Below are 230686 nucleotides of genomic sequence, written 5' to 3' on the forward strand. Positions count from 1 at the left end.
CGACCACCGCGCCGAACGCGAGCGACGAGCCCACGAACCAGGCGAGCGACGCGGCGAGCGAGCCCGGCGCGAACGTCGGCGGCACGGGCACGGGCGCGGTGCGCGCCGGGAGCTCGCGTGCGGCGTTGGCCGCGACGACGGGCAGGGCCGCTCGCCGCTGGCGCCACATGACGAGCCCGATCAGCCCGGCGCCGACGCTCACGACGACGCAGCCGACGGGTACGAGCCAGCGCAGCCCGGTCGCAGCCCCGACGACGAGCACGCCGAGACCGGCCAGGACCACGGGCAGCGCGCGGCGCCCGTCCCGTTCGTCCTCGGGCTCGATGCGGGCGTGCTGGACCGTGGGCCACAGCACCATGAGCGTGCCGAGCACGGTGGTCGCGACCCAGCCGACGAGCGTGAGCGCGACGTGCGCGACGTAGACGCGGCCGTGCGCGTCGTCGGACAGCGTCCCGCGGGCGAGCACCACGCCGCACGCGACCCCGAGCGGCAGCGCGAGACCCGCGCACACGTACCAGCGCACGAGCGGCCGGAAGCGGGTGGGCAGCGCGCCGCGCATCTGCCGGACCAGGACGACGGCCTGCGTCAGCCCCGCACCCGCGACGAGCACGGAGCCGGGCACGACGAGCGCGAAGTGGGGCAGCGCGAGGCCCGCGACGACGAGCAGCGCGCCGACGGTGTGCGCCGCGAGCCGCGCGGTCAGGCCACGGCGCCCACCGGGCACGGGCGTGCGCAACAGCGTGTCGGCGAAGTGCTGGCTCCACAGCAGGATCGCGGTGGTGACCGCGCCGAGCAGCAGCAGGTGCACCATGAGCCACTGCGCGGCGGGCACCCAGCGGTGCGCGACGGTCAGGAGCGCGGCCGCCACGAGCCACGCGAGGACGAGCCCGTTGGCGCGCACGTGCCACGACGCGCGGGTCATGCCGCGACCTCCACCCGGGACGTCCCGCGAGCTCCCGCGGCGTCCGCGGCGACGGCGGACCGGGGCGGGCGCGCGGGGGCGCCGAGCAGCACGCTCGTCGCCGCGACGGCGACGAACGCCAGGACCGCGACGATGTTGCCCACGCCACCGCCTTGCACCGCCCAGGCCACGTCCCGTGCGTCACCGACGAGCACGCGCAGCAGGAGCGTCACGTGCAGGGTCACGAGAGGCGCGTACATGACCGGCCGGTACGGCAGCGGGCGGCGCAGCACGGCGGGCAGGATCACGGGCGCATGGGCCATGACCATCGACATCACGAACCCGAGGAACACCGCGTGCAGCACCGCGTCGTAGCGGACCCCGCTCGTCGCGGGCCCGCCGACGAGCCAGATCGCGCCGGCGACCGCGAGCCAGCCGAACGCACCGAGCATCGCGGCCGCCATGAACCGTGGCAGGCCGTACCCCCGCACGGTGCGGCGCGCGACGTCGAACCGCAGCAGGACCGCGACGGTCCCGACGAGCGCCAGCCCCAGCACGGCCGTGCCGAGCCCCGGCCACACGAGCGCGAGAGCGGCCCCGGCGACCACCGCGAGCGACCCCGCGAGCAGCCCGTGCTCCGCGGCCGGGGGCACCGGCACGACGCGCATGAGCTCGAGCCGCTCGCCCACGATCGTCAGGACGAGGAAAGCGACCAGCCACGGCGCGAGGTCCGGCACCGGGACGCCCGCCGCCCACAGCGTCGCGGCCCCGAGCGCGCCGACCGCGCCCAGCCCCTGGATCGCGATCGCCGGGTCCGCCCGCCGACGCCACGCGGCGACGTAGAGCGCGACGAGGACCGCCGACCCGACGACCTGGCACACGCGGCCCGCGACGAGCGGCGCGGGCGAGACGAGCAGCAGGCCACCGAGCCCGAGGGACGCGGGCGCGGCCCACGCCCACGGGCGCGCGCGCTCGTGGGTCCTCGACGGGGCGAGGGCGACCGCACGCTCGAGCGCGACGAGCGTGCCGACGAAGCCCAGCACCATGAGCGGGCCGTGCACGTCCGGGAGCCGGTCGAGCTCGACCGGGGCGGGCAGGCCGAGCAGCGTGAGGGCGGCGTCCAGGCCCGCGAGCAGGGCGACGCCGGCCGGCAGCAGCAGCGTGAGACGCGCGAGCGGTCGGCGTGACGGATTTTCCACGTCAGCACCGTATTTAACCCGCCGGACCCGACGCGCGGGACCGAGGTCCCGCGTCCCGACCTGGGCGAGCGGCCCGATACTGACCCCATGCCCGCCACCCGACGCACCCCCGCGGAGCGCACGCTCGCCGCCGCGAGCCGCGTCGACCTGCTCCACATCCTGCAGCGCGGCGGCGCCCACACGGTCGGCTCGCTCGCGCAGGCGACCGGCCTGCACGAGAACACCACGCGTGAGCACCTCGCGCGCCTCGTCCAGGACGGCTACGCGGTACGCACGCCTGAGGCCCGCACCGTCCGCGGGCGGCCGCGGATGCTGTACCGCGCCGCGTCGGCCGACGACGCGCGCCGCGACCCGCTCGCGATGGGGCGTCTCGAGGAGTCGATCGCGCACGTCGCCCTCACGAAGGTGCTGATCAGCGGCTTCGGGCGCGACCTCGGTCCCACGCGTGAGGCCGCCCGCGCGGCCGGGCACGCCCTGACGGCGCCCGGCGGGCCGCTCGAGCCGCCGCCGGTCGAGAGCGACGACGAGCACGGCGAGGACGGCGACGCCTCGGGCGTCGGCGCCGGTTCCCCCGCCGTCGAGCAGCGTCAGCTCGACGCGCTCGAGGGTCACCTCGACCGGCTCGGCTTCGACCCCGAGCGCCACGACGACGCGCTGCGCGTCGACCTGTGGCGTTGCCCGTTCCTCGAGCTCGCCCGCGAGCGCCCGGACGTGGTGTGCAGCGTGCACCTCGGCCTGGCCTCGGGCGTCATGGAGACCGCGGGCGGACCGCTCGTCGCGCACCGGCTGCGCCCGTTCGTCGGGCGCGAGCACTGCGTGCTCGAGCTGCGCCGCGCCCCGTCCGCCGCACCTGCCTCCTGACGCCTCCGTCACACGACGGGGCGTCCGCCGGGGCGCGCGTCGACGGAAGGGCCGTTGGACCTATTTCCACGGCGCATCCCGTGGAAACCTCGGGGCGTCGGGCGCATGCTCGTCGGACACCCCATCGCCACGCACGGAGGCACGCATGACCACGCAGCACGTCGACATCCTGGGCAGCGCCCCGCAGGAGCCCTCGGGCCACTCGTGCGGCTGCGGCGGTCACGACGAGGCCGACCCGGTCCTCGACGTCCGCCCGATCCCGCACGCCATCCGCCACGCGACGGTGTTCGGCGCGTTCGACGCGATCGCCCCCGGCCAGTCGCTCGTGATCGTCGCGCCGCACCTGCCGCGCCCGCTCCTGGCGCAGCTCGCCGAGCGCGCGCCGATCGACACCGAGGTCCTCGTCGACGGTCCGGACGCCTGGACCGTGCGCATCACGCGCCGCGCCTGAGCGACCCCCCGAACCACGCGACCCGCCGGCTCCCGCGTCGACAGCCGGCGGGTCGCGTGACCTCCGCCCCCGAGCGGGCCGCCGGCACGGGACGGGCGCGGCGGGCTCGGCGCGGCGGGCTCGGCGCGGCGGGCTCGGCGCGGCGGGCTCGGCACGGCGGCGCCGGTCGTCGCGCGTGTGCGAACCTGGGGCCGTGGCAGAGGCGGTGCGGGCGCGCGTGGACGCGTGGTGCTGGGCCGTGCGCCTGTTCCCGACGAGGTCCGCTGCCGGCGCGGCGTGCCGTGCGGGGCACGTGCGCGTGAACGGCGAGCGCGCGAAGCCCGCGACGATGGTCGTGCCGGGCGACGAGGTGCACGTCCGGGGCGGCGAGCGCGAGCGGATCGTGATCGTGCAGCGCACCGTCGTCAAACGTGTGGGCGCTCCCGTCGCGGTGGAGTGCTACCTCGACCGCTCCCCGGCGCCGTTGCCGCGTGAGCACGTCGCGCTCGCCGGGGTGCGCGAGCGCGGAGCGGGCCGGCCGACCAAGCGCGACCGGCGTCAGCTCGACCGCCTGCGCGGCCGCGACGAGTCGCGCCGGGACTGAACGCGGCGCGGTGGTCCCGATACCCGAGGGTTGCCGTTCGGGGACCCGTCACACCGGATCGCGGGCGAGCGCGTCCAGTCGAGCGAGGAGCGCCTGCGCGTCGAACGGCGCGCGGACCTTGGTGTCGTTGTCGAAGTACACGAACACGTCCCGCCCCGCAGGCGCCGGTGCGGCGGGCGGCCCCAGACGACGTGCGTCGACGGGCTCGGTGCCGGCCGACCAGGCGCGCACGCGCCGCGCCCACCGGTCGATCGCGGGCTCGTCGTAGCCGCTCGTGTAGAGCTCGCTGTCGCCGTGCAGGCGCACGTAGACGAGGTCCGACGTGACGTCCTCGATCCTGGGCCAGCGTCCCGCGGTGTCCGCGACGACGAGGCCGACGTCGTGCTCGCGGGCGAGGGCGACGAAGGCCGGCTGCTCGAACGTCGTGTGCCGCACCTCGAGCACGTGGCGCAGCGGGCGGTCGGCGTCGACGGTCGTCCACGAGCGACCGTCGAGCCGCTCGTCGTGCTCGGTCGCGAGCGCCGCGGCGGCCGCGGTCGTGCGCGGCAAGAGGGTGAAGAAGCGCGCGAGGCGGTCCTCGTCGAACCCGAGCGTCGGCGGGAGCTGCCACAGGACCGGTCCCAGGCGGGGCCCGAACGCGAGCACGCCCGAGGCGAAGAAGTTCGCGACCGGGACGCGCACGTCCGCGAGCTTCTTCATGTGGGTCACGAACCGTGGCCCCTTGACCGAGAACACGAAGTCCTCGGGCACCTGCGCGGCCCACGCCTGGTAGCTCGCGGGCCGCTGCAGCGCGTAGAACGAGCCGTTGAGCTCGATGCTCGTGAGGCGCTGCGCGGCGTACTCGAGCTCGAGGCGCTGCGGCAGCCCGCGCGGGTAGAACACGCCACGCCACGGCGCGTACCGCCACCCCGAGATCCCCACGCGCACGACCATGCGGGCCAGCCTGCCGTGCGTCGGGGCGCCCGGCAGCCCGGCCGGCACCACGATGGGGACGCGACCATGTCGATCCGGCGGCGCGCCGGGCGTCACACCCGTGCGGGCCACGCCGGTCCCGCACCGAGACCCGTACCGGAACCGAGACAGCGACCGCTTGGAGGACGCCATGAAGTACCTGATGCTCGTCTGCGAGGACCCCACCGCCGAGCCGTACCGCCGCGAGGACGACGACATCGCGACGTGGGTGGACCAGACGCAGGACGTGCGCGTGATCGGCGAGCGGCTGCGGCCGGTCGCCGAGGCGCGGACCGTGCGGGTGCGCGGTGGGCGGCTCAGCGTCGTCGAGGGCCCGTACGCCGAGGTCGGCGAGCAGATCGCGGGCTTCGACGTGCTCGAGTGCGACTCGCTCGACCAGGCGGTCGAGGTCGCCTCCAGGCACCCCATGGCGCGGTTCGGCCGGCTCGTCGTGCGCGAGGCGTGGCCGTTCGAGGACGGCGAGCTGCTCGGCGACTGAGCCCGTCCACCGGCCGAAGCACCGCACGGCCCCGAGCGAGGCCCCGTGGTGGACGCGACCTGCCGCGTCCACCACGGGCAGGACGAAGGTCCCGGGTAGGCTGGGCGCCATGAGCGAACCCGTCCTGCAGCGTCGCGACGACGACCGGTCCGGCTCCCCGGAGCGCGCGGTCACCGTCTTCTTCGCCTTCGTGCTGTTCTTCGTCGGCCTCGCGTTGTTCGCGGTCGCGTTCGAGGTCGTCGACGCGGCCAAGCCGTGGGTGTTCTTCGGCGGGATCGCCTCGGTCGCCCTCGCGTTCGCGATCCCGACGACGATCGTCCCCGCGCTCGAGGACCGCTGACCCGCGAGCCGCACCCGCACGACGACGAGCCGCGCCCGGCACGAGGGGCGCGGCTCTCGTCGTCGTCGCACCCGACAACCCACGCGAGACGGGACACAGCCCGCGCACGAGCCCGGTGACCGGGCGACGCGGCCCGCGGAAGTTGTGACCTTCGACTCAGTGCGCGCGCGACCCGCCCTCCTACGTTCGACGTGAGAGCACTCACTCCGTCACAGGGGAGATCGTGAACACCGTCGTTCGCACCGCTGCCGCACCCGTCCCGACGCACGCTGACGCGGGAGGGCCGGGTGGTCGCCGACGACGGCGTCCCCTGGTGGCCGCGGGCGCCCTGCTCGGCCTGGTCGCGCTGCTCAGCGGCTGCGGTCAGGAGTCGTCGTCGAGCGAGCCCTCGGTGCACGGCGGCGAGGCGAGCCTCGCGCTGCCGGACCTCGGGCAGGTCACGGTGCTCGGCGGCATGTCCGGGCGCACGCTGCTCGGCCTCGGCCTGGTCGTGTGCGTCATGGGCCTGGCGATGGGCGTCGCGACGTACCTGCAGATGCGCAAGCTCGAGGTGCACGCCTCGATGCGTGAGGTCGCCGAGCTCATCTACTCGACCTGCAAGGCGTACCTGTCGCAGCAGGGCAAGTTCCTCATGGTGCTGTGGGCGTTCATCGCCGCGGTCATCGTCGTCTACTACAAGGTCCTCGTCGGGTTCGGGTGGGGCCGGGTCGCGGTCGTCATCGCGTTCAGCCTCGTCGGCATGGCCGGGTCGTACTCGGTGGCGTGGTTCGGCATCCGCGTGAACACGCTCGCCAACAGCCGCGTCGCGTTCGCGAGCCTGCGCGGCAGGCCACTCCCCCTGCACCGCATGCCGCTCAAGGCCGGCATGTCGATCGGCATGGTGCTGATCAGCCTCGAGCTGCTGATGATGCTGATCATCCTCATGTTCCTGCCGCGGGAGATCGCCGGCGCGTGCTTCATCGGCTTCGCGATCGGCGAGTCGCTCGGCGCGAGCGCGCTGCGCATCGCCGGTGGCATCTTCACCAAGATCGCCGACATCGGCTCCGACCTCATGAAGATCGTCTTCAAGATCAAGGAGGACGACGCCCGCAACCCCGGTGTCATCGCCGACTGCACCGGCGACAACGCGGGCGACTCCGTCGGCCCGTCCGCGGACGGTTTCGAGACCTACGGCGTCACCGGCGTCGCACTCGTGACGTTCGTGCTCCTGGGCGTGCACGACCCCGCGGTCCAGGCCAGCCTGCTCGTGTGGATCTTCGTGGTCCGTGCCGTGATGATCGTCGCGTCCGCCGCGTCCTACACGCTCAACGACCTGTGGACCGCACGCCGGTACCGCGACGCGGAGCGCATGGACTTCGAGCGGCCGCTGTCGAACCTCGTGTGGCTGACGTCGGCCGCGTGCATCGTCGCGACGTTCCTGACCACGTGGTTCGTGCTCGCCGACACCGCCGCCGCCGACCAGTGGTGGCGCCTGGCGGTGATCGTCTCGTGCGGCACGCTCGCCGGCGCGCTCATCCCCGAGCTCGTCAAGGCGTTCACGTCGACGTCGAGCAAGCACGTGCGTGAGGTCGTCAAGTCCTCGCGCCAGGGCGGCCCGTCGCTCAACATCCTGTCCGGCCTGGTCGCGGGCAACTTCTCCGCGTACTGGCTGGGCGTCGCGATCGTCGGCCTCATGGGCGGCGCGTACCTCATCAGCGAGCAGGGGCTCGGCGACCTCATGGTCGCGCCCGCGGTCTTCTCGTTCGGCCTCGTCGCGTTCGGCTTCCTGGGCATGGGCCCGGTGACGATCGCGGTCGACTCGTACGGGCCCGTCACCGACAACGCGCAGAGCGTCTACGAGCTGTCGGTCATCGAGGACCTCGAGGGCATCGACGACGAGCTCGAGCGCGAGTACGGCTTCACGCCGCAGTGGGAGCGCGGCAAGCTCATGCTCGAGGAGAACGACGGCGCCGGGAACACGTTCAAGGCGACCGCCAAGCCCGTGCTCATCGGCACGGCGGTCGTCGGCGCCACGACCATGATCTTCTCGATCATCATGGGCCTGACCGGCGGCCTCACCGAGGGCATCGAGAACCTGTCGCTGCTGCACCCGCCGTTCCTGCTCGGGCTGGTCACCGGTGGCGCGGTCATCTTCTGGTTCACCGGCGCCTCGATCCAGGCGGTCACGACGGGCGCGCACCGCGCGGTCGAGTTCATCCGCACGACCATCAAGCTCGACGGCGTCACCAAGGCCAGCGAGGCCGACTCGCGGCGCGTCGTGGAGATCTGCACGCAGTACGCGCAGCAGGGCATGCTCACGATGTTCCTGGGCGTGTTCTTCGCGACGCTCGCGTTCGCGTTCGTCGAGCCGTACTTCTTCATCGGCTACCTGATCTCGATCGCGACGTTCGGGCTCTACCAGGCGATCTTCATGGCCAACGCCGGTGGCGCGTGGGACAACGCGAAGAAGATCGTCGAGACCGACCTGCACGCCAAGGGCACCGCACTGCACGACGCGACGATCGTCGGCGACACCGTGGGCGACCCGTACAAGGACACGTCGTCCGTCGCGCTCAACCCGGTCATCAAGTTCACGACCCTGTTCGGGCTGCTCGCGGTCGACCTCGCGGTCTCGCTGACCGACAAGGGTCAGGGCACGCTCGTCGTGACGCTCGCGGGCGTGTTCTTCCTGATCTCGGCGTACTTCGTGCACCGGTCGTTCTACGGGATGCGGATCCAGACGTCGCTCGAGGGCGACGACGATCCCGCCCTCACCGAGGAGCCCGCACCCGACGAGCCCGCGAGCGAGGTCCCCACCCCGGCCGCACCGCTCGACGACCAGCCCACGGCCGAGCCCGCCGACGCCGACGAGCCGGCGGCCGAGCGCGAGAAGGTCTCGCAGGAGGCGACCGCGCGATGAAGATCGCGGTGCGCTACCGCGACGTGCTCCTCGATCCCGAGGGGCACGTCGCGGGGCACGACGCGGGGGCCACGCTCGTGCGTCGGCTGCTGCGCGTCTTCCCGGGCTCGATCGTCGTCGGCGACGGACCCCGCCGGTGCGTGGGCTTCGACGTCCTGCCGCTCGAGTTCGTCGACCCGACCGAGACGGTCGTCGTCAACATGGACGTGGTCGACTCGACCGCGGTATGGCGGGTCCTGCGCGCGTCGTGCCCGCAGGGCGTCGAGCCGCGCGTCATGAACTTCGTGTGGTGGACCACGTCGCAGTACACCCACGTCGTCGACCGCGCGTCGCTCGGGCTGTCGTGCGCGCTGTTCCCGACGTTCGCCAACTCGCAGCGCACCGCGACCGAGGTGCGCGAGATCGTCGCGCAGTGGACCGTGCAGCAGCTCGCCGAGCAGGCCCGGATCGGGTGGGTCAACCTCGGCATCCGGCTCGAGCACGTCCACCGCCGGCACGAGCCGGACGTCCCGGTCGTGCTCTACCCCGCCATCTACCTGGCGGAGCGCAAGCAGCCGCAGCTGTTCCTCGACGTCGTCGAGCGCGTGCGCAAGCGCGTACCGCTGCGCGTCGAGGCGCGGCTCGTCGAGTCCCACCTCGTGTCCGAGCAGGCCATGCGCCTGTCCCGGCACGACTGGGCGTGGGTCGGGCCGCTCACGGCCAGCCGGGACGACTACTGGGAGGCGCTGGCGCACACGACCGCGTTCCTCGCGACGGCCACCGACGAGTCGTACGGGCTGGAGTACATCGAGGCGCTGGTCGCGGGTGCCGTCGGGGTGTTCCCGGACCGACCGTGGGCGCGCGCGATCCTGCCCTCGCGCTACCCGTTCCTGTACCGCACGCCCGACGAGGCGGAGGAGCTGCTGACGCGTGCGCTCACGGACACCGCGGCGTGCCGACGCGAGCTCGACGCGTCCGCGGGCGGCGACTTCCAGGACTGGCTGCGCGCCCGGCACGACGACGACGCGTTCGACCACGCGGTCGTCGAGCACGTCCAGCGCTGGTTCGGCTGACCCGGGCCGTCCCGCTGGGCGCTGCGCACCGGCTGCTCAGCGCCCAGCAGGACGCGGGACCAGGGCGGCGACGTCGCGCACCAGGTGGGCGCGGGCGGCTGTCGTCTCCGTTCGCGGGTCGTCGAGCGCGAGCAGGACCACGCGGTCGTCACCGATCGTGAGTGCCGCGAGCAGGTCGTCGTGGCGCGCGACACGGGCGCGCACGGCGGGCAGCCAGTCAGGCTCGCCCGCCTCGCGGCGCCCGGCCCAGGCCGGCGACACGAGCACCGAGTCGACGCTCACGCCGATCGGCACGCAGACGCGGGCCGTGCCGGTGCTCGCGTCGGCAGCCACGACCTCCCGGCGGACTCGCGAACGGCGCGACCCGGGTTCCGCACGCAGCACCCACGTCTCACATCGCACCGGCACCCCCGCGACCGCGAGTCGGAGCCTGCCGCGCGCGGCCTCGACCCGCCACCCTCGCGGCAGCGCGAGCGCGGCGTCCCGGGGGTCGGCGTCGCCGTCGGGCTCGAGCCTCGCGCCGCTCCACGTCCGTGCCCACGTGGCGCGGGTGGACGCGACGCGGCGGTGGGTCACCTCGGCACCGCCCGAGCGCTGCCGCACGAGGCCGCCCACGACGCCGACGACGAGGATGGCCACGACGGCGAGCCGCTGCGCGGGGCCCCGGACCAGTGCGGCGGCGGCGACGCATCCCGCGATCGTCGCGACGGCCGTCACCGGCAGGATCGCCCCGACCGCGGTCCACGTGCGGCGACCCAGGCGCCGACCGCTCGACCGCGCGTCAGCGCCGGTCATCGCGGGTCGGTTCGTCGGCCGCGGGCAGCATCGTGCGGGCCGCGCCGGCGGCCGCGCCGCCGAGGTCGCCGACGGACGGCCGTGCTGCGCGGACGGCCTCGTCGACCGAGGCGCGCAGGAGAGCCACCGCCCTGCGGTGCGCGTCCACCGTGGCGTCCCGAGCGCCACGGCCACCCGGACGATCAGCGTGCCGACGAGCTCGGTGCAGGTTCTGGCTGCTCACGCCCGCGAGGGTAACGGTGCGCTCGGACCTCCAGGGGGAAAGTCCGACACGTGCGGTGGACGACACGTGTCGAGGGCCTACCTCGAGCGGGCCGGGACGAGCGGGACCAGCCAGTCGCGCAGCTCGGGCTCGAGCGTGCGCACGTAGCTCGCCGTCACGTGGCTCACGTCGCGCCACACCAGCACGCCGCCGACGATCGCGGGGCACGATCCGCCCGGGCACACCTGCTCGGTGAGGTCGAGCAGCGGGACGTCGGCGGCGGCTGCGGCGGCGCGCTGCTGCGCGAGGCCCGACCGGCGCTCGGGCAGCTCGGCCGGCACGGTGCACGCCTCCGCCCACGAGTCCTCGTGCTGCGCGACGCACTCGGGCACGTCGATCCCGACCCACGGGGTGTCCCCCACGACGACGACCTCGATCCCGGCCTCGGTCAGCGTGCGCCACGTGTCTTGCAGCCCCTCCACCGCGACCTCGTCCCCCGCGCCACCGGTGAGCCGGGAACCGTCGTCGGCCGCGACCTCGATCTGGTTGTTGCTGGTCACGACGACGTCCGGCGGGTCGGCGAGCAGACGCTCGACCACGGCGTCGTTCCATTCGGTGCACTGCGTGTACGGCCCGTCGACCGTGCCGAGCCAGGTCAGCGCCGCAGTCAGCGCGCAGCTCCCCTTGGTGTACGTGTCGAGCCGCCACCCCTGCTCGCTCGCGATCGCGGCGAGCGGCGGCTGCCACTGACCGGCGTGCGAGTCGCCCACGAGCGCGACGACCGTGCTCGAGCTCGCGTCGCCGAATGTGCACGCGGCGGGCTCGGTGCCCAGCGCGTTCTGGTGGCAGTCCCCCTCGTACAGGTCGGCGACGTCGAGCGTGGCGTCCGCGAGCGCGGGCACGAGCCGTCGCAGGTCCGTGGCCGGGTCGGGTCCCGACCACGTGCCGTCGCGCAGGACGGCGGCGCCCGGCGCGTCGACGTCGTCGGGCGTGCCGGGAACCGCGCGCAGCAGCAGACCGGCTGCCAGGATGCCGACGAGCGTGCACGCGACCCCGAGCACCGCCGACCGCCCCGCGCTCGCGCGCAGCCGCGTCGACGTGTGGAGCGGCTTCTCGACGAGGACGTACGAGGCGACCGCGGGCACCACCGAGAGCGCCACGGCCAGCACGAGCGTGCTCGTCGGCGGCGGCCCCTCCACGAGGCTCGTCGCGAGGACGACCGCAGGCCAGTGCCACAGGTACAGCGAGTAGGACGTCGCCCCCACGGGCTGCAGCACGCGTGCGCCCAGGGGCCGCACGCCCGTCCCGACGACACCCGCGGCGAGCACGAGCACGGTCCCGCCGACCGGCAGCAGCGCCGCGGCGCCGGGGAACGGCGTGCTTCCCGACAGCGCGAACGCCGCGTACCCGATGAGTGCGAGCCCGCACCACCCGCCGACGACGAGCACGCGCTGCGGCACACGCGCGACGCGGTGCGTGAGCAGCGCCAGCAGCGCGCCCGCGGCGAGCTCCCACGCACGCGTCGTCGTGACGAAGTAGGCGCGCGACGGGTCCGCCGACGTCAGCGCGACCGACCACGCGAGGGAAGCCGCACCGATCGCGGCGACCCCCAGCACCAGGCCGCGGCGGGTGACCCGCCGCCCGCGCAGCCGCGCGGCCGCGACGAGGGCCACGACGAGCAACGGCCAGACGACGTAGAACTGCTCCTCGACCGCGAGCGACCAGAAGTGCTGCACCGGGCTCGCCGCGGCGTCCTGCGCGAGGTAGTCGACCGAGCGGTCCGCGAGCCGCCAGTTGACGACGTACAGCGAGGTCGCGACCACGTCGCCCGCGACGTCCCGCCACCGGGTCACCGGCAGCCACAGCGCGGTCATCACGACGACGGCGGCGAGCGTCAACGCGGCAGCCGGCAGCAGGCGCCGCGCACGCCGCGCGTAGAACCGCCCCAGGCGCAGGCGGCCGGTGCGGGCGACCTCGTCGGCCACGAGCCCCGTGATGAGGAAGCCGGAGACGACGAAGAACACGTCCACGCCGACGAATCCGCCCGGCACCGGGAGCCCGGCGTGGAACGCGAGCACGAGCGCGACGGCGACCGCCCGCAGCCCCTGCACGTCCCGGCGAAAGCCCTGCACGATCGCCGGGCGTGACGCGTCGGGCGTCGTCGCCGCAGCCACCGGGCGCTCGGTGGCGTCCGGGAGAGCGAGGTCGTGGGGCGTGGGCACCGGCGCACGGTAGCCGACGAGCCTGCGCCCCGCACGACGGCGTGCCCTCCTCGGTCCCCGCCGACCGACGCCCCGAGCGGAGCCCGAGGGACGCCCTTGAGACGGCGCCGCCGACCAGCGCGGTCGCGCACGGGTGTGAGCGACAATGGCGGCCGTCGCCGACCTTGGGAGCACCTGATGACCGACCGCATGAACGTCGAGTCCTTCAACCTCGACCACCGCACCGTCGTCGCGCCCTACGTGCGCCTCGCCGACGCGAAGGCCCTCCCGGCGGGCGACGTGATCGAGAAGTACGACGTGCGGTTCACGCAGCCGAACGTCGCGCACCTCGAGATGCCGACCGTGCACTCGCTCGAGCACCTGTTCGCGGAGCACTCGCGCAACCACACCGACCGCGTGATCGACTTCTCCCCGATGGGCTGCCAGACCGGCTTCTACCTCACGCTCGCCGGGACCTGGGTCTACGAGGACGTGCTCGCGCTCGTCGAGGCGACGCTGCAGGACGTGCTCGGTGCGCAGGAGGTCCCGGCCGCGAACGAGGTGCAGTGCGGCTGGGGCGCCAACCACTCGCTCACCGGCGCGCAGGACGCTGCGCGGGAGTTCCTCGCGCGCCGCGCCGAGTGGTCGACGGTGACCGCGTGAGCGCGACGCCGGACCGCGGTACGACGGCCGGGTCGAGCCACCCGCTCGACGCGGTCGTCGTCGTCGCTATGCCCGTCGAGGCCGACGCGTTCGTCGCGGTCGCCGACGAGGCCGGTGCCCCCCAGGAGGCGCCGGCCGGTGCGGAGCACCGCGTCCTGACCCTCGCGGGTCGTCGCGTGCTGCTCGTACGAGCAGGGATCGGGCTGGTCAACGCCGCCTCGGCCGCCGCCGTCGCGCTCGCCGCGCACCCCGCCTCGCTCCTCGTCAGCGGCGGCAGCGCGGGCGGGCTCGGCCTGGGCGTCCGCGTCGGTGACGTCGTCGTCGGCGACCAGCACGTGCACACCGGCGCCGACGCGCGTGCGTTCGGGTACGTGCTCGGGCAGGTGCCCGGCATGCCGGCGACGTACCCCGCGGACGCGACCGTGCGCACGATCGCGCTCGCGACGGCCGGCACGCTCGCGCCGTGGGCGACCGCACCCACGCAGGTGCGCGTGCTCGACGGCGACGTCGTCTCCGGCGACGTGTTCGTCGACGCCGAGCGCGTCGCCGGCGTGCGGGAGGCGTTCCCGCAGGCGCTCGCCACCGACATGGAGTCGGCCGCGCTCGCGCAGGTCGCGCACCGGTTCGGTGTGCCGTTCCTCTCGGTGCGCGGGATCAGCGACCTGTGCAGCCCGGTCGAGGCGGGCGAGTTCGCGACGCACGTCGACGACGCCGCCGACCGGTCCGCGGTCGTCGTGCGCGAGACGTTGCGCGCCCTGGCGATGCACCCCGCGCCGGTCGTCTGACGAGACCCGTCACCCGGCCTCACCCGCACGGCGCTCGATGCAGGAGTGGATGCAGGGTTGGTGCCTCGTGCGAGCACCGACCCTGCACTCGTCCTGCATGCACGCCCTCCGGGCGGCTTCGGGCGTCTCCGCGGGCGTCGGGTCGCCGATCTCACCCGGGGCGGGGCGTGTCGTTCCGGCCGCCACGGTGCCACGCTGGACGGGACCCGCCCGCCGGGCAGGCGGTCGGGCGACGAGCGTCGGCACGAACGGGGGCACGACGATGACGACGTACCTGCGACTGGAGTCGATCGACGGCGACGCCGCCTCGCGCGGCCACGAGAAGTGGATCGAGGTCGACAGCATCAGCTGGGGCGCAGCCGCGGCGACGAGCGCGGGCTCGGGTCGCGCGAGCGGCAGGGTCACACCCGAGCCGCTGCGGCTCACCACCCGACCCGGGCGCCACTCCCCTGGCGTGCTCCGCGCGCTCCTCGACGGGACGAAGGTGCCCTCGGCACGCGTCGAGCGGACCGCCGGCGGCGAGCAGGAGGTCACCGTCGAGCGGTGGGAGCTCACCAACGCGCGCGTCGTCGCCCACACGCGCGACGTCGCCGACGACGCGGGGACCGAGTCGATCACCCTCGAGTACGGACGCGTCGCCTACAGCGTCATCCTGCGGACGGCGAGCGGGAAGGTCGGCAAGACGTTCACCACCGCCTGGGACACCGCGACAGGCATCGTCACCTGACCCGCAGCGCGGCTCAACGCGGGCGCCGCGCCAGGGCCGCGTCGATCTGCGGGTCGCCGAGCCTGCCGAGCCAGTCGAGCAGGTCCGGGTAGGTCGACGGGTTCGAGGCGAGGTGCACGCGCAGCTCGGGCGCCTGCGCGGCGATCGCCGCCAGCACCTCGAGCTCGGTCGACGGGTCCAGGGCCTGCTCCGCGGTGTACGGGTGCGGCGGCACCGGCGCGTCGCCCCCGTGCGGCGCGGGCGCCGCCTCGGTGGCCGCGACCGACCCGCTGCCGAGGTCCTCGGGCACCGCGATGGCGACCGTCTGGTCGAGCGCCCTCTGGCCGGGTGCCATCTGGTCGGGAGCGTGCGGCTGCTCAGGCACCGGCTCGCTGTCGAGGCTCGAGTACTCGTCGAACCAGGTGCTGCCCTCGTCGTCCGACGAGCCGTCACCCGGCACGTGCTCCCCGGGCGCGACGTGCGCCTCGGGCTGCTCGGGCGCGACAGCCTCAGCGGGGACCGCACGCGGGTGCGTCGTCTCGTCGACGCCCTCGTCCTCGTCGTCGGCGCGGTCGTCGGCGCGGACGGCAGGCCTGTCGTCGGCAGGTGCGGCAGCACCGTCGTCAGCAGGCTCGGCAGCACCACCGGCCGTGGCGACCACCACCGGCACGGCACCCGCGGACGACGGCGACTGCACACCGACGTTGCCCAGGTCCTTGTGCTGCTGGGCAGCGGCTGCGGGATGCTCGGGCGTCGCGAGCGGCGGCTCCGGCTCGGCGTCGTCCCACGCGGGTCGTGGACCACCGCCGTGCGCGGCGAACCACGCGCGCACCGGGGCAGGGCCCAGCAGCGCGATCGCGACGAGCGCGGGCAGGCCGAACGCCACGAGCAGCAGCGGCAGGTCGACGGTCGTCGTCCAGCCGTACGAACGCTGCTGCGCCGCGAGGACGACGGCCACGATGCCGAGCGCCACGACGACGAGCGTGAGCGCGAGGGCGGTGGCGCGCGTCGGCTGCGTGGCGTCGAACAGCGCCCGGGCGATCAGCGCCGCGACGCCGCACGCGGCCACCACGAGCATGAGCTGGACGCGCCAGCCGTCGACCCCGTTGCGCTGGGTCGCGAGCGTGACCAGGACGATCAGCTGCACGAGCGCGATCGCGCCGGCCACGAGCGCGATGCTGAGCCAGGCACGCGACGCCGCCGCGAACCAGCCCTGCTCGGCACTCACGTCGGGCCGCACGAGCCGCCGCCAGATCGGGCTCAGCACGAGCACGCCCGCCGTCGGCAGGATCACGTAGCCCGCGTTCCCCAGCGCGGCGGAGGTCGCGGAGTGGAACCCCGAGTCCGCCTGCTCGTGGTTGAGCGGGGCGTACAGCACGAAGGTCGCCGCCGCCGTGGCCGCGACCGCGACGAGCACCCGGCGCCACGGCCCGTGACCACGCAGCACACCGATCAGCGGACCGGCGGCGACGGCAGTGACGAGCAGCGCGGACACGACGAGTGCCCCGATGCCGGCTCCCGCGGCCGCGGTGCGGACGTACCTCGAGGCGTCCACGAGCAGCGTGACGAGCCCGACGAACTGCACGACGACCGCCGTGCCCAGGAGCGCGGCGAGCGCGCGCCGGGTCCAGAGGGTCACGAGCTCGACGGTCCGGGCACTGCGCAGCTCGGCCGACCGCGGGCTCGCCGCGAGCGCGGCACCCGCCAGACCGATCGCGACCGCCGGGCCGACGCCGCCGGGAACCGATCCGGTCGCCGGTCCCTCTGAGAACGCCACGCTCATGTCCAGCACCAGGTAGACCAGCACGAGCAGGGCGAACGGCGCGTTCGCGAGCGCGCGGGCGCCCAGCACGGTCCTGTTCGTCCACCCGCGCGGCAGCGCCCCGGAGCGCGCCAGGTAGAACAGCGAGAGCGACAGGATCGAGACGATCGTCACGAGGACGACCTCGATGCGCTCGCTCGCGGTGTACCGGAAGTCCCAGCCGAGTCCGAGCGCGACGAGCAGCAGCACGAGAGCCAGGGCGTCGGTCACGTAGTCCCGCGCCGGGACGCCGTGGAACGCGCTCGCCCGCGTGGCGGTCGGTGCGCCCGGCGCGGGGTGCGCGTGCGTCGAGGCCGGTGGGCCGCCGTACGTCCCCGGGCCGTAGCCCGCAGCGGCGCCCGCCGACGGGTGGCCCGGCGGGTACCCGCCGGCCGGGTAGCCCTGCGGCGGGTACGGCGGCTGCGAGTGGGGCTGCGGCGCGTACGGCTGCTGCGCGTACGGCTGCTGAAGGTAGGGCTGCTGGGGGTAGGGCTGCTGGGCGTAGGGACCCTGCGGGTAGGGCTGCGGGTACGGCTGCGCAGCGTGGGGCGGCTGCGCCGGGAACGGCGGCTGCGCTGCAGGAGGCTGCGCAGGCGGGTACCCCGCGGGACCGGCGGGTCCCTGCGCCGGGTCGGCGGTCGGGTAGGGGTAACCCGGGTAGTACCCGGACGCGTAGCCCGGCGCCGCGGAGCCCGGAGGCGGGGGGTACCCGCCCTGGACGAACGGGTAGCCCTCGGGATACGTCGACGGTGCCTGACCCGGCTCCGCAGAGGCCGGCGCGGAGTGCGTCTCGGCCTCGGCGCTCGTCGGCCGGTCGGCCGTCGCGCTCAGCGCTGCCGGGTCCGTGGTCGTCGGGTCGGCGGACGACGCCTGCACGTGCTCGTCGGCCGGGCCGCGCTGCTCGTCCGGCGCGCCGCGCTGCTCGTCCGGCGCGCCGCGCTGCTCGTCGGGGTTGCTCATCGTCGCGCTCCTTCGTCGCCTGCACACACGTGTGACCACGCCGTTCGCACGCGACTGTATCGGGCCCGGCTCGCTGCCGGTGTCCGGTTCGTCACCCTCGGGGCCGTCTGCGGCGTACCCCCCGGCCGGTGCCGGGGCCTCGGCCGGGACGACCGGGGCGCGTCACGCGGCGCGTCGCTCCAGCAGCGCAGCGACCTCGTAGTGCGTGGTCTGGGGGAACATGTCGAACAGCCGCACTTCGCGCACCGCGAGCGACGGCATGGCCGCCAGGTCCCGCGCGAGCGAGACCGCGTTGCAGGACGAGTAGACGACGCGCTCGACGCCCGACGTCTCGAGCCAGCGCGCGAGGTCGGCGCCGATCCCGCGCCGCGGCGGGTTCACGACGACGAGGTCGGGCGCGTGCGGCTGCGCGAGGGCCCACGCGGTGGCGTCGGCGGCGACGAACGTCGCAGCCCGGCCGAGCTCGCCCGCGGTGGCGGCCGCGCTCGCGACGGCCTCCTCGCTCGTCTCGACGCCGACGACGTGCGGCGCGTGCAGGTGCAGCGCGAACCCGCCGACGCCGCAGTACAGGTCCCAGACGCTCGTCGGACGACTGGCCTGCACCCACTGCGCGGCCTGGCGGTAGAGCGCGGCGGTGACCACGGTGTTCGTCTGGAAGAAGCTGCGCGGACGCAGGTGCAGCGCGACCCCGTCGACGTCCATCGTGAGCGTCTGCTGCTCGGTGAGGGGGATCTCGAGGTCGCCCTCGAGCACGGCCTTGTGCTCGGGGAGGATGTTCGCGGAGACCACCGCGAGGGCGGGGAGCTCCGCGAGCAGGCTCGGCAGGTGCTTGCGGATGCGGGTGACCGCCTCCTGCGAACGCAGGACGAAGCGGAGCATGAGCGCGCCGTCGGGCGCCTGGGTCACGAGCACGTGCTTGAGCTCGCCGCGCCGCGCGGGCACGTCGTACGGCTCGATCGCCGCGCGCGTGACGAACCTGGCCACGGCCGGGAACGCCGCCCGCAGGTCCGGTGGGTACAGGCCGCAGCCCTGCAGGTCGACCCCGCGTCCGGCGGCGTCGAGGATCCCCAGCGTGGGCTCGGCGACGGTCCCCGCGACGACCATCTTCGCCTTGTTGCGGAACGCCGCCTCGGGGCTGGCGACCGGCGGGAGCCACACGGTCGTGCCCGCGTCGCTCGCGGCGGCGAGCAGTCCGCGCGCGTGCTCCTGCTTGTGCACGAGCTGCTCGGCGTAGCTGCGGCCCATCCAGGTGCACGACCGGCACGCACCCGCGTCGAAGTAGGAGCACCGCACGTTCCACAGGGTACGGGCGGGCTCCGCGCGACTGTCACAGCGGGTGGCTAGGGTGCGGGACGTGGACGACGAGGGCGGCAGCCGGGACGACGCGGGCGGCAGCCGCGACGGCTCGGGCGTCCGCCTCGACACGTCCTCGCGTCGTCCGGCCAAGCCTGTCCCCACCGGTCGGCTCCGGGTCCACGTCGCGGAGCGGTCGGACGCTCTCGTGGCGGCGCTGGCCGACGAGCTCACGTCACCCGTCGCGGACCCGTTCGCGGCCGACGTCGTGGCGGTGCCGACGCGCGGGGTGGAGCGCTGGGTGAGCCAGCGGCTCGCGCACCGGCTGGGCGCGGGCGACGGCGCCGAGGACGGTGTGTGCGCGAACGTGCGGTTCGACTCGCCCGCGCGCGTCGTCGCCGACGTACTGGCCGCGGTCGGGGGTGTCGCACGCGAGGCGGACCCCTGGCGGCTCGAGAACCTCACGTGGCACGTGCTCGACCTGATCGACGCGCACGCCCACGAGCCGTGGCTCGCGGCCGTCGCGCGCCACGTGGGAGCGACGCCCGGGTCGGCAGGCGGGTCGGCGCGCGGGTCGGCAGGCGGGTCGGCAGGCGGATCGGCAGGCGGATCGGCACAGCGCGCAGCGGGCGCGGCGCGTCCCGCGTCGGCGCCGGACGACGACGAGCTGCGCGCGGGTCGTCGGCTGCACCTGGCCCAGCGCGTCGCCCGGCTGCTGGTCGCGTACGACTCGGGGCGTCCGACGCTGGCCCACGCCTGGACCGCGGGCGTCGACGAGGACGGCGCGGGCGCTCCGCTGGCACCCGACCTGGCGTGGCAGCCGGTCCTGTGGCGTCTGCTCGTCGACCGGCTCGGACCGCCGCCGAGCGTGCGGCTCGACGAGGCCGCGGCTCTGCTCGTCGAGCGACCCGCGCTCGTGGACCTGCCGGAGCGGCTGCACGTGTTCGGCCCGACGGCCCTGCCCGCGGCGCACCTGACGGTGCTGGACGCGCTCGCCCGCGGGCGCGACGTCCACCTGTGGCTCCCGGCACCGTCGCTCGCGCTGTGGCGGGCCGTCGAGCCCGCTCCGGGCTCGCAGCGCCGGCGCACGCGCCCGGCGGTGGCACAGCACCCGATGCTGCGGTCGATGGCGAACGACTCGGTCGAGCTCGCGTCGCGCGTCAAGGCGCTCGACCCGCTCGTCCACGAGGTCGCCACGCCGGGGCCCGCGCCGACGCTGCTGGGCGCGCTGCAGGCCCGCCTGCGCGCGGACGCCCCCGACGAGGCGACGGACTCCACGTCGGCTCCGACGCGCGGCCCGCTCGCGCACGACCGGTCGGTCCAGGTGCACGCGTGCCACGGGCGGTCGCGACAGGTCGAGGTGCTGCGGGACGTGCTCGTCGGCCTGCTCGCGGACGACCCCACGCTCGAGCCGCGCGACATCGTCGTCATGTGCCCCGACGTCGAGGCGTTCGCGCCGCTCGTCCACGCGGTGTTCGGCCCGACGCCCGAGGTGCCGGGCGAGGGGACGCTCGCGCAGGAGGCCGCGCCCGAGCACCCCGGCCGCACGCTGCGCGTCCGCATCGCCGACCGTTCCCCCGCACGTGCGAACCCCGTGCTCGCGGTGCTGGCGACGCTCCTCGAGCTCGCCGACTCGCGCGTCACGGCCTCGGCGGTCGTCGACCTCGCGGGTCAGGAGCCCGTGCGGCGGCGGTTCGCGCTGGACGACGAGGCGCTCGACCGGCTGCGGGCGTGGGCGCTCGAGTCGGGCGTGCACTGGGGTGAGGACGTCGAGAGGCGCGCACGGTTCCACCTCGGGGCGGTGCCGCAGGGCACGTGGTCAGCGGCGCTCGACCGCCTGCTGCTCGGCGTCGCGATGGCCGAGGAGGACCAGCGCTTCGTCGGTGCGGTGCTTCCGGTCGACGACGTCGGGTCGTCCGACGTGGTGCTCGTGGGACGCGTCGCCGAGCTGCTCGACCGGCTCACGGCGGTGCTCGGTGAGCTCGCGGGCGCGCACCCGGCCGCGCACTGGTTCGACGCGATCGAGCGCGCGCTGCTCCTCCTCACGTCGGTCGCGCCCACGGACCGCTGGCAGCAGCTCGAGGCGAGCCGCGTGCTCGCCGAGGTGCGGGCGACGGCGACCGAGCACGGCGGGGTGCTGCGGCTACCGGACGTGGTCGCGCTGCTCGGGCCGCGTCTCGCGGGGCGGCCCACGCGCGCCGGGTTCCGCACGGGTGCGCTCACGGTGTGCTCGCTCGCCCCGATGCGCGCGGTGCCGCACCGCGTCGTCGTGCTGCTGGGCATGGACGACGGCGCCTTCCCCCGCGGGGGCCGCCGCGACGGCGACGACGTGCTCGCGCGCGACCCGCTCGTCGGCGAGCGCGACCGTCGGCAGGAGGACCGCCAGCTCTTCCTCGACGCGGTGACCGCGGCGACCGACCACCTCGTCGTGCTGTACACGGGCGCGGACGAGCGGACCGGCGCGCAACGCCCGCCGTGCGTCCCGGTCGGCGAGCTGCTCGACACCCTCGACGGTCCCGCCCTGCTCGACGGCGGCGCGCGCGAGGCGCTCGTGGTCGAGCACCCGCTGCAGCCGGTCGACCCGCGCGTGTTCGAGCCGGGCGCGCTCGGGCGTCCCGGACCGTTCGGGTTCGATGCGCTCGACCTCGCGGCGGCACGCGCGGTCACGTCGGAGCGTGTGCCGCCCGGCCCGCTCGTCCCGGCGCCGCTGCCCGACCCGGTCGACGCCGGCGCGGGCTGCGACCTCGAGGACCTCGTGCGGGTGCTCGAGCACGCGCCGCGCGCGTTCTTCACGCAGCGGCTCGGCGCGCGGCTGCCGAGCGACACCCCGCAGCTCGACGACCGCATGCCGCTCGAGCTCGACCCGCTCGCACGCTGGGCCATCGGCGACCGCCTGCTCACCGCGACGCTCGAGGGCGCCGAGGTCGACACCGCCGCCGCAGCCGAGCGGCGGCGCGGGCACCTGCCGCCTCGCGAGCTGGGCGGTGCGGCGCTCTCGGGGATCCTCGACGACGCCGTCCCCGTGCGCGAGGCGGTCGACCCGTTCCTCACGCCCGAGCCGGGCACGTACGACGTGCGCGTGGACGCGCGCGGGCGGGCCCTGACCGGCACGGTCCGTGGCGTGCACGGGAACCGCCTGGTCCGCGCGGTGTTCTCGCGCCTGTCCGCCAAGCACGTGCTGCGCTCGTGGGTGCAGCTGCTCGCCCTCGTGGCCGACGAGGACGCCGCCGGGCGTCCGGCAGTGCGCTCCGCGGTGACGATCGGACGTGGGAGCGCCGGGGCGAGCATGACCGTCCTGCGCGCGCCCGACCCCGAGCACGCGGCGGCGGTCCTCGCCGAGCTGCTCGCGGTGCGCGACGAGGCCCTGCGCGAACCGATCCCGTTGCTCACGAAGACGAGCCACGTGTACGCGCGCCGGCGTTGGGAACGCGACTCGGCCTCCGCCGCGCTGTCGGCGGCGCGCGCCGAGCTGGGCACGCTCGAGGCCGCCGAGAGCGGGCGTGGCGCGTTCGAGCGCGTCGACGCGTACCACGTGCTCGCGTGGGGCGAGGGCTTCGAGCTCGACGACGTCCTGGGCGCGCCGACGGCAGCCGACCGCGCCGCCCGACCCGAGGAGCCCACGCGCTTCGGTGCGCTCGCGTCGCGCGTGTGGCGCGAGCTGCTCGCCGCGGACACGTTCGAGGAGGCCCCGTGACCGACGAGGCCCTGCCCGACGAGGCCCTGCCCGACGAGGCCCTGACCGCCGAGGGGCCTGCCGTGCCCGTGTTCGACCCGTGCGGTCCGCTCCCGGGCGTGGAGACCGTGGTGCTCGAGGCGAGCGCGGGGACCGGCAAGACGTGGACGATCGCGTCGCTCGCGGTGCGGTACGTCGCCGAGCTCGACGTCCGGCTGCCCGAGCTCCTGCTCGTCACGTTCGGGCGTGCGGCGACCACCGAGCTGCGTGACCGCGTCCGGTCCCGCCTCGTCGAGGTCGAGCGCGCGCTGCGCGACGAGCACGCGCGCGCGTCGTCGGACGACGTGATCGCACACCTGGCCGACGCCGCGCCCGGCGAGGTGCGTACCCGGCGGGCGCGGCTGACCCGCGCGCTGGCCGAGTTCGACGCCGCGACGATCACCACGACGCACGGCTTCTGCCAGCAGATGCTCGCGATGCTCGGCACGACCGCGGACGTCGACCACGACGCGACGCTCCTGCCGGACGTCGCCGACCTCGAGGCCGAAGTGGTCGACGACCTGTACCTGCGCAAGTACGCGGGCGACCCGAGCCCGCTGGTCTCGGTGGCCGATGCGCGCGACGTCGCGCACGCGGCGATCTCCGACCCGGACGTGGACCTCGAGCCGCGCGACGCCGAGCCGGGCACCGCGGCGTACGACCGCCTGCGGCTCGCGCAGGTCGCGGTCGCCGAGATGCGGCGTCGCAAGCGGGCGCGCGGCGTCGTGGACTACGACGACCTGCTGACGCTCCTGCGCGACGCGCTCACCGACCCCGAGACGGGCGCGGCCGCGCGCGAGCGGGTGCGCGCGGCGTTCCGGGTCGTGATGGTCGACGAGTTCCAGGACACCGACGCCACGCAGTGGGAGATCCTGCGCGCGGCGTTCCACACGCACCGCACGCTGGTCCTGATCGGCGACCCGAAGCAGGCGATCTACGCGTTCCGCGGCGCGGACGTGGTCACCTACCTGGTCGCGGCCGCCAGCGCGCGCCAGGCGACGCTCGCGCGCAACCACCGGGCCGACCCGGCGGTGCTCGCCGGCCTGCGTCCGTTGCTCGAGGGCGCGGCGCTCGGCGACCCGCGCATCGTCGTGCGGCCCGTCGAGGCGCACCGCACGGGACGACGTCTGGTGGGTGGCCCCCCGGTGGTGCTGCGCCAGGTGACGCGCGAGGCCCTGGGGGTGACCCGGGTGCCGTCGGTCGGCGTGGTGCGCGACTTCCTGTACGCCGACGTCGCCGCGCAGGTCGTGCAGACGCTGCGCACGCACCGCATCACCGCGCCGGACGGCACCGACGAGCGCCCGGTCGTGCCGGGCGACGTGGCCGTGCTCGTGCGCCGCAACCGCGACGCCCGCGCGGTGCAGCGCTCGCTCGCGGCGGCCGGCGTGCCGGCCGTGATCTCCGGGCTCGCGAGCGTGTTCGACACGCGCGCGGCCCAGCACTGGCTCACGTTCCTGTCGGCGCTGGCCCGGCCCGACGACGCGCGTCTGGGCGCCGCGGCCGCCCTCACCCCGTTCGCGGGGTGGACGGCGGCCGAGCTCGCGCTCGCGGACGACGACGCGCGGGACCGGCTCGCGGAGCGGATGCGCACGTGGTCGGCGACGCTCGCGTCGCACGGGGTCGCCGCGCTGCTCGAGGCCGCGGCGGCCGCCGGGATGCGCGAGCGCGTCATGCGCGCCCGCGACGGCGAGCGGGACCTGACGGACCTGCGGCACGTGGGTGAGGCGCTGCACGCGCAGGCCGTGCGCGACGGGCTGGGTGCGACCGCACTGCTGGAGTGGTTGCGCGCGCGCATCGACGAGGCCGCACGGGACTACACCGAGGAGCGCAGCCGCCGGCTGCAGACCGACGCCGCCGCCGTGCAGGTCATCACGGTCCACGCGAGCAAGGGGCTGCAGTTCCCCGTGACGCTCGTACCGTTCGCGTGGGACACGTGGGTGCCGTCCGACCCGGCGGTGCTCCGGTTCCACCGCGACGACACGCGCACGCTGCACGTCGGTGGTCAGGGCAGTCCGGGCTACGACGACGGCCTGCTCGCGCACCAGCAGGACGAGGCGGGCGAGCAGCTGCGCCTCACGTACGTCGCGCTCACGCGTGCGCACAGCCAGGTCGTCGTGTGGTGGGCGCCAAACCGCAACGCCGAGCGCAGCCCGCTGTCCCGGCTGCTCCTGGCGCCGCGCGCCGCCGACGGCACGCCCGAGGCGTCCGTCCGGCTCCCGAGCGACGCGGCCGCGGGCGAGGCGTTCGCGGCCCTCGCGGCACCCACGGCGGGTGCGCTCGTGCACGAGGTGGTCACGGCGCCGCGGCCGCCCGCGCGCTGGGTCCCCGACCCGGTCACGCCGCCACGCCTCGAGCTCGGCCGGCTCGACCGCACGCTCGACACCGCGTGGCGTCGCACGTCGTACACCGGCCTGACGTCCGCCGCGTACGACGTCCGGCACCACGCGCCCTCGTCGGAGCCCGAGAACTCGGGGCTGCAGGACGAGCCCGACGAGACGCCGGCCGCGGCCGTCGGCACGCTGCGCGACGAGCCGCCCTCGCCGGACGAGGTCGCGCTGCGCGCCCTGGGCTCTCCGATGGCCGACCTGCCCGCGGGCACCGCGTTCGGCGTGCTCGTCCACCACGTGCTCGAGCACGTCGACACGCGCGCGCCCGACCTGCCTGCCGAGGTCGCGCTGCGCTGCGCGCAGGCCGCTCCCGCCGGGGTGCTGCCGGTGGGACCCGACGAGCTCGCCGCCGCTCTCCTGCCGTCGCTGCACACCCCACTGGGCAGGCTCGCGGGAGGGCTGACGCTCGCCGACGTCGCACCGTCCGACCGCCTGCCGGAGCTCGAGTTCGAGCTCCCGCTCGCGGGCGGCGACCGCGCGGACCGCCGCGCCGGGACGCTGCGCGACGTCGCGGCACTGCTGCGCGCGCACCTGGCCGCCGACGACCCGTTCGCGGCCTACGCGGACCGCCTCAACGACCCGGGCCTGGCGTCGAGCACGCTGCGGGGCTACCTCACGGGCAGCATCGACGCCGTGCTGCGGGTCCCGGCGCCGCACGCCCCGGGTGAGCACACCTACCTCGTCGTCGACTACAAGACGAACCGGCTCGGCGAGTGGGTGCAGCCCCTGAGCGCGTGGGACTACCGGCCGGCGAGTCTCGTCGACGCGATGGTCGAGCACCACTACCCGCTGCAGCTCCTGCTCTACTCCGCCGCGCTGCACCGCTTCCTGCGCTGGCGCGTGCGCGGCTACGACCCGGACGTGCACCTGGGCGGCGGCCTGTACCTGTTCGTGCGCGGCATGCTCGGCCCGGGCACACCCGTGGTCGACGGCCCCGGCGGGCCGACCCCGACGGGCGTGCTGGCCTGGCGGCCCCCGACGGGGCTCGTGCTCGACCTCTCCGACCTGCTGGCGGGTGCCCCATGAGCGATCCGACCCTCGGCGCCGGGGACGCGCCTGCCGCCACGTCGATCGGCCAGCCGACCGGAGTGCTGGCCGGACCGTCCGCCGACGTGCCCGCCGACGTGCCCTGGCGGGTCGACGGGCTGCTCGCGCCCTTCGTCGCCGCGCGGGTCCTGACGTCCGCCGACGTGCACGTCGCCCGGCGGGTGGCGCGGCTGTGCGGCGAGGACGACGAGCGCGTGGTCCTCGCGGGCGCGCTCACGGTCCGCGCGCTGCGCGCCGGTTCGGTGTGCGTCGAGCTGGCGACCGCGCCCTCGACCGTCGTCGAACCCGCGGACGACGAGGCCGTCGACGAGCCGGCGACAGGCCCGACCGACCAGCTCGCGCAGGTGCTGCCCTGGCCCGAGCCCACCGCGTGGGTGCGGGCGCTGCGCGCGAGCCCGGCCGTGGCGGACGGTCCCGACGGCCCGCCCGACCGGCCGCTGCGGTGGACCGGCGGCCTGCTGTACCTCGACCGCTACTGGCGCGACGAGGTCTCGGTGCGGGCGCAGGTCACCGACCGCCTCACGCCGGTCCCGGTGGACGAGGCGCGCCTCGAGGCTGCGGTGCACCGGCTGTTCCCGCACGAGGACGACGAACGTCAGCGCGCGGCCGTGCGCGCGGCGGCCACGTCGCGGCTGACGGTGCTCACGGGCGGCCCCGGCACGGGCAAGACGACGACGATCGCCCGGCTCGTCGCGGCGCTGCAGGACGTCGACGGCCCCGGCCTGCGGGTCGCGCTCGCCGCGCCGACCGGCAAGGCCGCGGCCCGCCTGCAGGAGTCGGTCAACGACGAGCTGCGCGCGCTCGTGCACGACGAGGACCGGCAGCGCACCGGTGAGCTGCGCTCGAGCACGGTCCACCGCCTGCTCGGCAACCGCCCCGGCAGCACGACGAGGTTCCGGCACGACGCGCGGCAGCGGCTGCCGCACGACGTCGTGGTCGTCGACGAGTGCTCGATGATGTCGCTGCCGCTCATGGCACGCCTGCTCGAGGCGGTGCGTCCCGGCTCACGCGTGGTGCTCGTCGGCGACCCGCACCAGCTCGCGAGCGTCGAGGCGGGCGCGGTGCTCGGCGACCTGGTGGCCTCGCTGCCGCGGGGCGTGGTCGAGCTGACGCGCGAGCACCGGTTCGGCGCCGAGCTGGCGGGGCTCGCGCACGCGATCCGCGCGGGCAACGCCGACCGTGCCGTCGCGCTCCTGCGGGCCGGGGGCGACGTCATCGAGTGGGTCGAGACCGCCGGGGACGTCCCCACGGCGCGTGAGGTGGCGACGCTCGAGGCCGACGTGCGCAGCACGGGGCGCGCCCTGGTCACGGCGGCCCGCGCGGGCGACGTGGACGGTGCGCTCGAGGCGCTCGGCGCGCACCGCCTGCTGCTCGCGCACCGACGCGGACCCGCGGGGGTCGCGCACTGGTCGACGGTCGCGGAGGACTGGGTCGCCCAGGAGACCGGCGGCCGCTCGTCCGCACCGTTCCCGCCCGGTCGGCCCCTGCTCGTCACGAGCAACGACCGCGCGACCGGCCTCTACAACGGCGACACGGGGGTCGTCGTCGCGACCCCCGACGGCGTCGCGGTGGCGTTCGGGGCCCGGGGTGCGTCCCGGCTGGTCGCGACGCACCGGCTGCCGCCCGCGCAGAGCGTGCACGCGATGACGGTGCACCGCGGTCAGGGCAGCCAGTTCGCGCGCGTGAGCGTGCTGCTGCCCGCGGCGACCTCTCCCCTGCTCACCCGCGAGCTGCTGTACACCGCGGTCACGCGCGCGCGGCAGCAGATCCGCGTGATCGGCACGGAGGCGGCCGTGCGCGCGGCCGTGCTGCGCCGGGTCCAGCGCGCGAGCGGCCTCGGCCGTCCGCTGACGAGCGACTGAGCGCCGTCCAGGCGCGTCAGCGCGGCAGACCTGGGCCCGCTACCGGCGGCGGCACGCCACGAGCTCGCGCGCGCCCGCCTCCCACCATTGCCCAGCGGCCGGCCCGGGCTGGCGTCACGCCAGGTCGACGAGCCGGAGCCGGATGCGCGCGACGTCGCCGGCCTGGACCGACTCCGCGCGCCGCACGGCCGCCTTGACCGGGAGCACGTACGTCGTCGCGCTCGGGAAGATCGACGTGCGCCAGGTCGTCTGCCCGATCGTCACCTCGACGCGCACCGACCCGAACCCTCGCGACACCCCCTCAGCGGCGTCCGCGACCTCGTCGGCGACGTCGGTCGGCAGGTCGGCGAAGGTCCACGAGTCGTGCTTGCGCACGTCCCAGGGGCGCAGCTGGGCCTCGAACTCGACTTCCACGCCCCCATCCTGCCCATCCCCACCGACAACAGCCCCGCGACCCGGCTTCTCCTCGGGCGCGAGGTCGCGTACCGCGAGCAACCGTGGGGTCGCGCGTCACGGTGGCGACAGGCTGGTCAGGCGCGCAGCGCCACCGTGGACGCGGTCACCGGAGAGGGCAGCGACGTGGTCCCGGTGAGGTAGCGGTCCACCGACGAGGCCGCCGCGCGGCCCTCGGCGATCGCCCAGACGACGAGCGACTGCCCGCGCCCGCAGTCCCCCGCGACGTAGACGCCCGGGATCGAGGTCGCGAACTCGTCGTCGCGCACGAAGGCGCCGCGCGCGTCGACCTCGAGCCCGAGCTCGTCGGCCAGGCCGCCGCGCTCCGGCCCGACGAAGCCGAGGGCGAGGACGACGAGCTGCGCGGGCAGCGTGCGCTCGGTGCCGGCCACCGGCTGGAACCGCCCGTCGACGCGCTCGACCTCGACGAGCCGCAGACCGGACACGCGGCCCTCGTCGTCGCCGACGATCGCCTGGGTGCTGACCGCGAACTCGCGCGTGCCGCCCTCCTCGTGCGACGTCGAGACCTTGAACACCGTCGGGTACGTGGGCCACGGCTGCTCCGCGGGCCGCTCGTGCGGCGGCTCGGGCATGATCTCGAGCTGCGTGATCGAGCGAGCCCCCTGCCGCACCGCGGTGCCGACGCAGTCGGCGCCGGTGTCGCCGCCGCCCACGACGACGACGTCGAGCCCGGTGGCCAGGGGTGCCCCGGCGACCGGCTCACCGACCGCGGCGTGGTTCGCAGGCACGAGGTAGTCCATCGCGGGCATGACGCCGCGCAGCTCCCGGCCCGGGACGGGCAGGTCGCGCGGGACGGTCGAGCCGACGGTCACGACGACCGCATCGTGCCGCGCGAGCAGCTCGGCACCGGTCAGGTCGACGCCGACCTCCACGCCGCAGCGGAACACCGTGCCCTCGGCGCGCATGACGTCGAGGCGGCGCTCGAGGACCGCGGCGGGCAGCTTGTACTCGGGGATGCCGAACCGCATCAACCCACCGGGCGCGCTCGCGCGCTCGTACACGGAGACGGTGTGGCCGGCCCGCGTGAGCTGCTGGGCCGCGGCCAGGCCAGCGGGCCCCGAACCGACGACCGCGACCGTGTGGCCGCTCATCCGGTCGGGCACGGCCGGGACGACGAGGCCGCGCGCGAACGCCTCCTCGGCGATGCTGAGCTCGACGTTCCGGATCGTCACCGGCTGCGAGTTGATGCCCAGCACGCATCCCGCCTCGCACGGGGCCGGGCACAGGCGCCCGGTGACCTCGGGGAAGTTGTTGGTCAGGTGGAGCCGGTCGGAGGCGTCCCGCCACTGCTCGCGCCACACGAGGTCGTTCCACTCGGGCATGAGGTTGCCGAGCGGGCACGCGTGGTGGCAGAACGGCACGCCGCAGTCCATGCACCGGCTCGACTGCCGGTGCAGCATCGCGAGCGCGTCGGCGTCGCCCGTGGGGTGCTCGTGGACCTCGGCCCAGTCGAGGATGCGTACCGGCACGGCGCGGTCGGGCGGGAGCTCACGGCCCCGGACGCGCAGGAACCCACGGGGATCGGCCATGCTCGCGAAGGTAGCCCCGCACCTCGTCGTCCGAGCCCGCCCTAGGTCCCGGTCACCGCCACCACGCGGACGGTCCATCTCACGTGTCGAACAAGTGCCGCGGTGCCGGCCGGGGCGCGGGCGCACGGTCGCGCCAGCCCCAGCAACCACCGAGGGACCTCGGACGACGAGCTCGGCGACCAGCGCGTGAGGTCAGCGCGGTGCATGTGACCCAGGTCCCGGGTCCCCCTTCAGGGCCGGACGTAATCTCCAGGTCAAGTGCGGATCTGGGCCCGGTGTAGTCCCGTACACCCGGCCAGGTCCCCGATGAAGGGAGCGCCGTGGACGCCTTGTCGGCCCTGTCCGCTGTCCACCTGCCGCCTGCGGTACGTGCCGCTGTGGAGTCCAGCCCGCGGGTGCTCGTCCCGCAGACGCGCGACGAGCTCTACCAGCTCGCGCTCGGCCCGGTCGGCGGCCCGATCCATGAGGTCGCGTACGACGTCACGACCGACGAGGGCATGCGCCGCATCGTCGAGGCGACGGTCACCCGGTGCCGCAACGGCCTCGCGGTGAACTACCCCGAGGACTACATGCGCCGGCGCGACCCGGACTGCATGCGCATCGCCGACGACCTGCCGACGGACAAGCCGCGCTACCGCGACGTGTTCGGCGAGGAGTTCGCACCGACGAAGGCCGCGACGCTCGACTGGCTCGGCGAGCAGGACCTCGTCGTCGTGCCGTTCAAGGCGGGCGGCCCGACGTTCGGCTACCCGTCGGTCGCGCTCGTCCCCGTGAACGCGGCGTTCTTCGCGGTCGCACTCGTCGACCTGCAGGGCTGGGTGACGTTCGACGAGCTGGGCGAGTTCACGCCGCGCTCGATCCTGTACGTCGCTCCCCCGTTCCGGCACACGACGTTCGGCGGTCGCCAGGTCGTCGTGCACGACCGCACGCCTGACCTGCACGAGGTCTTCGCCTACAACCTGTACCCGGGTCCCAGCGCCAAGAAGGGCGTGTTCTCGGTCCTGCTCGACATCGGCGAGCAGGAGGGCTGGATCACGGCCCACGCGTCGTCGGTGCGCGTCACCACGCCGTACGACAACGAGACCGTGATCATGCACGAGGGCGCCTCGGGCGGCGGCAAGTCGGAGATGTGCCAGGAGTTCCGGCGCCAGGACGACGGCCGCATCCTGCTCGGCACGAACGTCGTGACCAAGGAGCCGTACGTCATCACGCTCGCCGAGTCGAGCGCGCTCGCCCCCGTCACGGACGACATGACGCTGTGCCACAAGTCGCTGCAGGACTCCGACGGTCGGCTCGTGATCGCGGACGCCGAGGCCGGCTGGTTCGTGCGCGTCGACAACCTGCGCTCCTACGGCGAGGACGGCAACTTCGAGCGCGCGTGCATCCACCCGGACAAGCCGCTGGTGTTCTTCAACATCCAGGGCGTGCCCGACGCGACCGCCCTGCCGTGGGAGCACACGCTCGACTCGACCGGCAAGCCGTGCCCGAACCCGCGCGTCGTGATCGACCGCTCGATGATCCGCGGCGTGCTGTCGGAGCCCGAGCACGTCGACGTGCGCACGTTCGGCGTGCGGATGCCCGCGTGCACGCGGGACAAGCCGTCCTACGGGATCATGGGCGTCACGCACTTCGTGCCGCCGGCGCTCGCCTGGGTGTGGCGGCTCATCGCCCCGCGCGGCGACAAGAACCCGTCGATCGGCGAGTCGAAGTCCGAGAACAAGGTCATCAAGCACGGCGGCATGGTCTCGGAGGGCGTCGGCTCGTACTGGCCGTTCTCGACCGGCACCAAGGTCGCCGCGGCGAACCTGCTGCTGCGTCAGCTCGTCGACGCCTCGCGTACCCGGTACGTCCTGACGCCGAACCAGCACATCGGCGCCTACCAGGTGGGCTTCGCCGCCGAGTGGATCACGCGTGAGTACCTCGCGCGGCGCGGTGGCGGGCGGATGCGTCGCGACCAGCTCACGCCGGCGCGCTGCTCGCTGTTCGGCTACACGTTGCGCGAGATGAAGGTCGACGGGCAGCTCGTGCGTCCCACGTGGCTCGCGCCCGAGATGCAGTCGCAGGTCGGGGTCGAGGCGTACGACGAGGGCGCCGGGATCATCAAGGCGTTCTTCAAGTCCGAGCTCGAGCAGTACCTCACGGACGAGCTCGACCCGCTCGGTCGGGCGATCATCGAGATCGTGCTCAAGGACGGCTCGGTCGAAGACTACGAGGCCCTCACGCCGATGCACATCTGAGCTGGGCCGGTCTCAACAGGCCGATCCAGCTGGGCCGATCCAGCTGTGCCCGTCTCAGGCACCAACTGACGCGCGCACCATGCGCAGCTGACGCCCATCCGCGTCAGGCACCACCCGCGGCGACGACGAGCCCCACCAGGCGCGTCGTCGCCGCGGTCGTTCCCGGACCTGTCGACGGTCCTGCGCGCTGCGCGCGAGCGAGGGTGCGCGCACCTTGCCCGTGTGGGCGCCCGGGTCGAACATGTGTTCGTGAGCGAGGCGACGATCCTGCACGCCGACCTCGACGCGTTCTACGCGTCGGTCGAGCAGCGCGACGACCCCCGCCTGCGCGCCCGGCCGGTCGCCGTGGGCGGGGGCGTCCTCCTGGCGGCGTCCTACGAGGCGAAGCGGCGCGGCGTGCGTACCGCGATGAGCGGTCGCCAGGCGCGCGGGCTGTGCCCCGACCTGATCGTCGTGCCGCCGCGGTTCGAGGCCTACGTCGAGGCGAGCGCGGAGGTCTTCGCGATCTTCCGGGACACGACGCCGCAGGTGCAGGGGGTGTCGATCGACGAGGCGTTCCTCGACGTGCGCGGCCTGCGACGCGCCGACCCGACGCCGCCCGTCGACCACGCGGCCCGCCTGCGCGCCCGCGTGCGCGACGAGGTCGGTCTGCCGATCACGGTCGGGGTCGCGCGCACGCCCTTCCTCGCGAAGGTCGCGAGCCGTGTCGCCAAGCCGGACGGGCTGCTGCTCGTCCCACCGGACCGCGAGGCCGCGTTCCTGCACCCGCTACCGGTCGAGACCTTGTGGGGCGTCGGTGAGACGACCGCGACCAGGCTGCGCTCGTACGGCCTGCGGACGGCCGGAGACGTCGCGGACCTGCCGGAGCACGTGCTGCGCGGCCTGCTCGGCCCGGCCGCCGGGTCACACTTGCACGCGGTCGTGCACGGCCGCACGCCGGAGCGCGTGGTGACCGACCGCGCCCGCGGCTCCGTGGGCGCGCAGCGCGCGCTCGGTCGCGGACCGCACTCGCCCGACGCCGTGCGCGCGGCACTGCTGGGACTCGTCGACCGCGTGTGCCGGCGCCTGCGAGCCGGGCACCGCACGGCGCGCACCGTCGTGCTGCGGCTGCGGTTCGCGGACTTCTCGCGTGCGACGAGGTCGCGTTCGCTCGCGTTCGCCACGTCCTCGTCCGACGAGCTGCGCGCGACGGCGCTGACGCTGCTGGACTCCGTGCGCGAGCTGGTCGCCGAGCGCGGGATCACGCTCGTGGGCGTCGCGCTGACCGGGTTGGGCAGCGACGCCGTCGTCCAGCCCGCGCTCGAGCTCGAGGCGTCGCACGACGGGCTCGACCGGGCCGCCGACCGGCTCGCGGAGCGGTTCGGGTCCCGCGCGCTGACCCGCGCGAGCCTGCTCGTCGTGGGCGACGGCTTCGCCGCACCCCAGCTGCCGGACCCGCCCGCGGATGCCTGAGCCCACCGGACGCGCGGATCACACCCCGCGCGGCTCGGACGCGGGTGTGCGCGTGCCGATGCTTCGGACATGGAAGCCCGCCGTCGGCCGCGTCGCGCGCACGCCGCGTCGCCGGTGCACGCCACCAGGGCGCGCCACGGCGTGGCCCTCGCACTGGCGGGCGCCCTCGCGCTGGCCGGCCCACTCGGCCTCGTCGGCTGCGCGCCGCTCGAGACCGACGCGGGTTCCGCCGCCGGACCTGCCGCCGCGCGCTCGCCGTCGCCTGCCGCGAGCGCGCCCGACACGGCCCGTCCGACCCCCGCTGCCGACGAGTCGCCCGCGACCTCGTCGCCCACCCCGGCGCCCGCTGCCTCGTCGTCCGGCGCCTCGGACACCCCGACCGCGCTCGCCGCGCTGGCGATCCTGGAGGTCAAGGGACGTGCGCCGCAGACCGGGTACGACCGCGACCTGTTCGCCTACCGGTCCGTGGACCTGGACCGCAACGGCTGCGACACGCGCAACGACATCCTGCGCCGCGACCTCGTCGACCAGGAGGTCCGCCCCGACGGCTGCGTCGTCGAGTCCGGCACGCTGCTCGACCCGTACTCGGGCATAGCGATCGCGTTCCGTCGCGGGCAGGCCACGTCCGCTGACGTGCAGATCGACCACGTCGTCGCCCTGGCCGACGCATGGCAGAAGGGCGCGCAGCGGTGGGATGCGGCGACGCGGGAGTCGTTCGGCAACGACCCGCTGAACCTCCTCGCGGTCGACGGCCCGTCGAACCAGCGCAAGGGCGCGGGCGACGCCGCGACGTGGCTGCCGCCGAACCGCGCGTTCCGGTGCGCGTACGTCGCGCGCCAGGTCGCGGTGAAGCACGCGTACGGGCTCTGGGTGACGGCCGCGGAGCGCGACGCGATCGCGCGCGTGCTCGCGACCTGTCCCGACGAGCCCCTGCCCGACGCGCACGCGTCGCCGACCACGGACCCGGCGTGGACGGCACCCGATGACGCGGCGACGCACGAGCCCACGCCCGCTGCGACGACCGAGGCGCCGGCTCCCGCCGACGACGTCACGGTGTACTACGCGAGCTGCACGCAGGCCCGCGCAGCGGGCGCCGCGCCGCTGCACCGGGGTGACCCCGGCTACCGGTCGGGTCTGGACCGCGACGGCGACGGCATCGCCTGCGAGTGACCCGCCGGTCCGCTCCGGCGGGCGGGGCGTGGTCTTGCCGGCCCGACCGGGCGGGCCAGGGCCGTCTCGGGATCCATCGGGATTGACGATGGATCCCGGTCGGACGACGGTGAGGCGTGTGACCACCACGACCAGCCCGGACCACCCGTTCGGCACGCGCTTCGAGGCCCTGTTCCAGCAGGCCTACCTGCGCTTCCACCGTCGCGACGAGCCGCGCTCCGAGCTCGCGGGGGCGTCGCGGGCCGTGCTCGCGCACCTCGCGATGGCCGGTCCGCTCACGGTCGGCCAGGCCGCCGACCACCTGCGCCGCGCGCAGTCCGTGGTGAGCGAGATCGTGACGCACCTCGAACGCGACGGCCTGCTCGCGCGCGAGCGCGACCCGGCCGATCGTCGTCGCACGCTCGTCTGGCTCACGCCTGACGGGTTCGAGCGTCTCGCGGCCGACCGCCGCGTCCTGTCCCCCGCGCTCGTCGACCGGGCGGCCGCCGCGCTGCCGCCCGAGCAGCGCGACCGTCTGCTCGCCGACCTGGCCGCGCTGCTCGCCGGCGACGACGCCGTCACGACCACGCACGACGGCGCTCACGGCGACGCAACCGCCAGCGTCACCAGCGGCACCCCCGACCTCACCGCGCAGTCCCCCGACGCCCGTGCGGGCGTCCTCACCGAAGGAGAACCCCGATGAGCACCACGACCGAGCACGACCACGTCCACGCCGCCGCGTGCGAGAGCTGCGGCATGCCGATCGAGTCGGGGCGGTACTGCGCGTACTGCACCGACGAGACCGGGGCGCTGCAGGCGTTCGAGGAGCGGTTCGAGCGCATGGTGTCCTGGCAGGAGCGCCGCAACCCGGGAGCGTCCCGGGCCGAGCTCGAGGAGCAGACGAAGGCCTACATGGCGACGATGCCGGCGTGGCGCGACCACCCGTCGCTCGCCCGCTGACGCCGCCGCTGTCCGTGGTCGCTCACCTGATCAGGTGAAGATCACCCACGGCAGGTCTATGCCCGGTCCGGTGGCGAGGATCACGCTGGCGACATGGGCGTGCGCAGCGCGTGGCGCCAGATGCGCCGGTCAGCGCAGGGTGAGGACGCGGAGTCCACACCCGGCCCCGCTGCGCGCGAGATGGAGAGCAACCGCTGGTCGGCCGTGACGGCGCTGGTGATCTCGGCGTTGGTGTCGGTCGGCGTGCTCGCGGCGATCGTGCTGCTGCTCCAGCGGCTCAACACGGATCAGCCGACCGCGGCGCTCTCGCTCGTGTTCGTGGCGGCGGCGGTGGTGCTGATCCTGGTCGTGGGTGCGCTCACCGTCATCCTCAAGCGCCTGCGGCTGGACAACGGCGAGGAGGCGATGGGGCTCCCGTCCGGGAGCGTGCGGGCGGTCCTCGCCCTCCTGCTCGTCATGCTGTTCTTCATCAGCGCGATGTTCCTGTTCGACGCCACCCGCAACCGGGCCTCGACGGACCCCGCGACGTTCCGCACGATCGACGGGCTGACCGCCGTACAGCTCGCGCAGGTCCCGCTCGAGCAGGTGAAGCAGTCGTCGCAGCGCGAGCAGGACGGCACGGTCGTGTACGACGTGGTGCTGTACGCGCCGCCGACCTCCACCCGCACGTCCGACGACCTCGCCAAGCAGCTCGTGACGACGGTCGCCACGCTCGTGACGGCGGTCGCGGCCTTCTACTTCGGGTCGAACACGGTCACCACCGCCCGCGCGATGGCGGACAACCACCCGCAGGGCCCGACGGTGCCCCTGGCGCCGGCGGGCGCTCCGGGCGCGGGCGCGGTCACCTCAGGAGAGCCCGCGGGCGGTGCTGCGCCCACCGGCGGCGAGGCGACCATGTCGGCGACGGCCGAGCACCCACCGGGCCGGGGCGCGGCGGGTACGGCGGAGCCTGCAGCGAGGGGAGTCGCGGCGTCACCGAGCGCCGGCGGTGCGGCGGCGACGCCCGTCAAGCCCGTGCGTGCGACGTCGACGGAGCGCCGAGGCAGGACGCGCGCGGCGAACCCCGACGAGTCCCGCTAGGACGCGGGCAGCACGCACACGCTCCTCGCGTGCCGTGCACGGCTCGAGCCGACGACCGATTGCTCGCTCCTCGCGAGCAGTCGTGCCGGGGCATCGACGCAGTCGACCGAGAAAGACGTTGCCGAGGGACGCCTGGGCATGTCAGGCTCTGCGCGTCCTTGTCGTCTCCTGAAGGTCGTGATCATGACGGGCACCCGGTTCGCGCCGCGCCAGCCGCGCTGACCACCTCCCGCCGCCGCCATGAGGCGCGGGCAGGGTTCAGCGCATCCGCCGAACCCCCGGAGCCCGTATGTCCACCCCTTCCTCCTCGCCTGCGCGCGCTGCTGCGCGCCCCTCGGTCACCTTCACGGACGTCACGCTCGTCCGCGACGACGGGACCGTCACGCTCGCGGACGTCACCGGCTCGTTCGGTCCCGGCCGCACGGGCCTCGTCGGCGCCAACGGCTCCGGCAAGTCCACGCTCCTGCGCCTCGCGGCCGGCCTGCTCGAGCCCACGTCGGGCTCGGTCGTCGCCGCGGGTGAGGTCGCCCTTCTCCCGCAGCACGTGACGCTCGACGCCACGGCCACGGTCGCCGACCTGCTCGGGGTCGGAGCAACCCTCGCGTCGTTGCGCGCGATCGAGTCGGGTGACGTCGCCGAGCACCACTTCGAGGTCGTCGACGACGACTGGGACGTCGAGGCCCGCGCGGCGGACGCCCTGCACCCGCTGGGTCTGGGCGCCGCCGACCTCGACCGCTCGGTCGCGACGTTGTCCGGCGGCGAGGCGATGCTCGTCGCCGTCGCCGGGCTGCGGCTGCGTCGTGCGGCGGTCACGCTGCTCGACGAGCCGACGAACAACCTCGACCGCGCCGCGCGTGCCGCGCTGCGCGAGGTCGTCCGCTCGTGGCCCGGTGCGCTCGTCGTCGTCTCGCACGACACGGCGCTGCTCGAGGAGATGGACGAGACCGCGGAGCTCTACGCCCACCGGCTGTCGGTGCACGGCGGACCGTACTCGTCGTGGCGCGCGCAGCTCGAGACCGAGCAGGCCGCCGCCGCGCAGGCCGCGCGGACCGCGGAGCAGCAGGTCAAGGTCGAGCGCCGCCAGCGGATCGAGGCCGAGACCAAGCTCGCGCGACGGGCGCGGCAGGGCCGCGCGATGGCACTCAACGCGAAGGCCGCCCCGATCGTGCTGCACGCGTGGGCGGCGAAGGCCGAGGTGACGGCTGGTCGGCACCGCCGCCTCATGGACGACAAGATGTCCTCGGCTCGCGCGGCCGCGGACGAGGCTGCCGCTCGCGTGCGCGACGACGAGTCGGTGCACCTCGAGCTCGGCGACCCTGACGTGCCGCGCAGCCGCCGGATCGCGGAGCTGCCGGGGTCGTCGGCCGGTGCCGGGACCGTGGTCGTGCAGGGGCCCGAGCGCGTGGGGCTGGTCGGTGCGAACGGCGTGGGGAAGACGACGCTGCTGGAGCTGCTCGTGCACGGCTCGGTGCGGGACGCCGATGCGCGTGGCGTACCGATCGACGCGGCGCGCGTGCGCCTGCTGACAGACCGCGTCGGGTACCTGCCGCAGCGGTCGTGGCACCTGGACGACGACGCGAGCGCGCTCCAGCTCGTGGCCGCAGCCGCACCGTCGGTCCCGACGAGGGAGCTGCGCAACCGGCTGGCCCGTCTGCTCCTGCGGGGTGACACCGTGCACCGTCCGGTGCGGACGCTGTCGGGCGGCGAGCGGTTCCGCGTGGCGCTCGCGCGGCTGCTCCTCGCCGACCCGCCGCCGCAGCTGCTGGTGCTCGACGAGCCGACGAACGACCTGGACCTGACCACGGTCGACCAGCTCGTCGGCGCGCTGGCCGCCTACCGCGGCGCGCTGCTCGTGGTCAGCCACGACGACGCGTTCCTGGCACGGCTCGGCCTCGACCGCGTGCTCGAGCTGGACCGCGCGGGCGACCTGCACGAGATCGAGCTGCCGGCGCCCGCACGCTGAGCGCGCACACTGAGCGCGCACACTGAGCGAGCACGCTGAGCCCTCGCACTGATCCGGCGCACCGCGCGGAGCGACCCGAGGGACGACGCAGGGAGGCGGGGCCGCCGGTCAGCGTGCGGTGAGCTCCGCCTCGTCGGGACCGGCGCACCCGACGGCGCGAGACTCACGTGGGCCGTCGTCGCTCGCGACGGCGTCGGTCCCGGCGGGCGTCTCTGCCTCGAGCGCGGAGCGCGGCAGGGGAACGACGGCCTCGAGCACGACCGACCCGTCCGAGGGTCCGTCGACGAGCGTCGGCACGGTCGCGCCGGTCCAGTCGTGGGCCGCGAGCACGTCGTCGCTCGCCGGGGTCGTCGTCTCCACGCCCGCCACCGCGACGTCGCCCGGGACCGCGGCACGACGCGACAGGACGTCGGCACTCGTCGCGACCTCGTCGGTCCCGGCCGCGTGTGCCCCGCCTGCCGAGGCGGCGACACCGAGCGCGCGGTGGGCCCGGACGTACGCCGGGACCAGCAGGACGATCGCGCCGACCCAGGCCAACGGGTTGCCCCAGACGACGCCCGTGTACCCGAACGCGGCACCGAGCACGATGGCGGCGCCCACGCGCATCACGAGCTCGAGCACGCCCGTCATGGTCGGCACGAAGGACTGTCCCAAGCCCTGCAGGGCACCTCGCAGGACGAACAGCGCCCCGAGGAGCGTGTAGGTCGCACCGTTGACGGTGAGGAGGACCGCCGCCATCTCGACGACGCGCTCCTCCCCCGGGCCGACGAAGAGCTCGACGAGGCGCGCTCCGCTCGAGATGAGCACCACCCCGAGGAGCACCGCACCGGCGAACGCGATGCCCAGGGACTCGAGCACGCCGCGCCGGATGCGGTCGGGCCGCCGCCCGCCGTGGTTCTGCGCGACGAACGTGGACACCGCGAGCCCGAGCGAGGCGAGCAGCGCGATGGCGAGCCCGTCGACGCGCGCCGCGGTCGTGTAGGCCGCGACGGCGTCCGCACCGAGCTCGTTGAGCCGCAGCTGCACCGCGAGTGTCCCGATCGCGATGATCGAGGCCTGGAAGCCCATCGGCAGGCCGAGGCGCAGGTGGCGCGTGACGTCCCCGCGGCTGATGCGCCAGTCCTCTCGCCGGACGTGCAGCACGGGGACGCGACGACGCACGTACTCGAGGCAGAGCAGCACCGAGATCAGCTGCGAGACCACCGTCGCGAGCGCGGCGCCGCCGACGCCCGTGCCGAGGCCGTTCACGAGCGTGACGACGAGCGCGACGTTGAGCAGGCAGCTCACGGTGAGGAACACGAGGGGCGTGCGAGAGTCGCCGATCGCCCGGATGATCGCGGCGAGGTAGTTGTAGAACATCGTCACGGCCGAGCCGGCGAAGCTGACGAGCGCGAAGGTGCGCGCCTCGGGCACCAGCTCGGCGGGCGTGTGCAGCCAGCCGAGCGCCGGCTCGACGAGCCCGATCGCGACGACCGTGAGGACGACGCTCGCGCCGGCCGCCAGGATCGTTCCCGTCGCGACCGAGCGCCGCACTCCCCGCTGGTCCCCCGCGCCGAAGGCCTGCGCGGTCGGGATCGCGAACCCCGACGTCATACCCCACGCCGCGCCGAGCAGGAGGAACAGCAGGCTGCCGACCACGCCGACGGCGGCCAGCGACGTGACGCCGAGGGTGCGTCCGACGACGAACGCATCGGCGACCTGGTAGAGCTGCTGGACCAGGTTGCCGACGAGCAAGGGGACGGCGAAGACGAGGATGACGCGCCAGGGGCGGCCGGTCGTGAGGACCTTCGCCATGGGTGAACGGCTCCGAGAGGTCGTGCGCGGGTGGGAACGAGCGGCGCGATGGCGGCGGGCCGCACCAGCGCCGCCCGACGTCTCCCGTCGCTCCGGATCGTATCGTTACGATCGGCGACGACCTGCAGTGATTTAGCGCCCCGCGCGCCGATGCGGTGTCGGTTCACTCACACGGCTGTCAGTCCACGGCGCCAGGCGCGTCCCCTACGCGACCACCGCGTGCAGGGCGGAACACCGCGACGCCCGGGCGACCACCCGCGCAGGGCGCGGCAAACGCATGCTCGGGCACGACTGTCCCAGCCCCATCCTCGGGCCCAGCCACCCGGGAGCAAGGAACCCGCTCTCGGCGGCTGACCGTCGTCGGCGACAGCCAGCAGGCGGAGACCCCCTCCACGCCGTGCGGAGAGAAGGTGAGGTCAGCCGATCGGTGCCGCGACGACCTCGTCGCCGGCCCGCGCAGGACCGTCGCCTGCGAGCACGGCAGCCTGCGGCAGCAGCGACGCCGCCCCGACGATCTCCAGCACGCTGGACACCGCCCGGTCCGGGTCGCGCAGCGTCACGTCGATCCCAGCCTCCCGGGCGGCGTGCAGGAGCTGCAGGACGAAGGCGATGCCCGACGAGTCGATGAACGTCACGGCGGAGGCGTCGATGACGATCGCGCCGTCGCTGGTCAGTGCCGTGATCATCGACCGGCTCGCCTGCTCACGCAGGGCGACGTCGATCTCGCCGACCAGTCGTACGACGGTGCATCCCGGCTCTGCCTCGACGCCGATCTCACCCGCAACGTCCACCACTGCCTCCTCGCTGGTCACCGCTGCTCACGATCGGCCGTCGAGACCGTACGCGGCCGCACCCACACACGCCACGCGAACGGGCTCCGCCTCTGCTTCACGGCGCCACCTGTGCTCACCATCCGCTACAACGCCGGACAGCGCACCTTGGTTCCGCCCGCAATGCCCGAATCCACATGCTCGACCCGCGTAGACGCCCGCCCGATTGCGACCACCCGGTGCCGGCCACCCGATTCCGACCACCCGATTGCGACCACCCGGTGCCGCCCACCCGATTGCGACCACCCGGTTGCAACCCGGGGCGACCACCCGGTTGCGACCGCACGGGGCGGCGCCCACCCCGAGCGGCGCTAGAACGGGGGCGGCTCGTCGTCGCGTGGGTAGGCCAAGCGCGGTCCGTGCGTCCGCGTCTGCGGCGTGGCGAGGACCGGTTGGGGGTGAGTCACGTAGGTGATGCCGAGCTGCGACGTCCAGGCCACGCCGCCACCGGGCAGGTCGCGCCTCACCTTCCACAGACCTTGGGTCTTGAGGTCGTGATGTCGTATGCAGACGGCGTGCAGGTTGGCTGCCGTGGTCTGCCTGCCGACCGGCCCGGTGCCGGAGGTCGGCGAGCGGTAGGGCTCGATGTGGTCGAGCTCGCCCGTCCCGGCGGGACGCACACAGCCCGGGAACGTGCACGTGACGTCGCGCGCGATCACGTGGCCGCCCAGCACGGCGCCCGGACGGTAGGTGCGCGTGCCGCGCTCGACCAGCGTCCCGTCGACGGGGTCGGTCAGGAGGCGCCGCCACGTGCCGTCGGCGGCGATCAGGCGGGCCGTCTCCGCGGGGATCGGCCCGTGACCCGCGAGCTCGGCGGGATGGTCGTCGAGGCCGAGCAACGTCGTGGCCGCGACCGTCACCTGGATGTGCGGACGGATCCGCTGCTTCGTCGGGAGCTCGCGTCCGCACGGCAGCACTCCGGTGTCCGCGATGTCGCGGAACAGCGAGACGAACAGGTCGGCTCGTCGCTGGTCGCGGGTGCGCTCGTCGAGGAGGTCGGCGGTGTCGGTCGCGGCGTCCAGGACGGTCTGGACCACCATCGCATCCGGAGCGCTCAGGAACGCCGACACCCAGGCCATGCCGTCCGGGGCCCAGTCCACGCGCACGCACCTGCGCTCCCGAGCCTGTGCGGCGCGCACGCGCGTCGCCTCCGGGTCGACCGCCAGCACCTCGCGGCGCACGAGCCGCCGGAGCTGCGTGGGCGTCAGGTCCGCGGACCGTTCCGCGGCCGACGCCGCCACCCGCCGCGTCGCGCGCTCGACGGCGTCGCGGTCCGGCAGCTCGTCCGTGCCGACGACCAGCGCGGCGACCTCGTCGAGCACGACGTCGACCTTGCGCACGTCCATCGCACCCGCGCGCAGGGCCTCGTCGAGCACGGGCAGGTCGCCGAGCGAGCCCGCTCGTGCCACCAGCGCCTGCGCGGCGGTCCGCGTCCACGCGAGGGCGACGGCGACCTCCTGGGGCAGGTCGCCCAGCAAGCCGTGCCCGCGTGCCATCAGCTCCCGCAGCACCTCGGCCTGCGCCGCGACGGCCACACCGACCAGCTGCTGCCACCCGACGACCAGGCCGAGCAGGTCGACGTCGTCCGCGTCCGCGAGCGCCACGCTCTCGAGGCGCGCGGCCAGCGCACCGGCGCTCGCGCCCTCCACAGGGAACTCCTGCAGCTCCACCGACCAGTGCGCGAGCGGCCTGGTCGGGGTGCGAGCCACTGCCAGCCGCGGGCCGGAGCACGGCGCGTCGGGAGACGGGTCCGCACTCATCCCCGTGCGCTCCGCGAGCACTGTCACCGCTCATCACCCCCGTCCGCAGCAGCACCGCCGTCTTCGAACAAGTGTTCCACCGACCACTGACACTCCCCGCCTGCGCGCACAGGTCCGCCACTCCACCTGTTCGATGACACGACGAGGCCCCACTGGCGAACCAGCGGGGCCTCGTCGGACGGCACCTCGTCGTACGGAACCTCGTCGCAAGCCCCCGTCGCACGAGATCTCGTCGCACGGGACCTCGTCGCACGGGACCTCGTCCCGCCGAACCTCGTTCTGCGGAGCTGGGTCGTACGGAACCAGGTCGGGTGGAGCCTGCGGCCGTGGTGATGGCCAGGACGAGCACGGGGATCGAGAGCGCGTGCGCGCGACGGGCGGCGGCACGAGCGAGCCGCGACAGAGCACAGCTCGACGCCCGCCGCCCGTCGGCGGCGCGACACGACGCGCAGGGAGCACGCGCCTCGTCGTCGTCCGGGGTCAGCCGGGGTCAGCCGAGGTCAGCCGACCGTGACGGGACGACGCTCGGCCGCCGCTGCCTCGTCGGACGCCGCAGCCTCGCCGGCGGCGACGCCCTCGCGGGACGACGCAACACCCGCGACGCCGTCCTCGTCGGACACGGCCTCGTCGGACACGGCGTCGTCGGAGAACAGGTCAGCCGCGGTCGACGACTCGTAGCGGGCGACGTCCAGGAGCCCTTCACGCTTCGCGACGACGGTCGGGACGAGCGCCTGACCGGCGACGTTCACCGCGGTGCGACCCATGTCGAGGATCGGGTCGATCGCCAGCAGCAGCCCGACGCCGGCGAGCGGCAGCCCGAGCGTGGACAGCGTGAGCGTGAGCATCACGACCGCGCCGGTGAGCCCCGCGGTCGCGGCGGAGCCGACCACGGACACGAACGCGATGAGCAGGTAGTCCGTCAGGGACAGGTCCACGCCGAAGATCTGGGCGACGAAGATCGCGGAGATCGCCGGGTAGATCGAGGCGCAACCGTCCATCTTCGTCGTCGCGGCCAGCGGCACGGCGAACGACGCGTACGACGACGGCACTCCGAGGTTCCGCTCGGTCACGCGCTGCGTGACGGGCAGGGTCCCGACCGACGAGCGCGAGACGAACGCGAGCTGGATGGCCGGCCACGCGCCGCGGAAGAACGAGCGGATGCGCAGGCCGTGCGCCTTGAGGATCGCCGGGTAGACGACGAACAGGACGATCGCCAGGCCGACGTAGATCGCGATCGCGAACGTCGCGAGCGGCGAGAGCAGGTCCCACCCGTAGGTCGCGACGGCCTTCCCGATCAGGCCGAGCGTGCCGAGCGGGGCGAGGCGGATGACCCACCAGAGCACCTTCTGCACGACGGACAGGGCGGAGCGGTTGAACGCGAGGAACGGCTCGGCGGCCTTGCCGCTGCGCAGCGCGGCGATCCCGACGACGAGCGCGACGACGACGATCTGCAGCACGTTGAACGACACCGACGTGGACGCGGTGCCGTCCTCGGCGAGCTGCGTCGAGGCGCCGAGACCGAGGAAGTTCGCGGGGATCAGGCCGTTGAGGAAGTCGATCCACGACCCGGTCTTGCCGGGCTCGGAGCCGGCGGCCGGGTCGAGCGTCGAGCTCGCGCCGGGCTGGAACACCAGGCCGAGGCCGATGCCCACGGCGACCGCGATCGCGGCGGTGATCGCGAACCAGAGCAGCGTCTGGCCGGCGAGGCGGGCCGCGTTGGTCACGTGCCGCAGGTTCGCGATGGACGCGACGATCGCGAGGAACACGAGCGGCGGGACGATCGCCTTGAGCAGGGTGACGAACGACGAGCCGATGGTGTCGAGCGTCGTCGTGAGCCAGTTGGCGGAGCCGTCGGCGACGGGTCCCATCTGCAGGGCGACCCAGCCGAGGAGGACGCCGAGCACGAGGCCCGCGATCACCTGGACGCTGAAGGACGGGAGGCGCAGCCGGCTGCGCTGGGGGGACGTGTCGGACACGGGTGACCTTTCGGGGGCGCGCGGCGACGAGCCGCGACGCGGTCGGGGGCGTCGCGCACAGCGAGGTGGCACGACGAGGAGAGGGCCGGGATCGGCCGGAGGACCGCGCGCAGGGCGCGGCGGATCAGCAGGGCGCCGAGGTCAGCGCGCGCTGGGTGGGACGACGGCGGAGGTCGTCAACAGCCGCGGGTGGCACGACAGAGCGCGCTGGCGACCAGGGACAGGTCGACGGCACGGCGCTCGGTCAGGATCGTGCTCACAGCGGGGCAGCTCCTCGGGTGGGGGACGCGGGACGCCGTCGTGCGGCGGTCTCCGGCTCCAACACGGTAACCCGGAAGATTCATCCCATCAACCGACGAGGTCACACGCGGTCGTCGAGCCGCAGCGCCTCCTCGAGGCCCACGCGCGAGCGCTTGCGCGAGTACCCGAAGTAGATCGCGAACCCGATCGCGAGCCACACGACGAACCGCAGCCACGTCTCCACGGGCAGGTTGACCATGAGGTACAGGCACACGAGCGCCGAGGCCGCCGGCAGCCACGGCACCCACGGCACCCGGAACGCCCGGGGCAGGTCCGGCCGCGTCCGACGCAGCACGATCACCCCCACGCTGACCAGCACGAAAGCGGACAGCGTCCCGATGTTGACCATCTCCTCGAGGACGCCGACGGGCGTGAAGCCCGCGACGACCGCGCACACCGCCGTGACGATCGCGGTGATGACCCACGGCGTGCGGTACCGCGGGTGCACCTTGGCGATCACGGGCGGCAGGAGGTGGTCGCGGCTCATGGCGAACATCACGCGCGAGGCACCGATCATCAGGGTCAGCACCACGGTCGTGAGCCCCGCGACCGCGCCCGCCGAGATGACCGTGGCCATCCAGCCCTGACCGTGGACCTCGAACGCGTTGGCCAGCGCCGCCGCCGGGTCGAGCTCGTCGTAGCTGACCATGCCCGTCACGACGAGCGCGACCGCGCAGTACAGGACGGTGCAGATGATCAGCGAGCCGATGATGCCGATCGGCAGGTCGCGCCTCGGGTTGCGTGTCTCCTCGGCGGTCGTCGCGACCACGTCGAACCCGATGTACGCGAAGAACACCAGCGCGGCCCCGGCGAAGATGCCCGAGACGCCGAACGCGGCCGGCTCGATGCCGAGCAGGGCCTGCAGCAGGGGCTGGGTCAGCCCCGACGCGGACTCGGTGGGCTGCGACGGCGGCACGAACGGGTCGTAGTTCGCCGCCGAGACGAACTGGATGCCCGCCACGATCACGAACAGCACGATGAACAGCTTGATCGCGACGAGCACGAGGTTGACCCGCATCGACTCCTTGATCCCGACCGAGATCAGGACGCCGAGCGCGACGACGAGCAGCACGGCCGGCAGGTCGACCACCCCGCCGTAGGCGATCGACTCCGGCAGGACCCACCCGAGGTGCTCCAGGAACGACCCGAGGTAGGCGCTCCAGCCCTGCGCCACGACGCTCGCGCCCAGGAACATCTCGAGCAGCAGGTCCCACCCGACGATCCACGCGACGAGCTCGCCCATGCTCGCGTAGCTGAACGTGTACGCCGACCCCGAGACGGGCACGGTCGACGCGAACTCGGCGTAGCACATGGCCGCGAGCGCGCAGCAGAACGCGGCGACGACGAACGACAGCACGATCGCGGGCCCGGCGATCTCGTGCGCCGCGCGACCGGTCAGCGTGAAGATCCCCGCCCCGATGACCACGCCGACCCCGAACACGATGAGGTCGAGCGCGGACAGCGACCGCTTGAGCTGGTACTCCGGCTCGTCCGCGTCAGCGAGGGACTGCTCGATCGACTTGGTCCGCAGCACGCTCATGCGACGTCCTCCCGCTCACCTGGCACCGTCCGTACGAGGCGGATGCATGCGAGTGTCCCGGAACTCCCTCGCGTGCGCGCGTCGCGATCAGCGCGTGGACCGGTCCTCGGCGATGTACGCGAGCCGACGCAGCGTCTCGGCGTTGCGCGGCACGAGCGCCGCGTCGCGCAGCGGCCGCGGGAGGAGCGTGGCCGCGCCGCGCACGGCGTCCTCCTCCATGCGCACCAGGGTGCCGCCGCCGGCCTGCGGGACGACCTCGAGGACGATGTGCGCCTCCCCCGCCGGCCACCCCCGTGCCCGCAGCTCGAGGCGACCCTCGGGGTCCCACGCGACCACGCTCGTCGTGTCGTTGATGAGAGCGGGCCACAGCCCCGCGGAGTGGGCGATGCGCGAGCCCGGTGCCGGCCAGGCGTCGTCGACCTGGCGGATGCGGGCCGTCCCGACGACCCACGCCGCGTAGCTCCAGCCGTCGGCCAGGACGTCCAGCACGTCCTTCGGCTCGCAGCGCATCCGACGCGCGACGGTCGCCATGTCTCACCTCCGCTCCTGCCCCCCGTGGGCGGGGGCTGCCGGCCGACCACGGCGCGGCGGCCTGCCAGCATCGTGCGCCCCCGCTGCGCTCCCCGCGAGCGCTCGCGGCACCTGCCGCGACGACACCAGCGCGCAGGAGCGCACCCGGCAGCGTTCGGCGCGCGCAGGTCGCCGGTGGCGGGTAGGAAGGTGCGCCATGGTGACGATCGGGTTCCACCACTCGCACGAGCAGGTCCACCCGGCGGCGCTCCTGGCGGCCGCGCGACGCGCGCAGGAGGTCGGCTTCGACGCGGGGATGTGCTCGGACCACTTCGCGCCCTGGAGCGCCACGCAGGGTCACTCGGGCTTCGCGTGGTCGTGGCTGGGAGCCGCGCTCGCGACGACGGACCTGCCGTTCGGCGTGGTCAACGCGCCGGGCCAGCGCTACCACCCGGCGATCATCGCGCAGGCCGCCGCGACGCTCGCGGCGATGTTCCCCGGCCGGTTCTGGGTCGCGCTCGGCTCGGGCGAGAACCTCAACGAGCACGTCACCGGCGACCGGTGGCCGCCCAAGCACGAGCGTGACGCGCGTCTGCGCGAGGCGGTCGCGGTGATCCGTGCGCTGCTCGCGGGCGAGGAGGTCACGCACGACGGCCTGGTGCGCGTCGACCGCGCCAAGCTCTGGACCCTGCCCGACGAGCCGCCCGCGCTGATCGGCCCCGCGGTCAGCCCCGCGACCGCGGCCGCGCACGCCGACTGGGCCGACGGGCTCGTCACGGTCAACCAGCACCCGGACCGGCTGCGCGAGGTCCTGGCCGCCTACCGTGACGCGGGCGGGCGCGGCACGGCCGCGTTGCAGGTGCACGTCTCGTGGGCGCCCGACGAGGAGCAGGCGCTCGCCGTGGCGCGCGAGCAGTGGGGCGTGCAGGTGTTCGGGCCGCCGCTCGCGTGGGACCTGGACGTGCCGGAAGCGTTCGACTCGCTCAGGCCGCACGTGTCCGACGACGCCGTCCGGGCGTCGGTCCTCGTCGAGCACGACCCGGCGCGCCTGCGCGACCGGCTCGCGGCGCTCGTCGGGATCGGCTTCGACGCGCTGTACGTCCACCAGGTGGCGACCGACGCACGCTCGTCGGACGACAAGCACCCGACCGCCGAACCCACCGCGACCCCACGCCCGGCGACGCTCGACCGGTTCCTCGACATGGCGGGCGAGCACCTCCTGCCGGGCCTGCGGGAGGTGATGGCGTGAGGATCCGCGAGACGGGCGACCTGTGGTGGAAGACCGCGGTGATCTACTGCCTGGACGTCGAGACGTTCATGGACTGGGATGACGACGGCATCGGCGACCTGCAGGGCCTGACGCAACGCATCGACCACCTCGCCGATCTCGGCGTGACGTGCCTGTGGCTCATGCCCTTCTACCCGACGGCCGACCGCGACGACGGCTACGACATCACCGACTTCCTCGGCGTCGACCCGCGCCTGGGCGACGTCGGGGACCTGGTGCGGCTGATCCGCACCGCACGCGACCGCGGCATCCGGGTCATCGCGGACCTCGTCGTGAACCACACGAGCGACCGCCACCCGTGGTTCCGTTCCGCGCGCCGCAGCAAGGACTCCCCGTACCGCGACTACTACGTGTGGAGCGCGACGAAGCCCCCGGACACCAGCGACCAGGTGGTGTTCCCCGACCAGGAGGCGGGGATCTGGACGCTCGACGAGGCGACCGGCGAGTGGTACCGCCACCGCTTCTACCGGCACCAGCCCGACCTCAACACCGCGAACCCGCGCGTGCGCGACGAGATCGCGAAGGTCGTCGGCTACTGGATGCAGCTCGGCCTGTCGGGCTTCCGCGTGGACGCGGTGCCGTTCTTCCTCGCGGACACCGCCAAGCACCCGGGCGACGACCTGCAGGACCCCCACGACTACCTGCGCGACCTGCGCTCGTTCCTGTCCCGGCGGGCCGGTGACGCCGTGCTCATGGGCGAGGTGAACCTGCCGTACGACCAGCAACGCCAGTTCTTCGGTGACGACGACGGGGACGGCACCGCCGACGGCACCGAGCTCACGCTGCAGTTCGACTTCGTCGCGATGCAGCAGATGTACCTGTCGCTCGCGCGGCGCGACGCGCGTCCGCTGGCCGCGACCCTCGGCACGCGTCCGACGATCCCGCGCGACGCGCAGTGGGCGACGTTCGTGCGCAACCATGACGAGCTCACGCTCGACAAGCTGTCCGACGACGAGCGCGCGGAGGTGTTCGCCGCGTTCGGCCCCGCCGAGGAGATGCAGCTGTACGGCCGCGGCCTGCGGCGCCGGCTGCCGACGATGCTCGACGGCGACCCCCGCCGCATCCGGATGGTCTACTCGCTGCTGTTCTCCCTGCCCGGCACGCCCGTGCTGTTCTACGGCGAGGAGATCGGCATGGGCGAGAACCTCGCCGCCGAGGGGCGCATGGCCGTGCGCACGCCCATGCAGTGGACCGACGAGCGCAATGGCGGGTTCAGCCGCGCGGCACCCTCGCGCCTGCCCGGGCCGGTGGTCGAGGACGGGTACGGCCCCGCGCACGTCAACGTCGCCGCGCAACGCCTCGACCCCGACTCGCTGCTGGCGTTCATCCGGCTCCTGGTCCGGCGGTACCGCGAGAGCCCCGAGCTCGGCTGGGCGCGCGAGGTCGAGATCCTCTCCCAGCCGCACGACGCGGTGCTCGCGCACCGGTCGACGTGGGACGACGGCTCGATGGTCGCGCTGCACAACCTCGCGCCCGAGCCCGTCGTCGTGCCGCTCGAGCTGCACGACTGCTCGGGCGACGGCCCGCCCGCACGGCTCGTCGACCTGCTCGAGACCGCAGAGACGGAGGTGGACGCGCGCGGCCGTGTGGAGCTCGAGCTGCCCGGCTACGGCTTCCGCTGGCTGCGCGTCGTCCACGAGACGGAACGCCGCCTGATCTGACCCCCGACCCCCGCCCCCTGCCCCGCGGGGTCGTCAGAAGCACGTCGGGTCGTCAGCGACCACTGACGACTGATCGCGCACCTGACGACCTCGCGCGGTCCGCGCGGCATCGGCGCGGGACGGCGGCGGGCTGCGACGATCGCGCTGTGCTCATCGATGCGCAGGAGATCACCCGGCCCGTCCCGCTCCAGCTGCCCTACGGGCGGCTGCACCCGGACGCGGTGGGCTGGACCCGCACTCCCCTGCACTCCACCGACCGCGTCGGCCGCTGGGCTCGGCGGTGGGGCCGGGCCAAGCGGTGGGAGTACTGGGCCGTCCTGACGCCCACGCACGTCGTCGGCGTGACGATCTCGTCGCTCGACTACGCGGGCCTGGCGCAGCTGTGGGTGCTGGACCGCGCCACCGGCGAGGAGGTCGACGCCGTCGCGATCGTCCCGCTCGCGATCGGCACGCACCTGCCCGGCACGCTGGGCGCCGGGCCCGCGACCGTGTCGACGCGCGCGGTCACGGCCCGGTTCGACGACGACGAGCACGGCACCCGCCTGCGCGCCCGCACCGCCCGGGTGCGGCTCGACGTGACCGCCGCGTTGCCGGCCGGCCACGAGCGCCTGGGCGTCGTGGTGCCGTGGGACGACCGGACGTTCCAGTACACGGTCAAGGACGTCGCACGGCCCGTCACCGGGCGGCTCGCGGTCGACGGCGTGACCTACGACGTCCCGGAGGGCTCGTTCGCGGTGCTCGACCACGGGCGCGGGTACTGGCCGCGTGAGCTGTCGTGGAACTGGGGGTTCGGCGCGGGCGTGGTCGACGGCCGCGTCGTCGGGCTGCAGCTCGGCGGCCGCTGGACCGACGGCACGGGATCGACCGAGAACGCCGTCGTCGTGGACGGCCGCCTGCACAAGGTGCGCGAGGACCTGACCTGGTCGTGGACCGACGGCCGCTGGACCGACCCGTGGACCGTGCGCGGTGCGAGCGTCGACCTGACGTTCACCCCATTCCACGACCGCGTCTCGCACACCGACCTGCGCGTCGTGCGCTCGTCCACCCACCAGTGCTTCGGCCACTGGTCCGGCTGGGTCACGCTCGACGACGGCCCGAGGCTCGAGATCCGTGACCTCCTGGGCTCCGCGGAGGACGTCACCCAACGCTGGTGAGGCAGGATCCGGTCGGGTCCCGTCGGGTAGTTGTCCACAGTCGCGCGGACCGCGCTCCGCCCGGTGTCGCGATTGAGTAGTTTGCACCCCATGCCCCGACGGCCAGCAGCGCTCGTGACCGCCCTCCTCCTGCTCGCAACCCTGACTGCCTGCACGCAAGAGACTCCCACGCCCCCGCGCACGCAGACCCCAGGCCCAACCGTGTCCGCGGGCCCGACCTCCTCGCCGTCTCCGATGCCTTCCGCGTCCCCCTCGGTCGCCCCGAGCTCGGGCCCGAATCAGGATGTGACCGTCGAGCCCGAACGCCCCGAGGCACTCCAAGGTCCTGCCACCGAGGAGAACGCGGTCGCCGTCGCGAAGTACCACCTCGCTCTCTACTCCTACATCGTCGCCACGGGGGACCTCGAGCAGTGGGACTCACTGGCCGCCAAGGGCTGCCGATACTGCGCGAGCGGCCGCGAGGTGGCAGTCGCCATACACGAAGCCGGGAACCACGGCGTCGGCGGCGCCGTCGATCTGCACGCCGGCACAGCGACCCTCGATGACGACGGGACCTTCCTCGTCGACATCGCCTTCACCGAGTACCCGTCGCAGACCGTGTCAGCGGACGGCGCGCTCGTCGAGGACTTCCCGGACACCTCCGAGATGAAGGCGACGATGCGGTTGAGCTGGTCAGGGAGCAAATGGAAGGTCGAGGGTGTCCAGATCGACGACTTCGACGAGCAGCAATGAGGCGGGGACGCGCACTCACCGTCGCCGCCGTCGTCCTGGCCCCCATGCTCGTGCTTGCGACGCCCAGCGTCGCGAGCACGCGCGGAGATCTCGACGAGGACGAAGTGCATCTCAGCGGGACGTTCAAGACGCACCTTGCTTACCGGCGCTGGCTCAAGAGCCCGCCTGCGATCAAGCTCACCGACTATGCCAGGGCACCGCTGTGCAACGTCGGCTCGCCCTACCTCCAGCCCGGCATCGATGGAGAGTGCCTTCCTCCTGACGGGACCGTGCCGATTCCTGGCTGCGGGGACGACGAGCCGATGGAGCCGCTCTGGCGCCGGACCCGGCCAGATGCGGCGAGCGAGTGGCGCGCGTGGAGGATGGTCATCGGCTGGGTGTGCCCCGATGATCTGCTTCCCCCGTTTCCCGAGGTCGAGTTCCGACGTCTCAAGATCGCGCCGCTTGAAGCCCACAGACAGCCGTCTCGGCCTGAGATACTCGTCAACAAGCCGCTGATCGTCTTCACAGATCCGGCGCAGCGCGCGTTCCGGACTGATCTGTTCGGGTTTGCAGTCGACGTCGAGACAACGCCAGTCGCCTACACATGGGACTTCGGTGACGGCAGCACGCTTGACACGCGCTCGGCCGGAGGCCCCTACCCGTCTCTGGAACTGACGCACACGTACAGGTCGGCCACGACGGCGACGGTGTCCCTGACGACGAAGTGGACCGGCCGGTTCCGGGTCGACGAGGACCCGGATCACGAGTGGCGTGAGATCGATGGCACTGCTGTCACCACGACCACGCTCGACCCGTTCGACGTCATCGAGCTCCGAAGCCGCCTCGACGGGTAGGCAGACGGCCCGACCGTGAGCGATCAGACATCGGGAGCACCTCGTCGGCGGGCATATAGTGAACAATATGTCCATGAATTCGGGGAGCGTGGGGCGCGGGCGTCCGCGCTCGGTCGAGCGCCGGCGCGCGATCCTCGACGCCGCCGCGGAGCTCGCGCTCGGCAGCCAGACCCTGCCGACCATGGACGCGATCGCCACGCGCGCCGGGGTCTCCCGCACGACGCTCTACAAGTGGTGGCCCTCGTCGGCCGCGGTCCTGCTCGAAGGACTGCTCGAGCGCTTCCACGCGAGCATCGAGTTCGACGACGACCTCCCCGTGCGCGCCGCACTCACGGCGCAGGTCGACGCGCTCGTCCACCTGCTGCGCGACACCCCCGCGGGACGGCTGCTGCGCCAGCTCATGTCCGCGTCCATCACCGACGCGGCGACCGCGACCGCACTGCTCGACCAGTGGATGGAACCGCGCCGCCACGCCGCGATCCACCACCTCGAGCGCGGCATGACGATCGGCGAGATCCGCCCCGGGACCGACACCGCCCTCGTCGTCGACGCGCTGTTCGCGCCCGCGTACCACAGGCTGATCTGGGGGCACGCCCCGCTCGACGACGACCTCGCCGAGCACGTGTGCGCCCTCGTCTGGCCCGCGATCACGACCTGACCTCGTCCGTCCTCCAGCGCGGCACACCCCGCCGCACCCACCCACACCAGGGAGAACACGCATGACCACCGTCGCCAAGAACATGGTCGACACGCTCGTCGCCGCGGGCGTCCAGCGCGTCTACGGCATCCCCGGGGACTCGCTCAACGGGTTCACGGACGCGCTGCGCGGCTCGGGCATCGACTGGGTGCACGTGCGCCACGAGGAGGCCGCCGCGTTCGCCGCGGGCGCGGAGGCGGCGCTGACCGGCGAGATCGCCGTGTGCGTGGGCTCGTGCGGCCCGGGCAACCTGCACCTCATCAACGGCCTGTTCGACGCGCAGCGCTCGGGCGTGCCGGTGCTGGCGATCGCCGCGCACATCCCCACCTCGGAGATCGGCTCGGGCTACTTCCAGGAGACCCACCCGCAGGAGCTGTTCCGCGAGTGCTCGGTGTACTGCGAGTACGTGGCCTCCCCCGTCCAGATGCCGCGGGTCATGCAGACCGCGATGCGCGCCGCGATCGAGCAGAAGGGCGTCGCGGTCGTCGTGATCCCCGGTGACGTCGCGCTCGCCGAGGCCGACGACGACGGCGTCGCGCCCATCCGCGCGACCAGGCCGCGCGTGATCCCGTCCGACGACGAGCTCGCGACGGCCGCGGGCATCCTCAACGACGCGAAGCGCGTCACGATCCTCGCGGGTGCGGGTGTCGAGGGAGCGCACGCCGAGCTCCTCGCGCTCGCCGACACGCTCGGCGCGCCGATCGTGCACACACTGCGCTCCAAGCAGTACGTCGAGTACGACAACCCGTTCGACGTCGGCATGACCGGCCTGCTGGGCTTCGCGTCCGGCTACAAGGCGATGGAGTCGTGCGACACGCTGCTGATGCTCGGCACGGACTTCCCGTACCGCCCGTTCCTGCCGGAGAAGGCCAAGGTCATCCAGGTCGACATCCGCGGTGAGCGGCTCGGCCGTCGCACGCCGCTCGAGCTCGGCCTCGTCGGCGACGTGCGCGAGACGATCCTCGGCCTGCTGCCGCGCCTGTCACGCCAGTCGGACCGCTCGCACCTCGACGACGCGCTCGCGCACTACGCCAAGACCCGCACCAAGCTCGACGACCTCGCGACGCCCCGCAAGGGCTCGCAGCCGCTGCACCCGCAGTACGTCGCCAAGCTGATCGACGAGATCGCGTCCGACGACGCGGTGTTCATCCCCGACGTCGGCTCGCCGGTCATCTGGGCGGCGCGCTACCTGAAGATGAACGGCCGCCGCAAGGTCATCGGCTCGTTCATCCACGGCTCGATGGCCAACGCGCTCCCGCAGGCCGCGGGTGCCGCGGCGGCGTTCCCGGGACGCCAGGTCGTCGCGATGTCCGGCGACGGCGGCGTCGCGATGCTGCTCGGCGAGCTGCTCACGTTCACGCAGAACAAGCTGCCCGTGAAGGTCGTCGTCTTCAACAACTCGTCGCTCAACTTCGTCGAGCTCGAGATGAAGGCCGCGGGCTTCGTCACCAACGCGACCGACCTGGAGAACCCGTCGCTCGCGGCGATCGCCGAGGCCGCCGGCCTCAAGGCGTTCCGCGTCGAGAAGTCCGCCGACCTGCGCGGCGCGCTCGAGCAGGCGTTCGCGTACCCCGGCCCTGCGTTCGTCGACGTCGTCACCGAGCGTCAGGAGCTGACCATCCCGCCGTCGGTCAAGCTCGACCAGGCCAAGGGCTTCGCGCTCTACGCGCTGCGCACGCTGCTGTCGGGCCGCGGCGACGAGCTGCTCGACCTCACGCGCGCCAACCTGCGCCAGGTCTTCTGACGCGGGCGCTGAGGGCCTGGACCCCGACGCGCTGAGCCCGGGAGCACCCGCTCCCGGGCTCAGCGCGCGGACGCCTCCGCGAGCAGCAACCCGATCGCGCCGAGCACCAGCACGGCCGACGCGAGCGCCCACAGCACCCCGGCACCCGGCCGCTCGGGCAACGACTCGGCCGCCGGCGCGCCCGGCGACACCCGCGCGGGCGGCGCGACCGCCGCAGCCGACCGAGCCCGGCACAGCGCCGCGCCCACGAACGCGGCGAGCACCAGGACGGTGCGCCACGACACCCCGAGCCAGACCAGCTGACCGACGCCCAGCACCAGCGCGACGAGGACGAGCGGCAGGGCAGCGCCGGTCACGAAGGCACGATCGGTCCGGAACATGTCCCTAGCATGGGGCAACCACCGGACGAAGGGGCGCATCCGTGACCGAGTTCTACGTCGATCCCACGGCCATCACCCGGTTCGCGACAGCGACCGGGAACGACGGACTTGCCGGCGACGCCGACCGCGGCGTCACGTACCACTCGACCTACTGCACGATCCCGTCCGACGCGACCGGCGTCGTGTTCCAGAACTTCTCCGGCATCGCCGCCGAGTGCCGCGCAGGGGTCGACGAGGCGCTGACGCACCTGCGGACGCTGCTGCGGACGTCGTCGACCGAGCTGGCCGCAACCGCCGCGTACTACCGCGACACCGACACCGTCACGGCCGCCCAGCTCGACGGGACGTACTGATGGCGGACCCGTCGGGCGTCCTCGTCCCACCGAGTGACGACGCGATCATCCCCGACCTTGCCGAGCTCGTGATCTCCGGGATGGGGACGCTGCTCAGCCCGACCGGCTGGGTGCGCACCATCCTGTCGATGTGCGGGGGATGGGACCCCCTCACCGAGGCGCTCAAAGGTCTCTCGGGCGACTGGAACGCCGTCGCACAGGCCGCACGCGGCTACCAGGCGCTCGACACGTTCCTCGACGAGGTCGCCACCGAGCTGTCCGTCGAGACGCGCAAGGTCCTCGCCGACTGGGAGGGCAACGCGGCGAACGCGTGCGACTCCTACATGGTCGGCACGCTCGTCCCCGCGCTGACCGAGCTGTCGACCGCGGTCCGCAACGTCGGCGACCAGTACCAGGCAGTCGCGGTCGGCATGCACCGGACCGCGATGGTCGCGAACGACGCGATCAACTTCGCGATCGACTGGATCATCTACACCGCAGCCATCGCCGCGGCGACCGCGGCGTCGTCCTGGACGGTCGTCGGCGGGATCGCGGGTGGCGCGGCGACCGCGGCGGCGGTCGTGCAGACCATCCGCGCGATCTCGAGCGCGTCCACCGCCCTGTCCGCGGGGCAGGTCGTGATCGATGCCGCCGCCGGGTTCATCCCCGGTTACCTCGGTGCGATCCACGGCTTCGCGGACGTCGCGCTGCCCGCCGCCTACGACCACCCCGGAGCGACCCGATGAGCTCACCCCACGACCCCACGACGCCCGACGACACGCCGCTGCTCGGCGCGATCCCGGCCGGGAGCGTCGCGGACCGCACGCTCCGTCAGGCGCTCGCGACGCTGCGCGAGCAGGCGCCCGACGAGCAGACCGCCCGGCTGTACGACGACATCCTCGCGGGCCGGCGTTCGGCGCGGGACCTGCTCGAGTCGCCCGGCTTCGCGGCGGCCGCGTCGCGGGGCGTCGAGCAGTACCGCCACTGGACCGCGGACCTGGACGACGACGAGCGCGCCGAGCTCGACGAGGCCGCCCGCGCGCAGGCGGACCGTCTCACCGAGCCGGCCGAGCCCGTCTGACCGCTCGTCGCCGCAGGTCACGCGCGAGCACGCCGCGCTCGTCGGCCCCGCCCACCCACCTGCGCGACGGTCCGGACCGTCGGTCGAACACGCGGGCACACCACAGCCGCGTGGTGACCGGTTCCTCCCGCAATCGACCGGTCTCAGGCGCGACGAACCGTTCACACCGTTCGTCAGGCGAGCGCGATGGGGCCCCTGACCTGCGGCTTCGGTACGCTCCGCGCGCTCCCCGGCAACGCCGCCTGGGTGCCCGCCCGACGAACAGGAGCCCCCGTGTCCTCTGAGTACCCCGGCGCCCCGACGCCCGAGAACCAGCCGCCCGCCCAGCCCACGCCGGGCGTGCCCGCGTACGGCGCGCCTCAGCCGCCGCAGTTCCCGACCGCTCCCCCGGCGTACGGCTACCCCGGCGCGCCCGGCGAGGAGTCGGACAAGTCCTTCATCGCGACGTGGCTCCTGGCGTACTTCCTCGGCATCCTCGGGGTGGACCGGTTCTACCTCGGCAAGATCGGCACCGGCGTCGCCAAGCTCGTCACGCTCGGCGGCTGCGGCATCTGGGCGCTGGTCGACCTGATCCTCGTCCTCGCGGGCGTCCAGAAGGACAAGCACGGTCGCAAGCTCGCGGGCTACGACCAGCACAAGAAGCTGGCGTGGATCGTCACCGCGGTGCTCGTGCTCGCCGGCTCGGTCACGTCCGCGCTCAACCCGCCGGACTTCAGCCAGTTCAGCTCCAGCGCGTCCGTCGTCGAGGTCCGCGACTGACGAGCCCGTCTTCACCGACGCGCCCACGACGAGGGGTCGGCTCCGCACCGCGGCGCCGACCCCTCTCGTCGTCCCGGCGCCGGGCGAGCTGCACGCCACGGCCGTGCGTGCACCCGGCGGGCACCGCGCGACGCAGCTAGCCTGACCGGGACGTAGCCTGACCGGAACGTAGCCTGACGGGAACGTAGCCTGACGGAAACGGGGACGGGTCGATCGCCGAGCGTGAGGGGCGGATGTGACGGAGCCAGTCGCACACGGCGGGGTGGACGACCCGGGGCCGTTCTTCCACGGCACCAAGGCCGAGCTCCTGCCCGGTGACCTCATCGAGCCCGGGCGTGCCTCGAACTACGGATCGCGCCGGGTCGCCGCCTTCGTCTACGTCACCGCCACGATGGACGCCGCGATCTGGGGTGCCGAGCTCGCGCAGGGTGACGGCACCGGCCGCATCTACCGCGTGGAGCCGCTCGGCACGCTCGAGAACGACCCGAACCTGACCGACAAGCGGTTCCCCGGCAACCCGACCCGCTCGTACCGGACCCGTGAGCCTGTGCGCGTGCTCGCCGAGGTCAGCACGTGGCACGGCCACCCACCCGAGGTCCTCCAGAACATGCTCGACCACCTGCGCGCCCTGGACGACGCCGGCATCGAAGCCATCAACGAGTAGCACGGGCCGACCTCCGGCGCACGACTCATGCTGGTGGCCCGCGCTTGTCCACAGCCCCGGCAAACCTCCCTCTCGCGGGTCGCGATTCGGGTACTTTGCCCGACATGCGTCGTCAGGGGGCCATGGCACGCGCGGTCGCGTTCGCGACCGCCATCGGCATCGGCATCAGTCTTGGTCTTGCTGCGTGTACCGGCAGCGGGGGTGCGGATCCGACGGCGGCAACCACGGCTGCGACGTCGCGTCAGCCTCCTACGCCTTCTCCGAGCCCGACCCCTGTACCGTCGCCCGCGCCGACGGGCGCGCTCCCCGACGTCACCGTCGCCCCCACCGCTCCCGCCGCGCTTGACGGTCCTCCGACCGAGGCGAACGCAGCCGCGGTCGCGGAGTACTTCATGTCGCTGTTCCCCTATATGTACGCGACCGGCGACACCTCGGAATGGGAACGACTGTCGGGCAAGAACTGCGGGTACTGTGCCGGGACGCTCGCCGACCTCCGCGAGAAGGTCGCCGCTGGCAGGCACGCGGTGGGCGGGAACTTCGAGTTCGAGGCGAGCGGATCGTCCACCTTCGACGGCGACGAGTACTTCGCCTGGGTCGTGTTCATCCAGCACCCGTCGCGCGCCCTCGACGAGTCAGGTGAGCTCGTGGAGGGCTTTCCGGAGACTTCCAGGGTCCGAGCACAGGTGAGCCTGATCTGGGACGGCGCGGGATGGACAGTGGACGGCGTGGACCCCCGGAAGCTCGGTACGTTGTGAGGCGGGGCGTCCGCCACCCAACCGCGATCGTCTGCACGGCAGCAGCGATGACCATCGGACTGTCATTGCCAGCCAACGCTGACGATGTCGTCGTATCGGCGCCGGGTGATGACCGGCTCCACGCGCGCGCGTTCGCCGCCTCCCAAGCTGAGCATGCGTGGAAGGCAGCAGGAACTCCTCTCGAAGAGCGTCTCGACGAGTACAAGCGCTCGTCCCGGTGCAACGACGACCCTGAGCTCGACGAGCCGGGGATCGATCAGTCCTGCTACATCCCACCGGGTATCGAGATCACGGGGCCGACGTGCGAGGACGGCCCGGCGATCGCGCCGCTGTGGTTCCGCTACCGGGCGAGCGTCGACTCCGCCTGGTCGACGTGGGAGATGCTGGTCGGCTGGTCCTGCCCCGAGCACCTGCTTCCGCCGGTCGACGTCGACGACCTCCGCGTCCTGCGCATCGCGCCACCTGAGGTCGGTGTCCAGCCATCCGGCGACATGCTCGTGAACAAGCCCGCCATCCTCTTCACCGCCGCCGACGCGCAGGCATTCGACGTCGACATCGAAGGGTTCGCCGTCGAGATCGTCGCCGAGCCGACCGCCTGGGAATGGGCGTTCGACGACGGTGAGCGACTCGCGACCGACGTCCCCGGCGCCCCGTACCCCTCGTTCGACATCACCCACACCTTCCGCACGCCGATGGAGGCGAGCACCGTCGGCCTGACCACGTCCTGGAGGGGGCGATACCGGGTCGCATCGGATCCACTCCAGAAGTGGCGCGCGATCGACGGCACCGCCGTCACCCGGTCGAGCAGCGACCCCTTCGACGTCATCGAGCTGAGGACGCGCCTGACGGACTGAGCGGGGCCCGCGCGGCGCCCGCGAGCATTGGGTCTCACTGCGCGGGACCCTCGGCAAAGGACGTTGCGCGCGAGCGTCACACGTCTAGCATCCGGCAGACGGTCCGACGACGAGAGGGACTTCCGTGGCCATCGACACGACCTCGACCGGAGCACCCGCTGCCGCGCACGGCACGACCGAGCTCGTGCCGGCAGCGCCCGGCCTCGAGCTGGGCGTCCTCGACAACCCGGCCTGGCACTCGCTCAACGGCCGGCACGCGGCACTCTCCGAGGGCAACGAGCTCGTGCGGCGGTACCTGCCCGAGGTGTCGCCGTTCGCCGCGGTGCGCTCGTGGGACGACCCCGACGTGTGGGACGCGATCATCGACCTCGTCGGACCCGGCGAGCTGTTCCCCGTCTCGGGCGCCTCGCCCGTCCTGCCGAACGGCTGGGAGATCGCTGCGCGGGGTGCGGGCGTCCAGCTCGTCGAGACGGACGCGCTGCGGACGCGGCCCGACGACGAGGTCGTGGTCCTCGGCGCGGACGACGTGCCCGAGATGCTCGCGCTGGTCGAGCGGACCAAGCCCGGACCGTTCGCCCCGCGCACGTACGAGCTCGGCCGGTACGTCGGTATCCGTCGCGAGGGCAGGCTCGTGGCGATGGCCGGCGAGCGGCTGCAGCCCGGTGGGTGGACGGAGATCAGCGCGGTCTGCACCGACGCCGACCATCAGCGCCAGGGTCTGGCCACGCGCCTCGTGCTCGACGTCGCGCACCACATCCACGAGCGCGGCGAACGGGCGCTCCTGCACGCCGCGGAGGCCAACACGAGGGCGATCGCGATCTACGAGCGGCTGGGCTTCCAGCTGCGCCGCCGCACGATCTTCGGCGCCGTCCGCACCCCTGCGCGCTGAGGCGCGAGGCTCGCCACCGTCAGACGGCGCACTCACAGACGAGGTTGTACTCGACGACCTGCTCGTCGGGCTGCGCCCAGGCCTCGGCCTGCTCGCGGGACTCGAACCTGCGGCCCGCCAGACGCCCGTCGGCCATGAGCACGCTGAACTCGATCTGCTCGCGCGGGTCGGTCCAGGCCACTGCCTGCGACATCGTCGCTCCCCTCGTCGTCGGACTCCTGCCGGGGTCCGGGGCGCCTGCGGCACCCTACGTCCACGACAACGATGCGGCGCGTGCGTTCATGCCCGCGGACCCGCTCAGACCAGCTCGGCGAGCAGCCGAGCGGCGCGCTCGGCGCCGTCGGTCTCGACCGGGCGGTACGCGACCTCGCGGGCGAGCTCCTTCGCGATCGCCTCCGCGAGGCCGCCCGGGTCGAGCGCGTCGGTGTACGCGAGGTGTCGACCCGCCTCGTACCGGTCGAGCCGGGCGCGCACGTGGACGTTCTGCTCGAAGTGGTGCTCGAGCGGCACGTAGACGAACGGCTTGCGCAGCGCCGTGAGCTCCATGCAGGTCGTGAGCCCGCCCTGCACGACGGCGACGTCGCACGCCGCCGCGAGACGGTACAGGTCCGGTACGTACCCGACGACGGTCGCGCCCTCGGGGGAAGGCAGCGAGGCCGGCGGGTTCGTCACCGAGACGACCTGGGAGCTCGGCGACGACGGCTCACTGCGCTTCGCGGCTCAGCCCGAGCTGCCGTGGCCCGCGGGCGCGACGCACATCCAGCTGCTCCCGCTGGAGCGGATCGACTAGCCCCCTCCCCCTCAGCGACCGACAGGTGGATCATGGCCACAACGACACGAGGGGGCTCGATGACCAGACAGGGCAAGAGCGAGCGCAAGGTCAACGCCAGGGACGTCGTGCGGGCGGTCGGGGTCGCGCTCGCCGTCGCGGCTGTCGTCAAGGAGCTGCGCAAGCCGACCGAGGAGCGCACGTGGCACGGCGTCATCGCCGGGTTCGTGCCCTACGAGCTGCGGCCGCCGACGATCTCCCGGTTCCGCGAGCGTGTGTGGGACCCGGACTCCGAGCACCTCATCGGTCCGCGCGTGTTCGGCGTGGGCTGGACCCTCAACCTCGGCCGCGTGTACGGCCTGGCCCGCCGCGCGATCTCGTCGGACTGAGCAGCGCTGTCGACGATGCGCGGGTCAGACCTCGCGCGGGATCCGCTTGGTCAGCATGAACAGCCGGCACATGATCCGGTGACCGCGGTCGGACGCACGCCCGTACATCAGCGGGCACCCGCCCTCGATCACGGTCAGCCCGTGCTCACGACCGAGCGTCGCCGCCTCCGGGTCGACGCTGCCCTTGTCCACGGTGCGGTGCATCCACACCTGCTTCACGCCGAGGTCGATCGCCTCCTGCACGGTGGCCTTGGCGTGCTGCGGCGCCGTCGCGATCACGACCGCGTCCACGCCACCCGGGATCTCCGAGAGGTTCGCGTACGCCGGGTCGCCCTCGATCGACTTCGCGTGCGGGTTCACGGCGAACACCTCGTAGCCGGCGTCCCGCAGCCGCGTGTAGACGACATTCCCGCCGTGGTTCGCCGGGGTGCGTGAGACTCCTGTGACGGCGATGCGCCGCGAGTTGAGGAACGTCTCCGCCGCCTGCTTGATGCTCGTCATCATCCGCTCCACATCGAGTCGTTGAGCCGACGCTAACGAGCGCCCTCTCGCCTCGGCACGGGACCAACGGCCCGCCCGTCGAGCGCGTTCAGAAGGTGCCAGGACGTGTCGATAGAGCTGCATGGCGACGAGCGAGCAAGAGGCGGTCCGCGGCCCGAAGACCATGCGCCTGCGGTATGCCGGGGTATGCCGGACCTGTGCCCTGTCGCTCGCTGCGGGCACCACCGCCGTCTACGACCCGACTAGCAAGACCGTGACGTGCATGACGTGCCACGACGCAGTCGGACCGCCTGCACCCGATCTGCGAGCAGACCCGCCTCCCGATGCGCCGCCGCCCGTAGCGCCGGCCGTGCAGGCGACGAGCCGGCATGTCCCGGCCGCCACCGACGCCAGCACCGAGGGCCGCGAGGTCGAGGGCGGCGCTGCGGGGGCCTCCGCACGGCGCGAGTACGAGCGACGCAGCGCGGCGCGCGAGAAGCGCATCCGAGAGAAGCATCCTCGTCTCGGAGGGCTCATCCTCGCGGTCACCGACGAACCGCAGAGCACGACCGCCTGGGCGCGAGGTGCCAAGGGCGAAGAGGTGCTGGGGCGTGGCCTGGACGGGCTCGCGGGCAAGGGCGTGCGGGTGCTGCACGACCGTCGCATCCCGCGCACGAGGGCCAACATCGATCACATCGCGGTGACCTCCTCAGGCGTCTACGTGATCGATGCCAAGCGGTACCAGGGGCGCCCGAGCCTGCGCGCCGAGGGCGGGATCCTCCGGCCGCGCACTGCCAGGCTCGTGATCGGCTCACGCGACGGCACGAAGCTCGTCGAGGGCGTCCACAAGCAGGTCGGCCTCGTCGTCGACGCCCTCACGGCCGCCGGGCACGGCACGGCGCCCGTCCGCGGGATGCTCTGCTTCGTCGACGCCGACTGGCCGCTGATCGGCGGCTCGTTCCAGATCGACGGGCTCGACGTCCTCTGGCCTCGGAAGGCGTACGAACGCCTGACGACGCCCGGCCCGCTCGGACCGGACGTCGTCGATGAGCTGCACCGCACCCTCGCGCGCGCCTTCCCGCCGGCCTGACCCGGCCCGGAGCTCAGGGGACGTTCGCGCCGCCGTTGACGTTGATGACCTCGCCGACGACGAAGCTCGACTCGGGCGACGCGAGGAACACGTAGGCCGGTGCCTGCTCGACGGGCTGGCTCGTGCGGCCCAGCCACGACGACTCGCCGAAGCCGTCGAGCTTCTCGGCGGGCTGGCCGTCGGTGACCTGCAGCGGGGTCCACACCGGGCCGGGCGCGACCGCGTTCACCCGGATCCCCCGCGGCGCGAGGTCGGCCGCGAGCGCCTTGGTGAACCCGATGATCGCGAACTTCGTCGACGCGTAGTTGATGATCATCGGCGACGGGTTGTAGCCCTGCACGGACGTGCTGTTGATGATCGTCGCCCCCGGCGGCAGGTGCGGCAGGGCGTCGCGCGTGATCCAGAACATCGCGTAGAGGTTGGTCTGGATGGTGCGGTCGAGGTCGGCCTCGTCGAGCTCGTCGTACGTCTGGTGGTAGACCTGGTGCGCCGCGTTGTTCACGAGGATGTCCAGCCCGCCGAGGCCCTCGACCGCGTCGGCGACGAGCGTGCGGCAGAACTCCCGGTCGCGGATGTCACCGGGCAGGAGCACGGCGTTGCGCCCCTCGGCCCGCACCAGCGCGGCGATGGCCTCGGCGTCGACCTGCTCCTCGGGCAGGTAGCTGAGCGCGACGTCCGCGCCCTCGCGCGCGAACGCGATCGCCACGGCCGCGCCGATGCCCGAGTCCCCGCCCGTGATGAGCGCCTTGCGCCCCGGCAGGCGGCCGGTCCCCCGGTAGGACGTCTCGCCGTGGTCGGCCTTCGGGTCCAGCTCGGCGTCCAGCCCCGGGAGCGGCTGCCACGACGCGTGCGGCTTGATGTGCTTGTGCCGCTCGACGGGGTTGTCGAACGTGAGCTGGTCAGCGGACATCGTCGTCTCCTCGGGTGCATTGTGCGCCGGCGGCGCCGGTCTCCTGCGGCGACGATAACGACCGTCCGGACGGTTGTCCGGACCTGCGGCCGGCTCGGTCTGCTCAGCGGCTCGCGCGCGTGGAGGCCGTGACCGTGAACTTCGGGTCGCGAGCGACCTGCCGGGTCGGCCCCACGACTCGCTCGAGCGTGGACCGATACCGCAGGTGGGAGTTCCACACCGCCCACAGCTCCCCGCCCGGCCGCAGCACCCGCGCGGCCTCGGCGAACAGCTGCTGCGCGATCCCCGCGTGCACCGCGGCACCCACGTGGAACGGCGGGTTCAGCACGACGAGGTCCACGCTCGCGTCGGGCAGCACGTCCGCGCCGTTCGCCCGCGCGACGACGACCCTGTCCTCGAGACCGTTCGCGGCGGCGGTCGCGCGCGCCGATGCCACCGCGGCCGCGGACTCGTCGGTCGCGGTCACGGTCAGCCGCTCGTTCGCGCGGGCCAGGAGCACCGCGAGCACGCCGGTCCCGCAGCCCAGGTCGAGCGCCGTCGTGGCGTCCGCGGGCATCGCGCCGAGGTGGCGGAGCAGCGCACGCGTGCCGATGTCGACACTCGTCCCGGCGAAGGCGCCGCCGTGCGCGCAGACCGTCACGCCGAGGTCGAGATGCTCCTCGCGCCGCGGCCAGAGCTGCTCGGGGCGCTCGTCGTCGGGACGGGGGCGCGAGGCCACCAGGACGCGCGACTTCTGCCGCGCCAGGTGGGCCTGCACGTCGCCGAAGTGCCGCCGCAGCACGTCGTTCATCGCGGTCGTCATGTGCTTGACGCGACCACCGGCGACGACGAGCACGCCGGGGTCGGCGTGCGCGGCGACCAGACCGGCGATCTCGTCGAGCGCGTCGAGCGAACGCGGCAGCTGCAGCAGGACGAACCTCGCGTCGGCGACGAGATCCGGCGTCAGCCCGAGCGACCTGAAGCCGCCGACACCCAGCCGCTCGGCGTTCGCCTGCAGCGCGCGCTCACCCAGCAGCCGGTCCTGGTGCGTGCGCACACCGGACAGCCCGTGCCGGACGATCGCGCCGAGCGTCAGCGCACCGTGGTGGTCACCGATCACGACGACGTGCTCCCCGGACACCGCGCCCCACGACGACGACGCCTCGCCGAGGATCAGCCGGTCGGTCGCGTCGACCGCGTGCAGGTTCGGCGCCTCGAGATCGGGGTACCGCCGGAGACGGGCGAGCAGGTCGTCCTGAGCCCCCGCGTCTGCGTCCACGGCCCGAGGCTAACCCGGCGGGCGCGGCGCCCGTACGGGCGACCGTGTGCAGAGGAAGGCGCACCATCTCCCCGGCAGCGCCCTCGCGTGGTGGACGTGCAGGTCGAGCCGGAGATCTGTCTCTTCGTCGGGACCGCTTGTCAACCCCCGAACGGGGGAAATCCCGCCGCCCGGCATGCGGGTCGCGCGGAGCAGGCTTAGCGTCGGCGACGTGCTGGGACACGTGGACTCGCCTCCGACGGCGCCCTCGTCGGACGTACCGGAACCGATCGTCTTCGACGGTCGGTACCGGCTCGACGGCGTGCTCGGCCACGGCGGGATGGCGACCGTCCACCGCGCTCGCGACATCCTCCTGGAGCGCGACGTCGCCCTCAAGGTGTTCCCCGTGGTGCACGGCGAGAACGAGCTCATGCGCAACCGCGCCGAGGTTCTCGTGCTCGCGGCGCTCAGCCACCCCGCGCTCGTCATGCTGTACGACGCGGGTGCCGAGCACCGGCCCGACGGCGGACAGCAGGACTACCTCGTCATGGAGCTGGTGAGCGGCCCGACGCTGTCCGAGCGGCTGCGCCGCGTCCCGCTCGACCACGCGCAGGCCACCCGCGTGGGCCGCGATCTGGCCGAGGCGCTCGCGGTGGTGCATGCCCAGGGCGTGATCCACCGCGACATCAAGCCGGGCAACATCCTGCTGGCGAGCCCCGACGCGCTCGAGGCCGACGACTGCGGCGGGCCGGCGGTCAAGCTCACCGACTTCGGCATCGCGCGACTGATCGACGGCACCCGGCTGACCATGACCGGTCAGACGCTCGGCACCGTGCTCTACCTCAGCCCGGAGCAGGCGCGCGGGGAGGCGCTGGCGCCGTCGAGCGACATCTACTCGCTCGGGCTCGTGCTCATCGAGTGCCTGACCGGGCGTCCCGCGTTCGAGGGCACCACCACCGAGTCCGCGATCGCGCGTCTGGTCTCCGCGCCGCGCATCCCCGACGACATCGACCCCGAGCTGGCGGCGCTGCTGACGCGCATGACCCTCATGACGCCCGACGAGCGCCCGAGCGCCGACGAGGTCGCGACGGCGCTCGCGGCGCTCGCCTCGCCCGACCGCACCCTCCACCTCCCGGCCGCCGCCGCACCGCTCACCGAGGCGCAGCCGACGGAGGCCGTCCCCGCGGCTCCCGCGGAGAAGAACCCCCGGCGCCACCCGCGCCGCGCACTGCTCTCCGCCGGTGCCGCCCTGCTGCTCGCCGCCGGCGGGCTGCTCGTCGCCCAGCAGGTGTCGGCGTCCGACGCGCCGTCCGACGCACCGTCGTACCCCGCCGTGGACGGACGCCTGGGCACAGCGCTCACCGAGCTGCAGGAGAGCGTGCAGCCATGATCCGACTGCGCAGGGCCGTCGTCGCGCTGGGGGTCGCGCTCACTCTGCTCGGCGTCTCCGGGTGCGGGAGCAGCACCGAGCTCGGCGCCGATCGCGCCCGCACGCTCCAGGCCTCCGTGCTGGCGGTCACACGCGCGGCGGCTGACGGCCACTGGCGTGAGGCCACGACGCTGCTCGGGTCCACCCGGGCGCTGCTCGACGCGGGCGTCGAGCAGGGTGAGGTCTCGGCGATGCGCTACCGCGCGATCGACGCGGCGCTCGACGAGGTCGAGGCCGAGCTCGCCGCCGCGCAGGAGCGTGCCGCCGCGACGGAGACGGCCCCGGCCGTCGAGGCGACGCCGACACCGCAGGCGACGACGAAGGTCGTCGTCGAGGAGACGAAGGCGCCCTCGAAGCCTGAGCCGGCCCGCCCCGGCCCGGCGCCCGAGCCCAAGAAGCCCAAGAAGCCCACCAAGGTCGAGCCACCTGACAAGCCGGGGCCGGGCAAGGGGAAGGAGCCGGGCGACCGCAATCGCAGGTGAGCTGCCCATCGGCTGTGATCGCGGCTCGCGTGACCACGCTGGCGTGGCCGCGGCCCCGCCGGCAGACCCCTGCGGCGGTCGGGCGTCACAGCCCGTGGAGCAGGTTGGTCATCTCCGTGATCTCGGCCGTCTGGTCGTCGATGATCGACCGGGCGAGGGCGAGAGCCTCGGCGTTGCGGCCCGACGCGAGCTCCTCCTCGGACATCGTCACCGCGCCCTGGTGGTGCGCCGTCATGAGCTCGAGGAAGCGCCTGTCGAACTCAGTGCCGGACAGGCCGCGCAGGTCGGACATCGCCCCGGCCTGGTCCGTGCCGTCCATCGACATCCCGCCGTGATCCATGCCGCCGTGCTCGACGTCTGCGGGCTGCGGCTCGCCCCAGCCGTCGAGCCAGCGCTTCATGCGGTCGATCTGCGGCCCCTGGGCCGCGGCGATCCGCGCGGCGAGGGCCCTGACCTGAGGCGTGGACGCGGTCGCGGCAGCCAGCTCGGCCATCTCGATCGCGCCCTCGTGGTGGACGATCATCATCTGCGCGAACGTCACGTCCGCATCGTCGTGCTCGGTCGTCGTCGTGGCCGCGCTGGACGTCTGCACGACCGTCGACCGCGGGTCTGCGCCGGCGCCGTCCGAGCACGCGGCGAGGCTCGCGGCGAGGCTGAACGCCGCAGCGGCGGCGACGAGACGTGAGCGGGTGCGTGCTGTCATCAGGGTCTCCTGCGGGAGGGGGTCGGGGTGGTCACAGCCGGCTGGTGACCTCGTCGAGCAGGTCCGCGGGCGCCAACCACATCGACGGGTAGTCGCCCTTCCAGACCTGGTTGCCGTCCGCGTCGACGAGGACGAAGCCGTGCCCGGGCAGGCCCTCGTGCATGCCGGTGCCGAGGGTCCCGTACGCCTCGGAGACAGTGCCGTCGTCCAGCAGGAAGGGCGCTTCGATGCCGAGACGCTCGCGGTCGGCGTTGATCTGCTCGGCGGTGTTCATGACGATCGGCAGGACCGTGACGCCTTCCTCTGCGAACCGCTCGTCGTCCTCGATCGCACCCATCTGCATCAGGCACGCGTCGCAGCCGGCGCCCTCGTTGAAGTACAGGACGACCGGGCGGCCGCGGTAGTCGTCGAGCGAGACGGCCGACCCGTCCGACGCCGGGAGCGTGAACCCTGGTGCCACGCGGGCCTCCGTGGACGTGACCGGGCGTGACGACAGCAGCCCGGCGGCGACCAGCACGGCGGCGACGACGGCGGCGACGCCCCAGAGCGCCCAGGAGCGCAGGCGGCGGCCGCGGTCGGCTGCGGCGCGGAGGGCGTTGTCGGCGTCCGCGCGCTCCTGGCGACGGCGGGACGCGGTTCCGGAGGTCATGAGTCGGCTCCTGCACTCGTGGCTGGCGTGGGTTGCTGGTGGCACGCGGGTGCGCCCACCTCGTCGTCGGCGGGCTCCGCCGGGGTTCCGGGCGCCTCGGCACGCGTCGTGGCACCGCGCGCGCGGCGCGACGACGAACGGTCGGTCACGGTCGCCGCGACGAACGCGCCCGCGACGGCGAACAGCACGACGGCGAGCACGGGCTCCGGGAAGGGCGACAGCCAGTCCTGGATCCCCCCGAACACGCGGGTCAGCGTCCGGCTCGCCGCTTCCTGGAGCGCGGTCCCCCCGCTCATGTCCTCGCGCCCGGCGAGCGCGATGACGAACACGCCCATCACGGCGAAGGCGGCCGCGACCGCAAGGTTCGACGTGGTGGTGACGAGGCTCCGTCCATTGAGCCGCAGCCGCACGACCCGAGGACGCAGGACGCGGCGTTCGCCGAGCCGCGCCCTGTCCCACACCAGCGCCATGAGGAACAGCGGGAAGACCATGCCGAACACGTAGGCGAGGCCCAGGACCAGGCCGCCGCCGGTCGAGCCGGACAGGGCCGAGAGCGTCATCACACCAGCGAGGACCGGAGCGCAGCACGAGGAGGCGATCCCGGAGAACACCCCGAGCGCGAAGAAGCTCGCCGAGTCGCCGCGCGCGGTGTCGGGAGACCTCACGAACGACGGGAGCGACCACATCCGCCCCGACAGTGCGAGCCCGGCCAGGGCGAGCATGAGGACCCCGCCGCCCCAGTACAGCGGCGCGTGGTACTGCGCGATGGCCCCGGCGAGCATGCTCACGCCCAAGGTGATCGGGACCAGCACCACGGCCAGGCCCGCGGCGAACAGGAACGTCAGCGGGAGCAGCCGCCAACGCGCGTTCTTCACCGCCCCCGCGAGGTAGGACGGCGCGAGGAAGACGATGCAGCACGGGGCGAACAGGGCGACCCCACCGGCGAAGAACGCGGCGAGGACGCTGCCCGTCGCAAGCAGCTCGCTGCCCATCAGTGCACCGCCTCGATCCGCGAGCCGCGCGCGGTCAGAGCCCGCTCGAGCCGGCGCCGGGGCAGCCGCCCGCAGGAGAAGAACTCCCCGTCCAGCAGGACGAGCGGCGCCAGGCCGGGGCGGTGCCGTGCGACCAGGACGCGGCCCTCGGCCGAGGCGGCGTCCACGACCTCGACGACGAGCGGGTGGTCGCGGGCCAGCTCGGCGAGCGTCGCCTTCGCCTGGTCGCACAGATGGCAGGCGGCGACCTCGACGACGGTGACCTGGGCGGGTTGTCTGGCTGGATCCGGCACGGTGGCTCCTCACTTCGGCTACCGGTACGGTCCGCCACGGACGTCGCACGCCTCCTCGTCGTTCGATCAAGGTTTCGTGAAGTTCGCAGGACGAGGCGCGGGATCACCCAAGATGGGCAGATGACTTCCTCCTCGGTGTCGGCGCGCCGCGCGGTCGTCGTCGACGACGAGCAGCCGTTGGCCACGCTGATCGGCAGCTACCTCGAACGGGACGGCTTCGAGGTCCACCTGTGCCATGACGGCGTGCAGGCGGTGGCGGTGCTCCGCGACGTGGACCCGGACGTCGTCGTGCTGGACCTGGGCCTGCCCGGCGTGGACGGGGTCGAGGTCTGCCGGCAGCTGCGGACCTTCTCCGACTGCTACGTCGTCATGCTGACCGCCCGCTCGGAGGAGGTGGACAAGCTGATCGGCCTGTCGGTCGGCGCCGACGACTACATGACGAAGCCGTTCAGCCCCCGCGAGCTCATGGCGCGCATCACGGCGTTGCTGCGCCGACCACGTCGCACGGCGACCGTCGTCGCCACGCCCGCGGCACCGCCGATCGAGGTAGGAGCGCTGCGGCTCGACGTCGAGGCCCGCGAGGCGTACGTCGACGGGGCGCTCGTGCCGCTGACCCGCACGGAGTTCGACGTGCTCGCCGCGCTCGCGGCACGCCCCGGGACCGTGCTGACCCGGCGGGCGCTCATCGACGCCGTCTGGGGTCCGGGCTGGATCGGTGACGACCACCTGGTGGACGTGCACGTGCTGCACGTCCGTCAGAAGCTGGGCGACACCGCCAAGGACCAGCGCTTCGTGCGCACCGTCCGCGGCGTCGGGTACCGCATCGGCGTCGGCGCGTGACCGCCACGGCGCGCACCCGCAGCGGAGTCGGGCTCGCGGCCCGGCTCCTGGTCGCCCTGGCCGTGGTACTGGTGACCGCCGCCGTCACGGCGTGGGTGGTTGGCGCCGCGGTCGGGCCCCGGCTGTTCCACGAGCACATGGTCAAGGCAGGACTCGACGACCACGACGCCGCGGTCGTGCACGCCGAGGAGGCGTTCCGGGCGGCGAGCACGACGGCCGCCGCGCTGGCCCTCGTGGCAGCGGCGATCGCCGCGACGGCCGCGAGCCTCGTCGTCGCGCGACGGATCGCGGGTTCGCTCGACGCCGTCGCGGCCGCGGCCGCGGACCTCGGCGCGGGCGACTACGGCGTCCGGGTCCCCACGTCGGGCCTGGGCGCGGAGTTCGAGCAGCTCACGACGTCGTTCAACGCCCTGGCCGACCGGCTCGAGGAGTCGCAGCACCTGCGCGAGCGCCTGCTCGCCGACGTCGCCCACGAGATCCGCACCCCGGTCGCCACCATCCGCGGGTACGTCGAAGCGATCACGGACGGCGTGCAGGAGCTCGACGCCACGACCGCGGACGTGCTCCTCGGCCAGGCCGAGCGGCTGTCCCGGCTCGCGCGGGACCTCGCAGCAGTGACGCACGCCGAGGCCGGTGACATCACCCTCGACCTGGAGCCGATCCAGCCCGAAGAGCTCGTCGACGCCGCCGTGCACGCGTGGGCGGAACGGGCCGCGACCGCGGGCGTCGACGTGCGCTCGCACGCCGAGCGCCCCCTGCCCGCCGTCCGCGTCGACCACAACCGCATGGCACAGGTCCTGGACAACCTGCTGGCGAACGCGCTGCGGCACACACCGTCCGGCGGTCGCATCACGCTGCGCGCGAGCCGGCGCGACGACCAGGTCTGCCTCGAGGTGAGCGACACCGGCACCGGGATCGCCGCGGAACACCTGCCGCACGTCTTCGAACGGTTCTACCGGGCCGAGACCGCTCGGGACCGCGACAGCGGCGGCTCCGGGATCGGGCTCGCCATCAGCAAGGCCCTCGTCGAGGCGCAGGGCGGGACGATCCACGTGGCCAGCCCCGGTGAGGACGGCGGCGCGACGTTCACGATCACGCTCCCGGCAGCCGCCGAGGCCTGATCGCACCCGCGACCGGGGCCCTTCGTCCCGTCCCGCGGCGGCGCCCGCTCCCCCGTGTGTGGGCTTCATCAGATCTTGACCGAACCTGAGGGACCGCTCCATCGGACCTCAGCACGCTGGCCGACGCGTCGGGTGGTCCGACGAGGTCAGCGAAGGAGTCCCGATGGTCACCACTGCACCCGGCCCGGCAGCCGGACCCGCCACGACCCGCGACGGTCAGCGACGGGAGGTGCGTGTCACGCTCGTCGTCGCGGTGAGCCTCGTCATCGTCGTGACGGCGCTCGCCCTGCCCGCATGGCCGGCCGGAGAGGACATGGGCTCGACGCACTACATGGGCCTGCTCGCGGCCAACCAGCCGTGGAACCTGCTGCTCTTCATGGCGGTGCCCGTGATCCTCGCCGAGACGATCGCCGTGACGGAGCTCGTCGTCCTGTTCAGCCCGCAGCGCGCGGGCCGCACGGTGCGTGCCCTGAACCGCTACGCGGGCCTGGTGGCGGGCTTCTACTTCCTGGGCGTGTTCGCGTACCTCATGAAGCACGCGGTCATCCCCCTGACGACCGACGGCGGCTGGCGCGGTCCGGCCGACGTCATCGCGGTCGGGTTCTACCTGCTGGGGCTCGTGCCGCTGTACGGGATGTCGCTGATGGAGACGGGCGTGCTCGGCGCCGACTGGGACGACCGGCGCCGGCTCAGGACCCACGCCACGTTCGTCGGGGTGTTCCTCGTCGTCGCGCACGTCGCGATGATCTTCGGCATGCTCGACCCGTCCGTCCTCGGCTGGGAGCCGAGCCACGTCATGGACGACGGCTCGACCATGCCCGGCATGTCGCACTGACCCGCCGTGGCTCCCGCACGGCCCCGCCATCCGGGCGGGGCCGTGCGGCCGTCACGCCTGGGAGTGGACGGTGATCACGTAGCCGTCGGGGTCGCGGAACGCGAACGTCGTGCCGAACGGGCCGTCGGCGGGCTCCTGCACGACGACCGCCCCGTGGCCGACGACACGCTCGTGCACGACGAGGGCCTCCGGGTGGTGGAACCAGATGCCGACGCCCACGCCGAGCTGCGCATGCGCGTCGAGGTCGACGCCCGGAAGCGGCGTCCGGACCGCGAACGAGACGGAGCCGCTCGTGAAGACGACGGCCTGCGGGTTGGGGGCCGGCACGCGCGCGAGTCCGACGACGCGCTCGTAGAAGTCGGCGGACGCCGCCAGGTCACGTACCTGGAGCGAGACGAAGTCGGGGCCGGTGGTGGGTGAGGTGGTTGTCATGTCAACATACTGACATCAAGTCACCGACTCATGTCAAGATATTGACGTGACCGACGTCGACGCCGCCGGAGCCCGAGAGCTCGGCATCCTCATCAAGGCGACCCAGGCCGCTCTCAACCAGCGGATGGACGAGGCCCTGCGCCCGCTCGGGCTGACCGTCGCCCAGTACGCCTGCCTCAGCAACCTGCACGCCGAGCCCGGCATCAGCAGCTCCGAGCTCGCCCGACGCACGTTCGTCTCGCGACAGTCGATGAACGTGCTTCTCCAGGCGCTGGAGAAGCAGGGAATGGTCGAACGCGCGCCAGAACCCGGCCCCCGTCGCGAGCGCGCCGCGCTCCTGACCTCGCGTGCTCAGACGTCGCTCGCCCAGGCGGAGACGGCAGTCGCGGACGTCCTCGCCCGCATGCTCACAGGCCTCGACCCGACCCAGCGCGACGCACTACGAGCGGGCCTCACCGCCTGCAGAGACGCCCTCCTCGACGTCTGACACGACCCGAGCTACTCGTCGTCCACCTCGGCCGCACGCGGACGCCGGCGCGCCGCTCGTTCGGCGATGGTGCCCGCCAGCTTCGTCGTGGCCGAGCGGGCCCGGCCGACCGTCTGGCCGGTGAGATCCTTGGCACCCTCGAGGCCGGCCGCCCCGGTCTCGAGTGCACGCTCCTTCGCCTCCGTGGCCGCCTCGAGCCAGCGCCGGACAGCGACGGCCTCGCGGTCCGCGCCGATCCCCAGCCCCGCGGTGAACTCGAGGACGTGCGACCCGACGACGCGGCTGGACGCGTTGATCGACTGAGCGGCACGCGGGTGCAGGAGCACCTTCGCGTCCGCGGTTCCGACCGCATCATCCATACGCGTCATCAACCGATCGACCCTGCTGGCGATGAGGTCGAGCCGCTTCTGCCGCGCAACACGGATGCCCGCACGATGCTGCTCGAGCTCGTCGGGAGCCCCTCCGAGCACACGATCGAGCTCGAGGACGGCAACGGCGTCCTGCAGCTGGAAGCACCGGGCCAGGACCGCCAGCCACTCCTCGACCACCGCCCGCGCGTGGTCGGCGGCCTTCGCGACCTCGCCCACCGCCTGCGCCCTCTCCAGCTTCTGGGCCACGTCGTCGAGCTGGCGAAGCGCGTACGCCTGAGTCTCAGCGATGGTCGCAGGCGTGGCCTGGACCTTGGACCACGTGACGTCCGAGACGCCCCCGACGTGATCGCGGATGGTGAGCGCATCCTCGATGACGAGCAGAGCGCCCACCATCGCCGCCAGCGCCGCGTCCTTCTGCCCACGCAGGACGTCGTCGACCTTCGCGTCGATGCGCACGAGGTAGTCGGTGATCTCCTGCATCGCCTGCTGCATGGCGAGCTGGGCCATGAGCCCCGCGACTCCCGTGAGCATCGCCGGGTTGGTCAGCATCGCGCCGGGCGTCCGCACGATCTCCAGGATGTGGCTCGTCTTGCCGCCATCCATCGCCACGGCGCGACTGCTCGAGGCACTTGAGCCCTTCATGAGCGGCATGCTCTTCATGGCACGCGCCGACTCCTTGGTCAGCTTGACCCAACGCCCCGACGTCGCGGCGATCTGCGAGCCGGCCTCCAGAGCCGCGGCACCAGTCGCCGTCGCCCCGCTCAGCCTGCGCAGCCCGAGGTCCTGCGAGGGCAGCCCTTCGGACGCCAGGAACCTCTCGATCGCACCGGCGTCGCCGAGGAGAGCGATGCCCTCGCCGTCGCTGACGAGCTCGATCTCGTCGTCCATCCCACGCTCCCGCCACTTGACGCACGTGCGCTGCCGCCCACGCCCGCGATCCAGCCCGAATGACCCGCTGCTGCGACATCGCAGCGCGCGCTCACCGTACTGACCGCGCTACCCATCCCATCGGCGACTCCCAGCGTCGACGTGACGCCAGAACTCGAACGGCCCAACTGGCGCGCCATCGCGACGCGAGGCCCGGGCACGACGAAGGCCGCCGACCCCGGACGGGGACGGCGGCCGGGTCAGCTGCTCGAGGAGGTGACACCTGACCTGTGGTGCCGGGAGTCGGCGCGGGAACGATGTGCACCGTGCGCTTCATCAGAGCCTCGCCGCCTCGGGCGACCGCCACGACGTCCCGGCGGAACTCCATCGCATAGGCATGAAAGGCCTGACGCAGAGGTCGACACCCCCTGATCGCCGTAGCCGGCCAACCCCCGCAGCACATTTCCCGCACCGCCGCCGAGGTCCTCGTCACTCGGCCCGCTGACGCCGCACTGCGGTGTGCGCGCTACGGTGCAGAACATGGCCACCTGCATGGTGCTGCGCTGTGGCAACGAGTCCGCCGCGACGCGGGTCGTTCATAGCGGCGACCCGGATCGCCTGCCGATCGAGTTCCGCGTGTGCCGCGAACACGACTCGCTCATCGCCGCCGGCTTGCCGTTCAGGTACAACGACGAGGACCACGCCGTCTACGTCGGGAGGGACATTGATGCGGCTGGACTGCGCATGCTCGTGGACTACCTGGGCTGGCAGGACGACGCCGGCATGCCGAGCGACATGCACCGGCACGTCTTTCGCGACGACGCCGGCGACGAGTTCAGCTTCATCCTTCCCGACTGGCTCGCGGGAACGCTGCGCCGCAGGTGGGCCGAGCAGGGCATTGGCGACGACGACGTTCAGGGGGCGTAGAGCGGCGCTCGCAAACCGGGACTCCTGCCAGAGCCTGGTGATCGGCAACCTCTTCGCGCGAGCAGCGGCGCGCTCGGCCACGACCTGCCAGGCGCAGGCCGCCGTGACCCGGTGCCGGTCGGCGTGCACGTCGACGAACCGGCCGATCGGGCGACGGTTGATCGAGTAGCCGGTGCCGTCGACGCGGGCTCAGGCGGCGGACGTCGGTTGCGGGCCGTCGGGCGTGATCCCAGCGACGATGCGACGGAACAGGCGTTCGTAGTCGTCGACCATGCGGTCGGCCGAGAAGCGGGCGAGCGCGTCAAGGCGGCACGCCGCGCGGTCGAGATCGCCGACGGCAGCGACGGCGGCGGTCGCTTGTGCGACGTCGTCGACGAGAAAGCCCGAGATGCCGGGCCGGACGAGCTCCGGCATCGAGCCGCGAAGGAAGGCGATGACGGGGGTGCCGGTGATCATCGCCTCGACCACGGACAGGCCGAACGGCTCGTCGAAGTCGATGAGGTGCAGCAGCGCCCGCGCGCCGCCGAGCAGCTGGTTGCGTTCCGCGGGCCCGACCGGTCCCCGGTAGGTCACGTTCGTGCCGTCGAGGTGCGGCTCGACCTCGCGGCGGTGGTAGTCGGCGTCCTGGATCACACCGGCGATGACGAGCGGCAGGCCGACGCGGCGGGCCACCTCGATCGCCGCTGCGGTGCCCTTGTCCGGGTGGATGCGCCCGAGGAACAGCAGGTACCCGCCGTCACCCGCGCCGGCGGTGAAGTCTCGTGCCTCGATGCCGTGATGGATCGTCGCCGCGTAGGTCAGGTCGGCTCGACGGTCGGCGTGACTGATGGCGACGTAGTGGCCGACGTCGTCGTAGGCGCGGTAGACGGGCACGATGTGTTCCGAGGAGAAGCCGTGGATCGTCGTGACCACGGGCGTCGACGTCATGCGGGTGAAGACGAGTGGCAGGAAGTCGAACTGGTTGCTGATGACGTCGAACTGGTCGGCGCGCTCGAACACGGCGGCGATGTGGAGGGCCTCGAAGACCTTGGCGTCGACCGAGGCGTCTTCCTCGTAGCCGGCGGGCGCCTCGGCGTGCAGCCGGGCCGAGGTCAGCGAGTCCGCCGTCGCGAACAAGGTGACGTCGTGCCCACGGGCGACGAGCCCCTCGGTGATCGTCGCCGCGACCTGTTCCCACGGCCCGTAGTCGCGCGGCGGCACGCGATGCGCGATCGAGGCGAGCACGGCGACTCTGACGGTGGCCTCCCCGGGTTCGGCTCGAGCGTACGCCGGGGCCTCGAGGGATCTGGGGTAAGGTGACGGAGCAGCATCGCACTGGGCCGGACGTCATTCGCGGCCTCGGCTCCGCCCCTGTGCGGAGCACTCAGGGACGCGGCCTTCTCTCCTCCTCCGTGCACGGCAGCACTCTCGCTGCGGCAACGCACCATGGAAGAGGCCCCCATGGGCGCCCGAATCGGCATGCTGTCCACCTATCCACCCACGCAGTGCGGCATCGCGACGTTCAGCGAGGCACTGGTCACGCACCTGGTGGCCGCCGGGGCGGACGTCGGCCTGGTCCGGCTCGTGGACGCGCCCGCGCCGCCCGTGCCGCTGGTGGTCGAGCAATGGGTCACCGCCGAGCCCGCGGCTGCGGCCGCGGCGACGCTGGACGACTACGACGTCGCCGTGGTGCAGCACGAGTACGGCATCTACGGCGGCCCCGACGGGCAGGACCTCCTCGACCTCGTCGCGCGGCTGAACGTCCCGGTCGTCGCGGTGCTGCACACGGTCCTGACCCGGCCGTCGAGGAACCAGCACCGAGTCATGGCCGAGCTCGTCGACCACGCGGCGGCGCTGGTCACGATGACCACGACCGCTCGCGACAGGCTGATCACCGGCTGGGGCGTCGACCCGGACCGCGTGACGGTCATCCCGCACGGCGCCGAGGACAACCGGTCCGCCATCGTGCCGTTCCCCAACGGAAACACCCGCCGACGCCGCGTGCTGACGTGGGGACTGTTGTCCGAGGGCAAGGGGATCGAGTGGGCCCTGCTCGGTCTCGCGGAGCTGCGACGCAAGATGCCGCTGCCGGACTATGAGGTCGTCGGCCAGACCCACCCGCGCGTCCTGGAGCGCGAGGGCGAGGCGTACCGCGACCGGCTCGTGGAGATGACGGCGAGCCTGCACCTGGCCGAACGGGTCCGGTTCGAGCGCAGGTACCTGTCGAGCCCGGACCTGCGTGAGGTGGTGCGGCAGGCAGACGTGATCCTGCTTCCGTACGACTCGCCCGACCAGGTGACGTCCGGAGTGCTGACGGAGGCGGTCGCTGCCGGCAAGCCGGTGATCTCGACGAACTTCCCGCACGCGGTCGAGCTGCTCTCGAGCGGCGCCGGCCTCCTGGTGCCGCCGCGCGACCCGTCCGCGCTCGCCGTCGCCCTCGAGCGGGTGCTCACGATCCATGGGCTGGCCGACCGGATGGCCGCGACGTCCCGAAACCTCGCCGCGTCCTTGCTGTGGCCCACCGTGGCCGCGCGCTACCTCGAGCTTGCCTCGTCGATGCGAGCACTGACCGTTCCCGCCGCGCTCTGATGGACGGCACGACGGCCCGCGGCCGTCCGCTCCCGCTCGAGCACCTGCTGCACCTGACGACGCCGGACGGGCTCTACGAGCACGCGCTGGGCACGGCGCCGCGCGTCGCGAACGGCATGTGCGTCGACGACGTCGCCCGCGCGCTCGTCGTCATGGCACGGATGCCGGCGCCCACGCCCACGACGCGGACGATGACGACGACCTGCCTGCGCTTCCTCCGGGATGGCCAACGCTCCGACGGCCTCATGCACAACAGACGGACCGCTGGTCGCACGTGGGTCGACGCGGCGTCGACCGGAGACCACTGGGGCCGTGCGCTGTGGGCATTCGGCACGGCCGCCGCGCACCTGGCCGACGAGGATGTCACCGCGGACGCCCTCCGAGGCGCCGACCTGGCGATGCGCGCACGATCCCGCTACCCCCGCGCGATGGCCTACGCTGCGCTCGGCGCCGCCCAGATGCGCCGCATCTCGCGCGACGACGTGATGGCGTCCCGCCTGCTGCTCGACGCCCGAGCGGTGCTACCCCGCTTCGGCTCTGGCGAGTCGTGGCCGTGGCCCGAGGCCCGTCTGACCTATGCCAACGCGGTGATCCCGCAGGCGATGGTCGTCATCGGGGTCGAGCTGGGCGACGACGACCTGCTGAAGAACGGCCTTCGCCTGCTGCGCTGGCTCGTCGACGAGCAGACCGTCGACGGTCACCTGTCGCTCGTCCCTGCCGGCGGACGGGGACCGGGCGACGCACGCCCGGGCTTCGACCAGCAGCCCATCGAGGCCGCCGTGCTGGCCGAGGCCGCGTCGACCGCGTACCTGGCGACGGGCGACGGGGGCTGGCACGCGGTCGTCGACCGGTGCGTCGCCTGGTTCGAGGGCGACAACGACAGCCGCGTCCCGATGCGGGACCTCGAGACCGGCGGCGGCTACGACGGCCTGGAGCCGGCGGGCGTGAACCGGAACCAGGGCGCGGAGTCGACGCTCGCGTGGCTGGCCTGCCTCCAGCTGGCGCAGGCGCAGCCCTTCGCGGCGCGATGAGCTCCTCCGCGACCGACGACCCGAGCTGGGTCCGACGCACCGACGTCAGGCTGGGTCCGGACCCCACGCGTGTGGTCAGCACGCTCTTCCTGCCGGGCCAGGAGCTGCTCGCGTCCGGCGAGTCGCGATCGGCGGGCGTGCTCGCCCGTGTGCTGGGCCTGACCGACGGCGAGGTCGACGCGGAGCTCGACGCCCTGGCCCGTGCGTTCGCTCCTCGTCACCGGGACCTCGACGCCAGCTGGGACGCCCACTTCGCATTGATGCGCCACCGGCTCACCGACGCGGCGGACCTGACGCCTCACCGGCGGCGGCTCATCGGCGCTTACTTCACCCAGGAGTTCGCTGTGGAGGGCGCGGCACTGTTCAACCCAACCCTCGTCCCGCACCCCGACCAGAGGGGAGTCGCGGCGGGCGCCACGCGTTTCGTCATGACCGTGCGCGCCGTCGGCGAAGGCCACGTCTCGAGCATGGGTCTGCGCACGGGCGTCATCGACGCCCACGACGACCTCACGTTCGATCCACCTCCGTCGGTCGGCGTGCTCCCGGCTACCCTGGCCTCCCCCTACTCGCGCGAGGCTTTCCAGCATCGGCTCGACGACCTCGGCAGCCACCTGACCAACGCCGACTTCGTCCTGGACGCCCTGCCGCCGACGTTCGACCGGAACGACCTCGATCGCGCCCTGGACGTGCTACGCGCTCAGCGCCTGACTCGGGGCGCGGCAGAACGCACCATCGCCCGCCTCGAGTGGATCGCCGACTGCACCTACCAGGTCGAGTACCCGTCCGACTCGGCCATCGGCGAGAGAGTGCTGCTGCCGCACGGCGCCTCGGAGAGCCACGGAGTGGAAGACGTCCGGATGGTGCGCTTCACCGCTCCCGACGGCGAGCAGGAGTACCTGGCCTCCTACACGGCCTTCGACGGGCGGGAGGTGTCGATGCAGCTGCTGCGCACCAGCGACTTCACCCGGTTCACGGCGACCCCCTTGTCGGGCCCGGGTGCACGGAACAAGGGCCTCGCGCTCTTCCCCCGTCAGGTCGGTGACCGATATCTCGCGCTGTCACGGGCCGACCGGGAGACCAACTCGGTCACCACGTCGAGCGACCTGCTGCACTGGGAAGAGCCCGTCGTCGTCCAGCGTCCCGCACACCCTTGGGAGCTGGTCCAGCTCGGCAACTGCGGATCGCCGATCGAGACCGCGAGCGGCTGGGTCGTCCTGACCCACGGCGTCGGACCGATGCGCACCTATTGCATCGGCGCGCTGTTGCTCGACCTGGACGACCCGACTCGGGTCCGTGGACGCCTCGCGCGCCCCCTGCTCACCCCTGCGGCCGACGAGCGCTCCGGCTACGTCCCCAACGTCGTCTACTCCTGCGGAGCCATGCTCCACGGCCGCACGCTCGTCCTACCGTACGGCTGCAGCGACTCCACGATCCGCATCGCACTGGCCGACCTGGACGCCCTGATCGAGGAGCTGCACACTTGACCGACACCCCTGGCGCGGGCACGCCGACCGGCCCCAGCAGCGGCGACCGCTCTCCCACGGTGGCTGCCCGCGCCAGCTTCGGGCGCACCGTCGGCGTGTCCAAACCCTGGGGGCACGAGGCCCTGTTCGCCGACGGCACGCACGGCTACGTCGGCAAGCTCATCTTCGTGCGAGCCGGACGCGAGCGGGTCCTCGACGAGGTCTCCGACACGCCCGCCGGTGCGCGTGCGCGTCGGAGACCGGCTGGTCGCAATCAGGCCCTAGCGGGCGGCGGGGTGCATCTCAACGGGCCCGGGGGACCGAACAGGCGTACGATTGAGCTCCAGGAACCGGCTCGAGCCAAGGACCAGCCCTCCTGGTGACACCAAGGAGGGCTTCATGCCCGTCCAGAGCAACTCCACGCCTCAGCCCGCCCACGACCTCGAGCATCCGCTCTCCATCGACGACTGGCCCTCCCGGCCCGCCCCGGGCCCGCGAGCGGCCAGGCCGGTGCGGAGCCGGACCAGCGCCGCCTGGTTCGGCGTCTGCGTCGGCGCCCTCGTCCTCGTCGCCCTCGTCGTGTTCATGATGCAGAACACGGCGCCCGTCGAGGTCACCTTCCTCGGGATGTCCGGCGCAGCGCCGCTCGCGCTCGTCCTGCTCATCGCGGGTCTCGGTGTCGGCATCGTCGCGCTCGTCGTCGGTGCCCTGCGCATCGGCCAGCTGCGCCGCCGCATCCGCGCCGACCGGCGCTCCACGCCGCTCGCTCGCTGAGCCGCCTCGACGCCCGCCCGGGAAGCACTCTCCCGGTGCGGGCGACACCCACCTTCGGAAGAGGTCCGCCATGACCAGCACCGCACCCACGCAAGCACCCGACGCCGGCACGCACGACCTCCGCCTGCTGTCCATCCTCGAGTCCGGGCTCCCCGCCGAGCTCGGCAGCGCCGACGAGCCCGCCACGTACACGGTGCCCGCCGTCTTCTCCCGGCAGGTCGGCCGTCACGAACGGACCCGCATCGAGGACCCCGAGACGGCCCGACGGCTGTCCCGACCGGGCGGCGAGACGAGTGCCGGGCGGGGGCTCAGGCTCGTCGTCTCCGACCGTCGGCTCCTGATCGAGAACACCAATCTCGCCCAGCTCCGCGACGGCCTCGCCGCCGACCTCGCGGCGATGCTGCGGGAGCTCGGCAGCGATCTGCGGGCCGTGCGCGACGAAGCCGCCGCCGCGACCCAGGCCCGTTCCGTCGAGGTGCAGCGACGGGCCGACCTGACCCACGCCGCCGTCGCGGACATCCGTTTCGAGTAGGTCGTCGTGGATGCCTCGGCGCTCCCTGGTGCGACCACGCCGACCGCCGCGCGCCCTCGTGAGCGGCAGGTCAGCGACTTCACGGCCCTCGGGCGCACCGTTCAGGCTTCGGGCCTGATGCGGCGTCGGTACGCCTACTACTGGGTGCGGTTCCTGCTGCTGACGACGCTGTTGGCGGTCGCGTTCACCGCGTTCGTCCTCATCGGCCCGTCGTGGTGGCAGCTCGTCACAGCGGCCGTCGTCGCCGTGCTGCTCGGGCAGGTCATGTTCCTCGGGCACGACGCCGCCCACCGGCAGATCTTCGAGTCGGGGCGGTGGAACGACTGGTCCAGCCTGGTGATCGCCAACCTCTACGCCGGCATGAGCTACGGCTGGTGGCAGCACAAGCACTCCCGCCACCACGCCAAGCCGAACCAGATCGGCGCCGACCCCGACATCGCGACCGACGTCATCGTCTTCCACACCGAGGACCTGCCGGCGCCCCGCACCGGCCTCAAGGGCTGGCTGACCCAGCGCCAGGGCTGGCTGTTCTTCCCGCTGCTGCTGCTCGAAGGCCTCAACCTGCACGTCTCAGGGGTCAAGACGATCTTCGGCCGCGGCCACGTCAAACGGCGTCCGGTCGAGATCTCTTTCGTGACCGTGCGGCTCGGCGGCTACCTCGCCGTCGTGTTCTGGCTGCTGCCCTTCGGGATGGCGTGCGCGTTCCTCGCCGTCCAGCTCGGGCTCTTCGGCCTCTACATGGGTGCCGTGTTCGCGCCCAACCACAAGGGCATGCCGCTCGTGCCCCGCGATGCCCGGATCGACTTCCTGCGTCGCCAGGTCCTCATGAGCCGCAACGTCCGCGGCGGGCGGTTGGTCGACGTGTTCATGGGCGGGCTGAACTACCAGATCGAGCACCACCTGTTCCCGAACATGCCGAGCCCGAACCTGCATCGCGTCCAGCCCATCGTGCGGGCGTTCTGCGCGGAGCACCATGTGCCCTACACCGAGACCACCCTGCTGCGGTCCTACCGCATCGTCGTGCGGCACCTCAACGCCGTCGGTCTCGCGGCGCGCGACCCCTTCCAGTGCCCGCTCGCCATGAAGTACCGGTCGGTGCGGTAGGCCGCCGGTCGACATCACGGCGCCTTGTGTGCACCGAGTTCGACGGAGGCTCGGAACCGACGCCGCGTGTCGACGTTCGTCCGAGCCGCCTCTCGTCGCAGCACGGACTCGCCCTCGCCGCGATCTCAGTGACGCGAAGGTCGGCCTGGTGTCGACTCCCCCGCTGACCACCATCAGTCCCGACCTGGCCGCATGGGCCCAGATCGCCTCGGCTGCCGTGCTGCACGCCCTCGACACCGATGACGCACCGCCCTTCCCGACCGGCACCCCCGATGCCACGCTGCGGGTCGTCCGGCGCGCCTCGACGTAGCGCACGAGGCGCGGCGCGAGCAGCGCGAGCAGCACGGGTCCGCGCACCCGCCGACGGCGCGCTGGAGACCGGCCCCGGAGGGATGAGCCTCAGCGCAGTCGACGACAGTCGTCTCCGCCTGCGGCGACGACCTCAGGCGTGGAGGTCGTGGGCATCGAACCTGTTGGGAGCCAGATGTGAGTTCTCGTCCGCGGCGGTGACCTGCGGTTCCATGGGGCGCGTCGGCGATCCATCCGGACCGATTGGGGCCTCGTTGTTGACAGCGTCAAAGTCCAGCGGCGCCGATGAAGTAGTTACTCGCTCTCGCCACCGCCGTCGACAGACTCCCCTGCGGCTCCGACGGTCACAGCCGAGAGACAGTCGCGTTGGACCCGAATGTCACTCACCTCCCCGCCTGGCCCGTCGGCGCTCGATCACTTCGCAGCCCAACGTTTCAAGAGCGGGAAGACGAAGGTCAGATGGGACCGCCACCTCGCTTTCCACCCACGCCTGCGGTCGGGGTGCGAGCAGCGCGCTCTCCTCCCAACGGAACTCGGCGGTATCCATCGGGACCAGCGACAGGATCTCGGCTGAACTCACCTCGCGGATGCTGGCGACGTGCGATGCGGTCACGTGTTCGGCGACGAGAGCCGCGCCAGAGAATTCCACCTGCACGAGCCTCCACTCGGCTCCGTGTAGTCGGCACTTTTCGAACTCGTTGCGGCTGAGATGGAAGGTGCCCCTAGTTCGCTCGGTGCACCCTTTCACCTCCCAGCGGCTCGTCTCTCGATCGATGCTCTCGATGTCGTACCCGAACCGGTCCGAGATCTCGGCCACGTGGGTCGCATATCCGCCCCTGCTCTTCAGCCCGGCGAAGACCGCCAACTCAGCCGCACGCCCGATTCCTAATGGCAGTTGGTCCGTTTCGGGTGAACTCGCGAGCATCGCGCTCAGCATCATCTGTTCCAGCTCGGGCTGCAGCCATTCCATGCCGTCCAGATCCCTTGACGGAACGACCTCCCATCTCACCTGGCCTCCAGCGATCGCGACGGGCAGCCACGCCGGCGGATCGAGCTCCAACATCATTGAAGCGATTGCGACGAGCGTCGTGCGATCGGCGACGTCAGCGACGGCCCTCAACCGCGCGCTCGTCCCGATGGCACTCGCGAGGGACACCAGGCCCGCTTTGATCAGGAAGTTCGCGGCCGGCTCGTGATCTGTCGCGGCCGCCAAATAGGCGCTCCGGTCTCGCGCAGCCCGAAGCCACGACGGGATGTCCGCAACGCTGCCGTGGCGGATCGCGTTAGCCAGGTGAAAGACGCTCGTCGCGGCACCATGCGTAGGGATCATCGTCTATGCGAATCCCAGGTGGCTGAGGATCGCTGCTTCATCGTCCTCCTCGGCCGGCGGTGCATCATGGTTCTCGTCGCTCTCCGGCAACGCGACCCTCACGAGTCCAGGATCGTCCATCAGAAGGGCGAGCGCCTTGACCTTGTCCTTCAGACGGTCATCGACGACTGCGTCGACCGTCTCTTCGCTGATCAACACGGTGAACCGGGTCTCGATCTCCCGTCGGAGGCCCAGCCGGTGGATTCGGTCCTGGCTCTGCAAGAAGTGGCCGGCATTGAACGTCCGGTCGAGGTAGATGGCGTGATGACACCAGTGGTGGAGGCTGACTCCCTCGCCTGCTGCGGCCGGATTGGCGAGCAGGACCGAACATGACGCGTCGTTGCGGAACCGTTCGAACTCAGCTTCACGGGTGACCGCGCCGGGCGGTGCGGAGTCCTGTGGTGGGACGCCGCCGTGGACGACCGCTGGGTTGAACTGGGCGAGCTCGCGGGCGAGAGTCTTGAGGTTCCGCACGAACGTTGACCACACCAGAATCTTCTCGCCGCGCGCTGCCGCTTCGTGGACAGCGTGCTTGACGTACTCGTACTTCCACGGGTACTCGTACTGGTTGTAGTTCCGCAGAAGCCTGCTCAATGGCTCGTTCCCAGCGAGCTCGAGCGGCGGGTGCTCGAACCCCTCCTCGTCGGCCCTGTCGGAGCCGGCGACGATCAGAGATGGGTTCGTGGCGGCCTCCAAGAGGTACATCACGACCCTGCCGAGCTTCTTGAACTCGCGCTTGGAGTCCTTCGACAGCCCGAATCCGCCCCGGTACCTGCCGACGAGCGCTGCGTAGATCTCGTGCTGGATCGGGCTCATCGGCCGGGCGACGATCTCCCATTTCGGATCGGGGATGTCGAGTGCCGACTTCGGCGAGCGGACGAAGTAGCGGCGGATCGCTTCGCTGGTTCGTCTCACGACTTTAGGGTCGCGCCCCATCGAGTCGTTGTAGACGTCGGGTGGGAGTATGGAGCGGTCCTGTCCGGGGTACAGGAAGCGCATCAGCGCGATCAGGTCTCCCGCTCCCTGTGGGGCGGGTGTTCCAGTCAGGATGTCCCGACGCCGCGCCGCATAAGCCAAGTCCAACACTGCCCGTCCGTGCACACGGCCGGCACCGCGCTTCACACGGTGCGCCTCGTCGAGTATCACCTGGGTCCGGGCGGAGTCAACAAACTCGCGGATACGTTCGTAGTCGCCGGCGACGCGATGGTAGTTCGTCAATAACAGATCGGTAGCTATCGGTATGACCGATCCCGGACCGGTGTGGACCGTGATCTTAGGATTGTCTGCCAGGCAATCCACCGAGTCCGTCTTCCACGCGTCGAAAGCGGCGATCGGACCTATGACGAGCAGACGGTCGACTTCGCCGCGAGCACGCTGGAGCGCGAAATTCGCGAGTGCCACCGTGGTCTTTCCGGCACCGGGCACAGAGAAGTCGGCACCATGTGGGAGGAGCATTAGCTTGGCCAGGTTGCGAAGCTGGAACGGCTTGAGCTGGCGCACGAAACCACAGGCCGACAATTCCGCAGCCAGCCCTTCAGCGGCCTCACTCGGGTACCTGGCGAGCCTCGGAGCCACGGTGAGCTCCCTCCGAGGTCACCGTCACGATCGGCATACGACCTGACCTCACGGTGCCGCAGCGGGTCCTGGCCTCGAAAGGGCGATCCCCGCGAGGGCTCGACCAGCGGCAGCCGCAGCCGCGGCTTGCTGATCGGGCAGCAGGTGAGCGTATGTCTCGGTCGTCGTGGTGATCGACTCATGTCCGAGACGACGCTGCAACACGAACAAGTCCGTGCCGGCGGCGATCATCCAGGACGCGTGCGTGTGCCGCAGGTCGTGGACTCGCGGACGCTTCGTCAACCGCGGCCGGTCTCGGTCGGGCTTCCCATCGGGCGTCTTCGGATCGTTCGCAGCATCGACCGCCGGCGTCCAGGTCGTGGTCCAGAACCTCGACGACGAGAGCTGGCTTCCGACCGTGTTGGTGAAGAGGAGCTCGTCCGGTGCCTTCGCTGCCACGAGCGGCAGGAGAACGTCGACGAGGTCGTCCGGCAGCGACACCGTCCGACGGGCTCGTTTCGTCTTCGGCGGACCGACGTACCAACGGCGGGCTCCATCGCGCTTCCAGGCCTTGGTGACTCGAAGGGTCGCGGGACGCGACGTCAGGTCCAGATCGCCGACAGTCAGGGCCGTCGCCTCGCCCCAGCGGAGTCCCGTGGCAACCAGAGTGAGGACCAGCGGCTGGTAGTAGGCCGGGATGTACGAGAGGAGCAAGGCGAACTCGTCCCGCGTCAGGACGGTCATCTCGTCCCGGGTCGCCTGCGACTTGGGGAGCTCAACGCCGGTGCAGGGGTTCTCGGGCCGGTAACCGATTCAGCTGGCTCTTGTAGTGCGAGCGGGTATCCGGGCCGATCGATGTCAGCAATTCGATGTGCTCCGCGACTACTTCGTCGACGGAAGGCCCTTTGCTGCGCACGGCCTCGGCGATCCGCGCAGCCTCGGCGGCACGCCCACCAGCCGCCTCAATCAGCCTTTTCGCCACGACAGCGTCGTTCTCGTCGTCGTAGGTCAGGGACGTCTGCTTGCCGCTGTCCGGATCGCGCCAGAGCACCGCGAACGACCGCGTCCCGTCGGCTCGTCGACGCTCACGGATGGAGGCCATACACACGAAGGCAGCCCCTCGCGTCAACGAGTTGCTACCTTCGTGTCAACATCCATTGCGTTTCCGCAGGTCAGATGGGTGGAGGTGGCGGGAATCGAACCCGCGTCCGATGACGTGGAACCAGGGCTTCTCCGGGTGCAGTCCGTGATGGATTTTCTCGGCCCCCACCACTCCCACGGACGGGAAGGTGGACGGGCCCAGTCAGCTAGAAGTCCCGATCCTCACACTGACGATGAGGATCAGCAGTGGCTCTCTAGATGACGCCGGGAACTAAGTCGAGAGCGTACTTAGGCCGACGGACTTCGAAGCTCGCTCAGGCGGCGAGGGCGAAGTCGGTGCTCTTGGAATCGGCACCTATGATTTGCACGGAGCGTTGACGAGATAACCGTGCGTCCTCGACCCGCTTCTCCTGGCTCGACGATCACCGTCGAAACCGATCACCCCCATGTTGATTTATCAAGCGCCCGATCCGTGCGGTCGGCGTGCCGCAGCACGTGCCGAGCAGGTCCAGACTACCTGCCCAACGTGCCGGTCGTCGCCGTGATTCCCGGCCCGGCACAGCCGGTGTCAGCACACGTGTGGGGGCGCGTGTCGGAGGGGCGCACTAGCGTCCGAGCATGGCGGACTTCATCGACGCGGACCTGCGCGGCTCACGCTTCACGCGGGTGGACCTGACCGGAGCCGAGTTCCGACGAGCGCGCCTGAACGGCATCACGGTGCGCGGAGCCGGCCTGCACGGCGTGCGGCTGGACGGGGTCGAGCTGGTCGACGCGCAGATCACGGGCGAGGTCGAGAACCTGACGATCAACGGCGTCGAGGTCAGCGCGTACGTCAACGCCGAGCTCGACCGTCGCGACCCCGACCGGGTCGCGATGCGCCCGACGGACGCCGAGGGCTTCCGCGCGGCGTGGGCGCTGCTCGAGCGGCTGTGGGAGGGCACGCTCGAGCGAGCCCGCGCGCTCGAGCCCGATGCGCTGCACGTCAGCGTCGACGAGGAGTGGTCGTTCGTCGAGACGCTGCGCCACCTGCTCTTCGTGACGGACTCGTGGGTGCGCCGCGGGATCCTGCGCGTCGAGGACCCGTGGGACCCGTGGGACCTCCCGTGGGACGAGATGCCGGACACACCCGGGATCCCGCGGGACCGTACCGTCCGCCCCGACCTGGACGACGTCCTGGTCCGGCGCCGGGAGCGGCAGGCGCTGGTGCGCGGGTTCCTCGCGCAGCTCACCGACGCGAGGCTCGACGAGCACACCGAGCCGCTCGACGGCGACTCGTGGCCGCCCGCGCGGCCGTTCGCGGTGCGTGAGTGCCTCGAGGTGCTCCTGCTCGAGGAGTGGCACCACCGGCTGTATGCCGAGCGCGACCTGACCGCCCTCGGGGCGCCGACGTGAGGGCACCCCGGCAGGCTACGGCGCGGGGTCAGGCGACCGGTGGCGTGACCGTCGGTGGCCTGACCTGGGACCACGGCACCGACGAGCGTAGGCGTGTCCCGAAGATCGCGAAGTACCAGCCGGTCTCGTGCTCCGACAGGTTGCGGTCCGGCAGCCGTCGCCGGTGCAGCAGCCAGTCGGGCATGCCGCGGTCGAAGAACGCCTCGATCTCGAGGTAGCCGCGTTCCTCGAGGTCGAGCACGACGTCGGGCAGATCGCTGTGGGGTGGGTGGGAGCGCGCGTTGCGCGCGACGATGAACGCGCCGATCCCGATCACGCTCAGGATCGCGAGCACACCCGCGACGGCCGGCACACGGTCGGTGGACTGCACCGACCGCGCCAGCTCAGGTACCGCCGTCATCACCTCGACCACACCAACGCCCCCCATCCGCTCGTCCGGCGAAGGGCAATGTATGCAGGGCGATCGGTGGCGCACGAGCCCAGACCTGCCGAATCACTCGGGTTTCGGACACCCGGTCACGCTCGGGGGTGAACCGGACACGCGACACCTGTGCTGCTCCGGGCACGTCATCGTTCGTCCAGGTCAGGGAGCCGGGCCTGGACGTGTGGTCAGGAAGCCAGGTCGGGGAGCCCCTCGCGCAGCGTGGCCAGGCGGACGCCGTCGGCGGACGCGAGCTGCAGGACGGCGACGTCGGCACGCTCGTCGCGCACGAGCACGGACGCCGGGCTGACGGCACCGGTCGTCGGGTCGGTCACGACGATGGAGGTGGCTCCGGCGACGACGTGGGAGTGCGTCACGACGATCCCGCCCTCGGCCACGGCCAGCGCTGCGCCGCGTACCTGGGCGCCGGACTCCCCCGCCGCCGCGACCTCGAGCACCCCGGACGACGAGTCGGCGGACGACAGGCCCGGCCACGCGGGTGCGGCCGGGCGAGCCTGCGCCGCGTCGGCAGGCGCGGCGGCTGCGGCCGCGGCGGGTCCGACGACGCTCGCCCCGACCGCGAGGACCGCTCCGATCGCCATGCCCCGTCGTCGCCCCCGCACGAGCGTCTCGCACCGGGTGTCACGTGCTCGGGATCCGTCGTCGATCGCCATCGTCGTCCCCTCCCTGGCGGCGCCGCGGCGGCCCCGCCGAGTCCCACCCAAGCGGTGGTACCCGGAGAACGGCTGAACGGGACGTGAGAGTTCCCTGACGATCACGTGACGTGTCGTTCACACCTCGGGCGCGCACACCCCACGGTTCAGCAACGACAGCCCGTACAGGTCGCCCGACTGGAACGTGGTGAACTCGCCCGACTGCCGGGGGCTCATCAGCTGCGTCGCGTCGTCGACGTGGTCGAGCCCGAGCACGTGCGCGAGCTCGTGCCGCAGCACGGCGACGTGCACGGGCTCCGCGCCGCTCGGCTGGCGTTCGAGCAGGTTCGTGTCGAGCCAGACGGTGCCCGTGACCGCGACGAGCAGCCCGTTGCCGTCGTCGACGACACGGTGGGCCGCCACGCCGGCGACGTCGCCCTCGAGCCGCGCGAAGTGGTCCTCGTCGGAGAACTGGATGAGCACAGGCGCCCAGCGCTCGCCGTAGCGGTCGGGTTGGTACAGGGCGCGGTCGGCGCCGCCGGACTCGGTCGTCGTGCCGTCGTCGACGAACACGAACCCGGTGGCGGACGTCAGCTCGCGCATGACCTTCGCGACGTCGTCGACGAAGCCTGCAGGGGCACCCGCGGTGTTCACGGCGTAGTGCACGGGGCGGCACGGCGAGAAGGTCACCGGCACGTCCAGGCCGTCGGGGCGCCGCTGCGTGTCCTGGAACGCGTACGGGGTGCCGTCCCAGTCGACCGGAGCCGGGACCCCGCGCGGCCACGGCGACTCCTCGACGCCCGGAGGCGGGTGGCCCTCGAGCCCGGACGGTGGCTCGAACGGCTGGACCGCACCCGTCGCGTCGAGGTCCGTGGTGCGCACGGGCTCCGCCGACAGCGCAGCGACGACCGCGTCCCAGGAGACCTCCGGCAGCTGGGACAGCCAGACGCCGACGAAACCGCCGGTGATCAGGACGCACAGGACGGCGACGGCCACGCTCGACCCGGAGCGCCGCGCGCGTCGCCGTCGCGCGCTCGTCGGCGCGTCTCCGTCGGCGCCCCACCCGTCCCGGCCGGCGGCGTGCCCGCGCGCGCCGAACCGCTCGCCGACGGGGTCCGCGGAGGTGTCGTAGGCGTCGCCGCGCCAGGGCGACGGGCCCGCGGCCCTCCCCTGCGCCTCGTCGATCACCCACTGCGGGATGCGCCCCGTGGGCGAGCGCGGCAGGTCGTCGAAGGACACGTCAGACCATCGGCACGAACCAGGCGCCGCTGGAGCCGTCCCGCCCTCCGACCGTGATGGTGCGTGATCCGCTGCCGATGTCGCACGCGACGGGCAGGATGAGCCCCATGCGCCTGCCCGTGATGCCGCCCGTCGCGCCCATGCTCGCGAAGTCGGTCAAGGACATCCCCGACACGGGGCACGTCGAGCCCAAGTGGGACGGCTTCCGCACGATCGTCTTCCGGGACGGCGACGAGGTCGAGCTCGGCAGCCGCAACGAGAAGCCGATGACGCGCTACTTCCCCGAGCTCGTCGAGCAGATCAAGGAGCACACCCCGCCACGGTGCGTGCTCGACGGCGAGATCGTGATCGTGCAGGGCGACCGCCTCGACTGGGACTCCCTGACGAACCGGATCCACCCCGCCGCGTCACGGGTGAAGCTGCTCGCCGAGCAGACCCCCGCGAGCTTCGTCGCGTTCGACGTCCTCGCGCTCGGTGACGACGACCTCATGGGCACGCCGCTGCGTGAACGGCACGCGCGCCTCACCGACGCCCTCGCGCACGCAGGCGGCAGCATCCACCTCACGCCGGCGACCGGTGACCCGGCCGAGGCGCAGCGGTGGTTCGCGCAGTTCGAGGGCGCGGGACTCGACGGCGTGGTCGCCAAGCCGCTCGACGGCACCTACCAGCCGGACAAGCGCACGATGTTCAAGGTCAAGCACGAGCGCACCGCGGACTGCGTGGTCGCGGGCTTCCGCTGGCACAAGAGCGGGCCGGTCGTCGGGAGCCTCCTGCTGGGGCTGTGGAACGACGAGGGCAGGCTCCAGCACGTGGGCGTCGCGGCGTCGTTCCCCATGGCGCGGCGCGCCACGCTCGTCGACGAGCTCGCGCCGCTGCGCACCGACGTCGAGGACCACCCGTGGGCGTCGTGGGCGGACCGGTCGGCCCACGAGGCCAACCGGCTGCCGGGCGCCGTCAGCCGCTGGAACGCGACGAAGGACCTGAGCTTCGTGCCGCTGCGCCCCGAGCTCGTCGTCGAGGTCGCGTACGACCACATGGAGGGCGACCGCTTCCGGCACACCGCGCAGTTCCGCCGCTGGCGCCCCGACCGCGACCCGGCGACGTGCACGTACGCCCAGCTCGACGAGCCCGTCCGGTTCGACCTCGCGGACATCCTGGGTCGCCGCCCGTAGGAACCGCCGGGACGACGAGCGCGCCCGGCGACCCGTCGAGGGCGCGCGGAAGCCCGCGGCTCACCAGCCCCCGCCGCCGCCTCCCCCGACGCCACCGCCGGAGAAGCCCCCGGAGAACCCGGAGTCGCCCGAGGACCCCGGAGTCGGCGCCGTGAGCGACTCGGTCGCGACCGACTGGAACCGGTCCATCGACGACGCGAAGCCCGACGCCCAGAACACGCCCGGCAGCGGGTCGTAGTAGCCCACGTACCAGCCGGGCGGGTCGATCGCGCGGCCCTGCGCGGCGAGCTCGGCGAACACGCGCGCCCACCGCTCCGCGACACCGAACACGATCGCGTACGGCAGGTACCGGCTGAAGACGTCCTCGCCCTCCTCGAACCTGATCTGCTCGGCCTCGGCGGTCGTGAGATAGGTACGGAACCCGAGCGACTGCGCGAGCACCGCCGTGCCCTCCTCGGTGCGCGCGGGCGCGTGCCGGGCGCAGATCAGCACGACGACGCCGACGGCTCCGATCGCGATCGGGATCAGTCCCAACCCGGGGACGTTCGTCGACAGCTCCGAGTCGCCGACCGCGAGCGAGACGAACAGCGCGATGCCCGCCACCACGATCAGCACGATCCCCGTGGCCAGCCACGACCCGCGCACCGACTTCGGGTTCGCGCGGAACCAGTGGTTGCGCGTGACCTGGTCGTAGAGCCGGTCCTGCACCTTGGTCATGGACGACGCGAACGTCGTCTTGAGGTCCGACAGCGTGACGCGCGGCCGCCCCGTGAAGATCTCGTCCATCAGCAGCGCCTCGTACTCGAGCAGCCCGGCGTCGGGCTCGCGCAGCGCGACGAGAGTCCAGTCCTTCGGCTTCTTCTTGGCGTCGGCGCGCGGGACCTCCTCGATGCGCAGGTAGCCGCGCACCGCGAGGTCGATGAGCGTCGCGGTCACGTCGACCGGGTCGGCCTTCTCGTCGACGAGCGTGCCGAGCTCCCCCGGCCGCACGTTCGCGGGCGGCGTGAACTGCACCGCGACGGGTGCGCGCTTGTCGCGGTAGCCCGAGCCGGTGTCCTGGCCGCTGACGGGCCGCAGACCGGGCGTCAGGCCCAGGTACGCGCGGTCGCGTCCGGTGCGCCGCACGCGTCGGATCGCGAGCGCCGCGCCTCCGGCGGCCATGAGCGCCGCGACGCCGCCCAACGGCGACACCGGGTTCCACACCGCGGCCGGGTCGGGGCGCTCGACGACGATCGGCTCGACCCCCGGGAACGTGCCCGCGGGCCAGCCCGTCACGGTCGTGAACGGCTCACCCTGTCCGAGCAGGTCCTGCGTGAACGTCGCGGTGTCGCCCACCGCGTCGGCCGACGAGCACGGGGACGTCGAGCCCTGCGGGCCCGCGAAGCACACCGCACCCTCGACGTCCGCCGGTCCGGTCACCGTCGCGGTGAGGTCACCCAGCGGGATCTCCCAGCCGGTCCCGATGACGTTCCAGTACAGCTCGTCGCCGGAGTGCTGCTCGTTCGCCGGGTTCACCAGACCGTCGACGCGGTAGGTGAGCTGGTAGGTCTGCACGCCCGAGACGTCGTCGACGTCCTCGTCACCGATCCGCAGGATCAGCGCGTCGCCGTCCTCCTCGCGGTGCAGCTGCGCGGGGGCGCCGGTGCTGCTCGACACGGACACGGCGCTGTACTCGAACGCGCGGTCGTGCGTGTCGTCGTAGCGCTGCCGGGTCGGGAGCGTGAGGTAGGGGCCGTGCCCCGGGTCGTCGCCGAAGTCGAAGTCGAACTCGATCGCGACGGTCGCGACGCCGTCCGCGCCCAGCACGGCCGCGACGTCGTACCGCGTGATCTCGCGGCCGGACGTCTGGTCCGGTGCGGCGGTCGCCGCGAGGCCGCTCGCGACGACCGCACCCGCGGCCAGGGCGAGCGTCGTCGCGGCGCGGGCCAGCGGACGCGCAGGTCGCGGGCGTCGGGACAGGGCGTCGAGAACGGTCACCGGCGCAACCTATCGCGGCGTGCTCGTCCGCAGCCGGGTCCCACGGCCCGCGCGCCGGACCCCTGCACGGCGCGTCCGGGCCTGTCGATCAGGCTCGGCCCGTCAGGGCCGCCCGTTCGGCGCTCAGCGGTCGCGACGCTCGCGCATCGCGCGCTGCGCCTCCAGGTTGTCCTGCCGCTCGCGCAGCGCCTGGCGCTTGTCCCAGTCCTTCTTGCCTCGCGCGAGCGCGATCTCGACCTTGGCGCGCCCGTCGAGGAAGTACAGCGCGAGCGGCACGATCGTGTGCCCCTTCTCGCGCGTGCGGGCGTCGAGCCGCTCGATCTCCTCGCGGTGCAGCAGCAGCTTGCGCTTGCGGCGCGGCGCGTGGTTGGTCCACGTGCCCTGCGCGTACTCGGGGATGTGGACGCCGTGCAGCCACGCCTCCCCGCCGTCGACCTCGCACCAGCCGTCGACCAGCGACGCACGGCCGGCGCGCAGCGCCTTGACCTCGGTCCCGGTCAGCACGACCCCGGCCTCGAAGACGTCCTCGATCGTGTAGTCGTGGCGGGCCTTGCGGTTGGCGGCCACGAGCTTGCGCCCGGTCTCCTTGGCCACCGCGCACCCCTCCTCGTCCTGCGTCCCGCCTCGCGGGACCTCGTTCGTCGGCAGCCTCGTCGGACCGAACCGTCCGGCGGGTGCCCGCGCACGCTCGTCGCGCGCCGGACGAGCCTACCCGCCGAGCCCGCCGAACCCCTCGCGGATATCCGCGGACGGCACGGGCGACCGGGTCGTCAGGACGGCGTCGTCACAGCGGCAGGAACGGGCGCGGGTTCACCGTCGAGCTGTTCATGTAGACCTCGAAGTGCAGGTGGCACGCGCCCGACGTCCCGGTGTTGCCGGCGCGCGCGATGAGCTGACCGGCCTTGACGGACGCGCCGGGCCTCACGAGGAACTGCGACAGGTGGTTGTAGCTCGACGCGAGCGTCTTGCCGTTCACGGTGCCGTGGCTGATCATCACCTGGTTGCCGTAGCCGTAGCGGTACTGCGTCCACAGCACGGTGCCGGAGCGACCCGCGTACACGTCGTTGCCGCAGTAGTCGCGCAGGTCGATCCCGGCGTGCAGGCGCCAGTAGTGCAGCACGGGGTGGAAGCGCATGCCGTACTCGGACGTCACATAGATCGGCCGGGTCTGCGTCGGGTTGACGAACAGCGTGCCGGAGGCCGCCGGCGGGTCGTCCGGGTCGGTGCCCTTGGCCGCGTCGCGCTTGCGCTGCTCGGCGATCGCCTTGGCCAGGTCCTGCTCGATGCGCTTGGCCTCGGCGTCGATCTCCTTGAGCTTCGCGGCGATCTCGTCCTTCTTGGCCAGCAGCGCGGTCTGCTTGTCCTGCTGCTCGACGAGGAGCGCGTCCAGCGCCGCCTTCGCGTCCTCGGCCGCCTTCTTGGCCTTCTTCGACGCGGCGACCTTGGCGTCCGCCTCGTCCTTGAGCTCGCTGATGCGGCCCTGCACGGCCTCGAGGCGCTGCGCGGAGTTCCGGTTGCCGGACTCGGTCGCCTGCAGGTCGTCGAGCACCTGCGCGCGCGTGCGCAGCGCCTGGCTCATGAGGTCCGCGCGCTCGATGAAGTCCTCGCTCGAGTCCGCGTCGAGGATCATGCTGACGCTCGAGACGTCGCCGCCGCCGCGGTACGCCTCACGCGCCATCTGGCCGATCGCCTCGCGCATCTTCGTGGCCTCGTCCGAGTCGGCCTCGATGGTCGCGGACAGGTCCGCGGCCTGGTCCTTGGCGTCCTCGAGCCGGGCCGCGACGATCGCCGCCTCACGCTTCGCCTTGGCGAACTCCGCCTCGGCCTCCTGCAGCGCGAGCCGCGCCGCAGGCAGCTGCGTCTCGATCTCGAGCAGGCGGTCCGAGACCGCGCCGAGCTCGCCCTCGAGGCCCTCCAGCACCTCCTCGGCGTCGGAGCGCTTGCGCTCGTTGGCCTTCTTCTCCTTCTCGGCGGCCGCGCGACGGTCGTCGATCGCGTCGCCCATCGCGGGCGGCGCCACGGCTCCGAGCACGAGGGTTACGACGAGGCCCGCGACCGCCAGGATGGCGGCACGGCGCGAGGTGCGCTGCCCGGCCCGGACCGGGCGCGACGTGCTGTTCGGGGCCGTGGGTCGACGCATGCTCACACCTTCGTGTAGCGGCTCAGGGTCACGAGCGAGGAGATCGCAGCCAGCAGGATGCCCGCAGCGACGAGGAGCGGCGCCACCGTCAGCACGTCGGACGTCGTCACGTACGGGATCCAGGAGACCGTACCGCCCAACCAGTCCGTGACCAGGTACTGCACGCCCAGCCAGAGCCCGCCGACGGCCATGAGCGAGCCGACGGTCGCCGCGATCGCGCCCTCGAGCATGAACGGCAGCTGGATGAACATCGTGGACGCCCCGACGAGGCGCATGATCCCGGTCTCGCGTCGGCGTGAGAGCGCCGACAGCCGGATCGTCGTCGTGATGAGCAGCACCGCCGCGACGAGCATGACCGCCGCGAGCCCCCCGGTGAGCAGCGTCGCGCGGTCGATCACCAGGAACAGCCGGTCGAACAGGCGCCGCTGGTCCTGCACGGACTCCACGCCCTGGCGACCCGAGACCACGTCCGCGACCACCTGGTACTGCGACGGGTCGGTCAGCTTGATCCGGAACGAGGAGTTCATGTCCTCGACGGTCGCGACCGACGCCCACGACTGGTCGCCGAACTGCTTCTTGAAGGAGGCGAACGCCTCCTCCTTCGTCTCGAAGAACACCGGCTGGACGATGAGCGGGGCGACCTCGGGCTCGTCGAGCGCGTCGCGGATCGCCTGCTTCTGCTCCTCGGTGACCTCACCGCCCGCGCACGTGGGCTCGGGCGACGTCGCCGGGCAGAGGAAGACGGAGACCTCGACCTTGTCGTACCAGTCGTCCTTCATCTTGTCGATCTGCAGCTGCAGCAGCGCGGCGCTGCCGACGAAGGTCAGCGAGACGAACGTGACGAGGATGACCGAGATGGTCATCGACAGGTTCCGACGAAGACCGATCCCGATCTCGGAGAGGATGAAGCGCAGTCGCACGGCCGATCCCCCTCAGCGGTCCGAGCCGTAGACGCCGCGCGACTGGTCGCGCACGAGCTCGCCCGTGGCCAGCTCGACGACGCGCTTGCGCATCTGGTCGACGATCTCGTCGTCGTGCGTGGCCATGACGACGGTGGTGCCGGTGCGGTTGATCCGGTCGAGCAGGCGCATGATCCCCAGCGAGGTGGTCGGGTCGAGGTTGCCGGTCGGCTCGTCGCACAGCAGGATCTGCGGCCGGTTGACGAACGCGCGCGCGATCGCCACACGCTGCTGCTCACCGCCGGACAGCTCGTGCGGACGCCGCTTCTCCTTGCCGGCCAGGCCGACCATCTCGAGCGTGTCCGGCACGGTCGACAGGATCTGGTGCCGGGGCTTGCCGATCACCTGCAGCGCGAACGCGACGTTCTCGAACACCGTCTTGTTCGGCAGCAGCCGGAAGTCCTGGAACACCGCGCCGATCTGGCGCCGCAGCTGCGGGACCTTCCACGACGAGAGCGAGCCGAGCTCCTTGCCCGCGACGAAGACCTTGCCCGCCGACGCACGCTCCTCGCGGAGCACGAGACGCAGGAACGTGGACTTCCCCGAGCCGGACGCGCCGACGAGGAACACGAACTCACCGCGCTCGACGTCCAGCGACACGCTGTCCAGCGCAGGTCTGGCGCCGCGCGCGTAGACCTTGGTGACGTTCTCGAACTTGATCACGCTGCTCGCTCTGGCTGTCCGGCGGCGGTTCCCGCACGACGTGACCGGGGCGTGCCCGGCCGCCGAGCGGCGCCCGGCTCGTCGAGACTAGGCACCGCGCCCGTGGGCCCGGCGGGCCGACACGCCGTGCAGACGCGGAGGTCGCGTGAAGGTCGCACGCACGTGCGACAGGACGAACGCGCGCAACCGGGACGAACCGGTCAACGCAGCGCGTGCAGCCGGGGCGTGGAGCGGACCGTGGCACCCGTGATCGCCGCGAGGACCGCCTCGTGGCTCGTCGTCGCGGCGTCGAACGTGCCGTTGTTGCGACCGTGCCGCAGCACGACGATCCGGTCGGAGACCGCCCGCACGTCCGTCATGTTGTGGCTGATGAGGATGACCGCCAGGCCCAGCTCGCGCAGTCGCTCGATGTGCGTGAGCACCTCGGCCGTCTGGCCGACCGACAGCGCCGCGGTCGGCTCGTCGAGCACGACGATGCGCGGCTCGCCGATGAGCGTGCGCGCGATCGCGACGGCCTGCCGCTGCCCGGCCGACAAGGTCGACAGCGGCGTGCGGACCGACGGGATGCGGCTGTTGAGCGCCTGCAGCACGCGACGCGCGGTGGCCTCCATGTAGCCGTCGTCGCGCAGACCGCCGCGCTTGACCTCCCGGCCCAGGAACAGGTTGCTCGTCACGTCGAGGTTGTCGCACAGCGCGAGGTCCTGGAACACCGTCGCGACCCCGAGCGTGCGCGCGGCCGACGGCGTCGGGATCGAGGTGGGCTCGCCGGCGATCTCGATGAGGCCCGAGTCGGGCGTGTGCGCACCCGCGATGACCTTCGCGAGCGTGGACTTGCCGGCCCCGTTGTCACCGACGAGCGCGACCACCTCGTGCGCGAACACGTCGAGGTCGACGCCCGCGAGGGCCTCGACCGCGCCGAAGTTCTTGCTGATGCCCCGCATGGACAGCAGGGGGACGGGCGATGTGCTCATCGTGATCACCTGCTCCACGTCGTCGTGCTGCTGGTCAGTGAAGTCTCCCACCTGCGCGGGGTCAACGGCGCTCATCCGAGCCCCTCGACGTCGACCGTCTCCTCGACGCTCAGCGGCACGTCCGTCGACTGCACCGCGAGCGCGAGCGCCCCCACCATCTCCGCGCGCGTCCCCAGGCTCGCGCGCACCACCTCGAGCGGCGCGATCCGGTTGGGCAGCGCGTGCCGCAGCAGCGCCGAGCGCAGCGGGGCGACGAGCGTCTCCCCCGTCTCCGCGAGCTCGCCGCCCACGACCACGACCTGCGGGTTGACCGCGAGCACGAGGCCCGCGAGGGCCGCACCGATCGCGGCCCCGGCCTCGGCGACCACGTCGCCGCACCGCTCGTCGCCCTGGTTCGCGCGCTGGATCACGTCCCGCAGGCTCGCGACGCCGGGCACCGGCCCGACGGCCTCGAGCAGCGCACCCGCGCCGACGACCGTGTCGAGGCACCCGCGCCGGCCGCACCGGCACTGCTCGCCGTCGGGCCGCACGGTGAGATGACCGATCTCGCCCGCGGTGCCGGCGAAGCCGCGCAGCACGTGCCCGCCCAGCACGATCCCGGCGCCGACGCCGTACGACGCGCGCAGGAACAGGCAGTCGGCCCGGTCCCGTGCCGCGCCCACGGTGGACTCCGCGAACGCCGCGAGGTTCGCGTCGTTGTCGACGTAGACCGGCAGACCGAGCCGCTTCGAGAGCACCTGACCCAGGTGCACGTCGTCCCAGCCCGGCATGATCCCCTCGACGGAGATCATCCCCGTCGCCGAGTCGACCGGCGCCGGCACGCCGACGCCCATCCCGACGACGTCGTCGATCGAGGCCCCCACGCGCTCGAGCAGGTCGACGACGAGGAGTGCCACCCGGTCGAGGGTCGTGTCGACCCGGTGCTCGACCGGCAGCGGCAGCGACTGCTCCGCGAGGATCTCGTGCGAGAAGTCTCCCAGCGCGACCCGCAGGTTCCGGTGCCCGATCTGGATCCCGGCCGCCAGACCGACGCGGCGGGCGAGCGTGACCATCTGGGCACGCCGCCCGCTGCGCGTGGTCGCGACGGTGTCGACGACCCCCGCGGCGTAGAGCTCGCGGACGATCGTCGACACCGTCGCCTGGGACAGTCCTGTGGCCTCGGCGAGCTCGACCTGCGTGAGGCCCCCGTACCGCTTGACCGTCTCGGCGACGAGCTGACGGTTGGCCTCACGCAGGGACGACTGGGAGCCGGCGGTGCCTGCTCTCCTGCTCACGCTCGCACCTTAGTGTCCGTGACCGTTCCCCCTGGTCAGCTGAGCGTCAGCTGGTGCCGGCGCGCCGCTTGTTGATCAGGTCGAAGGCCACCGCGAACAGGAGCACGAGGCCCTTGATCGCCTGCTGCCAGGACGGGTCGACCGACATGATCGACAGGCCCATGTTGAGCACGCCCATGATGAGCGCACCGACGATCGCACCCGAGATCCGGCCGATGCCGCCCGTGACCGCGGCGCCACCGATGAAGCACGCGGCGATCGCGTCGAGCTCGAAGTTCTGGCCGGCGGCCGCGACCGCGGCACCACCGCGGGCGGTCGTGATGATCGCAGCGACACCCGCGAGGGCGCCGATGTTGACGAAGATCATGAAGTCGACGCGCTTGGTGCGCACGCCCGACAGGCTCGCCGCGGGACGGTTACCACCGACCGCGTAGATGTGCCGGCCGAAGACCGTGCGACCCATGAGGAACGTGTAGGCGACGATCAGGACGCCGACGATCACGAGGATGATCGGCATGCCGCCGGCCGACAGGGACAGCAGCACCGACAGGAAGCCGACGGCGACCGCGACACCCACGAGCTTGGCGATGAACAGGCCGAGCGCCTCGACGTGCAGGTCGTGCTTGCGCAGCTGCATGCGGGCCCGGAACTGGGCGATCGCGAAGGCCGCGATCGTCAGCGCGCCGATCACCAGGGTGACGACGTCCATGTCACCGCTGAAGCCGAGGAAGTTCGGCAGCGAGCCGGAGACGATCGAGTTGAAGTTGTCGTCGTTGACGCGGATGGTCTGGCTGACCACGACGAGCGCGAGCCCGCGGAAGATCAGCATGCCTGCCAGGGTCACGATGAAGGCCGGGATCCCGACGTAGGCGATCCAGAAGCCCTGCCACGCGCCCACCACGGCACCGATCGCGACGCCGAGCAGGACGGCGACCCACCACGGCAGGCCCCAGTCGGTGATCGACAGGGCGACGATGCCGCCGACCAGGGCGACCACCGAACCGACCGACAGGTCGATGTGCCCGGCGACGATGACCATCACCATGCCGATGGCCAGCACCATCACGTACGCGTTCTGCTGGAACAGGGAGACGACGTTGTCCGGCTTGAGCAGACGGCCGTCGGTCAGACCCTGGAAGAGCAGGATGATGACGATGAGCGCCGCGAAGATGCCGTACTGGCGCGCGTTGCCACCCAGGCCGGACAGACGCTGGCTCAGCGGGATCCGCGCCTGTTCACCGCTGGGCATCGCGGGGGCGAGGTTGGTGTCGGTGCTCATCGGGGAGTCACGTCCTTCTCCATGGTCATGTAGTGCATGAGTCGCTCCTGGGTCGCGTCCTGCCGGGCGACCTCGCCCGTGATGCGGCCCTGGGACAGGGTGTAGATGCGGTCGCAGATGCCGAGCAGCTCGGGCAGCTCCGACGAGATCACGATGACGCCCTTGCCGGCGTCAGCCAGCCTGTTGATGATCGTGTAGATCTCGTACTTCGCGCCGACGTCGATACCGCGCGTCGGCTCGTCGAGGATCAGCACGTCCGGGTCCGAGAAGATCCACTTGCTCAGGACGACCTTCTGCTGGTTGCCGCCGGACAGCTTGCCGACGAGCGCCTCGACGGTGGGCGTGCGGATGTTGAGCTCCTTGCGGAAGCGCTCGGCGACCTTGAGCTCCTCGTTGCGGTCGATGACACCGCGCCCGGAGACCTTGTGGATCGCCGCACCCGAGACGTTGTCGCGGATCGTGGCGATCAGGTTCAGCCCGTAGTGCTTGCGGTCCTCGGTCGCGTATGCGATGCCGGCCTTGATCGCGTCACCGACGGTGTGCAGGTTGACCTGCTTGCCGTCCTTGTAGACCCGGCCGGAGATGTGCGCGCCGTACGACCGCCCGAACACCGACATCGCGAGCTCGGTGCGCCCGGCGCCCATGAGGCCGGCGATCCCGACGATCTCGCCGCGGCGCACGTTGAGCGACGCGCCGTCGACGACCTTGCGGGACTGGTCGAGCGGGTGGTGGACCGTCCAGTCCTCGATGCGCAGGACCTCGTCGCCGATCGAGGGGGTGTGCTCCGGGAAGCGGTGGTCGAGCGAACGACCGACCATCCCGCGGATGATCCGCTCCTCGTTGACGCCCGGGTCGCGCATGTCGAGCGTCTCGATCGTCTGGCCGTCGCGGATGACCGTCGTCGTGTCCGCGATCGCCTCGATCTCGTTGAGCTTGTGGCTGATGATGATCGACGTGATGCCGAGGTCGCGCAGACCGCTGATCAGGCCGAGCAGGTGCGCGCTGTCCTCGTCGTTCAGGGCCGCGGTGGGCTCGTCGAGGATGAGGAGCTTGACCTCCTTGGAGAGCGCCTTGGCGATCTCCACGAGCTGCTGCTTGCCGACGCCGATGTCGATGATGCGCGTGTCCGGCCGCTCGTCGAGGCCGACGCGAGCCAGCAGCTTGGCGGCCTCGGAGTTCGTGTGGTTCCAGTCGATGACGCCGCGGGCAGCCCGCTCGTTGCCGAGGAAGATGTTCTCGGCGATCGACAGGAACGGCGAGAGCGCCAGCTCCTGGTGGATGATCACGATCCCGACGTGCTCGGAGTCCCGCGTGCTCTTGAACTCCGCGGTCCTGCCCTCGAAGACGATGTCTCCGTCGTAGCTCCCGTGGGGGTAGACCCCGGAGAGCACCTTCATCAGGGTCGACTTGCCGGCCCCGTTCTCTCCGCAGATCGCGTGGATCTCCCCTCGTCGGACGGAGAGGTTCACGTCCGAGAGAGCGAGGACTCCGGGGAAGCGCTTGGTGATGCCCCGCATCTCGAGGATGTGGTCGGAGCCCGTCGCGTCCACGGCGTCCTGCGGTCCTGCTGTGTTGCCCGGGGCTGCTGCGCCCGGTCCTGCTGTGGTGTCCATCTCGTCCTCGGTCCTTGCCCGGTCACGACCGGTCCGCGGTGGCGGACCCTGACGGTGCCGTCTCGTGGGCGGCTGCCCGACGCCGGCCGCCGCCGCACCGTGGTGCGTGGGCGGCGGCGGCCTGCGTCAGGCGAGGGTCACAGACCCAGGTCAGAGGCCGTGTAGAAGCCCGAGTCGACCAGGTCCTTCTCGACGGTGTCCGGCGTGACGACCAGCGGGTCGAGCAGGAGCGTCGGGACGACCTTGACGTTGTTGTTGTACGTCTCGGTGTCGTTCGTGGTGACCTCGTCGCCCGCGATGATCTCCTGGACCATGTTCGCCACGGCGTCGCCGAGCGCACGGGTGTCCTTCCAGACCGTCATGGACTGCTTGCCCGCGAGCATGTTCAGCACGTTGGCCTGGTCGGCGTCCTGACCGGTCAGCACCGGCCAGCCCTCACCGGCCTTGTAGCCCGCACCCGTGAGCGCCTGCGCGATGCCCAGCGCCAGCGAGTCGTTCGGGGACAGCACGACCTCGACCTTGGTGTCGCCGCCGTAGAACGAGTTGAGGCGGTTCTCCATCTCGGCCTGGGCGTCGTCCGAGCCCCAGCCGAGGATGCCGATGTTGGTCCACTGGTCGTCCGTCTTGGGCGCCTTGCCCGACGGCACGACGAGCTTGCCGCTCTCGACGTACTGCTTGAGGATGTCCCAGGCGCCCTGGAAGAAGAACTTGGCGTTGTTGTCGTCGGGCGAACCGGCGAACGGCTCGAAGTTGAACGGGCCCTTGCCGTCCTTCAGGCCGAGGGCGTCCTCGATGAACTGGCCCTGCAGCTGACCGACCTTGTAGTTGTCGAACGTCGCGTAGTAGTCGACGTTCGGCGTCTCGTTGATCAGGCGGTCGTACGCGATGACCTTGATGTCCTTCGCCGCGGCCTGCTCGAGCACCGGGCCGAGCGTCGTGCCGTCGATCGAAGCGATGACGAGCACCTTGGCGCCGTCGTTGATCATGTTCTCGATCTGGCTGATCTGCTGGTCGGTCTTGTTGTCCGCGTACTGCAGGCTCACGTCGAAGCCGGCCGTCTTCAGCAGCTCCTCGAGGTGCGAGCCGTCACGGTTCCAGCGCTCGAGCGACTTGGTCGGCATCGCGATACCGATGAGGCCACCGGCCTCGGGCGCCGCGTCTTCCGAAGCGGTCGCGCCGCCGGTCGCGGCCGGCGTCTCACGCTCGCTGCTGCACGCCGCGAGCGAGGTGGCGAAAAGGCCGGCAGTCGCGACCGCGACCGCCACCTTCTTCCAGGTCTTGGACATCGTCGTCTACTCCTCTGGTACATCCTCTGGGGAGCGCGGGCCGACGACAGTGCCGGACCCACGTGGGTGAGCCGCCGATGGATCACCACCCCGAGGTGACGGTTGAATTCAAGTCTCAAAGTCATGGCGAAGGCAAGTCGCGTTATCAAAGCGTGTCCTACGCGTGTTTGCCGTGATCAGCACGTGATCAGATGCGTTCGCTTCGCGACGCGAAGTCATGGGATGTGGCCTATCTCACACTAGCGGTCTCACCCTGACGAACCTGCCCGGATCGGGGCACCAGCCGGGACAATCGCAGACGTGGCAGTGACCATCCGCGACGTCGCGCAGCGGGCCGGCGTCTCGAAGACGACCGTCTCGCGCGTCCTCAACGGCCGCGACGAGCTCGACGAGCGCACCGCCGCGCGCGTCCGCGCCGTGATCGCGGAGCTCGGCTACGTCCCGAGCGCACGGGCCGTCGCCTTCGCGCGCGGGTCCACGCACATCGTCGCGATGCTGCTCCCCTCCCTGACGTGGCCGTGGATCGGCGAGGTCGTCCAGGCCGCCATCGAGGCCGTCGAGGACGAGGGCTACGGGATGCTCGTCTTCACCACCACGCAGGGCGACGAGTCCATGCGCCGGTTCGCCGAGCACGTCTCCGCGCGCGCGTTCGACGGCCTGCTCGTCGTCGAACCCGGCGGGACGCTCGACTACATCACCCGCCTGCACGAGGAGGGCCTGCCCGTCGTCCTCGTCGACGACCGCGGGCACGAGCCGAGGTTCGGTTCCGTCGCGACGACGAACCGCCTCGGCGCGCTGGCCGCCGCCCACCACCTGCTCGAGATCGGCCGCCGTCAGCCCCTGGTGATCAGCGGCGAACCACGGTTCGGCTGCGTGCAGGAGCGCATCGCCGGCTTCACCGAGGGCTTCGCCGCCGCCGGGCTCACGCTCGACCCGATGCACGTGGTCGAGGGCGACTTCACGTTCGAGTCGGGGCAGGCCGCCGTGGCGCGTGCGCTCGAGGCAGGGATCCCCTTCGACTCGCTGTTCGCGCACAACGACACCATGGCGACCGGGGCGATGGCCGAGCTGCGCCGGGCAGGCCTGCGCATCCCGGACGACGTGGCCGTCGTCGGCTTCGACGACCTGCCGTCCGCCGCCCAGACCGACCCGCCGCTCACGACCGTGCACCAGCCGATCCGCGAGATGGGTCAGGCCGCGGCGCGTGCGCTGCTCGCGAGCTTCCGCGGGACGCCGGTCCCCCGCGAGCCGATCGTCCTGCCGACGTCGTTCACGGTCCGCGCCTCCACGGTCGGCTGACCCGCAGCACGGCACGCGCCCTCGGCCGGAGCGGAGACCGGGTCGATGGCGCACCGCGCCGCGCGAGGGGCGCGATCGTCAGGTCAGGCGGTGACGTCCTGGGCACGGCGCCAGCGGACGCCCGCCTCGATGAAGTCGTCGATGTCACCGTCGAACACGGCCGACGGGTTGCCGACCTCGTGCTCCGTGCGCAGGTCCTTGACCATCTGGTACGGCTGCAGCACGTACGAGCGCATCTGGTCGCCCCAGCTCGCCTTGATGTCACCCGCGAGCTCCTTCTTCGCGGCGCGCTCCTCCTCCTGACGGACCAGGAGCAGTCGCGACTGCAGGACGCGCAGCGCGGCGGCACGGTTCTGGATCTGCGACTTCTCGTTCTGCATCGACACGACGATGCCGGTCGGGATGTGCGTCATGCGCACGGCCGAGTCGGTCGTGTTGACCGACTGGCCGCCGGGACCCGACGAGCGGAACACGTCGACCTTGATCTCCGACTCGGGGATCTCGATGCTGTCCGTCTGCTCGATCAGCGGGACCACCTCGACCGCCGCGAACGACGTCTGGCGGCGGCCCTGGTTGTCGAACGGCGAGATGCGCACGAGGCGGTGCGTGCCGGCCTCGACGGACAGGTGCCCGTACGCGTACGGGGCCTTGACCTCGAACGTCGCCGACTTCAGGCCCGCCTCCTCCGCGTAGGAGGTGTCGAGCACCGTCGTCGGGTAGTTGTGCCGCTCGGCCCACCGCAGGTACATGCGCAGGAGCATCTCGGCGAAGTCGGCCGCGTCGACGCCACCCGCACCCGCGCGGATGGTCACGACGGCCTCGCGCTGGTCGTACTCCCCCGCGAGCAGCGTGCGGATCTCGAGCGCGTCGAGGTCCTTGCGGATGCCGACGAGCTCCGTCTCGGCCTCGGCGAGCGTCTCGTCGTCCTCCATCTCCTGGCCGAGCTCGACCAGCGTCTCGAGGTCGTCGATCCGCCCGCGGAGCCGGTCGACGCGCTCCAGCTCGGCCTGCGCGGCGGACAGCGCGCTCGTGACCTTCTGCGCCGACTCAGGGTCGTCCCACAGGTTCGGCGCCGACGCGGCCTCGGACAGCTGCTCGATCTTCGCCCGGAGCGCTGTCGGGTCGCTCACCGCCTGGATGGACTCCAGGGTGGTGCGCAGCTCGCGGATCTCGGCGGGAAAGTCGGTGGTGGCCACAACGAGTCAGGTTACCGGCACCGCGGACCGATCCCGACGAGACGCCCCCGCCCGCCGCGCCCGACCCGCTGCTCCACATGTGGACCCGGCGCCGCGCACCACGGCGCAGCACCTGGTCAGACATCACGCTCAGTCCAGCGTCACGCTCAGTCCGGCGCCACGTTCAGTCCAGCGTCACGCTCAGTCCGCCGTCGCGGTCGACGTCGCGGTGATCACGACGCCGTCCGACCAGGCGGCGAGCACCCAGGCGGTCGCCGCGGGTCGGACGCGCGCGACCATCGAGACACGAGCCGTGCGCGGGCCGGTCGCGGTCGCCTCCTGGATCCCCACGCGACGCCACCCCTTGGTCTCCCCCGGGTGCTGCGCGAGGTAGTCCTCGACCGCGGAGCGGACCGACGCACTCGTGACGCGCAGCCGGGCATCGCCCTCCTCGCCGTAGTACACATCGTCGGTGATCGCGTCCGCGGCCTCGAGTGCGAGGAGGTCCGTCAGCGCGACGAGCTTCTTGTGCTCGAGGTGCACCTGCGCGGCGGACGCGACCACGAGGATCAGCAGCACCGCGAGCACGACGACCCCGATCGTCAGGACGAGCACCTGCCCGCGATCCCCGGCCGCGCGGTGCCCTCGGGCCGCCCGGCAGTCACCCTCAGCACAGCAGCCGCCGTCGCCACACTGATCGCCGTCAGCACGCTGATCGCCGCCAGCACGCTGCTCGTCGCCAGCACAGCGCTGGCCGCGGTCGTCGCACACGTGCGCGGTCCGCCCCTGCAGCGCGCCGGCCCGCCGAGCCGCCCATACGCGCACGCGCCCGCTCATCCGGTGCCCCGGAACTCGTCGACGACCGCCACGTGCCGCGCGCTGACCGGCACCTGCATCGGCACGATGTCGCGCACGAACCCGGGGACGAGGGGCAGCGGGACCATCACCTCGACGCGCGCCTCGACGTGGGCGTCGGGACGCAGGCAGGGCTGCTGCTCGCACACGAGCGCGAGCGCCTGCGCCGGGTCGTCGTCGAAGCCCTGGTCCGCGAGCGCGACCCCGGTCACCGCCACGGCACGCGCTGAGGCCGAGTCCACGTCGTCCGCGGCGACGTACGTGCGCGCCGCCTCGCGGGCCGCACCCTCGACCGCGTAGCTCGCCGCCTCGATCCTCGCGAGCACCAGCACCAGGTACACGAGCGGGACGAGGAGAACGAACGACAGCCCGAGGAACTCGACGACGGCGTTGCCGGAGTCGTCAGCGCGCGCGTGCCGCGCCCACGCGCGCACTCGCGCCAGCGCTCCACGGCGCTGAGCAGCCCGGAGCCTCACGGGAGGGAGTCCTCGGCGATCGCGTGACCCGAGACGGTCAGCCGGCCGGTCGGGCCGATCAGCCCGACGACCGGCAAGGGCGCGGTCACGCGCACCTCGACGAGCTCGACACCGTCGCGCTTCACCCGCGCCGCGGTCACCTGGCCCGCGTACTCGTCGGAGAGGGACCCGCGCACGAGGTCGCGCGTCCGCTGCGCTCCGTCCGCCGGTGTACGTCCGGCAAGGGCGCCGTAGCGAGCACCCTCCGACGCGCTGTCGATCAGCGTATTGCGCACGTGCAGGGAGATCGTCAGCTGGACCACGCCCAGGACGAGCAGCAGGACGAGCGCTCCGACCAGCACGAAGTCGACGACTGCACTCCCCTCGTCCCGAGGGCCGCCGCTCTGCGCGACCGCACTCCCCCGGGAGTGCGGTCTCCAGCGGCGCGGTACCGGGTGCCCGGCGTACGTCAGCCGTGCACGTCGTTGACCGCGCGCTGGAAGAGGCCCTCGAGCAGTGGCTTGGCCAGCACCCAGAGCGCGGTCACGATCCCTGCGGTCATGAGCGTCACGAGCACCCAACCGGGCACGTCGCCGCGATCGGGTCGCCCTGCCGCGCGCACACGCTGCTCGAGCCAGACCTGGGAGCGCACCGCCCACAGCTGCGAGGACGCCCGCAGCGCGGCGCACGCCTGACGCGTCCCAGCGGTCGTGCGCCGGGGCGTCTCGCCACAGGTCGTGATCGCGACCGTTCTCGCTCGGCCCGTGCTGCTCATGTGCTCCTCCTCGTCCGCGTGCCCCGCCGCTCGACCGGGCTCGCTCGTCGATGCGCGGCCCCGTCGGCCGCGTCGTGTCCTGCTCGTCGTAGACGTGCCCCGGACGTGTCGTGCCGTGCTCGTCGTGGCACGACATCGGTCGCGCGTCGTTCTCGTCCTGGCGCGGCGTCGGCCGCGTCCTGCCCGGGTGGACGTCGGGCTGCCTCGCCAGCCGTGCGCGCGTGCCACCATCGGGACGCGTGACGGTGGGACCCGTCGGGTTCGGAAGTGTCGACCCCGTGGCGTGTGGGCACCCAGTCGGAGGCGCCACCGCCAGCTCGTCCCTGGTCACAGGCCCACCCGGAGCAGGACGGCACTCGGGAAGACCGCGAAGGCGACGGTGACCGGCAGGATGAGGAACACCACCGGGATCATCATCAGCACCTCCTTGCGGCCGCCGGTCTCCATGAGGACGCGCCGGCCCTCCTCGCGCACGTCCTGCGCCTGCGCGCGGAGCACGTCCGCCAGCGGCGCACCGCGTTCGACGGCGACCGCGACGCCCTCGGCGAAGCGCGAGAGCGCGGGCACGCCCGTGCGGTCGGCGAGCCGGTCGAGCGCCTGGGTGACCGGCATCCCGGCCCGCGCGTCGGCGAGCGTCCGCTCGAGCTCGACGCTGAGCTCCCCGTGGGTGCTGCGCGTCACGCGCTCGAGCGCTCCGAGCGCCCCCTCACCCGCACCGACGGCCAGCGCGAGCAGCTCGGCGATGGTCGGGAGCTCCGCGATGATCCGGCTCTCGCGCGCCTTGACCTGCCGCCCGAGCAGCCAGTCGGGGACGAGCACGCCGACGAACCCGCACGTGCCGACCAGGACGAGCAGGGCGATCGTCGCCGAGCTCCGGGTCGCCGCGAGCACGAGCGCGATCGCGAGCCCCGCGGCGAGCCCGAGCGCTCCGGCGACGACCTGCCCGACGCGGAACTGCTCGACGGTCTCGGTCCGCCCTGCGCGCACGAGCCGGCGCGCGAGCTCGGCGGTGGGCGCGCCGATCCGGGACACGAGGCGCACCCCGTCGGTCAGCACCGGTGCGACCAGGCGTTCCAGGACGGGGACCGGGCCGCGGGCCGGCGGCGCTCCGAGCAGGCTCGAGCCGGTCCGGCGCGGACGCAGGTACGGGGCGAGCCGGTGGTCCAGCGTGATCCGGCGGGCGCGCAGCCGCGCGACGACCACCAGCACCCCGCACGCGGCGAGCAGCCCCGCGAACGCTCCCTGGACGACCGGGCTCATCGCAGCACCCTCGGGTCCTCGGGCAGGCGCGCGACCCGCAGCATCGCCGTGTACGCGACGACGGTGCACGCGGCGCCCGTGAGCAGCACGACGAATCCGGCGGGCGTGTCGTAGGCGGCGGCCGCCTCGGTGCGGGTCGCGAGCACCGCGAGCACGATCCAGGGCGCGGCGGCCGCGAGCCGGGCCGCGTAGACCGTCCAGCTCTGCCGTGCCTCGAGCTCGCCGCGCGTCCGCACGTCGTCGCGCAGGAACCCCGACAGGGTGCGCAGCAACCGGCCGAGGTCCGTCCCGCCGACGTCGCGCGTGATGCGCAGCGCCTCGACGATCCGGTCCGCGACGGGATCCGCGAGCCGCGCCTTGAGCAGGTCGAGGCTCTCGGCGAAGCGACCCGTCGCCCGGTAGTCCTCGCCGAACGCCCGGAACTGCGGCCGCAGCTCGACCGGACCACGCTCCCCGACCTGCGCGACCGCCTCGGGGAGCGACAGGCCGGCGCGGATGCCCGAGGCCAGGTGGTCGACGACCTCCGGCCACAGCTGCCGCAGGCGCCCCCGGCGCCGCCGCGCCCGGCCCCGCACGACCCCGAGCGGAGCCGCGGTCGAGAAGGCCGCGAAGAACAGCGCGACGGTGGGCGCCCGGGTCAGGGCGACCGTGAACGTGAGCGTGACGATCCCCAGCAGCACGCTCGCGACGACGAGGCCGCCCGGCGTCACCCCGAGCACGCCCGCCTGCACGAGCTCGTCCTGCACGCGCGCGCTCCACCGCGCGGACCGGCTGTCGGCCGCGGCCGTGCGCGGCCACAGCGACCACCACAGGCTGCCCACGCCCGCACCGAGGACGAGCCCGACGACGACGTCCACCCTCAGCCCCTCGCTCGCAGGAGCGCCGCGAGGTCCACCCCGACACGGGCGAACCGCTCGGGGTGCGGCGGGAACCCGTCGGCCCGCACGAGCCGGTCGTCCCGCCACGCGAAGATCTCCGCCGTCTCGACGACGCCCTGCTCGGTGCGGCCCGGGACGGCGAGGACCTCGCGCACCCGCCGTCGCCCACGCGCGTCGTGCCCGAGGTGCACGACCAGGTCGACGCAGGACGCGACGGTCGGCACGACGAACCGGTCGCTCACGTTCTCGCCCGCGAGCAGCGGCAGGGTGCACAGCTTGGTGACCGCCTCACGCGCGGAGTTGGCGTGGATGGTGCACATCGCGGGCACGCCCGCGTTGAGCGCGATGAGCAGGTCGAGCGCCTCGGCCTCGCGCACCTCTCCGACGAGCAGGCGGTCGGGGCGCATGCGCAGCGCCTCCTTGACCAGCCGCCGCAGCGGGATCTCCCCGACGCCCTCGAGGTTCGGCTGACGGCACTGCATCGCGACCCAGTCCCGTGCCGCGAGGCGCAGCTCGAAGACCTCCTCGCACGACACGATGCGTTCCCGCACCGGGACGGCCCCGGCCAACCCGTTCAGCATCGTGGTCTTGCCGGCCTGGGTCGCGCCCGAGACCAGGATGTTGAGACCGGCGCGGACGGCCGCGGAGAGGAACGCGGCCGCGTCCGGCGGCAGGGACCCGAGCGCCACGAGGTCCTCGAGGTGGTCCGCGCGCACGACGTACTTGCGGATGTTGACGACCCAGTGCGTGCGCGTCACGTCCGGGATGACCGCGTGCAGGCGTTCGCCGCCGGGCAGGGTCGCGTCGACGAACGGGCTCGACAGGTCCAGACGCCGACCCGAGACCTTGAGCATGCGCTCGACGAGCTCACGCACCTGCTGCGCGGTGAGGATCGTCGTGGTGAGCTCGGCTTCGCCGTGCCGCGCGACGAACACCTGCTGCGGCGTGTTGATCCAGATCTCCTCGACGTCCGGGTCGTCGAGGTAGCGCTGCAGCGGCCCGAACCCCGCGACCGCGTCGAGCACGGCCTTGTGCGCAGCGTTGCCGTCGACGAGCGGCGGGACGACGCCGAGGACCGAACGCGCGTCGTAGTCGGCGATCGCCTCGTCGACCAGGGCCGTCACGCCGGACCGGTCACGCACCGGGTCGATGCCACGCCGACGGATCAGCTCGCGCACCTCGTCCTCGAGGATCCCGACGCCGTCCATCCGCCCCCCTGCGTGTTCGTCATGCGCCCCCTGCGACGCGACCACCCCGCCGGTTCGTCCGCAATGTCCGATCCGACGAAGGCATGCGCACCCTACGGGAGACCGCACGAGCACCGCAGGCGTCTGTCCACAGTCCGGGTGCCGTCACCCGATCGGACGCGCGCACCGTCCGTCCCACCGGGACCTCCAGGCGCATGTCGTCGCTGCTCGGAGGGCTACGGTGGGGCACGTGAACAGCGCTCTCGACGACGTCGTCCAGACCCCTGCCCCTTCCGGCACCCAGCACGTCCTGCGCCACGGCGACCAGATCGCCGTCGTGGCCGCGGTGGGCGCGAGCCTGCGCGAGTACCGCGTGGGCGAGCGTGACGTGGTGCTGCCCTTCGCCGAGGACGAGATCGCCCCGGCGTTCTCGGGCGCCACGCTCGCGCCGTGGCCCAACCGCCTCGCCGGCGGCCTCTACGGCTACGCGGGCGGCACGTACCAGGTGCCGATCACCGAGCCCGACCGCCTCACCGCGCTGCACGGCCTGGTCGCGAGCGTCCCGTTCGTCGTCGCGGGTGAGCCGTCCGACGAGGCGGTCACCCTCACCACGACGATCGTGCCGACCCACGGCTACCCGTGGCCGGTCCGCGTCGACGTCACGTACGCGCTCGGCGACGGCGGCCTCGAGGTCACGACGCGCGCGACAAACCTCGGCACGAGCACCGCGCCGTACGGCCTGGGCTTCCACCCGTGGCTGTCCCCCGGCGACGCGTCGCTCGACGAGTGCACGCTGCAGCTCGGCGCGCGGCTGCACGTCACGGTCGACGAGCGCCTCCTGCCCACGGGCGACGAGGAGGTCGAGGGCAGCTACGACCTGCTCGAGCCGCGCCTGCTGCGCGGGGTCGCGCTCGACGACGCCTGGCTCGCGCCCGTGCGCGACGAGGCGGGCCTCACCTGGGCGCGGCTGACGACGCCCGACGGCCGCACCACCGCGATGTGGGCCGACGGCACGTTCGAGGCGTGGCAGGTCTGCACGGGCGACTACGTGCCCGCGATCGCACGCCGTGGCGTCGCGGTCGAGCCGATGACCTGCATCGCGGACGCGTTCCGCACGGGCGACCTGCTCGTCGAGCTCGCGCCCGGACAGACGCACGAGGCGCGCTGGGGCCTGCGTCTCGAGTGACGCCACTGCCCTTCACGACGAAGGCCCTCGGCCACGCACCTGGCGTGGTCGAGGGCCTTCGTCGTCGTTCCGGGCCGGTGGGCGTCAGCCGTAGTACTCGCCGTCGGCCTTGACGCCCTTGGTGTACTCCCAGTGCCACCGCTCGAACGGACCCGAGCCGCCCGGCTTGGCCCACTCGGGGTTCTCGAACCCGTAGGTGCCGGCGTTCTGGTTGAGCCAGGTCCAGCGCGCACCGCTCGTCATGGCGCTGCAGAAGTCGACCGCGAGGCCCCAGCCGTGGTTGCTCTTGCCGGGCGCCGCGGCGAGGCCACCCCGGCGCGCCTTGACGCTGTACTGCTCCTGCAGCGTGCGGTAGCCGGAGGCGAGGCACATGTCGGCGCCGAACCGCGCGACGTACACCGCGTTGAGCTCGGCCAGGGCGGAGGCCGCGTCGGCGCGCATCTGCGTGTGGCCGTCCCACAGGGTGCACAGGTCGACGCGCGCGAGGCGGCCGTTCTCGCCCGCCGCGCGGGCGGACGGGTCGCAGCCGGGGATGGGCTGACGCGACGCGTCACGGCTGGCGAGCTCGGCGCCGCGCGCGTCGAGGATCGCCGAGTCGACCGTGGTCAGCGACGCCGGGGGCGAGACCGACAGCGGAGCGGCCGTCAGCGCGGAGACCGTGGTGGGCAGCGTGCCGTGGTCGCTGGGCAGGCCGGACAGCACGTCCGTGCTGCCGAGCGAGCCGCGCCCGAGCGGGACCGCGACGGTCACCGCGGCGAGGGCGCCGACGACGCCGAACCGCACCGCGTTGCGACCGGCGCGGTTGAGCGCGCGGGCCGGCGTGCGCACGACGTGCTCGGAGGAGGCGGGACGCTTCTCGGATCCCGACCGCGCCACGACGCGGGGCGCCTCCGCTCGGCGGTCGGGTGCGCCGGCGCGGGCGGGCTCGGGGACGACGACCGGGCTCGTCGGGAACACCGCCGAGGGCGCCGCCGGAGTCGGGGTCGCCTCAGGAGCAGCGGGCGTCTCAGGCGCAGCAGGCACGTCAGGGGTGACGGCCTCCCGCGTGACCGACGTCGCGGGCTCGTCGAGCGCGACGAACGCGTCGAGCACGACCGTCTCGTCCGCGGCCGGGACGGGGGCGAGGGGCGCGACGGCGGACCGCGCGTCGAGGACCGCGGGGATCGCCGTGGTGGCGGCGCCGCGCGACGCGGCGGCGGCCTGCGCCGACGGCACGAAGACGGCGGGGGCGACACGCGACTTGGCGGCGGTGGGCGTCGCGGACGCGGTGAACACCTGGGGCGCGGAGGCCTGGGTCGCGCGGCGTGGGGCCTGCGGGGCGCCGGTCGGGGGCGTCAGGGTCGCCGTTACGGCGGGCGCGTGCGGCACGGGCGGCTGAGCGACCGAGCGACGCTCGGTCGGCACCCAGCTCGGGGTGTGGTGGCCGGCCGACCCGGGGCCCGACGAGACGGTCGTCGGACGAGCGGCGGGACCGGACGGGCGTGCGGACTCGGACCGACGAGCGGGCTCGTCGCGACGAGCGGCGCGGGTGGCCTGCTGCGCGTCGGGGCCCTGCGCGATGTCGGGGCCCTGCGAGAACACGCGCGACGGCCCAGCGGGCTGCGCAGACAGGGAGCGCGGGTCCCACGCAGCGTGCGTCGGGCGGTCCGGGCTCTGGGGCTGCGGCGCGAGGTGCGCGGCCGGGCGCTGGGCGCTCTCGGCAGCGGCGCGCTCGGCCTCCCGGATCTGGCGTCGCGTCAACGGGGGTGAAGCCTGGCCGGGATCGACCACAGCACCTCCCGAGACCGGGCGCCCGACAGGGGCACGGATGACGTCTGAACATGGAGCACGCCGGCTTGCGGAACTGCCCCCGGTCCCGCGCCTTCGCCGGCGATCACGAAACCATAACGGCTCACCCGCTCCCGTCCAACCCCCTGGACGCTCGTCCAGTCGATCGGAGGAACGCGCTCCCACGCACTCAAGTCCGACACGCCGGGCGACACGCCGATTCACCCGGTCGCTGCACGCCGTTCACCCGCGCGCGAGGGGTGCAGATCCGGACAGACTCCCCGCGCGCGACGCGCGCCGTCCCGAATGTGAAGGTTCCGTGCGCACTCGCCCGTCGGCGAGTCCGACGCTGACGCGCGTCACCCGACCGGGCGCTCGGGCAGCGCGCCCCTCTGCATCGCGTCGCTGACCTCCCCGACGAGCTCCTCGAGGATGTCCTCGAGGAACACGACACCGACGGCACCGGTCGCGTCGTCGACGCGCGCGAGGTGCGTCCCGGTGCGCTGCATCGCCGCGAGCGTCTCCTCGATCTCGTCGTCCGGTCCGACGACCGCGAGCGCGCGCACGCGCCACCGCGGGACCGGCTGGTCGCGGTCCTGCTCCTCGGCGTACAGCACGTCCTTGAGGTGCAGGTAGCCGACGAGCTCGCCGTCGTCCTGCACGGGGAAACGCGAGAACCCGGTCCGCGCGACGAGCGACTCGACCTGCGCCGGCGTGGTCGCGGGGTCGACCGCGACGAGCGCGTCGCGCGGCACCATGACCTGGCGCGCGGTGCGGTCCGAGAACTCGATCGCTCCCGCGAGCAGACCCTGCTCGTCCTCGAGGAGCCCCTCGGCCTGCGAGCGCTCGACGATCGACTGGACCTCCTGCGCGGTGAACGCCGAGGACACCTCGTCCTTGGGCTCGACGCCGAACAGCCGCAGCACGTGGTTGGCGAGCCAGTTGAGCGCGACGATCACCGGTCGCACGATCCGCGCGACGACGACGAGCGCCGGGCCGAACCACAGCACGGCACGGTCCGGGCCGGACACGGCCAGGTTCTTCGGCACCATCTCGCCGAGCACCACGTGCAGGTAGACGACGATCAGCAGCGCCACGACGAACGCGATGGGGTGCGTCCACGCGGACGGGACCCCCGCGGCGTGCAGCGGGTCCTCGATGAGGTGCGCGATCGCCGGCTCGGCCACGACACCGAGGCTCGTGGAGCACACGGTGATGCCGAGCTGTGCGCACGCGAGCATGAGCGAGACGTGCTCCATCGCCCACAGCACGGTGCGGGCACGGCGGTCGCCGGCGGCCGCGAGCGGCTCGATCGACGAGCGGCGTGCGGAGATGATCGCGAACTCCGCACCGACGAAGAACGCGTTGGCCGCGAGCAGCGCCGCGGCGATCAGCAGGGCGGTGGTGCCGCTCATCGCGGGCTCCTCGTGCGGCGCGGGGCGTCACCGTCGGCCCCGGCGGCGTCGTCGTCGGGTTCGTCCTGCGGTGCGGGCCACACGTGCACGCGCTCGACGCGGCGACCCGCCATGCGCTCGACCTCGACGTGCACGCCGTCGACGTCGACCACGTCGCCGACCTTCGGGATCCGGCCGAGGCGGGCCATGACGAGCCCGCCGAGGGTCTCGTACGGGCCGTCGTCGGGGACGACCAGTCCGGTGCGCTCCGCGAGCTCGTCCGGCCGCGTGACGCCCGGCAGGTGCCACGTGCCGTCGGCCGAGCGGGCGACGCCCGCACGCGTGCGGTCGTGCTCGTCGGCGACCTCGCCCACGAGCTCCTCGACGACGTCCTCGAGCGTCACGACGCCCGAGGTGCCGCCGTACTCGTCGACGACGACCGCCATCTGCATGCCGTGCCCGCGCAGCTCGACGAGCAGCGGGCCGAGGTGCACGGTCTCGGGGACGCGCGGCGCGTCGTCCATGAGTGCGGCCGCGGGCACCTCGTCGCGCTTCTCGAACGGCACCGCGACCACGCGACGCAGGTGCACGAGGCCGACGATGTCGTCGCTGCCGTCACCGAGGACCGGGAAGCGGGAGTGGCCCGTGCGCCGGGCGAGCGCGACGACGTCCGCGGCGGACTCCTCCCGCCGCACCGCGACCATGCGCTGACGGTCGGTCATGACGTCCACGGCCGTGAGGGTCTCGAAGTCGAGCGAGTTGGTCAGCAGCGTCGCGGTCGACTCGTCGAGCGTGCCGACCTCGGCCGAGCGCCGCACGAGCGCCGCGAGCTCCTGCGGCGACCGACCGCCCGACAGCTCCTCGCGCGGCTCGACGCCCATGCGCCGCAGCAGCCAGTTGGCGCTGCCGTTGAAGAACGCGATCACGGGGCGCAGCGCGCGCGTGAAGCCGCGCTGCAACGGCGCGACGACGCGCGCGGTCGCGTACGGGCTCGCGATCGCGAAGTTCTTGGGGATGAGCTCGCCGACGAGCATGGAGAACCCGTTGACGACGACGATCGCGAGGACCACCGCGACGCTCGTGGCGACGGTCGCGCTCAGCGCGCCGGAGCCGAGCCAGCCCTCGAACAGCTGCTGCACGGCCGGCTGCGTCGTGTAGCCGAGCAGGACGGTCGTCGCCGTGATGCCGACCTGGGCACCGGACAGCTGGGTCGACAGAGCACGCAGTGCCTTCAGGACGGACTGTCCCCGGCGGTCGTCGGCGCGGGTCTGCTTCTCGACGACGCCCGGGTCGAGCGTGACGAGCGAGAACTCGCCGGCGACGAACACCGCGGTCCCGAGCGTCAGCGCCACACCGAGGACGACGAGCAGCCACTCGGTCAGCACGGTGCACCCGGCGGGCAGGCGGAGGGCCGCTCGGGGGCGACCCGGGATCTCAGGTGGGGGCCGGCTTCGTCGGACCCTGCCACCGCCTCGTCGACCGTGAGCCAGCTCGTGCGCTGGCCCGTCCCTACGGTCGCGGCGGTGGGGGTGGGACGCCGGCAGCTACTTGAGCTGCTCATAGTGGCGCCATCATACGGGGCGCCGCCCAGCGCGTCATGGCGCACGTGAACGGCTGCCGACGGCCTGCTGTGCCAGTCTGGGACCATGACGACGGTGGGTGGAGCCGCGGGTGGCGTCGGTGGAGCCGTCCGGCCCGCGGGTGCGACGAAGGTGCTGGTCGTCGAGGACGAGCCCGCGATCGCGCAGGCGATCGTGCGGCGACTCTCGGCCGAGGGCTGGACCGTGGAGGCGGTCGGCGACGGGCTCGCGGGCGTCGAGGCCGCGGCCCGGCTCGCACCCGACGTGGTGGTGCTCGACGTCATGCTCCCCGGCATCGACGGGCTCGAGGTGTGCCGGCGCATCCAGGCCGCGCGTCCCGTGCCGGTCCTCATGCTGACCGCGCGCGACGACGAGACCGACATGCTCATCGGGCTCGGCGTGGGCGCCGACGACTACATGACCAAGCCGTTCTCGATGCGCGAGCTCGTCGCGCGCACCAAGGCCCTGCTGCGGCGCACCGAGCGCGCCGCGCGCGCGGTCGAGCTGCAGGCCGCCGAGGCGCCCGCTCCCCCGCTGGCGATCGGCGACGTGACCATCGACAAGGCGCAGCGCCGCGTGGTCCGCCACGGCGAGCAGGTGCACCTGACGCCCACGGAGTTCGACCTGCTCGTCGCGCTCGCGAACTCCCCGCGCACCGTGCTGACCCGCGAGCGCCTGCTCGCGGAGGTGTGGGACTGGGTCGACGCGAGCGGCACCCGGACGGTCGACTCGCACGTCAAGGCGCTGCGCCGCAAGCTCGGCGCCGACCTCATCCGCACGGTGCACGGCGTGGGCTACGCGTTCGAGCCCGCCGACGGCGTCCCGGCCGACGAGGGCGCCGGCGCCTGAGCGCATGAGCAGCTCTCGCCAGGAGGCCCGGCAGAGCCCTCGCCACGGGCGCGGTGCCGCGAGCCGCTCGCGCCTGCCCGACGTGCGCCCGCTCGACCGGTTCCGGTCGATCAAGATCAAGCTGGGCGTGCTGGTCGCCGCGACCGTGACGATGGCGTCGTTCATCACGTGGATCGGGCTGTCGTACGAGTTCGGGCCGTCGCGCACGTTCCCGCTCGCGATCGCGATCTCGCTGGTCCTCACGCAGCTCCTCGCGCGCGGCATGACCTCGCCGCTGCGCGACATGACCCACGCCGCACGTCGCATGGCGGCCGGTGACTACTCGCAGCGTGTCCGGGCGACGAGCGCCGACGAGGTGGGCCAGCTCGCCGAGGCGTTCAACACGATGTCCGACGACCTGCAGCAGGCCGACACGTTCCGACGCGAGCTCGTCGCGAACGTCTCGCACGAGCTGCGGACCCCGGTGACGGCGCTGCAGGCCCAGCTCGAGAACATCGTCGACGGCGTGACCCCCGCGGACCCCGCGACCATGGAGGCGGCGCTCGCCCAGACCGAACGGCTCGGCCGGCTCGTCGCCTACCTGCTCGACCTGTCCCGGCTCGAGGCGGGCGACGTACCCCTGCAGCTCACGCAGCTGCGGCTGGTCGACTTCCTGCAGGAGGCGGCCGAGGCGGCGGCGCTCGTCGGCGCGTCCAAGAACCTGCGCTTCCCGGTCGACGTCGAGCCCGAGGACCTCTCGGTCCGCGCCGACCCGGAGCGGCTGCACCAGGTGGTCGCGAACCTCCTGCACAACGCGGTCCGCCACTCGCCGCCCGACGAGGAGGTGCGCCTGGTCGCGCGCCGCGCGGGTGGCGACGTGCGGATCGACGTCGTGGACCACGGGCCGGGCATCTCGCCGGACCAGCGTGCGCACGTGTTCGAGCGCTTCGTGCGAGGGAACTCGCCGGCCGCGACGGGCCAGGTCTCGACGGGCGGCACCGGGCTCGGGCTCGCGATCGTGCGCTGGGCCGTCGAGCTGCACGGCGGCACGATCGAGGTCGCCGACGTGGCCGAGGGCTGCACCATGCGGGTGACGTTGCCGGGTGCGGTGCGGCCGCTGCCCGGAGGTCATTTGTTCTACCGCAACTAGAACAGTAGGGTGCCGCACATGAGCCAGGCACCCCCACCCACGCCAGGACCCTCGACCGCCGGTCCCCCGGCGCAGCACACGGACGGAGTCGTCCGCGTCGAGCACCTGACCAAGACGTTCGGCAGCGGCCCGGGCGCGGTGCACGCCGTCCACGACCTCTCGTTCGAGGTCCGCCCGGGACGCGTCACCGGCTTCCTGGGCCCCAACGGCGCCGGCAAGACGACGACGCTGCGCATGCTGCTCGGGCTCGTCGCGCCCACCAGCGGCACCGCGACGATCGGTGGCCGCCGGTACGACCAGATCGAGCGGCCCGCGCACGTCGTGGGCGCGGCCCTCGAGGCCGCGAGCTTCCATCCCGGGCGCACCGCGCGCGACCACCTGCGCGTGTACGCGCCCCAGGTCGGCGTGCCGGACTCGCGCGCCGACGAGGTCCTCGCACTCGTCGGGCTCGCCGAGGTCGCCAAGCGGCGCGTCGGCGGCTTCTCGCTCGGCATGCGGCAGCGGCTCGCGCTCGCCACCACGCTGCTCGGCGACCCGCCCGTCCTGCTGCTCGACGAGCCCGCGAACGGGCTGGACCCCGAGGGCATCGCGTGGCTGCGCGGTCTCCTGCGCGCGCTCGCCCGCGAGGGCCGCACGGTGCTCGTCTCGAGCCACGTCCTGTCGGAGGTCGAGCAGACCGTCGACGACGTCGTGATCATCGCGCGCGGGCAGCTCGTGCACGCCTCGTCGTTGCCCGACCTGGCGCGGCTCGCGCGGCCCCGCGTGAGCGTCGTCTCGCCCGACGCCGCCGCGCTCGACGCGCTGGTCGCCGCCCACGGCTGGACCGTCGGCGCGAGCGGCCGCGACGGTGACGCCGCCTCGTACGAGCTGCTCGACGTCTCCGCGGCGCAGGTCGGCGCCGCCGCGTTCGGCGGACGCGTCGAGCTGCACCGCCTGGCGGGTCAGGACGTGGGGCTCGAGGACCTGTTCCTGCAGCTCACCGCGGCACCCGCGCAGCAGACCTCCGCCGAGGCCCCGGCCCCCGGGCCCGGACCCGCTCCCGTCCCGAGCAGCACCGCGCCGCAGACCGACGCCCCCGCAGGAGGTGAGCGATGACCCGCGCCGCGCTCGTCGCCGAGTACCGCAAGCTCGTCACGACCCGTCTGTGGTGGATCCTGCTCGCCGTCATGGCCGCGTACATGGCGCTGATGGCCGCCGGTCTGGGCTGGAGCCTCTCGCAGGGCGACGTCTCGACCGGCACGGGCGACGAGCTCGTGCTCACCCCCGACGACGTCGTCCGGTCCGTCTACACGGTCGCGGTCTCCCTCGGCTACGTCTTCCCGCTGCTCGTCGGCGCGCTCGCGTTCTCGGCCGAGTTCCGGCACAAGACGATCACCCCGACCCTGCTCGCCGAGCCGAGCCGCACGCGCGTCCTGCTCGCCAAGCTCGGGGCCAACGGCGCCGTCGGCCTGCTGTTCGGCGCGGTCGGCACGCTCGCTGCGGTCGTCGCCGGCGGCGGCGTGCTCGCCGCGATCGGCGAGGAGACCTTCCTCGGCTCGGCCGCGACGTGGCGGTCGATCGGCCTGTCCGTGCTCGCGCTCGCGCTGTGGGCGCTGCTCGGGACCGCGCTCGGCTCGGTCATGACGAACCAGGTGGCCGTGATCGTCGTCGTGCTCGCCTTCACGCAGTTCGTCGAGCCCATCGCGCGCGTCGTGCTCAGCATGACGTCGTGGGGGTCGCGCGTCGCGGCGTTCCTCCCGGGCGCGGCCGGTGAGGCCGTCTCGGGCGGCAGCCTCTACAGCGCGACGGGCATGACCTCGCTCCTGTCGTGGTGGCAGGGCCTGCTCGTGCTCCTCGTGTACGTCGTCGTGCTGTCCGCGATCGGCCGCGTGACGACGCTGCGTCGCGACATCACCTGACGCGTCCGCACTCCTGCCAGGACGGGGCCCGCCGGCGAGAAGACCAGCCGGTGGGCCCCGCTTGCCCGACGTACTGGTGGCGCCTTGCCCGCCGTTGACCTGGGCGTCCGAGGGCGACGCGGGGAGGGGTGACATAGGCCCGGAAAGCGCCTCCCCAGGCGGGTCGAAGGTCCCGGACGCCGTAGTGTTGTCATCGACAGAACCGGCGACGAAGCGGTCCTGCTGGACCGAAGCGGAAGTGGGCGATCCTCGCGTGTCCCAGAAGGCTGAGCCAGAGTCGATGCGTGCCGTGTTCGGCGCGAACGAGTGGCTCGTGGACGAGCTGTACGAGCAGTACCTCAAGGACAAGAACGCGGTCGACCCCGCGTGGTGGGACTTCTTCGAGGGCTACCGACCGCACGAGCAGTCGCCGCCGGACGGGGTGAACGAGGCCGCGCCCGCCGCGGGCACGGCCTCCGGCACCGGCTCCGACGGCGCCTTCCAGGCCGCGACGTCCGCGCCGCAGGCGCCCGCGGCACCGGCAGCCCCCGCAGCGCCCGCGCCGACGAGCGCCCCCGCACCGTCGGCGGCCGCGCCCTCGTCGGCAGCGCCCTCGTCGGCCGCGCCGACGGCACCGGCGCCCGCCGCGTCCGGATCCGTGGCCCCCGCCGCGGACGGCGGCTCCGACGACCAGCCGACGCCGACCGCGACGTCGCCGGTCGCCACCGCGCAGCCCGCGACCGCCCCGTACGCCGAGGTCGCGCAGCGCTCGAGCCGGCCCGACACCTCGGACGCGACCGACGACGTGCAGCGCCTGCGCGGCCCGGCCGCGCGCGTCGTGACGAACATGGAGTCGTCGCTCGAGGTCCCGACCGCCACGTCGGTGCGCGTCGTGCCCGCCAAGCTCATGGTGGACAACCGCATCGTCGTGAACAACCACCTGCAGCGCAGCCGCGGCGGGAAGATCTCGTTCACGCACCTCATCGGTTTCGCGCTCGTCGAGGCGCTCGCGGACATGCCCGCGATGAACGCCGCGTACACGCTCGTGGACGGCAAGCCGGGCGTCACGCAGCCCGCGCACGTGAACCTCGGACTCGCGATCGACCTCGCCAAGCCCGACGGCACGCGCCAGCTGCTCGTCCCGTCGATCAAGAAGGCCGAGACGCTCGACTTCGCGCAGTTCTGGAACGCCTACGAGGACGTCGTGCGCCGTGCGCGCGCCGGCAAGCTCACGGTCGAGGACTTCGCGGGCACGACGATCTCGCTCACCAACCCCGGCACGATCGGCACGGTCCACTCGGTGCCGCGCCTGATGCAGGGCCAGGGCACGATCGTCGGCGTCGGCGCGATGGAGTACCCCGCCGAGTTCCAGGGCACGTCCGACGACCGGCTCAACGAGCTCGGCGTCTCGCGCGTGCTGACGATCACGAGCACGTACGACCACCGGATCATCCAGGGCGCGCAGTCGGGCGACTTCCTGCGCATCCTGTCGAGGAAGCTCCTCGGCGAGGACGGCTTCTACGACCGCGTGTTCGCGTCGCTGCGGGTGCCGTACGAGCCCGTCCGGTGGGTCCGCGACACGTCGAACGACCCGGACGCCGAGGCGATCAAGCCCGCGCGCATCGCCGAGCTCATCCACGCGTACCGTTCGCGCGGCCACCTCATGGCCGACACGGACCCGCTCGCCTACCGCCAGCGCAAGCACCCCGACCTCGACATCCAGAACCACGGCCTGACGCTGTGGGACCTGGACCGCACGTTCCCGACGGGCGGGTTCACGGGCAAGCCGCGCGCGACGCTGCGCGACGTCCTGGGCCTGCTGCGCGACTCGTACTGCCGCACCACGGGTGTCGAGTACATGCACCTGCAGGACCCGCGGCAGCGCCGCTGGCTGCAGGAGCGGCTCGAGTCCGGATGGGCGCGCACGCCGCGTGAGGACCAGCTGCGGATCCTGCGCCGCCTCAACGCCGCCGAGGCGTTCGAGACGTTCCTGCAGACGAAGTACGTCGGCCAGAAGCGGTTCTCGCTCGAGGGCGGCGAGTCCGTCATCCCGCTGCTCGACGCGATCCTGTCGCGCGCCGCGGACGCCGGTCTCGACGAGGTCGGCATCGGCATGGCGCACCGCGGACGCCTCAACGTGCTCGCGAACATCGCCGGCAAGTCGTACGCGCAGATCTTCAGCGAGTTCGAGGGCAACGCCGACCCGAAGTCCGTGCAGGGCTCGGGCGACGTGAAGTACCACCTCGGCACCGAGGGTCTGTTCACCGCCGAGTCGGGTGCGACGACGAAGGTCTACCTCGCCGCCAACCCGTCGCACCTCGAGGCGGTCGACCCCGTCCTCGAGGGCATCGTGCGCGCCAAGCAGGACCGCATCGACCTGGGCGGCGACGGCTTCTCCGTCCTGCCGGTGCTGATCCACGGCGACGCGGCGTTCGCGGGCCAGGGCGTCGTGTTCGAGACGCTCAACCTCGCGCAGCTGCGCGGGTACCGCACGGGCGGCACGATCCACGTGATCATCAACAACCAGGTCGGCTTCACGACCGGCCCGTCGTCGTCGCGCTCGTCGCAGTACGCGACCGACGTCGCCAAGGGCCTGCAGGTGCCGATCTTCCACGTGAACGGCGACGACCCCGAGGCCGTCGTGCGCGCCGCTGAGCTCGCGTTCGAGTACCGCGAGCAGTTCGACCGCGACGTCATCATCGACATGCTGTGCTACCGCCGCCGCGGTCACAACGAGGGCGACGACCCGTCGATGACGCAGCCGCTCATGTACAACCTCATCGAGGCCAAGCGGTCGGTGCGCAAGATCTACACGGAGACCCTCGTCTCGCGCGGCGACATCACGATCGACGAGGCCGAGCAGGCGCTGCGCGACTACCAGTCGCAGCTCGAGCGCGTGTTCACCGAGACCCGCGAGGACGGCTGGACGCCGCCCGCGCCGGAGTCGGAGGCGGTCGCGGGCCTGGAGCGCCCGGAGTCGCAGCTCGAGGACGCGGGCGTCATGGTCGGCTGGCAGACGGCCGTCCCGGCGTCGGTGCTCGAGCGCATCGGCCGCGCGCACGTGCGTCCGCCGGAAGGCTTCACGGTCCACCCGAAGCTGCAGCAGCTGCTCGACAAGCGCGAGGCCATGTCGCGCGAGGGCGGCATCGACTGGGGCTTCGGCGAGATCCTCGCGTTCGGCTCGCTGCTCGTCGAGGGCACGCCCGTGCGCCTCGCGGGGCAGGACTCGCGCCGCGGGACGTTCGTGCAGCGCCACGCGGTGCTCCACGACCGCGAGACGGGCGCCGAGTGGACGCCGCTGCTGTACCTGTCGGGCGACCAGGCCAAGTTCTGGGTGTACGACTCGTCGCTGTCGGAGTACGCGTGCCTCGGCTTCGAGTACGGCTACTCGGTCGAGCGTCCCGACGCCCTGGTGCTGTGGGAGGCCCAGTTCGGCGACTTCGTCAACGGCGCCCAGACCGTGATCGACGAGTTCATCTCGTCCGCGGAGCAGAAATGGGCGCAGCGCTCGTCGGTGGTGCTCCTGCTCCCCCACGGGTACGAGGGCCAGGGACCGGACCACTCCTCGGCGCGCATCGAGCGGTTCCTGCAGCTCGCCGCGCAGGACAACATGGTCATCGCGCAGCCGTCGACGCCCGCGTCGTACTTCCACCTGCTGCGCCGCCAGGCCTACACGCGTCCGCGCAAGCCGTTGATCGTGTTCACGCCGAAGTCGATGCTGCGGCTCAAGGCCGCCTCGTCGGCCGTCGAGGAGTTCACGTCCGGCACGTGGCAGCCGGTGATGCGCGACGAGCTCGCCGAGGCCAAGGCCGGTCAGGTCACGCGCGTCCTGATGTGCTCGGGCAAGGTCTACTGGGACCTGCTCGCGCACCGGGTCAAGACGGGCGACGAGCAGACCGCGATCGTGCGGTTCGAGCAGCTCTACCCGCTCGACGGCGACGCGATCCGCGCCGCGCTCGCGCCGTTCGACGGCGCCGAGCTGGTCTGGGTCCAGGACGAGCCGCTCAACCAGGGCCCGTGGTCGTACCTGTCGCAGCACGTGCCGCAGCTCGTCGGCCGCACGCTCGACGTCGTGTCGCGCGCGGAGTCGGCGTCCCCGGCCACCGGCACGGCCAAGAAGCACCAGGCACAGCAGGCCGCGCTCCTCGAGCAGGCCTTCGCGCGCTGAGCGACCCGCTCGCAGCCGAGAGCCCCGTCCCTGCGTCGCAGGGGCGGGGCTCTCGTCGTCGTGCTCGTCTCGCCGTCGTGCTCGTCTCGCCGTCGGGCTCGTCGCGTCGTCGCGCGGTCCGTCAGGCGACGTCCCCGGTCAGGCGACGTCCTCGTCGCGGGCGGCGTCGTCGGTGCGGGCGGGGCCGGCGAACGTCCGGCGGTAGCTCTGCGGGCTCGTGCCGAGCGACCGGGCGAAGTGGTGCCGCAGCACCGCCGCGGTGCCGAACCCGGCGCGCTGCGCGACCTCGTCGATCCCCAGGTCCGTGCGTTCGAGGAGCTCCTGCGCCCGCACGAGGCGCTGCCGCGTGAGCCACGAGGCGGGCGTCGTGCCGGTCTCGGCCCGGAAGCGGCGCGCGAACGTGCGCTCGGACATGAGCGCGCGGGCCGCGAGGCTCGGCACGGAGTGCTCCTCGTCGAGGTGCTCGACGGCCCACGCGAGCAGCGGCGCGAGCGTGTCGGCGTCGCACGGCAGCGGGGTGTCGACGTACTGCGCCTGCCCGCCGTCGCGGTGCGGCGGGACCACCATGCGGCGCGCGATGGTCGCAGCGGCGGAGGCGCCGAGCTCGCGGCGCACCAGGTACAGGCTCGCGTCGATCCCCGAGGCGGTGCCGGCGCTCGTGAGCACGCGCTCGTCGTCGACGTAGAGCACCGACGGGTCCACCCGCGCAGAGGGGAACCGCCGGGCGAGCTCGGCCGCGTGCAGCCAGTGCGTCGTGCACGTGCGGTCGTCGAGCAACCCGGCCTCCCCCAGCGCGAACGCACCGCTGCAGATGCTCAGGATCCACGCGCCGCGCTCGTGCGCCGCGCGCAGGGCGTCGAGCACGGGCTCCGGGACGGGAGCCGGGTCCGTGCCGTAGGCCGGGACGACGACGAGGTCGGCGTCGAGCGTCGCGCTCAGGTCCAGGTCCACGCTCAGGCCGAACGCGCCGCCCTTCGTCGAGATGGGTCCGGGCTCCTGCGCGCACACGCGGAAGTCGAAGGACGGTCCGCCGGTGTCCGAGCGGTCGATGCCGAACACCTCGCACGCGACGCCGAGCTCGAACGGCGCCACGTTCGGCAGGAGGACGACGGAGACGGTGCGCAGCATGCGGACATCGTCCCCCGGGGTTGGCGGGAAATCAACGGAGACCGGCAGTTCTGCCACTGTCGGCGGTATCTTCGCGAGCGCAGACTTTCTGCCATGACCTGGTTCCTCGCCCTGCTGGTGGTCCTCGCCGTCTGGTCGGCGATCCGCCTCGCGATCCTCATCTCCCGCGACGGGCTCGGCTCGCGCCGCCCGCCCGCGTCCCGGGCCGCCTGGTCCGACGCCACCCACGGCCTGCCCAGCCGCCCGTTCTGACGGCGGCCGCCGGCCCTCGTCGTCCAGGACCACCCCGGACCTCCCGGTTCGCGTCCGTCCGCGACTCGCCCGCCCGGCTCGTCGGCGCATCCGCCCGACGCTGGGAGGATGGACGCCGGCAGGACGTCGGGTGCGGAGGGACGAACAGTGGGTGAGCTGCGGCTCGTGGTGATCGGCGACGAGCTCGTCGCCGGTGCGGGTGACCCGAAGGCGCTCGGGTGGGTCGGCCGCGTCACGGCGCGCACGCCTGCCCCCGACCGTCTCACCGTCCTCACGCTCGCCATCCCGGGCGAGTCGACCACCGCACTGAGCCAGCGCTGGGAGGACGAGGTCGCGCGTCGCACCGCGCCGGACGTCGACACGCGCCTGGTGATCGGGCTTGGCCGGGCCGACATCGGCGCGGGCCTGTCGCTCGCGCGCAGCCGGCTCAACCTCGCCAACATCCTCGACGTCGCCGAGCAGCGGCGGATGCCCGCGTTCGTCGTCGGCCCGCCGCCCGGCGCGACGCAGGACGGCGACAAGCTCGCCGAGCTCTCGGTCGCGTTCGCCGACGTGGCGACGCGCCGCCGCGTCCCCTACGTCGACACGTACTCCCCGCTCGCGGCGCACGAGCAGTGGCTCGCGGACCTCGCCGCGGGCGACGGCGTGCTGCCGGGCCAGGCGGGCTACGGGCTCATGGCCTGGCTCGTGCTGCACACCGGCTGGCACGCCTGGCTGGGCCTGCCCGACGACGCCGCCTGAGCGACGCCGCCGGGCGGCGGCCGCAGCCGTGACCGACCGACGTCAGCGGAGCGTCGAGCGCACCGCCGACAGCGCCGAGTCCAGCACGGTGCGCAGCGTCTCGACCGTGAGCCGCTCCACGTGGCCGTTCGCGTCGGCGCGGCGCAGCTCGGCGCGCACGTCGTCGCGGAACCGCTGGACGAGCTGCTCGGCCTCGACCCGGTGGACGTGCGAGGCCGTGTGCGCGTCGGCGTGCGAGGCCGGCGCGGCGTGCTCACGCGCCTGCTGCGCCGCCGCCGCGAGGTCGGCGCGCAGCCCGTGCATCGCGCCACGCACGTCCTCGCGCACCTGGGACGCCCGGTCACGCACGGTCTCCGCGATCCCCTGCTCGAGGTCGGCGAGGTCGCCGCGCCGCGCCTGCAGCTCGGCGAAACCCGCCTCGGTGAGCGCGTACGTGCTCTTGCGCTCCTCGTCGTACCGCGTGACCAGCCCTTCCTCCTCGAGCCGTGCGAGGCGGGGGTAGATCGTCCCGGCGCTCGGGCGGTAGGTGCCGCCGAACCGGTCCGACAGTGCGGTGATGAGCTCGTAGCCGTGCTTGGGACCGGACTCGAGCAGCGACAGCAGGTACAGGCGGAGCTGGCCGTGCGCGAAGACCGGCGCCATCATCACGCCACCTCGCCGCGCAGCACGGTCACGTGCCCGCTCACGGTGTTCGCCGAGACGTAGCACGCGCCGTCGCCCGTCGACAGGTCGACGCGGCGCTGACCGGGCGTGGCACCCTTGTGCTCCTCGCCGTCGACGACGAGGCGGCCCGAGACGGACTGCGCCTTGACGTGGACGCCCTTGCCGGCGGGCAGTCGCACGGTCACGTCGCCCGCCACCGTCGTGGCCGTGACCGACGACGTGCCCGTCGTGACGTCGAGCGACAGCGCGCCCGAGACGGTGTTGGCCTGCACCAGGGAGAGCTCGCCCGAGGCAGCCACCTCACCCGAGACCGAGTTGACCTTGAGCGGGCCGCCGTGGTCGCGCACGACGATCTCGCCCGAGACCGCGTTCGCGGACAGGCGGCCGCGCGTGCCGTCGGTGACGACCGAGCCGGAGACGGTCGAGACGGACGAGTCCTCGACGACGCCTACGAGCAGGCCGTCGGCCGAGACGGTCCCGAGCTTGACGGCGACCGAGCGCGGGATCGCGATGTGCACGTCCGCGCGGTCCTTGTCGCGGAAGTTGCGGAACTTCTCGAGGAAGCCGTCCCAGCCGGTCAGGGTGAAGCTGTAGCCCACGCGCAGCTCGCCGTTCGAGAGCGCGATCTCCAGCGGGCGACCCTCGACCGAGTGCACCTCGACACGCACGCCCGGGTCGTCGTGGGCGACGACGTCGACGCGGCCGCCGACGAGCTGCACGCGCAGCGAGTCGACGTGCTCGACCTCGATGATCTGCGGGCCGGCGACGACCCAGGACTCGGTAGCCATGATCTCTCCCCTGTCGCGATATATCTTGTCTCGGGTCACGCTATATCGCGTTGTGCATCGGGTCAAGATATATCGCGTCATCCATCCGACGGCCGGCCGACGTGGTCGACGCGGACGACGGGACGCCTCACCCCTCCGACGCTCCCGCCCCAGACCGGACCTGCGGCCCGGCCTCGGACCGGATCTCACACCGGACCTCAGGCCGGGCGCAGCATCACCGCGAGAGCCTCACCGACGAGCGTCTCGTGGGTCCCGCCCAGGCCGAGCTTCGACAGGCCGCCGCGCGCCTCCAGTACCGCGAGCCCGTGCAGCGTCGCCCAGATGGTGCGCGCGAGGCTCGCCACCGTCCGGTCGTCGGGAAGCACCCCCTCGCGCTGCGCCGCGGCGACCGCGGTGACGAGCGGCTCGAAGGTCGGCGGACCGGCGAGCGCGGGCCGGCCCTCGCGGTCGGCGAACATGATCTCGAACAGCTCCGGGTGGTCGCGTGCGAACCCGAGGTACGCGACGCCGATCCGGCGCAGCCAGGCACGCGAGCCGTCGTCGACCGCGATCGCCGCGCGCAGGCCCTCGCCGAAGATCCCGTAGCCCTCGTCGGCGAGCGCGTCCAGGATCGCGACGCGGTCCGCGAAGTGGCGGTACGGCGCCGCGCTGCTCACCCCGACGCGTCGCGCGAGCTCGCTCAGCGAGAACCCCGCCGCACCACGCTCGGCCAGGAGCTCGCGGCCCGCCGCGAGCAGAGCCGCCCGCAGATCGCCGTGGTGGTAGCTGTCTCGCGAGGTGGCGGGCATGTTGACGACACTAACATCGACCCTTATGTTGACGCCGTTCACAATGTGACGATCGTTCACATTCCTCCAAGCGCAGGGGTCCCGATGCACGAGCGACGCCCGACCACGCCCACCACCGACCCCGGCCCCGCCGACACCAGCCTCGCCGCCCCGGGCCGGATCGCCACCAGGCCCGCCGAGCCCGGGGCAGGAGACGCGCGGCCCGCGCGCCGACGACCCGCACGGCTCTCGTTCGTCGCGCTGGGCCTCGCCGCGCTCGCGATCGCCCTGATCTCGATCTCGACGTACGCGCAAGGCACGCTGCGCGAGCTCGCCGCCGACGACGCCGGCCTCGCCTCCGCGTACGCCGACGAGCCCGCGCTCGTCCAGGGCGCGCTCTACGTGCACATCGCGGCGTCCGCCTTCGCGCTCGTCGCCGGGCTCCCCCAGCTCTCGGCTCGCCTGCGGCGGCGAGCGCCGCGCGGTCACCGCGTGCTCGGCCGCGCCTACCTCGTCGCGGTAGGCGTCGGGGCGGCCTCCTCGCTCGTGATCCTGCCCGCGAACAGCGCGGGGTTCGTCGGCGTGTTCGGCTTCGGCACGCTCGCGTTCCTGTGGGTCGGCTCGGGCACGCGCGCGCTGCTCGCGATCCGCCGCGGGGACGTCGCGAGCCACGAGGCGTGGATGCTGCGGACGTACGCGCTGACGTTCGCAGCGGTCACGCTGCGCACGTGGACCGGGGTGCTCATCGCCGTGCAGCTGCCCGGCGCGGGGCCGGACCCCGACGCCGAGGCGCTGTTCATGCACGCCTACGCCGCCGTGCCGTTCCTGTGCTGGCTGCCGAACGTCGTCGTCGCCGAGTGGCTGATCCGACGCCGCGGGCTGCCGGCCTACCGGCTCAGCGCGTCACCCACGCCGCGGCGCACGGCACGGCAGGACGCGACCGTCGGCCTCGTCGTCCCGGTGGCCGCACGCCACGCGTGACACCCCACCTCGACCGACCGCGGCTCGATCAGCCGCAGTCCGATCAACCGCAGTCCGATCAACCGCAGTCCGATCAACCGCAGTCCGATCAACCGCAGCGCGATCAGGCGACGATGCCGGCCTGACGCAGCTCGACCGTGAGGTCGTGCGGGTTCGACGAGGCGGCGAGCGCCTCGTCGTAGGTGATGACGTCGTCGCGCACGAGGTTGAACAGGTGCTGGTCGAACGTCTGCATCTTGTAGTAGTCGCCCTCGCGGATCAGGTCGACGAGGGGCGGGGCGTTCTGCGGGTCGAGGATCGCCTCGGCGGTACGGCCCGTGTTCACCATGACCTCGACGGCGGGGCAGCGGCCCGTCCCGTCGGACTTGCGGACCAGACGCTGCGAGATCACGCCGCGCAGCGCCTGCGAGAGCGCGACACGCACCTGCTTCTGCTCGTGCAGCGGGAAGAAGTCGACGATGCGGTTGATCGTCTCGGGCGCGTCGATCGTGTGCAGCGTCGACAGGACGAGGTGACCGGTCTCGGCTGCGGACAGCGCCGCACGCACGGTCTCGATGTCACGCATCTCGCCGACGAGGATCACGTCCGGGTCCTGCCGCATCGCGGCACGGAGCGCGACCGTGAAGTCGGCCGTGTCCTGGCGCACCTCGCGCTGCGAGACGATCGCCTTCTTGTCGTGGTGCAGGATCTCGATCGGGTCCTCGATCGTGACGATGTTGACCTCGCGGAACGTGTTGATGAGGTCGACCATCGACGCGAGCGTCGTGGTCTTGCCCGAACCGGTCGGGCCCGTCACCAGCACCAGGCCGCGGGGCTCGAGCGCGAGCTCGCCGACCACCTCCGGGATGCCGAGCGAGCCGAGCGACTGCGCACCCACGGCTACACGCCGGAACACCAGGCCGTAGGTGCCGCGCGCCTGGTAGGCGTTCACGCGGAACCGGCCGACGCCGGACAGGGAGTAGGCGAAGTCCGCCTCGTGCGTCTCCCGGAACGTCGCGACGAGGTCGTCGGGCAGGACCTCTTCGAGCATGCGCTCGGTGTCGGCCGGGGTGAGCTCGGGGACCTGGAGCTTGCGCAGCCGGCCGTCGACGCGCACGCGCGGCGCCGAGCCGACCTTGCAGTGCAGGTCGGAGCCGCCCGTGCTGGCCAGGGCGTGCAGGAACGGGATGACGGACTGGGTCGGCGCGCTCACGTCGGAGTTCATCGGTCGCCGACATGCCCGACTTGAGGGGGTCGGGGACGTTCTCGCTGCCCAGGTGCGTCCGGCGGACGCCGTCCGGCTCATCACCGCGGGTGTGGGACGATGGCGTGCAACTCCGCGACCGACCCCAGAAGGGAAGCCCTCCATGAGCAAGCGTGGCCGCAAGCGCCGCTCCCGCGCCGGGAGCGCGTCGAACCACGGCAAGCGTCCCAACGCCTGAGCCTCGAGCTCGGCAGGGGCCTCGCCCGACGCACTGCACGAAGGCCCCGCGCACCTCTCGGTGCGGCGGGGCCTTCGTCGTCCTCGGTCCCTCGTCGTGATCGCAGCCGGTCCTGCCGCCCCGTCGACGCCGACCCGGCGCGTCAGCTCTCGGTGATGCGGACCGTCTCGGTGATGCTGATGCTCGTCAGGGTCGCGTGGATCTTGGCCCGCAGGTCGGCCGGCGCGCCCTCGTCCTTCTCCCAGCAGCGCTTGACGAGCTTCTTCACGACGAGCTCGACCTCCTGCTCGCCGAGGCACCCGTCGCAGCCCTCGAGGTGGGCCTTGACGCGCTCGGCCTCGAGCGGTTCGAGCTCGGAGTCGAGGTAGGCCCACAGCTCGGCGACGGCCTCGTCGCAGTCGCAGCCCGCCGTGGACCGGCGGGTCGCCGCGGGTTCCTCCCACGCGTCCTCGCGCAGCGTGTCGCTCTCGTTCATCACTCGCCCTCCTCCGACGAGCCCTGCGCCGACGAGCCCTGTGCCGTGCCTTGCGCCGCCGGCACCAGCCCACGCTCGCGCGCGTAGTCGGCCAGCAGCTCACGCAGCTGTCCGCGCCCACGGTGCAGGCGGGACATCACGGTCCCGATCGGTGTGCCCATGATCTCGGCGATCTCCTTGTACGCGAAGCCCTCGACGTCCGCGAGGTACACCGCGATCCGGAACTCCTCCGGGATGCGCTGCAGCGCGTCCTTGACGTCCGAGTCCGGCAGGTGGTCCAGCGCCTCCGCCTCGGCCGAGCGCAGCCCGCTCGAGGTGTGCGACGCCGCTCGCGCCAGCTGCCAGTCCTCGATCTCCTCCGAGTGCGACTGCTGGGGCTCGCGCTGCTTCTTGCGGTACGTGTTGATGTACGTGTTCGTCAGGATCCGGTACAGCCACGCCTTGAGGTTGGTCCCCGGCTTGTACTGGTGGAACGCGGCGAACGCCTTGGTGAACGTCTCCTGGACGAGGTCCTCGGCGTCCGACGGGTTGCGCGTCATGCGCAGCGCAGCGCCGTAGAGCTGGTCCAGGTAGACCAGCGCCTCGTCCTCGAACCGGGCGGCCCGCGCGGCGTCGTCCTCCGCCTCGGGGGCGCGCGTGCCGCCGTGCGGCATCGGTTCGATCTCGGGAGTGGGCTCGGCCGTCTCGTCGGCCGTCCCGGCGGCCGCGGCGGGCTCGATCGTCTCGTCGCTCATCGGTGCCGAGCCTATGCCCGCCGGGGCGTGCGCACCGCCGGGCGACCGGCCCGCGACCAGTGCGGCTGCGACCGCGCACGCGAGCGTCCCGACCGCCGCGGCGTGCGGCCCGGCGTGCGACGCGGCGGTCGTCCGGGTGCGCGATCGGGGGTGCACGGACGACCGCGCTGCGGGCGCGTGCGTCAGCTCGGGTGCCGGTGCGGCCGTCTGCTCGTGGTCGGGCGCAGCGGTCGGCGCGGCGAGGCGGGTCATGAAGGTCGTCAACGCCCGCGGTCGGCGTCCGATTCCCGCGCGCAGTAGCGTGGCATGACCGACGGACCGGCGACCGGCCGGGCCGTGCCCTGACGAAGGGGTCGCCGTGCTGCTGCGTCGCATCGCTCGTCCGCTGTTCGCCACGTGGTTCGTCTCCGAGGGGCTCGACGCGCTGCGCCACCCTGCTCCCCACGTCGCCGCCGCGCGCGCCACGCTCGACCGGCTGCAGGACGCCGTGCCCGACGCGCGCACGCACCTGACCGACGCGCAGCTCACCGCGGCGGTGCGCGCGCACGGCGGTGCGGTCGTGCTCGCGGCGACGATGCTCGCGGTCGGGCGGGCACCGCGGACAGCCGCGCTCGCGCTGGCAGGCCTGACGGCCCCGCTCGTGCTCGTCAACCTGCCCGCGCGCGGGGAGCGCACCGCGGACCCGGCGCTGCGGGCCGAGCGCCGCCAGCGCCTGATCCGCGCGCTCGCGTTCACCGCGGGCGCGGTCCTCGTCGGCGCCGACTACGAGGGCCGCCCGGGTCTGCGGTGGCGCATGGCCGACGCGCACGAGCGCCGCGTCGCGGCGCACGCGTCCGACGACGACTGACGAGCCGGACGAGGACCGCACCGAGCGTTGCGCGACCCGGGACGGCCACGTGCCCTGCCCGCCCGCTGCCGGTCACCCCGCACGAGCAGGCGGGGTGACCGGCAGGGCACGAGCAGGCAGGGCACGAGCAAGCAGGGGCGCGCCAGGTCGCGGCCGTCAGCTCACCGGCGTCGGGTCACTGCGCGCGGGCCGTCAGCACGACCTCGTCGCCGACCGTGACGCGCACGTCGGCGAGCCGGATGCCCGCAGGCAGCGCGGAGACCAGGTCGATGCGGCGCCCGTCGAACCGCTCGACCCGGCTGCGCGCCGCGACGAGCAGCCCGGCGACGACCGGGTTGCGGCTCGTGACCTTGACGTCGCTGAGCGTGACACCGAGCGCGTCGTCGACCGTGGCGGTCATGCTCGCCTCGACCGTGGCGGACAGCAGCGACTTCTTGACCTGCGCGTCGACGACGACCGCGACGCCGTTCGCGCCGGCGGGCGACAGCCGCAGGTCGAGCCGCGTGAGCTTGAGCCCGTTCGCGGCGGCGAGCTGCGTCGCGACTCGCTCGGCGGCCGCCTCGATGGCCTGCACGGGCACCGCGACGCGTGCGGCGCCCGTCACGGGGTGCGCCTCGTCGGGCTCGACGGGCGCGAGACCGAGGCGGCCGTCGGTGCCCTCGACCCACTCGAACGAGACGCCCGCGACGTCGAGCTGGAGGTCGACCCCGGCCCCGAGGACGGTGACGGGGTGCGCCTGCACGCTCAGGGCGCCGATCGTGCCGCGCTCGCGCCGCGCGGCCTCGACGGCGGCGGCGGAGGCCTGCGCCGCGCGTGCCTCGCGCGGCGAGAGCTCGACGCCGGTGAGGTCCACGTCGAGCGTCGTGATGTCCGCGCCGGCCAGCGTCGCGGAGACCTGGAGGGCTCCGGCCGACGCGGCGTCCACACCGCCGTACGTCAGCAGGGCGGTGCGCAGCCGCGCCGCGAGGTCGTCGCCCGAGGTGGGGCGAGGAAGGGAGCCGAGGGGCAGGATGTCCGGATTCTGCGTGTTCACGGCGTGAGCCTAGACCGTGCCGGCCGTGCGCCGTGGCTAGCCTGGGCGCCATGACCGCGACTCTCCCGCCGACCTCTCGCCCGCTGTGGCCCGCACCGGCCGCGACCGCGCCGCTCGACGCGCGGGTCGAGGTCCCGGGATCGAAGTCGCTCACCAACCGCTACCTCGTCCTCGCGGCGATCGCCGACGGCCCGAGCCGGCTGCGCTCGGCGTTGCTGTCCCGCGACACGCGCCTCATGGCGGCCGCGCTCGAGACGCTGGGCGTCGGTGTCGAGCTCGGCCAGGACGTCACGGTCGAGCCCGGCGCGCTGCGTGGTCACGTGACGATCGACTGCGGCCTCGCGGGGACCGTGATGCGCTTCCTGCCCGCGGTCGCGGCCCTCGCCGACGGCCCGGTCCGCTTCACGGGCGACGCCGAGGCGCTCGTGCGGCCCATGGGCCCGGTCATCCGCGCGCTGCGCGCCCTGGGCGTACGGATCGACGAGGAGGGCGAGCCGGGGCACCTGCCGTTCACGGTCCACGGTCACGGCGCGGTGCGGGGCGGGAACGTCGACGTCGACGCGTCCGGCTCGAGCCAGTTCGTCTCCGGGCTGCTGCTCGCCGCGGCACGGTTCGAGCAGGGGCTCGTCGTGCGGCACACCGGCCCGACGCTCCCCTCGCTGCCGCACATCGAGATGACGGTCGAGACGCTGCGTGCGGCGGGCGTGCAGGTCGACGACTCGCGGCCCGCGATCTGGGAGGTGGCACCGGGTCCCGTGGCCGCGCGCGACGTGCGCGTCGAGCCCGACCTGTCGAACGCCGCGCCGTTCCTGTGCGCCGCGCTGGTCGCGGGCGGCACGGTCCGGGTCCCGGGCTGGCCCGCCGCGACCACCCAGCCCGGAGCTCTCCTGCCGGGGATCCTCGAGCGCATGGGGGCGAGCACCGCGCTCGTCGGCGACGAGCTCGCGGTGACCGGCACGGGCGTCATCCGCGGTGTCGACCTCGACCTGCACGCGGCGGGCGAGATCGCCCCGACGATCGCCGCGCTCGCGGTGCTCGCGGACTCCCCCACGCGGCTGCGCGGCATCGCGCACCTGCGCGGCCACGAGACCGACCGCCTCGCGGCGCTGGCCAGTGAGATCACGCGGCTCGGCGGGCAGGCCGAGCAGACCGCCGACGGCCTGGTGATCACGCCCCGGCCGCTGTCGGGCGGGACGTGGCGCACGTACGCCGACCACCGCATGGCGACCGCCGGCGCGCTGATCGGCCTGCGCGTCCCGGGGGTCGTGGTGGAGGACGTCGCGACGACGGCGAAGACCATCCCCGACTTCGTCGGCCTGTGGGACGGCATGCTGGCAGGCGACGCGCAGCGGTGAGCCGCAGGCGGCAGTACGACGAGTCCGACGTGCGGATCAGGCCCGGCAAGGGGTCGCGACCGCGGACCAAGCAGCGCCCCGAGCACGCGGACGCCGAGCGCGCCATGGTCACGGGCGTCGACCGCGGGCGTTACGCCGTGCTCGTCGACCCGGACGGTCCCGACGAGCGGCGCACGACCGCGATGAAGGCGCGCGAGCTGGGCCGCGAGCGCGTGGTGCCGGGCGACCTCGTCGACCTCGTGGGCGACACGTCGGGCGACGACGGCACGCTCGCGCGGATCGTGCGCATCACCGAGCGACGAACCGTGCTGCGCCGCACGGCCGACGACACCGACCCGGTCGAGCGCGTGATCGTCGCCAACGCCGACCAGCTCGTCATCGTCACGGCCCTGGCCGATCCCGAGCCGCGCACACGCATGATCGACCGCTGCGTCGCCGCGGCGTACGACGCCGGCATGGACGCCCTGCTCGCGCTCACGAAGGCAGATCTGGCGGACCCCGCCGAGCTCGTGCGGATGTACGAGCCGATCGGCGTGCGCGTGGTCGTGACGCGCATCGAGGGGTCGGGCGACGACCGCACGATCCACGGCCTGCCCGAGCTGCGTGCGGCGCTCGCGGGTCGTACGTCGGTGCTCGTCGGGCACTCGGGTGTGGGCAAGTCGACGCTGGTCAACGCGCTCGTGCCCGACGCGCGTCGTGCGACGGGTGCGGTCAACGTCGTCACGGGCCGCGGTCGGCACACGTCCACGTCCGCGATCGCGCTGCGCGTGCCGGCGCAGGTGGACGAGGCCCCCACATGGGTGATCGACACACCGGGCGTGCGATCGTTCGGGCTCGCGCACGTCGAGCCGGACCACCTGCTGCAGGCGTTCGCCGACCTCGCGCAGGTCGCGGCGCAGATGTGCCCGCGGGGCTGCACGCACGCGGCGGACTCCCCCGACTGCGGCCTCGACGAGTGGGTCGAGGCGAGCGCGGACGACGACGAGCGAGCCGCACGCGCGGCGCGTGTGGACTCGTTCCGCCGCCTGCTGGCGAGCCGCCTGGGCACGGCCGACGCCGACGCGGCGCCGTCGTCGTGACGCTCACGCGCACGCGGCGCCCACTACGGTGAGCGCATGAGCCTGCGGACCGGGTACGACGACGACCTGCGCCTCGCCCACGTGATCGCCGACCAGGTCGACGCCCTGACCATGTCCCGGTTCAAGGCGCTGGACCTGAAGATCGAGACCAAGCCGGACCTCACGCCCGTCTCGGACGCGGACCGTGACGCCGAGGCCCTGATCCGCTCGCAGCTGTCCCGCACGCGTCCGCGCGACGCGGTGCACGGCGAGGAGATGGCCGACACCGGCCACGGCCCGCGCCGCTGGGTCGTCGACCCGATCGACGGCACCAAGAACTTCGTGCGCGGCGTGCCCGTGTGGGCGACGCTCATCGCGTTGCTCGACGGCGACCAGGTGGTCGTCGGGCTGGTCAGCGCGCCGGCGCTCGGCCGCCGCTGGTGGGCCGCGCAGGGCTCCGGCGCATGGACCGGGCGCTCGCTGTCGCAGGCCACACAGATGCACGTGTCGAAGGTCGACCGGCTCGAGGACGCGTCGTTCTCGTACTCGAGCCTGACGGGCTGGGAGGAGCGCGGACGGCTCCCGCAGGTGCTCGACCTCATGCGCACGGTGTGGCGGACGCGCGCGTTCGGCGACTTCTGGTCGTACGTGCTCGTCGCGGAGGGTGCGGTGGACGTCGCCGCGGAGCCCGAGCTCGCGCTGCACGACATGGCGGCGCTGGTCCCGATCGTCACCGAGGCAGGCGGGCGGTTCACGTCGGTGGGCGGCGCGCCGGGTCCGTTCGGCGGGTCGGGCGCGGCGTCCAACGGCCTGCTGCACGACGAGCTGCTCGCGCGCCTCGACCTCGCGGACGACTGAGCGGCACGCGGGTGACCGACGGGGGCGATGACTGGCGCGGCGACCTGCACCGGGCGCGCTCGACGTCGTTCGGTCGCAGCGTGGACGCCTACGCCGCAGCACGCCCGTCCTACCCGGGCGACGCGGTCGCGTGGCTCGTGCCGGACGACGCGCGCGATGTCGTGGACCTCGGCGCCGGGACGGGCAAGCTCACCGCGGGTCTCGCGGCGCGCGGGGGTCTGCGCGTGACGGCCGTCGAGCCCGACGACCTCATGCGCGGCGTGCTGGCCGCCGCGCTGCCGACCGTCACGGCCGTCTCAGGGACCGCCGAGGCCACGGGCCTGCCCGACGCGAGCGCGGACCTCGTGACCGTGGGTCAGGCGTGGCACTGGTTCGACCCGCTGCCTGCGACGCACGAGGTCCGACGCGTGCTGCGGCCGGGTGGCCGGCTGGCCCTCGTGTGGAACGTGGTGCTCGAGGGTGAGCTCGATTGGGCGGACGCCTACTTCGAGATCGTGCACCGGGGCGACACGCTCGACTACTCGCGTACGCAGGATCCCGTCGTGGGACCGGGTCTCGGCCCGTGGGAGCGCGCGTCCTTCGCGTGGCGGCGCACCATCCGGCCCGACGAGCTGCGGCGGCTGGCCGCGAGTCGCAGCCACCTCATCGCGATGTCCCCGCCCGATCGGGACGCGCTGCTCGCGGAGGTCGACGCGCTGTGGCGCACGCACCCGGACCTGGTCGGACGGGAGTGGGCCGAGCTCCCCTACGTCACCCGGTGCTGGCGCGCCTCGACCACGTGACCGTCGGCCCGTCGGGCCGACAACTTCTGTTTTCTTGACAACGCGCCCTTTCGGTGCGACGGTGGCGGCATGCTCGACGTCGCCGTCATCGACGACCCCGCGGTCGCGGAGGTCGCCCTGGACCCCACCCGCGCGCGCCTGCTCGCCGCGCTCACCGCGCCCGGCTCCGCGACCACGCTCGCGGCCGACCTGGGCCTGACCCGCCAGCAGGTGAACTACCACCTGCGCACGCTCGAGTCGCACGGGCTCGCGACCCTCGTCGACGAGCGGCGGCGCGGCAACATGACCGAGCGCGTGCTGCAGGCCAGCGCCGCGTCCTACGTCATCTCGCCCGGCGCGCTCCCCCAGGTCGCCCCCGACCCCGAGCGGCTGCGCGACCAGCTCTCCGCGCAGTGGATGCTCGCGCTGGGCGCACGGCTCGTGCACGAGGTCGGCACGCTCCTGAGCGGCGCGCAGGCCGCGGGTCAGCGCCTGGCGACGTACGCGGTCGACGGCACGGTCAGGTTCGCCTCCGCGGCGGACCGCGCACGCTTCGCCGACGAGCTCGGCGCGGCCCTGACCGACCTCATCGCCCGCTACGACGCGCCGGGCTCCGACGGCGGCCGCGACCACCGCCTCGTCGTCGCCCTGCACCCCGCGCTCAAGCCAGGCCCTGGCCCGGCCGTCGAGCAGCCCACCCACCGGTCCACCGCACAGCCCGCCGCCGTGACACCGCACGGCGGCACCGAGACGAAGGAGCACCGCCGTGCGTGAGTTCGAGATCTCCCGTGAGACGTCCCTCGACGCGAGTCAGGCCGAGACCTGGGCCGCGATCACCACCGGCTCGGCCGGCTGGCTCTGGCCGCAGCCCGAGCTGGCGCAGGGGGCGCCCGGAGCCGGCGGTCCCGTCGTCGAGTGGGACCCGCCGCACCGCTGGGTCGGCTACGAGACGCGCGAGGACGGCTGGTACAACCGCCTCGAGGCGCAGGTCACCGCGCGTGAGGACGGCGGCTCGACGCTGCGCTGGGTGCACAGCGGGATGTTCGTCGACGACTGGGACGACCAGTACGACGGCGTCAGCCAGCACACCGAGTTCTACCTGCACACCCTGCTGCAGTACCTCGCCCACTTCCGCGGTCGCGACGCGGTCTGGACCCACGTCGAGGCTCCGGTCGGCGGCCCCGGCGGAGCACCCGACGCGCTCGACGTGCTCCGCACCGCGCTCGGGGTCCCCGCCGACGTCGCCGCGGGCGACGAGGTCACCGTCGCGCTCCCGGACGGCCCGACGCGCGTCGTCGTCGACTACGTGCACCCGCACTTCCTGGGGCTGCGCACCGACGACGCGCTCGTGCGCGTGTTCGGCCGCAACGCGTTCGGGCACGTCGTGGGCGTCGCCGTGCACGACTTCGCCGCCCAGCCCGCGTCGTCCGACGACACCGCGGCCGCCTGGACGAGCCTGCTCGCGCACACCTACGGCGACTGAGCGCCGGCCGCTGCCGGCCTGGGCGCTCGGGCTCAGGCGAGCCCGAGCACGCTCGGGAGCTCGTCGAGCGACCGGATGACGTGCACGCCCGTCACCGTCGACTCGTCGACCGGGCGACGGCGCGCGCCGGGCCGGTCGAGCCAGACCCCGACGAGGCCTGCGTCGCGCGCAGCGAGCGCGTCGACGTCCGCCTCGTCGCCCACGTACGCCGTGCGCGCCGGGTCGGTGCCGAGCCGGCGGCACGCCTCGAGGAACACGCGTGGGTCGGGCTTGCCGACGCCGAGCGTGTCGACGCCGACGAGCATCGGCACGCGGTCGAGGAGACCGGCCTTCTCGAGCTTCGCGGACTGCAGAGGCGTCGCGGCGTTCGAGAGCGCGCCGACCGCGATCCCGGCGGCGAGAAGCGTCTCGAGAGCGGCCTCGGTCTCGTGGTGCGCGGCCCACGCGGCACGGAAGCCCTCGTCGAACACCGCGTTCCAGGCCGTGAACGCGTCCTCGTCGAGCGGCTCGCCGCCGAACGCGGCGTGCAGGTCGTTCGCGCGCATCATCTTCTGGTGCAGGTAGGTGTCCTGCCCCGAGGTGTACCGGCGGTAGCGCGCGTGCGGGTCGGCGCGCCACATCGCGACGACGTCGCGCAGGCGCGTCTGCGCCTCGTCGTCCGGCAGCGGCGGCAGGTACGCCGCGACGACGCCCGTGAGCGCCGCCTCGAACGCCGTCCGGGTGTCGACGATCGTGTCGTCGATGTCGAACAGCACGCCGTCGACGAGCAGGTCGCGCGTGCTCGTCGGACCGTCACCGGCGCGACCCGTCGCGGCGTCCGTCGCGGTGTCCGTCACGCCGGTCGCCGTGCTGCTCGTCGTCACAGCGACGCGCGCAGCGCCGCGATGCGCGCCAGGGTCGACTCCTTGCCCAGCAGCTCGAGCGACTCGAACAGCGGCGGCGAGACCCGCCGACCCGTCACGGCCACCCGCAGCGGCGTGTAGGCGAAGCGCGCCTTGATCCCGAGCCCGCCCTCGTCGACGAGCGCGGCCTGCAGCGCGGCCTGCGTCGCCTCGGTGGTGAAGCCGTCCGCGGGGAGCGCGCTCAGCACGTCGGCCGCCGTCTCCAGCACCTGCGGCGACTCGGGCCGCAGCGCCTTGCGCCCGTCCTCCTCGACCTGCAGCGCGTCGTCGGCGACGAACAGGAAGCCGAGCATCCCGACCGCCTCACCCAGCAGCGTCATGCGCTCCTGGACGAGCGGTGCGGACGCCGTCAGCAGGTCGCGGTGCTCCGGTGAGAGGTCCGCGAACGAGTCCGCGGGCACGAGGCCCGCGCGGTGCAGGTACGGGACCAGGCGGTCGCGGAAGTCCTCCGGGGCGAGCATGCGCACGTGCGCGGCGTTGATCGCCTCGGCCTTCTTGAGGTCGAACCGCGCCGGGTTCGGGTTGACGTCGTGCACGTCGAACGCTGCGACGAGCTCGTCGACCGTGAAGATGTCGCGGTCCGCGGACAGGCCCCAGCCCAGCAGCGACAGGTAGTTCAGCAGGCCCTCGGGCGTGAACCCGTTCTCGCGGTGCAGGAACAGGTTCGACTCGGGGTCGCGCTTCGAGAGCTTCTTGTTGCCCTCGCCCATGACGTACGGCAGGTGGCCGAACTCCGGCATGACGGTCGCGACGCCCAGGTCCAGCAGCGCGCGGTACAGCACCACCTGACGCGGCGTGGAGGACAGCAGGTCCTCGCCGCGGAGCACGTGCGTGATGCCCATGAACGCGTCGTCGACCGGGTTGACCAGCGTGTACAGCGGGTGACCGTTCGCGCGCACGATGACGTAGTCCGGGACCGAGCCGGCCCTGAACGTCACGTCGCCGCGGACCAGGTCCGTGAACGTGATGTCCTCGTCGGGCATCCGCACGCGGATCACCGGCTCGCGACCCTGCTCGCGGTAGGCGGCCTTCTGCTCCTCGGTGAGGTCACGGTCGAAGCCGTCGTAGCCGAGCTTCGGGTCGCGGCCCGCGGCACGGTGGCGCGCCTCGATCTCCTCGGGCGTGGACCACGACTCGTACGCGTAACCGCCAGCGACGAGCTTCGCGACGACGTCGCGGTACAGGTCGTAGCGCTGCGACTGCCGGTACGGCTCGTGCGGGCCGCCCACCTCGACGCCCTCGTCCCAGTCCAGCCCGAGCCACCGCAGCGCGTCGAGGAGCATGTGGTAGCTCTCCTCGGAGTCACGCGCCGCGTCGGTGTCCTCGATGCGGAAGACGAACGTGCCGCCCACGTGGCGCGCGTACGCCCAGTTGAACAGCGCGGTCCGGACCATGCCGACGTGCGGCAGACCGGTCGGGGACGGGCAGAAGCGGACACGCACGGCGGAGCCGTCGACAGCGGGGGTGGTCACGGGTCCAGGGTAGTCGGGCGCCCCGGGCTCAGTGGCGGCGCAGCACCGGGTTGCGCAGCACGCCGGCCCTTCGCGACCCTCGGGATGTCGGGTCAGTGGCGGCGCAGCACCGGGTTGCGCAGCACGCCGATCTCCTCGACCTCGCACTCCACGACGTCACGGTCCACGATCGCGCCGACGCCCGCGGGCGTCCCGGTGAGGATCACGTCACCCGGCAGCAGCGTGAAGACCTCGCTGACGTACGAGACGAGGTACGCCGCGTCGAACAGCATCTGCGACGTGCGGCCGTCCTGGCGGGGCTCGCCGTTGACGCGCGAGCGCACCGCGAGGTCGTCGACGTCCAGCCCGGGCACGATCCACGGGCCGATCGGGCACGAGCCGTCGAAGCCCTTGGCGCGGGCCCACTGCGAGTCGCTGCGCTGGATGTCGCGCGCGGTGACGTCGTTGGCCACCGTGAACCCGAAGACCTGGTCGAGCGCGCGCTCGGGCGGCACGTCCTTGGTGACCTTGCCGATGACGATCGCGAGCTCGGCCTCGTACGAGACCTCCTCGGTCCAGTCGGGCAGGACGATCGGGTCGTCGGGGCCGATGACGGCGGTGTTCGGCTTGAGGAACAGCAGCGGCTGCGTGGGGACCTCGTTGCCCATCTCGGCCACGTGGTCGGCGTAGTTGCGGCCGACGCCCACCACCTTCGAGCGCGGGATCACGGGCGCGAGCAGGCGGACCGAGTCGTCGTCGAGACGGACGCGCTCGCCCGTGGCCTGCACGGGCGTGTAGATCGGGTCGCCCGTGATGACGACGAGCTCCTCGGAGCCGGGCTCGCCCTCGACCAGGGCGAAACGGGGGTCGGAACCAGTGGTGAACCTCGCGATGCGCACCGGCTCAGCCTACGGGCGCTGCGGGCGTGTCACGCGCGGGCGACGACCTCGCCGTGCAGCACCGCGAACCAGCCGTCGGGCTGGCGACCCCACTCGTGCCACGCGTCGGCGAGCTGCTCGAGCCCCACCTCGTCGGCCAGGCCGTGGTCGATCGCCTGCTTGGCGAAGTTCGACGCGACGCAGCGGTCCGCCCACAGGCCCGACCACCACGTGCGGTCCTCGGGAGTCGCGTAGCACCACACGCCGGCGCTCGGCGCGATGCCCTCGGGGTCGAACCCCGCGGCGCGCACCCAGCTCACCAGGCGCCGGCCGGCGTCGGCCTCGGAGCCGTTCGCCTGCGTGACCTCGTGGTAGAGCGCCGACCACTCCTCCAGCCCGGCGGACGCGGGGTACCAGGTCATGCCGGAGTAGTCGGAGTCGCGGACGGCGACGATCCCGCCCGGTCGGGCGACGCGGCGCATCTCGCGCAGCGCCGCGACCGGGTCGGTCAGGTGCTGCAGCACCTGGTGCGCGTGGACCACGTCGAACGAGTCGTCGTCGAACGGCAGGTGGTAGGCGTCCGCGACCTCGAACGTCACGTCGAGCGAGCCGGCCTCGGCCGCCGCCTTGCGCGCGATCTCGACGACCGCCGACGACGCGTCGATCCCGACGACGGCGCCCGGTGCGACCCGCTGCGCGAGGTCGATCGTGAGGTTGCCCGGGCCGCAGCCGACGTCCAGCAGGCGCGCCCCGGGCTCGAGCGCCGGGAGCAGGTAGGCCGCGGAGTTCTCCGCGGTGCGCCACCGGTGGGAGCGCAGCACGGACTCGTGGTGCCCGTGCACGTAGACGTCGTTGCTGGTGCTCACACGCGAGGGTAGGCCCGGCACCCCGGGGGTGATCAAGGCACGGGACGCCGCGGCCCATCATGCGAGACACCGGCCACGCCGCACGACGATGACGCCGCGCCCCTCGTCGTCGGCCGTACGGTCGGAGCGTGCAGCGCCTCACGGGTATCGACGTCGCGCGCGGCCTGGCCGTCCTCGGCATGGTCACGGCGCACGTCGGACCCGACGCGCCCGGGCGCACCACGCCCGCGGACCGTGTGCTGGAGCTCGCCGACGGACGCTCGTCGGCGCTCTTCGTCGTGCTCGCGGGGGTCTCGCTCGCCCTCATGTCCGGTGGACAGGTGCCCGTGAGCGGTCGGGACCTGCGTCGCGCACGCGTCCGCGTGTCCGCCCGCGCGGTCGTCGTGCTGCTCGTCGGCCTGGTGCTCGACTCGCTCGACACCCCGATCCTCGTGATCCTGCCGACCTACGCGGTCCTGTTCCTCGCCGGGTGTCTCGTGCTGCGGTGGTCCGTGCGTGCGCTCGTCGTGGCGGCGGCGGTCCTCGCTGTCGTCGGGCCGCTCGTGCGGGACGCGGTCACGCTCGGCGGCGGGCCGCAGGGGCCGGGCATGAGCCTCGACCTGCGCGACCTGCTCGTCGGCCCGCACTACCCCGCGCTCGTCTGGTTCGCCTACCTGCTGGCGGGTCTCGCCCTCGGACGCGGGGACCTCGCGTCACGTGCGGTGCAGCGACGCACCGCACTCGTCGGCGCCGTGCTCGCGGTGGTCGGCTACGGCGGCGGCTGGGTGGCCCGCCTCGCGGTGGGCGACGCCGCGCTCGCCTCGACGCAGCCGCACTCGTCGACGACGTTCGAGGTCGCGGGCAACACGGGCGTCGCGCTGCTCGTCGTCGCGGCCAGCCTCGCGCTCGCGCCGCGCGCGCCCCGCCTGCTCGCGCCGATCGCCGCGGTCGGCGCGCTCGCGTTCACCGCGTACACCACGCAGATCCTCGTCGTCGCGGCGGTCGGGCCCGAGATCGTCTGGGAGCCGCTCGTCACGTCGTGGGTCGTGTTCGTCGTCGCGACGACCCTGGTCTGCTGGGGGTGGCGCACGTGGCTGGGGCGCGGACCGCTCGAACGCGTCCTGCACGGCGTCTCGACCGCGGTCGCCGAACGGCTCGTGCCGCGCGAGGTCGAGGCCCGGGAACCGGGCTGATCACGGCGTCGGCGACGGTCAGGCCAGCGCGAGGACCGCGGCCACCACCGTGACCAGCGGGATCGTCCCCTGGTTGGCTGCGGCGCGCAGCATCCTGCGGTCGGAGGCGGCCAGCACGATCGCCGCCGCGAGCATCGACCCGCACGCGAGCAGCACGAGCCCGAGGCCCACCGTGCGCGTCCCCTCACCGAGCGCGAGCAGTGCGCCGGCGGCCGCACCGATCGCGAGGAACAGGTTGTAGAAGCCCTGGTTGAACGCCCACGGCGCGACCGCGTCGACGTCCTGCGGCTTCGTCGCGAACCGTCGGTGCACGTCCGGGCGCCGGAACAGCACCGCCTCGAGCACGAAGATCACGACGTGCAGCACCGCGGACAGCAGCGCGAGAACCGCGGCGACGACGACCATGCCCGCCAGCATGCCAGCGACACGCACGTCGCGTCTGCCCACACCTCGGCAACGGACCCGAGGCGTGCCGGGCCCCGGGCGTGGGCTCCGTACCCTGGAGGCGTGACCGCCCCGCAGGCCCAGGCCCCCGCGCTCGTCGTGCTCCCGCACGAGACGTGGGCCGCGTCGGCGCACGCGCACGCCGAGCGCGCGGACGCGTTCACCGCCGGTCACCGCGAGCGCCGCTCCCGCCAGGAGCGGCACGCGATCGAGGACTTCCTGTTCGAGTACTACCCCACCAAGCCCGCGCTGCTGCGCCGCTGGCACCCCGGCGCGGGCGTCGCGCTCGCGCCTGGTCCCGACGGCCCCGCCCCGCACGCCGCGTGGCGCTGGTACACCGTCGACGACGAGGGTCGCACGCACCTCGACGTCGCGGCGTTCCTCGCGGACCGCGGCAGCACCGTCGCGTACGTCGAGCAGCTCGTCGGCGCCACCGCCTCCCGCCCTGCCGCGACCGGCTGCTTCGGGCTGCACGAGTGGGCGATGGTCTACCGCCAGGACGCGCACCGGCACCCGCTGCCGCTGCGGCTCGGGCAGGACGGCACCGACGCCGTCGTCGAGGGGCACCGCATCCGGTGCACGCACGTCGACGCCTTCCGCTTCTTCACGCCGCAGGCCGCGCCCCGCAACACCCTGCAGCCCACGCGCGAGACGCAACCGGCGCTCGAGCAGCCGGGGTGCCTGCACGCGAACATGGACCTCTACAAGTGGGCGCTCAAGCTGGGCCCGCTCGTGCCCGGCGACCTGCTGCTCGACACGTTCGAGCTCGCGCGCGAGATCCGGTGCACCGACATGGAGGCCTCGCCGTACGACGTGTCGTCCTACGGCCTGGCGCCCGTCGCGATCGAGACCCCGGACGGCAAGGCGGAGTACGTCCGCCGGCAGCGCGACTACGCGGTCCGGTCGCGCGACCTCCGCGCGCGTCTCCTGGCGGCGTGCGGCGCCGCGCGGAGCGAGGCACCGCCGCACGCGGCCGATCACGGACCTCGTCGACGGGTCGGCCGACCCGGGCCCTAGGGACCATTCCTCGTCATCACACGTTCGCTTCAATGAGTGCGGCAACGTCGCCACCAGGCGGCGCCCTGCGGCACCCCGGAGCAGTGATGTCCCAGGTCTTCGTCTTCCTCGCAGCGCAGCCCGTGCTGCTCCTGTTCGTCGTGATCGGCGTGGGTTCCGCCGTCGGGCACATCAAGGTGCGGGGGGTCGGGCTGGGCGCGGCCGCCGTGCTCCTGCTGTCGATCGGAGTCGCGGCCTGGTCCGCGTCGTACGGGACGCACCTGGAGATCCCCGAGGAGATCGGCACGCTCGGGCTCGCGCTGTTCACGTTCTGCGTCGGCCTCGTGTCCGGGGCGACGTTCTTCTCGTCCCTGCGGCGCAGCCTCGGGCCGATCCTCGCGGTCGCGGGCGTGCTCGTCGCCAGCGCGGTCCTGGCCGTCGGGACCGGCAGCGTGCTGCACCTGGACAAGGCGGTGGTCGCCGGGTCGTGGGCCGGTGCCGTGACCAACACGCCCGCGCTCGCCGCGGCACGCGACGCCGCGGGCGACGCCACGGGCCCGACCATCGGCTATGCCGTGACCTACCTGTTCGGGGTCGTCGGGATGCTGATCGCCGTGTCCGTCGCGCTGCGGCACCGGGACAAGGACGCGGACGCGCCGCCGACGCTCGTGAGCCGCACGGTGCGTGTCGAGGTCGCCGACCGCCCGCGCATCCAGGACCTCGAGGAGCTGCACGGTGAGCGCATCAAGTTCTCCCGCGTGCGGCACGGCGAGACGTCCCCGATCCGCCCGGCCGACGCCACCGACCTCCTGCTGCTCGACGACCTGGTGACCGTCGTCGGGCCCAGCGACGAGATCGACGCCGTGACGCGCGAGCTCGGCCACGCGTCGTCGCACCGGCTCGAAGCCGACCGGATGTACCTCGACGTGCGGCGCATCACCGTGTCCGCGGAGCACGCCGCGGGACGCACCGTGGCCGAGCTCGACCTCGTCGGCCGGTTCGGCGCGACGGTCTCGCGCGTGCGGCGCGGCGACGTCGACATGGTCGCCACGGACGACCTGCAGATCCAGCTCGGCGACCGCGTCCGCGTGATCGCGCCCCGCGAGCGCATGGCCGAGGTCTCGAAGTGGTTCGGCGACTCCTCGCGCGGGCTGTCCGACATCATGCCCGTCGTCCTGGGCCTCGGCATGACGGTCGGCATCCTGCTCGGCGCCATCCCGTTCCCCGTCGCGGGCGGCGAGTTCAAGATCGGCTCCGCGTTCGGCACCCTGCTCGTCGGGCTCGTGCTCGGCAGGATCGGGCGCATCGGCCCGGTGGTGACCGCGATGCCCTACACCGCTGCGCAGGCCATGTCCGAGCTCGGTCTGCTGATCTTCCTCGCGCAGGCCGGCTCGCGGGCCGGCGCCCAGATCGGCGCGGCCTTCACGTCGGGCGAGTGGCTGCGGATCCTCGTCCTCGGCGTCGTCGTCACGAGCTTCGTCTCGACCGGCCTGTACGTCGTCATGCGGCGCGTGTTCCAGGTCGGCGGGACGCGGCTGTCCGGGATCATGGGCGGCGCCCAGACCCAGCCGGCGATCCTCGCGTTCGCCAACGGACGCACGCAGTACGACGCCCGCGTGGCTCTCGGGTACGCGCTCGTCTACCCGGCGGCGATGATCACCAAGATCGTCGTGGGGCGCATCCTCGGCGGTCTCTGAGCCGGCTCCGGATCCGGCCGCGGCAGGCGCTCAGGTGCGCGACGGGGCGGGCGCGTCCCGGTCGCGCGAGACGCGACGCGCGTCGTCCGGGCCGAGCACGAACCGGATCCCGCGCGTCACCACGTGGCCACCGGCGGTCGCCGCCGCGCGGCGTACCCGCCCGACGCGCCGCAGCCCGAGCTCCTCGACAGCCCACGCGGGCAGCGTCGCGACAGCCGCGCCGCTGAGCAGCGCGTAGCCCGCCCGCATCGCCGACGGCACGGGCGGCTCGTCGAGCAGGAACCGCGCGGTGTCCCGCGCCTGCTCGCCGGCCGCGAGCGCCGGGCGGAAGCCCTCGAGAGCGGCGGCGAGGTCCGGGACCGTCTCCGGCAGGTCGTCGGCACCGAGCGCCCGTCCGACGACCGCGGCGTCTCGCAGGTACGCGTCGGCGCCGGCCGCGTCGAGCGGGCGCCGCCCGAACTGCTGGTGCGCGCGCAGGAACGAGTCGACCTCCGCGACGTGCACCCAGCGCAGCAGCTCGGGGTCGTCGGCGCGGTACGGCACACCGTCGGGCGTGCGGCCGCGCACGCGCGCGTGCACCGCGCGGACCCGGTCGACCGCCGCCTGCGCGTCGTCGGCGGTGCCGAACGCGGTGACCGCCAGGAACGTGCTCGTGCGCGCCAGCCGGCCCCACGGGTCCCCGCGGTAGCCCGAGTGGCCCGCGACGCCCGCCATCGCGGCCGGGTGCAGGGACTGCAGAAGCAGCGCGCGCAGGCCGCCGACGAACATCGACGCGTCGCCGTGCACGCGCCGGATCGCCGCGTCGGGCGCGAACCACCGTGGCCCGGGCGTGCCGTGGATGCGCTCGCGGCTCTCCAGACCGTCGGGACCTGCCACGCGCAGGAACAGGGCGGTGCCCACGCGGGTGCGCCACGACTCGAGGATCATCACCCCATCCTGCGACGGGGTGCGCGCAGGCGCGCGCGGCGGGACGCCGGCGTCCAGCGGGCCCCTGCCGTACCTCAGGTCCTGACGTCCAGGGACTCCGGACCGACCAGACGCCGCAGGGCCGACAGCACCGCGGCCGGCGTGACCGCGCCGACGAGCACGCCGTCGGCGTGCACCGTAGCGCTCGTCACGCCGTCGCGTGCGAGCACGTCGAGGACCTCGCCGAGCTCGTCGCCGAGCCGTACGACGGGGGCGTCGGGCTGCGCCACGGTCGCGGGGTCCAGGTCGTCGCGCTGCAGGCGTCCGAGGGCCAGGAGGCGAGCCGTGCGGCCGCGGCCGACGAGGTCGGCGACCGCCGGGGTCGCGGGGCGGGCGACGATCTCGAGCGGGGCCGCGAGCTGCTCGACGTGCCCGCCCGCGCTCATCACGGCGACGCGCCCCGCCATCCGCACCGCCTCGTCGATGTCGTGCGTCACGAGCATGACGGTGGTGCCGAGCTCGCGCTGGATGCGCGCGAACTCGTCCTGGAGCCGGCGGCGACCCACCGGGTCGACCGCGCCGAACGGCTCGTCCACGAGCAGGACGGGCGGGTCGGTCGCGAGCGCGCGCGCCACGCCGACGCGCTGGCGCTCGCCGCCCGACAGCTCGTGCGGGTAGCGGCGGGCGTACCGGTCGGGGGCGAGCCCGACGAGCTCGAGCAGCTCGGCGACGCGGGTGCGGGTGCGCGTGCGGTCCCAGCCGAGCAGCCGGGGCACGGTCGCGACGTTCTGCGCGACCGTGCGGTGCGGGAACAGGCCCACGTTCTGGATCACGTAGCCGATGCGGCGCCGCAGCTCGACGACGTCGAGCGCCGCGACGTCACGGCCCTCGACGAGCACGCGCCCGCTGGTCGGCTCGACCAGCCGGTTCACCATGCGCAGCGTGGTCGACTTGCCGCATCCCGACGGGCCGACGAGCACGAGGACCTCGCCCGTGCGCACGTCGAGCGAGAGGTCGTCGACCGCGGCCGGTCCCCCGCCGCTCGACGACGAGCCCGCGGCGTACGACTTCGCCGCGTGCTCGAACCGGATCGCCCACTCGTCGCTCACGCGTCGGACGCTAACGGTGCGCACCGACAACCGCGACTGCCCCGTTCGCGTCGCCGTCGCAGGTCACCGTCGTCAACGTGGCTGCGGGCACCGTGCCGGGACCCGCTCGCGCCGGCGAGCACGCTCGCCGGGCGCGTGTCGGAGGGCGGGTCTACGTTGCCTCCCATGTCCGCGACCGACGCACCACCGAACCCGTGGTTCTCGTGGGACTACGTCGCGCGCAACTGGGGCGACATCGAGCGTGCGCTGACCCAGCACGTGTCGCTCACGGTCCAGGCAGTGGTGCTGGCCCTCGTCGTCGCGCTGCCGCTGGCCGGTCTCGCGCACCTGCGTCCGCGCCTCGCGGGGCCCGTCGTCGGGACGGCGGGCGTCCTGTACACCGTGCCGTCGCTCGCGCTGTTCGCGCTCCTCGCGCCGTACACGGGGATCGGGCGCACGACCGTGCTCATCGGGCTCGTGCTGTACGCGCTGCTCGTGCTCGTGCGCAACGTCCTCGTCGGGCTCGCGGGGGTCGACCCGGCCGTGACCGACGCGGCCCGCGGCATGGGCTACGGACGCGTGCGCATGCTGCTGCAGGTCGAGCTGCCCCAGGCGCTGCCGAGCATCGTCGCGGGTGTGCGCGTCGCAACGGTGACGACGGTCGCGCTCGTGACCGTCGGGGTGGTCGTCGGGTACGGCGGGCTCGGCCAGCTCATGTTCCGCGGGTTCCGCAGCGACTACCACGCCGAGATCATGACCGCGACGGTGCTGTGCGTGCTGCTCGCGCTGGTCGCGGACCTGCTCGTCGTGCTCGTCGGGCGACTGCTGACCCCCTGGCGCTCCGCGCGCGACCGGCAGGCGGCGGCCGCGTGAGCCCCCGCGTCGACGGCCCCACGGAGCGCCGGACCGATGCCCGGACGAGGGGGCGCGTGTGGACCTGCTGACGGAGGCCTTCGCCTGGCTCAACGACCCGCTCAACTGGACGGGACGCAACGGCGTGCTCGCCCTGACCGCCGCCCACGTCCAGGTGACGCTGGTCGCCGTGCTGCTGGCGGCGGCGGTCGCCCTGCCCGCGGGCGTCGCGCTCGGGCACGCGCGGCGCGGCGGGACGCTCGGCGTGGTCGTGGCGAACACGACGCGCGCGCTGCCGACGCTCGCCCTGCTCACGCTGCTGGCCTCGGCCGGACTGTTCGGCAACACCGCGACCGTGCTCGCGTGTGCGGTGTTCGCCGTCCCACCGCTGCTCACCAACACCGTCACCGGGCTGGCCGGCGTCGACCGGGACGTGCTCGACGCGGCGCGCGGCCTCGGGATGAGCGGGCCGCGACGGCTCTGGCTCGTCGAGCTCCCGCTCGCGGTGCCGCTCGTCGCCGCGGGCGTGCGCACCGCGGTGGTCCAGGTGCTCGCGACCGTGCCGCTCGCGGCGCTCGTCGGTGGCCGCAGCCTCGGGTCGGTCGTCGTGTCCGGTTTCGCGACACAGCGGTACGGACAGGTGCTCGCCGGCGGTCTGCTCGTCGCCGCGCTGTGCCTCGTCGCCGAGGGTCTCCTCGCGCTCGCCCAGCGCACCGTGACCCCGAGGGGCGTACGAGAAGCCGCGGGGCGGGGCCGGCGCCCCCGGCGTGGGCTGACCGCCGCCGACCCCGTCCCCGCTGTTGCCACGGCGCGCGGTCCCGGTTCGAATGGGATCACGCGATGACCGCACCGCCCGCCCCGCAGCACGCCCACCAGACCTCCTGTCCTGTCCCGCTCACCGGCCGCCCTGGAGTCACCGTGCCCACGAACCGCAAGAGCCTCGCCGTGCTGTCCCTCGCCTCCTGCCTGCTCGCGCTCGCCGCGTGCGGTGACCCCGGCTCGGGCGGAGGCGTCGCCGACCCGACCACGCAGACCTCCGCCACGGGCGCGTCCTGCGAGCCCGTGGCGGGCGAGAAGCTCGTCGTCCTCGAGGACGACAAGACGCTGCAGAACGCCGACAACGTCATCCCGGCGGTGAGCGCCTCGGTCGCGGAGGCGAACCCGACCGTCGTGCCGCTGCTCGACACCGTGTCGGACGCGCTCGACACGGACAAGCTCATCGCGCTCAACAAGGCCGTCGACATCGACCGGCAGACGTCCAGCGAGGTCGCGCACGGCTTCGTCAAGGACGAGGGGCTGGCGGCACAGGAGAAGTCCGGCGAGGGCGTGTCCGTCGTGATCGGCGCCGCGAACTTCTCGGAGAGCAGCACCCTCGCGAACATCTACGCCGAGGTGCTGCGCACCGCCGGCTTCGACGCGCAGGTCCGGGAGATCGGGGCACGCGAGACGTACCTGCCGGCGCTCGAGTCCGGTGAGCTCGCCGCCGTCCCCGAGTACGCGGCGACGCTCGCCGAGTTCCTCAACGCCTCGGTCAACGGCGCGGACGCCGAGCCGGTCGCGTCGGGTGACGTCGACGCGACCGTCGCGGCGCTCGAGCCGCTCGCGGCAGAGCGCGGCCTCGTCGTCGGAGCGGCGTCCGCGGCGCAGGACCAGAACGCGTTCGCGGTCACGCAGGAGTTCGCCGACGAGCACGGCGTCTCGACGCTGTCCGAGCTCGCCGAGGCGTGCGGCGGCGGGCTGACGCTCGCCGGTCCCGCGGAGTGCCCCGAGCGACCCTTCTGCCAGCCTGGCCTCGAGGAGACCTACGGCCTGGTGTTCACCGACTTCACCGCCTACGACTTCGCCCTGATCGGTGAGGCCGTGCGCAAGGGCGAGGCGGCCATCGGGCTGGTGCTGTCGAGCGACGGCTCGCTCGGCTGAGCGAGCCGCGGGGCCGGCCGGCCGAGCCCTCAGAGGCCTGCCGTCTCCGCGAACCGGAGCCAGACCTCGCTGACCGTCGGGTAGGACGGCACGGCGTGCCACAGCCGTGACAGCGGCAGCTCGCCGACCACCGCGACGGTCGCGGCGTGCAGCATCTCGGCGGCGTCGGGTCCGACGAACGTCGCGCCGACCACCACGTCGTCGCGCGCGGTGTCGAGGACGAGCTGCGCCTGGCCGGCGTAGTCCGGGGAGATGACGCTCGCTCCCGCCAGGTTCGCGAGGTCGTAGGACACGACGCGCACGTCGAGCCCGGCGTCCCGGGCGGCGCGCTCGGTCAGGCCCACCCAGGCGACCTCCGGATCGGTGAAGACGACCTGGGGCACCGCGGCGTGGTCGGCGCTCGCGCGGTACCGGCTCCAGGGACCCGCCGCAGCCTCGGCTGCGCGCGCGGCGTCGTCGGAGCCGAACCGCGCCGCGACCACGTCGCCCGCGACCCGCGCGTCGTACTTGCCCTGGTGCGTCGTGCCGGTGCGCCCGGTCACGTCGCCGACCGCGAACAGCCACGGCACGTCCGGGACCGCGAGCGCGTCGTCGACGTCGATCGGCCGGCCCGGTTCCAACCCGATCGTCTCCAGGCCGAGGTCCCCCGTCCGCGGGTGCCGCCCCGTGGCCACCAGGAGCTCGTCGGCCGTGACCACCTCGTCCTCGAGCGTGACGCGCACGCCGTCGTCGTCACGTCGCACCGAGCGCGTCTGCGCCCCGAGGACCACGCGCACGCCGCGCGACCGCAGGGAGTCGAGCACTGCCTCGCCGGCGAACGGCTCGGCCCCGGCGAGCGGGCGCTGCCCGCGCACGAGCACCGTCACGTCGCTACCGAGGCTCGCGAACGCGGTCGCGAGCTCGCACGCCACGACCCCGCCGCCGAGCACCACGAGCCGGGCGGGCACGTGCCGCGCGGACGTCGCGTCGCGGCTGGTCCAGGGGCGGGCGTCGGCGAGGCCCTCGACGGGCGGGATCGTCGGCTGCGAGCCGGTCGCGACGATCACGGCACGACGCGCCTCGACGGGCAGGCTCCCCTCGTCGGACTCGACGACGAGGGCGCGGGGTCCGGTGAACCGTGCGTGCCCGCGCAGGAGCGTGAGCCCGGCGCTCGCGACCCAGTCGGCCTGCGAGGAGTCGTCCCACCGGTTGGTGATCTCGTCGCGTCGCGCGAGCACGGCGGCGACGTCGAGGTCGCCCGGGTCGGCGACGCCCGGGGTGCGCCGCGCGGCGTCGCGCGCCGCGCCTGGTCGCAGCAGGGCCTTGGACGGCATGCACGCCCAGTACGAGCACTCCCCGCCGACGAGCGCGCCCTCGACGAGAGCGACCTGCAGCCCGGTGCGTGAGGCGCGGTCCGCGGCGTTCTCGCCGACCGCTCCGCCGCCGAGCACCACCACGTCGAACGTCCGCTGCGCCTGCACCATGGGTTCTCCCGTGTCCGTGCCGGCCGGGTCGACCGGTCCCGTCGCCATGCTTGCGCCTCCGGACACGTCACGCACCACCTCGTGCGCCGCGGGTTCGCGCGGCGAGCACGTCGGGGACGTGTCAGCGGCGCGCGTACCGGTCGACGAAGGCCGCGAGGATGCGCGGCGGCGCCCACACGTCCGCCGACGCGACCCCGGCCAGCACGTACTCCTGCTCCCCGGGCTCGTAGTAGCCGTAGCCGCCGTAGATCCGGATGCGCGCGGAGATCCCGGCCACGTCGAGCTCGGGGTGGAACTGCGTCGCGTACAGGTTGCGCCGCACCCGGAACATCTGGACGGGGCACGTGGCCGAGCTCGCGAGGAGGGTCGCGGTGGGCGGCAGGACGCGGCACGCCTCCTTGTGCCCGACGAACGCGTCGAACTCGTCGGGCACGTCGGCCAGCAGCGGGTCACGGCGACCCTCGGGTGTGAGCGTGATTCGCACCGCGCTGATCGGCTCGGCGTACGTGCGGTCGATGACGCCGCCCTGGTGCGTGCCGAGCGTCCCGACGCCGTAGCACGCGCCGAGGAACGGCAGGTCGCGCGGGACGACCCGGTCGAGCAGCGCAGCCATCTCGCGTTCGACCCGCACCTGCACGGCGGACTTGCGGTCCGCGGGGGCGCTCGCGTCGAACGGGCTCCCGCCCACGACGATCCCGCTGATCGCGTCGAGGTCGAGCTCGGGCATCGGCCCGGCCTCCATCCGGACGCGGACCAGCGACCCCTCGTCCAGCCCCCCGAACCGCAGCACCTGGGCGTACTCGTCGTCCGCGGCGGCGTCCTCGGCGCGCGAAGCCAGGAGCACGAACGGCTTCATGTCACGACGCTATCCCCGCCGGCCGCGTCCGTCCGGGTGACGGCGGACGCGGGTCGTGGCGCGCGGGCATCCGGTCTGCCAGCCTCGCCGTGGGGCCGACGAGGACGAGACGGGGTGACGGCATGGCACGCGTGACGGTGCCCGCGGTGATCGGCGCCGCCCTGGTGGCGGCCCTGGGCGGCATCGTCGTCGCGGGCTGGCAGCTGAGCCGACCGGACGACGGCGCGCTCGCGTCCGAGGTCCTCGGGCGGGCCGAGGTCAGCCTGACCGAGACCTACACAGGGCCCCCGGGCGTGTGCCCGGGCTACACGACGAACGTGCCCACCCCGATGCGGTGGACGGACGCCGACAGCGCGACCACGATGCTCGACGACGACGGGCTCCTGCTGACCTGCTTCGGGTCGGTCGACGAGGTCGGCCACCTGGCCGAGCTGCTCGCCGAGCGTCAGGCGCACGGCATCCGGGCGAGCGACGCGAGCGACGCCGCGAACTACCCGCTGCGGGGCGCGCCCGTGCGGGTGACCTCGCCGCTCGGGGCGTCGATCCGGTTCGAGTACGTGGTCGGCCGCAGCACGGTCACCGAGTGGGTCGTCGAGCGCGACGGCGCGATCTTCGGGGTCGGCTACCTGCACGACGGGTCGGCGCCGCACCTCGCCGAGGTCGAGGCCGTCATGGCGGGGTGGCGCTGGTCCTGACGGCGGATGGGAGGATCGGGCGGTGCCCGCCACTCTCGCCGACCGGATCCCGGCCGATCCCACCGACCCCGACGCGCTCTACGAGGCCTTCACGGGGTGGGCGGCCGAGCAGGGCCTGACGCTCTACCCGCACCAGGAGGAGTCACTCCTCGAGCTGGTCACGGGCAGCCACGTGATCCTGTCGACGCCGACGGGCTCCGGCAAGTCCCTCGTCGCGACCGCGGCGCACTTCGTCGCGCTCGCGCAGGGCCGGCGGACGTTCTACACCGCGCCGCTGAAGGCCCTGGTCAGCGAGAAGTTCTTCGCGCTGGTGGCGGCATTCGGCTCGCAGAACGTCGGCATGATGACGGGCGACTCGGCGGTCAACCCGGACGCACCGATCATCTGCTGCACCGCCGAGATCCTCGCCAACCTCGCGCTGCGCGACGGTGCGGACGCGGACGCGCGTCAGGTGGTGATGGACGAGTTCCACTTCTACTCCGACCCGCAGCGCGGGTGGGCGTGGCAGGTCCCGCTGCTCGAGCTGCCGCACGCGCAGTTCGTCCTCATGTCGGCGACGCTCGGCGACGTCACGTTCTTCGCCGACGACCTGCGCCGTCGCACGGGCGGCGAGGTCGCCGTCATCACCAACGCCGAGCGCCCGGTGCCGTTGACCTTCTCGTACGTCGTCGAGCCGCTGCACGACGTGCTCGACGAGCTGGTCCGGACCCGGCGCGCACCGGTGTACGTCGTGCACTTCACGCAGAAGGAGGCCGTCGAGCGCGCGCAGTCGCTGCTGTCGGCGCACCTGACGAGCCGCGAGCAGCGCGACGCGATCGCGGCCGAGCTGGGTGCGTTCCGGTTCGGGCCGGGCTTCGGCAAGACGCTCTCGCGCCTGCTGCGGCACGGCGTAGGCGTGCACCACGCGGGGATGCTGCCCAAGTACCGCCGGGTCGTCGAGCGCCTGACGCAGCGCGGCCTGCTGCCGGTGGTGTGCGGCACGGACACGCTCGGCGTCGGCATCAACGTGCCGATCCGCACGGTCGTGCTGACGAGCCTGGTCAAGTACGACGGTCAGCGCATGCGGCACCTGTCGGCGCGCGAGTTCCACCAGATCGCGGGGCGGGCCGGGCGCGCGGGCTTCGACACGGTCGGCGAGGTCGTCGTCATGGCGCCCGAGCACGTCATCGAGAACCGCAAGGCGCTCGAGCGCGCGGGCGACGACCCGCGCAAGCTCAAGAAGATCGTGCGCAAGCAGGCGCCCAGCGGGCACGTGAACTGGACCGACAAGACGTTCGAGCGCCTGCGCGACGCGCCGCCCGAGCCGCTGACCAGCAGCTTCGCGGTCACGCACGCGATGGTCCTGCACGTCCTCGCGCGCGGCGCCAAGGGTGAGGACCCGGTGGTCGCGATGACCCGGCTGCTGGCCGACAACCACGAGCCCGAGGGTGCGCGCGGACGCCACGTGCGTCAGGCGGTGGCGGTGTACCGCTCGCTCCGCGCGGCCGGGGTGGTCGAGCGGGTGTGGGTCGACGACGCCTCGGCGCCGAAGGGCCGTCGCCGGACGGTGCGGCTCACGCACGACCTGCCCGCCAACTTCGCGCTCAACCAGGCGCTGTCGCCGTTCGCGTACGCGGCCCTCGAGCTGCTCGACCGCACGGACCCCGCGTACGCGCACGACGTCGTCTCGGTGCTCGAGGCCACGCTCGACGACCCGCGGCAGGTGCTCGCGGCGCAGGAGAACAAGGCGCGCGGCGAGGCCGTCGCCGCGATGAAGGCCGACGGCCTGGACTACGACGAGCGCATGGCGCTGCTCGAGGACGTCACCTACCCGCGCCCCCTCGCCGACCTGCTCTCGGCCGCGTTCGCGACGTACCGCACGACGAACCCGTGGGTCGCCGACCTCGAGCTCTCCCCCAAGTCGGTGGTCCGCGAGATGCACGAGCGCGCCGCGACGTTCGCGGAGTACGTCAGCCTCTACACGCTCGACCGCACCGAGGGCGTGCTGCTGCGCTACCTGGCGGACGCCTACCGGGCGCTGCGTCAGACCGTCCCGGACGACGCGCGCACCGAGGAGCTGTGGGAGGTCGTCGAGTGGCTCGGCGACCTGGTGCGCCGCACGGACTCGAGCCTGCTGGACGAGTGGGAGCGCCTCGCCAACCCGCTCGACGAGCCCGGCGCCGACGCGCCGGGTGGGGTCGACGACGACACGCCCGAGCCGATCACCGAGAACCCGCGGGTGTTCCGCGCACTCGTCCGCGGTGCGTTGTTCCGCCGCGTCGAGCTCGCCGCGCGTGAGCAGTACGGCGCGCTCGCGGCGCTCGGTGACCGCGACGAGGACGACGAGCCGTGGACGGCCGACCGTTGGTCGCAGGCGCTGGACCCGTTCTACGACGACCACGACGAGATCCTCACGGGAGCGCCCGCGCGCGGACCCGCGTTGTTCCAGGTCACGACGAGTCCGACGACGTGGCGCGTGCGTCAGCTGCTCGACGACCCGGAGGGCGACCACGACTGGCGCATCGACGCGGTCGTCGACCTGCCGGCCTCGGACGAGCTCTCCGAGGTCGTCCTGCGGGTCGTGGCGGTCGGTCCGCTCTGAGCCGGCGGCGGCGTCGGCGGCCCGCCCGACGGGCCGTGCCGGAGCGTGGAGCAAGGGTAGGCAATCCTGCGTTTGCGCAGGTCAGGCCAGCCTTTCCAACGATGACAGGCCGTCAGAACGTGCCTACGGTGACGGCATGACCGTCCTGACGACGCTCCTGCACCCCCGGCAGTCGGACGACCCGGTCGACGGCGCCCGCCTCAACGGCCTGCGCGCGGGTGTCCTGGGCGCGAACGACGGCATCGTCTCGGTCGCCGCGATCGTCGTCGGCGTGGCCGGTGCGACGCCCGGCTCGACCGCGATCCTCACGGCCGGGATCGCCGGACTCGTGGCCGGTGCCCTGTCGATGGCGGCGGGCGAGTACGTCTCGGTCAGCTCGCAGCGTGACGCCGAGCGTGCGGGGCAGGTCGCGGACGAGGACCTCGTCAACCCGTGGCACGCGGCGGTGGCCTCGCTCGGGGCGTTCCTCGTCGGCGGCATCGTGCCGGTCCTCGTGGCGCTCCTGCCGTGGGGGCCGGCGATCGTGCCGGCGGTGTTCGTCGCGGTCGTCGCCGCACTCGTCGTGACCGGGGCGGTCAGCGCACGCGTCGGCGGCGCGCCCGTGCGGCCCGCCGTGCGGCGCAACGTCGTCGGCGGGTCGCTCGCGATGGTGATCACCTACGTGATCGGCGCGGCGGTCGGGCTCGCGGTCTAGCGGCACCCCGACGGACCGAGGACGCGCGTCCCGGCACCCACCTCGGCCGTCCTAGGCTTGCGCGCGTGGCCAAGAACGCCAAGCACGCACCGACCGGCACCCCCGCGCTCGTCGCGCTGACGCAGGCGGGCGTCCCGCACACCGCGCACCCGTACGAGCTCGACCCCGCCTCCGACGTCGGCTACGGCCTCGAGGCGGCGCAGGTCCTCGGTGTGCCGCCCGAGCAGGTCTTCAAGACCCTCATGACGGTGGTCGACGGGGCGCTCACGGTCGCGGTGGTGCCTGTGACCGGTCAGCTCGACCTCAAGGCGCTCGCCGCCGCCGCGGGCGGCAAGAAGGCAGCGATGGCCCCGAAGCCCGACGCCGAGCGCGCGACGGGGTACGTCGTCGGCGGCATCTCCCCGCTCGGGCAGCGTCAGGCGCACCCCACCGTCGTCGACGAGACCGTGTGGCTGTTCGACACCGTGTTCGTCTCGGGGGGTCGGCGCGGGCTCGACGTCGAGCTCGCGCCCGACGACCTCGTGCGGCTCACGTCCGCGACGGTCGCCGACATCGCCAAGGACTGACCGCCCGGACGGATCCGAGGCCCGTCGTCCGGGTGGACCGGGTGGCGGGCGCGCTCAGCCCCGGTCCGGTCCCCCGTAGGCGGCGAACCCACGCTCCGACGGCACGATCTGCTTGCCGAGCGGCATGAGCGAGATCGGGATCATCTTGAGGTTGGCGATCGCCAGCGGGATCCCGATGATCGTCACGAACAGCGCGATCGCCGTGACGAGGTGCTCGATCGCGAGCCAGATCCCCGCGACGACGATCCAGATGACGTTGCCGATGACGGACCACGCGCCGGCGGTGGGCTTGTCGACGACCGTGCGCCCGAACGGCCACAGCGCGTACCCCGCGATCCGGAACGAGGCGATACCGAACGGGATCGTGACGATGAGCAGGCAGCAGATGATGCCCGCGACCACGTACCCGAGCGCGAGCCAGAACCCCGCCAGGACCAGCCAGATCAGGTTGAGCAGCGTCTTCACGGACCACACCGTGCCACGCGACGTGCACCCGCACCAGGGCGGACGCGGCGCGCGCCCCGCGTCCGTGGACCGTTCGTCGGCACGGGGCAGGGTCCGTTAGGTTGCTGGGTCGTGGAGGCCGACGTCCAGCTCGACGCACCGCTCGCGGCGGTGCGCGCCCGCGTCACCCGGGCGTGCGAGGCGGCCGGCCGGGACCCCGGCGACGTGACGCTCCTGCTCGCCTCGAAGGCGCAGACCACGGCGGCGACGCGCGCCGCGCTGCAGGCCGATGAGCGCGCCCGCGCGGCCGACCCGTCACTGCGTCCCGTGCTGCTCGGCGAGAGCAAGGTCCAGGAGCTCGTCGCGAAGGCACCCGACCTGGTGGACCTCGCGCCCTCGTGGCACATGATCGGGCCGCTGCAGTCCAACAAGGTCAACGCGGCGCTGCGCTGGGTGTCGTGCGTCGAGTCGGTCGCGTCCGTCGACCTCGCCCGGCGCCTCGCGGTCCGCGCGGCCGCGCGCGACGTCCCGCTCGACGTCATGCTGCAGGTCAACGTCTCGGGCGAGCCGACGAAGCAGGGGGTCGCCCCGCACGAGGCCGTGCGGCTCGCGGTGGAGGTGGGCGCCCTGGAGGGCCTGCGGGTCGTCGGCTTCATGACGATCGGCGCCCGCTCGGACGACGACCGCGTGGTCGCGGCCGGCTACGACCGGCTGCGCGAGGTGCGCGACGACGTCGTCGCGAGCGGGGCGCCGGGCACCGCGAGCGCGTGCGGGCTGTCGATGGGCATGAGCGGCGACCTCGAGCTCGCGATCGCCTGCGGCTCGACCACGGTGCGCGTCGGCACGGCGGTGTTCGGCAGCCGTCCGGCGGCCACGGGTCGCTGAGGGCGCAGGCGGGGCGAACTGGCCCGGCGCAGCGCAGCGATCTCGCGCGCGTGCAGCACGGCCATGCGCCGCAGCTCGCGGTCCAGGGTCAGGCTCTCGTGCGCCACGCGTCCTCCATCGGTGCCCAGGCGGCGATCCGGCCGCCCGTCGTCCTGTCTGTGTCGTCTGGTCGTCGACACCTGCACGTCAGGGGCCGGGAGCTCACGCCGAGATACCGGGCGGGGCGGATGACGCGGCCTCCGGTGACCTCCTGTCGGTCCGGCACCGCCCCGTCGCACGTCACAATGGGCGTGTGAGCGACGAACGCGACCGGCGGCTGCCCGCCTGGGTGTACCGCCAGGGCGTCGAGCCCGACGCGCGGTTCTCCCTCGCCAACGAGCGCACGTTCCTCGCGTGGGTGCGCACGGCGCTCGCGCTGCTCGCCGCGGGCGTCGCGCTCGAGGCGCTCGATCTGCCGATCGAGGAGCGGCTGCGGCTGGCCGCCTCGGTGCTGCTCGTGATGCTCGGGGCGCTGGCCCCACTGCTCGGCTGGTGGGGCTGGGCGCGCGCCGAGCGGTCGATGCGCACCGACGCCCGGCTGCCGGCACCTGTCGGCTTCGTGATCCTGGTGGCCGGCGTGGCCGCCGCCGGGGTCCTGGTGCTCCTCGGGCTGGTCGTCCGGTGACCGCCGACCGCCCGGCAGGTCTCGCGCTCGAGCGCACGCGGCTCGCGTGGCGGCGCACCGCGCTGGGCCTCGCGGCCGGGTCGGTCGCGGCTGGGCGGCTCCTGCAGGACGTCGTCGGGCCCGCGTCGTGGCTCGTCGCCGCCGCCGGGCTGACGGCGTCGGCGCTCGTCACGCGAGCGGCTTGGCGACGCCTCGTCGGACCGCCGCGGCCCCGGGCACCGCGCCACGCGCCGGACGGCCCGACCGACCCGCACGTCGCGACGGGGCTCAGCCCGGCGCAGGCCCAGGGCGGCGGGCTCGTCGGCGTCGTGGCGGCCGGCACGGCGCTCGTCGGCGTCGCGGCCCTCGTCGTCGTCCTGGCGGGCTGACGCCTGCCGGACGCCCCCGCCGCACCACCCGCCGGGCCACCCCGCCGCACGGGCCCTCCTGCACCGGGGACCGGCTACGGCACGCGTGCGGTCCAGGCCGGGTCGGCGAACTTGCGCACGCGCAGCTGCTCGGCGCGCTCGAGCTCCTCGGGACGCAGCTCGCCCGTCACGCTCGGGTAGCGCGCGCGGAAGTGCGCCTCGAACGCGTCGATGACCGCCTCGCGCGGCATCTGGGTCTGTGAGCGGACCGGGTCGACGCGCTTGGCCGCGCTGCGCGTGCCCTTGTCGGACACCTTCTCGCGGCCGATGCGCAGGACCTCGAGCATCTTCGCGGCGTCGATGTCGTACGACATCGTCACGTGGTGCAGCACCGCGCCGCCGACGAGGCGCTTCTGCGCCGAGCCCGCGAGCTTGCCGCCGGGTGACGAGATGTCGTTCAGGCCCGAGAGCGTCGCGGTGACGCCGACGTCCGCGAGCGCGCCCAGCACCCACTGGTTGAGGAACGCGTACGACTCCTCGAACGACATCCCGTCGACGAGCGAGCCGGGCACGACGAGCGAGAACGTGATGCAGTTGCCCGCCTCCATGAACATCGCGCCACCGCCCGAGATGCGACGCACGACCGTGATGCCGTAGCGCTCGGCCGCCTCGAGGTCGACCTCGTTGCGCAGCGACTGGAACGAGCCGATGACCACCGCGGGCTCCTCCCAGTCCCAGAACCGCAGCGTCGGGCCGCGACGCCCCGCCGCGAGCTCCTCGGTGAGCACCTGGTCGAGTGCGGTGTGCAGCGCAGGCGGGAACGGGCCGGGCCGGATCACCTCGAACGAGTGGTCCTCCCACGACGTCGAGCGGCCCAGCGCGCGACGCACCGCGACCGCGACCGCGCGCTCGTCGAACCCGATCATCGCGACCGGCCCGATCAGTCGGCCGGCATCCTGCGCGGCGGCGAGGTGCTCACGGATCGCGTCCGCGAGGCGCGACGTGGTCGTGTCGACCGGCAGGCCGGTGAGCGCGGCGTCGATCTCGACGAGCGCGTCGTCGGGCTCGAGGAAGAAGTCACCGGCGACGCGCACGTGCGCGAGCACGCCGTCGCGCGTCGCGAGGTCGACCGTGACGAGCTTGCCGCCCGGCACCTTGTACTCGCCGTGCAGGGGCCCCTGCTCGTCGTGCGGCCGACGGTCATGGTGCTGCTCGTCGTGGTGCTGCTCGTGGTGGTGCTGCTCGTCGTGCGTGTCGCTCACGGCGCCCAGCCTAGGCGCGGGCGGACGCGGCACCGACGCAGCGGGGCGGACCCTCCCCGGCGCGCGTCGGAGCCGACGCGTCGGCGCGCACCTGCCGGACCCGCCCGTCAGCTCAGGTCGGCGACCGCCGCCTGCGCGCGCTCCTGCACCATCGTCGACAGCGACTCGGGGGTGCCGAGGCTCGCGAGCAGTGCCGGGACGTCGTCCCCGCCGGCGGTGGCGGTCGCGGTCCACGTCACGATGACGTTCCCGACGAGCATGTGGCCGCGGTAGGCCGGCGCCGAGGTGCCCTCGGCGCTGTGCAGGACCTCCTGCACGATCGCCGGGAAGACGCCCTGGCCCTCGATCGCGGGCTCCGCGGTCCACGTCCCCCCGTCGGTCCCGGGGTTGACCTGGGAGTACGTGGGGCAGCCGTCGATCGTGGTGACGAGGTCGCGGAACGCGTCCTGCGCGGCGGTGGCGTCGGCGAGCCGCGTGAGCTCCTGGGTGAAGTCCACCTCGTCGTTGACGAGCGACCGCGCGACGTAGCCCGGCGGTGCGGTCGCGACGACGGTGCGCGCGACCGTGCACTCGGCAGGCTCCACCGACGAGCCCTCCGGCAGGCCCCAGGGCAGCTCGCCAACCGCGATCCCCGTCTCGACGCCGTCCGCCGCGGCGGGCACGGCCTCCTCGAGCGCGGGCTTGCGCACGAACAGCGACGTGACGGTCTCGTCGTCGAACAGGGCGTCCGCCCCCGGCACGGGCGGCGGCGAGGGCGTGGCCGTCAGGCTCGGCGCGACCGTCGGTGCGGCGGTCGTCGGGGTCGGCGTGGGCGTGGGGGTGGTCATGGTCGCGTCGACGATCGGCTCCGTCTCGTGGTCGGCCCAGGGCTGGACGATGAGCAGCACGGCGGCGACGGCCGCGACGACGACGATCGCCACGACCCACCACCAGCGGCGGTCGGGCGAGTCCTGCGACGCGTCAGGCGAACCCGCCCCGCCGGAACCGGCCGGCTCGGTGCTCGTCACGCGCGTCCTCTCCTCGTGCCTGATCCGCAGGCGTGCTCGCTGCGGCGACCCGGGACCGGCCGGGAGGGGGTCCCGGGTCGACCGACGGTGGTCGTCGTGTCCGAGGCTAGGCCCGTTCGCGGTCGACCGCTATCGCCCTCGCGGTCGAGACATCAACGCGGCACGACCCCGCGGTTGCGCAGGCCCCAGATCGTCCCGTCGGTCAGCGCCTCCCAGGACGCCTCGAGCAGGTTCGGACCCACACCCACGGTCTGCCACACGGTCTGACCGTCGGTGAGCTCGATGAGCACGCGCGTCACGGCGTCCGTGCCGTGCATCGAGTCGAGGATGCGCACCTTGAAGTCGATGAGCTCGAACGACTCGAGCTCGGGGTAGACGCCGACGAGCGCCCGGCGCAGCGCGTGGTCGAGCGCGTTCACGGGGCCGTTGCCCTCGCCCGTGGTGACGATCCGCTCGCCGCCCGCGTGCAGCTTGACGGTCGCCTCGGCGTTCGCGGGTGTCCCGCGGCCCCCGACTCGCTCGACGATGGTCCGCCAGGACTCGACGCTGAAGTACTGCGGCCGCTTGCCCTCGATCTCCTCGACGAGCATGAGCTCGAACGACGCGTCGGCGGCCTCGTAGGTGTAGCCACGCGCCTCGGCGTCCTTGACCCGGTCGGTCACCCGCGAGAGGACGTCGGGGCTCTGCGACAGGTCGAAGCCGAGCTCGCGGCCCTTGAGCTCGATGGACGCACGCCCCGCCATGTCGGAGACGAGCATGCGCATGTCGTTGCCGATCCGCGCGGGGTCGATGTGCTGGTAGAGGTCCGGGTCGACGCGGATCGCCGACGCGTGCAGGCCGGCCTTGTGCGCGAACGCGCTCGCGCCCACGTACGGCGAGCGGGCGAACGGCGAGATGTTCGTGATCTCGCTGATCGCGTGCGCGATGTGGGTGAGCTCGGTGAGCCGCGACGTGCCGTCCTCGTCGCGCCCGAGCACGGGCAGGCCGTACTTGAGCTCGAGGTTCGCGACGACCGCGAGCAGGTCCGCGTTGCCGGTGCGCTCGCCGTAGCCGTTCACCGTCCCCTGCACGTGCGCGCACCCGGCCTCGACGGCCGCGAGCGTGTTGGCGACCGCGCAGCCCGAGTCGTTGTGCGCGTGCATCCCGAGCACGGCGTCGGGACCGAGCGAGTCCCGCACCTCCGCGACGATCTGCGACACCCACGCGGGGACCATGCCACCGTTCGTGTCGCACAGTGCGACGACCTGCGCTCCGGCCTCGAACGCGGTCGTGACCGCGGCGCGCGCGTACGCGGCGTCGTAGCGGTAGCCGTCGAAGAAGTGCTCGGCGTCGACGACGACCCTTCGCCCCTCGGCCACGAGGAACGAGACCGTGTCGGCGATCATCGCGAGGTTCTCCTCGCCCGTGGTGCGCAGCGCGCGCTCGGCGTGCCGGATGTCGCTCTTGGCGACGAGGGCGACGACCGGGGCCTCCGAGTCGAGCAGCGCGCGCACCTGCGGGTCCTGCGACGCGCGCGCCCCGGCCTTGCGGGTCGAGCCGAACGCCGCGAGCTCGGCGTTGCGCAGGTCGAGCTCCTTGGCGGCGCGCTTGAAGAACTCGGTGTCCTTGGGCACCGCGCCGGGCCAGCCGCCCTCGATGAACCCGACGCCGAGCTCGTCGAGCAGCGCGGCGATCGCCAGCTTGTCGGCGACCGACAGCGCGATCCCCTCCTGCTGGGCGCCGTCGCGCAGCGTCGTGTCGTAGACCTGCAGGGTGCCGGCCGGCGCGCCCGCGAGGTGCGGGAGCGCGACGTCGACGCGCTGGTCGAGGTTCGCTTCGGGAGTCGCTGCGTTCACGGTGGTGCTCTCTTCGGGGCGTGCGGAGTGCTCGGGACGCGTGCTGCTGGGCCTCGTGCGGGTGCGGGGGTGTCCTCGTGAGACGGACCCGCACCAACAAAAAGACCCCCCGGGGTACGGGAGGTCTGCGCGTCAGCGGGTGTGCTGACGCGCTAGTCGATAATCGAGGTCCACGGGGACATGCCGCCATGGTGACACACGCCACCCGGTGCGGTCACGCCTGGCGCGCCTGGTTCCACCCCTCGGACGTCGTCGGGGGTACGAGGGCGCCGCGCGTGAGCCCCGTCGGCTCGCGCGCGGGCACCGCTCGAGATGCGGTCGGCGCCCAGGTCACTAGCGTGAACGGACGACGACATCCGTCGTCCGCACCCCTGGAGGCCCGCGTGAGCGCACTGCCCCCCGACACCCCGCCCGAGCGCCAGCCGGTCACCCGTCCGCTGCCACCCGCAGCGACCCCGTCGGGCGTGCCCGCCTCGTCGGCGCCTCCCCCGGTCGTCGTCCCGTCCGCCACTCCTGCGGCCGCGGTGCCGCCCGCATGGGCGCCGGGGTCCCCACCACCGCCGCAGTCACGCATCGTGCTGCGCGCCGGGCCCTTCTGGGGCGGTGCCCTCGCGACGGCGCTCGTCGCCGCGCTCGTCGGGGTCGTCGGTGTGCTCGTGCTGCAGTCGATCCTCGACGTCGACCTCGTCGTGCACGACCCGGCGGGCGTCGACGACGACTACCTCGCGTACGCGCTCGGCGGCTTCGTCGCTGCGCTCGCCGCCGCCGCCCTCCTGCACCTGCTCGTCGTCTCGACGCCCCGCCCGCGCGCGTTCTTCGGCTGGATCATGGCGCTCGCCATCGTCGTGGTGGCGCTCCTGCCGCTCACGTGGACCGACGACGTGACGTCCGCGCTGTGCACGGGGCTGGTCAACCTCCTCGTCGGCGTCGCGATCTGGTCCCTGCTGGCCGGGGTGCTCACGCGCACGACGGCGGTGGTCTCGACCTGACGCACCGGCGGCGTCTGGCCGCCTGTTCCCCGTCTGGTTTCCGCCGCCTGGTTCCCGCCGCCTGGTTCCCGCCATCTCGCCGCGCCGCCTCGTCCCGCCGCGTGGTCGCGCACGCCGTCCAGCACGACGAAGGGGACGCCCCGCTCGGAGCGTCCCCTTCGTCGTCGTCCCGGGCCTCGGACCGGCCGGTGCGGACCGGCGGCTCAGGCAGGCTCAGACCAGGCGGTGCAGCCAGCCGTGGCGGTCGGCCGCGCGGCCGTACTGGATGTCGGTGAGCTCGGCGCGCGTGCGCGTCGTGACCGGGCCGGCCTCGCCGTCGGCGACCGTCAGGTCGAAGTCGGTGCCCTTGAGCCGGCCGATCGGCGTGATCACCGCCGCCGTGCCGCATGCGAACACCTCGGTGATCGACCCGTCCGCGAGACCCGCGCGCAGGTCGGCGAGCGCCACGGGACGCTCGTCGACCTCGTGGCCCGCGTCGCTCAGCAGCCGCAGGATCGACGACCGCGTCACGCCCTCGAGGATCGAGCCCGAGGTCGGCGGCGTCACCACCGAGCCGTCGGCGTGCACGACGACGACGTTCATGCCCCCGAGCTCCTCGAGGTAGGTGTTCGTCGACGCGTCGAGGAAGCAGACCTGCTCGCAGCCGTGCTCGTACGCGCTCTGCTGCGGCAGCAGGCTCGCGGCGTAGTTGCCGCCGCACTTCGCCGCGCCCGTGCCACCCGCACCGGCACGGTGGTAGTCCTGGTCGACCCAGATCGAGACGGGCTTCACGCCGCCCGAGAAGTACGGGCCCACGGGCGAGGCGATGACGAGGTACTCGACCTCGAGCGACGGCCGCACCCCGAGGAACGACTCCGAGGCGTACATGAACGGGCGCAGGTACAGGCTCGTCTCCTCGCCCGTGGGGATCCACGCGGCGTCGGTGCGCACGAGCGCCTCGATCGAGCCGAGGAAGTCCGCCTCGGGCAGCTGCGGCAGCGCGAGCCGCTCGGCCGAGCGCGCGAACCGCGCGGCGTTGGCGTGCGGGCGGAACGTCCACACCGAGCCGTCGGCGTGCCGGTACGCCTTGAGACCCTCGAAGATCTCCTGGCCGTAGTGCAGCACGGCGGTCGCGGGGTCGAGCTGCAGCGGGCCGTAGGGCTCGACCCGCCGGTGGTGCCAGCCCTGCGACTGCGAGTACGAGATGCGGGCCATGTGGTCCGTGAAGACCGTGCCGAACTTGGGCGCGGCCAGCAGCTCGGCGCGCTCGGCGTCGGGCACGGGGTTCGTCGTCGCGTGCACCTCGAAGAGGTCGGCGGACGTGGAGGAAGCGACGGTGCTCATGAAAGGGGCCTTTCACCTGGGCTGGTCTGACGGTACCCGGCGGTGGCGGCCTGGTGCACTGCCCCCGGCGTCGCTCGCGTGCGCGAGGGACGTCAGGGACGGGCCGGCCGTCCCGTCACCGGGGACCCGGGACGGGGAGCGACGGCCTTCGGCAGGACGAGGAGGTCAGCCCGCGACGCGCGCGGCGAGGTCCTTGCCCACCTCGGCCGTCGACCGTACTCGCTCGGCGGAGCCGCGCCCGGCCAGGTCGGCCGCGACGGCGTCCTCGACGGCCTTCGCCTGGGTGTGGAGGCCGAGGTGGTCCAGCAGGAGCGCAACCGAGAGCACCGTGGCGGTGGGGTCCGCCTTGCCCTGGCCGGCGATGTCGGGGGCGGAGCCGTGCACGGGCTCGAACATGCTCGGCGCCGTGCGGTCCGGGTTGATGTTGGCGCTGGCGGCCAGGCCGATCCCGCCCGTGATCGCCGCGGCGAGGTCCGTGAGGATGTCGCCGAACAGGTTGTCCGTGACGATGACGTCGAACCGGCTCGGGTTCGTCACCAGGAAGATCGTCGCGGCGTCGACGTGCAGGTAGTCCACCGTCACGTCGGGGAACTCGGCGTTGACCGCCTCGACCGTGCGGCGCCACAGGTGGCCGGCGTGCACGAGGACGTTGTGCTTGTGCACGAGCGTGAGCTTCTTGCGCGGGCGGGCCGCAGCGCGGGCGAACGCGTCACGCACCACGCGCTCGACGCCGAACGCGGTGTTCACGCTGACCTCGTTCGCGACCTCGTGCGGCGTGCCGACGCGGATCGCGCCGCCGTTGCCGACGTACGGGCCCTCGGTCCCCTCACGCACGACGACGAAGTCGACGTCGCCCGGGTGCGCGAGCGGGCTCGCGACGCCCGGGAACAGCTTGCCGGGACGCAGGTTCACGTAGTGGTCGAGTGCGAAGCGCAGCTTGAGGAGCAGCCCGCGCTCGAGCACGCCGGACGGGACGCTCGGGTCGCCGATCGCGCCGAGCAGGATCGCGTCGTGCGTGCGGATCGCGTCGAGGTCGGTGTCCGTGAGCGTCTCGCCGGTCGCGTGCCAGCGGCGCGCGCCCAGGTCGAAGTCGGTGGTGGAGACGCCCACGCCCGACCCCGCCAGCGCCGCGTCCAGGACGAGCAGGCCCTGCTCGACGACCTCGGTGCCGATGCCGTCCCCGGCGACGACGGCGAGGTGGATGTCCCGTGCGGTGGCGCTGCTGCTCATGTGCTGAGCCTAGACCCGCGTCCCACTGGCCGGACGGTCCATCTCACGATCTGACCACGCCGGTGCCGCCCGGTCAGGCGTCAGTCGACGGCGGGCGTCGGCCCGTCCGTCGGGTACACCAGCTCGTACGTCTCGTGCACCGAGTCCCCCACGACCGTCACGTCCGTGGTCCGGACGAGCGCCCGCGGCTCCCCTCGACTGTCGAGCACGATCGCCATGTCGCCCACGCGCGGCACCTCGTCGTCCGCGAACTCGTCGCGCGGCGCGCGCGAGGACGTGCGCGTCCCGGCGAGGATCTCCCGCACCGCGTCGTCGGCCTCCGCGCCCACGCCGTACGAGAACGACGGCGGCGGCACGACGTCCAGCGGCGCCGACCCCACGATGCCCTCGAGCTTGCCGAAGCCCACGTGACCGCGCGCCGCCTGCCAGAACGCCGTGATCCGGTCGTCGCCGTCCGTGGCGACGTCCGCGTGCTCGTCGGCCACGGACTCGTCGTACCCGCTCATGCCGTGCTCCTCGTCTCGCCGTCGGACCGGTCCGCTCATCCTGCCCGACGACCGCGCAACGCACGCGCCGAGAACGACGAAGCGCGGCGCCCCGTGGTCAGGGGCGCCGCGCTCGTCGCAGGCGGCGGTGCGGGCTCAGCAGGACCCGCTGGTGGCGCTTCCCACTGTGCCTTCTGGTCGGGAAGCGCAGCGCCCTGCCCTCCGGCAGGTGCCGCGCTACGCACGACCCCTACCTGCGGTCAGCGCGCTGCGCTTCCCTCCGTGTAGTCGGTGTCCGAGGGCTTCACCCATGCGAACAGCTTGCGGAGCTCGCGGCCGACCGGCTCGATCGGGTGGTTCTGGCCCTTCTCGCGCAGGGCCGTGAACTCCGGCGCGCCGGCGTCCTGGTCGTCGATGAAGCGCTGGGCGAACGCGCCGTTCTGGATGTCGGCGAGCACCGCCTTCATGTTCTCCTTCACGTCGGGCGTGATGACCCGCGGGCCGGAGACGTAGTCGCCGTACTCGGCCGTGTCGGAGACCGACCAGCGCTGCTTGGTGATGCCGCCCTCCCAGATGAGGTCGACGATCAGCTTGAGCTCGTGCAGCACCTCGAAGTACGCGACCTCGGGCTGGTAGCCCGCCTCGGTCAGCGTCTCGAAGCCGTACTGGATGAGCTGCGAGACACCACCGCACAGGACGGCCTGCTCACCGAACAGGTCGGTCTCGGTCTCCTCGGTGAACGTGGTCTTGATGCCCGCGGCACGCAGACCACCGATCGCCTTGGCGTACGAGAGCGCGAGGGCCCACGCGGCACCCGACGCGTCCTGCTCGACCGCGACGATGACCGGCACACCGCGACCGTCGACGTACTCGCGACGCACGAGGTGACCGGGGCCCTTCGGGGCGACCATGAGCACGTCGTGCCCCGCGGCCGGCTGGATGTAGCCGAAGCGGATGTTGAAGCCGTGACCGAAGACGAGCGCGGCACCGTCCTTGAGGTTCGGCTCGATCTCGTCGCGGTACAGGTGACGCTGCACCTGGTCGGGCGCGAGGATGACGACCACGTCGGCACCCGCGACGGCCTCGGCCACCGTGGCGACCTTGAGGCCCTGGTTCTCGGCCTTGGCGCGGGACGGCGAGCCCTCGCGCAGACCGACGGTCACGTCGACGCCGGAGTCGCGCAGGTTGAGCGAGTGCGCGTGCCCCTGGCTGCCGTAGCCGACGACGGCGACCTTCTTGGACTGGATGATCGACAGGTCGGCGTCGTCGTCGTAGAACAGCTCGGCCACGGTGGGTCTCTCCTTCAGATGGACGTTCGGGGATCGAACGGTGGGGCAAGCACGAGTGTGCGTCTGGACTGAGGTCTATCAGGCGGAGCGCGAGACGCGCTCGAGCGCCCGGTCCGTGATCGAGCGCGACCCGCGGCCGATGGCCACGGTGCCGGACTGCACGATCTCACGGATGCCGAACGGCTCGAGGGCGGACAGCAGGGCGTCGAGCTTGCCCGGCGAACCGGTCGCCTCGATGACGACGGTGTCCGGCACGACGTCGACGACGTGCGCGCGGAAGAGCTGGACGACCTCGAGCACCGAGGTGCGCTGCGTGACGTCGGCCTTGACCTTGACCAGCAGCAGCTCGCGCTGCACGGAGGCGGCGTCCTCGAGCTCGACGATCTTGATGACGTTGATGAGCTTGTTCAGCTGCTTCGTCACCTGCTCGAGGGGGAGCTCGTCGACGTCGACGACGACCGTGATCCGGGAGATCTCCTGGTGCTCGGTCGGGCCCACCGCGAGCGAGTGGATGTTGAACGCCCGCCGCGCGAACAGGCCGGCGACGCGCGTGAGCACGCCGGGCTTGTTCTCGACGAGCACGGACAGCGTGTGGCGGCTCATGGCGCTCAGTCCTCCCGGTCCCACGCCGGGGAGATGCCCCGCGCGTACTGGATGTCGTCGTTGCTCACGCCGGCGGCGACCATCGGCCACACCATCGCGTCACGCGAGACGGTGAAGTCGACGACGACCGGCTGGTCGTCGATCTCGAGCGCGCGCTTGATCGTCGCGTCGACGTCGGCCTTCGTCTCGCAGCGCAGCCCGACGCAGCCGTACGCGTCGGCGAGCTTGACGAAGTCCGGGATCCGCACGGTGCCGTGACCGGTGTGCAGGTCGGTGTTCGAGTACCGCGACTCGTAGAACAGCGTCTGCCACTGGCGGACCATGCCGAGCGAGGAGTTGTTGACGACCGCGACCTTGATCGGGATGTCGTTGATGGCGCAGGTCGCGAGCTCCTGGTTGGTCATCTGGAAGCAGCCGTCGCCGTCGATCGCCCACACGGTGCGGTCCGGCTCGCCGACCTTGGCACCCATGGCCGCGGGGACCGCGTAGCCCATGGTCCCCAGGCCGCCGGAGTTCAGCCACGAGTTCGGGCGCTCGTACTTGATGAACTGCGCCGCCCACATCTGGTGCTGGCCCACGCCCGCGACGTACGTCGCCTCGGGCCCGGTCAGCTCGCCGATGCGCTGGATGACGTGCTGCGGCGCGAGGTGCCCGTCGGACGGCTCGTCGTAGCCGAGGCCGAACGTCTCGCGCCACGCGTCGAGCTGGCGCCACCAGGCCTCGAGGTCCGGCTTGCCGTGCTGCGCGTGCTCACGCTCGAGCTCGGGCAGCAGGTCGGAGATGACCTCGCGCAGGTCGCCGACGATCGGGACGTCGACGGCCTTGTTCTTGCCGATCTCGGCGGGGTCGATGTCGGCGTGCACGACGGTCGCGTGCGGCGCGAACGACGACAGCAGGCCTGTCACGCGGTCGTCGAACCGGGCGCCGAGGGCGACGATCAGGTCGGCCTTCTGCAGCGCGGCCACCGCGGCGACCGTGCCGTGCATGCCGGGCATGCCCAGGTGCTGCGGGTGCGTGTCGGGCAGAGCGCCGCGCGCCATCAGGGTCGTGACGACGGGTGCGCCGGACAGGTCCGTGAGCCTGCGCAGCTGCTCGGCGGCCCGAGCGCGGATCACGCCGCCGCCGACGTACAGCACCGGGCGGCGCGACGTCGCCAGCAGGCGCGCGGCCTCCCGGATCTGCTTGGCGTGCGGCTTGGTCACCGGGTGGTAGCCGGGCAGCGCGATGTCCTGCGGCCACGAGAACGTCGTCGTCGCCTGCATCGCGGACTTCGCGATGTCGACGAGCACGGGGCCGGGCCGACCGGTCGCGGCCACGTGGAACGCCTCGGCGATGACCCGCGGGATGTCCGCCGGGTCGGTCACCAGGTAGTTGTGCTTGGTGATCGGCAGCGTGATGCCGACGATGTCGGCCTCCTGGAACGCGTCCGTGCCGATCATCGCCGCGCCGACCTGCCCGGTGATCGCGACCATGGGCACCGAGTCCATGTTCGCGTCGGCGATCGGGGTGACGAGGTTCGTCGCGCCGGGGCCCGACGTCGCCATGCACACGCCGACGCGGCCCGTCGCGGACGCGTAGCCGGCTGCCGCGTGGCCACCGCCCTGCTCGTGCCGCACGAGGATGTGCCGCAGCCGGGTCGAGTCCATGAGCGGGTCGTACGTCGGCAGGATCGCACCGCCGGGGATCCCGAAGACGACCTCGGCCCCGACCTCCTCGAGCGAGCGGACGATCGACTGCGCACCCGTGACCTGCTCGACGACCGTGGCCGACGAGGCGTGCGAGGCGGTCGGGGTCGGTGCGGCCGGACGTGCCGTCGCGCCGACGACCGCGGGGCTCACGGGCGTCCGCGGCGGTGCCGGGTGGGGGCCCTGGACCATCGGTGTCTCCCTGCTGCTGACGTGATGCGGTGGGTGCTGCGTGATGCGGTGCGTGCTGCTGGTGTGCCTGTCCCGGAAAACAGAAAACCCCTCGCGTCGGTCTGCTGCCGACGGTGCGAGGGGTGAGCGCGCTGACGAAGCCTGGGCTGCTGGCCTCAGCCGGCGCGCTCAGGAAGTACTACGAGGATCGTCTGCACGCAGGTGAGGTTACGCCTCCGTCGGTTCCGTGTCACGCCTGCGCCACGCCGTCTCACATCCTGGCTCACGTGCCCGCATATCGGATGGCGTGCCGTCCCGCGTGCGCCACCGCGGCGCGCGTCCCGTCGCGGTCGTCCGATCGGCCTACGGTGACCACGCTGCACGGCGAGGCGCACGGCGAGCGCACGACGAGCCCGCAGCGAGTACGACGACGAGCGCGACGAGCACGGAGGACAGCATGGGTACGACCGGCTCCCCCGCACGGCGGCACCCGACGCCCTGCCTGCTCGGCGCCGTGGTGCTGACCGCCGCGGTGCTGACGGTCGGCGGCTGCGGTGCGTCGGACGACGAACCGGGCGCACCCTCGTCGTCGGAGCCGTCCGCGAGCGCGACGACGGCGCCCGCGACCGCCCTGCCCACCGACGCTCCCACCGGCGCGTCCACCGCCGAGCCGACCCCCGGCGCGCTCCCGACGAGCGAGCCCACCGCCGGCGCCTTCACCGCGCCGGGAACCGAGCTCACGCACGAGCCGCAGGACGGCCTCCTCACCGTCGTCGACGTGCGGGTCGGCGCGCACGACGGCTACGAGCGCGTGGTCTACGAGCTGGCCGGCGAGGGCCTACCCGGGTGGCGCATCGCCTACGTCGACGAGGCGGTCGACGACCCGAGCGGCGAGGTCGTCGACGTCGCGGGCGACGCCACGCTGCAGGTCGTGCTCCTCGGCGCCGGCTACCCGATGGACACCGGCTTCGACGAGTACGCCCACGACGTCACGGCGACCGGCGGCGTCCAGCAGGTGACGCGCCCGCTGACGTTCGAGGGCCAGACCCAGTCGTTCGTCGGGCTGGACGCCGAGCGCCCGCTGCGCGTCACGCTGCTGGCCGACCCGGTCCGCGTCGTCGTCGACGTGCAGTCGCCCTAGCGGCGCGGCCGCGTCGGCCGGCGCGCGTCAGGTGGGCGTCCGGCGGGCGCGTCAGGCGACGTCGCGGCGACGGAACACGAACCAGGCCGCGGCGAGGCACAGCACGCCGACGATCCCGAGCACCACCGCCCCGTGCGTCTGGCTGACGACCTGCTCGACCGACTGGCACACGACCGCGTTGCCCTGGTCCGGGTCGGGCGCGCACTTCTCGGTCCAGTACGACGCGCCGCCGTTCACCCAGGCCTGGACGTTGAGGCTCAGGAGGTACGGCCGCACGCCGTCGAACGTCAGGCCGACGTAGCCCTCGACCACCGCGGCCCAGCCGACGATCGTGCCCAGCACCGCCGCCGTGTGGCGCAGCAGGAACCCGAGCGCCGCCCCGGCCAGCGCGACGCCGACCACGAGGGCCGCGATCCGCCCGCCGAGCTCGAGCACGTCCGCGACCGTCCGCCGGTCGTCGTCCCAGTGGTTCTCCGGTGCCTGCCTCGCGTCGTGGACCGCGAACGCCGACCACGTGCCGCCCAGCAGGACCACGAGCGCGACCACCGCCGCCGGCACCACCCCGACGGCCGCCGCGGTGAGCTTGCTCGCGTAGACCCGGCCGCGCCGCGGCGCGAACGTCAGCCAGTTGCCGATCGCGCCCGTCGAGAACTCAGCGGCGACGAAGCTCGCGCCCATGACGAGCGCCAGCAGCGCGAGCGGCACCGCGACGCCGGCGACGGTCTCGAACGCGTCGGTGTCGAAGTAGCTGCGCGACGGCAGGAAGTCCTCGATCGTGGGCTCCCACGAGCAGCCGCTCTCGAAGCCCTCGGCCTCCTCGGGGAACTCCTCGAGGTACTGGCGGTCCGACTCGAGGCACGCCTCGAGGTCCTCGCCGGTCATCGGCTCGAAGCTGTCGACCTGGAGCTGCGCCTCGGCGATCTCGGCCGCGCTGGCCGGGCTCGAGCCCTGCCACGCGGCGAAGGGCGCGAACGCCGCGAGCACGACGGCGCCGATCGCCAGACCCCACAGGAGGCTGCGGGAGAAGAAGCGGGTGAGCTCGGTGGTCACGAGGCGGGTCATGCGGCACCTCCCGCTGCGCGGCGGCCGTGCTGGTGGTCGGGCTCGTCAGGTGCTCTCGTCCCTGGGCCTTGCCCGGCCGTGAGCTCGAGGAACACCGACTCCAGGTCGACCCGCACGGGCACGAGCTCGTCGACGTACAGGCCCTCGCGCGCGAGGACCTCGGTGATGCGCGCACCCGTGGGCGCGCCGTCGACCAGCAGGTACCGGCCGTCCCGGCGGACGGCCCAGCCCTGCGCGCGCAGCAGCTCGCCCGCCGTGCCGGGCACCTCGACCCCGACCTTGACGGTCGCGGTCGTGCGCGTGCCGATGAGCTCGGCGACCGTGCCCTGCGCGACGAGGCGGCCGCGCGCGACGATCGAGACCGTGTCGGCGACCTGCTCGACCTCGGCCAGGATGTGGCTCGAGACGAGCACGGTCTTGCCGCGGTCCGCCAGGCCGCGCATGGTCTCGCGGATCTCCCGGATGCCCGCGGGGTCCAGGCCGTTGGTCGGCTCGTCGAAGATCAGCAGGTCCGGGTCCTTGAGCAGCGTCGCCGCGATCGCGAGCCGCTGCTTCATGCCGAGCGAGTACGTGCGGTACCGGTCGCGCGCCCGGTCGGCCAGGCCGACATCGGCGAGCACGACCTCGACGAGCTTGGGGTCGGCACCGATGCCGCCCGCGAGCAGGCTCAGGTTGCGCCGCCCCGAGAAGTTCGGGAAGAACTTGGGCTGCTCGACGATCGCACCGACGCGGCCGACGACCTCGGGCAGGCGCTCGGGCACTGCCTGGTCGAACACGCGCATGGTGCCGGAGTCGGCCCGCACGAGACCCAGCAGCATGCGGATCGTCGTCGTCTTGCCGGACCCGTTCGGGCCGAGGAACCCGTGCACGCCGCCCACCGGGACGTCGAGGTCGAGCCCCTCGACCGCGACCTGGCGCTTGCCGCGCCGGCGGTAGGTCTTGCGCAACCCGCGCGTGGAGATCGCGAGCTCCTGCGTGAACGTCATCGACCCAGCCCCCGTCCGCCGATCCCCCGACCTCCGGGGTGCACGCGAACCGTAGCGGCTCGTCCCGGCGGGTCCGCTGGTGAACGCGCTGGTCGCGCGCAGTTCACCCGAACCGGGCATGCCGGGAGCCGGCGACCGGACGCGCGCTAACCGGCCCCGTCCATGTCGAACGCCGGCAGCCCGTCGATGCTCGTGCGGTTCTTCAGGCGTCGGTAGTCGGCGCGGCCCTCGACGCCCTTGCGCGCCATGTACTGCGGCAGCAGGTCGCGCTCGCCCTGGTAGCTCATGAACGGCACGCCGTAGCCGCACGAGTCCGAGACGCGCTCGACGTCGACCACGATCACGGCCCGCACACCCTGCGACTCGTCGACGTCGCTGTCGAACAGTCCGAGCAGCTCGTCGAACCCGTCGTCGTACAGCGTCACGAACCGGCCCCGGCCGTGCAGCCGCACGATGTTCGGCGGTCCCTCGAACGCGCAGAACATGATCGTGACGCGACCGTTCTCCCGGATGTGCGCGATCGTCTCCGAGCCGGACGCGGTGACGTCGACGTACGCGACCGTGTGGTCGTCGAGCACCGCGAACGTGCCGCCGATGCCCTTGGGCGAGACGTTCACGTGCCCGCCGGGACCGCTCGGCGCGGTCGCGACGAAGAACACGTGCTGCGCCTCGATGAACCGGCGCAGGCGGTCGTCGATCCGTTCGTGCACCTTCCCCATGACGAGGAACGTAGCGGTCCGGGTCGAGGGACAGGCCGGGCATCTTGCCGGTCGGGCACGCGACCGGTCGGGGGCTCAGCGCGTGCGGCGCAGCACCAGCGCCTCCCACGGCCGCAACCGCACGGGCACCTCGACCACGCGGTCGTCGTCGTAGTTGCCGATCACCACCGGGGCGTCGGTCCAGACCGGGTCGACGAGCGCGAGCCGCTCGTCGGACGTGAAGTTGCCCAGGACGAGCAGCTCGACGTCGTCGAGCGCGCGCGTGAAGGCGTAGACGTGCTCGTCGTCGGGCAGCAGCATCGTGAAGTCGCCGATCGCGACGACGGGCTCGTCGTGCCGCAGCGCGATGAGCCGGCGGTAGTGGTGGAACACCGACCGCGGGTCCGCGTGCTGGGCCGCCGCGTTGATCTCGACGTGGTTCGGGTTCACCGGCAGCCAGGGCTCGCCGGTCGTGAAGCCCGCATGCGGCGAGGCGTCCCACTGCACGGGCGTGCGCGCGTTGTCGCGGCTCATCGCCGCGAAGGCCGCGAGCAGCTCGTCGTCCGTGCGGTACGCGCGGGCTTCGGCGAGGTAGTTGAGCGTCTCGATGTCGCGGTACTGGTCGAACGACGTGAAGTGCGCGTTCGTCATCCCGAGCTCCTCGCCCTGGTAGACGTACGGCGTCCCACGGTGCAGGTGCAGCACGGTCGCCAGCATCGTCGCGGACTCGCGCCGGTAGGCCCCGTCGTCGCCCCACCGCGAGACGATGCGCGGCTGGTCGTGGTTGTCCCAGTACAGCGAGTTCCACCCGGACTCGGCCAGGCCCGACTGCCAGCGCCCGAAGCTGGCCTTGAGGTCCGTCAGCCGCAGGCGACGCGGGTCGAACTTCCCGCCGGGACCGTGGTCCAGCCCCACGTGCTCGAACTGGAACACCATGTCGACCTCACCGCGCTCGGGCTCGGTGAACAGCTGCGCGTCCTCGAGCGTGACACCCGGCGTCTCCCCCACCGTCAGGAACGCGCCCTCACGCCCGGCGAACACCTCGCGGCGCATCTCCGCGACGAACTCGTGGATGCGCGGGCCCGACAGGTAGTACGGGCTGCCGTCGCCCAGGCGACCGTCGTGCGTGAGGCCGTCCGGGAGCGAGCCGTCCTCGCGCACGACCTTGGAGATCGCGTTGATCACGTCCATCCGGAAGCCGTCGACCCCGCGGTCGAGCCACCAGCGCATCATCGCGTAGACGGCCTGCCTGACCTGCGGGTTCTCCCAGTTCAGGTCCGGCTGCTTGCGGCTGAACAGGTGCAGGTAGTACTCGCCTGTCGCCTCGTCGTACTCCCACGCCGGGCCGGAGAAGAAGCTCGCCCAGTTGGTCGGTTCGGCACCCGGCGCGCCCGGCTCCATGCCGTGACGCGCGGGGCGCCACCAGTACCAGTCGCGCCGCGGGTCGTCCTTCGACGAGCGCGACCCGACGAACCACGCGTGCTCGTCGGACGTGTGGTTCACGACGAGGTCCATGACCACCTTGATGCCGCGCGCGTGCAGCGCCGCGATCACCTCGTCGAGGTCAGCGAGCGTGCCGAACAACGGGTCGACGTCCTCGTAGTCGCTGATGTCGTAGCCGTTGTCGTCCTGCGGGCTGCGGTAGAGCGGCGAGAACCACACGACGTCGACGCCGAGCTCCGCGAGGTGGTCGACGCGCTGCAGCACGCCGCGCAGGTCGCCGACGCCGTCGCCGTCGGAGTCCTGGAACGAGCGCGGGTACACCTGGTACACCACGGCCCGCGTCCACCACGGGGCGTTCTCCTGCGTGAAGGCCATGCCCCACCGTAGGTGTGGCACCGACGCCGCCGCACGCGCTGCCGACGCGGCAGCCGAGGTCAGAGCAGGACCGCGCCCTTGCTGGCCGACTGCACGAGCTTGGCGTACTTGGCGAGCACCCCGCGCGTGTAGCGCGGGGGCAGCGGAGCCCAGTCCACACGCCGGGCCGCGAGCTCGTCGTCGTCCACCAGCAGGTCGAGGCGTGCGTGCGCGACGTCGAGGCGGATGCGGTCCCCGTCGCGCACGAACGCGATCGGTCCGCCGTCGACCGCCTCGGGCGCGATGTGCCCGACGCACAGACCCGTCGTGCCGCCCGAGAACCGGCCGTCGGTGACCAGCAGCACGTCCTTGCCGAGGCCCGCACCCTTGATCGCGCCCGTGATCGCGAGCATCTCGCGCATCCCCGGACCGCCCTTGGGGCCCTCGTAGCGGATCACGACGACGTCGCCCGCCCGGATCGTGCCGTCCTCGAGCGCGTCGAGCGCCGCACGCTCGCGCTCGAACACGCGCGCCGTCCCCTCGAAGACGTCCGAGTCGAACCCGGCCGACTTCACGACCGCGCCGTCGGGCGCGAGCGAGCCGGACAGGATCGTGATGCCGCCCGTGCGGTGGATCGGGTCGTCGAGCGCGCGCAGGATCTTGCCGTCGGGGTCCGGCGGCGCCAGGTCCGCGAGGTTCTCCGCGACGGTGCGGCCGGTGACCGTCAGGCAGTCGCCGTGCAGCAGCCCCGCGTCCAACAGTGCCTTCATGACGACCGGGACGCCGCCCACGCGGTCGACGTCGTTCATGACGTACCGGCCGAACGGCTTGAGGTCGCCGAGGTGCGGCACGCGCCGCGCGACGCGCGCGAAGTCCTCCAGCGTGAGGTCGACCTCGGCCTCGTGCGCGATCGCGAGCAGGTGGAGCACCGCGTTCGTCGACCCGCCGAACGCCATGACCACGGCGATCGCGTTCTCGAACGCCTCCTTCGTCATGATCTGGCGCGCCGTGATCCCCCGCCGCAGCAGCCCGACCACCGCCTCTCCCGACCGGTGCGCGAACTGGTCGCGGCGCCGGTCCGCCGAGGGCGGCGCCGCCGACCCGGGCACCGACATCCCGATCGCCTCTGCGACGGACGCCATCGTGTTCGCGGTGTACATGCCGCCGCACGCGCCCTCACCGGGGCAGATCGCGCGCTCGATGCGGTCGAGGTCCTCGCGGCTCATCAGACCGCGTGCGCACGCTCCGACCGCCTCGAACGCGTCGATGATCGTCACGTCCTTCTCGGTGCCGTCGGACAGCTTGACCCAGCCCGGCATGATCGAGCCCGCGTAGAGGAACACCGACGCGAGGTCGAGACGCGCTGCGGCCATGAGCATCCCCGGCAGCGACTTGTCGCACCCCGCGAGCAGCACCGAGCCGTCGAGCCGCTCGGCCATCATCACGGTCTCGACCGAGTCGGCGATGATGTCGCGGCTCGCGAGCGAGAAGTGCATGCCCTCGTGGCCCATGGAGATGCCGTCGGACACTGAGATGGTGCCGAACTCCAGCGGGTACCCGCCCGCCGCGTGCACGCCGGCCTTCGCGGCCTTCGCGAGGCGGTCGAGCGACAGGTTGCACGGCGTGATCTCGTTCCACGAGCTCGCGACGCCGATCTGCGGCTTGGCGAAGTCCTCGTCGCCCAGGCCGACCGCGCGCAGCATGCCGCGCGCTGCGGTCGCCTCGATCCCGTCGGTGACCTGCCGCGAGCGCGGCTTGATGTCGATGCCGTCCACGGTGGCGTCCATGCGCTCACGGTAGGAGCGCCCGCGCCGCCGCGCGCGACGAAGCCGCGGTCTTCCCCCGGCGCGGACGGCGTGCGAATATAAGCATCCACTTATCGAAAGGATGCCGTCATGACGCTCCCGATCGACCCCGTGATCACCGCCGGGCTCGTCACGCGCGAGATCCGCGCGGGCGAGCGCGCGGGTGCTCCCACCAGGATCGCCGTCGCCCGCCGCGAGTACCCGACCGATGTGGCCGATCTCTGGGACGCGCTCACCGACCCGCAGCGCATCCCGCGGTGGTTCCTGCCCGTCACGGGCGACCTGCGCGTCGGCGGACGGTACGCCCTCGCAGGCAATGCGTCCGGCGTGGTCGAGCGGTGCGAGGCGCCACGCCTGCTCGCGCTCACGTGGGAGATGGGACCGCAGGTCTCGTGGCTCGAGGTCGAGCTCGCGCCCAGCGCGGGCGGCACCACGTTCGAGCTGCGCCACGAGGCGCACGTCGACCCGCAGATGTGGGCCCGGTACGGCCCGGGCGCCGTCGGTCTCGGGTGGGACCTCGCGCTCGTCGGGCTCGGGCTGCACCTGGAGACCGGCGCGGCGGTCGACGCCGACGAGGGTGCGGGCTACCCGCTGACCCCCGAGGGCACCACGTTCGTCCGGACCGCCGCGCGGGCGTGGACCGCAGCCGCGATCGCCACAGGCGAGGACCCGCAGACGATGGCAGCGGCGTCCGAGGGCGCCGTGGCGTTCTACACCGGTGCCCCCGAGCCGCAGGCGGGCACGGACGGTCAGCCGGAGTGAGCACCAGCCCCGCAGCACGGGCCGACGCGGCACTCGACGCGCTCGGCGATCCCGTCCGCCGGCTGCTCGTGCGGCTCGTCGCCGCGGGTGAGCGGCCGGCGGGCGAGCTCGTGCGCGGCGTCCAGGCCGTGCGGCCGGTCTCGCAGCCCGCGGTGTCGCAGCACCTCGGCGTGCTCCGTGACGCCGGGCTCGTCACGGTGCGCACCGCGGGCACCCGCCGCATCTACGCGCTGGACACCGGCACGGTCGCCGACGTGCGTGCCTGGTTCGACGACCTCGTCGACCCGCTCGCCGCGATGGGCCAGCCGCTCGACGCGCTCGCGACCGAGGTGGCGCGGGGTCGCCGCGCCGTGCGCGGACCGTCGTCGTCCCCGGCAACCGATGGCACCATGTCGGCGTGAACCGCACCCGCCTGCAGAACCGCCCTCTGACCTGGGCCGTCGTCCTGTGCACCGCGCTGCTGACGGCGTGCTCCTCGAGCGACGACGCCCGCGACCCTGCCTCCGCGCGGACCGCCGCTGCTGGCCAGTCGCCCGCCGCCGCCACGACCGCGCCCTCGGCGCCGGACGCGACCGAGCCTGCGGCCGGTGACACACCGGCCGCCCCCGGGAGCGACGAGGGGCCCGAGGGCGCGTTCCGGACGTGGCTGACCGCGAGCCGTTCGGCCGACGCCGCGACCGCGTGCGCCTACCTCACGCCCGCGCTCGCGCAGCGCATGGTCGACGAGCTCGCGGCCGGGCTGCCCGGCATCAGCGACTGCGCGTCGATGGTCGAGTTCACCGCGGGCCTGTACGCGGCCGTCGGTCAGAGCGCCGAGGTCGAAGTCGAGCTCGTCGAGCAGACCGACGAGCACGCGGTGCTGGACGTCACGTACGCGAGCGGTGACTGCGGCACGGTCGTCCTCGTGCCGGGCACCGGGCACTGGGTGCTCGACGAGCGCTCCGAGGAGCAGTGCTGACGGAGGCGAACGGCCGACGCGGCAGCTGCTGCGTCGGCCCCGCCAGGGTCAGCCCCGCCGCAGGCGGCTGACGTCGCGCACCGCGCCGCGGTCCGCGGACGTCGCCATCGCCGCGTACGCCTGCAGAGCCGGCGACACGTAGCGGTCGCGGTCGACCGGCTGCCACGGGTTCTCGCGGGACTCCATCTTGGCGCGGCGCTCCGCGAGCACCTCGTCGGGGACGTTGACCCGGATGAGCCGCGTCTCGACGTCGATCTCGATCTCGTCGCCGTCCTCGATGAGCCCGATCGTGCCGCCCGCGGCCGCCTCGGGGCTGATGTGCCCGACCGAGATGCCCGACGAGCCCCCCGAGAACCGGCCGTCGGTGATGAGCGCGCAGACCTTGCCCAGTCCACGTCCCTTGATGAACGAGGTCGGGTAGAGCATCTCCTGCATGCCTGGGCCGCCCGCGGGACCCTCGTACCGCACGACGACCACGTGGCCGGGCTGCACCTGCTTGGTGAGGATCTTCTCGACGGCCTCGTCCTGGGACTCGCAGACCAGCGCGGTCCCGACGAAGTGGAAGACGTCCGGGTCGATGCCGGCGGTCTTGATGATCGCGCCGTCCTCGGCGAGGTTGCCGCGCAGCACGGCGAGCCCGCCCTCGACCGTGTACGCGTGCGCGACGTCCCGGATGCAGCCGTCGGCCGCATCGGTGTCGAGCGAGGCCCACACGTTCGTCGTCGAGAACGCCTGCGTCGTGCGCACGCCACCGGGGGCGGCGAGGAACAGCTCACGCGCCCGGTCGGTCGCCTTGCCGCCGCGGATGTCCCAGGTGTCGAGCCAGGCACGCAGCGTCGGGGTGTGCACCGACGTCACGTCGTGGTTCAGCAGGCCGCCCCGGTCGAGCTCGCCGAGCAGCGCGGGGATGCCGCCGGCGCGGTGCACGTCCTCCATGTGGTAGCTCGGGTGGTTGGGCGCGACCTTCGACAGGCACGGGACGCGGCGCGAGATCCCGTCGATGTCCGCGAGCGTGAAGTCGACCTCGGCCTCCTGCGCCGCGGCGAGGATGTGCAGCACGGTGTTCGTCGAGCCGCCCATCGCGACGTCGAGCGCCATGGCGTTGGCGAACGCGGCCTTCGTCGCGATCCCCCGCGGAGCCGCGGTGTCGTCCTCGTCCTCGTAGTAGCGCCGGGCCAGGTCGACGATCGTGCGCCCGGCCTCGAGGAACAGGTCCCGCCGAGCCGCGTGCGTCGCGAGCGTCGAGCCGTTGCCCGGCAGCGACAGGCCGAGCGCCTCGGTGAGGCAGTTCATCGAGTTCGCGGTGAACATGCCCGAGCAGGAGCCGCACGTCGGGCACGCGTTCTCCTCGACCGCGTCGAGCGCCTTGTCCGTGACGTTCTCGTCGGCCGAGTAGTTGATCGCGTTGATGAGGTTGAGCGGCGTCTGCGCGACGCCGTCGGCGACGACGGCCTTGCCGGCCTCCATCGGCCCGCCCGACACGAAGATCACCGGGATGTTCAGGCGCAGCGCCGCGTTGAGCATGCCGGGCGTGATCTTGTCGCAGTTCGAGATGCACACCAGCGCGTCCGCGCAGTGCGCGTTCACCATGTACTCGACCGAGTCCGCGATCAGGTCGCGGCTGGGCAGCGAGTAGAGCATGCCGGCGTGGCCCATCGCGATGCCGTCGTCGACCGCGATCGTGTTGAACTCCTTGGCCACGCCTCCGGCCTCGCGGATCGCGCCCGCGACCAGGTCCCCCATGTCCTTGAGGTGCACGTGCCCCGGGACGAACTGCGTGTACGAGTTGGCGATCGCGATGATCGGCTTGCCGAAGTCCTCCGAGCCCATGCCGGTCGCGCGCCACAGCGCGCGGGCGCCGGCCATGTTGCGGCCGTGGGTCGAGGTCCGGGAACGCAGCGGACGGCTCATCGCGGGTGAACTCCTTCGCCAGGTGCGGCGCCGTGGGGAACGGCCTGGGACACGGTACGACGTCTCGCGCCGCCGCCGCCTGCTCGTCCGACCCGTGACCTACGGCGATCCGAGCGGTTCCCCGAACGAGCGACGCAGCCGGACCGGGCGAGGTATCTGTCGGCACAGGAACGGCTCCGGTGCAATTACCTGGACGCCAGATACGCGTTTTGAGGGAGACATTCACCACGTCGATTCTGGCGCCACAGAACGCCACATATCGGTACGTTTCACTTGCTCACCGCGAATGGGGGAAGGCGCACTGCGGCGCCATTTGCCCATTCCCTGATGAAAGGAACAAGCACGTGCGCAATCGCATTCTTCGGATGTGTGCAGCCACCGCCGCCGCTTCGTTGCTGACCACGGCCGGCCTGGCCGCGGCCGCGACGCAGGCGGGGGCCGCGGACGAGCCCTACTACTCGCCGAGCTCGACGGTCAGCGACGCGTCCCTGGACCCGCACTCCTACATCTGCGAGGGCAACAACGCCAGCATCTACGGCACGCTCTCCGACGGCCGCATCACCTACACCTCGATCTCGCCCAAGACCGGCACGCGCGTCGGCCCCGAGATCTCGACCACGAAGCTGGGCTTCACCGTGAGGGCCAGCGCCGCCCTCAACTTCAACACCTTGCTCGTCACAGACGCGAGCACCGGTGCGTTGTGGCGGGTCGACATCTCGTCCAACAGCGACGGGGTCTCCTACTCCAAGACGAAGCTCGCCTCGAGCGGCTGGACGCACGACTCCTTGACCTACGACGGCTCGGCGTACCTCTACGGGATCGCCGACGGCCTGCTGATCCGCTACACGGTCAAGGCGAGCAAGCCGTCCCTCTCGCAGATCACGGGCCGCACGGAGATCGGCACGGGCTTCACACTCAAGGCGATCGCCGCCTCGGGCCCGGAGTCGTTCTACGGCACCACGTCCGACGGGAAGCTCGTCGAGTACCTGTTCAAGGGCACGACGTGGAAGCGCACGCTGCTGGCCGCGTCCGGCTTCGGGAGCGTCTCCCGGCTCGCCTCGCCCTTCGGCGGGATCATCTACGGCGTCGACGCCGACGGCGCGATGAGCTGGAACGAGCAGACGTCGACCTCGCTCAACCGCCACCTCGGCAAGCCGATCGACGCGTCGGGCTGGACGCAGAAGACCATCTCCGGGGTGCCCGGAGCGTGCGCCTCGAGCCAGGTCACCGTGGCGGTCGACTGGGCGCTGGCGCACGACGACATGGACTACCTGCTCGGAGCGAGCCTGACGTCCACGAAGTACATCGACTGCTCCGGCCTCACCAACCGGTCGTGGGGTGCGGCGTTCGACTACTGGACCGCGGACCTGCAGTCCACCTGGCAGGACGCGCGGTCCTCACGCGACCAGTACGCGCTGACCAGCTGGCGCGTGCCCTTCGAGGATCTGCAGCCCGGCGACATCATCGCGTTCGGCCAGAGCACCTCGACGGTCACCGATGATCACGTCGCTCTGTACATGGGTTCGGGCCGGGTCGTCGACGCCGTGAAGGACCAGGGCGTCCGCGTGGCGACCGTCGCCAGCAACGGCCGGATGCCGTACGTCATCCGTCCTCACCGCTGACGACCACCCCGGTGCGCACCCTCGTCGGCCAGGCGCCGTTCCGAGGGTGCGCACCCTCCGGCCGGTCGGTCACGCCGACCGGCCGGAGGGGACTCCGCCCCACAAAGCCGGGGAACGGGAACGGCCCCGCACCTCGTGCCCCGGGAGAGGCGAGGTGCGGGGCCGCCGTGGCCGCCGCGCAGACCCGTCGGTCAGGACGCGGTGACCTCCGTCTCCGTCCAACGGTCGTCATCGCCGATCGCGTGGACGGGCCCGACCAGGCGAACGCTCGTGGCAGCAGCACGTTCCGCACACGTGCCGACCCAGAGCTGCAGCTCGCCCGGTTCGACGATCCGGGTCAGGTCGCGGCCGCTGAACGCGACGCGCGTCGTCGGGACGTCGAAGTGCACGACCGCGGAGGCGCCCGCGGCCAGGCTCAGCCGGCGGAAGCCGACCAGCTGCGCCACCGGACGCGTCACCGTCGCGACCGTGTCGTGGGCGTACAGCTGCACGACCTCGTCACCGTCCCTCTGGCCCGTGTTGGTCACCCGGACCGCGACGCGCACACGCCCGTCCGTGGGGACCTGCGCCTGCTCGGCCACGAGCTCGTCGTACGCGAACGTCGTGTACGACAGGCCGAAGCCGAACGGCCGCGCCGGGGTCGACGGCAGGTTGGTGACGTCGCCGTCTCCCCCGAGCGCCGGGTGCAGGTACGAGAACGGCTGCGATCCTGCGGGCCGGGGCAGGCTCACCGGGAGCCTGCCCGACGGGTTGACCCGCCCGGTCAGGACACCGGCGACCGCCGCGCCGCCCTCCTCACCCGGGAAGAACGCCTGGACCACGGCCGCGCACTGCTCGAGCGCCCAGCCGACCGCGTACGGCCGGCCCGTGAGCAGCACCAGGACCACCGGGGTGCCCGTGGCGAGCACGGCCTCGACGAGCTCGCGCTGCACACCCGGCAGCTCCAGGTCGTCGCGGTCGCAGCCCTCGCCGACGGTGGCGCGGCCGAACAGGCCCGCCCGGTCGCCGACGACGACCACCGCGACGTCGGCGCCGCTCGCCGCGTCGACCGCGGCGGCGAAGCCCGACCGGTCGTCGGTGTCGACCTCGCAGCCCGGTGCGGTCGTGATCTCGACGCCGTCCAGCTCCGACCGCAGCGCGGCCAGCACCGTCGGCACCTCGATGCCCACCGGGACCTCCGGGTGGTGCTCGAGGACGTGGTTCACGAACGAGTAGCAGCCGAACATCGCCTCGTGCTTGTCGGCGTTCGGGCCCACCACCGCGACCCGGCGCGGCGCGGGCTTCGACCCGCCGAGCAGCGGCAGGACGCCGTCGTTCGCGAGCAGCACGACCGACCGCTCCGCGAGCTGCGCGGCGACCGCACGGTGCTCGGGCGAGTCGAGGTCGACGTGCGTGGGGGGCTCGTCGTCGAACGTCGCGTCGAGCAGACCCAGCTCGGCCTTCTGCAGCAGCGCACGGGTGACGGCCCGGTCGACCAGCTTCTCGTCGACCTTGCCCTCGCGGATCGCGGTGATCAGGGGCTCGAGGAACGCGTCCCCCGTGGGCAGCTCGATGTCGACACCGGCGGCCAGCGCGAGGCCGGCGGCCTCGCCGAGGCCCTCCGCGACGTGGTGCAGGATGTCGAGGAACGCGACGCCGAAGTAGTCGGCGACCACGACCCCGTCGAAGCCCCACGCCCCGCGCAGCACGTGCGTGAGGTACGTCGGGTCCGCAGCGGTCGGAACGCCGTCGATCTCGGTGTACGCGTGCATCACCGAGCGCACGCCGCCGTCGCGCACCGCCATCTCGAACGGCACGAGCAGCACGTCCGCGATCTCGCGCGGCCCCGCGTGCACCGGCCCGAAGTTGCGGCCGGACTGCGACGCGGAGTAGCCGACGAAGTGCTTGAGCGTCGCGTGGACGCCCGCCGACTGCAGCCCGCGCACGTACGCGGTGCCCGTGGCACCGACGAGGTACGGGTCCTCCGAGATGCACTCCTCGACCCGACCCCAGCGCGGGTCACGGATGACGTCGAGCACCGGGGCGAGGCCCTGGTGGACGCCGAGCGCGTGCATCGAGCCACCGATCAGCTCGGCCATCCGGCCGACGAGCTCGGGGTCGAACGCCGCGCCCCACGCGAGCGGCGTGGGGAAGGTCGCCGCCTGCCAGGCCGACAGCCCGGTCAGGCACTCCTCGTGGACGAGCGCCGGGATGCCCACCCTCTCGACGAGCTCGCGCTGCCGCCTCCAGAGCCAGCGCGCGCGCTCGACCGGGTCGACGGGGCGCGTGCCGTAGACCCGGGTCAGGTGACCCAGGCCGTGCCGCATCGCGTCGTCCAGACCGCCGTCACGCGTGAACTCGCCCTGGAGAGGGGCGACGACCTCGCCGTCGCCCTTCTCCCAGAAGCCGACGATCTGCGCCGTCTTCTCCTCGAGCGTGAGCCGCTCGACGATCTGTGCGACCCGCTCGGCGTCCGACGCACGCGCGTCCGCTGCGGGCAAAGGGGTACCCATGGTGCTCTCCGTCATCGTGGATCAGCCCTTGACCGCGCCCTGCAGACCGCTGACGATCCGCTTCTGCATCGCGAGGAAGAAGATGAGGGCCGGGATCATCGCGAGCGAGGTGAAGGCGAAGACGCCCGCGATGTCGGTCGAGTGCTCTGCCGAGAAGTCCGCGACGCCCAGCGGCAGGGTCTTGTTGTCCCCGAGCAGCAGGAGCAGCGGCAGCAGGTAGGCGTTCCAGGAGCCGACGAACGCGAGCACGCCGACCGTCACGAGACCAGGCCCCGACAGCGGGAGCAGGATCCGCCAGAAGAACCCGAGGCGGCTGGCGCCGTCGAGCTGCGAGGCCTCCTCGAGCTCGTTCGGGATCGCCTGCAGGAACGGCCGCAGGATCACGACCGTCAGCGGCAACGCGTACGCCGCCTGCGGGAGCGCGATGCCCCACCACGTGTTCGACAGGTTGAGGTCACGGATGAGGATGAACAGCGGGATGACACCCACGGTCGCCGGGAACAGCAGACCCGCCACGAAGATCGTGTAGATCCCCTCGCGGCCCTTGAACTTGTAGCGCGCGAGCGGGTAGGCCGCCATGACCCCGCAGATCACGACGAGCGCCGTCGTGATGAGCGCGATCACCGTCGAGTTGAGCGTGTAACGCCAGAAGTTCGAGTCGCTCAGGATTCCCGAGTAGTTCTTCAGGACCCAGGGGTCGGGCAGGCCGGACGGGTTGCGGATCAGGTCGCCGTTGGTGCGGAAGCCCGAGATCACGCCGTACAGCACCGGGCCGAGGGAGAACGCGACGACGATGAGCGCGATGAAGTAGATCCAGGGGTTACCGCCCCGCATCACGTTCGTCGAGCGGTTCGTGCGCCGTGCGGTCTTGGTGGCGGCGGCCGCTGCAGCGCCCTTCGGAGCGGCGGTGGCGGTGCTCATCGGGAGACCTTCTTCCGGCGGACGACCGTGGCTGTGTTGTCTCGGTTCATGATGAATCGCTGGTAGAGCAGCGCCATGACGAGCGCGACGATGAAGAGGATCACCGAGGCCGCCGAGGCGATGCCGTAGTTGGAGCGCTGCGTGCCCTGCTGGACGAGGAAGGTCGCCATCGTGCTGGTCGCGTTGGCGGGGCCACCTCCGGTGAGGACCCACACCATGTCGAAGAGCTGCAGCGAGCCGATCATCGACAGGAACGCCCACGTGCGCAGGGTCGGGCCGAGCATCGGGATCGTGACGCGCCGCTGGATCTGCCACCAGGAGGCGCCGTCGAGCTGGGCCGCCTCGTAGAGCTCCTCGGGCACGCCCTGCAGGCCGGCGAGGAACAGGATGATCGCCATGCCGAGGTACTTCCAGGTCAGCACCGCGATCACGGCGGGCAGCGCCCACTCGAGGCTGCCGGTGAAGCCTTGTTTCGGCCCGCTCAACCCGACGCTGGAGAGCACCGTGTCGATGATGCCCTCGTTCGGGACGAACATCTGGTACCAGATGACACCCGCGATGACCTCGGACAGCACGTACGGGACGAAGATGATCGTCCGCAGGATCCCCTGGCCGCGCATCTTGCGGTTCAGCAGCAGCGCGATGGCCAGGCCGAGCGGGAGCTGGATGGCGATCGACGCCACCACGATGATCATGTTGTGCTGGAACGCCTCGATGAACTCGGGGTTCTCGAGCACGCGACGGTAGTTGTCGAGACCGACGAACCTCTCGAAGTCGCCGTACCCCTTCCACTTGAAGAAGGAGATCTGGACGGCGCGTGCGATCGGCACGACGACGAACAGGCCGAGCAGTGCGAGGGCGGGCGCCACGAACAGCGTGATCTCGAGACCCTTGCGGAACGGACCACTCCCGCGGCGTCCGGCCGACCGGCCGGTCGCCGGCCGCGCCGAAGCGCGACCGGCGACCGGGACGGTCGGGTTGGACGTCGCAGGCGAGGCGGGGGCGCCCATCTGGGCGGTCGCTTCGTCTGCCACGTCGATCACTTCTCCGCGTCAGCCGCCGCCTGGGTGGCGTCGACGATGTCCTGCGGGCTGGCCTTACCGGCGAACAGGTCGACGATCTTGGCGTTCATCGCGTCACCGATCGCCTTGCCGAAGGCCGTGTCGAAGTACAGCTGGATGAACGGGGCCGCGTCACGGACCTCGAGGAGGCTCGCCAGCGCCGCGTCCGAGACGTACTTCGACGCCGTCGGGTTGGTCGGCAGACCCATGTCGAGCTCCGCGAAGCCCTTCTGGATCTCGTCGGACAGCAGGTACTGCGCGAAGTCCACGGCAGCGTCGGGCGCGTCCTTGCTCACGGCCCACGCGTCACCGCCACCCAGCTGGGCAGCCGGGTCGCCGTCACCGTTCGAGACGGCCGGGAACGCGAACCACGCGAGGTTCGAGCCGATGCCGTCCTCGCCGAGCTCGTCGGTGATGCCCTGCATCACGCCGGGCTCCCAGTGACCCTGGAGCTCGATCGCGACCTTGCCCGTGGCGAGCATGCCCGAGGCGCTCGACGGGCCCTTCTGGGCGACGGTGCTCAGGAAGCCGTCGTTGAAGGGCTCGGCGTCCAGGAGCTCCTGGAGCGACTCACCGGCGCGCAGGAAGCACGGGTCGGAGAAGTCGTACGACGACAGCGCGCCCACGAGGGTGTCCTGCGAGCACTGGCGCAGCGCGAACTGGTACCAGTAGTGCGCAGCCGGCCAGCCCTCACCGGCACCGACCGACAGCGGCGTGATGCCCGCGGCCTTGAGCTTGTCGATCGCGGCGTACATCTCGTCCCACGTGGCCGGGGGCGCCGAGATGCCGGCCTGCTCGAAGAGGGCCTTGTTGTACCAGAAGCCCACCACACCGAGCGAGAACGGCAGCGCGTAGGTCTTGCCCTCGACCTGGAAGCCGGCCACGGAGCCACCGAGCTTGGCGATCGTCTCCGCCGCCGCGTCCGAGATGTCCTTCGTGATGCCCGCGTTGACGTGGTCGCGCAGCTCGCCGCCGCCACGCTCCATGTAGATGTCCGGGGCGTCCCCGGCCTGGAACGCGGCCTCGAGCTTCGTGATCATGTCCTCGTGCTGCATGGCGCTCACCTCGACGGTGACGCCCGGGTTGGCAGCCTCGAAGTCCTTCGCGACCTTGTCGTAGTAGACCTTGCCGTCACCCGTGTTGGAGTTGTGCCACCACGAGATGGTGACCTTCTCACCCTTGTCCCCGCCGCCGCCGGTCGTGCCGTCGCCGGACGGGGAGTCGCCGCCGTTGGAGCAAGCGGCGAGGAGTGCGATCGTCGTCGCGAGCGCGATGCCCGCAGTTGCACGACGCATGCGTGCCATGTCTGGTCCCTTCGATCTTCGTTGACCCACCTGGACGCTGAGGAGCATGGCAAAGTTTCGGGCGACGCGTCAATCGTTATCGACACCGATATCGACACCGTTATGAAACCGATGCCATAGGATCGCCGCGTGGAGCACTCAGGCCGGGTCAAGATGGCCGACGTCGCCCGTCAGGCGGGCGTTTCGGTGGCGACCGTGTCCAAGGTCGTCAACGGTCGGTACGGGGTCGCGCAGGCGACCCTCGACCGCGTCCAGCAGGTCATCTCCGAGCTCGGCTACGAGGCCAGCCTCGGCGCGTCGAGCCTGCGATCGCACCGCACGCACGTGGTCGGGATCCTCGTCGCCGAGTTCGAGCCGTTCTCCACCGAGCTCCTCAAGGGCGCCTCCGACGCGATCGGCTCGACCGACTACGAGCTGCTCGCCTACTCCGCCGGCGGGCGCCGCGCGGACGTCGGCTGGGAGCGCCGGTACCTGTCGCGCCTCGGCGGCACGCTCATCGACGGCGCGATCATCGTGACCCCCACGGTGGTCGACGCGCGCAGCGTCATCCCCGTCGTCGCGATCGACCCGCACACCGGCCCGTCCGGTCTGCCGACCGTCGACTCCGACAACTTCGCCGGCGCCGTCATGGCGACCGAGCACCTGCTGCGCCTCGGCCACCGCCGCATCGGCCTCATGGGCGGGCGCCCCGACCTCGAGTCCGCGCGGCTGCGCGAGGCGGGGTTCCGCGCCGCGATGACGTCCGCCGGGCTGACGGTCGACGAGACCCTCGTCGTCAACGGTGGCTTCCGCCAGGACACCGCGACGCAGCCCGCGCGCGACCTGCTCGACCGCCCCGACCGCCCGACCGCGGTGTTCGCCGCGAACGACCTGTCGGCGATCCGTACCGTCGAGGTCGCGCGCGAGCTCGGGCTGCGCGTGCCCGACGACCTGTCCGTGGTCGGGTTCGACAACGTCCCCGAGTCCGCGCTCTGCGACCCGCCGCTGACGACCGTCAGCCAGCCGCTGCGCGACATCGGCGCGCGCGCGCTGCACCTGCTCATCGACCTGCTCGCCGAGAGGGACGTGCCGACGCACCTGCGCCTGCCCACGGCCCTGATCGAGCGCGCGTCCTGCCGCCCGCTGGGCTGACCTCCCCGGTGCCCGTCGGCACGCGCGGCACGGTCAGTGCACGACCGTGCCCGCTGCGTCGTCGGCCTCGTCCGTCACCGAGCCCTCGCGGATGTGCCGCGTGACCCACGGCGCGATCGCGAACATGGCGCCCGCGAACACGAGGGCGACCGCCCCGATCCCGCCGAAGTACGCGGTCGGGCTCGCGTCGCTCGTCACCTGCACGAGCTGTGCCGTGATCGCGTTGCCCGCGCTCGTCGCGAGGAACCACAGCGCCATCGCCTGACCCTTGAACGCGCGCGGCGCGAGCAAGGTCGTCGCGGCCAGGCCGACGGGCGACAGGCACAGCTCGCCGATCGTCTGCACGACGTAGACCACGACGAGCACCCACCACGGCGACGTGCCGTCGCCCGCGACCGCCGACGCCCCCGCGAGGAACAGGAACGACAGGGCGGCGAACGTCAGACCGATCGCGAACTTCACGGCGGTCGGCGGCCGGTCGTCGAGCTTGACCCACAGCCACGCGAACACCGGCGCGAGGATGATGATCGAGGCCGGGTTGACCGACTGGAAGAAGGCGGGCGAGACCTCGATGCCGAAGATCTCGAGGTCCGTGTGGTCACGCGCGTAGGCCGACAGCGTGCTCGCGGCCTGCTCGAAGATCATCCAGAACAGCATCGCGGCGACGAACAGCGGGATGTACGCACGCAGGCGCGACCGCTCGCGCTCCGTGACCTTGGGCGAGCGGAACATGACCCAGAACGTCGCGACCGGCGCCGCGAGCGCGATGTACGACAGCGCGTCGACGAGCGTCGTCGTCGTGAAGCCACCCGAGACGAGCGCCGCGACGCCGAGGGCCACGACGCATCCGGCCGCGACCGCGACGACGAGGCGCACGACCCCCGCGCGGTCCGCGGACGTCAGCGGGTTCGGGGGCTCGTCGCCGGCGCCGCCCAGCAGGCCACGCCCCGCGACGAAGAACACGAGAGCGATCGCCATGCCGACCGCGGCGACCGCGAAACCGGCGTGGTACCCGCCGATCTCCCGCGCGATGCCCACGAGGATCGGCGCGAGCAGTGAGCCCAGGTTGATGCCCATGTAGAAGATCGAGAACCCCGAGTCGCGCCGCACGTCGTCGCGCGAGTACAGGTCGCCGACCATGCTCGAGACGTTGGGCTTGAGCAGGCCCGTGCCGAGCGCGACGAGCACGATCCCCAGGTACGCGGTCGACGTGCTCGGGACCGCCAGGCTCACGTGACCGGCCGCGATCACGACCCCGCCGTAGAGCACCGAGCGGCGCGCGCCGATCATGCGGTCCGCGAGCCAGCCGCCGATCACCGACAGCAGGTACACCGACGCGCCGTACGCGGCGACGACCGCGTTGCCCAGGTCGTCCTCGAGCCCGAGACCGCCGTTCGCGAGCGTGTCGGTGAGGAAGTACAGCAGGATCGCCCGCATGCCGTAGTAGCTGAACCGCTCCCACAGCTCCGTCCCGAACAGGGTCATCAGGCCGAGCGGGTGGCCGAAGAACGCGCGGTCACGCGGGACCGGTCCGCGCGACCGGCCGACGCGCAGCACGGCGTCGTCGTTCAGGTGCGCGTCCCCCGGCGTGGGGTCGATCGGGCTCTGCTCGGGTCCGCTGCGTCGCGGTCCGCTCCGGTCCCGCCGCCTGCGTTCCGGCTGGTCATCACGATCCATGCCGTCATGGTCCATCCGCCCATCGTGGAGCGCCCGGGACCCCCTCACCACCTGAGTGCCGGTGCCGCGTGGTAGGGCAGGCGGTCAGTCGGACGCCGCGCGGACGCCGTCGGGGCGCGTCCGCTCGCGCTCAGCGTGCGGTGTCGCCGAACTGCCCCGCGCGGTACTCGTCCTCGAGCAGGCCCATGTCGATCGCGTCGCACCAGCGGTCGCCGTCGCGGTACGCGTCACGACGCCGCCCCTCGACCCGGAACCCGAGGTTCTCGTACAGCGCCTGCGCACGCGAGTTGATCGACAGGACGTCGAGCCCCACGCGGTGCAGGCCGAGGCCGTCGAACGCGAACCCGAGCACGAGCTCGATCGCCTCGGTGCCGTACCCGCGACCCCGGTAGCCGGGACGCATCGCGAGCCGCAGCGACGCGCTGCCCAGGTACTCGTCGATGTCGTCCAGGACGATCTCACCGAGGTACTCGTCATGGCCGACGAGCGTGATGGCGAGGTCGACGCGCCCCGGCAGCTGTCCGACGGTCGCGCACCACGTCCGCGCCTGCTCGAGCGTGAAGTCGCGGGTGGTCCCCGTCAGCCGCTTGCCCTCGGGGTCGCTCACCGACTCCCACAGCGCCTCGGCGTCGTCCGCGCGGATCGGACGGAGCGTGAGCATCTCGCCCTGCAGCGTCGGCTTCTCGACGCGCGTCGTCGTCATCGGCCCTCCCCCGGTCGGTCCCCCGAGGGTAGTGCTGCGTCCGGCTCCCCGGCAGGGACCTTCGCCGCGGCGGGGTGTCGCACTCCGCGTGCCGGCGTGCGCGGCGGCGGGGAACGAGAGCGCGCGACCGGACGGCAGCACGACGACGGGGCGACGACCACGACCGACGACGACCGACGACGAGCGATGACGACGGGCATGACGACGGCGGCGCCGCGGAGCTCAGCCAGACTCCGCGACGCCGCCGCGTCCATGACCGGGCCGGACGTGTCCGGCCCGGCGATCAGCGCACCGTGAGGGTGGCTGCCTTGCTGGTCACGTTGCCCGCCGCGTTCGTGACGTACACCCGGTACTGGGCCCCGTCACGTGCCTTGGTCGCGACGACCTTGAGCGTCGTGCTGGTCGCGCCCGTGAGCTTGACCCACGTGCTCGACCCGGCGCGCCGCTCGTACCACTGGACCGACGGTGCCGGCGAGCCGCTGACCGCGACGCGGAACGTCGCGACCGTGTCGCGCTTCGCCGTGACCGACGCCGGCGCGGTCACCACCGTCGGGGCGACCGCCTTGCGGACGACCGCCGTCGTGGTCGTCGCCTTGCCCGCGGAGTTCGTGAACACCGCGCGCACCTCGACGCCCTTGCTCGTCGTGGGGACCTTGAGCGTGACCGACGTGCCGGTCGCACCCGTGATGGTCTTCCACGTCGAGTAACCGACACCGCGCTGCTGCCAGCGCACCGTCGGGGTCGGGAAGCCCGACGCCGCCGCGCTGAGCGTCACCTTCGTGCCCGCCTTCTGGTTCGTGACGGACTTCGGGTTCTTCGTGACCTTCGGCGCGTACGGCGCGATCTTGACGGTCGCCGCCGTGGTGGTCGCCTTCCCGGCGGTGTTCGTGAACACCGCCCGGTACGACGCCCCGTGGTTGGCCGAGCCGACGACCACCGCGAGGGAGGTCTTCGTCGCACCCGCGACCGTCTCCCACGTGGTCGTGCCGGCCGCGCGACGCTGCCACGACACGGTCGGCGTCGGTGTCCCCGTCGCCGCCGCACGGAGCACCACGGTGGTGCCGCGGACCGCAGTGACGGACGACGGGTGCGTCGTCACCGTCGGCTTGACCTCCGTCGGCGGGACCACCTTGGCCTCGACCAGCCGGCCGACGCCCCAGTGCGCGGTGCTCTGGTAGCCCGCACCCGTCGGGTCGGCCCAGTTGGTGATCGCGTGCCGGCTGCCGTTCGCGGCGTCGTTGACCTGGAAGTCCAGGCCGTGGAACGTCCCGAGGCCGCCGTACTCGAGGAGGCTGATCGCCGCCTCGACGCGGTAGCCGGTCTCGGTCTCGACGACCGCGCTGGTCAGTCGGTTGCGCTGGTACGCCTCGTCACCCGTGCCGAACGACACGGCGCCCGCCGCGTCGATGCGGATCTGGGTGTCGTCGTACCGGTACGAGCCGTTCTTCGCGTTGCCGCCGTCGACGTAGATCTCGACCGAGTCCTTGATCCACGGGTCGCTCCCGCTCGTGTCGATCACCGGGTCGGCGACGTCGGCGAGCACGTACAGCGTGTGGTCCTTCCAGAGCGTCCGGAAGGTGCCGACGGCACCGCCCGAGCCCGACGTCGCCTTCTGGGTGGCGACCGAGCCGGCACCGGCCCACGCCGCGTCGACCTCGCCGTCGATCGTCGGGACGGCCGTGGCGGCCGGGACCTCGACGTACGACAGCTCCTCGACGAGCGAGACCGAACCGAGCACTCCCGGCGTGTTCCACGTGGCCTTCGTCGAGCCGTCGACCACCTGCACGTCGAGCTCGACGACGTCACCGCGTGCCGCGTCGCTCAGCGGGAGCTGCACGACGGCGGTCCAGCCGCCCTCGCGCGGCGTGGCGACGCCCTCGAGGTCACCCTCCCCGTCGCGACCGAACGCGAACGTGCCGTCGGTCGTGACGAGCCGGAGCTCGTCGGACGGGTCGACCGTGGTGTCGTCGACGTCCACGTACGCCGTGAGCCGGTCGGCGGACCAGCGCAGCTGGAACGCCGCCTTCTCGCCGACCTGCTGCAGGGGCAGTCGCTGCCACTGCGACGAGGTCACCGAGTAGTCGCCGTCGGCGTCGGCCGCGAACGCGTTCGCGCTGCGGATCGCCGCCGGCAGGTCGAGGCCGGCCGCACCGTAGAACGCGTACTTGGCCTTGTAGTAGTCGTCGAACAGCAGCGGCTTGCCGTTGTTCGACGCGCGCCACGAGCGACCGTCCGTCAGGCCCCAGAGCGTCACCGAGAAAAGGTCCTCGGCGTGCGCCCGGAACGTGTCGAACGCGGTCTGGTAGTAGTACCCCTGGTCGACGGCCTTCGCGGTGTCCGCCGAGCCGACCACGACGTCGAGCTCCGTGACCGCCTGCAGCAGGTCGGTCCCGTCCGCCTTCTTGAGGCCGTCGAAGTCCGCGAGGGCGTCGCCGAGCGTGCTGACCGGCGTCGAGAGCGCCACGTGGAACTGGTGGCCCACGCCGTCGATCGGCACGTCGCGCTCGATGAGGCGCTCCACGAGAGCCTTGTAGCGAGCGCGCTTGCCCGTCTGCTCGGTGTTGTAGTCGTTGATGAACAGCGCGACCGGGTGCTCGGCGCCCTCAGCGGCGTACTCGTCGTTGAAGGCCGCGTTCGCGTACTCGAACGCCGAGTCCACGAAGCTCTCGCCGAGGATCTGGTACCACGTCGAGCGGCGCATGCCGTCGGCGTAGGCGGTGCCGTCGTCGATCACCTCGTTGACGACGTCCCACGCGACCATCGGGTTGGTGTCCGAGCCGAACGGCCCGTACTCCTCCGCGATCGTCCGCGCCACGTTGAAGATGTGGTCGTGCAGGCGCTGACGCATCGCGTCAGGGCCGAGCAGCGCGCCCTCGTCGTCCCGGTAGAACCAGTCCGGCGTCTGGCTGTGCCAGGCGAGCACGTGGCCGTACACGCGCAGGTCGTTGTCCCGCGCGTAGTCGAGCAGCGCCTTCGCCTCGGCGTGCATGCCGAACGTGTCGACGCCCTCGCCCGAGTACCACGCCTCGACCTTCATGTAGTTCTCGGCCGTGACCTGACCGAAGTGCTTGAGCAGCAGCTCGGAGGCCGAGCCCGCCATCTCGCGCGAGTCGATCGCCACGCCCACGGGGAAGTCGACCGTGTCCTTGAGCGGCGTGAGGTCCTCGATCTCGGAGGGCGGCGTCGAACGGACCTGGATGTCGTCGATGACGAAGGTCGAGGTGTTGCCCGCCTCGCCCTGCGCCCACGCCGTCTCGAAGTACAGCTCGGCGGCCTCGTCGAACGCGGGCATCGAGAACGTGCCCGTGAGGTGGACCCACTGGCTCGAGGACAGGCCCGTGAACTGAGCGAGGTTCGAGAACGCCTGCGTCCCGTTCGCCACCGTGCGCGACGAGAGCGTCATGTCGCCCGGCGTGCCCTCGAACTTGACCCACGCGGACACGTCGTACGTCGCGCCCGGGGTGGCCGTGTCGGTCACGTCGTACTGCAGGCCCTGGCCCTGCGACACGCGGTTCGACACGCGCACCGCGTACGTCGAGTCGTGCGCGACCTCGTCCTGCACGTCGAGCGTCGCGACGCCGTTGCCGTCGTCACGCGCCGTCCAGCCCTGCAGCGTGCCGTCCTCGAAGTCGGACTCGACGAGCGTCACGCCCTTGGGCGCGGCACCGCCGGCCGGCAGCGTGAAGATCCAGCCGTCCGCGAGCAGCTCGGCGACGACCGTCTTGACCGCGTTGACGCCCGGCGTCCGGTTGCCGCCGCCGTCGTGCACGAGGACGATCTCGCCGGGGTTCGACGTGATGGTCGTGCGCAGCGCGGCGGTGAGCTTGGCCTCGTCGCCCGCGTTCTCGGCGCCGTCCCAGTCCATGATCAGGTTGTCGACGGCGAGCGGCTGCATGCCGAGGGCCACGGCGACCTGGTTCGTCTGGCCCCACGCACCGTTCGGCGCGCGGAAGTACGGGACCTCGGCATCGGGGTCGCCCAGCGCGTCACGGATGATCGCGAGGTTCGCCTTGAGCTTGTCCGCGACCTCCTGCTTCGACAGGTCGGCCATGCTCGCGTAGTCGGTGCTGTGGTTGCACAGCGTGTGGCCGTCGGCAACGATCCGCTTGAGGATGTCCGCCCCGCCCGGCGCCTGGATGTTCTCCCCGATCACGCAGAACGTCGCCGTGACGTGGTTCTCCTCGAGGAAGTCCAGCAGCGCGGTCGTCGTGGCGCCGTTGGGGCCGTCGTCGAACGTGAGCGCCGAGGTCTTCACCGTGCCGCGCGCGGCCGAGACCGGCGTGGTCGTCGGGTTGAGCGCGCCACCCGGCACGAAGTCCGGGTCCGTCTCGACGTAGTCGTCGCTGGAGCCACCTGTGATCAGCACGTCGTCCACCAGGAAGTCGGGGTGCGCGGTCTCGACGTCAGCGGCCTCGAAGTACAGCACGACCGAGGTCAGGCCCGGACCGCGCGTGTACGTGCCGGAGAGCTCGACCCACTCCTGGTCGGTCACGTCGACCGCCTCGGCGACCGTGCCGTACGAGTCGTCACCGCCGGAGTTCGTCTGGGCCGTGAGCTTGATGGTCGAGGGCCCGGTGGTCCCGGCCGGGAGCTTGACCCACGCCGAGACGGTGTAGGGCGTGCCCTCGGCGAGGGTCGCCGTCAGGTCGGCCTGCGTCCCTGCCCAGTTCGCGCTGCGCGCCGAGACCAGCAGGCTCTTCGCGCCGCCGTGCGCCTCGGTGTCGGTCAGCGCGGTCGTCGAGCCGCGGTTGCCCCACGGGTCCTTCGTGGTCTCGAAGTCGTTGCTGAGGACGACCGTCGGCTCGCTGCTGGGCGAGGTCGCCGTCACCAGCACGTCGTCGAGCTGGTAGGAGTACGTCGCGCCGGTGGTGCCGAGGTAGAACGAGCTCTCCGTGGCGACCGCGGGGATCGTGTACTGGCTGGTGACGGTTGTCCACTCGGCGGTGACCGTGGTGGGCGTGAGCCAGCCGAAGTTGGGCAGCGTGATCCACCGTGCGTCGACCTGGTCCGCACCCTCGACGACGCGCATCTTGGCGGAGACGGTCACGACGCTGCCGGGGGCCAGGTCGTCGAGCATGCCCGCGGGGGTCGAGACGCCGTCGTAGTCCGCGCCGCGCGGGACCTCGTAGACCTTGGAGTCGTCCGGCAGCGTGACGAACTCGCCGCTCGCGCCGGACGGGAGGAGAGCGCCGAGCGTGCCGTCGTCGAACGACTCGGACAGCAGGGTGGTCGCCCCGTCGGCCGCGCCGGCGGCTGTGGCGCCCGCCGTGACGGCCGTCAGGGGTGCCGCGAGCAGCGCGAGAGTGGCGAGACCCGCCACCCTGCGCCTTCCGCGAACCGGGGAGTGAGTGAACATCAACGCTCCTTTGCGTGGACGTGGACCGATCTCGGTGGCGTGAGGCTAGCCCGGTATCGGGCTCCGTGGCGCGTTCTTTCGGTAACGATTTCGATACCGTTCGACCGCGCGCATGCCGCGCACTCGGGACGGACCGGACAGGACCGCGTCCGGCGCCGCACGGAACCGGTGGCGACGATGGGCGTGATCACGCGGAGGTCGGGACGTACGTCCCTGTCACCGGAGACGACGAAGCCCCCGATCGGAGGACGTCCGACCGGGGGCTTCGTCGTACCGCGCGTCCCCTGGAGGGATTACGCGCTGAAAGTTTCGATCACTGCGAGACGCGCTCCAGGACCAGCTCGCGCACGCGACCCGCGTCGGCCTGACCGCGCGTGGCCTTCATGACCGCACCGATGATCGCGCCGACCGGCCCGAGGTTGCCCGACCGGATCTTCTCGGCGATGTCCGGCTGCGCCGCGAGCGCCGCGTCGATCGCCTCGAGGAGCGGACCGTCGTCGGACACGACCTCGAGGCCACGTGCGACGACGACCTGCTCGGGGTCGCCCTCCCCCGCGAGCACGCCCTCGAGGACCTGCCGCGCGAGCTTGTCGTTGATCCGGCCCGAGTCGACGAGCGCCTGCAGCGCACCGATCTGCGCGGGCGTGATGGGCAGCTCGGCCAGCTCGACCTCGCGCTCCTTGGCGGTACGCGCGAGCTCGCCCATCCACCACTTGCGTGCGGCCGCGGGCGCCGCACCCGCGGCCACCGTCGCCTCGATGAGCTCGACCGCGCCCGCGTTCACCACATCGCGCATCTCGGCGTCCGCGAAGCCCCACTCGCCCTGCAGCCGGCGACGACGCGCCGCGGGCAGCTCCGGGAGCGCGGCGCGGATCTCCTCGACCCACGCGCGGTCCGGCGCGATCGGCACCAGGTCGGGCTCCGGGAAGTACCGGTAGTCCTCCGCGTCCGACTTCACGCGCCCGCTCGTCGTCGTGCCCGTGTCCTCGTGCCAGTGGCGCGTCTCCTGCACGACCGCGCCGCCCGCGTCGAGCACCGCCGCCTGCCGCGAGATCTCGTAGCGCACCGCGCGCTCGACCGAGCGGAACGAGTTCACGTTCTTGGTCTCGGTCCGTGTGCCCAGCGGGCTCGACGACGTCGGGCGCAGCGACACGTTGACGTCCGCCCGCACGTTGCCGCGCTCCATGCGCGCCTCGGAGACCTCGAGCGCACGGAACAGGTCGCGCAGCGTCTGCACGTACGCACGTGCGACCTCGGGCGCTCGGGCACCAGCACCCGTGATCGGGCGCGTGACGATCTCGACGAGCGGGATGCCCGCGCGGTTGTAGTCGACCAGCGAGTACTCCGCGCCGTGGATGCGACCCGTGCTGCCGCCCACGTGCGTGTTCTTGCCCGCGTCCTCCTCCATGTGCGCGCGCTCGATGTCGACGCGGAACACCGTGCCGTCCTCGAGCTCGACGTCGACGTGCCCGTCGAACGCGATCGGCTCGTCGTACTGCGACGTCTGGAAGTTCTTCGGGACGTCCGGGTAGAAGTAGTTCTTGCGCGCGAACCGGCACGTCTGCGCGATCGAGCAGTTCAGTGCCAGACCGATCCGGATCGCGTACTCGACCGCGGTCCCGTTGACCACCGGGAGGCTGCCCGGCAGCCCCAGCGACACGGGCGTGACAGACGTGTTGGGCTCCTCGCCGAACCCCGCCGGCGCCGCGTCGAACATCTTGGTCCGCGTGCCGAGCTCGACGTGCACCTCGATGCCGATCACCGGGTCGAAGCGCGCGACCGCGTCGTCGTAGTCGACCAGGTCGACGACTGCGTGGCTCATCGCGCCACCTCCAGCTCCGGGGCCTGGGCCAGCAGCGGGCCGCCCCACTCGTTCTCGAGCAGCGCCTCGAGCGCCGCACCCACGCGGTACAGGCGGTCGTCGGCCTTCGCCGGCGCGAGCACCTGGAACCCGACGGGCAAGCCGTCGTCCGACAGCCCCGCGGGCAACGACAGACCGGGGACACCCGCGAGGTTCGCCGGGATCGTCGCGACGTCGTTGAGGTACATCGCCAGCGGGTCGTCGAGCTTCTCGCCCAGCTTGAACGCGGTCGTCGGCGCGGTGGGCGAGACGAGCACGTCGGCCTGCGCGAACGCGGCCGAGAAGTCGCGCTGGATGAGCGTGCGGACCTTCTGCGCGCTGCCGTAGTACGCGTCGTAGTAGCCCGCCGACAGCGCGTACGTCCCGAGGATGATGCGCCGCTTGACCTCGTCGCCGAAGCCCTGGCCACGCGTCGCGGCCATGACGCGCTCCGCGGTCACCGGACCCTCGCTCGGCTCGACCCGCAGGCCGAACCGCATGCCGTCGAACTTGGCCAGGTTGCTCGACGCCTCGGCCGGCAGGATGAGGTAGTACGCCGCGAGCGCGTACGTGAAGTGAGGGCACGAGACCTCGACGATCTCCGCGCCCGCGCGCTCCAGCAGGCCGAGCGACTCGTGGAACCGCGCGAGGACGCCGGCCTGGTAGCCCTCGCCCTGCAGCTCGGTGATCACACCGACGCGCACCCCCGACAGGTCGCCGTTCGCCCCCAGGCGCGCCGCGCCGACGAGGTCCGGCAGCGGCTCGGCGATCGACGTCGAGTCGCGCGGGTCGTGACCGCCGATGAGCTCGTGCAGCAGCGCCGAGTCGAGCACCGTGCGCGTCACCGGACCCGCCTGGTCCAGGCTGCTCGCGAGCGCGATCAGCCCGTAGCGCGAGACCGAGCCGTACGTGGGCTTGACGCCCACCGTGCCCGTGACCGCGGCCGGCTGACGGATCGAGCCGCCCGTGTCCGTGCCGATCGCGAGCGGCGCCTCGTACGCGCCGACCGCCGCGGCGCTGCCGCCGCCCGAACCACCCGGGATCCGCTCGAGGTCCCACGGGTTGTGCGTGTTGCCGTACGCGGAGTGCTCGGTCGACGAGCCCATCGCGAACTCGTCCATGTTCGTCTTGCCGAGGATCGGCAGGCCGGCCGCCTTGATGCGCTCGACGAGCGTCGCGTCGTACGGCGGGACCCAGCCCTCGAGGATCTTCGAGCCGGCGGTCGTGGGAACACCCCTCGTCACCACGACGTCCTTGACCGCGATCGGCACACCCGCCAGCGGGTGCAGCGTCTCGCCCGCCGCGCGTCGCGCGTCCACGTCCGCCGCGGTCGCGAGCGCGTCCTCGTCGGACACGTGCAGGAACGCGTGCACCGCGGGCTCGACCGCCGCGATGCGGTCCAGGTGCGCACGCGTCGCCTCGACGCTCGACACCTCGCCCGCCTGCAGCCTGTCGGCGAGCGCCGCCGCCGAGATCCGCGTCAGGTCGTCGCTCATGCGTCCTCCCCCAGGATCTGCGGGACGAGGAACTTGCCGTCGCGGGCGGCCGGCGCTGCGGCCAGCACCGCGTCGCGGTCGACCGGGGGCTCGGGCACGTCGGCTCGGAACACGTTCGTCAGCGGCAGGGGGTGGCTCGTGGCCGGCACGTCCGGCGTGGCGATCTCGCTCACGCGCGCGACCGACTCGACGATGACGTCGAGCTCCCCGGCGAGCCGGTCGAGCTCGTCGGGCGTCAGGTCGATCCGGGCCAGCCCCGCCACACGCGCGACCTCGTCGCGAGAGAGGGTGGACATGACGCAGAGTCTAGTGGGGCCTCACACCCGCTCGACGGCCGCCTCGATGAGCGAGAGCAGCGCGAGCGCGTACGCGTCCTCGGCACGGTCGGCGGTGAACACCTGCTCGGGCCGCCCCGCGAGCTCGACGAGCACCTGGAACGTGCCGTCGGTCGCACGCGCGAGCGAGCGGAACGTCCCGCCCAGCAGGTCGCGCAGCTGGTCCTCGCGTGGCAGCCAGACCGCGTCCTGCAACGCGACCGAGTCCAGCGCCCACTCGGTCGTGCCGTTGAAGCCCAGCACCGTGCCGGTCGGGTAGTGGTGCGGCTCGATGGTCATCTCGCTGACCGTGAAGACCTCGTCGACGCCGTCCACGAGCACACCGAACCGGTCGCCCGACGCCGGGTGCCAGTGCAGCCCCGTGCCGCGCAGCCGCAGGGCCAGCTCACGCGTGATCACACGTCCAGTATCGACCTGTCCGGGACCATCTGCCCGAGCGACGCGGCGGACGACGAGCGATGCTCGCAGACGTGCGTCCCACCCCCGTCTACTACTACTCGTCCTCGAGCGGACTCGTCCGCACGTTCGCCGAGCGCCTCGGACGTCCGGTGTTCAACCTCGCCGAGCGTGAGCACCGGCGCAGCGAGGTCGACGGGCCGTGGGTCCTGCTGACGCCGTCCTACAAGACCGGCAACGACGCCAACGACACGATCCCCGAGGCCGTGCGGCGGTTCCTGCGCTCCGAGCGCAACCGCCGCCAGCTCGTCGGGATCATGGGCTCGGGGAACCGCAACTTCGGCCGCTACTACCAGAAGGCCGCGCGGGAGATCGCCGAGCGCTCGGGGCGGCCGATCCTGTTCGAGTTCGAGCTCGCCGGCACGCCGTGGGACGTCGAGGAGTGCCGGCGCCTCCTCGACGAGCTCGACGAGGGGCTCGCCCGCCGCGCAGGCTGAGCCCCTCGTCGCTCGTCGTGCTCAGGCGCCGTTGCTCCCCGAACGGTTGCCCAGCGCGCCCGAGGCGATCCCGCCGGCCGCACCCGAGAGCACCGAGGCGATGTCGATGCCCGTGAGCGACTTGACGACCTCCTGGCCCTCGCCGAGGACCTGACCGACCGTCTTGGTGACCGCCGACGCTCCGTCGGTCGAGACCACCGTGAGCTGCTTGATCGCCGCGATCGGGTCGGACGCCGCCTTCACGATCTCCGGCAGGACCGCGATGACCTGCTGGGCGAGGATCGCCTCGCCCTGCTCCCGCAGCGCGTCGGCCTGCGCCTTCGTCGCCTCGGCCGCGGCTAGGCCCTCGGCCTTCGCCGCCGCCGCGCGGGCGAGACCGAGCGCCTCGACCGCCTGCGCCTCGGCGAGCTGACGGTCACGCTCGGCGTTGCCCGCGCGGATCGTGGCCTGCGCCGCGGCCTCGGCGTCGTTGACCGCCGCGACCTTGTTCGCCTCGGCGATGCGCGTGCGCTTGAACGCGTCCGCCTCCGTCGCGGCGTTCGCCGCGTCGCGCTCGCCGGTCGCCTGCTGGACCGCGGCGTACGCGGCGGCCTCGGCCGGCTTGCGCACGTCGATGTCGAGCTGCTCCTCGGTGACCTTGGCCTTCTCGGCGAGCGCCTCGCGCTCCTGCTGCGCGACGAGCTTGTCCTGCTCGGCACGCGCGAGGCGGCCCGCGGCCTCGGCCTCGGCGTTCGCGCGGTCGGTCTCGGCCTTGATGGTGGCCTGCTTGAGCGCGAGGTCACGCTGGCGCTCGGCGATGGCCTCGGCCGCCACGATCTTGGCGAACTCGGAGACCTGCTGCGCCTCGGCCTCCTTGACCTCGGCGACCTGGCGGGCACGGGCGGCCTCGGCGCGACCGAGGTTCGCCAGGTAGTCCGAACCGGGCGTCGAGATGTCGGAGATGTTGAGCAGGTCGACCTGCAGGCCCTGCTCGGCGAGGTCGGCCTTGGTCGAGGCGACGACCGCGTCCTGCAGCGACTTGCGGTCGCTGATGATCTGCTCGATCGTCATGTCGCCGATGATCGAGCGCAGCGACCCCTCGAGCGACTCCTTGATGACGTCGGTCAGCGTCGCCTGCTGCGACAGGAAGCGCTGGGCCGCACGACGCACGCCCTCCTCGTCGCCGCGCACCTTGAAGTTGATCGACGCCTTGATGGCGAGCTTGATGCGGTTCTTGTCGACGCCCTCGACCGTGATGCCGATCTGCCGCTGCTCGAGCGAGATCGGGAAGCCCTGCTGCAGCACGGGCCAGACGAAGACGCGGCCGCCGACGACCACGCGCTGACCGCCGTCACCCGCGTTCTTGCCGGCGCCACGGCCGACGATGATGAGCGCCTCGTTGGGGGGCACGCGGCGGATGCGCTTCGTGACGAGCGCGAGGACCGCGAAGAACGCGATGACCAGTGCGAGCACGGCGATGATCGCCGCACCGTTCTCCAAGAACTCGGGCATGGTGTCCCGGGTCGCCCCGGGCTCCTTCCTGTCCGGCCGCGACGAGCGCCGCGGCGTGGGTGGGTTCGGTCGATGACTCGGTGCGCGGACCTCGGTGTCCGCCGGGGTGGGTCAGGCGCGCGCGACCTGCACGCGTGACCCGGAGACGCCCACGACGACCACGCGCGTCCCTGCCTGGAGGGTCTCGTCCGACCAGGCCAGACGACTCTCGAGGTCCCGCACGCCTTCGAGCCGCACCTCTCCGCCCTCCGGTCCCGTGGTCGCCGTGAGCACCCCGAACGCGCCCTCGAGAGGGGGCGGCGGCGCGTCCTCGGACTCCGCGAGCCGGTTGACGACGAGCTGGGCGACGAGACCGGCCGCGGCCGCGAACGCGACCGCGATGACGTACGCCCAGATCACGTCGAGGTCCTGCGACAAGGCGAGCACACCCGAGGCGCCGAACACGACGGCGCCGATCCCGACAGCCAGCCCGGAGATCCCGCCGTCCCCGATCTCGAACGACTCGAAGATCTCGCCCACGACGAGCGAGAGGACGAGCAGCACCAGACCGATGGCACCGACCACGAAGAAGACCGTCACGACTGTCCCTTTCCTGCTTGCCAGACCCCCGGGACGCCCGCCGAGCGGGCCACCCCTGACGTGAGTAACGGAGCAGTATGTCAGAGCAGGTCACCGCCGCGTGGGCGGTCTGTGGACAAGTTTCAGCACCGGCTCAGGACCGGATCAGCGCCGTCTCGCACGAGGTCCGCAGCTGGTCCGTCGACGTCAGCGGTCCGGGTCCGGCTCTCGGTAGCGGTAGCCGTCGACGGGCACGAAGCCGAGACCGTCGTAGAGCGCGCGCGCCGCCTCGTTGTGCTGCTCGACCTGGAGGAAGGCACGCGTCACGCCCTGCTCGCGCGCGAGCCGCAGTCCCGCCGCGGTCAGCGTCCGCCCGATCCCCCGCCGACGCGCGTCGGGCGCGACCACGAGGCACGAGAGCGCCGCCCACCCGTCCGCGAGCGCGACCCGGATCACCCCGACGACCGTCGACCGGTCGCGTGCCGTCACGTGCCAGGCGTCGCCGCTCGCGAGAATGCCGCGCAGGAGCTCGCGGTGCCGGCCGCCGCTCTTGACGGCGAGGTAGGTGTCGAGCCAGTCGTCGTCCGGCTCGCGCGCCCAGGTCACCTCGATGTCCGAGGCGGACCCTGCGGGCTCGTCCCCGTCACCGTCGTCGTCCAGCTCGCGAGCCAGGACGTCCGTCTCCGCGACCGTCACCCAACCCCGGCGGTCGAGCTCACGGTCCACCGCGTCGTCCGCCTCGGTCCCGCCGACCCGGATGACCGCACGTTGACCCGCGGCGGAGTAGAGCGCCTCGACCTCGTCGACCGCACGAGCGGCGTCGACGGGCACCCGCAGCGGCACCGCGCTGTTCGCGCGTCTCGTCACGCCGCCCGACAACCCGGCGCGCCAGCCGTCGGACGTCTCCACCGTGCGCACGGGCGGCCAGCAGGCCATCTCCGTCGCCGCGCCCGGTGCGGGCAGCGTCGCGTGCTGCGCGGTCACGCGAGCGCCTCCGGGCCGCCCGCGAGCAGCCGCTCGAACGCGGCCTCGTCGAGGATCGGCAGGCCGAGCTCGCGCGCCTTGGTCTCCTTGGACCCGGCGTTCTCGCCGACCACCACGTAGTCCGTCTTCTTCGACACCGACCCGGACGCCTTGCCGCCGCGCGACAGGATCGCCTCCTTGGCCTCGTCCCGCGAGTAGCCCTCGAGGCTCCCCGTGACGACGACCGTCAGTCCCTCGAGCGTGCGCGGCGCCCCCTCGACCGCCTCGTCCGCCATGACCACGCCCGCGGCCTGCCAGCGGTCGACGATCTCGCGGTGCCAGTCCTGCGCGAACCAGTCGGCGAGCGACGCCGCGATCGTCGGACCGACGCCGTCCACCCCGCTGAGCCGCTCGACCGCTACCTCCGGATCGCCCTCGAGCACCTCGCGCAACGCGGCCATCGACCGGAACTCCTGCGCGAGCGCGCGCGCCGCGGTCGGCCCGACGTTGCGGATGCTGAGCGCCACGATCACGCGCCACAGCTCCTTGGTCTTGGCCAGGTCGAGCTGGTCGAGCAGCGTGCGGGCCGCCTCGGAGGGCTCCCAGTCCCGCAGCTCGCGTCCCTCGGCCTCGGCCTGCGCGCGCTGCGTCCTGCTCCACGTCAGACGGCGACGGAACGGGGTGCGGCGACGCACGTTGCCGTCCTCGTCCTCGCGCGGCAGGCCCGTCTCCGGGTCCCGCACGACGACCTCGATCTGCGCGAGCCGCGCCAGGCTCACCTCGCGCACGCGCTCGCGCTCCTCGTCGCTCGCGTCCGCCGGGTAGCCGACCAGGTCGAACAGGTCGGCCTCGGTGCGCAGCGGAGGCGTCTCGGGGACGTCCGGCTGGGTGAGCGCGGCGGCCGTGACCTCGCCGAGCGCCTCGATGTCGAGCGCGCCGCGCGAGCCGATGTGCTCGACGCGGCCACGGACCTGCGCGGGGCAGCTCTGCGCGTTCGGGCAGCGCAGGTCGACGTCGCCCTCGCGCATGGGGCGCAGCGGGGTGCCGCACGCGGGGCAGTCGGTGGGCATCGTCCACGGGACCCGCTCGACGTCATCACCCGGCGCGCGCGGCGCGGGACCGACGATCTCCGGGATCACGTCGCCCGCCTTGCGCAGGACGACCATGTCGCCGATCTCGACGCCCTTGACCTTGACCACGTCCTGGTTGTGCAGCGTGGCCTGCCGCACCGTCGACCCCGCGACGACGACCGGCTCCATCACGGCGAACGGCGTCGCGCGGCCCGTGCGGCCGATCCCGACCTCGATCGCCAGGAGCCGCGTGTTGACCTCCTCGGGCGGGTACTTGTAGGCGATCGCCCAGCGCGGCGCGCGGCTCGTCGCGCCGAGCCGGCGCTGCAGCGCGATCTCGTCGACCTTGACGACGATCCCGTCGATCTCGTGCTCGACGTCGTGCCGGTGCTCGCCGTAGTGGGCGATCATCTCCCGCACGCCGTCGAGCCCCTGCACGACGCGCGTGTGCGAGGACGTCGGTACGCCCCAGCCGCTCAGCAGCTCGTAGACCTGCGACTGCCGCAGCAGGTCGGCCGGACGCGCACCGGGCGCCCACCGCAGCGCACCGATCCCGTGCGCGTACATCCGCAAGGGGCGCGACGCGGTGACGCGCGGGTCCTTCTGGCGCAGCGAGCCCGCCGCGGCGTTGCGCGGGTTGGCGAACGGTGCCTTGCCCGCCGCGACCTGCGCCGCGTTGAGCTCGGTGAACGCCTCGACCGGCAGGAACACCTCGCCGCGGATCTCGATGAGGTCCGGGTGGGTGGCGGGGTCGCCCGCGAGCACGTCGGGGATCGTCGTGATGGTGCGGACGTTGAGCGTCACGTCCTCGCCCGTGCGGCCGTCGCCACGCGTCGCCGCGCGCACCAGCCGCCCCTTCTCGTACAGCAGGGCGATCGCGAGGCCGTCGATCTTGAGCTCGCACAGGTAGTGCGGCGGCTCGTCGGTCTCGAGGTCGCGCTGGACCCGCTCGGCCCACGCGCGGATGTCCTCGTCGGAGAACGCGTTGTCGAGCGACAGCATGCGCTCGACGTGGTCGACCGAGGCGAACTCGGTCGAGAACGTCCCGCCGACGACCTGCGTCGGCGAGTCCGGCGTGCGCAGGCTCGGGTAGGTCTCCTCGAGCTCCGCGAGCTCGCGCATGCGGGCGTCGTACTCGGCGTCCGACGACGACGGCGCGTCCCGGACGTAGTACGCGAACTGGTCCGCCCGGATCTGCTCGGCGAGCGCGTCCCAGCGGTGCCTCGCCTCCGTCGGCAGCGCGTCCGCTGTCTGGTCCTCGGGAGGTAGGTCCGCAGTCAGGTCGCCCGAAGCTGCGTCCACGGGGGCGGTCGTCTCGGCAGGCTGCGCGTCGCTCACCCGCCCATTCTGGCCGGTGCCACCCACACGCGGCACGTCGCGACCGGCAGGTGTGGACGGCGCGGGACCAGCGGGACGTCAGCGACGCAGCCGCGGCGCGACCAGCACGCCCACGCACGTCGCGATCCCGCCGAAGAACAGCACGGCGCCCGTCCAGAACACCGCCGCCGAGGGCTCCGCGACGACGACCGTCTCGGTCGCACCCGCGTCGGTCCGCCACGTGCAGGTCGTGCGCGGCGGGAGCACGTGGTTGTCCACCGACGCGCCCGCGACCTCGTCGCTGACCGCCACGAGGCACGGCACGTCGCCGGAGTTCGACGCCTCGAGCGACCGCGTGCCGAGCGTCACGAGCGTGACCAGCAGCAGGACGATGCCGACGATCGCCGCCCCGCTCGCGAGCAGCAGCGTCACGGGGTGCTCGAGGTGGACCCGGTTGCGCGCCTCGCCCGCGCGACCCACCGCCGCACCACGGCCTGCCGTGCCCCCGCGGCCCGCCGTCGCACGCGTCCCGTCACGTCCCTCGCCCACGCCTCACCCCGTTCGTCACGCGCCTGCCGCGCCCGTGCAGCCTACGACGCGCGCGCCGCTCAGCCGTGCGCGACCTCCGCGACCACGCGCGCGGCCCGGACCACGCCCGCGAGCGCACCGCGGGCCTCGTCGGGACCTGCCGGCGGGTCGCCGGCCAGCAGCACGACGTCGTCGAGACCCGCTGCGGGTAGCCCGACGGACCGCCACGGCGCGGTCAGCGCCCGCGCCTGCCCGACGGCGTCCGGACCGGCGCACTGCGAGGACTGCTGCGGCGGGACGTGCGCCCACAGCTGCAGCCCGGCCTCGACGACCTCGGCGACGCGTTCCCAGCCGCGCTCGTCGAGCGCCGCGATCTCGAGCGCGACCCCGTCGGCGCCCGAGGCCCGCACGGCCGGCAGCGCGGTCCAGGCGGTCCCACCGTGCACGACGACGCGCGCACCCGCTCCGCGCGCGGCCGCGACGAGCGCGCCCACCCGCTCGCCGGCCACCGGGCCCGGGACGGACCGCAGCCGCGCGTACCCCGAGAACGACGGCAGCACTCCCGCGACGGCCTGCGCGAGCAGCGGCTCGTGCAGCAGCACCACGGGCTGCGCGCCCGGAACGGCACGCGCCAGTGCGGCGAGGTGCTCGACGAGCCCGGCGGCCAGCGACTCGGCGAGGTCGCGCAGCGCGCCGGTGTCGGCGAGCACACGGTCGCCGCGCGCGAGGTAGGTCGACGCGGCGAGGGTCATCGGTCCGAGCACGGGCACGACGAGCGGACCGGCGTACCCGTGCGCGGCGACGGCGAGGGCGTCGAGGTCCTCGCGGGTGAACGCCCGCGCGCGGGCCAGGTCGCCGCCGGGCCGGTCGGCAAGCTTCCAGCCGTGCGGGCCGAGCTCGGCCGGCAGGTCGACGAGCAGCGCGAGCGCCTGGCCGGCGAGCGTCGCCCCGGGGCCTCGCGCGGGCAGGCGCACCGCGAACGGCAGGCCCGCCACCTCCGACGGGGTCTCGACGAGGTCGCCCACGACGACCGACTGCGCCTCGAGCACGTCCTGGCCGGGCCACGCCCCGGTCCCGCTGACGCCGATCACGCGCGCGTCCCCGCGGTCACGCGCGCGTCCCGGCCGCGGAGCCCGCGGGGGCGGGCGTCCGCTCGGCCGACGTCACGGTCGCCTGGCCGACGACGCGCGTGCCGTCGTACACGACGAGCGACTGCCCGGCGGCGACCCCGCGCAGCGGCTCGTGCAGCGCGACGCTCAGCCGCTGCGCGTCGGCGTGCGCGAGCGCGGCGGGCACAGGTGCGCCGTGCGCGCGGACCTGCACGCTCAGCGCCCCCTCACGCGGCGCGCCGGACGCGGCCGCGTCGTCGTACCAGACCGCCCGGTCCGCGTGCACGTGGTCGACGACGAGCTCGTCGGCCGACCCGACCACCACACGGTTGTGCACGGGCTCGACCGCGAGCACGTACCGCGGCCTGCCGTCGGGCGCGGGACGGCCCAGAGCGAGGCCGCGCCGCTGGCCCACGGTGTAGGCGTACGCGCCGTCGTGCGTCCCGACGACCGCACCCGAGGTGTCGACGACCTCGCCGGGCCGGGCGCCGAGCCGGTCGCGCAGGAAACCCTGGGTGTCGCCGTCCGCGACGAAGCAGATGTCGTACGAGTCGGGCTTGGCCGAGACCGACAGCCCGCGCGCGGCGGCCTCGCGGCGCGTCTCGTCCTTCGAGGCGACGTCGCCGAGCGGGAAGATCGACCGCGCGAGACGCTCGGGGCCCATCACGGCGAGCACGTACGACTGGTCCTTGGCCAGGTCGCGCGCGCGGTGCAGCTCATGCGACCCGTCGGGCCGGGTCACGACGCGCGCGTAGTGCCCGGTGCACACCGCGTCGAAGCCGAGCGCGAGCGCCTTGTCCAGCAGCGTCGCGAACTTGATGTGCTCGTTGCACCGCACGCACGGGTTCGGCGTGCGGCCCGCGGCGTACTCCGCCAGGAAGTCCGCGACGACCGTCTCCTCGAACCGCTCGGACAGGTCCCACACGTAGTACGGGATGCCCAGGACGTCGGCGGCCCGACGCGCGTCGCCCGCGTCCTCGATCGAGCAGCACCCGCGCGAGCCCGTGCGGAACTGGTCGCGCGTGCGGGACAGCGCCATGTGCACGCCGACGACGTCGTGGCCGGCCTCCACGGCACGCGCCGCGGCGACCGCCGAGTCGACGCCGCCCGACAGGGCGGCGAGCACGCGCACTCAGGCCACCCCCACCCGCGTCGACGGCGAACCCGCCAGACCGGCCGCGCGGGCGCGCTCGAGCACGGCCGGCAGCGCCGCGTGCAGCGCCGCGACGTCGTCGGACGACGAGGTGTGGCCGAGCGAGAACCGCAGCGCACCACGCGCGTCGTCCTCGCCGACGCCCATCGCGAGCAGCACGTGCGAGGGCCGCGGGACGCCCGCCTGGCACGCCGACCCGGTCGAGGCCTCGACGCCCGCCGAGTCGAGCAGGTAGAGCAGCGAGTCGCCCTCGCAGCCGGGGAACGTGAAGTGCGCGTTCGCGGGCAGCCGCCGCCCGGGGTCGGCGGGTCCGCGCAGGACGGCGCTCGGGTCGATCGCCCGCACCCCGGCGACGAGCTCGTCGCGCAGCGCGGCCAGCCGCGGCGCGCTCGTCGGGCGGGCCGCGACGGCCTCGTCGACGGCCGTCGCGAACGACGCGAGCAGCGCCGCGTCGAGCGTGCCGGACCGCACGCCGCGCTCCTGCCCGCCGCCGTGCAGCACGGGCGTGAGCTCGAGGCCGCGCCGGGCGAGCAGCGCGCCCGTGCCGCCCGGGCCGCCGAGCTTGTGCGCCGAGACCGTCATCGCGTCGAGCCCGCTCGCCGCGAAGTCCACGGGGACCTGGCCGACGGCCTGCACCGCGTCCGCGTGCACCGGCACGCCGTACCGTCGGGCGAGCGCGACGACGTCGTCGAGCGGCTGCAGCGCGCCCACCTCGTTGTTGGCCCACATGACCGACACGAGCGCGGCGTTCTCGCCGTTCGCCTCGAGCTCGGCGCGCAGCGCGTCGACGTCGAGCACCCCGTCGGCGTCCACCGGGAGCAGCACGAGCTCGGCGCCCGCGTGCTCCGCCATCCAGAACGCCGGGTCGAGGACCGCATGGTGCTCGACCGCGGACACGAGGATCCGCCGGCGCGCGGGGTCCTGCGTGCGCCGCGCCCAGAACAGTCCCTTGATCGCGAGGTTGTCCGCCTCGGTCCCGCCCGACGTCCACAGCACCTCGCTCGGGCGCGCGCCGAGCGCGGCCGCGAACCGCTCGCGCGCCTCCTCGACCACGCGCCGCGCCGCCCGCCCCGAGGCGTGCAGGGACGACGGGTTGCCGGTCCGGACGAGCTCGTGCTCGAGCGCGCGGACCGCCGCGGGGAGCATGGGCGTGGTCGCTGCGTGGTCGAGGTACGACGCGGCGGTCGCCGCCGGGCGGGCAGTCACGCCACGAGTCTACGAACCGCCGCGCGCGGCACCGTCTCCGCGAGCGGGACACCCGCGCACGGCGGGCGCCAGACCTGGCAAGATGTCCGCCGTGAGCGCCGACGACGACGTCCTGGCCCTGCCGCTCGCCTTCAGCGGGCAGCGACTCGCCTGGCGCGACCTCCCCCGATCCGTGCGGACGCGCATCGGCGACCTCGCGGGCGCCCAGGTGAGCGCGGAGATCGACGCGACGAGCGGCTTCTCCCCCGGCTTCGCCGCGGTGCTCGAGCTCGCCGACGGCCGCGACGTCTTCGTCAAGGCCGTCTCGCCCGAGCAGAACCCCCACTCGCCGGAGCTCGCGCGCGCCGAGATCCGCAACGCCGCCGCGCTGCCGCCCGAGGTCCCGGCCCCGCCGCTGCTGTGGTCGCACGACGACGGCGACTGGGTGGTCCTCGGCTTCGAGGCCGTGCACGGCCGCTCGCCGGTGCTCCCGTGGCGCCCGGACGACCTGGGCGAGGTGCTCGAGACCGTCGGCAGGCTCGCCGACGCCGAGCCCGTCAGCGGCCACACGCTGCCGCGCACCGACGACCAGCTCGCCGACGACTTCCAGGGCTGGCGCCACCTGGCGGCGGGGCCTGGATCGGCGCTCGACGAGCTCGCACGCGAGGGCGGCTCGACCGGGCAGTGGGCAGTCGACTCGCTCGAGCGCCTGGTCCTGCTCGAGCAGGACGCGCTGCCCGCGTGCGCGGGTGACGCGCTCGTGCACGGCGACCTGCGCGCGGACAACGTCATGATCGACGACCACGGCCGCGTCTGGCTGATCGACTGGCCGCACGCGAGCGTCGGCGCCCCGTGGCTCGACCTGGCCTTCATGCTGCCGAGCGTCGCGCTGCAGGGCGGCGGGGACCCCGCCGCGATCTTCCGCGGGCACCAGCTGTCGGTCGGGGTGTCCGACGACGAGCTGCGCGCGTGCCTCGCGGCGCTCGCGGGCTACTTCGCGTACGGCAGCGTGCAGCCGCCCCCGCCGGGCATCCCCAACCTGCGGGCGTTCCAGCGCGCGCAGGCGTACGCGACGCTCGCCTGGCTGCGCACGGTCTAGGTGCACGGCGCTCACGACGAGCCGGCCGCGCTCCTCGTCGGCGGGGCGAGCCCGCTGGTCAGTCGCCCAGGCCCGTGCCCACCTGACGCGCCGCGGCGATCCATGCGTGGTCCTGCGGCACGAGCTTGACCTTGCCCGCCACCTGCGCGAGCGGCACCGCCTCGGTGCCCTCGCCGCGCGAGGCGACCATGACGCCGAACTCGCCGCGCGCGACCAGGTCGGCCGCGGCCGCGCCCAGGCGGGAGGCGAGCAGGCGGTCGGCCGCGCACGGCGTCCCGCCGCGCTGCACGTAACCGAGGATCGTCACGCGCGACTCGAGCCCCGTGGCGGCCTCGAGCTCGCGCGCGAGCTTGAACGTGTGCTCGCGCTGCGAGTCCTCGACGTGCCGCAGGTGCGACTTGGCGGCACGCACGGCCTCGGGCGTCTTGGCGGCCTTGACCAGCAGCTGCGCAGCCTCGTAGTCCGCCGTGTCGTCGGCGTCGCGCGCACCCTCCGCCACCGCGATCACCGAGAAGGTCGACCCGCGCGCCGTGCGCGCCCGGATCGTCTCCGCGACGGACTCGACGGTGTACGGGATCTCGGGGATGAGGATCACGTCCGCGCCGCCTGCGATGCCCGCGCCGAGCGTGAGCCAGCCCGCCCGGTGGCCCATGATCTCGGTGAGGATGATCCGGTGGTGGCTGTGCGCCGTGGAGTGCACGCGGTCGATCGCCTCGGTCGCGATCTCCATCGCGGTCGCGAAGCCGAACGTCGTGTCGGTCTCGGCGATGTCGTTGTCGATCGTCTTGGGCAGCGTGATGACGTTGAGCCCCGCGTCCACGAGGCGCATCGCGTTCTTCGCGGTCCCGCCGCCGCCGAGCATGATGAGCGCGTCCAGCCCGTTGCGCTCGTAGTTCTCGACGACCGTGGGCACCATGTCGCGGACCTCGCCGTCCACGTTCCACCGGTGCACCTTGTCGCGGCTGGTGCCCAGGATCGTGCCGCCGACCGTGAGGATCCCCGACAGCGCGGCGCCGTCGAGCTCGACGAACCGGTTCTCGACGAGCCCCGTGACGCCGTCCCGGAAGCCGATGAGCTCCATCCCGTAGTGGCCCGTCGCGGTCTTGCCGAAGCCGCGGATCGCGGCGTTGAGGCCTGGGCTGTCGCCGCCGGCCGTGAGGATCCCGACGCGCTTCGTCGTGGGTGCGGTCATGACGGCTCCTGTCGTCGCTGGGAGGAGGTGACCGTGCGCGACGTCGAGCACGAGCCCGGCCCCGCCGGGACGTCATGCGCGCCGGGGCTGGGCTCAGTCTCCTGACCTGCGGCGACGTCGCACAAGTCCGCACCGGGAACCGCGTGCGGACGACGTGGTCCGCCCTGTCAGCCCTTGAGCCGGCGGAGCTCGGCCGTCAGCTGCGGCACGACCGTCGTCAGGTCGCCCACGACGCCGAAGTCCGCGATCTCGAAGATCGGCGCGTCGGGGTCGGTGTTGATCGCGACGATCGTGCCGGACGCCTGCATGCCGCCGCGGTGGTGCACGGCGCCGGAGACGCCCGCGCCGATGTAGAGGCGCGGCGAGATCGTCACCCCCGTCTGCCCGATCTGCGCGTCGTGGCCGATCCAGCCCTCGTCGGTCGCGACCCGCGTCGCGCCGACCGCGCCGCCGAGCACGTCCGCGAGCTCCTCGAGCGCGGTGAAGTCGCCCTCGGTCCCGCGGCCACCGGTCACGACGATGTGCGCGCTGCCCAGGTCCGGCCGCCCGGTCGCGGGCCGCTCGGTCCGCTCGACGACGCGCACGCGCGAGGCGCCCGCGCTCGCCGTGAACGCGTGCTCGCCCACCTGTGGGGCGACCGCGGCAGGGGCGGGCGAGACGACGACGCTGTTGGCCTTGACGAGCACGACCGCGACGGGCGTGCGGACCGCGGTGCGCGTGGTCCAGGTGCCGGCGAACACGGTCTTGCCGACGACGAGCGTGCCGTCGACGCGCTCGAGCGCGTCCGCGTCGGTGACGACGCCCGCACCCGTGGCGACCGCGAGGTACGCGGCGAGCTCCTTGTTCTCGAACGACGAGACGGCGAGCAGCGTGCGCGCGCCGGTGGCGTCGAGCAGCCCGACGACGCCCTCGGCGAGCACGGCCGGGACGCGCACGTCGGCGTCGCTCGTCAGCCGGTGCACGTGCGTGACGCCGAGCTCGCCGAGCTCCGTGAGCGCGTCCGCGGAGGGCTCGGCCCCGTCGGCGGCCCAGACGCCGTGCACGCCGCCGTCCGTCAGGTCACGCGCGAGCGTGACGAGCTCGCGCACGGGCGTGCGCAGCGCACCGGTGCTGGTGTGGTCGAGCAGGACGAGGATGTCGCTCACGGTGGTCCTCAGGTCGGGTCTGGCGGTGGGCTGAGAGGCGCGCGTCGTCAGACGAGCTGGTTCTCGACGAGGTAGGCGGCCAGGCGCACGCCCGCGTCGCCGGTGTCGGTCACGAGCACGCGGTCCTCGCGTGCGGGCCGCGGCGCGGCCTCGAGCACCTCGGTGCGCGCACCGGCCGCGCCGACGAGCGTCGCGTCGAGGCCCAGGTCGGCGAGCGTGAGGGTGGTGACGGGCTTCTTGCGGGCGGCCATGATGCCCTTGAAGTTCGGGTAGCGCGGCTCGTTGGCCTGGTCCGTCACGGACACTAGCGCGGGCAGCTGCGCCTCGAGCACCTCGCTCGCGTGGTCGAGGTGGCGCGTCACGCGCACCGTCGAGCCGGTGACCTCGAGCTGCGCGGCGAGCGGCAGCGCCGGGACGTCGAGCAGGGCCGCGACCGCCGCGGGGACCAGGGACGTCAGGCCGTCGAGGCCGGCCATCCCGGTCACGACGAGGTCCGCGCCGCCCACGTGCGTGATCGCCGCGGCCAGGACGCGCGCGGTGGCGATCGCGTCGGAGCCGGCGATCGCCTCGTCGACGACGTGCACGGCCTCGTCGGCGCCCATCTGCAGGCCCTTGCGGACCGCGTCGACGGCGTCGTCGGGACCGACGGTCAGCACGACCACCTCGCCCTCGCCCGCCGCCTCGACGAGGCTCAGCGCCGACTCGAGCGCGTTCTCGTCGAGCTCGTTCAGCGTGCCGTCACCGCCGTCGCGGACGGTGCGCCCGTCGGCGATCTGGCGGTCCGACTGGATGTCCGGGACGTGCTTGACGCAGACGACGATCTTCACGTCCGGAACGTTACCCTCCGACGCTCCGGTGCATCTCGGGCGGTTCGCCCACCGGACGCGGACGACGATCGAGCGGGTCACGTCCGCGACACGGGCACGACACGACCGTCCGTCACAATGGGCGCCGTGAGCCCCCGATCGACGCCCCTGCGCCGCCCTCCTCGCCTGGGGGTGCACCCGGTCGACGGCGGCGTCGAGGTCGCGGTCCTCGCGTCGCACGCGACCGGGGTCGAGCTGTGCCTGTTCGACGGGCACGGGTCGGCACCGCACACGAGCGAGCGCCGGGTGGCGCTGCACGGTCCCGTGCAGGGCGTGTTCAGCGGTTTCGTCGCGGGCGTGCAGCCCGGCGACCGCTACGGGCTGCGCGTCCACGGCACGTGGGACCCGGTCCAGGGTCTGCGCCACAACCCCGCCAAGCTGCTCGTCGACCCGTGGGCGCGCGGTCTGGAGGGCGAGCTCGCGTACGGCCCGGAGACGTACGGGCACGTCGTCGACGACGAGTGCCGGGGTGACGTCTACGGCCCGGCGGACCCGCGCGACTCGGCCGGGCACGTGCCCTACGGCGTGGTCGTCGACACCGCAGCGTTGACCGGCCCGGACCCGGCGGCGAACCGCCCGTGGGTGCCGTGGGAGAGCACGGTCGTCTACGAGGCGCACGTGCGCGGCCTGACGAAGCTGCACCCGCTGCTCCCGCCCGAGCTGCGCGGGACGTACGCGGGGCTCGCGCACCCCGGGGTCATCGACCACCTGCGCGGCCTGGGCGTGACGACGTTCGAGCTGCTGCCCGTGCACGCGAGCGCGTCCGAGCCGCACCTCGTCGCCCAGGGCCTGCGCAACTACTGGGGCTACAGCACGCTCGGGTTCTTCGCGCCCGAGCCCCGCTACGCGACCGCGGCCGCGCGCGCCGCGGGACCCGGCGCGGTGCTCGCCGAGCTGCGCGGCGCGGTGCACGCGCTGCACGCGGCAGGCATCGAGGTCCTCCTCGACGTCGTCTACAACCACACGTGCGAGGGCGGGAACCCGGGCCAGCACGTGTCGTGGCGAGGGCTCGACAACACGCTCTACTACTGGCACGACGGCGGCGTCCCCGCGACGCTCGCGGACGTCACGGGCACGGGCAACACACTCGACTTCCGGCGCACGGAGGTCGTGCGCATGACGCTCGACTCGCTGCGCTACTGGGCGGACGTCGTGGGTGTCGACGGGTTCCGGTTCGACCTGGCGGTCACGCTCGCGCGCCGCTCCGACGGCTTCTCGCAGAGCCACCCGCTCCTCGTCGCGGCCGCGACCGACCCGTCGCTGCACGGCCTCAAGCTCGTCGCCGAGCCGTGGGACGTCGGACCGGGCGGGTGGCGCACGGGGCAGTTCATCCCGCCGTGGGCCGAGTGGAACGACCGGTTCCGCAACGCGGTGCGCTCGTTCTGGCTCGCCGACCCCGCGCGCGCCGCGCACGGCCTGCCGGGCCACCGCGTGCGCGACCTGGCGACGCGCCTGTCCGGCTCGGTCGACCTGTTCGGTCACGGCGACCCGCCGCTCGTGCGGGGACCGGGTGCGTCGGTGAACTTCGTGACGGCGCACGACGGCTTCACGATGGCCGACCTGGTCGCGTACGACCACAAGCACAACCTCGCCAACGGCGAGAACAACCGCGACGGCACCGACGACAACCGCTCGTGGAACCACGGCGCCGAGGGGCACGTCGAGCCCGACTCGCCCGCGGCCGCGGTGCTGCCGCTGCGCCGGCGCTCGATCCGCAACCTGCTCGCGACGCTCGTGCTGGCGGCGGGTACGCCGATGCTCACCGCAGGCGACGAGATGGGCCGCACGCAGCGCGGCAACAACAACGCCTACTGCCAGGACAGCGAGCTGACCTGGGTGTCGTGGGACCTGTCCGCGTGGCGCCGCGACCTGCTCGCGAGCACGCGCTGGCTGCTCGCGCTGCGCCGCGAGCACGCCGCGCTGCGCGCGCGCCGGTTCTACACCGGCCGTCCGGCCCGGCCCGGCGGGCGCCCCGACCTGGCGTGGTTCGACGCCACGGGCACGGCGTTCGACCACGGCCGCTGGCACGACCCGCAGATCCGCACGCTGCAGATGCTGCGCGCGCTCGACGAGGACCCGGCCGTCGCGCCCGACGTCGTGCTCGTCGTCGTCAACGGCGCGCTCGCCGAGGCCGAGGTCACGCTGGCGGGCGAGCCGGCGCAGCCCGCCCGGCCGCCCGACCGGTGGCGCCTCGCGTGGGACTCGGTGTGGGAGCACCCCGACGACCAGCGCTCGTCGGCGATCGCCGGCGCGCTGCACGCGCACGCCGGCGAGGCGGTCGTGCTCGAGCCGCTCAGCCTGCGGGTCTACCTGCTCGACCCCGCCGACCCCGCAGGTCAGGACCCCGCGCCGACGCTGCGCTGACCGTCGTCCGCGGGACCTCCGGCCCACCCCGTCACCGCGCTCGACGGCGATCCTGGGAGACATGGCGGGGGTCGTGGTCTTCGAGTCGATGTTCGGGTGCACGCGCGCGGTCGCGGAGTCGATCAGCGCGGGCATGACGGCGGCCGGTCTGGAGACGATCGCGCTGGACGTCAACGACGCTCTCGCGCACGACGTGACGGTGAGCCGTGCGCGGCTCCTCGTCGTCGGCGCACCCACGCACATGCGCGGCCTGTCCACGCCGCGGTCGCGCGCGCTCGCCCGGGCCCGCGGCGGCGAGGGCGAGCTCGGGATCCACGAGTGGCTCGACGCGCTGCCCGGGCTGTCCGGCCGCGCGTCGGCGGTGTTCGACACGCGTTCGTGGTCGCGGTTCGCGGGGTCCGCGGGGTCGCGCATCGAGAAGCTGCTGCGGCGGCGCGGCGCCGAGATCATCGCGCCGACGCAGGCGTTCGGCATCGAGGGCGGCGAGGACGGCCGCGCGACGATCGACGCCTCGCAGCTCGCGCTCGCGCGTGCGTGGGGCGGCTCGCTCGCGGCGCACCTGCTCTCCCCCGTCGGCTGACCGCGACCGCACCCGTCGGAGCGCGGGTCGACGCGCTGGTCGGCACGCCGGTCCGCGTCCGGACGTCCGCCGGCACGGAGTGCTCAGGGCCCCGCGGATGAAGCCTCGACGACACCCTTCTGGACGCCCGTCCAGCGAGTTAGGCTGCGCGCCATGGGTACCCACGACGTCGTGGTCGTCGGCGCAGGCCTCGCCGGGCTCGTCGCGACAGCCGAGCTGACCCGGGCCGGCCGCCGCGTGCTGCTGCTCGACGCCGAGAACGCCGCGTCGCTCGGAGGCCAGGCGTTCTGGTCGTTCGGCGGGCTGTTCCTGGTCGACTCCCCCGAGCAGCGTCGCCTCGGCGTGCGCGACTCGGCCGAGCTCGCGCTGGCCGACTGGTTCGGCTCCGCGCAGTTCTCGGACGACGGCTCGGACCGGTGGGGCCGCGCGTGGGCCGAGGGCTTCGTCGACTTCGCCGCGGGCGAGATGCGCTCGTGGCTGCACCGGCAGGGCGTGCGGTGGTTCCCGCTCGTGCAGTGGGCCGAGCGCGGCGGGTACACCGCGGGCGGGCACGGCAACTCGGTGCCGCGGTTCCACGTCACGTGGGGCACGGGCCCCGGCATCCTCGAGCCGTTCGTCCGCGCGCTGCTCGACGCGCGCGCCGTGGGCCTCGTCGACGTGCGGTTCCGGCACCGGGTCACGGGACTCGTCGTCACCGACGGACGCGTCACGGGCGTGCGGGGCGACGTGCTGCGCGACGACCACGCGGCCCGCGCGGTGCCGTCGTCGCGCGAGGTCGTGCGCACGTTCGAGGTCGAGGCCGACGCGGTCGTGGTCGCGACCGGCGGCATCGGCGCCAACCATGACCTGGTCCGCGCGACGTGGCCCGCGGACGCGGGGCGCATGCCCGAGCGCATGCTGTCGGGCGTACCGGACCACGTGGACGGCTCGGGGATCGCGGCGGCCCGCGACGCGGGCGCGGCGGTCGTGCACGCCGAGCGCATGTGGCACTACCCGGAGGGCATCACGAACCACTCCCCCGTGTGGAGCCACCACGGCATCCGCATCCTGCCCGGACCGTCGTCGCTGTGGCTCGACGCGGACGGTCACCGCCTGCCCGTCCCCCTGTTCCCGGGGTTCGACGCGCTCGGCGCGCTGCAGCACATCACGCGACGCGGCGACGACCACTCGTGGTTCGTGCTCGACAAGACCATCCTCGGTTCGGAGTTCGCGCTGTCCGGCTCGGAGCAGAACCCGGACCTGACCGGCAAGGACGTGGGGCTCCTGCTGCAGCGCGTCAAGCCCGGCGCCGTGGGCCCGGTGGAGACGTTCGCGCAGGCCTCGCCCGAGTTCCTGTGGGCGGACACGCCAGCCGAGCTCGCCGCGAAGATGAACGCGCTGCAGGGCGACGCGCGCATCGACGCAGCCACGCTCGAGCGCACGATCGTCGAGCGTGACCGCCAGGTGACCTCCGGGCTGGGCAAGGACCTGCAGGTCGTCGCGACGAACCAGGCGCGCACCTACGTCGTCGACAAGCTCATCCGCGTCGCCAAGCCGCACCGCCTGCTCGACCCCGCGCACGGCCCGCTGCTCGCGGTGCGGCTGTCGGTGCTCACGCGCAAGACGCTCGGCGGCCTGCACACCGATCTCGAGGGCCGCGTGCTCACGCCCGACGGCGAGGTGCTGCCCGGGCTGTGGGCCGCCGGCGAGGCCTCGGGCTTCGGCGGCGGCGGCGTGCACGGCCACCGTGCGCTCGAGGGCACGTTCCTCGGCGGCTGCCTGTTCACGGGGCGCACCGCGGGCCGTGCGCTCGCGTCCGACGTGTCCTGAGACGCCCGTCTCGGGCTCGGATGCCCCCGTTCCACGACACGCGCACGAGGAGACTCGCCCGCTGCAGATGCCCGTGACCGGCACCTGCGGATAGGTTCGGGAACGTGACGACCTCCCCCGCCGCACCGGGTCGGCGCCGCCGGGCCGCACGTGCCACCACCTCGGCCGCGCAGGCCGAGCCGCAGCGCACGACGAGCACCGCGAGCGCCCCCGAAGCCCCGGCCCCCGCCGCCGTGACGACACCCCCCGACCCGAGCACCGCACGCGCGGTCGACGCGCGTGCCGCCGACCCGGCCACGGCTGCTCAGGCCGCGGCCACGCCGCCCGCCATCGCTCGCACCGAGCCTCCGACGGCGCAGGCCGTGCCGGTGGAGGCTCCGTCGGCGCAGCCCCCGTCGGCGCAGCCCCCGTCGGCTCCGCGGCCGTCGACGATCGCCGGCGCGCCGCCGATCGGCCGCATCCCGGTCGTCGACGTGTCGCCCGTCGCCGAGGCCGGGCGGTTCCCCGCCAAGGCGGTCGTCGGCGAGGCGTTCCCCGTGCGTGCGACGGTGTTCCGCGAGGGGCACGACGCGGTCGCGGCGACGGCCGTGCTCGTCGACCCCGAAGGCGTGGTGCACATGCGCGCGCCGATGGTCGACATCGCGCCCGGTCTCGACCGGTACGAGGCCAGACTGGTGCCCGACCGGACGGGGCTGTGGACCTTCCACGTCGAGGGCTGGTCCGACCCGTACGCGACCTGGGCCCACGATGCGGCGATCAAGGTCGAGGCGGGCATCGACGTCGAGCTCATGCTCGCGGAGGGCGCGCGCCTGCTGGCGCGAGCGGCCGACCGCACGGGCGAGGACGCGATGAGCCCGCACGGCGCCGCGACGCTGCGCGAGGCGGTCGAGGCGCTGCGCGACACGCACCGCTTCCCGGGTGAGCGCCTCGCGTGGGCGCTCTCGCCGCACGTGCGCCAGGCGCTCGCGCGTGAGCCGCTGCGCGACCAGGTCAGCGCGTCGCCGTCGTACCCGCTCGTCGTCGACCGCCCGCTTGCGCTCGCCGGCGCGTGGTACGAGATGTTCCCGCGCTCGCACGGCGCGCAGTGGGACGACCGCGCGCAGGAGTGGCGCTCGGGCACGCTGCGCACCGCCGCCGAGCAGCTGCCGCGCATCGCGTCGATGGGCTTCGACGTCGTCTACCTGACGCCGATCCACCCGATCGGCCTGACGAACCGCAAGGGCCGCAACAACTCGCTCGGTGCGCTCCCGGGCGACCCGGGCTCGCCGTACGCGATCGGGTCCGCCGACGGCGGGCACGACGCGATCGAGCCCAGCCTGGGCACGTTCGACGACTTCGACGCGTTCGTCGCCCGGGCGCGCGAGCACGGCATGGAGGTCGCGCTCGACATCGCGCTGCAGTGCTCGCCGGACCACCCGTGGGTCACGGAGCACCCCGAGTGGTTCACGACGCGCGTCGACGGCTCGATCGCCTACGCGGAGAACCCGCCGAAGAAGTACCAGGACATCTACCCGCTCAACTTCGACAACGACCCCGCGGGGCTGTACGCGGAGGTCCGCCGCGTGCTGCAGGTGTGGATCGACCACGGCGTGACGCTGTTCCGCGTCGACAACCCGCACACCAAGCCGCTCGACTTCTGGCAGTGGCTGCTCGCGGACGTCGCGCGCGACCACCCCGAGGTGATCTTCCTGTCGGAGGCGTTCACGCGTCCCGCGATGATGCTGACGCTCGGCAAGGTCGGCTTCCACCAGTCCTACACGTACTTCACGTGGCGCAGCACGAAGGCCGAGCTCGGCGACTACCTGCAGGAGGTCTCAGGTAAGCAGGCCGCGTGGATGCGGCCCGCGTTCTGGCCGACGACGCACGACATCCTGCCGCCCTACCTGCAGGGTGCGGGCGGGCAGGCGTGGGCCATCCGCGCCGTGCTGGCCGCGCTCGGTGCGCCGACCTGGGGCATCTACTCGGGTTACGAGCTCCTGGAGAACGTGCCGCGGCCGGGTGCCGACGAGCAGATCGACAACGAGAAGTACGAGTTCCGTCCGCGCGACTGGTCGCTCGCCCGGCACCTGGGCATGGCGGACCTGATCGGCAAGCTCAACGAGATCCGCCGCGCGCACCCCGCGCTGCAGCAGCTGCGCAACCTGCAGGTGCACCCGACGAGCGACGACGCCACGCTCGCGTTCTCACGGCACCTCGCGGCGGAGCACTCGCCGACGGGCCGCGCGAGCACGGTCGTCGTCGTGGTCTCGCTCGACCCGTGGAACGCCCGCGAGGGAGTGGTCGAGCTCGACCTGGCGTCGTTCGGGCTGCCGGCGAACGGCCCCGTGAACGCGCACGACGTCCTGCGCGACGAGCACTACACGTGGGGCGCGCAGGTCTACGTCCGGATCGACCCGGCGGAGCGGCCCGCGCACGTCGTCGTGCTGGAGCACCCGTGACCGAGACGCAGCCGTCCACGATGGCGGCCGCCCACCCGCCCACGGGTCAGCTGCCGCGTGTGCGCGAGCCCGCACCCACCACGTCGCAGATCCGCCTGCCCGCGAGCCGGCAGCCCGCGGTGCCTCCCCTGCCGGGCGGCGGCCTGGTCGACGACCCGAGCTGGTACCGCACCGCGGTCTTCTACGAGGTCATGCTGCGCTCGTTCTCGGACTCGACCGGCACCGGCAGCGGCGACCTGCGCGGCCTGATCGACCGGCTCGACTACCTGCAGTGGCTGGGCATCGACTGCCTGTGGCTGCCGCCGTTCTACCCGAGCCCGCTGCGCGACGGCGGCTACGACGTCGCCGACTACACCGCGGTGGCCAGCCAGTACGGGACTCTCGAGGACTTCGTCGAGCTCGTCGAGCAGGCGCACGCGCGTGGCATGCGCATCGTCGTCGACCTGGTGATGAACCACACGAGCGACGCGCACCCCTGGTTCCAGGCGTCGCGCAGCGACCCCGACGGGCCGTACGGCGACTTCTACGTGTGGTCCGACGACAACACGCGCTACCCGGACGCGCGCATCATCTTCGTCGACACCGAGACGTCGAACTGGACGTTCGACCCCGTGCGCCGGCAGTACTTCTGGCACCGGTTCTTCAGCCACCAGCCGGACCTCAACTTCGAGAACCCGCGCGTGCGCGAGGCGATGCTCGACGTCGCGCGGTTCTGGCTGGGCCTGGGCATCGACGGGTTCCGCCTCGACGCCGTGCCCTACCTGTT

General features: G+C 73.1%; 210 protein-coding genes, 1 other RNA gene and 1 pseudogene (2 of these 212 cut by a window edge). 98 read left to right on the forward strand and 114 right to left on the reverse strand.

The genetic code is table 11. The features are described 5' to 3' along the window. Positions 1-922: the 5' portion of a multicopper oxidase domain-containing protein gene (locus tag CPE01_RS00795; RefSeq protein ID WP_146804738.1), read on the reverse strand. The gene continues 1916 nt to the left of window position 1, outside the view; only the first 922 of its 2838 coding nucleotides appear in the window; it begins with the start codon at positions 920-922; its stop codon lies beyond the left edge, outside the window. Then, entirely contained in the window at positions 919-2100 is a 1182-nt protein-coding gene (locus tag CPE01_RS00800) for a DUF8744 domain-containing protein (RefSeq protein WP_186811347.1), read from the reverse strand. The genes CPE01_RS00795 and CPE01_RS00800 overlap by 4 nt, the downstream gene beginning before the upstream one ends. Positions 2101-2187: 87 nt before the next feature. On the opposite strand from CPE01_RS00800, the gene CPE01_RS00805 reads away from it, so the two are divergent. The 3 genes from CPE01_RS00805 to CPE01_RS00815 all read left to right on the forward strand — a co-directional run bounded on the left by CPE01_RS00805 (position 2188) and on the right by CPE01_RS00815 (position 3995). Next, positions 2188-2961, forward strand: coding sequence for a helix-turn-helix transcriptional regulator (locus CPE01_RS00805; protein WP_146804739.1), 774 nt, complete (start codon positions 2188-2190; stop codon positions 2959-2961). A gap of 145 nt (positions 2962-3106) precedes the next feature. After that, the gene (locus CPE01_RS00810) at positions 3107-3412 is read left to right on the forward strand and encodes a DUF2249 domain-containing protein (protein WP_146804740.1); all 306 of its coding nucleotides are present in this window, start codon (positions 3107-3109) and stop codon (positions 3410-3412) included. A gap of 193 nt (positions 3413-3605) precedes the next feature. Then, positions 3606-3995, forward strand: coding sequence for an RNA-binding S4 domain-containing protein (locus CPE01_RS00815; protein WP_146804741.1), 390 nt, complete (start codon positions 3606-3608; stop codon positions 3993-3995). Positions 3996-4043: 48 nt separating this feature from the next. Here CPE01_RS00815 and CPE01_RS00820 read toward each other — a convergent pair whose 3' ends face one another. Continuing rightward, positions 4044-4928: a DUF72 domain-containing protein gene (locus CPE01_RS00820; RefSeq protein ID WP_146804742.1), complete on the reverse strand. Its 885-nt coding sequence runs from the start codon at positions 4926-4928 to the stop codon at positions 4044-4046. A 169-nt stretch (positions 4929-5097) separates the two neighbouring features. Here CPE01_RS00820 and CPE01_RS00825 point away from each other — a divergent pair, with 169 nt between their 5' ends. The 4 genes from CPE01_RS00825 to CPE01_RS00840 all read left to right on the forward strand — a co-directional run bounded on the left by CPE01_RS00825 (position 5098) and on the right by CPE01_RS00840 (position 9736). Further along, the gene (locus CPE01_RS00825) at positions 5098-5445 is read left to right on the forward strand and encodes a YciI family protein (RefSeq protein ID WP_146804743.1); all 348 of its coding nucleotides are present in this window, start codon (positions 5098-5100) and stop codon (positions 5443-5445) included. 109 nt (positions 5446-5554) lie between these two features. Next, on the forward strand, positions 5555-5785 hold the full coding sequence (locus tag CPE01_RS00830) for a hypothetical protein (RefSeq protein ID WP_146804744.1): 231 nt from the start codon (positions 5555-5557) through the stop codon (positions 5783-5785). A gap of 223 nt (positions 5786-6008) precedes the next feature. Beyond that, the gene (locus tag CPE01_RS00835) at positions 6009-8684 is read left to right on the forward strand and encodes a sodium-translocating pyrophosphatase (protein ID WP_371861959.1); all 2676 of its coding nucleotides are present in this window, start codon (positions 6009-6011) and stop codon (positions 8682-8684) included. Then, positions 8681-9736: a glycosyltransferase family protein gene (locus CPE01_RS00840; protein ID WP_146804745.1), complete on the forward strand. Its 1056-nt coding sequence runs from the start codon at positions 8681-8683 to the stop codon at positions 9734-9736. The genes CPE01_RS00835 and CPE01_RS00840 overlap by 4 nt, the downstream gene beginning before the upstream one ends. Positions 9737-9772: 36 nt before the next feature. Here CPE01_RS00840 and CPE01_RS00845 read toward each other — a convergent pair whose 3' ends face one another. The 3 genes from CPE01_RS00845 to CPE01_RS00855 all read right to left on the reverse strand — a co-directional run bounded on the left by CPE01_RS00845 (position 9773) and on the right by CPE01_RS00855 (position 12955). After that, complete coding sequence (locus CPE01_RS00845; RefSeq protein ID WP_146804746.1) at positions 9773-10531, reverse strand: hypothetical protein; 759 nt, start codon at positions 10529-10531, stop codon at positions 9773-9775. Then, positions 10518-10754, reverse strand: a complete 237-nt coding sequence (locus CPE01_RS00850; RefSeq protein WP_146804747.1) for a hypothetical protein — start codon at positions 10752-10754, stop codon at positions 10518-10520. The genes CPE01_RS00845 and CPE01_RS00850 overlap by 14 nt, the downstream gene beginning before the upstream one ends. Positions 10755-10831: 77 nt before the next feature. Continuing rightward, on the reverse strand, positions 10832-12955 hold the full coding sequence (locus tag CPE01_RS00855; protein WP_186811348.1) for an acyltransferase family protein: 2124 nt from the start codon (positions 12953-12955) through the stop codon (positions 10832-10834). Positions 12956-13132: 177 nt separating this feature from the next. On the opposite strand from CPE01_RS00855, the gene CPE01_RS00860 reads away from it, so the two are divergent. The 3 genes from CPE01_RS00860 to CPE01_RS00870 all read left to right on the forward strand — a co-directional run bounded on the left by CPE01_RS00860 (position 13133) and on the right by CPE01_RS00870 (position 15109). After that, the gene (locus CPE01_RS00860; RefSeq protein WP_146804749.1) at positions 13133-13597 is read left to right on the forward strand and encodes an S-ribosylhomocysteine lyase; all 465 of its coding nucleotides are present in this window, start codon (positions 13133-13135) and stop codon (positions 13595-13597) included. Then, positions 13594-14382 carry a 5'-methylthioadenosine/S-adenosylhomocysteine nucleosidase gene (mtnN, locus tag CPE01_RS00865; protein ID WP_246783645.1) on the forward strand — a complete coding sequence of 263 codons (789 nt, stop codon included), beginning with the start codon at positions 13594-13596 and terminating at the stop codon, positions 14380-14382. The genes CPE01_RS00860 and mtnN overlap by 4 nt, the downstream gene beginning before the upstream one ends. A 262-nt stretch (positions 14383-14644) precedes the next feature. Further along, a complete protein-coding gene (locus CPE01_RS00870) occupies positions 14645-15109 on the forward strand; it encodes a type VI secretion system tube protein Hcp (protein ID WP_186811349.1) in 465 nt (154 codons plus the stop codon). A 13-nt stretch (positions 15110-15122) separates the two neighbouring features. Here the strand turns inward: CPE01_RS00870 and CPE01_RS00875 are convergent, their stop codons facing one another. Together CPE01_RS00875 and rlmC are read right to left on the reverse strand one after the other, a co-directional pair. Then, positions 15123-17849, reverse strand: coding sequence for a DUF7937 domain-containing protein (locus CPE01_RS00875; protein WP_146804751.1), 2727 nt, complete (start codon positions 17847-17849; stop codon positions 15123-15125). A 162-nt stretch (positions 17850-18011) separates the two neighbouring features. Beyond that, positions 18012-19142, reverse strand: coding sequence for a 23S rRNA (uracil(747)-C(5))-methyltransferase RlmC (gene rlmC, locus CPE01_RS00880; RefSeq protein WP_146804752.1), 1131 nt, complete (start codon positions 19140-19142; stop codon positions 18012-18014). 61 nt (positions 19143-19203) lie between these two features. Between rlmC and recC the strand changes: the two genes are divergently transcribed. Genes recC through recD form a run of 3 tightly spaced genes read left to right on the forward strand, consistent with a single transcriptional unit; the run spans position 19204 to position 28150 of the window. Beyond that, the gene (gene recC, locus CPE01_RS00885) at positions 19204-22836 is read left to right on the forward strand and encodes an exodeoxyribonuclease V subunit gamma (protein WP_146804753.1); all 3633 of its coding nucleotides are present in this window, start codon (positions 19204-19206) and stop codon (positions 22834-22836) included. Beyond that, complete coding sequence (locus tag CPE01_RS00890) at positions 22833-26267, forward strand: UvrD-helicase domain-containing protein (RefSeq protein ID WP_307723662.1); 3435 nt, start codon at positions 22833-22835, stop codon at positions 26265-26267. The genes recC and CPE01_RS00890 overlap by 4 nt, the downstream gene beginning before the upstream one ends. After that, on the forward strand, positions 26264-28150 hold the full coding sequence (gene recD, locus CPE01_RS00895) for an exodeoxyribonuclease V subunit alpha (RefSeq protein WP_146804754.1): 1887 nt from the start codon (positions 26264-26266) through the stop codon (positions 28148-28150). The genes CPE01_RS00890 and recD overlap by 4 nt, the downstream gene beginning before the upstream one ends. A gap of 114 nt (positions 28151-28264) precedes the next feature. On the opposite strand, the gene CPE01_RS00900 is transcribed toward recD, so the two are convergent. Together CPE01_RS00900 and CPE01_RS00905 are read right to left on the reverse strand one after the other, a co-directional pair. Beyond that, the gene (locus CPE01_RS00900; protein WP_146804755.1) at positions 28265-28564 is read right to left on the reverse strand and encodes a DUF1905 domain-containing protein; all 300 of its coding nucleotides are present in this window, start codon (positions 28562-28564) and stop codon (positions 28265-28267) included. A gap of 116 nt (positions 28565-28680) precedes the next feature. Beyond that, positions 28681-30153: a glutamate synthase subunit beta gene (locus CPE01_RS00905; protein ID WP_146804756.1), complete on the reverse strand. Its 1473-nt coding sequence runs from the start codon at positions 30151-30153 to the stop codon at positions 28681-28683. Between the two features lie 320 nt (positions 30154-30473). On the opposite strand from CPE01_RS00905, the gene CPE01_RS00910 reads away from it, so the two are divergent. The 7 genes from CPE01_RS00910 (at position 30474) to CPE01_RS00940 (ending at position 38994) form a co-directional block, all read left to right on the forward strand. After that, a complete protein-coding gene (locus tag CPE01_RS00910) occupies positions 30474-32390 on the forward strand; it encodes a DUF4914 family protein (protein WP_281285087.1) in 1917 nt (638 codons plus the stop codon). 243 nt (positions 32391-32633) lie between these two features. Beyond that, the gene (gene dinB, locus CPE01_RS00915; RefSeq protein ID WP_246783647.1) at positions 32634-33842 is read left to right on the forward strand and encodes a DNA polymerase IV; all 1209 of its coding nucleotides are present in this window, start codon (positions 32634-32636) and stop codon (positions 33840-33842) included. A gap of 69 nt (positions 33843-33911) precedes the next feature. Continuing rightward, positions 33912-35012 (forward strand): GmrSD restriction endonuclease domain-containing protein, encoded by a 1101-nt coding sequence (locus CPE01_RS00920; protein ID WP_146804758.1) that lies wholly within the window; start codon positions 33912-33914, stop codon positions 35010-35012. 118 nt (positions 35013-35130) lie between these two features. Next, on the forward strand, positions 35131-35694 hold the full coding sequence (locus CPE01_RS00925) for a MarR family winged helix-turn-helix transcriptional regulator (protein ID WP_186811350.1): 564 nt from the start codon (positions 35131-35133) through the stop codon (positions 35692-35694). Then, a complete protein-coding gene (locus CPE01_RS00930) occupies positions 35691-35951 on the forward strand; it encodes a zinc ribbon domain-containing protein (protein WP_146804760.1) in 261 nt (86 codons plus the stop codon). Before CPE01_RS00925 ends, CPE01_RS00930 begins: the two co-directional genes overlap by 4 nt. Before the next feature lie 93 nt (positions 35952-36044). Then, complete coding sequence (locus CPE01_RS00935) at positions 36045-37031, forward strand: DUF1345 domain-containing protein (RefSeq protein WP_146804761.1); 987 nt, start codon at positions 36045-36047, stop codon at positions 37029-37031. Between the two features lie 289 nt (positions 37032-37320). After that, positions 37321-38994, forward strand: coding sequence for an ABC-F family ATP-binding cassette domain-containing protein (locus CPE01_RS00940; RefSeq protein WP_146804762.1), 1674 nt, complete (start codon positions 37321-37323; stop codon positions 38992-38994). Between the two features lie 108 nt (positions 38995-39102). On the opposite strand, the gene CPE01_RS00945 is transcribed toward CPE01_RS00940, so the two are convergent. From CPE01_RS00945 to CPE01_RS00970, 6 genes are all read right to left on the reverse strand, one after another. Then, positions 39103-40788, reverse strand: a complete 1686-nt coding sequence (locus CPE01_RS00945; RefSeq protein ID WP_146804763.1) for an MATE family efflux transporter — start codon at positions 40786-40788, stop codon at positions 39103-39105. Positions 40789-41204: 416 nt separating this feature from the next. Next, positions 41205-41600, reverse strand: a complete 396-nt coding sequence (locus tag CPE01_RS00950; protein WP_246783648.1) for an STAS domain-containing protein — start codon at positions 41598-41600, stop codon at positions 41205-41207. A gap of 329 nt (positions 41601-41929) precedes the next feature. Beyond that, complete coding sequence (locus CPE01_RS00955) at positions 41930-43267, reverse strand: HNH endonuclease signature motif containing protein (RefSeq protein WP_186811351.1); 1338 nt, start codon at positions 43265-43267, stop codon at positions 41930-41932. A 611-nt stretch (positions 43268-43878) separates the two neighbouring features. Then, positions 43879-45354, reverse strand: coding sequence for a dicarboxylate/amino acid:cation symporter (locus tag CPE01_RS00960; RefSeq protein WP_146804765.1), 1476 nt, complete (start codon positions 45352-45354; stop codon positions 43879-43881). A 361-nt stretch (positions 45355-45715) separates the two neighbouring features. After that, positions 45716-47194: an amino acid permease gene (locus CPE01_RS00965; RefSeq protein WP_146804766.1), complete on the reverse strand. Its 1479-nt coding sequence runs from the start codon at positions 47192-47194 to the stop codon at positions 45716-45718. An 87-nt stretch (positions 47195-47281) separates the two neighbouring features. After that, a complete protein-coding gene (locus CPE01_RS00970; protein WP_146804767.1) occupies positions 47282-47725 on the reverse strand; it encodes an SRPBCC family protein in 444 nt (147 codons plus the stop codon). Positions 47726-47921: 196 nt separating this feature from the next. Between CPE01_RS00970 and CPE01_RS00975 the strand changes: the two genes are divergently transcribed. The 7 genes from CPE01_RS00975 to poxB all read left to right on the forward strand — a co-directional run bounded on the left by CPE01_RS00975 (position 47922) and on the right by poxB (position 55816). Then, the gene (locus tag CPE01_RS00975) at positions 47922-48953 is read left to right on the forward strand and encodes a TIGR03885 family FMN-dependent LLM class oxidoreductase (protein WP_146804768.1); all 1032 of its coding nucleotides are present in this window, start codon (positions 47922-47924) and stop codon (positions 48951-48953) included. After that, positions 48950-50653 carry an alpha-amylase family protein gene (locus tag CPE01_RS00980; protein WP_146804769.1) on the forward strand — a complete coding sequence of 568 codons (1704 nt, stop codon included), beginning with the start codon at positions 48950-48952 and terminating at the stop codon, positions 50651-50653. The genes CPE01_RS00975 and CPE01_RS00980 overlap by 4 nt, the downstream gene beginning before the upstream one ends. 146 nt (positions 50654-50799) lie before the next feature. Beyond that, complete coding sequence (locus CPE01_RS00985; protein WP_222592843.1) at positions 50800-51807, forward strand: DUF2804 domain-containing protein; 1008 nt, start codon at positions 50800-50802, stop codon at positions 51805-51807. Positions 51808-52041: 234 nt separating this feature from the next. Next, positions 52042-52539, forward strand: a complete 498-nt coding sequence (locus CPE01_RS00990; RefSeq protein ID WP_281285088.1) for a DUF6318 family protein — start codon at positions 52042-52044, stop codon at positions 52537-52539. Positions 52540-52583: 44 nt separating this feature from the next. Continuing rightward, the gene (locus tag CPE01_RS00995) at positions 52584-53375 is read left to right on the forward strand and encodes a PKD domain-containing protein (RefSeq protein WP_146804771.1); all 792 of its coding nucleotides are present in this window, start codon (positions 52584-52586) and stop codon (positions 53373-53375) included. A gap of 67 nt (positions 53376-53442) precedes the next feature. After that, the gene (locus CPE01_RS01000) at positions 53443-54033 is read left to right on the forward strand and encodes a TetR/AcrR family transcriptional regulator (protein WP_246783649.1); all 591 of its coding nucleotides are present in this window, start codon (positions 53443-53445) and stop codon (positions 54031-54033) included. A gap of 61 nt (positions 54034-54094) precedes the next feature. Further along, a complete protein-coding gene (poxB, locus tag CPE01_RS01005; RefSeq protein ID WP_146804772.1) occupies positions 54095-55816 on the forward strand; it encodes a ubiquinone-dependent pyruvate dehydrogenase in 1722 nt (573 codons plus the stop codon). Between the two features lie 59 nt (positions 55817-55875). Here poxB and CPE01_RS01010 read toward each other — a convergent pair whose 3' ends face one another. Beyond that, on the reverse strand, positions 55876-56172 hold the full coding sequence (locus CPE01_RS01010) for a hypothetical protein (protein ID WP_146804773.1): 297 nt from the start codon (positions 56170-56172) through the stop codon (positions 55876-55878). 65 nt (positions 56173-56237) lie between these two features. On the opposite strand from CPE01_RS01010, the gene CPE01_RS01015 reads away from it, so the two are divergent. The 8 genes from CPE01_RS01015 (at position 56238) to CPE01_RS01050 (ending at position 61530) form a co-directional block, all read left to right on the forward strand. Continuing rightward, the gene (locus tag CPE01_RS01015; RefSeq protein ID WP_146804774.1) at positions 56238-56549 is read left to right on the forward strand and encodes a type VII secretion target; all 312 of its coding nucleotides are present in this window, start codon (positions 56238-56240) and stop codon (positions 56547-56549) included. Then, positions 56549-57274, forward strand: coding sequence for a WXG100 family type VII secretion target (locus CPE01_RS01020; protein WP_146804775.1), 726 nt, complete (start codon positions 56549-56551; stop codon positions 57272-57274). The genes CPE01_RS01015 and CPE01_RS01020 overlap by 1 nt, the downstream gene beginning before the upstream one ends. After that, positions 57271-57609, forward strand: a complete 339-nt coding sequence (locus CPE01_RS01025) for a hypothetical protein (RefSeq protein ID WP_146804776.1) — start codon at positions 57271-57273, stop codon at positions 57607-57609. Before CPE01_RS01020 ends, CPE01_RS01025 begins: the two co-directional genes overlap by 4 nt. 273 nt (positions 57610-57882) lie before the next feature. Further along, entirely contained in the window at positions 57883-58368 is a 486-nt protein-coding gene (locus CPE01_RS01030; RefSeq protein WP_246783650.1) for a TM2 domain-containing protein, read from the forward strand. A 235-nt stretch (positions 58369-58603) separates the two neighbouring features. Then, positions 58604-59032, forward strand: a complete 429-nt coding sequence (gene arr, locus CPE01_RS01035) for an NAD(+)--rifampin ADP-ribosyltransferase (protein WP_146804778.1) — start codon at positions 58604-58606, stop codon at positions 59030-59032. A 122-nt stretch (positions 59033-59154) separates the two neighbouring features. Further along, positions 59155-59787, forward strand: a complete 633-nt coding sequence (locus CPE01_RS16580; RefSeq protein ID WP_222592844.1) for a DUF6318 family protein — start codon at positions 59155-59157, stop codon at positions 59785-59787. Positions 59788-59834: 47 nt separating this feature from the next. After that, positions 59835-60641 (forward strand): hypothetical protein, encoded by an 807-nt coding sequence (locus tag CPE01_RS01045; RefSeq protein WP_146804780.1) that lies wholly within the window; start codon positions 59835-59837, stop codon positions 60639-60641. Positions 60642-60825: 184 nt separating this feature from the next. Then, the gene (locus tag CPE01_RS01050) at positions 60826-61530 is read left to right on the forward strand and encodes a GNAT family N-acetyltransferase (RefSeq protein WP_371861967.1); all 705 of its coding nucleotides are present in this window, start codon (positions 60826-60828) and stop codon (positions 61528-61530) included. A 19-nt stretch (positions 61531-61549) separates the two neighbouring features. Here CPE01_RS01050 and CPE01_RS16265 read toward each other — a convergent pair whose 3' ends face one another. Next, on the reverse strand, positions 61550-61723 hold the full coding sequence (locus tag CPE01_RS16265; protein WP_186811352.1) for a hypothetical protein: 174 nt from the start codon (positions 61721-61723) through the stop codon (positions 61550-61552). Positions 61724-61827: 104 nt separating this feature from the next. Further along, positions 61828-62202, reverse strand: coding sequence for a glycosyltransferase (locus tag CPE01_RS01055; RefSeq protein ID WP_146804781.1), 375 nt, complete (start codon positions 62200-62202; stop codon positions 61828-61830). Positions 62203-62379: 177 nt separating this feature from the next. Here CPE01_RS01055 and CPE01_RS01060 point away from each other — a divergent pair, with 177 nt between their 5' ends. Next, positions 62380-62688, forward strand: a complete 309-nt coding sequence (locus CPE01_RS01060) for a DUF5808 domain-containing protein (protein ID WP_146804782.1) — start codon at positions 62380-62382, stop codon at positions 62686-62688. A gap of 24 nt (positions 62689-62712) precedes the next feature. On the opposite strand, the gene CPE01_RS01065 is transcribed toward CPE01_RS01060, so the two are convergent. After that, positions 62713-63189, reverse strand: coding sequence for a CoA-binding protein (locus CPE01_RS01065; protein ID WP_146804783.1), 477 nt, complete (start codon positions 63187-63189; stop codon positions 62713-62715). Positions 63190-63538: 349 nt separating this feature from the next. On the opposite strand from CPE01_RS01065, the gene CPE01_RS01070 reads away from it, so the two are divergent. After that, positions 63539-64258, forward strand: coding sequence for a nuclease-related domain-containing protein (locus CPE01_RS01070; RefSeq protein WP_246783651.1), 720 nt, complete (start codon positions 63539-63541; stop codon positions 64256-64258). 13 nt (positions 64259-64271) lie between these two features. On the opposite strand, the gene CPE01_RS01075 is transcribed toward CPE01_RS01070, so the two are convergent. Continuing rightward, positions 64272-65168, reverse strand: a complete 897-nt coding sequence (locus CPE01_RS01075) for an SDR family oxidoreductase (RefSeq protein WP_146804784.1) — start codon at positions 65166-65168, stop codon at positions 64272-64274. A gap of 103 nt (positions 65169-65271) precedes the next feature. Further along, entirely contained in the window at positions 65272-66426 is a 1155-nt protein-coding gene (locus CPE01_RS01080; RefSeq protein WP_146804785.1) for a class I SAM-dependent methyltransferase, read from the reverse strand. Between the two features lie 211 nt (positions 66427-66637). Between CPE01_RS01080 and CPE01_RS01085 the strand changes: the two genes are divergently transcribed. Further along, a complete protein-coding gene (locus CPE01_RS01085; RefSeq protein WP_246783652.1) occupies positions 66638-67795 on the forward strand; it encodes a serine/threonine-protein kinase in 1158 nt (385 codons plus the stop codon). After that, the gene (locus CPE01_RS01090; protein WP_146804787.1) at positions 67792-68316 is read left to right on the forward strand and encodes a hypothetical protein; all 525 of its coding nucleotides are present in this window, start codon (positions 67792-67794) and stop codon (positions 68314-68316) included. The genes CPE01_RS01085 and CPE01_RS01090 overlap by 4 nt, the downstream gene beginning before the upstream one ends. An 85-nt stretch (positions 68317-68401) precedes the next feature. Here the strand turns inward: CPE01_RS01090 and CPE01_RS01095 are convergent, their stop codons facing one another. The 4 genes from CPE01_RS01095 to CPE01_RS01110 are packed head-to-tail and all read right to left on the reverse strand — an operon-like array spanning position 68402 to position 70953. Next, positions 68402-69019, reverse strand: a complete 618-nt coding sequence (locus CPE01_RS01095) for a DUF305 domain-containing protein (protein ID WP_146804788.1) — start codon at positions 69017-69019, stop codon at positions 68402-68404. A gap of 31 nt (positions 69020-69050) precedes the next feature. Then, positions 69051-69668 (reverse strand): peroxiredoxin family protein, encoded by a 618-nt coding sequence (locus CPE01_RS01100; protein WP_146804789.1) that lies wholly within the window; start codon positions 69666-69668, stop codon positions 69051-69053. Next, positions 69665-70660: a cytochrome c biogenesis CcdA family protein gene (locus CPE01_RS01105; protein WP_146804790.1), complete on the reverse strand. Its 996-nt coding sequence runs from the start codon at positions 70658-70660 to the stop codon at positions 69665-69667. The genes CPE01_RS01100 and CPE01_RS01105 overlap by 4 nt, the downstream gene beginning before the upstream one ends. Then, complete coding sequence (locus CPE01_RS01110; RefSeq protein WP_146804791.1) at positions 70660-70953, reverse strand: glutaredoxin family protein; 294 nt, start codon at positions 70951-70953, stop codon at positions 70660-70662. The genes CPE01_RS01105 and CPE01_RS01110 overlap by 1 nt, the downstream gene beginning before the upstream one ends. A gap of 120 nt (positions 70954-71073) precedes the next feature. Between CPE01_RS01110 and CPE01_RS01115 the strand changes: the two genes are divergently transcribed. The 3 genes from CPE01_RS01115 to CPE01_RS01125 all read left to right on the forward strand — a co-directional run bounded on the left by CPE01_RS01115 (position 71074) and on the right by CPE01_RS01125 (position 73749). Continuing rightward, positions 71074-71793, forward strand: coding sequence for a response regulator (locus tag CPE01_RS01115; RefSeq protein WP_146804792.1), 720 nt, complete (start codon positions 71074-71076; stop codon positions 71791-71793). Further along, positions 71790-72914 carry a sensor histidine kinase gene (locus CPE01_RS01120; RefSeq protein ID WP_146804793.1) on the forward strand — a complete coding sequence of 375 codons (1125 nt, stop codon included), beginning with the start codon at positions 71790-71792 and terminating at the stop codon, positions 72912-72914. Before CPE01_RS01115 ends, CPE01_RS01120 begins: the two co-directional genes overlap by 4 nt. 163 nt (positions 72915-73077) lie before the next feature. Then, positions 73078-73749 carry a DUF6803 family protein gene (locus CPE01_RS01125; protein ID WP_146804794.1) on the forward strand — a complete coding sequence of 224 codons (672 nt, stop codon included), beginning with the start codon at positions 73078-73080 and terminating at the stop codon, positions 73747-73749. Between the two features lie 51 nt (positions 73750-73800). Here the strand turns inward: CPE01_RS01125 and CPE01_RS01130 are convergent, their stop codons facing one another. Continuing rightward, the gene (locus tag CPE01_RS01130) at positions 73801-74181 is read right to left on the reverse strand and encodes a VOC family protein (protein ID WP_146804795.1); all 381 of its coding nucleotides are present in this window, start codon (positions 74179-74181) and stop codon (positions 73801-73803) included. A gap of 46 nt (positions 74182-74227) precedes the next feature. Between CPE01_RS01130 and CPE01_RS01135 the strand changes: the two genes are divergently transcribed. Beyond that, positions 74228-74668: a MarR family winged helix-turn-helix transcriptional regulator gene (locus CPE01_RS01135; protein WP_222592845.1), complete on the forward strand. Its 441-nt coding sequence runs from the start codon at positions 74228-74230 to the stop codon at positions 74666-74668. Between the two features lie 11 nt (positions 74669-74679). Here the strand turns inward: CPE01_RS01135 and CPE01_RS01140 are convergent, their stop codons facing one another. Then, entirely contained in the window at positions 74680-75927 is a 1248-nt protein-coding gene (locus tag CPE01_RS01140; RefSeq protein ID WP_146804796.1) for a hypothetical protein, read from the reverse strand. Between the two features lie 519 nt (positions 75928-76446). Here CPE01_RS01140 and CPE01_RS01145 point away from each other — a divergent pair. Further along, positions 76447-76833 carry a hypothetical protein gene (locus CPE01_RS01145; RefSeq protein ID WP_146804797.1) on the forward strand — a complete coding sequence of 129 codons (387 nt, stop codon included), beginning with the start codon at positions 76447-76449 and terminating at the stop codon, positions 76831-76833. A 51-nt stretch (positions 76834-76884) separates the two neighbouring features. Here CPE01_RS01145 and CPE01_RS16975 read toward each other — a convergent pair. Both CPE01_RS16975 and CPE01_RS01150 read right to left on the reverse strand, forming a co-directional pair. Next, positions 76885-77007, reverse strand: a pseudogene (locus CPE01_RS16975) (Mu transposase domain-containing protein); the annotation flags it as partial. Positions 77008-77022: 15 nt separating this feature from the next. Further along, the gene (locus CPE01_RS01150; protein ID WP_146804798.1) at positions 77023-78057 is read right to left on the reverse strand and encodes a glycosyltransferase family 4 protein; all 1035 of its coding nucleotides are present in this window, start codon (positions 78055-78057) and stop codon (positions 77023-77025) included. A 216-nt stretch (positions 78058-78273) separates the two neighbouring features. Here CPE01_RS01150 and CPE01_RS01155 point away from each other — a divergent pair, with 216 nt between their 5' ends. From CPE01_RS01155 to CPE01_RS16270, 7 genes are all read left to right on the forward strand, one after another. Next, entirely contained in the window at positions 78274-79401 is a 1128-nt protein-coding gene (locus CPE01_RS01155) for a glycosyltransferase (protein WP_146804799.1), read from the forward strand. Beyond that, complete coding sequence (locus tag CPE01_RS01160) at positions 79401-80432, forward strand: glycosyltransferase (RefSeq protein ID WP_146804800.1); 1032 nt, start codon at positions 79401-79403, stop codon at positions 80430-80432. The genes CPE01_RS01155 and CPE01_RS01160 overlap by 1 nt, the downstream gene beginning before the upstream one ends. 137 nt (positions 80433-80569) lie before the next feature. Continuing rightward, the gene (locus CPE01_RS01165; RefSeq protein WP_222592846.1) at positions 80570-81916 is read left to right on the forward strand and encodes a glycoside hydrolase family 130 protein; all 1347 of its coding nucleotides are present in this window, start codon (positions 80570-80572) and stop codon (positions 81914-81916) included. A 378-nt stretch (positions 81917-82294) separates the two neighbouring features. Then, positions 82295-82669, forward strand: coding sequence for a LapA family protein (locus tag CPE01_RS01170; protein WP_146804801.1), 375 nt, complete (start codon positions 82295-82297; stop codon positions 82667-82669). Positions 82670-82739: 70 nt separating this feature from the next. Beyond that, complete coding sequence (locus CPE01_RS01175; protein WP_146804802.1) at positions 82740-83201, forward strand: hypothetical protein; 462 nt, start codon at positions 82740-82742, stop codon at positions 83199-83201. Between the two features lie 117 nt (positions 83202-83318). Beyond that, positions 83319-84305 (forward strand): fatty acid desaturase family protein, encoded by a 987-nt coding sequence (locus CPE01_RS01180; RefSeq protein WP_146804803.1) that lies wholly within the window; start codon positions 83319-83321, stop codon positions 84303-84305. A 148-nt stretch (positions 84306-84453) separates the two neighbouring features. Beyond that, positions 84454-84615: a hypothetical protein gene (locus tag CPE01_RS16270; RefSeq protein ID WP_186811354.1), complete on the forward strand. Its 162-nt coding sequence runs from the start codon at positions 84454-84456 to the stop codon at positions 84613-84615. Between the two features lie 378 nt (positions 84616-84993). On the opposite strand, the gene CPE01_RS01185 is transcribed toward CPE01_RS16270, so the two are convergent. The 5 genes from CPE01_RS01185 to ssrA all read right to left on the reverse strand — a co-directional run bounded on the left by CPE01_RS01185 (position 84994) and on the right by ssrA (position 89084). After that, complete coding sequence (locus tag CPE01_RS01185; protein WP_146804804.1) at positions 84994-85944, reverse strand: protein NO VEIN domain-containing protein; 951 nt, start codon at positions 85942-85944, stop codon at positions 84994-84996. Positions 85945-85947: 3 nt separating this feature from the next. Continuing rightward, positions 85948-87558 carry a DEAD/DEAH box helicase gene (locus tag CPE01_RS01190; protein ID WP_146804805.1) on the reverse strand — a complete coding sequence of 537 codons (1611 nt, stop codon included), beginning with the start codon at positions 87556-87558 and terminating at the stop codon, positions 85948-85950. Positions 87559-87606: 48 nt separating this feature from the next. Further along, positions 87607-88281 carry a site-specific integrase gene (locus CPE01_RS01195; protein WP_146804806.1) on the reverse strand — a complete coding sequence of 225 codons (675 nt, stop codon included), beginning with the start codon at positions 88279-88281 and terminating at the stop codon, positions 87607-87609. A gap of 31 nt (positions 88282-88312) precedes the next feature. Then, positions 88313-88639: a hypothetical protein gene (locus CPE01_RS01200; protein WP_146804807.1), complete on the reverse strand. Its 327-nt coding sequence runs from the start codon at positions 88637-88639 to the stop codon at positions 88313-88315. Between the two features lie 76 nt (positions 88640-88715). Beyond that, positions 88716-89084: a transfer-messenger RNA gene (gene ssrA / locus CPE01_RS01205) on the reverse strand. Positions 89085-89256: 172 nt separating this feature from the next. On the opposite strand from ssrA, the gene CPE01_RS01210 reads away from it, so the two are divergent. Then, a complete protein-coding gene (locus tag CPE01_RS01210; RefSeq protein WP_146804808.1) occupies positions 89257-90030 on the forward strand; it encodes a DinB family protein in 774 nt (257 codons plus the stop codon). A 28-nt stretch (positions 90031-90058) separates the two neighbouring features. On the opposite strand, the gene CPE01_RS01215 is transcribed toward CPE01_RS01210, so the two are convergent. From CPE01_RS01215 to CPE01_RS01225, 3 genes are all read right to left on the reverse strand, one after another. After that, positions 90059-90430 carry a hypothetical protein gene (locus tag CPE01_RS01215; protein WP_146804809.1) on the reverse strand — a complete coding sequence of 124 codons (372 nt, stop codon included), beginning with the start codon at positions 90428-90430 and terminating at the stop codon, positions 90059-90061. A 209-nt stretch (positions 90431-90639) separates the two neighbouring features. After that, the gene (locus tag CPE01_RS01220) at positions 90640-91053 is read right to left on the reverse strand and encodes a trypsin-like peptidase domain-containing protein (protein ID WP_146804810.1); all 414 of its coding nucleotides are present in this window, start codon (positions 91051-91053) and stop codon (positions 90640-90642) included. Positions 91054-91242: 189 nt separating this feature from the next. Next, on the reverse strand, positions 91243-92343 hold the full coding sequence (locus tag CPE01_RS01225) for a matrixin family metalloprotease (protein WP_146804811.1): 1101 nt from the start codon (positions 92341-92343) through the stop codon (positions 91243-91245). A gap of 107 nt (positions 92344-92450) precedes the next feature. Here CPE01_RS01225 and CPE01_RS01230 point away from each other — a divergent pair, with 107 nt between their 5' ends. Beyond that, complete coding sequence (locus tag CPE01_RS01230; protein ID WP_146804812.1) at positions 92451-93515, forward strand: ATP-dependent DNA ligase; 1065 nt, start codon at positions 92451-92453, stop codon at positions 93513-93515. A 60-nt stretch (positions 93516-93575) separates the two neighbouring features. Here CPE01_RS01230 and CPE01_RS01235 read toward each other — a convergent pair whose 3' ends face one another. The 10 genes from CPE01_RS01235 to chvE form a co-directional block, all read right to left on the reverse strand. Then, complete coding sequence (locus CPE01_RS01235) at positions 93576-95492, reverse strand: DUF2207 domain-containing protein (RefSeq protein WP_146804813.1); 1917 nt, start codon at positions 95490-95492, stop codon at positions 93576-93578. A 123-nt stretch (positions 95493-95615) separates the two neighbouring features. Then, positions 95616-96086, reverse strand: a complete 471-nt coding sequence (gene smpB / locus CPE01_RS01240; RefSeq protein WP_146804814.1) for an SsrA-binding protein SmpB — start codon at positions 96084-96086, stop codon at positions 95616-95618. 190 nt (positions 96087-96276) lie between these two features. Then, positions 96277-97632, reverse strand: a complete 1356-nt coding sequence (locus tag CPE01_RS01245) for a peptidoglycan DD-metalloendopeptidase family protein (RefSeq protein ID WP_146804815.1) — start codon at positions 97630-97632, stop codon at positions 96277-96279. Positions 97633-97634: 2 nt separating this feature from the next. Beyond that, positions 97635-98552 (reverse strand): permease-like cell division protein FtsX, encoded by a 918-nt coding sequence (gene ftsX, locus CPE01_RS01250; protein ID WP_146804816.1) that lies wholly within the window; start codon positions 98550-98552, stop codon positions 97635-97637. Positions 98553-98564: 12 nt separating this feature from the next. Continuing rightward, positions 98565-99254, reverse strand: coding sequence for a cell division ATP-binding protein FtsE (ftsE, locus tag CPE01_RS01255; protein ID WP_146804817.1), 690 nt, complete (start codon positions 99252-99254; stop codon positions 98565-98567). Positions 99255-99454: 200 nt separating this feature from the next. Continuing rightward, positions 99455-100225: an ATP-binding cassette domain-containing protein gene (locus CPE01_RS01260; RefSeq protein WP_146804937.1), complete on the reverse strand. Its 771-nt coding sequence runs from the start codon at positions 100223-100225 to the stop codon at positions 99455-99457. Between the two features lie 71 nt (positions 100226-100296). Beyond that, positions 100297-101499 (reverse strand): ROK family transcriptional regulator, encoded by a 1203-nt coding sequence (locus CPE01_RS01265; RefSeq protein WP_146804818.1) that lies wholly within the window; start codon positions 101497-101499, stop codon positions 100297-100299. A 46-nt stretch (positions 101500-101545) separates the two neighbouring features. Beyond that, on the reverse strand, positions 101546-102778 hold the full coding sequence (mmsB, locus tag CPE01_RS01270; protein WP_146804819.1) for a multiple monosaccharide ABC transporter permease: 1233 nt from the start codon (positions 102776-102778) through the stop codon (positions 101546-101548). Continuing rightward, complete coding sequence (mmsA, locus tag CPE01_RS01275) at positions 102775-104295, reverse strand: multiple monosaccharide ABC transporter ATP-binding protein (RefSeq protein ID WP_246783670.1); 1521 nt, start codon at positions 104293-104295, stop codon at positions 102775-102777. Before mmsA ends, mmsB begins: the two co-directional genes overlap by 4 nt. A gap of 233 nt (positions 104296-104528) precedes the next feature. Next, on the reverse strand, positions 104529-105677 hold the full coding sequence (gene chvE, locus CPE01_RS01280) for a multiple monosaccharide ABC transporter substrate-binding protein (RefSeq protein WP_146804821.1): 1149 nt from the start codon (positions 105675-105677) through the stop codon (positions 104529-104531). 300 nt (positions 105678-105977) lie between these two features. On the opposite strand from chvE, the gene CPE01_RS01285 reads away from it, so the two are divergent. Further along, entirely contained in the window at positions 105978-106976 is a 999-nt protein-coding gene (locus tag CPE01_RS01285; RefSeq protein ID WP_146804822.1) for a LacI family DNA-binding transcriptional regulator, read from the forward strand. Positions 106977-107059: 83 nt separating this feature from the next. Here the strand turns inward: CPE01_RS01285 and prfB are convergent, their stop codons facing one another. From prfB to CPE01_RS01325, 8 genes are all read right to left on the reverse strand, one after another. Continuing rightward, positions 107060-108172 carry a peptide chain release factor 2 gene (gene prfB, locus CPE01_RS01290; protein ID WP_146804823.1) on the reverse strand — a complete coding sequence of 371 codons (1113 nt, stop codon included), beginning with the start codon at positions 108170-108172 and terminating at the stop codon, positions 107060-107062. Positions 108173-108352: 180 nt separating this feature from the next. After that, on the reverse strand, positions 108353-108766 hold the full coding sequence (locus tag CPE01_RS01295; RefSeq protein WP_146804824.1) for a hypothetical protein: 414 nt from the start codon (positions 108764-108766) through the stop codon (positions 108353-108355). A 218-nt stretch (positions 108767-108984) separates the two neighbouring features. Then, the gene (locus CPE01_RS01300) at positions 108985-109482 is read right to left on the reverse strand and encodes a pilus assembly protein (protein ID WP_307723663.1); all 498 of its coding nucleotides are present in this window, start codon (positions 109480-109482) and stop codon (positions 108985-108987) included. After that, the gene (locus CPE01_RS16980; protein ID WP_371861960.1) at positions 109479-110042 is read right to left on the reverse strand and encodes a TadE/TadG family type IV pilus assembly protein; all 564 of its coding nucleotides are present in this window, start codon (positions 110040-110042) and stop codon (positions 109479-109481) included. The genes CPE01_RS01300 and CPE01_RS16980 overlap by 4 nt, the downstream gene beginning before the upstream one ends. Continuing rightward, the gene (locus CPE01_RS16985) at positions 109931-110236 is read right to left on the reverse strand and encodes a hypothetical protein (RefSeq protein WP_371861961.1); all 306 of its coding nucleotides are present in this window, start codon (positions 110234-110236) and stop codon (positions 109931-109933) included. The genes CPE01_RS16980 and CPE01_RS16985 overlap by 112 nt, the downstream gene beginning before the upstream one ends. A 327-nt stretch (positions 110237-110563) precedes the next feature. Next, positions 110564-111496 carry a type II secretion system F family protein gene (locus tag CPE01_RS01315; RefSeq protein ID WP_146804825.1) on the reverse strand — a complete coding sequence of 311 codons (933 nt, stop codon included), beginning with the start codon at positions 111494-111496 and terminating at the stop codon, positions 110564-110566. After that, on the reverse strand, positions 111493-112353 hold the full coding sequence (locus CPE01_RS01320; protein ID WP_146804826.1) for a type II secretion system F family protein: 861 nt from the start codon (positions 112351-112353) through the stop codon (positions 111493-111495). Before CPE01_RS01320 ends, CPE01_RS01315 begins: the two co-directional genes overlap by 4 nt. A gap of 2 nt (positions 112354-112355) precedes the next feature. Further along, a complete protein-coding gene (locus CPE01_RS01325; protein ID WP_146804827.1) occupies positions 112356-113582 on the reverse strand; it encodes a TadA family conjugal transfer-associated ATPase in 1227 nt (408 codons plus the stop codon). A 229-nt stretch (positions 113583-113811) separates the two neighbouring features. Here CPE01_RS01325 and CPE01_RS01330 point away from each other — a divergent pair, with 229 nt between their 5' ends. Then, positions 113812-114747, forward strand: coding sequence for an aldose 1-epimerase family protein (locus CPE01_RS01330; RefSeq protein WP_246783654.1), 936 nt, complete (start codon positions 113812-113814; stop codon positions 114745-114747). Between the two features lie 84 nt (positions 114748-114831). Here the strand turns inward: CPE01_RS01330 and CPE01_RS01335 are convergent, their stop codons facing one another. From CPE01_RS01335 to CPE01_RS01345, 3 genes are all read right to left on the reverse strand, one after another. Next, positions 114832-116487, reverse strand: coding sequence for a M15 family metallopeptidase (locus CPE01_RS01335; RefSeq protein WP_146804829.1), 1656 nt, complete (start codon positions 116485-116487; stop codon positions 114832-114834). 386 nt (positions 116488-116873) lie between these two features. After that, positions 116874-117929: a hemolysin family protein gene (locus CPE01_RS01340; protein WP_146804830.1), complete on the reverse strand. Its 1056-nt coding sequence runs from the start codon at positions 117927-117929 to the stop codon at positions 116874-116876. Continuing rightward, on the reverse strand, positions 117926-119293 hold the full coding sequence (locus tag CPE01_RS01345) for a hemolysin family protein (RefSeq protein WP_146804831.1): 1368 nt from the start codon (positions 119291-119293) through the stop codon (positions 117926-117928). The genes CPE01_RS01340 and CPE01_RS01345 overlap by 4 nt, the downstream gene beginning before the upstream one ends. 261 nt (positions 119294-119554) lie before the next feature. Between CPE01_RS01345 and CPE01_RS01350 the strand changes: the two genes are divergently transcribed. From CPE01_RS01350 to CPE01_RS01370, 5 genes are all read left to right on the forward strand, one after another. Further along, positions 119555-120337 carry a response regulator transcription factor gene (locus CPE01_RS01350; RefSeq protein WP_146804832.1) on the forward strand — a complete coding sequence of 261 codons (783 nt, stop codon included), beginning with the start codon at positions 119555-119557 and terminating at the stop codon, positions 120335-120337. A gap of 4 nt (positions 120338-120341) precedes the next feature. Further along, on the forward strand, positions 120342-121466 hold the full coding sequence (locus tag CPE01_RS01355; protein WP_146804833.1) for a sensor histidine kinase: 1125 nt from the start codon (positions 120342-120344) through the stop codon (positions 121464-121466). Positions 121467-121484: 18 nt separating this feature from the next. Further along, the gene (locus CPE01_RS01360; protein ID WP_146804834.1) at positions 121485-122561 is read left to right on the forward strand and encodes an ABC transporter ATP-binding protein; all 1077 of its coding nucleotides are present in this window, start codon (positions 121485-121487) and stop codon (positions 122559-122561) included. Continuing rightward, positions 122558-123364 (forward strand): DUF2705 family protein, encoded by an 807-nt coding sequence (locus CPE01_RS01365; protein WP_146804835.1) that lies wholly within the window; start codon positions 122558-122560, stop codon positions 123362-123364. Before CPE01_RS01360 ends, CPE01_RS01365 begins: the two co-directional genes overlap by 4 nt. Positions 123365-123644: 280 nt before the next feature. After that, positions 123645-127511 (forward strand): multifunctional oxoglutarate decarboxylase/oxoglutarate dehydrogenase thiamine pyrophosphate-binding subunit/dihydrolipoyllysine-residue succinyltransferase subunit, encoded by a 3867-nt coding sequence (locus CPE01_RS01370; protein WP_146804941.1) that lies wholly within the window; start codon positions 123645-123647, stop codon positions 127509-127511. Between the two features lie 138 nt (positions 127512-127649). Here CPE01_RS01370 and CPE01_RS01375 read toward each other — a convergent pair whose 3' ends face one another. Further along, entirely contained in the window at positions 127650-128639 is a 990-nt protein-coding gene (locus tag CPE01_RS01375; RefSeq protein ID WP_146804836.1) for a GlxA family transcriptional regulator, read from the reverse strand. Between the two features lie 93 nt (positions 128640-128732). Here CPE01_RS01375 and CPE01_RS16275 point away from each other — a divergent pair, with 93 nt between their 5' ends. Both CPE01_RS16275 and CPE01_RS01380 read left to right on the forward strand, forming a co-directional pair. Further along, positions 128733-128891, forward strand: a complete 159-nt coding sequence (locus CPE01_RS16275; RefSeq protein WP_186811355.1) for a hypothetical protein — start codon at positions 128733-128735, stop codon at positions 128889-128891. 147 nt (positions 128892-129038) lie between these two features. Continuing rightward, a complete protein-coding gene (locus tag CPE01_RS01380; RefSeq protein WP_146804837.1) occupies positions 129039-129632 on the forward strand; it encodes a GDSL-type esterase/lipase family protein in 594 nt (197 codons plus the stop codon). A 42-nt stretch (positions 129633-129674) separates the two neighbouring features. Here the strand turns inward: CPE01_RS01380 and CPE01_RS01385 are convergent, their stop codons facing one another. The 3 genes from CPE01_RS01385 to CPE01_RS01395 form a co-directional block, all read right to left on the reverse strand. Continuing rightward, positions 129675-130277 (reverse strand): PadR family transcriptional regulator, encoded by a 603-nt coding sequence (locus tag CPE01_RS01385; protein WP_371861962.1) that lies wholly within the window; start codon positions 130275-130277, stop codon positions 129675-129677. After that, entirely contained in the window at positions 130277-131083 is an 807-nt protein-coding gene (locus tag CPE01_RS01390; RefSeq protein ID WP_146804838.1) for a DUF4097 family beta strand repeat-containing protein, read from the reverse strand. Before CPE01_RS01390 ends, CPE01_RS01385 begins: the two co-directional genes overlap by 1 nt. A 197-nt stretch (positions 131084-131280) precedes the next feature. Next, positions 131281-131871, reverse strand: a complete 591-nt coding sequence (locus CPE01_RS01395) for a TetR/AcrR family transcriptional regulator (RefSeq protein ID WP_146804943.1) — start codon at positions 131869-131871, stop codon at positions 131281-131283. 84 nt (positions 131872-131955) lie between these two features. Here CPE01_RS01395 and CPE01_RS01400 point away from each other — a divergent pair, with 84 nt between their 5' ends. Further along, positions 131956-132831: a DUF2306 domain-containing protein gene (locus tag CPE01_RS01400; protein WP_146804839.1), complete on the forward strand. Its 876-nt coding sequence runs from the start codon at positions 131956-131958 to the stop codon at positions 132829-132831. 103 nt (positions 132832-132934) lie between these two features. On the opposite strand, the gene CPE01_RS01405 is transcribed toward CPE01_RS01400, so the two are convergent. Beyond that, a complete protein-coding gene (locus CPE01_RS01405) occupies positions 132935-134023 on the reverse strand; it encodes a type IV pilus twitching motility protein PilT (RefSeq protein ID WP_222592847.1) in 1089 nt (362 codons plus the stop codon). Between the two features lie 154 nt (positions 134024-134177). On the opposite strand from CPE01_RS01405, the gene CPE01_RS16990 reads away from it, so the two are divergent. Beyond that, positions 134178-134252 carry a 50S ribosomal protein bL37 gene (locus CPE01_RS16990; protein ID WP_369796588.1) on the forward strand — a complete coding sequence of 25 codons (75 nt, stop codon included), beginning with the start codon at positions 134178-134180 and terminating at the stop codon, positions 134250-134252. 142 nt (positions 134253-134394) lie between these two features. Here CPE01_RS16990 and rsrA read toward each other — a convergent pair whose 3' ends face one another. After that, positions 134395-134727, reverse strand: a complete 333-nt coding sequence (rsrA, locus tag CPE01_RS01410) for a mycothiol system anti-sigma-R factor (RefSeq protein WP_146804841.1) — start codon at positions 134725-134727, stop codon at positions 134395-134397. Continuing rightward, a complete protein-coding gene (locus CPE01_RS01415; RefSeq protein ID WP_281285089.1) occupies positions 134727-135461 on the reverse strand; it encodes a sigma-70 family RNA polymerase sigma factor in 735 nt (244 codons plus the stop codon). The genes rsrA and CPE01_RS01415 overlap by 1 nt, the downstream gene beginning before the upstream one ends. 358 nt (positions 135462-135819) lie before the next feature. Between CPE01_RS01415 and CPE01_RS01420 the strand changes: the two genes are divergently transcribed. Then, positions 135820-136308 (forward strand): DoxX family membrane protein, encoded by a 489-nt coding sequence (locus CPE01_RS01420; protein ID WP_146804842.1) that lies wholly within the window; start codon positions 135820-135822, stop codon positions 136306-136308. Between the two features lie 175 nt (positions 136309-136483). On the opposite strand, the gene CPE01_RS01425 is transcribed toward CPE01_RS01420, so the two are convergent. Beyond that, the gene (locus CPE01_RS01425) at positions 136484-137341 is read right to left on the reverse strand and encodes a hypothetical protein (RefSeq protein WP_146804843.1); all 858 of its coding nucleotides are present in this window, start codon (positions 137339-137341) and stop codon (positions 136484-136486) included. A 50-nt stretch (positions 137342-137391) separates the two neighbouring features. Here CPE01_RS01425 and aroA point away from each other — a divergent pair, with 50 nt between their 5' ends. From aroA to CPE01_RS01455, 6 genes are all read left to right on the forward strand, one after another. After that, the gene (gene aroA, locus CPE01_RS01430; protein WP_146804844.1) at positions 137392-138696 is read left to right on the forward strand and encodes a 3-phosphoshikimate 1-carboxyvinyltransferase; all 1305 of its coding nucleotides are present in this window, start codon (positions 137392-137394) and stop codon (positions 138694-138696) included. After that, positions 138693-139775 carry a ribosome small subunit-dependent GTPase A gene (rsgA, locus tag CPE01_RS01435; RefSeq protein ID WP_146804845.1) on the forward strand — a complete coding sequence of 361 codons (1083 nt, stop codon included), beginning with the start codon at positions 138693-138695 and terminating at the stop codon, positions 139773-139775. Before aroA ends, rsgA begins: the two co-directional genes overlap by 4 nt. A gap of 36 nt (positions 139776-139811) precedes the next feature. Next, positions 139812-140612, forward strand: a complete 801-nt coding sequence (gene hisN, locus CPE01_RS01440; protein ID WP_146804846.1) for a histidinol-phosphatase — start codon at positions 139812-139814, stop codon at positions 140610-140612. Positions 140613-140692: 80 nt separating this feature from the next. After that, entirely contained in the window at positions 140693-141394 is a 702-nt protein-coding gene (locus CPE01_RS01445) for a class I SAM-dependent methyltransferase (protein WP_246783655.1), read from the forward strand. 69 nt (positions 141395-141463) lie between these two features. Next, complete coding sequence (locus CPE01_RS01450; RefSeq protein WP_146804848.1) at positions 141464-142147, forward strand: winged helix-turn-helix domain-containing protein; 684 nt, start codon at positions 141464-141466, stop codon at positions 142145-142147. Beyond that, the gene (locus tag CPE01_RS01455) at positions 142140-142856 is read left to right on the forward strand and encodes an SRPBCC domain-containing protein (protein WP_146804849.1); all 717 of its coding nucleotides are present in this window, start codon (positions 142140-142142) and stop codon (positions 142854-142856) included. The genes CPE01_RS01450 and CPE01_RS01455 overlap by 8 nt, the downstream gene beginning before the upstream one ends. 32 nt (positions 142857-142888) lie before the next feature. Here CPE01_RS01455 and CPE01_RS01460 read toward each other — a convergent pair whose 3' ends face one another. The 4 genes from CPE01_RS01460 to CPE01_RS01475 all read right to left on the reverse strand — a co-directional run bounded on the left by CPE01_RS01460 (position 142889) and on the right by CPE01_RS01475 (position 146953). Further along, positions 142889-143692, reverse strand: a complete 804-nt coding sequence (locus CPE01_RS01460) for an HAD family hydrolase (RefSeq protein WP_146804850.1) — start codon at positions 143690-143692, stop codon at positions 142889-142891. Between the two features lie 23 nt (positions 143693-143715). Further along, positions 143716-145230 (reverse strand): glutamate--tRNA ligase, encoded by a 1515-nt coding sequence (gltX, locus tag CPE01_RS01465; protein ID WP_146804851.1) that lies wholly within the window; start codon positions 145228-145230, stop codon positions 143716-143718. Between the two features lie 92 nt (positions 145231-145322). Further along, on the reverse strand, positions 145323-146108 hold the full coding sequence (locus CPE01_RS01470; RefSeq protein ID WP_146804852.1) for a fumarylacetoacetate hydrolase family protein: 786 nt from the start codon (positions 146106-146108) through the stop codon (positions 145323-145325). A 29-nt stretch (positions 146109-146137) separates the two neighbouring features. Further along, entirely contained in the window at positions 146138-146953 is an 816-nt protein-coding gene (locus CPE01_RS01475; protein ID WP_146804853.1) for a methyltransferase domain-containing protein, read from the reverse strand. Between the two features lie 128 nt (positions 146954-147081). Here CPE01_RS01475 and CPE01_RS01480 point away from each other — a divergent pair, with 128 nt between their 5' ends. Beyond that, positions 147082-148125 carry a heparan-alpha-glucosaminide N-acetyltransferase domain-containing protein gene (locus tag CPE01_RS01480; RefSeq protein ID WP_146804854.1) on the forward strand — a complete coding sequence of 348 codons (1044 nt, stop codon included), beginning with the start codon at positions 147082-147084 and terminating at the stop codon, positions 148123-148125. A gap of 18 nt (positions 148126-148143) precedes the next feature. Here the strand turns inward: CPE01_RS01480 and CPE01_RS01485 are convergent, their stop codons facing one another. Further along, the gene (locus CPE01_RS01485; RefSeq protein WP_307723664.1) at positions 148144-148557 is read right to left on the reverse strand and encodes a DUF1304 domain-containing protein; all 414 of its coding nucleotides are present in this window, start codon (positions 148555-148557) and stop codon (positions 148144-148146) included. 75 nt (positions 148558-148632) lie between these two features. Between CPE01_RS01485 and CPE01_RS01490 the strand changes: the two genes are divergently transcribed. Next, positions 148633-149586, forward strand: coding sequence for a 3-methyladenine DNA glycosylase (locus CPE01_RS01490; RefSeq protein WP_371861963.1), 954 nt, complete (start codon positions 148633-148635; stop codon positions 149584-149586). Between the two features lie 86 nt (positions 149587-149672). Next, entirely contained in the window at positions 149673-151262 is a 1590-nt protein-coding gene (locus CPE01_RS01495; protein WP_146804855.1) for an aspartate:alanine exchanger family transporter, read from the forward strand. A 30-nt stretch (positions 151263-151292) separates the two neighbouring features. On the opposite strand, the gene CPE01_RS01500 is transcribed toward CPE01_RS01495, so the two are convergent. Then, positions 151293-152189 (reverse strand): oxygenase MpaB family protein, encoded by an 897-nt coding sequence (locus CPE01_RS01500; protein ID WP_146804856.1) that lies wholly within the window; start codon positions 152187-152189, stop codon positions 151293-151295. Positions 152190-152263: 74 nt separating this feature from the next. Continuing rightward, a complete protein-coding gene (locus CPE01_RS01505) occupies positions 152264-153277 on the reverse strand; it encodes an ABC transporter ATP-binding protein (protein ID WP_146804857.1) in 1014 nt (337 codons plus the stop codon). A 165-nt stretch (positions 153278-153442) separates the two neighbouring features. On the opposite strand from CPE01_RS01505, the gene CPE01_RS01510 reads away from it, so the two are divergent. The 3 genes from CPE01_RS01510 to CPE01_RS01520 all read left to right on the forward strand — a co-directional run bounded on the left by CPE01_RS01510 (position 153443) and on the right by CPE01_RS01520 (position 156028). After that, a complete protein-coding gene (locus tag CPE01_RS01510) occupies positions 153443-154129 on the forward strand; it encodes an ABC transporter permease (RefSeq protein WP_146804858.1) in 687 nt (228 codons plus the stop codon). A gap of 58 nt (positions 154130-154187) precedes the next feature. Next, positions 154188-154952: an ABC transporter permease gene (locus CPE01_RS01515; RefSeq protein WP_146804859.1), complete on the forward strand. Its 765-nt coding sequence runs from the start codon at positions 154188-154190 to the stop codon at positions 154950-154952. Positions 154953-155026: 74 nt separating this feature from the next. After that, positions 155027-156028, forward strand: a complete 1002-nt coding sequence (locus CPE01_RS01520) for a glycine betaine ABC transporter substrate-binding protein (protein WP_246783656.1) — start codon at positions 155027-155029, stop codon at positions 156026-156028. A 29-nt stretch (positions 156029-156057) separates the two neighbouring features. Here CPE01_RS01520 and CPE01_RS01525 read toward each other — a convergent pair whose 3' ends face one another. Both CPE01_RS01525 and CPE01_RS01530 read right to left on the reverse strand, forming a co-directional pair. Further along, on the reverse strand, positions 156058-157539 hold the full coding sequence (locus CPE01_RS01525; RefSeq protein ID WP_371861964.1) for a dihydrolipoyl dehydrogenase family protein: 1482 nt from the start codon (positions 157537-157539) through the stop codon (positions 156058-156060). 73 nt (positions 157540-157612) lie between these two features. Then, positions 157613-158347 (reverse strand): glutamine amidotransferase, encoded by a 735-nt coding sequence (locus CPE01_RS01530; RefSeq protein WP_146804861.1) that lies wholly within the window; start codon positions 158345-158347, stop codon positions 157613-157615. Between the two features lie 122 nt (positions 158348-158469). Between CPE01_RS01530 and CPE01_RS01535 the strand changes: the two genes are divergently transcribed. From CPE01_RS01535 to ybaK, 4 genes are all read left to right on the forward strand, one after another. Further along, positions 158470-159042, forward strand: coding sequence for a hypothetical protein (locus CPE01_RS01535; RefSeq protein WP_146804862.1), 573 nt, complete (start codon positions 158470-158472; stop codon positions 159040-159042). Between the two features lie 22 nt (positions 159043-159064). Beyond that, complete coding sequence (locus tag CPE01_RS01540) at positions 159065-161623, forward strand: DEAD/DEAH box helicase (protein WP_146804863.1); 2559 nt, start codon at positions 159065-159067, stop codon at positions 161621-161623. Positions 161624-161759: 136 nt separating this feature from the next. Further along, the gene (locus CPE01_RS01545) at positions 161760-162317 is read left to right on the forward strand and encodes a VIT1/CCC1 transporter family protein (RefSeq protein WP_146804864.1); all 558 of its coding nucleotides are present in this window, start codon (positions 161760-161762) and stop codon (positions 162315-162317) included. Between the two features lie 65 nt (positions 162318-162382). After that, positions 162383-162883, forward strand: coding sequence for a Cys-tRNA(Pro) deacylase (gene ybaK, locus CPE01_RS01550; protein WP_146804865.1), 501 nt, complete (start codon positions 162383-162385; stop codon positions 162881-162883). A gap of 54 nt (positions 162884-162937) precedes the next feature. Here ybaK and CPE01_RS01555 read toward each other — a convergent pair whose 3' ends face one another. Further along, a complete protein-coding gene (locus CPE01_RS01555) occupies positions 162938-163348 on the reverse strand; it encodes a YccF domain-containing protein (protein ID WP_146804866.1) in 411 nt (136 codons plus the stop codon). A 111-nt stretch (positions 163349-163459) separates the two neighbouring features. Here CPE01_RS01555 and CPE01_RS01560 point away from each other — a divergent pair, with 111 nt between their 5' ends. From CPE01_RS01560 to CPE01_RS01570, 3 genes are all read left to right on the forward strand, one after another. Continuing rightward, a complete protein-coding gene (locus CPE01_RS01560; RefSeq protein ID WP_146804867.1) occupies positions 163460-164212 on the forward strand; it encodes a YggS family pyridoxal phosphate-dependent enzyme in 753 nt (250 codons plus the stop codon). A gap of 292 nt (positions 164213-164504) precedes the next feature. After that, the gene (locus tag CPE01_RS01565) at positions 164505-164876 is read left to right on the forward strand and encodes a YidH family protein (protein WP_146804868.1); all 372 of its coding nucleotides are present in this window, start codon (positions 164505-164507) and stop codon (positions 164874-164876) included. After that, positions 164873-165244 carry a DUF202 domain-containing protein gene (locus CPE01_RS01570; RefSeq protein WP_146804869.1) on the forward strand — a complete coding sequence of 124 codons (372 nt, stop codon included), beginning with the start codon at positions 164873-164875 and terminating at the stop codon, positions 165242-165244. The genes CPE01_RS01565 and CPE01_RS01570 overlap by 4 nt, the downstream gene beginning before the upstream one ends. Positions 165245-165318: 74 nt before the next feature. On the opposite strand, the gene lplAB is transcribed toward CPE01_RS01570, so the two are convergent. The 3 genes from lplAB to cimA all read right to left on the reverse strand — a co-directional run bounded on the left by lplAB (position 165319) and on the right by cimA (position 169243). Continuing rightward, a complete protein-coding gene (lplAB, locus tag CPE01_RS01575) occupies positions 165319-166395 on the reverse strand; it encodes a lipoate-protein ligase LplAB (protein WP_146804947.1) in 1077 nt (358 codons plus the stop codon). 197 nt (positions 166396-166592) lie between these two features. Further along, complete coding sequence (locus CPE01_RS01580) at positions 166593-167492, reverse strand: sensor domain-containing protein (protein WP_146804870.1); 900 nt, start codon at positions 167490-167492, stop codon at positions 166593-166595. 152 nt (positions 167493-167644) lie between these two features. Further along, positions 167645-169243 carry a citramalate synthase gene (gene cimA / locus CPE01_RS01585; protein WP_146804948.1) on the reverse strand — a complete coding sequence of 533 codons (1599 nt, stop codon included), beginning with the start codon at positions 169241-169243 and terminating at the stop codon, positions 167645-167647. A 467-nt stretch (positions 169244-169710) separates the two neighbouring features. On the opposite strand from cimA, the gene CPE01_RS01590 reads away from it, so the two are divergent. Further along, positions 169711-170316, forward strand: coding sequence for a DUF6069 family protein (locus tag CPE01_RS01590; RefSeq protein WP_246783657.1), 606 nt, complete (start codon positions 169711-169713; stop codon positions 170314-170316). 213 nt (positions 170317-170529) lie between these two features. Here CPE01_RS01590 and CPE01_RS01595 read toward each other — a convergent pair whose 3' ends face one another. The 6 genes from CPE01_RS01595 to CPE01_RS01620 all read right to left on the reverse strand — a co-directional run bounded on the left by CPE01_RS01595 (position 170530) and on the right by CPE01_RS01620 (position 177123). Continuing rightward, positions 170530-171639, reverse strand: a complete 1110-nt coding sequence (locus tag CPE01_RS01595) for a branched-chain amino acid aminotransferase (protein ID WP_146804871.1) — start codon at positions 171637-171639, stop codon at positions 170530-170532. Between the two features lie 165 nt (positions 171640-171804). After that, positions 171805-172869, reverse strand: coding sequence for a 3-isopropylmalate dehydrogenase (locus CPE01_RS01600; protein ID WP_146804872.1), 1065 nt, complete (start codon positions 172867-172869; stop codon positions 171805-171807). A gap of 80 nt (positions 172870-172949) precedes the next feature. Beyond that, positions 172950-173375, reverse strand: coding sequence for an ASCH domain-containing protein (locus CPE01_RS01605; RefSeq protein WP_146804873.1), 426 nt, complete (start codon positions 173373-173375; stop codon positions 172950-172952). Between the two features lie 239 nt (positions 173376-173614). Next, on the reverse strand, positions 173615-174643 hold the full coding sequence (ilvC, locus tag CPE01_RS01610; protein WP_146804874.1) for a ketol-acid reductoisomerase: 1029 nt from the start codon (positions 174641-174643) through the stop codon (positions 173615-173617). Between the two features lie 78 nt (positions 174644-174721). After that, the gene (gene ilvN / locus CPE01_RS01615) at positions 174722-175246 is read right to left on the reverse strand and encodes an acetolactate synthase small subunit (RefSeq protein WP_146804875.1); all 525 of its coding nucleotides are present in this window, start codon (positions 175244-175246) and stop codon (positions 174722-174724) included. 5 nt (positions 175247-175251) lie between these two features. After that, positions 175252-177123, reverse strand: a complete 1872-nt coding sequence (locus tag CPE01_RS01620) for an acetolactate synthase large subunit (protein ID WP_146804876.1) — start codon at positions 177121-177123, stop codon at positions 175252-175254. A 436-nt stretch (positions 177124-177559) separates the two neighbouring features. Here CPE01_RS01620 and CPE01_RS01625 point away from each other — a divergent pair, with 436 nt between their 5' ends. Further along, positions 177560-178243, forward strand: a complete 684-nt coding sequence (locus CPE01_RS01625) for an AMIN-like domain-containing (lipo)protein (protein WP_246783658.1) — start codon at positions 177560-177562, stop codon at positions 178241-178243. A 51-nt stretch (positions 178244-178294) separates the two neighbouring features. Here the strand turns inward: CPE01_RS01625 and CPE01_RS01630 are convergent, their stop codons facing one another. The 5 genes from CPE01_RS01630 to ilvD (CPE01_RS01650) form a co-directional block, all read right to left on the reverse strand. Then, positions 178295-179305 carry an ABC transporter permease subunit gene (locus tag CPE01_RS01630; RefSeq protein ID WP_146804877.1) on the reverse strand — a complete coding sequence of 337 codons (1011 nt, stop codon included), beginning with the start codon at positions 179303-179305 and terminating at the stop codon, positions 178295-178297. Further along, positions 179302-180291, reverse strand: coding sequence for an ABC transporter ATP-binding protein (locus CPE01_RS01635; RefSeq protein ID WP_146804878.1), 990 nt, complete (start codon positions 180289-180291; stop codon positions 179302-179304). The genes CPE01_RS01630 and CPE01_RS01635 overlap by 4 nt, the downstream gene beginning before the upstream one ends. Positions 180292-180437: 146 nt before the next feature. Continuing rightward, a complete protein-coding gene (locus CPE01_RS01640; RefSeq protein WP_146804879.1) occupies positions 180438-181010 on the reverse strand; it encodes a pyridoxamine 5'-phosphate oxidase family protein in 573 nt (190 codons plus the stop codon). A gap of 75 nt (positions 181011-181085) precedes the next feature. Further along, a complete protein-coding gene (locus tag CPE01_RS01645; protein WP_146804880.1) occupies positions 181086-182807 on the reverse strand; it encodes a glycoside hydrolase family 13 protein in 1722 nt (573 codons plus the stop codon). Positions 182808-182866: 59 nt separating this feature from the next. Next, entirely contained in the window at positions 182867-184573 is a 1707-nt protein-coding gene (gene ilvD / locus CPE01_RS01650; RefSeq protein WP_146804881.1) for a dihydroxy-acid dehydratase, read from the reverse strand. Positions 184574-184681: 108 nt separating this feature from the next. Between ilvD (CPE01_RS01650) and CPE01_RS01655 the strand changes: the two genes are divergently transcribed. The 3 genes from CPE01_RS01655 to CPE01_RS01665 are packed head-to-tail and all read left to right on the forward strand — an operon-like array spanning position 184682 to position 186311. Beyond that, positions 184682-185353, forward strand: a complete 672-nt coding sequence (locus tag CPE01_RS01655; RefSeq protein ID WP_146804882.1) for an SRPBCC family protein — start codon at positions 184682-184684, stop codon at positions 185351-185353. Further along, the gene (locus CPE01_RS01660; protein WP_146804883.1) at positions 185350-185754 is read left to right on the forward strand and encodes an ArsR/SmtB family transcription factor; all 405 of its coding nucleotides are present in this window, start codon (positions 185350-185352) and stop codon (positions 185752-185754) included. The genes CPE01_RS01655 and CPE01_RS01660 overlap by 4 nt, the downstream gene beginning before the upstream one ends. Beyond that, positions 185751-186311 carry a hypothetical protein gene (locus CPE01_RS01665; RefSeq protein WP_146804884.1) on the forward strand — a complete coding sequence of 187 codons (561 nt, stop codon included), beginning with the start codon at positions 185751-185753 and terminating at the stop codon, positions 186309-186311. The genes CPE01_RS01660 and CPE01_RS01665 overlap by 4 nt, the downstream gene beginning before the upstream one ends. 48 nt (positions 186312-186359) lie before the next feature. On the opposite strand, the gene ilvD (CPE01_RS01670) is transcribed toward CPE01_RS01665, so the two are convergent. Then, positions 186360-188222: a dihydroxy-acid dehydratase gene (gene ilvD / locus CPE01_RS01670; protein WP_146804885.1), complete on the reverse strand. Its 1863-nt coding sequence runs from the start codon at positions 188220-188222 to the stop codon at positions 186360-186362. A gap of 365 nt (positions 188223-188587) precedes the next feature. On the opposite strand from ilvD (CPE01_RS01670), the gene CPE01_RS01675 reads away from it, so the two are divergent. Beyond that, positions 188588-189844 (forward strand): C40 family peptidase, encoded by a 1257-nt coding sequence (locus CPE01_RS01675; RefSeq protein WP_146804886.1) that lies wholly within the window; start codon positions 188588-188590, stop codon positions 189842-189844. Between the two features lie 191 nt (positions 189845-190035). Here CPE01_RS01675 and CPE01_RS01680 read toward each other — a convergent pair whose 3' ends face one another. Genes CPE01_RS01680 through CPE01_RS01695 form a run of 4 tightly spaced genes read right to left on the reverse strand, consistent with a single transcriptional unit; the run spans position 190036 to position 195622 of the window. Further along, positions 190036-192336 (reverse strand): beta-xylosidase/alpha-l-arabinosidase, encoded by a 2301-nt coding sequence (locus CPE01_RS01680; RefSeq protein ID WP_246783659.1) that lies wholly within the window; start codon positions 192334-192336, stop codon positions 190036-190038. A 21-nt stretch (positions 192337-192357) separates the two neighbouring features. Beyond that, entirely contained in the window at positions 192358-193257 is a 900-nt protein-coding gene (locus CPE01_RS01685) for a carbohydrate ABC transporter permease (protein WP_146804888.1), read from the reverse strand. After that, on the reverse strand, positions 193254-194291 hold the full coding sequence (locus CPE01_RS01690; protein WP_246783660.1) for a carbohydrate ABC transporter permease: 1038 nt from the start codon (positions 194289-194291) through the stop codon (positions 193254-193256). The genes CPE01_RS01685 and CPE01_RS01690 overlap by 4 nt, the downstream gene beginning before the upstream one ends. Positions 194292-194296: 5 nt before the next feature. Continuing rightward, entirely contained in the window at positions 194297-195622 is a 1326-nt protein-coding gene (locus tag CPE01_RS01695) for an ABC transporter substrate-binding protein (protein WP_146804889.1), read from the reverse strand. A 153-nt stretch (positions 195623-195775) separates the two neighbouring features. Between CPE01_RS01695 and CPE01_RS01700 the strand changes: the two genes are divergently transcribed. Continuing rightward, positions 195776-196753, forward strand: coding sequence for a LacI family DNA-binding transcriptional regulator (locus CPE01_RS01700; RefSeq protein WP_146804952.1), 978 nt, complete (start codon positions 195776-195778; stop codon positions 196751-196753). Positions 196754-196786: 33 nt separating this feature from the next. Here the strand turns inward: CPE01_RS01700 and CPE01_RS01705 are convergent, their stop codons facing one another. From CPE01_RS01705 to CPE01_RS01735, 7 genes are all read right to left on the reverse strand, one after another. Continuing rightward, positions 196787-198430: a peptide MFS transporter gene (locus CPE01_RS01705; RefSeq protein WP_146804890.1), complete on the reverse strand. Its 1644-nt coding sequence runs from the start codon at positions 198428-198430 to the stop codon at positions 196787-196789. A gap of 130 nt (positions 198431-198560) precedes the next feature. After that, positions 198561-199133: a GNAT family N-acetyltransferase gene (locus tag CPE01_RS01710; RefSeq protein ID WP_146804891.1), complete on the reverse strand. Its 573-nt coding sequence runs from the start codon at positions 199131-199133 to the stop codon at positions 198561-198563. Between the two features lie 283 nt (positions 199134-199416). Further along, on the reverse strand, positions 199417-204453 hold the full coding sequence (locus CPE01_RS01715) for an endo-1,4-beta-xylanase (RefSeq protein WP_186811357.1): 5037 nt from the start codon (positions 204451-204453) through the stop codon (positions 199417-199419). 349 nt (positions 204454-204802) lie between these two features. Continuing rightward, positions 204803-206311 carry an Asp-tRNA(Asn)/Glu-tRNA(Gln) amidotransferase subunit GatB gene (gene gatB / locus CPE01_RS01720; RefSeq protein ID WP_146804893.1) on the reverse strand — a complete coding sequence of 503 codons (1509 nt, stop codon included), beginning with the start codon at positions 206309-206311 and terminating at the stop codon, positions 204803-204805. Continuing rightward, positions 206308-207825 carry an Asp-tRNA(Asn)/Glu-tRNA(Gln) amidotransferase subunit GatA gene (gatA, locus tag CPE01_RS01725; RefSeq protein ID WP_146804894.1) on the reverse strand — a complete coding sequence of 506 codons (1518 nt, stop codon included), beginning with the start codon at positions 207823-207825 and terminating at the stop codon, positions 206308-206310. The genes gatB and gatA overlap by 4 nt, the downstream gene beginning before the upstream one ends. After that, positions 207822-208121: an Asp-tRNA(Asn)/Glu-tRNA(Gln) amidotransferase subunit GatC gene (gatC, locus tag CPE01_RS01730; protein WP_146804895.1), complete on the reverse strand. Its 300-nt coding sequence runs from the start codon at positions 208119-208121 to the stop codon at positions 207822-207824. The genes gatA and gatC overlap by 4 nt, the downstream gene beginning before the upstream one ends. A 21-nt stretch (positions 208122-208142) precedes the next feature. After that, positions 208143-208559, reverse strand: a complete 417-nt coding sequence (locus tag CPE01_RS01735) for a pilus assembly protein CpaE (protein ID WP_146804896.1) — start codon at positions 208557-208559, stop codon at positions 208143-208145. A 71-nt stretch (positions 208560-208630) separates the two neighbouring features. On the opposite strand from CPE01_RS01735, the gene nrdI reads away from it, so the two are divergent. After that, positions 208631-209053 (forward strand): class Ib ribonucleoside-diphosphate reductase assembly flavoprotein NrdI, encoded by a 423-nt coding sequence (nrdI, locus tag CPE01_RS01740; RefSeq protein ID WP_146804897.1) that lies wholly within the window; start codon positions 208631-208633, stop codon positions 209051-209053. Between the two features lie 21 nt (positions 209054-209074). Here the strand turns inward: nrdI and CPE01_RS01745 are convergent, their stop codons facing one another. The 8 genes from CPE01_RS01745 to CPE01_RS01780 all read right to left on the reverse strand — a co-directional run bounded on the left by CPE01_RS01745 (position 209075) and on the right by CPE01_RS01780 (position 218448). Beyond that, complete coding sequence (locus CPE01_RS01745) at positions 209075-210544, reverse strand: SPFH domain-containing protein (RefSeq protein ID WP_146804898.1); 1470 nt, start codon at positions 210542-210544, stop codon at positions 209075-209077. A gap of 111 nt (positions 210545-210655) precedes the next feature. Beyond that, entirely contained in the window at positions 210656-211123 is a 468-nt protein-coding gene (locus tag CPE01_RS01750; protein ID WP_146804899.1) for an NfeD C-terminal domain-containing protein, read from the reverse strand. 186 nt (positions 211124-211309) lie between these two features. Next, on the reverse strand, positions 211310-212086 hold the full coding sequence (locus CPE01_RS01755; RefSeq protein ID WP_146804900.1) for a GNAT family N-acetyltransferase: 777 nt from the start codon (positions 212084-212086) through the stop codon (positions 211310-211312). Continuing rightward, positions 212083-214473: an NAD-dependent DNA ligase LigA gene (gene ligA, locus CPE01_RS01760; protein ID WP_371861965.1), complete on the reverse strand. Its 2391-nt coding sequence runs from the start codon at positions 214471-214473 to the stop codon at positions 212083-212085. Before ligA ends, CPE01_RS01755 begins: the two co-directional genes overlap by 4 nt. Before the next feature lie 78 nt (positions 214474-214551). Next, complete coding sequence (locus CPE01_RS01765) at positions 214552-214932, reverse strand: hypothetical protein (RefSeq protein ID WP_146804901.1); 381 nt, start codon at positions 214930-214932, stop codon at positions 214552-214554. Between the two features lie 128 nt (positions 214933-215060). Beyond that, a complete protein-coding gene (locus CPE01_RS01770) occupies positions 215061-216071 on the reverse strand; it encodes a uroporphyrinogen decarboxylase/cobalamine-independent methonine synthase family protein (protein WP_146804902.1) in 1011 nt (336 codons plus the stop codon). Between the two features lie 16 nt (positions 216072-216087). After that, positions 216088-217221 (reverse strand): tRNA 2-thiouridine(34) synthase MnmA, encoded by a 1134-nt coding sequence (mnmA, locus tag CPE01_RS01775; RefSeq protein ID WP_146804903.1) that lies wholly within the window; start codon positions 217219-217221, stop codon positions 216088-216090. Further along, positions 217222-218448 carry a cysteine desulfurase family protein gene (locus tag CPE01_RS01780; RefSeq protein ID WP_281285090.1) on the reverse strand — a complete coding sequence of 409 codons (1227 nt, stop codon included), beginning with the start codon at positions 218446-218448 and terminating at the stop codon, positions 217222-217224. It abuts the gene before it with no gap. Between the two features lie 91 nt (positions 218449-218539). Between CPE01_RS01780 and CPE01_RS01785 the strand changes: the two genes are divergently transcribed. Beyond that, positions 218540-219526, forward strand: a complete 987-nt coding sequence (locus CPE01_RS01785) for a phosphotransferase (RefSeq protein WP_371861966.1) — start codon at positions 218540-218542, stop codon at positions 219524-219526. Positions 219527-219584: 58 nt separating this feature from the next. Here the strand turns inward: CPE01_RS01785 and CPE01_RS01790 are convergent, their stop codons facing one another. From CPE01_RS01790 to CPE01_RS01800, 3 genes are all read right to left on the reverse strand, one after another. Then, positions 219585-220718: a 6-phosphofructokinase gene (locus tag CPE01_RS01790; protein WP_146804905.1), complete on the reverse strand. Its 1134-nt coding sequence runs from the start codon at positions 220716-220718 to the stop codon at positions 219585-219587. 167 nt (positions 220719-220885) lie between these two features. Continuing rightward, positions 220886-221863, reverse strand: coding sequence for an electron transfer flavoprotein subunit alpha/FixB family protein (locus tag CPE01_RS01795; RefSeq protein WP_146804906.1), 978 nt, complete (start codon positions 221861-221863; stop codon positions 220886-220888). Positions 221864-221910: 47 nt separating this feature from the next. Continuing rightward, the gene (locus tag CPE01_RS01800) at positions 221911-222690 is read right to left on the reverse strand and encodes an electron transfer flavoprotein subunit beta/FixA family protein (protein ID WP_146804907.1); all 780 of its coding nucleotides are present in this window, start codon (positions 222688-222690) and stop codon (positions 221911-221913) included. 117 nt (positions 222691-222807) lie between these two features. On the opposite strand from CPE01_RS01800, the gene glgX reads away from it, so the two are divergent. From glgX to treS, 5 genes are all read left to right on the forward strand, one after another. Beyond that, positions 222808-225093, forward strand: coding sequence for a glycogen debranching protein GlgX (glgX, locus tag CPE01_RS01805; RefSeq protein ID WP_146804908.1), 2286 nt, complete (start codon positions 222808-222810; stop codon positions 225091-225093). A 61-nt stretch (positions 225094-225154) separates the two neighbouring features. Then, positions 225155-225673, forward strand: a complete 519-nt coding sequence (locus tag CPE01_RS01810; RefSeq protein ID WP_146804909.1) for a flavodoxin family protein — start codon at positions 225155-225157, stop codon at positions 225671-225673. Between the two features lie 153 nt (positions 225674-225826). Continuing rightward, the gene (locus tag CPE01_RS01815) at positions 225827-227482 is read left to right on the forward strand and encodes an FAD-binding dehydrogenase (RefSeq protein ID WP_146804910.1); all 1656 of its coding nucleotides are present in this window, start codon (positions 225827-225829) and stop codon (positions 227480-227482) included. Between the two features lie 431 nt (positions 227483-227913). Continuing rightward, on the forward strand, positions 227914-229920 hold the full coding sequence (locus CPE01_RS01820; RefSeq protein WP_186811366.1) for an alpha-1,4-glucan--maltose-1-phosphate maltosyltransferase: 2007 nt from the start codon (positions 227914-227916) through the stop codon (positions 229918-229920). A 20-nt stretch (positions 229921-229940) separates the two neighbouring features. Further along, on the forward strand, positions 229941-230686 hold the 5' end (the start) of the coding sequence (gene treS, locus CPE01_RS01825) for a maltose alpha-D-glucosyltransferase (protein WP_146804955.1). The gene runs 1054 nt beyond the window's last position; 746 of the gene's 1800 nt are visible here — the first part of the coding sequence; its start codon is at positions 229941-229943; the stop codon falls past the right edge of the window.

The sequence above is a fragment of the Cellulomonas persica genome, from assembly GCF_007989825.1.
GTDB lineage: Bacteria > Actinomycetota > Actinomycetes > Actinomycetales > Cellulomonadaceae > Cellulomonas > Cellulomonas persica.

Excerpts from the sequence above, each read along its gene's own strand:
- CPE01_RS01045 (WP_146804780.1), top strand. The coding sequence starts at position 59,835 with ATGACCATCGGACTGTCATTGCCAGCCAACGCTGACGATGTCGTCGTA.
- CPE01_RS00935 (WP_146804761.1), top strand. The coding sequence starts at position 36,045 with ATGGGCGTGCGCAGCGCGTGGCGCCAGATGCGCCGGTCAGCGCAGGGT.
- CPE01_RS01395 (WP_146804943.1), bottom strand. The coding sequence starts at position 131,871 with ATGCCCGCCACCTCGCGAGACAGCTACCACCACGGCGATCTGCGGGCG.
- ilvD (WP_146804881.1), bottom strand. The coding sequence starts at position 184,573 with ATGGACGCCACCGTGGACGGCATCGACATCAAGCCGCGCTCGCGGCAG.
- CPE01_RS01685 (WP_146804888.1), bottom strand. The coding sequence starts at position 193,257 with ATGAGCACCGCCACCGCCGCTCCGAAGGGCGCTGCAGCGGCCGCCGCC.
- CPE01_RS01390 (WP_146804838.1), bottom strand. The coding sequence starts at position 131,083 with ATGGCTACCGAGTCCTGGGTCGTCGCCGGCCCGCAGATCATCGAGGTC.
- CPE01_RS01625 (WP_246783658.1), top strand. The coding sequence starts at position 177,560 with ATGGGTACGACCGGCTCCCCCGCACGGCGGCACCCGACGCCCTGCCTG.
- CPE01_RS01375 (WP_146804836.1), bottom strand. The coding sequence starts at position 128,639 with ATGCTGCGCACCGTCTCCGTCGTCCTCCTGCCGAACGTGGCGCCGTTC.
- CPE01_RS01620 (WP_146804876.1), bottom strand. The coding sequence starts at position 177,123 with ATGGTCCAGGGCCCCCACCCGGCACCGCCGCGGACGCCCGTGAGCCCC.
- CPE01_RS01370 (WP_146804941.1), top strand. The coding sequence starts at position 123,645 with ATGCGTGCCGTGTTCGGCGCGAACGAGTGGCTCGTGGACGAGCTGTAC.
- CPE01_RS16580 (WP_222592844.1), top strand. The coding sequence starts at position 59,155 with ATGGCACGCGCGGTCGCGTTCGCGACCGCCATCGGCATCGGCATCAGT.
- CPE01_RS01635 (WP_146804878.1), bottom strand. The coding sequence starts at position 180,291 with ATGACGTTCACGCAGGAGCTCGCGATCTCCACGCGCGGGTTGCGCAAG.
- CPE01_RS01530 (WP_146804861.1), bottom strand. The coding sequence starts at position 158,347 with ATGAAGCCGTTCGTGCTCCTGGCTTCGCGCGCCGAGGACGCCGCCGCG.
- CPE01_RS01025 (WP_146804776.1), top strand. The coding sequence starts at position 57,271 with ATGAGCTCACCCCACGACCCCACGACGCCCGACGACACGCCGCTGCTC.
- CPE01_RS01525 (WP_371861964.1), bottom strand. The coding sequence starts at position 157,539 with ATGGCGACGGGACCGGTCGACCCGGCCGGCACGGACACGGGAGAACCC.
- glgX (WP_146804908.1), top strand. The coding sequence starts at position 222,808 with ATGGGCGCCGTGAGCCCCCGATCGACGCCCCTGCGCCGCCCTCCTCGC.
- CPE01_RS00805 (WP_146804739.1), top strand. The coding sequence starts at position 2,188 with ATGCCCGCCACCCGACGCACCCCCGCGGAGCGCACGCTCGCCGCCGCG.
- CPE01_RS01060 (WP_146804782.1), top strand. The coding sequence starts at position 62,380 with ATGACCAGACAGGGCAAGAGCGAGCGCAAGGTCAACGCCAGGGACGTC.
- CPE01_RS01215 (WP_146804809.1), bottom strand. The coding sequence starts at position 90,430 with ATGACGGCGGTACCTGAGCTGGCGCGGTCGGTGCAGTCCACCGACCGT.
- CPE01_RS01645 (WP_146804880.1), bottom strand. The coding sequence starts at position 182,807 with ATGGCCTTCACGCAGGAGAACGCCCCGTGGTGGACGCGGGCCGTGGTG.
- CPE01_RS01360 (WP_146804834.1), top strand. The coding sequence starts at position 121,485 with ATGAGCCAGGCACCCCCACCCACGCCAGGACCCTCGACCGCCGGTCCC.
- chvE (WP_146804821.1), bottom strand. The coding sequence starts at position 105,677 with ATGTCCAAGACCTGGAAGAAGGTGGCGGTCGCGGTCGCGACTGCCGGC.
- poxB (WP_146804772.1), top strand. The coding sequence starts at position 54,095 with ATGACCACCGTCGCCAAGAACATGGTCGACACGCTCGTCGCCGCGGGC.
- gatB (WP_146804893.1), bottom strand. The coding sequence starts at position 206,311 with ATGAGCCACGCAGTCGTCGACCTGGTCGACTACGACGACGCGGTCGCG.
- CPE01_RS01705 (WP_146804890.1), bottom strand. The coding sequence starts at position 198,430 with ATGGATCGTGATGACCAGCCGGAACGCAGGCGGCGGGACCGGAGCGGA.
- mmsB (WP_146804819.1), bottom strand. The coding sequence starts at position 102,778 with ATGAGCACCGACACCAACCTCGCCCCCGCGATGCCCAGCGGTGAACAG.
- CPE01_RS01630 (WP_146804877.1), bottom strand. The coding sequence starts at position 179,305 with ATGACCCGCCTCGTGACCACCGAGCTCACCCGCTTCTTCTCCCGCAGC.
- CPE01_RS01175 (WP_146804802.1), top strand. The coding sequence starts at position 82,740 with ATGACCAGCACCGCACCCACGCAAGCACCCGACGCCGGCACGCACGAC.
- CPE01_RS01680 (WP_246783659.1), bottom strand. The coding sequence starts at position 192,336 with ATGGGTACCCCTTTGCCCGCAGCGGACGCGCGTGCGTCGGACGCCGAG.
- rsrA (WP_146804841.1), bottom strand. The coding sequence starts at position 134,727 with ATGAACGAGAGCGACACGCTGCGCGAGGACGCGTGGGAGGAACCCGCG.
- CPE01_RS01535 (WP_146804862.1), top strand. The coding sequence starts at position 158,470 with ATGGCACGCGTGACGGTGCCCGCGGTGATCGGCGCCGCCCTGGTGGCG.
- CPE01_RS01790 (WP_146804905.1), bottom strand. The coding sequence starts at position 220,718 with ATGACCGCACCCACGACGAAGCGCGTCGGGATCCTCACGGCCGGCGGC.
- CPE01_RS01605 (WP_146804873.1), bottom strand. The coding sequence starts at position 173,375 with ATGAGCGGGTACGACGAGTCCGTGGCCGACGAGCACGCGGACGTCGCC.
- CPE01_RS01155 (WP_146804799.1), top strand. The coding sequence starts at position 78,274 with ATGGGCGCCCGAATCGGCATGCTGTCCACCTATCCACCCACGCAGTGC.
- CPE01_RS16275 (WP_186811355.1), top strand. The coding sequence starts at position 128,733 with ATGACCTGGTTCCTCGCCCTGCTGGTGGTCCTCGCCGTCTGGTCGGCG.
- CPE01_RS01245 (WP_146804815.1), bottom strand. The coding sequence starts at position 97,632 with ATGCGTCGACCCACGGCCCCGAACAGCACGTCGCGCCCGGTCCGGGCC.
- hisN (WP_146804846.1), top strand. The coding sequence starts at position 139,812 with ATGAGCCTGCGGACCGGGTACGACGACGACCTGCGCCTCGCCCACGTG.
- CPE01_RS00870 (WP_186811349.1), top strand. The coding sequence starts at position 14,645 with ATGACGACGTACCTGCGACTGGAGTCGATCGACGGCGACGCCGCCTCG.
- CPE01_RS00905 (WP_146804756.1), bottom strand. The coding sequence starts at position 30,153 with ATGGCCGATCCCCGTGGGTTCCTGCGCGTCCGGGGCCGTGAGCTCCCG.
- CPE01_RS01090 (WP_146804787.1), top strand. The coding sequence starts at position 67,792 with ATGATCCGACTGCGCAGGGCCGTCGTCGCGCTGGGGGTCGCGCTCACT.
- CPE01_RS01495 (WP_146804855.1), top strand. The coding sequence starts at position 149,673 with ATGTCCCAGGTCTTCGTCTTCCTCGCAGCGCAGCCCGTGCTGCTCCTG.
- CPE01_RS00810 (WP_146804740.1), top strand. The coding sequence starts at position 3,107 with ATGACCACGCAGCACGTCGACATCCTGGGCAGCGCCCCGCAGGAGCCC.
- CPE01_RS00945 (WP_146804763.1), bottom strand. The coding sequence starts at position 40,788 with ATGGCGAAGGTCCTCACGACCGGCCGCCCCTGGCGCGTCATCCTCGTC.
- CPE01_RS01125 (WP_146804794.1), top strand. The coding sequence starts at position 73,078 with ATGGTCACCACTGCACCCGGCCCGGCAGCCGGACCCGCCACGACCCGC.
- CPE01_RS00840 (WP_146804745.1), top strand. The coding sequence starts at position 8,681 with ATGAAGATCGCGGTGCGCTACCGCGACGTGCTCCTCGATCCCGAGGGG.
- CPE01_RS01140 (WP_146804796.1), bottom strand. The coding sequence starts at position 75,927 with ATGGACGACGAGATCGAGCTCGTCAGCGACGGCGAGGGCATCGCTCTC.
- CPE01_RS01400 (WP_146804839.1), top strand. The coding sequence starts at position 131,956 with ATGCACGAGCGACGCCCGACCACGCCCACCACCGACCCCGGCCCCGCC.
- CPE01_RS01195 (WP_146804806.1), bottom strand. The coding sequence starts at position 88,281 with ATGACCGTCCTGACGCGGGACGAGTTCGCCTTGCTCCTCTCGTACATC.
- CPE01_RS01000 (WP_246783649.1), top strand. The coding sequence starts at position 53,443 with ATGTCCATGAATTCGGGGAGCGTGGGGCGCGGGCGTCCGCGCTCGGTC.
- aroA (WP_146804844.1), top strand. The coding sequence starts at position 137,392 with ATGACCGCGACTCTCCCGCCGACCTCTCGCCCGCTGTGGCCCGCACCG.
- CPE01_RS01170 (WP_146804801.1), top strand. The coding sequence starts at position 82,295 with ATGCCCGTCCAGAGCAACTCCACGCCTCAGCCCGCCCACGACCTCGAG.
- CPE01_RS00930 (WP_146804760.1), top strand. The coding sequence starts at position 35,691 with ATGAGCACCACGACCGAGCACGACCACGTCCACGCCGCCGCGTGCGAG.
- CPE01_RS01130 (WP_146804795.1), bottom strand. The coding sequence starts at position 74,181 with ATGACAACCACCTCACCCACCACCGGCCCCGACTTCGTCTCGCTCCAG.
- CPE01_RS00845 (WP_146804746.1), bottom strand. The coding sequence starts at position 10,531 with ATGACCGGCGCTGACGCGCGGTCGAGCGGTCGGCGCCTGGGTCGCCGC.
- CPE01_RS01385 (WP_371861962.1), bottom strand. The coding sequence starts at position 130,277 with ATGATGGCGCCGGTCTTCGCGCACGGCCAGCTCCGCCTGTACCTGCTG.
- CPE01_RS01815 (WP_146804910.1), top strand. The coding sequence starts at position 225,827 with ATGGGTACCCACGACGTCGTGGTCGTCGGCGCAGGCCTCGCCGGGCTC.
- mmsA (WP_246783670.1), bottom strand. The coding sequence starts at position 104,295 with ATGCGGGGCATCACCAAGCGCTTCCCCGGAGTCCTCGCTCTCTCGGAC.
- CPE01_RS00860 (WP_146804749.1), top strand. The coding sequence starts at position 13,133 with ATGACCGACCGCATGAACGTCGAGTCCTTCAACCTCGACCACCGCACC.
- CPE01_RS01810 (WP_146804909.1), top strand. The coding sequence starts at position 225,155 with ATGGCGGGGGTCGTGGTCTTCGAGTCGATGTTCGGGTGCACGCGCGCG.
- CPE01_RS01075 (WP_146804784.1), bottom strand. The coding sequence starts at position 65,168 with ATGTCCGCTGACCAGCTCACGTTCGACAACCCCGTCGAGCGGCACAAG.
- CPE01_RS01510 (WP_146804858.1), top strand. The coding sequence starts at position 153,443 with ATGTCCGCGACCGACGCACCACCGAACCCGTGGTTCTCGTGGGACTAC.
- CPE01_RS01115 (WP_146804792.1), top strand. The coding sequence starts at position 71,074 with ATGACTTCCTCCTCGGTGTCGGCGCGCCGCGCGGTCGTCGTCGACGAC.
- recD (WP_146804754.1), top strand. The coding sequence starts at position 26,264 with ATGAGCGATCCGACCCTCGGCGCCGGGGACGCGCCTGCCGCCACGTCG.
- CPE01_RS00920 (WP_146804758.1), top strand. The coding sequence starts at position 33,912 with ATGGAAGCCCGCCGTCGGCCGCGTCGCGCGCACGCCGCGTCGCCGGTG.
- CPE01_RS00940 (WP_146804762.1), top strand. The coding sequence starts at position 37,321 with ATGTCCACCCCTTCCTCCTCGCCTGCGCGCGCTGCTGCGCGCCCCTCG.
- CPE01_RS01595 (WP_146804871.1), bottom strand. The coding sequence starts at position 171,639 with ATGAGCACCGTCGCTTCCTCCACGTCCGCCGACCTCTTCGAGGTGCAC.
- CPE01_RS01710 (WP_146804891.1), bottom strand. The coding sequence starts at position 199,133 with ATGACGACGACGCGCGTCGAGAAGCCGACGCTGCAGGGCGAGATGCTC.
- CPE01_RS00995 (WP_146804771.1), top strand. The coding sequence starts at position 52,584 with ATGCTCGTGCTTGCGACGCCCAGCGTCGCGAGCACGCGCGGAGATCTC.
- CPE01_RS01210 (WP_146804808.1), top strand. The coding sequence starts at position 89,257 with ATGGCGGACTTCATCGACGCGGACCTGCGCGGCTCACGCTTCACGCGG.
- CPE01_RS01105 (WP_146804790.1), bottom strand. The coding sequence starts at position 70,660 with ATGGGCAGCGAGCTGCTTGCGACGGGCAGCGTCCTCGCCGCGTTCTTC.
- CPE01_RS01500 (WP_146804856.1), bottom strand. The coding sequence starts at position 152,189 with ATGATCCTCGAGTCGTGGCGCACCCGCGTGGGCACCGCCCTGTTCCTG.
- CPE01_RS01340 (WP_146804830.1), bottom strand. The coding sequence starts at position 117,929 with ATGAGCGGCACCACCGCCCTGCTGATCGCCGCGGCGCTGCTCGCGGCC.
- CPE01_RS01700 (WP_146804952.1), top strand. The coding sequence starts at position 195,776 with ATGGCCGACGTCGCCCGTCAGGCGGGCGTTTCGGTGGCGACCGTGTCC.
- ilvD (WP_146804885.1), bottom strand. The coding sequence starts at position 188,222 with ATGAGCCGTCCGCTGCGTTCCCGGACCTCGACCCACGGCCGCAACATG.
- CPE01_RS00820 (WP_146804742.1), bottom strand. The coding sequence starts at position 4,928 with ATGGTCGTGCGCGTGGGGATCTCGGGGTGGCGGTACGCGCCGTGGCGT.
- ilvN (WP_146804875.1), bottom strand. The coding sequence starts at position 175,246 with ATGAGCCGCCACACGCTGTCCGTGCTCGTCGAGAACAAGCCCGGCGTG.
- CPE01_RS16265 (WP_186811352.1), bottom strand. The coding sequence starts at position 61,723 with ATGTCGCAGGCAGTGGCCTGGACCGACCCGCGCGAGCAGATCGAGTTC.
- CPE01_RS01180 (WP_146804803.1), top strand. The coding sequence starts at position 83,319 with ATGCGGCGTCGGTACGCCTACTACTGGGTGCGGTTCCTGCTGCTGACG.
- CPE01_RS00825 (WP_146804743.1), top strand. The coding sequence starts at position 5,098 with ATGAAGTACCTGATGCTCGTCTGCGAGGACCCCACCGCCGAGCCGTAC.
- CPE01_RS00990 (WP_281285088.1), top strand. The coding sequence starts at position 52,042 with ATGCCTTCCGCGTCCCCCTCGGTCGCCCCGAGCTCGGGCCCGAATCAG.
- CPE01_RS01100 (WP_146804789.1), bottom strand. The coding sequence starts at position 69,668 with ATGACCTCCGGAACCGCGTCCCGCCGTCGCCAGGAGCGCGCGGACGCC.
- CPE01_RS01260 (WP_146804937.1), bottom strand. The coding sequence starts at position 100,225 with ATGAGCACATCGCCCGTCCCCCTGCTGTCCATGCGGGGCATCAGCAAG.
- CPE01_RS01315 (WP_146804825.1), bottom strand. The coding sequence starts at position 111,496 with ATGAGCCCGGTCGTCCAGGGAGCGTTCGCGGGGCTGCTCGCCGCGTGC.
- CPE01_RS01350 (WP_146804832.1), top strand. The coding sequence starts at position 119,555 with ATGACGACGGTGGGTGGAGCCGCGGGTGGCGTCGGTGGAGCCGTCCGG.
- CPE01_RS01160 (WP_146804800.1), top strand. The coding sequence starts at position 79,401 with ATGGACGGCACGACGGCCCGCGGCCGTCCGCTCCCGCTCGAGCACCTG.
- CPE01_RS00830 (WP_146804744.1), top strand. The coding sequence starts at position 5,555 with ATGAGCGAACCCGTCCTGCAGCGTCGCGACGACGACCGGTCCGGCTCC.
- CPE01_RS01145 (WP_146804797.1), top strand. The coding sequence starts at position 76,447 with ATGGCCACCTGCATGGTGCTGCGCTGTGGCAACGAGTCCGCCGCGACG.
- CPE01_RS01220 (WP_146804810.1), bottom strand. The coding sequence starts at position 91,053 with ATGGCGATCGGAGCGGTCCTCGCGGTCGGGGCGAGCGTCGTCGGACCC.
- CPE01_RS01355 (WP_146804833.1), top strand. The coding sequence starts at position 120,342 with ATGAGCAGCTCTCGCCAGGAGGCCCGGCAGAGCCCTCGCCACGGGCGC.
- CPE01_RS01640 (WP_146804879.1), bottom strand. The coding sequence starts at position 181,010 with ATGGGGAAGGTGCACGAACGGATCGACGACCGCCTGCGCCGGTTCATC.
- CPE01_RS01655 (WP_146804882.1), top strand. The coding sequence starts at position 184,682 with ATGACGCTCCCGATCGACCCCGTGATCACCGCCGGGCTCGTCACGCGC.
- CPE01_RS00975 (WP_146804768.1), top strand. The coding sequence starts at position 47,922 with ATGGTGACGATCGGGTTCCACCACTCGCACGAGCAGGTCCACCCGGCG.
- CPE01_RS00965 (WP_146804766.1), bottom strand. The coding sequence starts at position 47,194 with ATGAGCGTGCTGCGGACCAAGTCGATCGAGCAGTCCCTCGCTGACGCG.
- gatC (WP_146804895.1), bottom strand. The coding sequence starts at position 208,121 with ATGTCCACCCTCTCTCGCGACGAGGTCGCGCGTGTGGCGGGGCTGGCC.
- CPE01_RS01230 (WP_146804812.1), top strand. The coding sequence starts at position 92,451 with ATGCGCCTGCCCGTGATGCCGCCCGTCGCGCCCATGCTCGCGAAGTCG.
- CPE01_RS01675 (WP_146804886.1), top strand. The coding sequence starts at position 188,588 with ATGTGTGCAGCCACCGCCGCCGCTTCGTTGCTGACCACGGCCGGCCTG.
- CPE01_RS01095 (WP_146804788.1), bottom strand. The coding sequence starts at position 69,019 with ATGACAGCACGCACCCGCTCACGTCTCGTCGCCGCCGCTGCGGCGTTC.
- CPE01_RS01450 (WP_146804848.1), top strand. The coding sequence starts at position 141,464 with ATGCTCGACGTCGCCGTCATCGACGACCCCGCGGTCGCGGAGGTCGCC.
- CPE01_RS01745 (WP_146804898.1), bottom strand. The coding sequence starts at position 210,544 with ATGCCCGAGTTCTTGGAGAACGGTGCGGCGATCATCGCCGTGCTCGCA.
- CPE01_RS16985 (WP_371861961.1), bottom strand. The coding sequence starts at position 110,236 with ATGAGCAGCACGGGCCGAGCGAGAACGGTCGCGATCACGACCTGTGGC.
- CPE01_RS01545 (WP_146804864.1), top strand. The coding sequence starts at position 161,760 with ATGACCGTCCTGACGACGCTCCTGCACCCCCGGCAGTCGGACGACCCG.
- CPE01_RS01065 (WP_146804783.1), bottom strand. The coding sequence starts at position 63,189 with ATGACGAGCATCAAGCAGGCGGCGGAGACGTTCCTCAACTCGCGGCGC.
- gatA (WP_146804894.1), bottom strand. The coding sequence starts at position 207,825 with ATGAGCGACGACCTGACGCGGATCTCGGCGGCGGCGCTCGCCGACAGG.
- CPE01_RS01020 (WP_146804775.1), top strand. The coding sequence starts at position 56,549 with ATGGCGGACCCGTCGGGCGTCCTCGTCCCACCGAGTGACGACGCGATC.
- CPE01_RS01200 (WP_146804807.1), bottom strand. The coding sequence starts at position 88,639 with ATGGCCTCCATCCGTGAGCGTCGACGAGCCGACGGGACGCGGTCGTTC.
- CPE01_RS01695 (WP_146804889.1), bottom strand. The coding sequence starts at position 195,622 with ATGGCACGCATGCGTCGTGCAACTGCGGGCATCGCGCTCGCGACGACG.
- CPE01_RS01600 (WP_146804872.1), bottom strand. The coding sequence starts at position 172,869 with ATGAGCAGCAGCGCCACCGCACGGGACATCCACCTCGCCGTCGTCGCC.
- CPE01_RS01185 (WP_146804804.1), bottom strand. The coding sequence starts at position 85,944 with ATGATCCCTACGCATGGTGCCGCGACGAGCGTCTTTCACCTGGCTAAC.
- CPE01_RS00875 (WP_146804751.1), bottom strand. The coding sequence starts at position 17,849 with ATGAGCAACCCCGACGAGCAGCGCGGCGCGCCGGACGAGCAGCGCGGC.
- CPE01_RS01365 (WP_146804835.1), top strand. The coding sequence starts at position 122,558 with ATGACCCGCGCCGCGCTCGTCGCCGAGTACCGCAAGCTCGTCACGACC.
- CPE01_RS01415 (WP_281285089.1), bottom strand. The coding sequence starts at position 135,461 with ATGAGCGACGAGACGATCGAGCCCGCCGCGGCCGCCGGGACGGCCGAC.
- CPE01_RS00970 (WP_146804767.1), bottom strand. The coding sequence starts at position 47,725 with ATGGCGACCGTCGCGCGTCGGATGCGCTGCGAGCCGAAGGACGTGCTG.
- CPE01_RS01325 (WP_146804827.1), bottom strand. The coding sequence starts at position 113,582 with ATGGACGGCGTCGGGATCCTCGAGGACGAGGTGCGCGAGCTGATCCGT.